The organism is Vibrio sp. SCSIO 43153, from assembly GCF_023716625.1.
Lineage (GTDB): Bacteria > Pseudomonadota > Gammaproteobacteria > Enterobacterales > Vibrionaceae > Vibrio > Vibrio rotiferianus.
The window spans coordinates 1209722-1440407 of the sequence record NZ_CP071856.1; the positions used below are offsets into that span (position 1 = coordinate 1209722).

210 protein-coding genes, 1 tRNA gene and 2 pseudogenes (2 of these 213 cut by a window edge) are annotated in these 230686 nt (G+C 44.8%); 105 read left to right on the forward strand and 108 right to left on the reverse strand.

The genetic code is table 11. The annotated features are described in order from the left end of the window. Positions 1–1983, reverse strand: partial view of a sensor histidine kinase gene (locus J4N37_RS21650; protein ID WP_252042273.1) — the 5' portion only. It extends 78 nt beyond the left edge of the window; 1983 of the gene's 2061 nt are visible here — the first part of the coding sequence; its start codon is at positions 1981–1983; the stop codon falls past the left edge of the window. Between the two features lie 178 nt (positions 1984–2161). Here J4N37_RS21650 and J4N37_RS21655 point away from each other — a divergent pair, with 178 nt between their 5' ends. After that, positions 2162–3511 carry a sigma-54-dependent transcriptional regulator gene (locus tag J4N37_RS21655; protein ID WP_252042274.1) on the forward strand — a complete coding sequence of 450 codons (1350 nt, stop codon included), beginning with the start codon at positions 2162–2164 and terminating at the stop codon, positions 3509–3511. Positions 3512–3542: 31 nt separating this feature from the next. On the opposite strand, the gene J4N37_RS21660 is transcribed toward J4N37_RS21655, so the two are convergent. From J4N37_RS21660 to brnQ, 3 genes are all read right to left on the reverse strand, one after another. Further along, a complete protein-coding gene (locus J4N37_RS21660; protein ID WP_171305561.1) occupies positions 3543–5015 on the reverse strand; it encodes a methyl-accepting chemotaxis protein in 1473 nt (490 codons plus the stop codon). A gap of 4 nt (positions 5016–5019) precedes the next feature. After that, positions 5020–5883, reverse strand: a complete 864-nt coding sequence (locus J4N37_RS21665) for a transporter substrate-binding domain-containing protein (protein WP_171305560.1) — start codon at positions 5881–5883, stop codon at positions 5020–5022. A gap of 399 nt (positions 5884–6282) precedes the next feature. Then, positions 6283–7584: a branched-chain amino acid transport system II carrier protein gene (brnQ, locus tag J4N37_RS21670; RefSeq protein ID WP_252042275.1), complete on the reverse strand. Its 1302-nt coding sequence runs from the start codon at positions 7582–7584 to the stop codon at positions 6283–6285. 836 nt (positions 7585–8420) lie between these two features. On the opposite strand from brnQ, the gene J4N37_RS21675 reads away from it, so the two are divergent. From J4N37_RS21675 to J4N37_RS21695, 5 genes are all read left to right on the forward strand, one after another. Further along, positions 8421–9431 (forward strand): TAXI family TRAP transporter solute-binding subunit, encoded by a 1011-nt coding sequence (locus J4N37_RS21675; protein ID WP_005374185.1) that lies wholly within the window; start codon positions 8421–8423, stop codon positions 9429–9431. A gap of 88 nt (positions 9432–9519) precedes the next feature. Further along, positions 9520–11643 carry a TRAP transporter permease gene (locus J4N37_RS21680; RefSeq protein ID WP_252042276.1) on the forward strand — a complete coding sequence of 708 codons (2124 nt, stop codon included), beginning with the start codon at positions 9520–9522 and terminating at the stop codon, positions 11641–11643. Positions 11644–11651: 8 nt separating this feature from the next. Next, complete coding sequence (gene lhgD, locus J4N37_RS21685) at positions 11652–12884, forward strand: L-2-hydroxyglutarate dehydrogenase (protein WP_104026002.1); 1233 nt, start codon at positions 11652–11654, stop codon at positions 12882–12884. A gap of 378 nt (positions 12885–13262) precedes the next feature. Next, complete coding sequence (locus tag J4N37_RS21690) at positions 13263–13958, forward strand: glycoside hydrolase family 19 protein (RefSeq protein ID WP_050933245.1); 696 nt, start codon at positions 13263–13265, stop codon at positions 13956–13958. 106 nt (positions 13959–14064) lie between these two features. Next, positions 14065–14430 carry a hypothetical protein gene (locus J4N37_RS21695; RefSeq protein WP_252042277.1) on the forward strand — a complete coding sequence of 122 codons (366 nt, stop codon included), beginning with the start codon at positions 14065–14067 and terminating at the stop codon, positions 14428–14430. Between the two features lie 31 nt (positions 14431–14461). Here the strand turns inward: J4N37_RS21695 and J4N37_RS21700 are convergent, their stop codons facing one another. Continuing rightward, positions 14462–14869 (reverse strand): cystatin, encoded by a 408-nt coding sequence (locus J4N37_RS21700; protein ID WP_252042279.1) that lies wholly within the window; start codon positions 14867–14869, stop codon positions 14462–14464. 153 nt (positions 14870–15022) lie between these two features. Here J4N37_RS21700 and J4N37_RS21705 point away from each other — a divergent pair, with 153 nt between their 5' ends. Beyond that, entirely contained in the window at positions 15023–16267 is a 1245-nt protein-coding gene (locus J4N37_RS21705; RefSeq protein ID WP_252042280.1) for an NADH:ubiquinone reductase (Na(+)-transporting) subunit B, read from the forward strand. 296 nt (positions 16268–16563) lie between these two features. After that, complete coding sequence (locus J4N37_RS21710; RefSeq protein WP_252042281.1) at positions 16564–17964, forward strand: tryptophanase; 1401 nt, start codon at positions 16564–16566, stop codon at positions 17962–17964. Between the two features lie 94 nt (positions 17965–18058). Here J4N37_RS21710 and J4N37_RS21715 read toward each other — a convergent pair whose 3' ends face one another. Together J4N37_RS21715 and J4N37_RS21720 are read right to left on the reverse strand one after the other, a co-directional pair. Next, a complete protein-coding gene (locus J4N37_RS21715) occupies positions 18059–18670 on the reverse strand; it encodes a DUF2913 family protein (protein ID WP_009703776.1) in 612 nt (203 codons plus the stop codon). A gap of 29 nt (positions 18671–18699) precedes the next feature. Beyond that, positions 18700–18783, reverse strand: a tRNA-Leu gene (locus J4N37_RS21720). 561 nt (positions 18784–19344) lie between these two features. Here J4N37_RS21720 and J4N37_RS21725 point away from each other — a divergent pair. Next, positions 19345–20553 carry a NupC/NupG family nucleoside CNT transporter gene (locus J4N37_RS21725; RefSeq protein ID WP_252042282.1) on the forward strand — a complete coding sequence of 403 codons (1209 nt, stop codon included), beginning with the start codon at positions 19345–19347 and terminating at the stop codon, positions 20551–20553. A gap of 49 nt (positions 20554–20602) precedes the next feature. Here J4N37_RS21725 and J4N37_RS21730 read toward each other — a convergent pair whose 3' ends face one another. The 8 genes from J4N37_RS21730 to J4N37_RS21765 form a co-directional block, all read right to left on the reverse strand. Beyond that, positions 20603–21274, reverse strand: coding sequence for a DUF2057 domain-containing protein (locus J4N37_RS21730; RefSeq protein WP_010453225.1), 672 nt, complete (start codon positions 21272–21274; stop codon positions 20603–20605). Between the two features lie 203 nt (positions 21275–21477). Next, positions 21478–22623 (reverse strand): AI-2E family transporter, encoded by a 1146-nt coding sequence (locus tag J4N37_RS21735; protein ID WP_010453223.1) that lies wholly within the window; start codon positions 22621–22623, stop codon positions 21478–21480. Beyond that, on the reverse strand, positions 22616–23302 hold the full coding sequence (locus J4N37_RS21740; protein ID WP_010453220.1) for a potassium channel family protein: 687 nt from the start codon (positions 23300–23302) through the stop codon (positions 22616–22618). The genes J4N37_RS21735 and J4N37_RS21740 overlap by 8 nt, the downstream gene beginning before the upstream one ends. Positions 23303–23330: 28 nt before the next feature. Next, a complete protein-coding gene (locus J4N37_RS21745; protein WP_252042285.1) occupies positions 23331–24209 on the reverse strand; it encodes an HlyD family secretion protein in 879 nt (292 codons plus the stop codon). Positions 24210–24221: 12 nt separating this feature from the next. Beyond that, positions 24222–24425, reverse strand: coding sequence for a DUF1656 domain-containing protein (locus J4N37_RS21750; protein WP_005453214.1), 204 nt, complete (start codon positions 24423–24425; stop codon positions 24222–24224). Continuing rightward, a complete protein-coding gene (locus J4N37_RS21755) occupies positions 24425–26095 on the reverse strand; it encodes a TolC family protein (protein ID WP_252042286.1) in 1671 nt (556 codons plus the stop codon). The genes J4N37_RS21750 and J4N37_RS21755 overlap by 1 nt, the downstream gene beginning before the upstream one ends. 10 nt (positions 26096–26105) lie before the next feature. Then, positions 26106–28286: an FUSC family protein gene (locus J4N37_RS21760; protein WP_045387120.1), complete on the reverse strand. Its 2181-nt coding sequence runs from the start codon at positions 28284–28286 to the stop codon at positions 26106–26108. Between the two features lie 391 nt (positions 28287–28677). Then, positions 28678–29547, reverse strand: a complete 870-nt coding sequence (locus J4N37_RS21765; protein ID WP_010453210.1) for a DMT family transporter — start codon at positions 29545–29547, stop codon at positions 28678–28680. A 202-nt stretch (positions 29548–29749) separates the two neighbouring features. On the opposite strand from J4N37_RS21765, the gene J4N37_RS21770 reads away from it, so the two are divergent. Together J4N37_RS21770 and J4N37_RS21775 are read left to right on the forward strand one after the other, a co-directional pair. Then, on the forward strand, positions 29750–30628 hold the full coding sequence (locus tag J4N37_RS21770; protein ID WP_252042288.1) for a 6-carboxytetrahydropterin synthase: 879 nt from the start codon (positions 29750–29752) through the stop codon (positions 30626–30628). A 61-nt stretch (positions 30629–30689) separates the two neighbouring features. Beyond that, positions 30690–31562, forward strand: a complete 873-nt coding sequence (locus tag J4N37_RS21775; protein ID WP_252042289.1) for an aspartoacylase — start codon at positions 30690–30692, stop codon at positions 31560–31562. A gap of 98 nt (positions 31563–31660) precedes the next feature. On the opposite strand, the gene J4N37_RS21780 is transcribed toward J4N37_RS21775, so the two are convergent. The 3 genes from J4N37_RS21780 to J4N37_RS21790 all read right to left on the reverse strand — a co-directional run bounded on the left by J4N37_RS21780 (position 31661) and on the right by J4N37_RS21790 (position 34820). Further along, positions 31661–32500 carry a class I SAM-dependent methyltransferase gene (locus J4N37_RS21780; RefSeq protein ID WP_252042291.1) on the reverse strand — a complete coding sequence of 280 codons (840 nt, stop codon included), beginning with the start codon at positions 32498–32500 and terminating at the stop codon, positions 31661–31663. Positions 32501–32683: 183 nt separating this feature from the next. Next, a complete protein-coding gene (gene yidZ / locus J4N37_RS21785) occupies positions 32684–33655 on the reverse strand; it encodes an HTH-type transcriptional regulator YidZ (protein ID WP_252042292.1) in 972 nt (323 codons plus the stop codon). Further along, positions 33630–34820: an MFS transporter gene (locus J4N37_RS21790; protein WP_252042294.1), complete on the reverse strand. Its 1191-nt coding sequence runs from the start codon at positions 34818–34820 to the stop codon at positions 33630–33632. Before J4N37_RS21790 ends, yidZ begins: the two co-directional genes overlap by 26 nt. A gap of 132 nt (positions 34821–34952) precedes the next feature. Here J4N37_RS21790 and J4N37_RS21795 point away from each other — a divergent pair, with 132 nt between their 5' ends. Further along, positions 34953–35423 carry a GNAT family N-acetyltransferase gene (locus tag J4N37_RS21795; RefSeq protein WP_029561157.1) on the forward strand — a complete coding sequence of 157 codons (471 nt, stop codon included), beginning with the start codon at positions 34953–34955 and terminating at the stop codon, positions 35421–35423. Between the two features lie 80 nt (positions 35424–35503). Beyond that, a complete protein-coding gene (locus J4N37_RS21800) occupies positions 35504–35962 on the forward strand; it encodes a GNAT family N-acetyltransferase (protein WP_045387095.1) in 459 nt (152 codons plus the stop codon). A gap of 35 nt (positions 35963–35997) precedes the next feature. On the opposite strand, the gene J4N37_RS21805 is transcribed toward J4N37_RS21800, so the two are convergent. Together J4N37_RS21805 and J4N37_RS21810 are read right to left on the reverse strand one after the other, a co-directional pair. Further along, the gene (locus J4N37_RS21805; protein WP_038885515.1) at positions 35998–36510 is read right to left on the reverse strand and encodes a DUF2799 domain-containing protein; all 513 of its coding nucleotides are present in this window, start codon (positions 36508–36510) and stop codon (positions 35998–36000) included. A 160-nt stretch (positions 36511–36670) separates the two neighbouring features. Beyond that, positions 36671–37828: a linear amide C-N hydrolase gene (locus tag J4N37_RS21810; protein WP_045387091.1), complete on the reverse strand. Its 1158-nt coding sequence runs from the start codon at positions 37826–37828 to the stop codon at positions 36671–36673. 146 nt (positions 37829–37974) lie between these two features. Between J4N37_RS21810 and J4N37_RS21815 the strand changes: the two genes are divergently transcribed. Then, positions 37975–38976, forward strand: coding sequence for a GGDEF domain-containing protein (locus J4N37_RS21815; RefSeq protein ID WP_252042295.1), 1002 nt, complete (start codon positions 37975–37977; stop codon positions 38974–38976). A 129-nt stretch (positions 38977–39105) separates the two neighbouring features. Here J4N37_RS21815 and J4N37_RS21820 read toward each other — a convergent pair whose 3' ends face one another. Then, complete coding sequence (locus tag J4N37_RS21820) at positions 39106–39780, reverse strand: fructose-6-phosphate aldolase (RefSeq protein ID WP_009697968.1); 675 nt, start codon at positions 39778–39780, stop codon at positions 39106–39108. Positions 39781–40034: 254 nt separating this feature from the next. Here J4N37_RS21820 and J4N37_RS21825 point away from each other — a divergent pair, with 254 nt between their 5' ends. Continuing rightward, entirely contained in the window at positions 40035–40976 is a 942-nt protein-coding gene (locus J4N37_RS21825) for a glycyl-radical enzyme activating protein (protein WP_078609981.1), read from the forward strand. Positions 40977–40978: 2 nt separating this feature from the next. Further along, positions 40979–43402, forward strand: coding sequence for a formate C-acetyltransferase/glycerol dehydratase family glycyl radical enzyme (locus J4N37_RS21830; RefSeq protein ID WP_252042296.1), 2424 nt, complete (start codon positions 40979–40981; stop codon positions 43400–43402). A 156-nt stretch (positions 43403–43558) separates the two neighbouring features. Here J4N37_RS21830 and J4N37_RS21835 read toward each other — a convergent pair whose 3' ends face one another. Next, positions 43559–44101: a nuclear transport factor 2 family protein gene (locus J4N37_RS21835; RefSeq protein ID WP_045387082.1), complete on the reverse strand. Its 543-nt coding sequence runs from the start codon at positions 44099–44101 to the stop codon at positions 43559–43561. A gap of 142 nt (positions 44102–44243) precedes the next feature. On the opposite strand from J4N37_RS21835, the gene J4N37_RS21840 reads away from it, so the two are divergent. Further along, complete coding sequence (locus J4N37_RS21840) at positions 44244–44624, forward strand: winged helix-turn-helix transcriptional regulator (protein ID WP_045387080.1); 381 nt, start codon at positions 44244–44246, stop codon at positions 44622–44624. Between the two features lie 171 nt (positions 44625–44795). Then, positions 44796–46346, forward strand: a complete 1551-nt coding sequence (locus J4N37_RS21845; protein WP_252042297.1) for a methyl-accepting chemotaxis protein — start codon at positions 44796–44798, stop codon at positions 46344–46346. Positions 46347–46571: 225 nt separating this feature from the next. Here J4N37_RS21845 and J4N37_RS21850 read toward each other — a convergent pair whose 3' ends face one another. Further along, complete coding sequence (locus tag J4N37_RS21850) at positions 46572–47477, reverse strand: helix-turn-helix transcriptional regulator (RefSeq protein ID WP_252042298.1); 906 nt, start codon at positions 47475–47477, stop codon at positions 46572–46574. A 302-nt stretch (positions 47478–47779) separates the two neighbouring features. Here J4N37_RS21850 and J4N37_RS21855 point away from each other — a divergent pair, with 302 nt between their 5' ends. The 8 genes from J4N37_RS21855 to J4N37_RS21890 all read left to right on the forward strand — a co-directional run bounded on the left by J4N37_RS21855 (position 47780) and on the right by J4N37_RS21890 (position 54052). After that, positions 47780–48643: an alpha/beta hydrolase gene (locus tag J4N37_RS21855; RefSeq protein WP_353505830.1), complete on the forward strand. Its 864-nt coding sequence runs from the start codon at positions 47780–47782 to the stop codon at positions 48641–48643. Between the two features lie 11 nt (positions 48644–48654). Next, the gene (locus tag J4N37_RS21860) at positions 48655–49203 is read left to right on the forward strand and encodes a nuclear transport factor 2 family protein (protein WP_045385408.1); all 549 of its coding nucleotides are present in this window, start codon (positions 48655–48657) and stop codon (positions 49201–49203) included. A 142-nt stretch (positions 49204–49345) separates the two neighbouring features. Further along, positions 49346–49675, forward strand: coding sequence for a hypothetical protein (locus J4N37_RS21865; RefSeq protein ID WP_045385409.1), 330 nt, complete (start codon positions 49346–49348; stop codon positions 49673–49675). Positions 49676–49686: 11 nt separating this feature from the next. Then, positions 49687–50181 carry a GNAT family N-acetyltransferase gene (locus J4N37_RS21870; protein WP_252042301.1) on the forward strand — a complete coding sequence of 165 codons (495 nt, stop codon included), beginning with the start codon at positions 49687–49689 and terminating at the stop codon, positions 50179–50181. 238 nt (positions 50182–50419) lie between these two features. Further along, entirely contained in the window at positions 50420–51220 is an 801-nt protein-coding gene (locus J4N37_RS21875; protein WP_045385412.1) for a PhzF family phenazine biosynthesis protein, read from the forward strand. A 4-nt stretch (positions 51221–51224) separates the two neighbouring features. Continuing rightward, positions 51225–51644, forward strand: a complete 420-nt coding sequence (locus tag J4N37_RS21880; RefSeq protein ID WP_010453167.1) for a VOC family protein — start codon at positions 51225–51227, stop codon at positions 51642–51644. Between the two features lie 200 nt (positions 51645–51844). Beyond that, positions 51845–53449 (forward strand): ABC-F family ATPase, encoded by a 1605-nt coding sequence (locus tag J4N37_RS21885; protein WP_353505831.1) that lies wholly within the window; start codon positions 51845–51847, stop codon positions 53447–53449. Between the two features lie 171 nt (positions 53450–53620). Then, positions 53621–54052, forward strand: coding sequence for a VF530 family protein (locus J4N37_RS21890; protein ID WP_038885589.1), 432 nt, complete (start codon positions 53621–53623; stop codon positions 54050–54052). A 106-nt stretch (positions 54053–54158) separates the two neighbouring features. On the opposite strand, the gene J4N37_RS21895 is transcribed toward J4N37_RS21890, so the two are convergent. Beyond that, positions 54159–55109, reverse strand: coding sequence for a LysR family transcriptional regulator (locus J4N37_RS21895; protein WP_252042304.1), 951 nt, complete (start codon positions 55107–55109; stop codon positions 54159–54161). 149 nt (positions 55110–55258) lie between these two features. Here J4N37_RS21895 and J4N37_RS21900 point away from each other — a divergent pair, with 149 nt between their 5' ends. Both J4N37_RS21900 and J4N37_RS21905 read left to right on the forward strand, forming a co-directional pair. Beyond that, the gene (locus tag J4N37_RS21900; protein ID WP_069217758.1) at positions 55259–55798 is read left to right on the forward strand and encodes an NADPH-dependent FMN reductase; all 540 of its coding nucleotides are present in this window, start codon (positions 55259–55261) and stop codon (positions 55796–55798) included. Between the two features lie 63 nt (positions 55799–55861). After that, positions 55862–56746, forward strand: a complete 885-nt coding sequence (locus J4N37_RS21905; RefSeq protein WP_252042305.1) for a glutathione S-transferase C-terminal domain-containing protein — start codon at positions 55862–55864, stop codon at positions 56744–56746. Positions 56747–56790: 44 nt separating this feature from the next. Here J4N37_RS21905 and J4N37_RS21910 read toward each other — a convergent pair whose 3' ends face one another. The 3 genes and pseudogenes from J4N37_RS21910 to J4N37_RS21920 all read right to left on the reverse strand — a co-directional run bounded on the left by J4N37_RS21910 (position 56791) and on the right by J4N37_RS21920 (position 60322). After that, positions 56791–58527: an ABC-F family ATP-binding cassette domain-containing protein gene (locus J4N37_RS21910; RefSeq protein WP_252042307.1), complete on the reverse strand. Its 1737-nt coding sequence runs from the start codon at positions 58525–58527 to the stop codon at positions 56791–56793. A gap of 340 nt (positions 58528–58867) precedes the next feature. After that, positions 58868–59291, reverse strand: a pseudogene (locus tag J4N37_RS21915) (DUF2000 domain-containing protein). Positions 59292–59506: 215 nt separating this feature from the next. Then, positions 59507–60322 carry an enoyl-CoA hydratase/isomerase family protein gene (locus J4N37_RS21920; protein ID WP_252042308.1) on the reverse strand — a complete coding sequence of 272 codons (816 nt, stop codon included), beginning with the start codon at positions 60320–60322 and terminating at the stop codon, positions 59507–59509. Positions 60323–60511: 189 nt separating this feature from the next. Between J4N37_RS21920 and J4N37_RS21925 the strand changes: the two genes are divergently transcribed. Then, positions 60512–61462 carry a LysR family transcriptional regulator gene (locus J4N37_RS21925; RefSeq protein ID WP_252042311.1) on the forward strand — a complete coding sequence of 317 codons (951 nt, stop codon included), beginning with the start codon at positions 60512–60514 and terminating at the stop codon, positions 61460–61462. A gap of 6 nt (positions 61463–61468) precedes the next feature. Here the strand turns inward: J4N37_RS21925 and J4N37_RS21930 are convergent, their stop codons facing one another. Together J4N37_RS21930 and J4N37_RS21935 are read right to left on the reverse strand one after the other, a co-directional pair. After that, the gene (locus J4N37_RS21930) at positions 61469–62182 is read right to left on the reverse strand and encodes a hypothetical protein (RefSeq protein ID WP_252042313.1); all 714 of its coding nucleotides are present in this window, start codon (positions 62180–62182) and stop codon (positions 61469–61471) included. A gap of 130 nt (positions 62183–62312) precedes the next feature. Next, positions 62313–62858 (reverse strand): TetR/AcrR family transcriptional regulator, encoded by a 546-nt coding sequence (locus tag J4N37_RS21935; protein ID WP_252042314.1) that lies wholly within the window; start codon positions 62856–62858, stop codon positions 62313–62315. Positions 62859–63003: 145 nt separating this feature from the next. On the opposite strand from J4N37_RS21935, the gene J4N37_RS21940 reads away from it, so the two are divergent. The 3 genes from J4N37_RS21940 (at position 63004) to J4N37_RS21950 (ending at position 65689) form a co-directional block, all read left to right on the forward strand. Then, positions 63004–63597: a hypothetical protein gene (locus J4N37_RS21940; RefSeq protein WP_252042316.1), complete on the forward strand. Its 594-nt coding sequence runs from the start codon at positions 63004–63006 to the stop codon at positions 63595–63597. 11 nt (positions 63598–63608) lie between these two features. Further along, the gene (locus J4N37_RS21945) at positions 63609–64478 is read left to right on the forward strand and encodes an SDR family oxidoreductase (RefSeq protein WP_252042317.1); all 870 of its coding nucleotides are present in this window, start codon (positions 63609–63611) and stop codon (positions 64476–64478) included. 128 nt (positions 64479–64606) lie between these two features. Next, complete coding sequence (locus J4N37_RS21950) at positions 64607–65689, forward strand: protein kinase family protein (RefSeq protein WP_252042318.1); 1083 nt, start codon at positions 64607–64609, stop codon at positions 65687–65689. A gap of 79 nt (positions 65690–65768) precedes the next feature. Here the strand turns inward: J4N37_RS21950 and J4N37_RS21955 are convergent, their stop codons facing one another. Then, positions 65769–66119, reverse strand: coding sequence for a rhodanese-like domain-containing protein (locus J4N37_RS21955; RefSeq protein WP_171305522.1), 351 nt, complete (start codon positions 66117–66119; stop codon positions 65769–65771). A gap of 108 nt (positions 66120–66227) precedes the next feature. Further along, positions 66228–66839 carry a LysE family translocator gene (locus J4N37_RS21960; protein WP_252042320.1) on the reverse strand — a complete coding sequence of 204 codons (612 nt, stop codon included), beginning with the start codon at positions 66837–66839 and terminating at the stop codon, positions 66228–66230. Between the two features lie 103 nt (positions 66840–66942). On the opposite strand from J4N37_RS21960, the gene J4N37_RS21965 reads away from it, so the two are divergent. Both J4N37_RS21965 and J4N37_RS21970 read left to right on the forward strand, forming a co-directional pair. Beyond that, positions 66943–67809, forward strand: a complete 867-nt coding sequence (locus J4N37_RS21965; RefSeq protein ID WP_252042321.1) for a LysR family transcriptional regulator — start codon at positions 66943–66945, stop codon at positions 67807–67809. Positions 67810–67890: 81 nt separating this feature from the next. Next, a complete protein-coding gene (locus J4N37_RS21970) occupies positions 67891–68253 on the forward strand; it encodes a VOC family protein (protein ID WP_252042322.1) in 363 nt (120 codons plus the stop codon). A 50-nt stretch (positions 68254–68303) separates the two neighbouring features. Here J4N37_RS21970 and J4N37_RS21975 read toward each other — a convergent pair whose 3' ends face one another. After that, on the reverse strand, positions 68304–69299 hold the full coding sequence (locus tag J4N37_RS21975) for an AraC family transcriptional regulator (RefSeq protein ID WP_252042323.1): 996 nt from the start codon (positions 69297–69299) through the stop codon (positions 68304–68306). 135 nt (positions 69300–69434) lie between these two features. Here J4N37_RS21975 and J4N37_RS21980 point away from each other — a divergent pair, with 135 nt between their 5' ends. Continuing rightward, entirely contained in the window at positions 69435–71036 is a 1602-nt protein-coding gene (locus tag J4N37_RS21980; protein ID WP_252042324.1) for an alpha/beta hydrolase-fold protein, read from the forward strand. A gap of 21 nt (positions 71037–71057) precedes the next feature. After that, positions 71058–73022, forward strand: coding sequence for a TonB-dependent receptor domain-containing protein (locus J4N37_RS21985; RefSeq protein ID WP_252042326.1), 1965 nt, complete (start codon positions 71058–71060; stop codon positions 73020–73022). A gap of 159 nt (positions 73023–73181) precedes the next feature. On the opposite strand, the gene J4N37_RS21990 is transcribed toward J4N37_RS21985, so the two are convergent. Beyond that, a complete protein-coding gene (locus tag J4N37_RS21990) occupies positions 73182–74138 on the reverse strand; it encodes a helix-turn-helix domain-containing protein (RefSeq protein ID WP_252042328.1) in 957 nt (318 codons plus the stop codon). Positions 74139–74327: 189 nt separating this feature from the next. Between J4N37_RS21990 and J4N37_RS21995 the strand changes: the two genes are divergently transcribed. The 4 genes from J4N37_RS21995 (at position 74328) to J4N37_RS22010 (ending at position 79266) form a co-directional block, all read left to right on the forward strand. Then, the gene (locus tag J4N37_RS21995; protein WP_252042329.1) at positions 74328–75728 is read left to right on the forward strand and encodes an ethanolamine ammonia-lyase subunit EutB; all 1401 of its coding nucleotides are present in this window, start codon (positions 74328–74330) and stop codon (positions 75726–75728) included. 4 nt (positions 75729–75732) lie between these two features. Further along, positions 75733–76611 carry an ethanolamine ammonia-lyase subunit EutC gene (eutC, locus tag J4N37_RS22000; protein ID WP_252043298.1) on the forward strand — a complete coding sequence of 293 codons (879 nt, stop codon included), beginning with the start codon at positions 75733–75735 and terminating at the stop codon, positions 76609–76611. Positions 76612–76622: 11 nt separating this feature from the next. Beyond that, positions 76623–78026 (forward strand): ethanolamine permease, encoded by a 1404-nt coding sequence (gene eat, locus J4N37_RS22005; RefSeq protein ID WP_252042330.1) that lies wholly within the window; start codon positions 76623–76625, stop codon positions 78024–78026. A 178-nt stretch (positions 78027–78204) separates the two neighbouring features. Continuing rightward, positions 78205–79266 (forward strand): NAD(P)H-dependent flavin oxidoreductase, encoded by a 1062-nt coding sequence (locus J4N37_RS22010; protein WP_252042331.1) that lies wholly within the window; start codon positions 78205–78207, stop codon positions 79264–79266. 32 nt (positions 79267–79298) lie between these two features. On the opposite strand, the gene J4N37_RS22015 is transcribed toward J4N37_RS22010, so the two are convergent. From J4N37_RS22015 to J4N37_RS22025, 3 genes are all read right to left on the reverse strand, one after another. Further along, the gene (locus J4N37_RS22015; protein ID WP_010453114.1) at positions 79299–80699 is read right to left on the reverse strand and encodes a PTS fructose transporter subunit IIBC; all 1401 of its coding nucleotides are present in this window, start codon (positions 80697–80699) and stop codon (positions 79299–79301) included. 11 nt (positions 80700–80710) lie between these two features. After that, positions 80711–81151 (reverse strand): PTS sugar transporter subunit IIA, encoded by a 441-nt coding sequence (locus J4N37_RS22020; protein WP_237284835.1) that lies wholly within the window; start codon positions 81149–81151, stop codon positions 80711–80713. A 354-nt stretch (positions 81152–81505) separates the two neighbouring features. Next, positions 81506–81985, reverse strand: coding sequence for a peptide-methionine (S)-S-oxide reductase (locus J4N37_RS22025; RefSeq protein ID WP_252043299.1), 480 nt, complete (start codon positions 81983–81985; stop codon positions 81506–81508). A 158-nt stretch (positions 81986–82143) separates the two neighbouring features. On the opposite strand from J4N37_RS22025, the gene J4N37_RS22030 reads away from it, so the two are divergent. Beyond that, positions 82144–82533, forward strand: a complete 390-nt coding sequence (locus J4N37_RS22030) for a VOC family protein (protein ID WP_252042332.1) — start codon at positions 82144–82146, stop codon at positions 82531–82533. A 91-nt stretch (positions 82534–82624) separates the two neighbouring features. Beyond that, positions 82625–83365, forward strand: coding sequence for a DeoR/GlpR family DNA-binding transcription regulator (locus J4N37_RS22035; protein WP_252042334.1), 741 nt, complete (start codon positions 82625–82627; stop codon positions 83363–83365). Here the strand turns inward: J4N37_RS22035 and J4N37_RS22040 are convergent, their stop codons facing one another. From J4N37_RS22040 to J4N37_RS22060, 5 genes are all read right to left on the reverse strand, one after another. Beyond that, positions 83366–84259, reverse strand: coding sequence for a DMT family transporter (locus tag J4N37_RS22040; RefSeq protein ID WP_045385477.1), 894 nt, complete (start codon positions 84257–84259; stop codon positions 83366–83368). A 134-nt stretch (positions 84260–84393) separates the two neighbouring features. Next, positions 84394–85203 (reverse strand): alpha/beta hydrolase, encoded by an 810-nt coding sequence (locus J4N37_RS22045; protein ID WP_010453104.1) that lies wholly within the window; start codon positions 85201–85203, stop codon positions 84394–84396. A gap of 165 nt (positions 85204–85368) precedes the next feature. Continuing rightward, entirely contained in the window at positions 85369–85725 is a 357-nt protein-coding gene (locus J4N37_RS22050) for a VOC family protein (RefSeq protein WP_252043301.1), read from the reverse strand. Positions 85726–85937: 212 nt separating this feature from the next. After that, complete coding sequence (locus J4N37_RS22055; RefSeq protein ID WP_010453099.1) at positions 85938–86591, reverse strand: nicotinamidase; 654 nt, start codon at positions 86589–86591, stop codon at positions 85938–85940. Positions 86592–86622: 31 nt separating this feature from the next. Next, positions 86623–87348 carry an NUDIX domain-containing protein gene (locus J4N37_RS22060; RefSeq protein ID WP_088879818.1) on the reverse strand — a complete coding sequence of 242 codons (726 nt, stop codon included), beginning with the start codon at positions 87346–87348 and terminating at the stop codon, positions 86623–86625. A gap of 390 nt (positions 87349–87738) precedes the next feature. Here J4N37_RS22060 and pncB point away from each other — a divergent pair, with 390 nt between their 5' ends. From pncB to J4N37_RS22080, 4 genes are all read left to right on the forward strand, one after another. Further along, positions 87739–89049: a nicotinate phosphoribosyltransferase gene (gene pncB, locus J4N37_RS22065; RefSeq protein ID WP_252042336.1), complete on the forward strand. Its 1311-nt coding sequence runs from the start codon at positions 87739–87741 to the stop codon at positions 89047–89049. A 125-nt stretch (positions 89050–89174) separates the two neighbouring features. Further along, positions 89175–89534, forward strand: a complete 360-nt coding sequence (locus J4N37_RS22070) for a hypothetical protein (RefSeq protein ID WP_010453094.1) — start codon at positions 89175–89177, stop codon at positions 89532–89534. Between the two features lie 18 nt (positions 89535–89552). Further along, the gene (locus tag J4N37_RS22075; RefSeq protein WP_005436374.1) at positions 89553–89900 is read left to right on the forward strand and encodes a GlpM family protein; all 348 of its coding nucleotides are present in this window, start codon (positions 89553–89555) and stop codon (positions 89898–89900) included. A 220-nt stretch (positions 89901–90120) separates the two neighbouring features. Continuing rightward, positions 90121–90639: a glycine zipper 2TM domain-containing protein gene (locus tag J4N37_RS22080; protein WP_252042339.1), complete on the forward strand. Its 519-nt coding sequence runs from the start codon at positions 90121–90123 to the stop codon at positions 90637–90639. 85 nt (positions 90640–90724) lie between these two features. Here J4N37_RS22080 and J4N37_RS22085 read toward each other — a convergent pair whose 3' ends face one another. Beyond that, positions 90725–91816 carry a transporter substrate-binding domain-containing protein gene (locus J4N37_RS22085; protein ID WP_252042341.1) on the reverse strand — a complete coding sequence of 364 codons (1092 nt, stop codon included), beginning with the start codon at positions 91814–91816 and terminating at the stop codon, positions 90725–90727. A 328-nt stretch (positions 91817–92144) separates the two neighbouring features. Here J4N37_RS22085 and J4N37_RS22090 point away from each other — a divergent pair, with 328 nt between their 5' ends. Further along, the gene (locus tag J4N37_RS22090) at positions 92145–93830 is read left to right on the forward strand and encodes a hypothetical protein (protein WP_252042343.1); all 1686 of its coding nucleotides are present in this window, start codon (positions 92145–92147) and stop codon (positions 93828–93830) included. Positions 93831–93960: 130 nt separating this feature from the next. Next, positions 93961–94755 carry a methyltransferase-like protein 9 gene (locus J4N37_RS22095; protein WP_252042344.1) on the forward strand — a complete coding sequence of 265 codons (795 nt, stop codon included), beginning with the start codon at positions 93961–93963 and terminating at the stop codon, positions 94753–94755. 49 nt (positions 94756–94804) lie between these two features. Here the strand turns inward: J4N37_RS22095 and J4N37_RS22100 are convergent, their stop codons facing one another. After that, complete coding sequence (locus J4N37_RS22100) at positions 94805–95713, reverse strand: DMT family transporter (protein WP_252042345.1); 909 nt, start codon at positions 95711–95713, stop codon at positions 94805–94807. A gap of 94 nt (positions 95714–95807) precedes the next feature. Between J4N37_RS22100 and J4N37_RS22105 the strand changes: the two genes are divergently transcribed. From J4N37_RS22105 to J4N37_RS22115, 3 genes are all read left to right on the forward strand, one after another. Further along, positions 95808–96692, forward strand: a complete 885-nt coding sequence (locus J4N37_RS22105; protein ID WP_038885575.1) for a LysR substrate-binding domain-containing protein — start codon at positions 95808–95810, stop codon at positions 96690–96692. A 177-nt stretch (positions 96693–96869) separates the two neighbouring features. Next, a complete protein-coding gene (locus J4N37_RS22110) occupies positions 96870–97487 on the forward strand; it encodes an outer membrane beta-barrel protein (protein WP_045385501.1) in 618 nt (205 codons plus the stop codon). An 89-nt stretch (positions 97488–97576) separates the two neighbouring features. Continuing rightward, positions 97577–99235, forward strand: a complete 1659-nt coding sequence (locus J4N37_RS22115; RefSeq protein WP_252042347.1) for an ABC transporter substrate-binding protein — start codon at positions 97577–97579, stop codon at positions 99233–99235. A gap of 53 nt (positions 99236–99288) precedes the next feature. Here the strand turns inward: J4N37_RS22115 and J4N37_RS22120 are convergent, their stop codons facing one another. Then, entirely contained in the window at positions 99289–99798 is a 510-nt protein-coding gene (locus tag J4N37_RS22120; protein ID WP_045385506.1) for a copper resistance protein NlpE, read from the reverse strand. 198 nt (positions 99799–99996) lie between these two features. Between J4N37_RS22120 and J4N37_RS22125 the strand changes: the two genes are divergently transcribed. Further along, the gene (locus J4N37_RS22125) at positions 99997–100233 is read left to right on the forward strand and encodes a hypothetical protein (RefSeq protein WP_045385509.1); all 237 of its coding nucleotides are present in this window, start codon (positions 99997–99999) and stop codon (positions 100231–100233) included. Positions 100234–100303: 70 nt separating this feature from the next. Here the strand turns inward: J4N37_RS22125 and J4N37_RS22130 are convergent, their stop codons facing one another. From J4N37_RS22130 to J4N37_RS22140, 3 genes are all read right to left on the reverse strand, one after another. Next, positions 100304–101545 carry a quaternary amine ABC transporter ATP-binding protein gene (locus J4N37_RS22130; RefSeq protein WP_252042348.1) on the reverse strand — a complete coding sequence of 414 codons (1242 nt, stop codon included), beginning with the start codon at positions 101543–101545 and terminating at the stop codon, positions 100304–100306. After that, a complete protein-coding gene (locus tag J4N37_RS22135; protein ID WP_071235175.1) occupies positions 101538–102437 on the reverse strand; it encodes an ABC transporter permease in 900 nt (299 codons plus the stop codon). Before J4N37_RS22135 ends, J4N37_RS22130 begins: the two co-directional genes overlap by 8 nt. A gap of 87 nt (positions 102438–102524) precedes the next feature. Then, entirely contained in the window at positions 102525–103517 is a 993-nt protein-coding gene (locus tag J4N37_RS22140; protein ID WP_045385513.1) for an ABC transporter substrate-binding protein, read from the reverse strand. A 341-nt stretch (positions 103518–103858) separates the two neighbouring features. On the opposite strand from J4N37_RS22140, the gene J4N37_RS22145 reads away from it, so the two are divergent. Genes J4N37_RS22145 through nqrM form a run of 3 tightly spaced genes read left to right on the forward strand, consistent with a single transcriptional unit; the run spans position 103859 to position 104846 of the window. After that, positions 103859–104149 carry a DUF134 domain-containing protein gene (locus J4N37_RS22145; RefSeq protein WP_029561149.1) on the forward strand — a complete coding sequence of 97 codons (291 nt, stop codon included), beginning with the start codon at positions 103859–103861 and terminating at the stop codon, positions 104147–104149. Beyond that, positions 104146–104643 carry a NifB/NifX family molybdenum-iron cluster-binding protein gene (locus J4N37_RS22150; protein WP_252042349.1) on the forward strand — a complete coding sequence of 166 codons (498 nt, stop codon included), beginning with the start codon at positions 104146–104148 and terminating at the stop codon, positions 104641–104643. Before J4N37_RS22145 ends, J4N37_RS22150 begins: the two co-directional genes overlap by 4 nt. Then, positions 104643–104846, forward strand: coding sequence for a (Na+)-NQR maturation NqrM (gene nqrM / locus J4N37_RS22155; protein ID WP_010453062.1), 204 nt, complete (start codon positions 104643–104645; stop codon positions 104844–104846). The genes J4N37_RS22150 and nqrM overlap by 1 nt, the downstream gene beginning before the upstream one ends. Before the next feature lie 3 nt (positions 104847–104849). Here nqrM and J4N37_RS22160 read toward each other — a convergent pair. Continuing rightward, positions 104850–105650: pseudogene (locus J4N37_RS22160) on the reverse strand (phosphotransferase). Between the two features lie 175 nt (positions 105651–105825). Between J4N37_RS22160 and J4N37_RS22165 the strand changes: the two are divergent. Together J4N37_RS22165 and J4N37_RS22170 are read left to right on the forward strand one after the other, a co-directional pair. After that, positions 105826–106440, forward strand: coding sequence for a sugar O-acetyltransferase (locus J4N37_RS22165; protein WP_045385518.1), 615 nt, complete (start codon positions 105826–105828; stop codon positions 106438–106440). Positions 106441–106534: 94 nt separating this feature from the next. Beyond that, the gene (locus tag J4N37_RS22170; protein WP_005429524.1) at positions 106535–106729 is read left to right on the forward strand and encodes a hypothetical protein; all 195 of its coding nucleotides are present in this window, start codon (positions 106535–106537) and stop codon (positions 106727–106729) included. A gap of 71 nt (positions 106730–106800) precedes the next feature. Here the strand turns inward: J4N37_RS22170 and fusA are convergent, their stop codons facing one another. The 5 genes from fusA to J4N37_RS22195 form a co-directional block, all read right to left on the reverse strand. Beyond that, entirely contained in the window at positions 106801–108825 is a 2025-nt protein-coding gene (gene fusA / locus J4N37_RS22175; protein WP_045385521.1) for an elongation factor G, read from the reverse strand. A 306-nt stretch (positions 108826–109131) separates the two neighbouring features. Further along, positions 109132–110118, reverse strand: coding sequence for an N-acetyl-D-Glu racemase DgcA (gene dgcA, locus J4N37_RS22180; RefSeq protein ID WP_252042350.1), 987 nt, complete (start codon positions 110116–110118; stop codon positions 109132–109134). A 26-nt stretch (positions 110119–110144) separates the two neighbouring features. Next, positions 110145–111149, reverse strand: a complete 1005-nt coding sequence (dgcN, locus tag J4N37_RS22185; protein WP_252042351.1) for an N-acetyltransferase DgcN — start codon at positions 111147–111149, stop codon at positions 110145–110147. 120 nt (positions 111150–111269) lie between these two features. Further along, positions 111270–112154 (reverse strand): LysR family transcriptional regulator, encoded by an 885-nt coding sequence (locus tag J4N37_RS22190; RefSeq protein WP_252042352.1) that lies wholly within the window; start codon positions 112152–112154, stop codon positions 111270–111272. A 37-nt stretch (positions 112155–112191) separates the two neighbouring features. After that, the gene (locus J4N37_RS22195; protein ID WP_252042354.1) at positions 112192–113415 is read right to left on the reverse strand and encodes an MFS transporter; all 1224 of its coding nucleotides are present in this window, start codon (positions 113413–113415) and stop codon (positions 112192–112194) included. A 93-nt stretch (positions 113416–113508) separates the two neighbouring features. On the opposite strand from J4N37_RS22195, the gene soxR reads away from it, so the two are divergent. Then, positions 113509–113949 carry a redox-sensitive transcriptional activator SoxR gene (soxR, locus tag J4N37_RS22200; RefSeq protein ID WP_252042356.1) on the forward strand — a complete coding sequence of 147 codons (441 nt, stop codon included), beginning with the start codon at positions 113509–113511 and terminating at the stop codon, positions 113947–113949. A 15-nt stretch (positions 113950–113964) separates the two neighbouring features. Here the strand turns inward: soxR and J4N37_RS22205 are convergent, their stop codons facing one another. Beyond that, a complete protein-coding gene (locus J4N37_RS22205) occupies positions 113965–114360 on the reverse strand; it encodes a DUF2391 family protein (RefSeq protein WP_252042358.1) in 396 nt (131 codons plus the stop codon). 2 nt (positions 114361–114362) lie between these two features. Beyond that, positions 114363–115214: a tetratricopeptide repeat protein gene (locus tag J4N37_RS22210; protein ID WP_252042359.1), complete on the reverse strand. Its 852-nt coding sequence runs from the start codon at positions 115212–115214 to the stop codon at positions 114363–114365. A gap of 179 nt (positions 115215–115393) precedes the next feature. Between J4N37_RS22210 and J4N37_RS22215 the strand changes: the two genes are divergently transcribed. Then, positions 115394–115879: an ASCH domain-containing protein gene (locus J4N37_RS22215; protein WP_252043302.1), complete on the forward strand. Its 486-nt coding sequence runs from the start codon at positions 115394–115396 to the stop codon at positions 115877–115879. Positions 115880–115891: 12 nt separating this feature from the next. Here J4N37_RS22215 and J4N37_RS22220 read toward each other — a convergent pair whose 3' ends face one another. The 3 genes from J4N37_RS22220 to J4N37_RS22230 are packed head-to-tail and all read right to left on the reverse strand — an operon-like array spanning position 115892 to position 118410. Then, positions 115892–117259 (reverse strand): winged helix-turn-helix domain-containing protein, encoded by a 1368-nt coding sequence (locus tag J4N37_RS22220; protein WP_252042360.1) that lies wholly within the window; start codon positions 117257–117259, stop codon positions 115892–115894. Between the two features lie 60 nt (positions 117260–117319). Next, on the reverse strand, positions 117320–117799 hold the full coding sequence (locus tag J4N37_RS22225) for a hypothetical protein (protein WP_252042361.1): 480 nt from the start codon (positions 117797–117799) through the stop codon (positions 117320–117322). Continuing rightward, on the reverse strand, positions 117781–118410 hold the full coding sequence (locus J4N37_RS22230) for a winged helix-turn-helix domain-containing protein (protein WP_252042363.1): 630 nt from the start codon (positions 118408–118410) through the stop codon (positions 117781–117783). Before J4N37_RS22230 ends, J4N37_RS22225 begins: the two co-directional genes overlap by 19 nt. 305 nt (positions 118411–118715) lie before the next feature. Here J4N37_RS22230 and J4N37_RS22235 point away from each other — a divergent pair, with 305 nt between their 5' ends. From J4N37_RS22235 to J4N37_RS22255, 5 genes are all read left to right on the forward strand, one after another. Beyond that, positions 118716–119780, forward strand: coding sequence for a porin (locus tag J4N37_RS22235; RefSeq protein ID WP_252042365.1), 1065 nt, complete (start codon positions 118716–118718; stop codon positions 119778–119780). Positions 119781–119800: 20 nt separating this feature from the next. Next, complete coding sequence (locus J4N37_RS22240) at positions 119801–121411, forward strand: MFS transporter (protein ID WP_199459609.1); 1611 nt, start codon at positions 119801–119803, stop codon at positions 121409–121411. A 98-nt stretch (positions 121412–121509) separates the two neighbouring features. Next, positions 121510–123255: an amidohydrolase gene (locus J4N37_RS22245; protein WP_252042366.1), complete on the forward strand. Its 1746-nt coding sequence runs from the start codon at positions 121510–121512 to the stop codon at positions 123253–123255. Between the two features lie 40 nt (positions 123256–123295). Further along, entirely contained in the window at positions 123296–124522 is a 1227-nt protein-coding gene (locus J4N37_RS22250; protein WP_252042367.1) for an MFS transporter, read from the forward strand. Positions 124523–124532: 10 nt separating this feature from the next. After that, positions 124533–125207, forward strand: a complete 675-nt coding sequence (locus J4N37_RS22255) for a hypothetical protein (protein WP_252042368.1) — start codon at positions 124533–124535, stop codon at positions 125205–125207. Positions 125208–125389: 182 nt separating this feature from the next. Here the strand turns inward: J4N37_RS22255 and J4N37_RS22260 are convergent, their stop codons facing one another. The 3 genes from J4N37_RS22260 to J4N37_RS22270 form a co-directional block, all read right to left on the reverse strand. Beyond that, positions 125390–125953 (reverse strand): GNAT family N-acetyltransferase, encoded by a 564-nt coding sequence (locus J4N37_RS22260; RefSeq protein WP_252042370.1) that lies wholly within the window; start codon positions 125951–125953, stop codon positions 125390–125392. Between the two features lie 21 nt (positions 125954–125974). Beyond that, on the reverse strand, positions 125975–126562 hold the full coding sequence (locus J4N37_RS22265; RefSeq protein WP_045385542.1) for a class I SAM-dependent methyltransferase: 588 nt from the start codon (positions 126560–126562) through the stop codon (positions 125975–125977). A 117-nt stretch (positions 126563–126679) separates the two neighbouring features. Then, positions 126680–128197: a phospholipase D family protein gene (locus J4N37_RS22270; RefSeq protein WP_045385545.1), complete on the reverse strand. Its 1518-nt coding sequence runs from the start codon at positions 128195–128197 to the stop codon at positions 126680–126682. Positions 128198–128782: 585 nt separating this feature from the next. Between J4N37_RS22270 and J4N37_RS22275 the strand changes: the two genes are divergently transcribed. The 4 genes from J4N37_RS22275 (at position 128783) to J4N37_RS22290 (ending at position 135046) form a co-directional block, all read left to right on the forward strand. Further along, positions 128783–129940: an efflux RND transporter periplasmic adaptor subunit gene (locus J4N37_RS22275; protein WP_045385548.1), complete on the forward strand. Its 1158-nt coding sequence runs from the start codon at positions 128783–128785 to the stop codon at positions 129938–129940. A gap of 13 nt (positions 129941–129953) precedes the next feature. Further along, positions 129954–133112: an efflux RND transporter permease subunit gene (locus J4N37_RS22280; RefSeq protein ID WP_252042371.1), complete on the forward strand. Its 3159-nt coding sequence runs from the start codon at positions 129954–129956 to the stop codon at positions 133110–133112. Between the two features lie 281 nt (positions 133113–133393). Next, complete coding sequence (locus tag J4N37_RS22285) at positions 133394–133660, forward strand: hypothetical protein (RefSeq protein WP_010453008.1); 267 nt, start codon at positions 133394–133396, stop codon at positions 133658–133660. 681 nt (positions 133661–134341) lie between these two features. Next, complete coding sequence (locus tag J4N37_RS22290) at positions 134342–135046, forward strand: hypothetical protein (protein ID WP_252042372.1); 705 nt, start codon at positions 134342–134344, stop codon at positions 135044–135046. Positions 135047–135150: 104 nt separating this feature from the next. On the opposite strand, the gene J4N37_RS22295 is transcribed toward J4N37_RS22290, so the two are convergent. From J4N37_RS22295 to J4N37_RS22305, 3 genes are read right to left on the reverse strand one after another with little or no spacing between them, the layout of a single operon-like run. After that, positions 135151–138252 (reverse strand): efflux RND transporter permease subunit, encoded by a 3102-nt coding sequence (locus tag J4N37_RS22295; protein WP_252042373.1) that lies wholly within the window; start codon positions 138250–138252, stop codon positions 135151–135153. Further along, positions 138249–139577: an efflux RND transporter periplasmic adaptor subunit gene (locus tag J4N37_RS22300; protein ID WP_038894386.1), complete on the reverse strand. Its 1329-nt coding sequence runs from the start codon at positions 139575–139577 to the stop codon at positions 138249–138251. Before J4N37_RS22300 ends, J4N37_RS22295 begins: the two co-directional genes overlap by 4 nt. Next, a complete protein-coding gene (locus tag J4N37_RS22305; RefSeq protein ID WP_252042374.1) occupies positions 139564–140220 on the reverse strand; it encodes a TetR/AcrR family transcriptional regulator in 657 nt (218 codons plus the stop codon). Before J4N37_RS22305 ends, J4N37_RS22300 begins: the two co-directional genes overlap by 14 nt. 309 nt (positions 140221–140529) lie before the next feature. On the opposite strand from J4N37_RS22305, the gene J4N37_RS22310 reads away from it, so the two are divergent. The 4 genes from J4N37_RS22310 (at position 140530) to J4N37_RS22325 (ending at position 145215) form a co-directional block, all read left to right on the forward strand. Continuing rightward, positions 140530–141012, forward strand: coding sequence for a DUF3015 family protein (locus tag J4N37_RS22310; RefSeq protein ID WP_038884464.1), 483 nt, complete (start codon positions 140530–140532; stop codon positions 141010–141012). Positions 141013–141086: 74 nt separating this feature from the next. Beyond that, complete coding sequence (locus J4N37_RS22315) at positions 141087–142961, forward strand: Lnb N-terminal periplasmic domain-containing protein (protein ID WP_252042375.1); 1875 nt, start codon at positions 141087–141089, stop codon at positions 142959–142961. Between the two features lie 335 nt (positions 142962–143296). Beyond that, positions 143297–144361, forward strand: a complete 1065-nt coding sequence (locus J4N37_RS22320) for a hypothetical protein (protein WP_252042377.1) — start codon at positions 143297–143299, stop codon at positions 144359–144361. After that, positions 144361–145215, forward strand: coding sequence for a DNAase (locus tag J4N37_RS22325; RefSeq protein ID WP_252042378.1), 855 nt, complete (start codon positions 144361–144363; stop codon positions 145213–145215). Before J4N37_RS22320 ends, J4N37_RS22325 begins: the two co-directional genes overlap by 1 nt. A gap of 158 nt (positions 145216–145373) precedes the next feature. Here the strand turns inward: J4N37_RS22325 and J4N37_RS22330 are convergent, their stop codons facing one another. Further along, positions 145374–146033, reverse strand: coding sequence for an HAD family hydrolase (locus tag J4N37_RS22330; RefSeq protein WP_252042379.1), 660 nt, complete (start codon positions 146031–146033; stop codon positions 145374–145376). Between the two features lie 303 nt (positions 146034–146336). Here J4N37_RS22330 and J4N37_RS22335 point away from each other — a divergent pair, with 303 nt between their 5' ends. Beyond that, positions 146337–147938, forward strand: a complete 1602-nt coding sequence (locus J4N37_RS22335; protein WP_252042380.1) for a long-chain fatty acid--CoA ligase — start codon at positions 146337–146339, stop codon at positions 147936–147938. A 105-nt stretch (positions 147939–148043) separates the two neighbouring features. On the opposite strand, the gene J4N37_RS22340 is transcribed toward J4N37_RS22335, so the two are convergent. Beyond that, positions 148044–149627: a BCCT family transporter gene (locus J4N37_RS22340; protein ID WP_252042381.1), complete on the reverse strand. Its 1584-nt coding sequence runs from the start codon at positions 149625–149627 to the stop codon at positions 148044–148046. Positions 149628–149919: 292 nt separating this feature from the next. Between J4N37_RS22340 and J4N37_RS22345 the strand changes: the two genes are divergently transcribed. Beyond that, the gene (locus tag J4N37_RS22345) at positions 149920–152328 is read left to right on the forward strand and encodes a beta-mannosidase (RefSeq protein ID WP_252042386.1); all 2409 of its coding nucleotides are present in this window, start codon (positions 149920–149922) and stop codon (positions 152326–152328) included. A 54-nt stretch (positions 152329–152382) separates the two neighbouring features. Here J4N37_RS22345 and J4N37_RS22350 read toward each other — a convergent pair whose 3' ends face one another. The 8 genes from J4N37_RS22350 to J4N37_RS22385 all read right to left on the reverse strand — a co-directional run bounded on the left by J4N37_RS22350 (position 152383) and on the right by J4N37_RS22385 (position 163166). Beyond that, the gene (locus J4N37_RS22350; protein ID WP_010452983.1) at positions 152383–153207 is read right to left on the reverse strand and encodes a helix-turn-helix transcriptional regulator; all 825 of its coding nucleotides are present in this window, start codon (positions 153205–153207) and stop codon (positions 152383–152385) included. A 67-nt stretch (positions 153208–153274) separates the two neighbouring features. Beyond that, positions 153275–154303, reverse strand: a complete 1029-nt coding sequence (locus J4N37_RS22355; RefSeq protein WP_252042388.1) for a GGDEF domain-containing protein — start codon at positions 154301–154303, stop codon at positions 153275–153277. A 399-nt stretch (positions 154304–154702) separates the two neighbouring features. Next, positions 154703–154957: a hypothetical protein gene (locus J4N37_RS22360; RefSeq protein WP_038886516.1), complete on the reverse strand. Its 255-nt coding sequence runs from the start codon at positions 154955–154957 to the stop codon at positions 154703–154705. 148 nt (positions 154958–155105) lie between these two features. Beyond that, the gene (gltS, locus tag J4N37_RS22365) at positions 155106–156332 is read right to left on the reverse strand and encodes a sodium/glutamate symporter (protein WP_252042390.1); all 1227 of its coding nucleotides are present in this window, start codon (positions 156330–156332) and stop codon (positions 155106–155108) included. Between the two features lie 207 nt (positions 156333–156539). Beyond that, positions 156540–158030 (reverse strand): efflux transporter outer membrane subunit, encoded by a 1491-nt coding sequence (locus tag J4N37_RS22370; protein ID WP_252042392.1) that lies wholly within the window; start codon positions 158028–158030, stop codon positions 156540–156542. A gap of 2 nt (positions 158031–158032) precedes the next feature. Beyond that, positions 158033–161089: an efflux RND transporter permease subunit gene (locus J4N37_RS22375; protein ID WP_252042393.1), complete on the reverse strand. Its 3057-nt coding sequence runs from the start codon at positions 161087–161089 to the stop codon at positions 158033–158035. 9 nt (positions 161090–161098) lie between these two features. Then, the gene (locus J4N37_RS22380) at positions 161099–162181 is read right to left on the reverse strand and encodes an efflux RND transporter periplasmic adaptor subunit (RefSeq protein ID WP_252042395.1); all 1083 of its coding nucleotides are present in this window, start codon (positions 162179–162181) and stop codon (positions 161099–161101) included. A gap of 103 nt (positions 162182–162284) precedes the next feature. Continuing rightward, on the reverse strand, positions 162285–163166 hold the full coding sequence (locus tag J4N37_RS22385) for a LysR family transcriptional regulator (RefSeq protein WP_252042396.1): 882 nt from the start codon (positions 163164–163166) through the stop codon (positions 162285–162287). Positions 163167–163279: 113 nt separating this feature from the next. On the opposite strand from J4N37_RS22385, the gene J4N37_RS22390 reads away from it, so the two are divergent. Further along, positions 163280–163639 carry a DUF6559 family protein gene (locus J4N37_RS22390; protein WP_171305460.1) on the forward strand — a complete coding sequence of 120 codons (360 nt, stop codon included), beginning with the start codon at positions 163280–163282 and terminating at the stop codon, positions 163637–163639. Here J4N37_RS22390 and J4N37_RS22395 read toward each other — a convergent pair. The 6 genes from J4N37_RS22395 to ppsA all read right to left on the reverse strand — a co-directional run bounded on the left by J4N37_RS22395 (position 163636) and on the right by ppsA (position 171024). Next, entirely contained in the window at positions 163636–163932 is a 297-nt protein-coding gene (locus J4N37_RS22395; RefSeq protein ID WP_252042398.1) for a Dabb family protein, read from the reverse strand. The two genes, J4N37_RS22390 and J4N37_RS22395, sit on opposite strands and share 4 nt — an antisense overlap. A 163-nt stretch (positions 163933–164095) precedes the next feature. Continuing rightward, positions 164096–165352, reverse strand: coding sequence for a tyrosine--tRNA ligase (tyrS, locus tag J4N37_RS22400; protein ID WP_252042400.1), 1257 nt, complete (start codon positions 165350–165352; stop codon positions 164096–164098). Between the two features lie 81 nt (positions 165353–165433). Next, a complete protein-coding gene (locus J4N37_RS22405; RefSeq protein WP_047515131.1) occupies positions 165434–166255 on the reverse strand; it encodes a LuxR family transcriptional regulator in 822 nt (273 codons plus the stop codon). Positions 166256–166372: 117 nt separating this feature from the next. Then, positions 166373–167152, reverse strand: a complete 780-nt coding sequence (locus J4N37_RS22410) for a lipid-binding SYLF domain-containing protein (RefSeq protein WP_252042401.1) — start codon at positions 167150–167152, stop codon at positions 166373–166375. 367 nt (positions 167153–167519) lie between these two features. Beyond that, complete coding sequence (locus J4N37_RS22415) at positions 167520–168533, reverse strand: IS110 family RNA-guided transposase (protein WP_252040496.1); 1014 nt, start codon at positions 168531–168533, stop codon at positions 167520–167522. Positions 168534–168654: 121 nt separating this feature from the next. Beyond that, entirely contained in the window at positions 168655–171024 is a 2370-nt protein-coding gene (ppsA, locus tag J4N37_RS22420; RefSeq protein ID WP_252042403.1) for a phosphoenolpyruvate synthase, read from the reverse strand. Positions 171025–171373: 349 nt separating this feature from the next. Here ppsA and ppsR point away from each other — a divergent pair, with 349 nt between their 5' ends. Beyond that, positions 171374–172210 carry a posphoenolpyruvate synthetase regulatory kinase/phosphorylase PpsR gene (gene ppsR / locus J4N37_RS22425; protein WP_010452955.1) on the forward strand — a complete coding sequence of 279 codons (837 nt, stop codon included), beginning with the start codon at positions 171374–171376 and terminating at the stop codon, positions 172208–172210. Between the two features lie 40 nt (positions 172211–172250). On the opposite strand, the gene J4N37_RS22430 is transcribed toward ppsR, so the two are convergent. Next, complete coding sequence (locus J4N37_RS22430) at positions 172251–173726, reverse strand: EAL domain-containing protein (protein WP_482699561.1); 1476 nt, start codon at positions 173724–173726, stop codon at positions 172251–172253. A gap of 288 nt (positions 173727–174014) precedes the next feature. Beyond that, positions 174015–175271: an adenylosuccinate synthase gene (locus J4N37_RS22435; RefSeq protein ID WP_088879870.1), complete on the reverse strand. Its 1257-nt coding sequence runs from the start codon at positions 175269–175271 to the stop codon at positions 174015–174017. A gap of 107 nt (positions 175272–175378) precedes the next feature. On the opposite strand from J4N37_RS22435, the gene J4N37_RS22440 reads away from it, so the two are divergent. Then, positions 175379–176245 (forward strand): LysR family transcriptional regulator, encoded by an 867-nt coding sequence (locus J4N37_RS22440; protein ID WP_252042405.1) that lies wholly within the window; start codon positions 175379–175381, stop codon positions 176243–176245. Between the two features lie 7 nt (positions 176246–176252). On the opposite strand, the gene J4N37_RS22445 is transcribed toward J4N37_RS22440, so the two are convergent. Beyond that, positions 176253–177398: a lipase family protein gene (locus tag J4N37_RS22445; protein WP_252042407.1), complete on the reverse strand. Its 1146-nt coding sequence runs from the start codon at positions 177396–177398 to the stop codon at positions 176253–176255. Beyond that, positions 177399–177833 carry a DUF6795 domain-containing protein gene (locus tag J4N37_RS22450; RefSeq protein WP_045463393.1) on the reverse strand — a complete coding sequence of 145 codons (435 nt, stop codon included), beginning with the start codon at positions 177831–177833 and terminating at the stop codon, positions 177399–177401. Positions 177834–178068: 235 nt separating this feature from the next. Between J4N37_RS22450 and J4N37_RS22455 the strand changes: the two genes are divergently transcribed. Together J4N37_RS22455 and J4N37_RS22460 are read left to right on the forward strand one after the other, a co-directional pair. Continuing rightward, a complete protein-coding gene (locus tag J4N37_RS22455) occupies positions 178069–178461 on the forward strand; it encodes a ribosome recycling factor family protein (RefSeq protein WP_252042409.1) in 393 nt (130 codons plus the stop codon). Positions 178462–178644: 183 nt separating this feature from the next. Beyond that, positions 178645–179127 carry a DUF2059 domain-containing protein gene (locus tag J4N37_RS22460; RefSeq protein WP_252042410.1) on the forward strand — a complete coding sequence of 161 codons (483 nt, stop codon included), beginning with the start codon at positions 178645–178647 and terminating at the stop codon, positions 179125–179127. 86 nt (positions 179128–179213) lie between these two features. On the opposite strand, the gene J4N37_RS22465 is transcribed toward J4N37_RS22460, so the two are convergent. Further along, entirely contained in the window at positions 179214–179735 is a 522-nt protein-coding gene (locus J4N37_RS22465) for a DUF2058 domain-containing protein (RefSeq protein ID WP_005532322.1), read from the reverse strand. Between the two features lie 195 nt (positions 179736–179930). On the opposite strand from J4N37_RS22465, the gene J4N37_RS22470 reads away from it, so the two are divergent. Next, entirely contained in the window at positions 179931–181373 is a 1443-nt protein-coding gene (locus J4N37_RS22470; RefSeq protein ID WP_252042411.1) for a glutathione synthase, read from the forward strand. Between the two features lie 58 nt (positions 181374–181431). Here J4N37_RS22470 and J4N37_RS22475 read toward each other — a convergent pair whose 3' ends face one another. The 5 genes from J4N37_RS22475 to J4N37_RS22495 form a co-directional block, all read right to left on the reverse strand. Beyond that, positions 181432–181617, reverse strand: a complete 186-nt coding sequence (locus tag J4N37_RS22475; protein WP_009706309.1) for a hypothetical protein — start codon at positions 181615–181617, stop codon at positions 181432–181434. A gap of 163 nt (positions 181618–181780) precedes the next feature. Then, positions 181781–182872 carry an alkene reductase gene (locus J4N37_RS22480; RefSeq protein WP_252042412.1) on the reverse strand — a complete coding sequence of 364 codons (1092 nt, stop codon included), beginning with the start codon at positions 182870–182872 and terminating at the stop codon, positions 181781–181783. Between the two features lie 10 nt (positions 182873–182882). Then, on the reverse strand, positions 182883–183512 hold the full coding sequence (locus J4N37_RS22485; protein ID WP_252042413.1) for a GrxB family glutaredoxin: 630 nt from the start codon (positions 183510–183512) through the stop codon (positions 182883–182885). 78 nt (positions 183513–183590) lie between these two features. Then, positions 183591–184778, reverse strand: a complete 1188-nt coding sequence (locus J4N37_RS22490; protein WP_252042414.1) for an MFS transporter — start codon at positions 184776–184778, stop codon at positions 183591–183593. A 100-nt stretch (positions 184779–184878) separates the two neighbouring features. Then, complete coding sequence (locus tag J4N37_RS22495) at positions 184879–185547, reverse strand: SDR family oxidoreductase (protein WP_252042415.1); 669 nt, start codon at positions 185545–185547, stop codon at positions 184879–184881. Between the two features lie 121 nt (positions 185548–185668). Here J4N37_RS22495 and J4N37_RS22500 point away from each other — a divergent pair, with 121 nt between their 5' ends. After that, the gene (locus tag J4N37_RS22500) at positions 185669–186589 is read left to right on the forward strand and encodes a LysR family transcriptional regulator (protein WP_045385629.1); all 921 of its coding nucleotides are present in this window, start codon (positions 185669–185671) and stop codon (positions 186587–186589) included. Positions 186590–186695: 106 nt separating this feature from the next. Here the strand turns inward: J4N37_RS22500 and J4N37_RS22505 are convergent, their stop codons facing one another. From J4N37_RS22505 to J4N37_RS22520, 4 genes are read right to left on the reverse strand one after another with little or no spacing between them, the layout of a single operon-like run. Next, positions 186696–187001, reverse strand: a complete 306-nt coding sequence (locus J4N37_RS22505; protein WP_171305445.1) for an NIPSNAP family protein — start codon at positions 186999–187001, stop codon at positions 186696–186698. A gap of 36 nt (positions 187002–187037) precedes the next feature. Continuing rightward, the gene (locus tag J4N37_RS22510) at positions 187038–187577 is read right to left on the reverse strand and encodes a nucleotidyltransferase family protein (protein WP_045385634.1); all 540 of its coding nucleotides are present in this window, start codon (positions 187575–187577) and stop codon (positions 187038–187040) included. Between the two features lie 8 nt (positions 187578–187585). Further along, on the reverse strand, positions 187586–187963 hold the full coding sequence (locus J4N37_RS22515; protein WP_171305444.1) for an MmcQ/YjbR family DNA-binding protein: 378 nt from the start codon (positions 187961–187963) through the stop codon (positions 187586–187588). Positions 187964–187982: 19 nt separating this feature from the next. Next, positions 187983–188894 carry a LysR family transcriptional regulator gene (locus J4N37_RS22520; protein ID WP_252042416.1) on the reverse strand — a complete coding sequence of 304 codons (912 nt, stop codon included), beginning with the start codon at positions 188892–188894 and terminating at the stop codon, positions 187983–187985. 222 nt (positions 188895–189116) lie between these two features. Here J4N37_RS22520 and J4N37_RS22525 point away from each other — a divergent pair, with 222 nt between their 5' ends. Beyond that, the gene (locus J4N37_RS22525; protein ID WP_252042417.1) at positions 189117–191993 is read left to right on the forward strand and encodes an MGH1-like glycoside hydrolase domain-containing protein; all 2877 of its coding nucleotides are present in this window, start codon (positions 189117–189119) and stop codon (positions 191991–191993) included. Positions 191994–192094: 101 nt separating this feature from the next. On the opposite strand, the gene J4N37_RS22530 is transcribed toward J4N37_RS22525, so the two are convergent. Beyond that, positions 192095–192988, reverse strand: a complete 894-nt coding sequence (locus tag J4N37_RS22530; protein WP_252042420.1) for a LysR family transcriptional regulator — start codon at positions 192986–192988, stop codon at positions 192095–192097. Between the two features lie 160 nt (positions 192989–193148). Here J4N37_RS22530 and J4N37_RS22535 point away from each other — a divergent pair, with 160 nt between their 5' ends. Further along, positions 193149–194018 (forward strand): Vmh family MBL fold metallo-hydrolase, encoded by an 870-nt coding sequence (locus J4N37_RS22535; protein WP_252043303.1) that lies wholly within the window; start codon positions 193149–193151, stop codon positions 194016–194018. 64 nt (positions 194019–194082) lie between these two features. Here the strand turns inward: J4N37_RS22535 and J4N37_RS22540 are convergent, their stop codons facing one another. Beyond that, positions 194083–195594, reverse strand: coding sequence for a DEAD/DEAH box helicase (locus J4N37_RS22540; protein ID WP_252042421.1), 1512 nt, complete (start codon positions 195592–195594; stop codon positions 194083–194085). 252 nt (positions 195595–195846) lie between these two features. On the opposite strand from J4N37_RS22540, the gene J4N37_RS22545 reads away from it, so the two are divergent. From J4N37_RS22545 to J4N37_RS22560, 4 genes are all read left to right on the forward strand, one after another. After that, on the forward strand, positions 195847–196275 hold the full coding sequence (locus J4N37_RS22545; protein ID WP_252042422.1) for a VOC family protein: 429 nt from the start codon (positions 195847–195849) through the stop codon (positions 196273–196275). Between the two features lie 477 nt (positions 196276–196752). Next, positions 196753–198108, forward strand: a complete 1356-nt coding sequence (locus J4N37_RS22550) for a TackOD1 domain-containing metal-binding protein (RefSeq protein ID WP_252042425.1) — start codon at positions 196753–196755, stop codon at positions 198106–198108. After that, positions 198095–199411 carry a glycosyltransferase family 2 protein gene (locus tag J4N37_RS22555; protein ID WP_252042426.1) on the forward strand — a complete coding sequence of 439 codons (1317 nt, stop codon included), beginning with the start codon at positions 198095–198097 and terminating at the stop codon, positions 199409–199411. The genes J4N37_RS22550 and J4N37_RS22555 overlap by 14 nt, the downstream gene beginning before the upstream one ends. A 1-nt stretch (position 199412) precedes the next feature. Continuing rightward, positions 199413–200450 (forward strand): HlyD family secretion protein, encoded by a 1038-nt coding sequence (locus J4N37_RS22560; protein ID WP_252042427.1) that lies wholly within the window; start codon positions 199413–199415, stop codon positions 200448–200450. 68 nt (positions 200451–200518) lie between these two features. On the opposite strand, the gene J4N37_RS22565 is transcribed toward J4N37_RS22560, so the two are convergent. Next, positions 200519–201226 (reverse strand): lipoate--protein ligase family protein, encoded by a 708-nt coding sequence (locus J4N37_RS22565; protein WP_252042429.1) that lies wholly within the window; start codon positions 201224–201226, stop codon positions 200519–200521. A gap of 239 nt (positions 201227–201465) precedes the next feature. On the opposite strand from J4N37_RS22565, the gene J4N37_RS22570 reads away from it, so the two are divergent. Beyond that, a complete protein-coding gene (locus J4N37_RS22570; RefSeq protein ID WP_252042430.1) occupies positions 201466–201930 on the forward strand; it encodes a hypothetical protein in 465 nt (154 codons plus the stop codon). 79 nt (positions 201931–202009) lie between these two features. Beyond that, positions 202010–202336 carry a DUF4156 domain-containing protein gene (locus J4N37_RS22575; RefSeq protein WP_010452905.1) on the forward strand — a complete coding sequence of 109 codons (327 nt, stop codon included), beginning with the start codon at positions 202010–202012 and terminating at the stop codon, positions 202334–202336. Between the two features lie 56 nt (positions 202337–202392). Here J4N37_RS22575 and J4N37_RS22580 read toward each other — a convergent pair whose 3' ends face one another. After that, positions 202393–203541: an aminotransferase-like domain-containing protein gene (locus J4N37_RS22580; RefSeq protein ID WP_252042431.1), complete on the reverse strand. Its 1149-nt coding sequence runs from the start codon at positions 203539–203541 to the stop codon at positions 202393–202395. Positions 203542–203671: 130 nt separating this feature from the next. On the opposite strand from J4N37_RS22580, the gene J4N37_RS22585 reads away from it, so the two are divergent. Both J4N37_RS22585 and J4N37_RS22590 read left to right on the forward strand, forming a co-directional pair. Then, the gene (locus J4N37_RS22585) at positions 203672–204541 is read left to right on the forward strand and encodes an AraC family transcriptional regulator (RefSeq protein ID WP_252042433.1); all 870 of its coding nucleotides are present in this window, start codon (positions 203672–203674) and stop codon (positions 204539–204541) included. A 105-nt stretch (positions 204542–204646) separates the two neighbouring features. Further along, positions 204647–205561, forward strand: coding sequence for a LysR family transcriptional regulator (locus J4N37_RS22590; RefSeq protein WP_005439159.1), 915 nt, complete (start codon positions 204647–204649; stop codon positions 205559–205561). A gap of 63 nt (positions 205562–205624) precedes the next feature. Here J4N37_RS22590 and J4N37_RS22595 read toward each other — a convergent pair whose 3' ends face one another. From J4N37_RS22595 to J4N37_RS22605, 3 genes are all read right to left on the reverse strand, one after another. Further along, positions 205625–206497 carry a B12-binding domain-containing radical SAM protein gene (locus J4N37_RS22595; protein ID WP_005439157.1) on the reverse strand — a complete coding sequence of 291 codons (873 nt, stop codon included), beginning with the start codon at positions 206495–206497 and terminating at the stop codon, positions 205625–205627. A gap of 291 nt (positions 206498–206788) precedes the next feature. Continuing rightward, a complete protein-coding gene (locus tag J4N37_RS22600) occupies positions 206789–207592 on the reverse strand; it encodes an SDR family NAD(P)-dependent oxidoreductase (protein ID WP_252042434.1) in 804 nt (267 codons plus the stop codon). Positions 207593–207764: 172 nt separating this feature from the next. After that, the gene (locus J4N37_RS22605) at positions 207765–208799 is read right to left on the reverse strand and encodes a DUF4382 domain-containing protein (protein ID WP_252042436.1); all 1035 of its coding nucleotides are present in this window, start codon (positions 208797–208799) and stop codon (positions 207765–207767) included. 249 nt (positions 208800–209048) lie between these two features. Here J4N37_RS22605 and J4N37_RS22610 point away from each other — a divergent pair, with 249 nt between their 5' ends. Beyond that, positions 209049–209288: an HP1242/YdcH family protein gene (locus J4N37_RS22610; RefSeq protein ID WP_010452898.1), complete on the forward strand. Its 240-nt coding sequence runs from the start codon at positions 209049–209051 to the stop codon at positions 209286–209288. Between the two features lie 61 nt (positions 209289–209349). Here the strand turns inward: J4N37_RS22610 and J4N37_RS22615 are convergent, their stop codons facing one another. Further along, positions 209350–210003: a cupin domain-containing protein gene (locus tag J4N37_RS22615; RefSeq protein ID WP_252042437.1), complete on the reverse strand. Its 654-nt coding sequence runs from the start codon at positions 210001–210003 to the stop codon at positions 209350–209352. Positions 210004–210205: 202 nt separating this feature from the next. On the opposite strand from J4N37_RS22615, the gene J4N37_RS22620 reads away from it, so the two are divergent. Genes J4N37_RS22620 through J4N37_RS22630 form a run of 3 tightly spaced genes read left to right on the forward strand, consistent with a single transcriptional unit; the run spans position 210206 to position 213074 of the window. Continuing rightward, positions 210206–211348: a hypothetical protein gene (locus J4N37_RS22620; RefSeq protein WP_252042438.1), complete on the forward strand. Its 1143-nt coding sequence runs from the start codon at positions 210206–210208 to the stop codon at positions 211346–211348. Beyond that, entirely contained in the window at positions 211338–212264 is a 927-nt protein-coding gene (locus J4N37_RS22625) for a metal ABC transporter solute-binding protein, Zn/Mn family (protein ID WP_252043304.1), read from the forward strand. The genes J4N37_RS22620 and J4N37_RS22625 overlap by 11 nt, the downstream gene beginning before the upstream one ends. 3 nt (positions 212265–212267) lie before the next feature. Continuing rightward, a complete protein-coding gene (locus J4N37_RS22630; RefSeq protein ID WP_252042440.1) occupies positions 212268–213074 on the forward strand; it encodes a metal ABC transporter permease in 807 nt (268 codons plus the stop codon). A 128-nt stretch (positions 213075–213202) separates the two neighbouring features. On the opposite strand, the gene J4N37_RS22635 is transcribed toward J4N37_RS22630, so the two are convergent. Further along, complete coding sequence (locus J4N37_RS22635; protein ID WP_252042442.1) at positions 213203–214549, reverse strand: DUF1501 domain-containing protein; 1347 nt, start codon at positions 214547–214549, stop codon at positions 213203–213205. Between the two features lie 5 nt (positions 214550–214554). Beyond that, a complete protein-coding gene (locus J4N37_RS22640) occupies positions 214555–216039 on the reverse strand; it encodes a DUF1800 family protein (RefSeq protein WP_252042443.1) in 1485 nt (494 codons plus the stop codon). Positions 216040–216479: 440 nt separating this feature from the next. Here J4N37_RS22640 and J4N37_RS22645 point away from each other — a divergent pair, with 440 nt between their 5' ends. The 3 genes from J4N37_RS22645 to J4N37_RS22655 all read left to right on the forward strand — a co-directional run bounded on the left by J4N37_RS22645 (position 216480) and on the right by J4N37_RS22655 (position 218777). Beyond that, positions 216480–217199 carry a beta-ketoacyl-ACP reductase gene (locus J4N37_RS22645; protein WP_180826995.1) on the forward strand — a complete coding sequence of 240 codons (720 nt, stop codon included), beginning with the start codon at positions 216480–216482 and terminating at the stop codon, positions 217197–217199. 365 nt (positions 217200–217564) lie between these two features. Continuing rightward, positions 217565–218134: a hypothetical protein gene (locus tag J4N37_RS22650; RefSeq protein WP_252042444.1), complete on the forward strand. Its 570-nt coding sequence runs from the start codon at positions 217565–217567 to the stop codon at positions 218132–218134. Then, positions 218127–218777, forward strand: coding sequence for a hypothetical protein (locus J4N37_RS22655; protein ID WP_252042445.1), 651 nt, complete (start codon positions 218127–218129; stop codon positions 218775–218777). The genes J4N37_RS22650 and J4N37_RS22655 overlap by 8 nt, the downstream gene beginning before the upstream one ends. Positions 218778–218891: 114 nt before the next feature. Here J4N37_RS22655 and J4N37_RS22660 read toward each other — a convergent pair whose 3' ends face one another. Next, positions 218892–219425: a dihydrofolate reductase family protein gene (locus tag J4N37_RS22660; protein ID WP_252042447.1), complete on the reverse strand. Its 534-nt coding sequence runs from the start codon at positions 219423–219425 to the stop codon at positions 218892–218894. A 99-nt stretch (positions 219426–219524) separates the two neighbouring features. Between J4N37_RS22660 and J4N37_RS22665 the strand changes: the two genes are divergently transcribed. After that, positions 219525–220091, forward strand: a complete 567-nt coding sequence (locus J4N37_RS22665; protein ID WP_252042449.1) for a TetR/AcrR family transcriptional regulator — start codon at positions 219525–219527, stop codon at positions 220089–220091. A gap of 216 nt (positions 220092–220307) precedes the next feature. Beyond that, positions 220308–221168: a glutathione-dependent disulfide-bond oxidoreductase gene (gene yghU / locus J4N37_RS22670; RefSeq protein ID WP_009706277.1), complete on the forward strand. Its 861-nt coding sequence runs from the start codon at positions 220308–220310 to the stop codon at positions 221166–221168. A gap of 55 nt (positions 221169–221223) precedes the next feature. Here the strand turns inward: yghU and J4N37_RS22675 are convergent, their stop codons facing one another. Next, on the reverse strand, positions 221224–222123 hold the full coding sequence (locus tag J4N37_RS22675; protein WP_122071139.1) for a LysR family transcriptional regulator: 900 nt from the start codon (positions 222121–222123) through the stop codon (positions 221224–221226). 132 nt (positions 222124–222255) lie between these two features. Between J4N37_RS22675 and J4N37_RS22680 the strand changes: the two genes are divergently transcribed. Beyond that, on the forward strand, positions 222256–223218 hold the full coding sequence (locus tag J4N37_RS22680; RefSeq protein ID WP_252042450.1) for an NAD(P)H-dependent oxidoreductase: 963 nt from the start codon (positions 222256–222258) through the stop codon (positions 223216–223218). A 170-nt stretch (positions 223219–223388) separates the two neighbouring features. Here J4N37_RS22680 and J4N37_RS22685 read toward each other — a convergent pair whose 3' ends face one another. Further along, positions 223389–224996: a BCCT family transporter gene (locus J4N37_RS22685; protein ID WP_005439125.1), complete on the reverse strand. Its 1608-nt coding sequence runs from the start codon at positions 224994–224996 to the stop codon at positions 223389–223391. 499 nt (positions 224997–225495) lie between these two features. Here J4N37_RS22685 and J4N37_RS22690 point away from each other — a divergent pair, with 499 nt between their 5' ends. The 4 genes from J4N37_RS22690 (at position 225496) to J4N37_RS22705 (ending at position 230304) form a co-directional block, all read left to right on the forward strand. Continuing rightward, positions 225496–226665 (forward strand): D-alanyl-D-alanine carboxypeptidase family protein, encoded by a 1170-nt coding sequence (locus J4N37_RS22690; RefSeq protein WP_252042451.1) that lies wholly within the window; start codon positions 225496–225498, stop codon positions 226663–226665. 278 nt (positions 226666–226943) lie between these two features. Continuing rightward, entirely contained in the window at positions 226944–228863 is a 1920-nt protein-coding gene (locus J4N37_RS22695) for a tetratricopeptide repeat-containing diguanylate cyclase (RefSeq protein ID WP_045393752.1), read from the forward strand. Positions 228864–228993: 130 nt separating this feature from the next. Beyond that, complete coding sequence (locus J4N37_RS22700; protein ID WP_010452876.1) at positions 228994–229401, forward strand: SPOR domain-containing protein; 408 nt, start codon at positions 228994–228996, stop codon at positions 229399–229401. A gap of 186 nt (positions 229402–229587) precedes the next feature. Then, a complete protein-coding gene (locus J4N37_RS22705) occupies positions 229588–230304 on the forward strand; it encodes a class I SAM-dependent DNA methyltransferase (protein WP_252042452.1) in 717 nt (238 codons plus the stop codon). A 58-nt stretch (positions 230305–230362) separates the two neighbouring features. Here the strand turns inward: J4N37_RS22705 and J4N37_RS22710 are convergent, their stop codons facing one another. Beyond that, positions 230363–230686: the 3' portion of a peroxiredoxin gene (locus J4N37_RS22710; RefSeq protein WP_252042453.1), read on the reverse strand. The gene runs 150 nt beyond the window's last position; the window shows 324 of its 474 coding nt (coding positions 151–474); its start codon lies beyond the right edge, outside the window; it ends in the stop codon at positions 230363–230365.

Sequence of the window (230686 nt, forward strand, 5' to 3'; positions counted from 1 at the left end):
ACGCATATTATTAGCCGTGATCGCTAAACCGAGTCCTAAACCTTTACCAATTTTCTTTGAGGTTTGGAATGGCTCGAACATGGATTCAAGCATCTCATCCGATACGCCGCAGCCATTATCACTGACAAGCAGTTCAACTTGATTTTCTGTTGGATTGACGATCAAACTCAGCTGCGGATTGTCGGTTTGGTCCATTGCATCCAATGCGTTTGACACAAGATTGCCGAGCACTTGAAGCAGTCGTTGTTCTTCACCCATGATGTTAGGTAAATCGTGAGGAACGCGCACACGTACGTCCACGTTCTCTAATTGAGATTGATAGACTCGTAGGGTTTCTTCTAAAGCGGTTGTGAGGGAAATCTCTTGTAGTCTTTCAGGCTTGTTGTAAGCAAATGTCTTTAGCTGACTGGTCATGCTTGCCATGCGATCAATCAGTTTCTGTACTAAGACATTGTTGGCTTTCATCATCTCGGTTTCGCCACGTTCCGCTAGCAGCTCGTTTGTAGTGAGCAGGGTTCGCAAGCCTGTTAGTGGCTGATTGAGCTCATGAGTGAGTGCGCTCGACATGCGACCTAGGGCTGCCATTTTGCTCGATTCAATTAATTGGCTTTGCGCTTCTTTTAGCGCTTGAGTTCGCTCTTCTACCCGCTGCGCCAGTTCTTGGTTTACCTGTTGCAGTGATTGCTCGGCTTTTTTCCGCTTGCTGATATCGATGATCGTCGCAAGGAAATACTGCTCGCCATGCCATGGAAAACTGGTCAGAGAAAATAGGACAGGAAAGACGCTTCCATCGCTGCGTCTGGCAATGGTTTCGACGGTACTGATCTCTGCGAGCTCTTTATGTTTAGGCAGGTCCTTCAGTAACTTAAGTGTGGTGGAATTGGGATTGCCTGCGTCGAATAACTCCCAAGCAAAAGCGTGTCGATTGACGCTTTCCGGTAAACAGAACAAACGCTTCGCCATTGGGTTGAGATCGAACAGTTGCCCTTGTTCATCAATCAATAGCAAACCTACGTGGGTCTTATTGATCATCTGTTTCAAGCGGCGTTGGGATTCTTCCAACAGGGCTTGAATTCGTTGTTGGTTGATGTGCTTTTGGCGACGTTGTAGACCAATGATGACGAGTAATACAACCAATAAGAGCAGCACCGCCACGCTCCAACCAATCACGTTTATGGTTTGTTGAATCGGCTTAGAAGGGGTGAGGTAGCTTACGTACCAATTCAAATCATCCAATTTAACGGTGTGCGCAAAGTAGCGTTGTTGGTTGAGCGTCCACACACTGATATTGGTGTTGTCGTATAAGCGCTGCGTTTCTAACTGAACGGTGTTGCTCGGTTCGTTAAACCAGTCTGCGTTATAGAGCGAGCTGCTTGATAGGAAAAAGCGTTGCTGGCGATTTTGCAACGTAATGATGTCTTGGCTAGTAATGGTCTGTTCGGTCAACAAGCTGAGGTTGATCTGCACCACCACAATGCCTGCGATATCCAGACCGTCGTAGATAGGGGCTGCAAGGTAATACAACGGACTCGAACCTTTGGTTTTGTTCACCAAGGAAACACCGCCGCCTTGATTGTGAATTTGTTCCACAATGGCTTTTCGGTCAGACAAGCTAAAGCGCTCTTCTATCAAACTCGACACCAATACTTCACCAAAGTTAGACAGAATTAACCACCCTTCTGTATTGGCAGCTTTATCGAGTTGAGTCAGTTGGGTTTGCAACGGTTCGTAATAAGTTCGGTTTCCTTTCACAAACGCGATGGTTTCTGGGTTATTGGTGACGAGGTAAGGTAAGTGGTAGAAGCGTTTGAGTGCACGGCGAACTTCACCAATATAGTCGAGTAGTTTTTGTTGAGCTTCGGTTTGAGTTTGTACACTCAACCACTGACGGGCAACCTCTCTGCTGGCGCTATAGCAAGACAACATAAGCACTGCCGCAATTGCGACCACAAGCCATGTTTTGCCATTCCTTTTGCGCTGCATACCGACTCCATTCAGCTAGTGCGTTCTCACCAACAGTCATTAAAGAGTGCGCCTAACTGGTTGGATGTTAAAGACTTGTAAGCAAGAAGTGAGATCTAGCTCCTTTTCTCCTCAGTGGTTTTTGCTACCGTTAATAAAGATCTATTTCTTTCCCACCCCATAAAGCAGGCAGTAACTCATGGCTTTTGACGACATCCCTAAAATTGCACTTATCGAAGACGATGACATTGTTCGTCAGGCTACCCGTCAGTGGCTGCAACTGGCGGGGTTCGACGTGAACGCGTTCAGTTTGGGGGAGGAGGGCAAAGCCGCCATTCTTAGCCAAGAATTTGATGCGATTGTAAGTGATGTTCGCCTGCCGGACACCGATGGTTTGTCGATACTAGAAAGCCTGATTGCCAATCACATTCCAACGCCGATTATCTTGATCACCGGACATGGTGACGTTGATATGGCGGTAGGCGCATTACAAAACGGTGCGTTCGATTTTATCGAGAAACCTTTTCAACCTGAGCGCTTATCCCAACGAGTGACCGAAGCGGTCGAGAGTTATCGCGCACAAACGTCTACTCAAGATCGCCAAGAGTACCTTTCTAGCGTTAGTGGTTTAGAAGAAGTGTTGATTGGGCGAAGCCGAGTGATGCAACAGCTTAGAGAACAAGTTGCCAAGTTAGCACGCATTGATACTAACGTGATTATTTACGGTGAAACAGGTTGTGGTAAAGAGCTGGTAGCGACCAGTTTGCACAATGAAAGCCAACGCAGAACCCATCATTTTGTGCCAATCAACTGTGGTGCAATTCCTGAGAATCTGTTTGAAAGTGAGCTGTTTGGGCATGAAGCAGGGGCATTTACCGGAGCGGGTAAAAAGCGCATTGGTAAATTGGAATTCGCGGATAAAGGCACCTTATTCTTTGATGAAATCGAGAGTATGCCGCTGTCCATGCAAGTGAAAGTGCTGCGTTCATTACAGGAACATACAGTAGAGCGCGTTGGAGGTAATCAACAGATCTCAGTTGATTTGAGAGTGATCGCCGCCGCGAAAGAAGATCTCAATGATCATGATGAGTTTCGTCAGGATTTGTACTATCGACTCAATGTCGCGCAGATCTATTTGCCACCGCTACGTGAGCGAGAAGAAGACGCGTTGATCTTGTTCGAACATTTTGCGCTGAAAAGTAATCCTGAGAGTCGTCCGCTGAGTGAAGCCGATAGAAAAGCCATTCTTGCTTACGCTTGGCCCGGGAACGTGCGCGAGCTAAGGAATGTCGCGATGCGTTTTGCACTGGATGAGACCGTTTCCGTAATGGAAATTCTCTCCAGCCGACCGTCTTCTACAACCGAAGAGACACAAGCAGGCGTTCCGTTGGCGATTCAGCTCCACAACTTTGAACGTAAGGTGCTGCATGACTCGCTAGTTCGACATCAAGGACGAATTACGGATGTGATGGTCGAGTTAGATTTACCGCGCCGAACCCTTAACCAAAAGATGCAGAAATTTGGTTTGAATCGCTCTGATTACACATAGAAAAAACGGCTTCTGAGGAAGCCGTTTTAGGTTAGTACTTAAAGCGAGCAATCTGCCCAGAGAGTTCTTGGGTTTGACCCAGAATATCTTCTGCGAGAGACTGCAGATTACCATTTACAGTTTGCATTTGGCCTGCGCTAGAGTCTAGTAGGTTCATATCATCTGCAACGGTTGAGCTAACGTTCGACTGTTCCTCACAGGCTGAAGCAACTGAGTCAACCATTTCATTGATAGATGACACAGAGCTGATGATACTGGTAAGTGCTTGTTGAATTTCATCAGAGCTTTCTTTAGTGCGCTCAATAAGCTGCTTTGATTTCTGTGTTGCATTAAAAGATGCTGAAGATTCAATTTGTAAACGCTCGATGATGCTCTCAATTTCGTTGGTTGAGTCATGAGTTTTTGATGCAAGAGCACGGACTTCGTCTGCTACTACAGCAAAACCGCGGCCACTTTCACCCGCGCGTGCCGCCTCAATTGCTGCGTTGAGCGCGAGTAAATTAGTTTGTTCGGCAATAGCTTTAATAACCTCAATAACTCGGCCTATGTCATCACTGCTCAATTTTAAAGAGTTTGCGCAATCGGCAGCACTCTCTAAACTTGAAACCAGTTCATCGATGTTGTGGGCGTTTACTTTAATCGTTTCGCCGCTGCGATGGCTTAGCTGCAATGCATCGTTTGATTGGTGCAATGTGTTCTCTGTATGAGCCGCGATTTCCTTCGTCGCAAGGTTGAACTGTTCTATTTTGCTCAAACTTTCATGGGTAAGGGAGGACTGCTGTGTTGTTTGTATGTTCATTTCATCTCGCAGTTGTGCAATAGCATGCCCATTTCTAGTTAACTGTTCTGTAGTTTTTGCAGTATCTACGATAATACTTTGAACAGTTGCGACGAACTTATTGAATGCGGAAGCAAGCTCTGTTACTTCATCATTGCCTTGCTCTACCACTCGCGATGTCAAATCCCCACCGCCAGCGGCAATATCATTCATGCTCTCTGACATTTGTTTAATTGGTGTCACCACTTTACGGTCTAGAACAAGGGAAATGAGTACTAAGTTGATCACGAAAACCAAAAACATAATTAAGGAAGAAATTGCCATAGCGTCAGAGAGTTTTTCACGAGCTGTTTCTTGATTAAATCCGATCGTCACGTTTCCTACAGGTAAGTTGTCCCAAGTAATTTTTACATTTGATGTACTTTCTATAGGAAGTGATTGTACTTCAGCCAGAGGCTTTCCGTTTTGGTCTGATACTAAAATAGAAGCAATAGAGTTTTTCTGTGCATAAGCATCGATGATGTTTTGTATTAGAGGCTTGTCATATACGTAAACGGGCTCTTGCAGAATGACTTCGAGTTCTGTAGTTACTTCGACAGCATTTTGGGCAGCTTCGGTTTCTACAGCGTTTTTACTGATTAAGTATTGAGCGGGTAAAGCCACAGCAGCAACGACAATCATGACTGCAGAGACCATCAGTATCATTTTTTGGGTGAGTTTATTCATGTGTCTAATCTCGTTTTGCTAATGGATCAAAGAAGTACTCTTGTGGCATCGACTTTGTCTCTTCTGTCAAATATGGGTTTTCAAGATCGATGATTGTGCGTTGTTCCAGTTTTGCTAAAGAAAGTGCCATTTTGACTTCGCGATCTGCAAAGAACATTTGCTCATAAGTACCATCGGCAAAGATCTCATCGATAATTGTGAAAATGTGTTCTTGAAGCTCTTCATTACCTTTTTGTACAAATAGCATATAAGGCATGCGGTAACGCAACATCAGATGGCTGTCTACTGCGAGTGGCAATTCAGGTTGAGATTCCACTTCTGCAAATGGCTCCATTACCCCACGGGCGAAGAAATGGCAACGGTTTCCAGCGAGCATCATTTCAAATATATTTGGGTATTTTAATGACTTCGCGGTTTTGATGTCGTTGGCATCAATAATGAACGTGTCAGGCCATGTTTTTCCTGAACAGACTGTGTATTTTTGAAGATCGGCTTTGTTACGTACCGTTGCTAACAGTTGGTGGTCTTTTTCGTGGATGAGCCCGATACGCATGCCTAACATTCCACGATATATTGGAAAGTAGATAGGTGTGAAGCGCTGCTCCATATCAGTACTTGTGGCGGTCCACATGATATCTAGCTTTCCGTTCTCTAGGTCTGCCATGATACGAGAACCTGCTGGTTCACCAGTCTTTGCGTAAATAAACTCGATGCTATCAAAGCGATTTGAGCGCTTTACAACTTCTTGAATTAGAGTCAAATGTAGCTTTTTATCGTCTGGTTTCCCTGCAACTTTTAACGACTCAGCGTGTATAGACGCTGATGTAATACCAGCCATTATTGCCGCAACTATAGTTGCTTTCTTCATTACTCCTCCCCCTTGGAGCATAAAATATTACGGCGATATTACTTTAAACGGCACTATGTTCTGTATTTTAATTTGATTGATATGTGAACATGATCACTAGACGTGTTGATAGCCCTATAAATTGAGCAAGTGGTGGCTACTCATTATGGAATTGTATATTTATGTAAATTCAAGTTTGGCTGTTGAAGTAGTTAGTTTCAACAGAGCATGGATTTAAACTTTCCTTTTTCAGAGTGTGCTTATTATCCTAAATTGTATCTGTGTGGCACTAAAAAACATCGTTATCGATTGTTGAACTCCTTCAATGTTATTTATATCGGTAACAGATGCACGTATTTTTCATGCATCCAAGCCACTTAAAGTGGCTTGGAACGAGCAGGGTAGGGATTAATTTTGTTTTTAGTCTGTCGCAAACGCAGTCTTAGAGTGAGTACTCTTAGCAGATACACTCAAGAAAACCATCGCAATCGTCGGAACAATCCAGCTTGCAAAGTAGTGGTACAGTGGCATGTTGCTGTCTAACCATTGGTTTGTGGCTTCTGGCATGTAACCTAGGATGTGCAACGCATCAACACAACCAAACGCTAGAGCAGTGAAAGCCGTCGCAACGACCATGATTTGCGACATCATGTTGCGCACAGGTGCCATGATCATCAACGCAATCGCTACTGGGTGAAGCGCCACAACCGCTGGTAATGTGATAGCCAATAGTTGCTCCAGACCTACGTTGGCGATCAAACCAGCCAATACCATGGTCGTGATAACGCAGCCTTTGTAGTTCACTTTGCTGAAAGTGTTGTCGTAGAACTCACTGCCTGCTGTGGTTACGCCGATAGCAGTAGTCAAACACGCCAATACCATCACGGCACCTAGTAATAGTGAACCAAATGCGCCGAAGTGGCTGAAGGTGAATGCCGTTAAAATGTCGCCACCATTGCTGAACTCAGAACCCAAGTATGAGCTTGTCGAGCCAATGTAAGCCAATGAGATGTAAACAAATGCCATGGCAACAGCGTACATCAAAGCTGCAATTAGCGTGTATTTTGCGGTGGTTTTCGGGCAATCCACACCCATGCTGCGAATCGCGCGGAAGATGATCCAACCAAAACCGATAGAACCTAGCGCATCCATGGTCATGTAGCCTTGGGTCAAGCCTTCAGCAAATGCGCCAGATACATATGGTCCCGTTGCAGTAGTAAGCTCGCCGGCTGGGTAAACCAGAGCGGTTACAGACATGATCACTAAAATAGCCATCAATGCAGGGGTTAAGATTTTGCCTAGGTTGTCGACCAATTTGCCCGGGTATAGCGCAAACAGGATAGTGATAACACAGAAAGCAATTGTGAAAGGCACCAAAGCGGCATCACCAAACATTGGTGCAAAGCTAAATTGGTAAGCGACGGTAATCGCACGTGGTATTACGAATGCAGGACCAATCACGATAAATACCATTACCCAAAAACTGGTCGCCAAAGGTTTAGGTAGGGCAGCGGTTAATTTGTCTGAACCGTTTACGATAGCCACCATCACCAGTGCCATTGCAGGCAGACCTACGCCCGTTAAGAGGAAGCCAGACATCCCGCTCAGAAAGTTTTCACCTGCTTGGTAACCCAAAAATGGAGGGAAGATCAGGTTACCCGCGCCTAAGTACATGGCGAAAGTCATGAAGCCCAAAGCGGCGATATTGCGTGCGCTTAACATTGTTATTCCTCTTATGTTTCGCTTGGAAGAAACTGAAAGGAATGGGAGGAGTATGTGGTGTTCCCGTCAGCTTCTTCTCAAGCTGACAGAAAGTTAAGGTATAGCCTGTCAGCTCTGAATCAGTTCCAGAGAGAGCAGGAGGATCGCAGCAGCAACGCCAGATGGGCGTTTTAAAGCGAATTGTAGTTGCGCAGTTGCTGACATGAGTGATCCTTAATGACGAAAAAATACCAAGGAATACGTTTGCCTTGGCGTGTAGTTACCCTAACGAACATGAGGCTATTGGCACAACCCCGAAGTAGAAAATAAGTTGATACGGTCAATGTTTGTTTCTGAACTGGTGGATCGAACTGGTTTTTAAGTTCAAAATTAGAATAAATGACTTTTCATTTCGTTAACATGGCTTGTTTTGCTGTATTTTTGTGCTATTTGTAGTCGTTTAGGCTATAAGCCTCCGCTGATAAAGTGAGCAGTTTAGAATGATGCGCTTTTTATTCTTATTGTTAAGACGCTCATTAGTTGCAGTTCAATCCAAAATTGCATCGGCAAAATATTGCTTATTAGCGAATCGTGCATTTATTTTGTCTTGATCACATTTTATTAACCTTTTGCGATCTAGGCGTGCAACCTTCTTCTCTTGAATAAGCAAGATCTTGCTCATTGCTTTGCTATCAAATCAGCAGAATTTTGCTCATTTTTGATGTATTTCTGTGCTTAGGTCAACAAATACAATGACTTAAAAGTTGGCATTTCAATTGCTCTAGGGAATTTATTGTTAATAAAGATTTAACATGATGTAAATCCCCAATCGTGAAACGACTACACGGAGAGTAATAATGAAAATGAATAAGCTGGTAAAAGCTTTGGCTGTCGCTGTGACTTCTTTTGGTATTGCTGCTAACGCTGCGGCAGAAGATCGTAGTTACATTCTTGCAACGGCATCGACAGGTGGTACTTACTACCCTGTGGGCGTAGCGTTGGCGACGTTAAGCAAAGTGAAATTGGCACCAAAGCACCACTTCTCCCTTTCTGCAATCAGCTCTGCGGGCTCTGGTGAAAACGTCAAACTGCTGAACGAAAACGAAGCACAGTTCGCGATTCTACAAGGTCTTTATGGTGCGTGGGCTTGGTCTGGTGAAGGTCCTTATGAGAAGAGCGGTCGCCAAGAGCAGCTGCGTTCAGTCTCTATGCTGTGGCAAAACGTTGAGCACTTTATTGTTCGCTCTGACTTAGCAAAAACTGGCACGGTGACAGATCTGAACAACCTAGACGGTAAAAAGTTCTCTATCGGTAAGAAGAACTCTGGTACTGAGAACTCGGGTCGCCAAATCATGAAAGGTCTGAAGGTAGACCCTGATAAATTCAATCTTGCTTACATGGGCTACGGCGGCAGTGCGAGCGCACTTCAAAACGGTACCATTGACGGCATGAACACGCCTGCGGGTGTGCCAGTTGGTGCAGTAACCCAAGCTTTTGCTGCGCTAGGCAAAGATATTTCGATTCTTTCGTTTACCGATGAGCAGATTAAAGAGGCGAATGGCAATTACAACCTATGGACGAAGTACGAGATCCCAGCGAACACGTACCCGGGTCTAGATAAGCCGATCACCACCATTGCACAGCCAAACTTCTTGGCAGTTCGTGAAGATATCTCGGAAGAAGACGTTTACCAGCTAACCAAAGCGATCTACGAGAACCTGCCTTTCCTACAAGGTATCCACAAAGCAACCAAAGCAATGGCGATTGAGAAAGCGATTGCTGGTTTGCCAGTGCCTCTTCACCCAGGTGCGGCGCGTTACTACAAAGAAATGGGCATCGAAATCCCATCAGACTTAATGGCGAAATAACGCCAACTTGGCCCCGAGTTTTGGCTCGGGGCATTTTATCCCTACCGATTTCTAAGATGGAAAAAGCCGCCAGAGCTTGGAGTATGAGATGAGCGACTCAATAGAAAAGGAATTGCAGAAGTTTGAGCTGCCCACGCGCACTGATTTTCCGTGGGTAACCACCACAATCACAGTGTTTGGCGTGGTGTTGTCTGCTTTGCACATTTGGTTTAATACCTTATCGACGTTACCAGAGTTATGGATTTCCGCGACCCACTTTGCTGGCTTTGCGGTGATTTGTGCGCTTTGGTATCCGGCTCATATCTCTCTCAAGCAGAGTAAGATTGCACTCGGTATCGATGTGTTAATTGCCATGGGCGCGGTCGCATGTTTACTCTATATTCCCTATGCCGAAGATGCGCTGTATGAACGTGGTGTTAAGTTCGTGACCAGCGATTGGGTCTTCGCCATCATGGCAATTCTGATTGTGATTGAGCTGATCCGACGCACCATGGGCTGGTTTATTCCAGTGCTGATTGTGGTGTGTTTAAGCTACGTTGTGCTTTGGGGTAAGTGGGCGACAGGTATTTTCCATTTCCCGGGTTTGAGCATGGAAACTTTGCTCTACCGTAGCTTTTATTCTTCTGAGGGCATGTTTGGCTCTATCTCGCGCATCAGTTGGACTTTCGTATTCATGTTCATTCTGTTTGGTGCGTTTCTCGTTCGCTCTGGTGTCGGTGATTACATCATCAATGTGGCACGTGCTGCGGCTGGCAAAATCATTGGTGGTCCGGGTTTTATTGCGGTGATTGGCTCCGGTTTGATGGGCTCAGTATCTGGCTCTAGTGTGGCAAATACGGTTTCCACCGGTGTTATCAGTATTCCTTTAATGCAAAAAGCAGGTTTTCCTTCGCGCTTTGCGGCGGGGGTTGAAGCTGCAGCGTCGACAGGTGGTCAGTTGATGCCACCAGTGATGGGGGCGGGTGCTTTCATCATGGCGTCTTACACGCAAATTCCTTACGTCGATATCATCGCAGTGTCTTTTATTCCTGCTCTTATCTATTTCTTGTCTGTGGCGTTCTTTGTGCGTATCGAAGCCAAACGCAGCGGCGTTCAAAAAATCACGACCAGCGATGAATCTCTATTAAAAGTGTTGATCAGCGGTTGGCACAACCTTATCCCGCTGGCGGTATTGGTTACTTTGTTGGTTCAAGGCTTTACGCCAACTTATGCTGCGGGCTTGTCGATCATTTCTGTGGTGGTGGCTTCTTGGTTCTCGAAAGATCACAAGATGGGACCAAAAGCGATCATCGAAGCACTTTCACAAGGTGCGAAAAACATGGCGACAACCGCCGTATTGCTGGTGGGTATTGGTTTGGTGATCAACGTGATCAGCACAACGGGCATCGGCAACACGTTCTCATTGATGATTGACGGTTGGGCAAATGGTGACTTGTTCATCATGATCGTTCTGATTGCGCTCGCTTCTCTTGTTTTGGGTATGGGTTTACCTGTGACAGCGGCGTATATTGTATTGGGTACACTGTCTGCCCCTGCGCTTTACAAATTGATTGCGGAAAATCAATTGCTTGAATTGATGGTGTCAGGTCAATTGCCTGAACAAGCAAAAGCCATCTTTATGTTGGCGGCGCCAGAAAAGCTGGAACTGCTTAATGCACCAATGGCGTTGGAAACGGCGAAAGAAATGGTGGCGCTAGTACCTGCGGACTTTATGGAAACCCTATTAGAGCAAAGTCTGGGTATGGAAGCGGTAGGTTTGGCATTGCTGGCTGCACACCTCATCATCTTCTGGTTATCGCAAGACAGTAACGTCACGCCACCAGTGTGTTTGACTGCATTTGCGGCGGCAACCATCGCCAAAACACCACCGATGCGTACCGGTCTGATGGCGTGGAAAATTGCCAAAGGTTTGTATCTTGTGCCGTTGTTGATTGCTTACACAGGCTTAGTCAGTTGGGATGTGACGTCAGTGATTACTGCAGGCTTCTTTGCCATCATCGGTACCTATGCATTGATTGGTGCGATTGAAGGCTACTTGGAAGGTCCTCTAAACATTCTGACGCGTCTCTTGTTGGTAGTGGTGGGTACATTGCTGGTTTGGCACGACATCCCAATGTTGGTTCGTGTGGCAAGCTGCGCGGTATTTGTCGCGGTGTTCATTTACAGTGGTCGCAAGTTCAAATTGCAACAATCTCAACTATCGGTTTTATAAGAGGTCGTATGAAATCAGTCTATGACTACATCATTGTTGGTGGCGGTATCGTTGGTGTGTCGACAGCATGGCAACTGCAGCAACGCCACCCAGACAAGTCCATTTTATTGGTTGAGAAAGAGTCCGGTTTTGCGAAGCACCAAACCGGACACAATAGCGGCGTGATTCATGCTGGAGTGTACTACGCACCGGGCAGCCTAAAAGCCGACTTTTGTAAGCGTGGGGTAGAGCGAACCATTTCGTTCTGTGCTCAGCACGATATTCCGGTGGAGAACTGTGGCAAGTTACTGGTTGCGACCAATGAGCAAGAAGTCGAACGCATGAATGCCCTCTATGAGCGCTGCCATGTCAACGGCATCGACGTAAAGCTACTCGATGAAGTTCAACTTAAACTGGCTGAGCCAAACATCACGGGATTGGGCGCGATTTATGTCAAAACCACCAGTATTGTCGATTATCGTTTGGTCACTGAGCAGATGGCGGAAGAGTTCAAAAAGCTCGGCGGTCAAATCAGTTTGAGAACCAAAGTTGTGGCTGCCGAAGAGAAGGACGAAGAAGTCCAACTGACCTGCACTTCAGACGGTCAAACCATGCAGCTCAATGCCAAATTCTTGGTCACTTGCAGCGGCTTGATGGCGGATCGCATGACTAAGATGATGTCTATTCCGACCGATTTCCAAATCATTCCTTATCGTGGTGAATACTACCGTTTAGATAGCAAACACGACCAAGTGGTGAATCATCTCATTTATCCAATTCCAGACCCCGATTTGCCATTCTTGGGCGTCCACCTGACCCGCATGATTGATGGCAGTGTGACCGTAGGTCCAAATGCCGTGCAAGGCTGGAAGCGAGAAGGGTACGACAAGGTTAACTTCAGCTTGCAAGATACCATGCAAATGCTCAGTTTCTCCGGCTTTTGGAAGGTGACACAAAAGCATCTAAAAACCGGATTGGATGAGTTTAAGAACTCGTGGTGGAAGCCGGGCTACCTCAAGTTGGTCAACAAATATTGCCCAAGCATCAAAGTCGACGATCTCAAACCATATCCTGCGGGTATTCGTGCGCAAGCAGTGTTATCCGACGGAACCTTGGTTCATGACTTCTTGTTTGCCGAGAGCGCAAGAAGCTTACACGTTTGCAACGCCCCCTCTCCTGCAGCGACATCTGCAATACCGATTGGGGAATACATTTGCGATAAAGTGAATGAGAAGATAGAAGCGAAAACCGAGACGGTTTAACAGTAAAAAGCCAAACTAGAAGTACACCAGAAAAATTATTACTCTTTTTGTTGGGTTATTAGTGTCGGGTGTGCCGGAAGTTTGGCTTTTACTTTGGTGGTTGGGTAACTTCCTTTTTATGATACTCGGGTTTATCAGGAGAGGGATGGATGAAATTAGGTTTAGCCAATCATAAAGTAGACGTCGTTAAACATGACCCTGCATGGCGACAGGAGTTTGTTGATATCGTGCGCTATTCTTCGAGTGTGGATTGTATCGCAAGATAACGTAATTTATATGTATAAAGCGATTTAAAGGTGACGTATGGCAGCGTTTAACTTACATTTTTAAGATGTTTTCTAGCTCTTTCTATTTAAATTTGTATTTATTGGAGGAGTTATGATTACGAAGCAACATCTTAGGAAAGTTTGGAAGAATGAAGCGAGAGTTTCAGATGAATATTTACTAGTTATAAGCGAAGAACTTTCATCAAAGCTAGTTGAGTGTAAGTTAGATAGCGAATTACGAATATCGCACTTCATTGCTCAATTGGTAAAAGAGGTAGGTCCTTATATCACGCTTGAAGAGAATTTCAATTATTCAGTTCAGGGGTTAAAAAATACATTCAAAACCTATCGTAAAAATCCAGAGCTAGCAGAAAAACATGGAAGAAACGCCGCAATCAATCAAAAAGCCAATCAACAAGCAATAGCAAACAATGCGTATGCTATGAGAATAGGGAATGGAAGTGAAAGCACTGGTGATGGCTGGAAGTACCGCGGTAGAGGAATGATACAGCTTACAGGTAAGGGGAATTATGCTGCAATAGAGGGAGTGCATGCCAACATCTGGGATGAAGATGTGAGTTTTGTTTCCTCCCCAAACCTTGTGGCTAAACCAAAATATGCAGTAAGGACTGCGATGATTTTTTGGTTAAATAACAAGTTATATTTGAAAGCTGATAAAGGAGCCTCTCGTACTGTCACGGATAGTATTACAGCGGTAGTTAATAAAAATACAGATTCATATGGACAACGACATGAGATTTTTGAAAGGCTGTATAAAAAAGGTACATTCAAAGATATTTTTAGGTAGTTTTTTTTTGACGATGTTGTTGGTACCTACTCCATCTTTAAGTTTTCAAATCTTGAGTTTTAATGATGCATATCTGTTATCAGGTCACGAGTTGGAGTCAGATTATATGGTCTACGTGCCAGGCTCTATGGAAGCAGAAATTACCAATGTGTTTAAATTTGATTGTGAAGGCCGCCGTGTTGAAGCGGTGAAAATTGGTAGCGAGATTAACAACGCAGCGACGTATGGCGAACATCTCCAATACTATTTCTTTCTCGTGAGAGATCATCAGTTTCACGTTCCTCTAAGAATTGTTGAATCTTTTCAAACGGTTGATAAAGAGTCCAAAGAGGTTCTATCGGAACATTTACCAATTACCAAGCATGATGCTTCTGATTTAGCATGCGATTTGATTCGACCTCAGATTATGAGTTATCAGTTTACACAAGCGTTTGAAGCCGTTGCTAAACCAGAAAAGAACAAAGGCGACTAAACTGTCGCCTTTGCTGTATTTGGAAGAGCCGTTAGGACTGTCCACCTTTAGGGCAAAGTTCGCCTTTCTTGGCGTGTCTTTCAATCATGTAATCGCCTCGGGCACTGTGCAAAACAATCGCATTCCACACTTGCCCGTCTTTGAGTTCAAACTCCATCGCATAGTGTATACCGCCGACAACTTGGGTTCTCACATCATTGATTTGTTTTAGCTTATCCGTCGCATTCATTTGATGCAGAATCATACTGAGAGAGCGCTCAGCATCTGGGGTGACTTTCGCCACTTGCCAACCTCCCGGGACGTCACCTTGCGCATCGCATATCGCTTGCATTTTCTTTTTCAAAGCTGGTGACATTTGTTTGTCGACTGCCAGTGCAATGTTAGCAAATGGAAGCGCGGTAATAGCCACAATGGTTGTCCACATCATCCTTAACTTCATAATTCACTCCGTTGTTTTGTTATTGATTGAGTATAAGCACGACTTTCACGGTTTACATAATCACAGGATATAGATACGGAACAGAAGAGTGAAAGGGTAAAAAACGATCGCTTTTGAGTAGCACTCGTAACACTGTTTAGAGGAGGAGACGTTATGAGTCTGAAGCATTATTTTGAAAAGGTCTCACCAAAGTTTGAACCAGGAGGCCAGTACCACAAGTTCTACCCACTCTTTGAAGCTGTTGAAACCCTTTTTTATACGCCGGGTAAAGTGAATCATGGCACTACACACGTTCGAGACAGTATCGATTTAAAGCGCATCATGATTATGGTGTGGCTAGCCGTATTTCCTGCGATGTTTTGGGGTATGTACAACATTGGTCAGCAATCCAGTGACGCTTTGCTCTATGGCCTTGACCAGGCGGCAGCGCAGCGAGCTATTGATGCCTCTTGGGGGCTAAGCTGGCTTTGGGGTTCGGTAGAAGCCGCGAGCCAAGCAGGTTGGGCAAGCAAAATGCTTGTTGGCGCGACCTATTTTCTGCCTGTCTACGCGACGGTGTTCATCGTCGGTGGTTTTTGGGAGGTTCTGTTTGCTATCGTCCGCAAACATGAAGTGAATGAAGGCTTCTTCGTGAGCTCCATTCTGTTCTCATTGATTCTGCCGCCAACCATTCCACTGTGGCAAGCCGCCTTAGGTATCACTTTTGGTATCGTGGTAGCGAAAGAAATCTTCGGTGGCACGGGGCGAAACTTCTTAAACCCGGCACTAGCAGGGCGAGCCTTCTTGTACTTCGCTTATCCCGCTAACATGTCTGGCGGTGCGGTTTGGGTTGCGGCAGATGGTTACTCCGGCGCGACACCGCTGAGCCAATGGTATGAAGGTGGTCAGAGTGCCTTGACTAACAACATGACGGGGCAGCCTATCTCATTGATGGACGCGTTTGTTGGCAATCTGCCCGGTTCGATGGGGGAAGTATCCACCTTACTGATCGCGCTAACAGGTCTGGTGCTGATCTTTATGAAGATCGCTTCGTGGCGAATCGTTGCGGGTGTCTTTGTTGGCTTAGCTGTGACGTCGCTACTGCTTAATGCGATTGGCTCGAATACCAATCCTATGTTCTCTATGCCGTTTTACTGGCACTTTGTGATTGGTGGTGTTGCGTTTGGTACCTTCTTTATGGCGACAGACCCAGTATCGGCTGCCTTCACAAATGGCGGTAAATGGGCTTACGGTATTTTGATTGGCGTGATGACGATATTTATCCGAGTGCTTAACCCGGCTTATCCGGAAGGCATCATGTTAGCGATTCTGTTTGCCAACTTATTCGCACCGCTGTTCGACTACATGGTCAAAGAGAACAACATCAAACGCAGAATGAAAAGGGCAAGACCTTCGTAAAATGAGGTAAGCTTCACTGAAATTTGATTGAAAACTGCACTATATTGAAAAGGTCAGAGACATGGGGTTTCTGGCTTTTCTTTTTATCAGGAGGACGAAGACGATGAGAATTAAGGATATTCTCGATAGCCGTTTGGTGCTGTCGTTCTGGTACAACCTAGACTACTGCTTGTCTCTTCTTAGCAAAATCTCTGCACGTTAATTTCCTCAATGCTTCCGCATTGAAAAGCAATTTATCAGTTTGTTTTTAATCTTACGCTTAAGTGCGTAGGGTCGTGCGTATAAGGAAATTAACAATGAAACGTATCCCAGAACCGTTCCGTATCAAAATGGTTGAGCCAATCAAAATGACGACCTTGGCTGACCGAGAAGTTGCCCTCAAGCAAGCGGGCTTTAACCCATTTCTTCTTCGTAGTGATGATGTTTATATCGATCTGCTGACCGACTCTGGCACTGGTGCTATGAGTGACAATCAGTGGGCAGGCATCATGATGGGTGATGAGTCCTATGCTGGCAGTCGCAACTACTACAACTTGTGTGATGCCGTAGAGCATTTCTTTGGTTACAAGCTGACAGTACCTGCGCACCAAGGCCGTGGGGCGGAGCAAATCTTATTCCCTGCTTTGATTGAGCGCATGCGTCAGGTGCGTGGTGGTGAAACGCCCGTGTTTATCTCGAATTACCACTTCGATACCACAGCGGGCCACATTGAACTCAATGGCGGTAAAGCGATTAACGTGGTAACGGAAGAAGCGTTCGATACCACAACGCCATATGACTGGAAGGGTAACTTTGACCTTAATAAGCTGGTAGCAACGATTGAAGAACATGGTTCTCAAAACATCTGTGCAATCATCACAACGGTCACGTGTAATAGTTCAGGCGGTCAGCCAGTGTCGATGGAAAACATGCGCAGCGTGTACGAGATCGCAACCAAGTACGACATTCCTGTGGTGATTGATTCGGCTCGTTACTGTGAGAACGCTTACTTTATCAAGCAGCGTGAAGCGGGTTATGAGAACAAGTCGATCCTCGAAATCATTCGTGAGATGTACCAATATGGTGACATGCTCACCATGTCTGCGAAGAAAGATCCGATGGTGAATATTGGTGGTATGTGTTGTATTCGCGATCATCAAGAGCTTTTCCAAGCGGTTCAAACACGATGTGTACCGATGGAAGGCTTTGTCACTTACGGTGGTATGGCAGGTCGTGATATGGAAGCCTTGGCTCGCGGGTTGTATGAAGGTGCGGATGAAGACTATCTTCACTACCGTATTAGCCAAGTACAATATTTGGGTGAACGTCTACGCGAAGGGGGTATTCCAATTCAATACCCAACAGGTGGTCATGCTGTCTTCGTTGATGCGGCGAAGATCTTACCGCATATCCCCGCGGATCAATTCCCTGCACAGGTACTGTGTAATGCCTTGTATTTAGAGGCAGGCATTCGTGCGGTAGAGATTGGCTCACTGTTGCTTGGTCGAGATCCGGAAACGGGTAAACAAAAAGCTTCAGAACTTGAGTTGATGCGTTTGACCATTCCACGTCGTGTCTACACCAACGATCACATGGATTACATCGCCGATGCGATCATCGAGTTGAAGAATCGTGCTGATGAACTAAAAGGATTGACGTTTGAATACGAACCACCAGTACTTCGCCACTTCACGGCTCGTTTCCGCGAACTGGATTGATAGCTCTGAGGGTCGATAATCCAGACATTGATAGCGTTAATTAAGCAAAAAGCCGCGAACTTCGCGGCTTTTTTCAATTCATCTGAGTGTCGAGTTACGCTAAATCTAGCGTGATTCGCACAAACTGCTCGTCTTGGTACAACACTTCGTAATTGAAGGTGTTGCTGGCATAAATACTACCAAGGAACAGAGAGCGTTGACTCATAGGTCCACGGAAAAGCATCGAAATAGGTGCGATTAAGGCGTTATTATCGTCGAAGTGTTGGTTTAAGTTATCAGACAGAACACATAGCAAACAACCATGTTGGTCGTGGGATAAATCGACATCTTCAGGACGAGAAAGCAGAACCGTCGTACCTAATTTCTTTTCGACTTCGTTGATCAGCAGTAGGTAGCTATCGAGGTGAGGTTGTGGGTTACTAGGTTTATCGGCACCTACACAACGTTCAAGTAAAGCTTCTAGATTGCCATTTTCCCCTTTTGCTTGTTGAGTCAGAGACTTTAATGGCTTTTTAATCAGTTTGTAGCGATTACTTTTGAGCTTAGGCTTAAGCCATTTTTGCAGTAGGTCGTTACGTTCTTTAAGAGGAAGAATTCGCGATGATGCGTGGATTTTGAAGTGCAGGTGTAATAAGGCGTGCACCGCAAGCTCGCTAAGTAATTGATTAGCGTCAGCGGACTGTTTTGCCTGTTTAGAACTTTGCATTACACTCTAAATTCTTTGAAAGAAAGGAATGGTGCCGAGAGAGGGACTCGAACCCTCACACCTAAGGCACTAGCACCTCATGCTAGCGTGTCTACCAATTTCACCATCTCGGCATCATGATGCTCTGAATACACAGAGGCTTCGAAATGAAGCGTGCCAAATTGTATATCCAAAATCCATAGATTGGCGAGAGCAAAATTGCTCATTTTTGGTCTTTGGTGTTCGATTGGACATTTATTGTTCATTTTTGGTGATTTCACTATTCGTCACCCTCCTAATACCCCTATTTTCCCTACAAGTATGACCACAAAATAGCATCTTTGCTTAAATTATGAGCGCTTGAACGTTTGCGTAAATAAATGTGATGAATATCTCTTTTTGTTGGCTATACTTGCGACCCGTTTAAGCGGGAATTAGGGTTCGTTGTTCAGGACCCTTACCCATACAAGCCGTCACATGGAGCAGGAAGAGTCGAGAGCTCTCCAGCAGTGAATGACCCCACGGACCGGACCAGCTACGTTCAATTGCTTGTATAAGGTAAAAATAAGATGTCGAACTATCCGTTCTTCCTTCAATTTGGATCTACGAGTGCGTTGTCACTCGATGCGTTGTCCCTTTCTTCTGCCAATGCTTTTGGCATTCCTTTCTTTTTCAACGTTCAGTAGGTCCGATTCATGAGTGTTCTATTTAGTCTATTTGGTATTGTTGCACTATTAGGTTGTGCGTTCCTGCTGTCAGAGAGCCGTTCTTCAATCAATTGGAAAACCGTGTCTCGAGCATTGCTGCTTCAAATGGGTTTCGCAGCCTTGGTGCTCTACTTCCCTTGGGGACAAGCGGCGTTAGCCAGTTTGAGCAATGGTGTCGCTGGGTTATTGAGTTTTGCCGATGAAGGCATCAAGTTCCTCTTCGGTGACCTCGCTTCTACTGGTTTCATCTTCGCGGTTCGCGTTCTTCCTATCATCATCTTCTTCAGCGCTCTTATCTCTGCCCTTTACTACTTGGGTATCATGCAAAAAGTGATTCAATTTATCGGTGGTGCCATCCAAAAGTTCTTGGGGACCAGCAAAGCAGAATCTCTTGTTGCAACCGGTAACATCTTCCTCTCTCAAGGCGAATCGCCACTTCTTATCCGTCCTTTCTTGCAAAACATGACTCGTTCAGAACTGTTCGCGGTAATGGCTGGTGGTATGGCGTCAGTCGCAGGTAGTGTACTAGGTGGTTACGCAGGTCTAGGTGTAGAGCTGAAATACCTAATCGCAGCGAGCTTCATGGCTGCTCCAGGTAGCCTGTTGATGGCAAAAATCATTGTGCCAGAGCGTCAAACGCCAAGCGATTACAACAACATCGAATTGGATAAGTCTGAAGAGAGCAACGTGATCGACGCGCTAGCAAGCGGCGCGATGGGCGGTATGAAAGTCGCGGTTGCGGTAGGTACTATGCTGATCGCATTTGTGAGTGTGATTGCGATGGTGAACACTGGGTTAGAAAACTTAGGTGAGGTGTTCGGCTTTGCGGGTATTACGCTACAAGCCATTTTTGGTTACCTATTTGCGCCTCTAGCTTGGCTAATTGGTGTGCCTAGTCACGAAGTTCTAGCGGCTGGTTCCTACATTGGTCAGAAGGTTGTAATGAACGAGTTTGTTGCGTTTATTGACTTTGTACAGCACAAAGCAACGCTGAGTGAGCACACTCAAGTGATCATCACTTTTGCACTGTGTGGCTTTGCGAACATCGGCTCTATTGCGATCCAGCTTGGTTCTATCGGTGTGATGGCTCCAGAGCGTCGTAAAGACGTAGCGAACATGGGGCTGAAAGCGGTAGCAGCTGGTACGTTAGCGAACTTAATGAGTGCATGTTTGGCGGGTATCTTTATTTCGCTATAATTGATTGTCACTATGTAAAAGCCCGCTATGATGCGGGCTTTTTTATTAGCTATTGTTTGTTTACGTATTCTTTAAAGCGAGCTTTAGTTTCTGCGTCCGCTTTTTGGTACCAGAAATGCAGCATTTCTTCAGCGGTTGAATCTGCTTTCATTGTCGCAGGCTTTGTTTGCTTCATGTCTGCTGGGATTTTTGCAGGAAGTGTTACAGGTTGAACTACCGCTGCGGTTGCAACGCCAATCGCAGCAACCCCGCCAGCTCGGTTGTAATCTTCAACTTCACGAACGTAATCGCGGCCGATCTGCATACCTGGTTTGATAAGCTTGTCTTGCTCTACGGTAATTGCATTGCCAGAAGCATCAACCAGTTTCCAATCGAGGTCTTTGATGTTTGCTTCAGCTTGGCGAAGATCTCGGTATTCAGGAACCTGTAGGCTTAGCTCCGCATCGGCTGCGTCGAAACGAGTTACGATCACATCGCTATCAACGCTGACGCGATCATTGCCTTTACTAAAGAAAGGCGAGAATCGAAATACTACCTGATTTACACCATCAGGAAGCGTAAAGCTCTTCTCTGAAGCAAAGAAGCCACCAGAAAGCTTAACCTTTTCACCGTTAGCGGCCAAAACTGAAACGTCGTCAGGAACATGGATTGTCACATCAGCGAATGCCATTCCGCTCATTGCAAGAGCAAGCGCGCAAGTTAAAGGCTTGATCAATTTCATTGTTTTTATCCTAAGCTCTGTCATTTGTGGTCATCGAGAGTGCATCGTTAAATGCTTGATTGCAACCGTCGAATGTAAGAAGTATGAAAATTTAACAAGAACGTCATTTTAATCGGATATCAAACAATGAAACTGTGAGCTTAGTTGCGCAAACCGCTGCAAAGGCAGCGGTTTGTTTCAAGTGGTGAGGTGACTGATGAAGGTTAGATACCTGCGCCGTGGCCTGATTCGGCTTGTGTCTCTTCCTTCTCTTCTAGTAAGTCTTCTTTTTGCTGCTGTGCCTTCTCGATGCTCAACCACCAAACGAATAGCTCGTACCAAATCGCTAAGATAACCGCACCCAAGAACAGGCCTACAATGCCATAGAACAACATACCACCGATTGCACCCAGCAGAATCACTGGCATTGGTACATCAACACCACGGCCCATCAGCATTGGTTTGAACAAGTTCTCAGACAGTGCTGCAACCACTACCCATACGGTAAACATCGTTGCTGTGCTTGTGTCGTTAGTCATGTACATGTAACCCACGATAGGTAGAACCGCGAGCAGAGCAGGAAGCTGAGCAATACAAAGAATCATCAGAATCAGAGTGAGTAGGCCTGCTGCCGGAACGCCAAAGATAAAGAAGCCCGCACCAATCAATAGAGCCTGAATCGCAGCAACACCAACCACGCCCAGTAGAACACTTTTAATGGTTGCGGCAATAAGCGTTGTCCAACTCTTCGCGTTATCACCTGCCGTACGTACAGCGACGGTTCGCAAGCCAGAGGCAATTGACTCTGAATAAGTCATAAAGCCGGCAGCAATCGCCAGTGAAATGATAGAAAGAAGCAGGCTACCTAGAGCTCCACCGACCATGCCAAGTAGAGACGTTAGACCCGACTTGATTTGCGGCATGAAGGTTTGAATCGCTTTTTCTAAGTTGGTCGCAAACAGCGTCCATACTTCGTAAAGCTTATCACCGATAAGTGGCCATTCGGCGACAGAAGGTTTTGGACCAGGGATTTTGATGTCGCCGTTTTGCAGAACTTCTAGCGCGTGGGTTGCACCATCAACAATTGAGCCCGAAACCATGACTAGAGGTGCCACTAGAAGTGCGATACCCAGCAATGCAATCGTCGTTGCAGCCAGACCACGTTTACCACCGTACACTCTTTCCAGCTTCTTACAGATTGGCATCAATGCTACCGCGATGATGGCACCCCAAATCACAGGAAGAATGAAAGGTTTGATGATGTCGTACGTAAACATCAGCAAGATTAAAATCAAGCCGATTCGTATAGCAGATTCCACCATGTTACTGATGAAAATCTTACTCTCATTTTTTTCCGATTGTTTATCCATTTTTGTTTACCTGATGTTCAATGTTGGAACTGACGAGACTTGAAACAACAATCGCCATATAAAACACGCCTACAATAGCCTCTAAATACACAACGACTTGTGCCAATGGCGTTAGAGGGCTGATGTCGCCATAACCTAACGTGGTTAAGGTGACGAAACTGAAATACGCTGCATTTGAGAAGTTTTGACCCCAAGAGATGGCTTCCATCCCTGTGAATGAGTTTGGGGAGAACTCAAGAAGAATGAGGTAAGCAATTGCCCACATCAGACCCAGCAGCAAAAATAGAGCAACAGAGCCAATCACTTTGTTAGTGTTCACGTGCCCAGTGAACAGAATCTGTCTTGCGATGGATTTGAATGTCCCGAAGAAGAAGGCGAAGGTGAGGGCTAGCATCACGACATCCATCTCTTTAATACCTAGCGCGGTCTTGATGACGATCACCAAGACCCAGGTACCAAGCAAGGTGTAGAGAAAGCGCGACCAGTTTTTGTCAAAGCGCAAGCTCGCCATACAGACGATGAAGGTGATGATGGTGAAACCTTGCAACAGATGCTCCATTGCACCTTCTCCAACGACCTGCACAAACGCACCACCGATTAATAGTCCGATAAGCGCTAAGGTCAGATAGAAGAAGTTGTTTTCTTCATTGATGTTTTTGAGTTTTTTTCCAATAGCCATGGGTCAGTCTCTTTCACTCCTATTTTTGCTATTGTGATGAGTCTTTCATCACCATGATGGAAGCAGAAAGCCCAAATCGCAGGTCGACGCCTTCTGGTAATTCATGCAATGACACGCGAACGGGAATACGTTGCGCTAAGCGAACCCACTGGAATACAGGGTTTACATTAGGAAGAAGGTTGTAGCCCACTGTGCCATCTTTAGGGGCGATACCCCAACCGATGGAGTCCACCGTAGCGTCGATAGGCGCATCTGGGTGAGACATCAAAGTCACCCGAGCATCGTTACCAGGAGCAATTTGAGCTAATTGGTTTTCACGGAAGAAACCAAATACCCAGAAGCTGTTTTTATCGATAAGTGCTACTAATGGTTGGTTTGCTACCGCTTGAGTACCGTTGCGGATATCAAGGTTAGAAACAAACCCATCGACCGATGCGTAAACTTTTGTGTAGCTAAGATTTAGTCGTGCTGACTTAAGTTGCTCTTCTGCAGATTTGATTTGCAGTAGGGACTCTTCGTAGGTGATTTCACGACGAATGAGATCTTTGTGAGAAACGGCGCCGCGGTCTTTAGCTCGAATGTCTTTTAAACGATCGTATTCGATCTTTTTACCGCGAGAGCTAACGATGGCTTTTTCTAACGCTACTTCCGCTTGTGATAGGGCAACTTCATAAGTGGTTGGGTCGATCTCAAACAACAGATCGCCTTGTTTTACTTCTTGGTTATCTATGACGGTGACATTAACGATTGGCCCTGATACACGAGGTGCGACCTTGATAACGTTCGCACGTACCTGACCATCGCGGGTCCATGGGTTATTAAAATACTCTTCGAATTTCTGATAGCCGAACCATGCCGCGCCACCAAGAATGACAAGATTGAGTGCAATAACGAGTAGTTTTTTCATCTTGTTGGGCACCTAAAACTGTATATAAAAACTGTCGATGGCCACCACGTAGAAAACCATGATGGCAATGAATGTCAGAGACGGAAACGCAATGAAACGAGACAAACGTGTCTTGTTCAAAATGATCACCGTTATCCATGTAGCGGTGACCGCTAGAATCAGCACCAAGAGCAGCGGTGAGAAGTAAACGTCACCCCAAGAGAGTTCGTGTGGCATTACTGCACCTCCTCATCTTGTTCGGTACTTATTTGCTCGGTACTGTCCGTTTGCGCTTTGTCTGATGGTTGCTCAAGAAGCAGTGGCGGCAGAACGCGTTCTTCTTCGTCCAACAAACCATCCCAATCGCTTCGGTCTTGCATCTGCTTGGCAGTGGTTTCAGATAAGAATGGCTTGCCAGTTTGGGTTTCCCATCCACCGCCAAGTGCTTTGTAGAGCGCCACAACCTGGTTGGCGACGTTACCTTTGATGGTGGCGTAGCTGTCTTCTGCGCGGGTCATCTTTTCTACTGAGTTCAGCAGACGCTCAAAAGAAATCTGACCGTTTTCGTACTGCGTCATCGAGATATTAAATGCGCGAATCGATGAGTTGACTGATTGCAGACGCAGTGATTTTTGCTCCAAGTACAAGTCGTAGGCCTCCAGTGCGTTGGTCACTTCATTAACCGCTTGCAGCACCTTCTTGTTGTAGTTGGTGAGCGTTTCTTGGAAGCGTGCATCTTCAAAGCGGATGTTGTTCTTCACTCGTCCATATTGGAAGATGTTCCAACTGAATGTTGGGCCCACTACCATGGTCAGTGAGTCGCTGAAACTGAAGCTGCTACCATCTGGCACTGTGCTGTCGATACCGATTGAGCCGAACAGTGAAAAACTTGGATAAAGTGCGGTTTCTGCGACACCAACCTTGGCGCTTTGTGCACGAGCCTGCATCTCTGATACTTGAAGATCAGGTCGGCGCATGACTAAGTTTGCATCCACTTTGTTATCCAGTAGCGGTGGGCTAGGTACGATAGAACGCTCGTCACTGCCAGACAAAGCTGGCTTTCTACCGGATGACTTAAACTGGTTTTCATAATCCGCCATACGCTGGGCGAAACCATTAGATTGCAGCAGGCTCTCCACCTCTTCCGGTAGCACACCTAAAAGCAATGCCAATGCTGTACGCGACTGCTTCATTGCGATTTCAAGAGAAGGCTGTGCCGCTTTGGTGTTGAAGAGCTGGTTTTTTGCTTGCTGAACGTCGAGTTCGGTTACGTTGCCTGAATCGAACTGTACTTGGGTGATGTTCACAACGCGCTCTTGGATCTCGATGTTGCGGCGTGAGAGCAAAATACGCTCTTGGAACGTGCGGTAGTTGATGTAGTTGCGTGCCACCTCAGAGGTGATGGTCACCATGATGTCGTGGTATGACGCAATCGATGCGTAGAAACCAGCCTCAGCCGATTCAATGCCACGAGCGTATTTGCCCCAGATGTCCATTTCCCAACCAGCATCAAACGACAGCGCAGCGTTATTCAAGCCTTGGTCGTTCACATAAGCTCGGGCTAAGTTACCGGAGACGGTTTGCACTTGTGGGTATTGCAATCCAGTTGAGATGCCCAATAGCGAACGTGCTTGGACGATACGCAAACCCGCCGCCTCAAGGTCGAGGTTTTGTTGGCTCGCCATCTCAACCAGTTGGTTCAGTGTTGGATCGTTGAACTGCTGCCACCACTGCTGCAGTTTTTGCTCGGATTGTTGTGTGTCTTGCGCCGCTTTTTCTACCGACCAATCACTTGGCAAGGCGGTTTGCTCTGGATGGACGTAGTCCGGACCCAAAGTTGTACACGCACTCAATCCGAGTACAGAGAGTATGGCGAGGCTTGGTTTAGTTAGTTTTAGAAGCATCATATCCTCACCTTTAAAACCGCTTCTGACGTAAGTTCACCCAATCGATATCCTCGTAGGTTTGCTTGCATTGGTTGATCGCTTCGAACACGTTTCGTTTTAAATTCAGCAAGATATAAAAACCGGCAATCTCTGAATAAGCGTAGTCAGATAAATCCAACTCACTAAAGAAATCTTCCAGTTTATTTTCAAAGGATTGGTAATCCTGGCTGTATTTTTCGAACACAGAATCGAGTTCGTCGGTCGCCTGATGGCTTGCTAGTGCGCCAGCCATCAGAGGTAATATGGAATCGGTGTGCTTGCTGCGTAACTGTTTAATAAGTGGGTTACTTAATAGCTTTTGTTCAGCAGCAATCAAGATGTTGACGTGATTGCTCAAGGTGTCACAAGACTTGCTGAATGCACCAATCGCTTCTGGCGGTGTCTTGTCGAACAGCTTGTGGTTGATCTTCGCCCCCCACACTTTGAGCTTTTTAGAGGAAACGTTCAGCGTCACCAAGTGCAGTGAGCGTTTCATCTTATTAAATGTGGATTCAGACTGTTCATGATAGCGGGTAAATAGGCCGCCAACGTGCCTGAAATAGCGCTCTTTCAGTGTTAAAAACAAGTGTTCTGGACGAGAACTGAAAGGGAAGTAGTGCGCAAAAATAATCATGAACACCACCATGTAGAACAAGGTCATGATTGTCATCAGAATGCCAAAGTGATAGGTCATGTTGTTGTCGAGACCGAGGACAAATAAGCCAATCATATAGAAGATGGTCACCGGCCCTTTAAACAGGTAAAAGCCGATAAAGGTGTAGATGAAGATGAACAAGCCCAATTCGCCTCCGAGTTCCAAGCCCGGCAAGATGAAGACGTACGAAGGGACCGCAAACAAGAAGCCAAACGTAAACAAGATCAGCAACATAAATGGGTGAACCGGAACAAACGACAGCAGTGACATGAAAATGGTGGAGAAGGTAACAAACGAGTAGCCACCCGGTGGATTGAAGTAAATCCAAATCAACCCTGCCACCCAGTAGGTGGTGAAGGTTTTCACTGCGGTTTTGAAGTTTTCGGCATCCCACCAAAGGAACTTGCTCTTCTGCTTCGGCAGATCTTGTTTGAACGAGACATTATTGGTGACCGAATCAATACAGCTGATGCTCTCTGCAAGGCGAGATAAGCTCTGATGCATTAGCTTGAGTAAGTGGCCCAGTGTCAGGGCAGAGCCTTTGACTAAATGGGGAGCGTCTGACAAAGCTTGTTGGTTGTAATCAACCTTAAATTCCTGAGCGCGGTAAGCTGGCCCCTCGTTGTTCCACATTTCTTGGCAGGTTTTGAACAGCGTTTGAATTTCTTCGATGGCTTGATCGAAGTTGTTGATGCAGCTTCGGTCTTGCTGATGGCTAAAGTGGCTGTGTGCTGCCACGCTGAGTTCTTGGGTGATTTGTTTGTTGAAGTGAACGGCGAGTTGCCACTCTTTCATGTAGGCTGATACGTCACTGCATTCCACACTAACTGTTGCAAAGCGTTGCTCTAGCGCGTTTTGTGCGGCGAATACTTTGTCTAGCAGGTTTTCAATGGTGGGCTTAGGTTCTTCGTCTTCCTCACCTTCTTGCGTGCCTGAAGCAGGGACTAATCCTTGTTGGTGAGCTTGTTTTTCCTCGAAGTTTTGCAAAATAGCTTTAAATAGGGCTTGTTGAGCTTGGTTCAGTTGCTCAACGAGTTGACGCAGGTTTTGTTCTGTCTTCGTCGGCCATAAGAAAGTACCCACCAAGGTGTAAAGCACCACGCCAAAGATAGTCATGTAGGCGCGATCGACGCCATACATGAACGCGCCTTCTGCATCGCCACCATTAGACATCATCAAGACCATTACGCCAGTTAAGGCAAGTAAGGTAGGGTCTTTTTGGTACGCGTTGCGGAAATAGAAAATAAAGGAAACAATCACCGAAACGCTGAGCATGTATAGCAAGCGATCTTGGGCGAACATGCCGACAAGCAATAAGCCGATCACCGCGCCTACTAAAGTGCCGAGTACGCGCAGTGTGCCTTTGGCTAGAGATTCACGCCGACTGCCGGTAGAAGCGATCAACATGACCGTCGTAGCCGCTGTAGAAGCTTGTGGCCAACCCATCGAAAACGGGATCAGATAAGCCAGAGTCAGGCTAAGCGCTACTTTTGTGGCGAATTTGATTTTCTCGTTCATAGTGTCAACGTTAGCTCAGGCTTATGCTTGTAAGTGGATGAATTTATTCAATCAATAATCAGAATTTCATTCTGAAAAAGATTAGGAGGCGGAATATAGCGATTGAAACGAGATGGTTTGTAAATCCTTTGTCAAAATCAAACTGGGTCAAAATGCTCAAATCACCTTAGATCCCCCATTGCTTATGGTGTGAGGCAAAAATAAGCAAGAAAACGTTTAACTAGAAAGTCTCACTATTGAGACGGGCTTGTCGGAATTACTAAACCAAATCTTTAATCGATATTCACCGCCATTGCGTCAGGCGTTGCTCGTTTCCACAGTACGGTGAAAACAAATGCCTAACAAAAAGCATAGATGATGGTAGATAAGTTGAGAGGAAAGTTATTATTTTTTATTGGCTTGCGGGGTTGGTTTTGGATTTTTGAGAGCGAGATAAAAATACCAATGCAATGCCGCCAAGAATAACAGCGCTGGTAATCAACGAATGTAGGGTAAGGGTTTCACCCAATAACACATTGCCCAAAATCACAGCAATGGCTGGTACAGAAAGTTGGCTTATTGCTGCTTGCAGCAATGTGAGTTTTTGCATCACCTGATACCAAAGCACATAGCCACAACCTGAAGCGATGGCACCAGATGCGACGGCTAACAACACGCCTTGTTCAGTAAAGTGAACAGATTCCAGTAAGAAAGGCGAGAGTATAAGCCCAAGAATTGAAGCGGCAATAAACCCCGAAGTAATGCCACTGCTTGGTGTTGGTGCTTGCTTACCCAAAGCCGTAAAGCCTGCCCAACAAATACCAGAAAGCGCCATTAATATCGCTGACCAAACATCTGGACGCGTTGCTGATGGCAGCATTAACCAAGCAAATCCAACCAGAGAAACGATGATGCCGACCAGTTCGAGGGCTTTAAAGCGCTCCCCTTGCCACCAATAAAGTGCAAGTAGAGTCAGCTGTACAGCACCAAAAAGTAGCAGTGCTCCAGTTCCAGCTGCTAGTTTTACATAAGCAAAAGAGAATAGCGCTGCATAGCCAAATAAGGCTATGCCAGCGAGCAGGCTGAATCGAGTTGTTGGGATTTGGCCGCGCCAGTTTCCACGTAAAAGCATGATGGCGATGAGAGTAACTGCGCCAGAGAGTAAACGGATAAGAGTGAAGCTGCCCGCGTCAATTGAACCTGCTGCCAATGCCAAACGGCACAACAGCGAATTGGCGGCAAACGCCAACATGGCAATCGTGGTCAGTAAAAATGTTGGCATTCCTTATCCTCAAATCTCATTAAGAGTCGCAGTGTAGCGTTAAATCGAAAGGGCCAATTAGTTGATAAAGTGATTAGTTATAGCTGAAACCATAGCGCAACACAGAGCAGAAAGAACATCACTTTGCGAAATTGAGTGAGCGCGGTAAGTGTTATAACATAACATTTGATTTTAAGGCTCAACATAGAATGAGGAATTCAGATTGAATCTATTTGTTAACGATCTCACGGTTATTGATGCATCGTACCTGTGTGAAACACGAGGCATGGTCGGCGAGAGTTGGATTCTGGACGTAGTAATGCACGGTGATCTCAATGAGATGAGCATGGTGCTGGATTTCTCTAAAGTGAAAAAACAAATCAAACAACTGGTCGATCAATATGTTGATCACCGTTTGCTCATACCTGTGAAGAGCTCAGCGGTGGAAGTAGCGAGTATCAAAACAGGGTATTCCCAAGTCGATCTTATGCGTGGTGAAAAGAGCATCCACTTACATTGTCCTGATGAAGCGTTTTGTTTTGTTGATGCTGAAGATATTTCGATGGAGAGCGTGACTCAGCACATCCACAAAGTATTACAGGGCAATCTACCAAGTAACGTGGCATCGATTGATTTGACCTTGCGTCACGAAAAACTTGATGGCGCTTACTATCACTATACCCACGGTTTAAAAAAACACGACGGCAACTGTCAACGCATTGCGCATGGTCATCGCTCGCCGATTCAAATTCTGGTCGATGGTCAGCATGATACCGCTCGTGAACATGCTTTTGCACAGCGTTGGCAAGACATTTACCTTGCTTCAATCGAAGATCTTGTCGAGATTGGTCATCTGGAATTGAGCGAGCATGCCACACTCATCAACAGCGATACGCACTTTGGCTTCCGATACACTACTTCACAAGGTGACTTCCAACTCGCTATCGCGCACAGCGAAACCGAGGTATTGAACACCGATACAACGGTAGAACTGCTGGCTGTATTTATCGCTAACGAAATTGCCTCTTCATTGGATGAAGGACAGTCGTTACAAGTCATCGCTTATGAAGGGGTAGGGAAAGGAGCAATGGCGTTTCGTTAAGAGGGCGCAGCTCAATCTCAATCAAAACTCACTTTTACTCAATATTTGGAATATCACGTTTATGGACAAACTTAATCGTGTTCTGCTCGTAGCAGGTACGCATGGTAATGAGCTTTCTGGCATTTATCTTCAAAAGCTCATCAAAGATCGTCTTTATGTTGCTGATCGTTCGACGTTCAGTACTCAGTGTGTGCTTGGCAACCCTGAAGCGGTAAAGCAAAACGTTCGTTATGTTGAAACGGATCTCAACCGTGAATTTGCCTTGGCGAATCAATCATCGCCTGCGACTCAGCAAGAAACTGAAATCGCGCAGCAATTCACGCAACTACATGCTCGCCAAGAGAATCAATTGATTATCGATCTGCACAACACCACTAGTAACATGGGCGCTACCTTGATTTTGGTTTCTAACGACGTGTTCTCTCGCAAGATGGGGGCTTATGTGAAGCAACGTATGCCAGAAGCTAATATTCTGTTTGAAGACAGAAAAGCGTGGGATGATCAACCTTATTTGTGCACCACAGGGCAGCATGGTGTGATGATCGAAGTTGGAGCTCAAGCGCATGGCTCACTGAAGTACGACACTCTAGAGTTAATGAAAAAGATGCTGACTATGGTATTAGATTACCTTGAGCAGCATAATCTTGGTCAAGTTGGTGAGTTGAATGACTACGACGCGTATTTTTACACCGAAGAAGTCATGATCCCTGTCGACCACGATGGTATGCGTGTCGCGACAGTACATCCTATGATCTGTGGACGAGATTTCGAGGTAGTCAAACCGGGCGAACCACTACTCGCGACCTTCTTTGGTTACGATATTTTCTGGGAAGGCAAACAGGATATCTATCCGCATTTCATCAACGAGAGTGCGTACAGCAAAGCCAATATCGCTATGGCACTTGCTGAGAAAAAGGTTGTGAGCGCGGAATAAGTATCAAAGAGAAAGCGAATAGTGAGACACGAAAAAAGGGGCGAGAATATCGCCCCTTTTACTATTGGTAGCAGTGTCGCTCTAGCTTGGATTGGTCATTATTTATGACGAATCACCACCGCCATTTCGTCACCATCTGCGAACGGCTTTCCGCGCAAGTCGCTGTAGGTTGCTTGAACTTCTAAACCATGCGGCGCAAGCTCTGCTGTAAGCATGTCTAAAGTGAAATGTTGCAGCCAGTTATAGACTGTCCATTCTCGTTGCGCTTCAGTTATCACGTACTTGTCTAGCGTGACAAGGTCAGTTTCGTATTTGAATGAAGACTGAATACACCAGTAATCTTCTGCACTCCAAAAACCGTTCATGGCATTTTGATTGAGTGTCAGCGCTTCAGCTTGCTTGCTAAAACGTGTTTGCGTGTACACGTCTAATGCAATCGCACCATTCTCAGCCAACAGTGTTTTGAACTTAGCAAACAACGTCGCACGTTGAGTTGGATTGAGCGCGCAAAGGTCACACATAACAAGCGTGATCAAATCAAACTGTCGTGTGTCACTGAACTCTAGGTAATTGTCTAAGTGATACTCAATAGCGAGGTTAGAAGACGCTGCTTGTTGAGTCGCATATTCCAGTGAGTTTTGCGAGAAATCCAATCCGAGCACTGTGCCTACACCACGCGTTTTTAAACGTTGGGTGTAAAGGCCAGGGCCGCAACCAAAATCGATGGTTTTTGAATCTTGGTTGAGACCAAATTCAGTCACCAGCCAGTCAACAGATTCATCAATGAAGTTGAATGAGCGCGACGCGGCTTCGATTTCTTGGTTTAGATGGAAGCTGAGCATCTGTTTCGCAATGTGGTTATCTGTCCACAGTACGTCTGCGGTGTATGCTGACCAAACGACTGGTTTAGCGGTTGCTTCATTCAGTTTTTTAAACATAGTTGTAATTCCGACAATAAGTTAGCTTGTCGTCCTTACTTGAATTTAGGGGTTTTAGTTATCCTAAAACAACGTAAGGACGTTGATTAAAATGAGTGTGTTGAAAACGAATCATTGGAAATACCTCCTTGAAAATAGGGTTAAAAACGCGCGAAATTTATCAGTAATGTGTGGAAGAAGCAATCACGTATTGCTGCCACTCTTCTCCCCATAAAGCGACTTGATGGTGTTTCTCAACCATACAAGTTTGGGGTTGTACGCATTACGTTTGTGCCAAATCATGGTGAACGGGATTAGCAGCTTCTCTTGCTGTGGCTGTTCTAAAGGAATGGGTAAGCACACCAAATCTGGATGCAGCTTCTTGGTGTAACTTTCACAGTATTGCGGCGCTGTGGTCAGCATATTGTGGTGTGGTTGCGCGGCTATAAACAGAGACTGTTCGAAGCTCGACATGGTTAAACCAATGGAGCGCTGTAAGCCAAGTTCACTCAACACTTCGTCCAGTGCCCACGTCTCACTCTTTTCCCAAACAATGTTGATGTGTTGGTAACTCAAAAAGGTCTCAAGGTTCCATTCCTGCTCCAAAGCGGGGTGATCTTTGTGTAGGTACACCATAGGTAAATCTGAGAACAGCACTTCGAAATCAAGAAAGTAAGGAAGCAGGTTGAGTGACTCTTTTGAGCGGGGATGACTCTCTCTGCCGGTGAAGCCGATGTCTGCCTCGCCACGCACAATCGCATCGAGTGAATCGTAATCCCAGTTACTGGTTTTGACTTTCGCATCTGGGTAGCGCTGGTGGATTGCAACAAGAAGATCATCAAGAATCGTCAGCACTAACGGGGATTCAATGGTCAGATCAAAGCGCACGCCTTTGGGGGCTATATCGCTGCGCTTCTCGGCAATTTGGCTGCCAATTTGTAGCCATTCTGCCAGATCTTGCTCCATGCTTTGCGCTAAAGGAGTCGGTGCTAATCCTTTCGGTGTTTTCACAAACAGAGGATCATCAAACCAGTCACGAAGCTTATTAAGCGATTTACTTACCGTTGACGGCGTGACGTTTAACTTCTTCGACGCTTTGGAAACACTCTGCTCTTGCAGCAGCAATTGCAGAGTGAACAGCAGGTTGAGATCAAGACGGGCTAGTGATTTCTTCATAGTGGCTTTCATGAGCAGGCTTAGGAATAAATAGTATTAGAGCCAAGCTGATTGCGCCACCTATAGCTAACACAAACACCAACATATTCAGCGCATTAACGCCGATGAACCCCATAAACCAGATGTAGAGGGCAGAGCAACACACTTGAGCGATGCCCAGTAGGGAGCTTGCTACACCAGCACGGAGAGAGAAAGGGCTGAGCGCTTGACTCATAGCCACGCCAAAGCCAATCGAGAAGCCAGCGCAAATCAGCCCAAATCCGAATAAGTAAAATGGGATTCCCCATTGGTTTAGATGAGCAAAACCAATCACCATCGCGGCACTGACAAACAAGGTTTGCGAAGTCAGCATCAGAGTGCGTTGCTTAAAGTAGGACAAAGCCAATGGCGCAGAGAAAGAAGTGATCATACTGACGAGCGCAGTGCCTGCCATGACAGAAGAATAGCCACCACGATCAAAACCAAGTTCGCCCATCACCAGCATTGGAGAGACGTTGACGTAGGTAAGAATTGTGGTCACGCCGATGGCCGTATTGATGAGTCGGCTGATGAAAAAGCGCTCCGCGAACGTTTCTTGGTTAGAAGCTGAAGCGGTGCTTTGTTGTGGTATGACGCTAGGTTTTGACTCTTTGAGTACCAAAATAGAAAGCAAACAAACCATCATCCCCATGCCTGCCATTGTGGTGAACAGACTTTGCCAAGGGAATTTAAGCATAATGAGATGGCCGACAACGGGGGCTATCACTGGAATGATGCAAGTAATGCCGTTAAGCATGGAGAGAACTTTGGCGCGGCGTTTATCGTCCAATGTGTCTCGTAGAATAGCAAACGCAACTACATAGCAAGAGCCAGCCCCAATGCCTTGCGCAAAGCGTGCGATTAAAAATGTAGTGGATTGCTCAGCCGTACCGCCTAGCAATGATGCAGTAATAAAGATGGCTGCGCCCACTACAGCAACGGGTTTGCGACCAATGGAATCGGCGATCTTTCCTGCAAACAGCATGGTGGTTGCCATACCTGCAAGATAGATAGAGAAGGCAATGTGTAACTGTGATTCACTGGCGTTTAGATCGGCTGCAATTTGTGGCAAACCTACAAGGTAAAGATCAATCGCAGTAGGATAGAGTAAAACAAGAGAGAAACTACAAAGCAGAAAACGAAACATGACAACCTCACTAACAATTGGTAAGGATAATAGTGTGCTAAACGTTTGCCTGCGAGTGGGAATTACGACCGCAGGTATTTCCATTTACGACATACCCTGTATAAATCGAACGGAAGTTCAACAAGGATGACCATGATTACCATTGAAAAGTACACGCCATGCCGTCATGAGCAAACCATTGAGCTACAAGTCTTGGAAGAGCAAGCTCAGTTTACGATTGAGGATATTGGTAAGAAATTGGAAAGTCTTAAACCGACAGAGCTGCCCCATTTGATCCTAGAAAATGATCGTGTGGTCGGGTTCTTTTTGTTCGATGCTGCGTACAGTGAAGATTATGACTTTTGCCCTCAAGGAAGTATAGGTGTTCGCTCACTGCTGGTGGATCATCGCCATCAAGGTAAAGGCATCGCCAAGCAAGCAATTCGCTTGTTTGGGGACTTTGTTAAATTGCACTATCCAACGTTTGAGTTTCTCTACCTAACGGTTAACTGCCGAAATGTGCCAGCTTATCAGTGTTACCTCAAAGCTGGTTTTGAAGATACTCATGAGCTCTATCATGGTGGTCCAGTTGGACCCCAACACATCATGCGTCAGGCGCTGTAAAAAGGGCTTAGTAAAGATTGTATCCACTCAGCTTTTGCAATAAATTCGATGCAATTAAATGAATAAATCAAGGAAGATATGTGAAGATTGAAGTCGATAATTTAGAAAGACCAGAAGTCATCGCGCTGTTAGAAGAACACTTACAAGATATGTATGCCACGTCACCGCCAGAGAGCGTACATGCGTTAGACCTGGATAAACTAAAACTACCAGCCGTAACGTTCTGGACTGGATGGAAAGATGAGCAGCTGTTGGGGTGTGCTGCAATTAAAGAGTTGGATAACCAACACGCGGAGCTTAAATCCATGCGCACCACACCAGCAGCAAGAAACCAAGGTGTGGCGTCTCAATTATTGATTCATGTGATTGAGCAAGCGAAGCAAAAAGGTTTGCAGCGCTTAAGTTTAGAAACTGGCTCGATGGAATTTTTTAAACCTGCGCGCCTGTTGTATGAAAAGCATGGCTTTGTGTATTGCGATCCGTTTGGTGACTACGAACTCGATCCGAACAGCCAATTTATGACCCTAGAACTGAGCTAGGGTCACGTATTTCTAGCGAGTTAAGGTTAAGTTCCTTAGAAGTTCAAATTGAAATTGATGGTTGGCATTAGCAACTGTGAACGTTCATCTGCCAGCCTTTTTCTCTTCTCTTTTAGGCGCTTGGCATTATCTTTATCTGGATTATTATCCAGTTGGTTGTCGATCACCGAAATTTGAGTATCGAGCTCTTGGATACGTTGCTGGCGCTGATATTCCTGATGACCTAACTGGTAGTTTTCAATGAATTGTTTATTACTGCACACGCCATAATATGTTTTACCTTCTACTCCTACCGTATAACCATTATCCGGAGAGCAGTAGAGAATCGTGCCTTTATCGAAGCCTTCTTGCCATTCCTTTCTGTCCGGCGTAACGCCAGCTTCACTGCAGTCTTCTGTATAGCTGTTGATGATGCTTGGGTTGTCACCCTCTCGACCGTCTTGGTAGCCTACCTTGTACCAATTAGCCGTCTTACACTCATCGGGAGACATACTGGTACAACCGGAGAGCAAAGTGAGTAAAGCAAGCGGAATAAGTGCTCTTTTCATCAGTAAATGTCCTTAAAAGAAATCAAATTGACCATTAGAATATAAATTGAACGGTGTTCATTTTTATGGGTGGAATCATAGTGCTCATAAATACATGTAATTGCAAATTGAAAACAATTAAGGCCATAGCCCCCCAGTTCAGGAGGCTATGGGGGGCTAACTAGTAGTTGTCAAAGGGAGAGGGGCAGGTTTCCATGTGCTCGCTTAAGTCACCAAATACGTTTGCGCCAACATATTCCGTATTAGTGGATTGAGCGTTGATGACTAAAGTTCTTTGCGGCTCGCGCAAGTCGCGCTTTAATTCTACCCAGTTATGGGCCATGGTTGATGAATTAACGGTATGGTAGCAAAGGTTGTTGTGATCGATGATGCTACACCAAAGCGTAGTCGCAGAGGGTGGTGACTTAGGCTTTTGCTCAAAGTGACAACCAAGTGGTGTTGCGCACGTTGCCATCAATGCTCTTGTTTGGCTAAGCACCTCGGTTTGCTCTGCTGCTGGTTGGGAAAACTTATAGTAATAACTTGCTCGAGCGAACCTTTGATGAGTTGCTGTGCCACCTGGAACGTCGAAGAGAGTGAGTCCAACGAAGTTCTTAGGATGGTTCCATTTTTCTAACCATGGTTTTAATAACAGCTGCTGAATCTCAAAACGCGGTGTAACGGTCGCGACATTATAGCTTTCACTTTCGTTTACACTGAAACGTCCACCTCTCAGTTCAATAATTGCAGAATTACCACTTGTATCAGAGAGTGTTAAATGCAATTTAGTCGGTGTTTCGTTCTTTCCATCTGGAACATATTCACTGACGATGTATAGATTGTCAGGGTTATTTCTGAAATAGTCCGCCGCTTCGCGAACACTTTCAAAATTGTCTAATGTGAATTGTACCCAGCGAAGTGAGCTGATGATGGCGACGCCATCTGGAATGATTTGTGTTGGTGTATGTTCTTTCTCGTCTTGCTCTAGCATCTCGAGTATTAGTTTCGAGACTGAATCTTTACTCTTTATGATCTCTGTCGCATTTTCAAAGTACGCTAGCAAGTCTTCCAACCCATTCACGGCGAGACCTTTTTCATTTACCCCATCAATAGACGCCAGGCCAATATTATCGCTGCCTAGATAGGTACAAACACTCGAGTACTGGGCTGTCCAATGGTGTGCCTTTTGTGCTTCTGGGTGACGATCATTGATTCCAAGCCGGATTGAATCTCCGGCAGGTAGTCGGTATAAATAAGTTGTTAATGGATTGTGCCAATCAAAGTTTCGACCAGTCATAGGAAGCGATGGGTTTAAACTATTGAAAATACGTGTACACATGAAATTTGAGTTCCCTCTCTATCTATATTGATGAGTTACTTTATATGTTAATAGTTTGATATCATTATGTACGTTATCAATAAAAGTATCTGAAGTGGATTCTGTGATACGCGTTTTATATTTTGAAGTTGCATGGAAAAGGATTTATGAGTGTCGAGAACTTGGAATATACGGAGAGGATACGCAATAGAGTTTTAAGTGCGGTTACCCTTATTTTTACGTTTGTGATGCTTGCTTTGGTCACATTTAATGTTTTTTACAACTCGCAATATTTATTGGCATTTATAGAAGGGCTATTTGCTTTTTTGTCTCTCTATATTTTTTTTAAATGTCGAAAGGGGCACTGCCACCCCTATCTGGTGTTTTTCTATTTATTGAGTATTGCGCTGCTTATCCTCACTGCTAATTTGCTCCTTCCTTTGACGGATGTTGTTTTTTTGTGGGCTTTTTTCTTCCCGACGATTTCCTATTTATTGCTAGGGGGAGCGTTGGGCTTTAAATTGACCACAATTGTCTTTGTTTCAGTTGGAGCGGTGTTATTAGCTAGGCTCTTTGATAATCAGATATTTGACTACGGGCCTGTTACGATAAACTTCGCTACTTGCTACATTACGATCTGGTGTGTCACTCACTTTTTTGAATTAAGCCGCGCTAAAGCCAATACTTCTCTCTCTAAGCTGGCGTTGACTGATGCCCTTACGGGTACAAGTAACCGTCTTGCTTTTACGAGTTCTTTTGCCAGTTTCGTTGGTGACTATCTACTGATGTTTGATATTGATGATTTCAAGCATATTAATGATGAGTATGGTCATGATATTGGCGACAAGGCTCTATCTGAAATCGGGGGCTGTTTGAAGGCAGAGGTCGGTAATGAGAGAGTGTTCCGTGTTGGTGGTGAGGAGTTTTGTGTCTGGATTTCCGCAAAACATATGTCTGAAGCCATCACTAAAGCGAATAGGCTGAGAGAAGCGATTTCAAATATCCAATTGAAAGCGGATAGTCGTGATGTCTACCTGACACTGAGTGGTGGACTTGTGAAGAACGAGTATCATACTGAATCTGATTTGCTTAAGTATGCAGACCAACTCATGTATCAAGCTAAGATGAATGGTAAAGATCAAATTACTCACTGTGCTGAAGCTGCGTAGACACGCTTAAAGTATTTGTTATGACCAAAACCTTTATAAAGTTGAAAAAGGGAATCTTAAACTCACCGGCGCACAGGGTGAGTTCAGATTCCCTTATTGTTGACTAAAATATTGAGTTCTTACTTTTAATTAGCTTTCAAATGAAAGTTTATCGCCAAACGTCTCTTTCCAGTCTTTATCGAACTGCTCAACCGCCGGTTTTACTGCTGGGTGAGCGAACATTTGTGCCGCCACATCGGTTGGCAATGTAATGGCTTCGATGCCCAGTTTCATCACCTCCATCGCTTGTTGAGTGTTCTTGAAGCTGGCTGCCAAAATCTTCGCTGGTAGTTGGTTTTGATCGAGCAACAATTGAAGATCCGCGACCACTTCAACACCGTTGCCGTTCATCGCATCAATGCGGTTTACGTAAGGTGCTAGGTAGTCTGCACCGCACAGTGCCGCAAGGAAACCCTGTTGAGCTGAATAGATAGCGGTAGCAAGAACCTGAATTCCCTCTTTTTTCATTAGCTTAATTGCCGCTAAGCCGGTTTCTGTTGCTGGCACTTTTACCACCATATCGTAAGGCAATTCATTCAGTTGGCGCGCTTCTGCCAGCATACCTTCGACGGTTGAACTCACGACTTGAGCGTGAAAGCGAGGTGTACCGCCAAGTGCTTCTTGCATGCCTGCTAGGGTTTCATTCAGTCCCTGTTTTGACTTCGCCAAAATGCTTGGGTTTGTCGTCACGCCTTTTAGCGGTAGGCATTGGTTAAAGCGTTTTACTTCTGCCACATCAGCAGTATCTAAATAAAGTTCGATCATGGTTTCTACCTTAAACAAAATCTTCGTTTTGATGATGGGATCACTATAGATCTGACAATCGAACGAGATCTTGATTTTGATCAATTGAAATTTCATTTGAAACTATAATAATTTCATTAAATGAAAGTTAGGTAAAACTTGTAAACGCTCAAATGAAGCTTTCAGTTCGAACAAAGAAAAGCTGTTTATAAGACTTAACCAGCAAGAAACGGATTAAGTACACAGCGGTAGCACAGACCAAGAGGCAAGCAGAGATGTATTTCAATATTCAACGATTCTCTACCCATGATGGCGATGGCATTCGTTCCATTCTTTTTCTTAAAGGATGCAGCTTGTCTTGCCCTTGGTGTCAAAACCCAGAAAGTCGCAGCGAAAAGCATTCACTGTTGTTTGATCAGCGAAGCTGCATGGAAGATTGCCAGCTGTGCGTTTCTGCTTATCAAGCTACAACTCAATCTACTGCGGGTAGTGAAACGGTGAGCGATGGTATTCAACGCATCGACAACCAGATCATCATCAATCGCAAAGCCATCAAAGAAGACCAACTGATCGCGCTGCGAAACGTCTGTCCTACGCAAGCACTGACCGTCTGCGGTGAAGAAGCGAAATCAGACATGTTGTTCGACACCTTGATGAAAGACAAACCTTTCTACGACCAAAGCCAAGGTGGTGTGACCTTCTCCGGTGGTGAGCCACTCATGCAAGCCGATTTGGTGGCAGAACTCGCGCAGCGTCTGCATGACAACCAAGTCTCTACGGCTATTGAATCGTGCATGCATGTGCCGTGGAAGAACGTCGAAAAAGCCGCGCCGCACATTGATTGCTGGTTGGCGGATTTAAAACACACCGATGAAGAGAAGTTTCTTAGCTGGGCGAAAGGTTCACTAAAACGCATCAAAGACAATTTCCGAAAACTGGCACCTATCGCGAAACGCATTGTGATTCGCGTTCCCGTGGTGCCGGGGTTCAATGACACCATCGAAGAGTTGAAAGACATCATCGATTTTGCGGCTTCACTAGAAAGCTGCCAAGAACTTCACTTGCTGCCGTACCACACGCTCGGCATCAATAAATACCGTTTGCTCGATATGCCTTACGAGTGTTCTGACAAGCCATTAAACAAACCAGAACTACTAGAAAGCGCGATGCAATACGCAAGCGAAAACACCCAACTTAACGTGATTGTAAGAGGTTAACTATGGACCTGAATTACCTTCCTGAGCGTATCAAAGCGCACAAATCGGCACTGGTAAATATCGTAACGCCACCTGTCTGTACCGAGCGCGCAGAGGCATACACTCATGCTTATCAAGCAAACGAAGACAAACCTGTGATTGTTCAACGTGCGCTAGCACTGCAAGAGCACTTACGCACTCGTACTATTTGGATTAAACACGATGAGCTAATCGTCGGTAACCAAGCGAGCAAAGTACGCGCTGCGCCTATTTTCCCAGAATACACAGTGCGTTGGATTGAAGCGGAAATTGATGAGCTAGCCGACCGTCCTGGTGCAGGTTTTGCGGTCACTGAAGAAGATAAGCAAAGCATCCACAGCATCACACCATATTGGCGCGGTAAAACCGTTCAAGACCGTTGTTATGGTTTGTTTACTGATGAGCAGCAAGAGATCTTAGCCAGCACCATCATTAAAGCTGAAGGCAACATGACTTCTGGTGATGCGCACCTTGCGGTGGATAACGAGAAAATTCTTAAACTAGGCATGAACGGTTTGTTAGAGGATGTTCGTCAGCACCGTGCTAACAATGATGTTTCGACCTTTGAAGGCTTGAAGAAAGAGCAGTTCTATAAATCAGTCGAAATCGTGCTGCTTGCGATTCAAGATCACATGGTGAGCTACGCTGAATTGGCGGCAAAAATGGCGCTTGAAGAGACGCGCCCGCTGCGCAAAGCTGAGTTAGAAAGCATTGCGGCAAACTGTCGTCATGTAGCAAGTCACGCACCAGAAAACTTCTGGCAAGCACTGCAATTGAGCTACTTTGTTCAATTGATGCTACAAATCGAATCGAACGGTCACTCGGTTTCTTTCGGTCGTATGGACCAGTTCCTCAACGAGTTTTATGTTCGTGATATCGAAAACGGCACAATTGAGAAAGATTTTGCATTAGAGCTTTTACAAAGCTGTTGGTTGAAGCTGCTTGAAGTAAACAAGATCCGCTCTGGTGCGCACTCGAAAGCATCGGCAGGTTCTCCGCTGTATCAAAACGTGTGTATCGGTGGTCAGAAGTTGAATGAAAAGAGTGAGCCTGAAGACGCAGTAAATCCCCTTTCTTGGGCGATTCTGGAATCTTGTGGTCAGTTGCGTTCGACGCAACCTAACCTGAGTGTGCGTTACCACGAAGGTTTGAACCAAGAGTTCTTAATGGGTTGTATCGAAGTGATTAAATGCGGCTTCGGTATGCCTGCGTTCAACAACGATGAGATTGTCATCCCTGAATTCATCAAGCTTGGCGTAGAGAAAGAAGACGCTTACAACTACGCCTCTATCGGCTGTATCGAGACTGCGGTTCCCGGCAAATGGGGTTACCGTTGTACGGGCATGAGCTTCATTAACTTCGCTCGTATCCTGCTCGCTTCATTGAACGAAGGTGTGGATGCAACAACGGGTAAAGCCTTCTTGCCGCACGATAAGTCATTAGCAAAAGGTAACTTTGAGAACTTTGAGCAAGTGACGGCTTCTTGGGCAGAGCAAATCCGCTACTACACCCGTAAATCGATTGAGATTGATACGGTAGTCGACAGTGTGCTTGAACAGCAGGCACAAGACATCTTCTGTTCAACGCTGGTGGATGACTGTTTGGCTCGCGGTAAAACCGTGAAAGAAGGTGGCGCGAAATACGATTGGGTATCTGGCTTGCAAGTCGGTATCGCGAACTTGGGTAACAGCCTAGCAGCCATCAAGCACCTTGTTTTCGATGACGCGCAGATTACTCAGCCTGAGCTAGCAAAAGCATTGGCTGAAGATTTCGACGGAATGGAGAACGAGCAGCTTCGCCAACGTCTTATCAACTTTGCACCAAAATACGGTAACGATGATGACGCAGTAGACCAACTACTGTCAGATGCGTACCAAGTGTACATTGATGAGCTAGAGCAGTTTGTTAATACGCGTCATGGTCGAGGTCCAATTGGCGGCGGTTACTACGCTGGTACATCAAGTATTTCGGCAAACGTCCCATTCGGAGCCTCAACCATGGCAACGCCGGACGGTCGTAAAGCGAAAACGCCATTGGCAGAAGGTGCAAGCCCATCGTCTGGCTCAGACCGTTTAGGTCCAACGGCAGTGTACAACTCGGTCGGTAAGATCCAAGCGAATAAGATTCTTGGTGGCGTGCTGCTTAACCAGAAGTTAAGCCCAGCAGCGGTTGAGTCTGAAGGGGATAAGCTCAAGCTTTCTATGTTGATCCGTACCTTCTTCAACCACCACAAAGGTTGGCACGTGCAGTACAACATCGTCTCTCGTGAGACCTTGTTAGCCGCGAAGAAGAACCCGGAGCAATATCGTGATCTTGTTGTGCGAGTTGCAGGCTACTCAGCCTTCTTCACCGCGCTATCACCAGATGCACAAGACGACATCATCGCACGTACTGAGCACGAACTGTAAGTACACTCACTAAGTAAAACAAAAGGCACCGATTGGTGCCTTTTTACTGATTAACAAACTAATAGATCTAATTTTGCATTGATTAGATGAGTTAAAAGAGAAACTTATTCTGATAGGCCAGGACAATGCTTCGTATCATTTTAAGCGGTTAAAGTGTCAGAAGACACCATTTGCGTTCTCGATATCGCCCCCACTTAGTAAAGAATAAACTCGCATCGAAAAGTCTAAGGCTTGAATTGAATCCCAGTGCTCTACAATTCTGCCGTCTTCGACTCGCCATGTATCGATGATATTCAGCCCTTTTTGATCATTTCCTCTATCGTCTCTATCTAACGTTGCATGGGAATGAAAAATTACATAGTCACCATCAACATAGATGTGTTTAACGTCGTAGGTATAATCTGGATACTCCTCTACAAACTCCCTAAGAAAGTTGACTAGACCTGTCACTTTGTCAGGTAAATTTCTATTGTGCTGCATATAAGTACTTTCGTCGTAGTTTTTCAATATGTAGTCAAAGTCGTGGTTGTTCATCAGGTTTTGCACAAAATCAGTGACTAGTTCTGCGTTTTTCCGTTCTTGCTCCGTCCAGTTCGCCTTCTCTAATGAGGGTAAATCAATGGCTAATATCTCTTTTGACTGTGCGTATACAGTTGAACTTAACAACAGGAAAATAAATGGTATTACGACTCTAAACATAAATAACTCCAATGGCTGATTTAGGTATACATTGATAACCATAGTAATTAATAGTAACCTGCATAACAAGAAGGCACTAGATCCTCGGTTAGGCACATTTTGGTAACTGGCAATGAATGGATAGAAGAATGAGGAATAAAAAATGACAAACGCACAGAGCACAACTAGAAGGGTTTTCCATAACAATACTGATTGCCCTGTACGCAACGTAGTTGCACAGATAGGCGACAAGTGGTCTTTACTTATTCTTTTTGCACTTGTTGATGGCCCTGAGCGGTTTAATGCACTGAAAGCAAGAATAGAGGGGATCTCTCAGCGTATGCTTACTCAGACTTTGCGTGATTTGGAGAGGGAAGGGTATGTGGATAGAACCGTATACCCTGAAGTACCAGTGAGAGTTGAGTATGCACTTACCCTTTTAGGTAGTGAACTTGTTAAGCCTGTCTACGCTCTAGTTTGTTGGGCTGATGATCATCGAGAAGAGATCGAACTCGCTCGCAGAAATTACGATGAAAATCACTAGACTGTTTTGGTGGCTAATTATTCAATTCATATGAGTTATGTTTTATATTTGTGGTGTGTCACATTTTGAACGTTATTAATCGAGTTCTCACTCACCATTTAATCACTATACTCTACCATTAATTATGCAATCTAATGAATATTTGGAAATGCATTTTTATGGGGAATGAATATGAGAGAAATGGAATATGACTATCCTTCTAACTATAACTTAATTTCTATTACCGACCCGTCTAGTTACATCAAGTATGCGAGCGCTAACTTCAATGAAGTCGCGGGCTTTGATGATGGCGAGTTAATTGGTCAACCTCATAATGTTGTTCGGCATCCCGATATGCCAAAACAGGCTTTTAAAGATTTATGGTTGCACCTGAAAAGTGGCAAACACTGGATGGGGATGGTTAAAAACAAGAGAAAGAATGGCGGGTATTATTGGGTGGATGCGTTTGCCTCCCCAGTAAAGAGCAACGGAAAAACAGTAGAATATCAATCTGTTAGATTTAAACCAGAACGGGCATATGTAAAAAGAGCAGAAAAGGCGTACTCAAAGCTAAATGCAGGTTCTAAACCAATTCAAATGTATTTTCCAAGAACGCGCCTTTGGATGAGAGCCGCGTTTTTTATTTTAGTATCTAGTGCTTTAGGTATGACGCTCGAAACGTTAGGTCAGCCCTCTTGGGTGGCTTTCATGGCGGTTTCTTTGTTGTCAATCTTAGCGATTTATGTTTTGACACGATCATTAGAAAAGCTAGCAAAACAATCAAGAAAGGATTTTGATAATCCTCTAATGGAGTACATTTATTGCAATAAAATTAATGATATAGCAGAGATTGAGCTAGCAATGAAAATGAGAAAGCAATACGCAAATGCTTTGCTCGGAAGAATTAGTATTTCAGTCAAAGATTCATGTGACTCGACTCAGCAAAACGCGGATAAAGCTGCAGTCAACAGCGAAAGCGTTACTGAAAATCTCAGCGCACAGAAAGTCCAAATTGATTCCGTATCGGTCGCTGTGAATGAAATGCAAGCATCTTCATCTGAAATATCGGTGAATGCTCAAGCGACGGCAGATACGACATTAAAAGCCCAGCACACAATGACAGAAAGCCGCACTGTGATTGATGGAGTTAACCTTTCAGTTCTTGATCTCGTGGATGAGCTAGGACAAATATCTGAGGTGGTCACGCGTTTAAACAACCAAACAGAACAAGTAGGTTCAGTTGTGGAAGTAATCAGTGATATTGCTGAACAAACCAACCTATTAGCATTGAATGCCGCTATAGAAGCAGCCAGAGCGGGTGAGCAAGGTCGAGGTTTTGCTGTTGTTGCTGATGAAGTAAGAACATTGGCTAAACGGACTCAAGAGTCGACGACGTCAATAAAGACAGTAATAGAGAATATTCAGCAAGGTAGTCAATCAGCAGTACTCGCGCTCAAGAAAGGGAACGAGAAATCAACGGGTACAGTATCTTTGCTAAATTCGTCTTTAGATTGTATTCAACAGCTTGAAGACCTTGTGCAGGATGTGGTTGAACGCAATCAACAAATAGCAGTTGCAATTGAAGAGCAAGTATATGTAACTGATGAAATTAATGAAAATATTCAAACCATAAACCTTAAGTACAATGAGTCTTATGAGTTAATGACAGAAACAAACAAAATGAATGAAACAGTAAGAAAAAGTACAGAGGACTTGGCAGAAATGATTCAAAAGTTCGCTTAACTATAGTAGCAAAGGCTAAAAGTAGTGAGGGGATCAATTATCTGGAGTTTGTTGGTTTTATAAACATGCGCAATGATAAAAATGTTGGATTGATTCAGACAAAAAGGCACCGATCGGTGCCTTTTGCGTTTTGGCGTGCGTCTATTTACCCATATGTTCGTGGCGCATTCTACCGCAAGATCGACTGCACCATTTGTAATGGAAGAAAATTAGCGAGTCTTAAGATTAGCTTTCTTGTTGTTTGACGAATTGTCCCGGTGTCATGCCGAAATGGTTTTTGAACGCTCTAGTAAAATGGGATTGGTCATTAAAGCCAAGCTCGTGCGCCGTTAAAGCGATATTGACTGAGCTAGAAGAGAGTGCCACTCGTGCTTGCTCCAAACGCTTGTTCATCAGGTACTGATAAGGCGTAACGCCGATGAGCTTTTTGAATTCCCTCAGGAAGTAAAATTTACTACACCCAAGCAAGTCTGCGAGGTCATCAACCGCGATGTTGTTGCCGATGTTTTCTTCGATGTATTGGTCAATCTTATCGACTTGGTATTGGTCGAACTTAGAGGCTGCAATCTGGTTGTTCTTAAGGTCAAAGTAGTTGGAGTAGTTTTGAATGTAGTGAGTTGCCAGCAGTGAAACCAAGTTATTGAGGTAGATTTTGCCATTTCGCCCTTTGGCTTTCGCTTCCAACATAAACAGCTCAATGATGCCTTTGATGGTCTCATCCAACACGTTGTAGTTGTTCAAAAATTGCAGCTCAATTCCCTCTAAATTTAGCGGGCAGTGTGAGAAAAACTCTTGTTCTTCAATCGCCAAAATCACGAAGTAACAAGGCTCTGCCACATCATGGGTAAACGGGGTTTTAGGTGGATTAATCCAAATGTTGCCCGGGCTGGTTTTCAGATCGGCGAACGTGCCATCCTTTTCGACGCTCCAGTTCAAATCTTTTTCTAGTGCCAATGCAAAGTAGAAGTAAGGGGTGTAGACATTCTTCGGGTAGAAATAAGGGGACGTGCCTTTTTCTACCAATACGCCCGACCAATCTAATCCATGGTTTGAAAACTCAATATCCAGCACGTCGCCACAGCTTGATAGCGCATTAGATTCAGAGTCATAAAACTTAAGCTCGGACTTCATTTTCTTTCCTTTGTTCTCTTCCACTTGCTAGCTGAAATTAGCCGAGTTTTGCACATTTCGTCAACTCATTGAGGGGGCAATAAAGTACAAAAATTTGGGCAGGAATGTTCAATCTTCTCTCGCGGTGCAGCGCTAATCTATACCCAAGTTAGCCGGACAGCTCAGGCAAAATATAAGACAGAGAGGATGCCATGTTTAAGAAATCGCTTTTACTACTATTAGGTAGTTTGCCGTTCACCACCTTTGCTCACTCAGTTTCTGGAAATGACAACAACACGAACCTAGCTTTAGAGGACACCACCATGAAACACATCGAACTCAATACTCAAGTTGGTCAACTAGCTGCAAACCTTTACCTACCAAAAGGTGCGAAAAATGCCCCAGTTGTTATCGTGACGGGTGCGTGGACAACGGTGAAAGAGCAGATGCCAGCGGTGTATGCTCAAGCATTGGCAGAGCGAGGTTATGCTGCATTGACGTTTGATTTCCGTGGTTGGGGTGAAAGCAAAGACCAAGTGATGTACTTAGAAGATCCTGCACATAAAACTGCAGATATTCGCGCAGTGATTGAAGCGATGAGCCAACTCGATGGCGTTGATGCATCACGCATCGGTGGTTTGGGTATCTGTGCATCGGCGGGCTACATGCTAGATGCGGTTGCCGGTAATGACAAAGTAAAAGCCGCGGCAGTGGTTGCTCCTTGGCTGCACGATAAAGCGATGGCGACTGAAATTTATGGTGGCGAAGAAAGCGCTAAAAACTTACTCGCAGCAGCGGAAGAGGCAGCACATTCAGCGACTCCCGTTTACATCGAAGCGGCAAGCACAACCAATGAGAACGCACTGATGTTCCAAGCGCCTTACTACACAGAGACTGACCGCGGTTTGATTCCTGAATATGACAACCAATACAACGTTGCATCATGGAGTGGTTGGTTGAACTACGATGCTCAAGCAAGTGCAGCAACACAAGATAAACCAGTGCTAATGGTGGCATCTGAAGCCATGGCTCTGCCTGCTGGTGCGCATCGTTACATCGAGAATGCCGGTAGCAACGTTAACGCAGTATGGTTATACGACATCAATCAATTCGATTTCTACGACCAACCAGAAGCGGTAAAACTGGCTGTCGATGAAGTTGTAGAGCACTTCGAAGCGAACCTATAAGGAATCGTATGATGAAACTTAAACAACTGTGGTTGATGTTTATCGGAGTGATTGCCATGAATGTGAATGCTCAAACCATGTCTTTGGACGAAGCGAAAATTCGTAGCAACATTAACAGCTTCTCAGCTTTGGCAGACCAAGGTGCATTTGAATACTTAGGTCGATTGTTCGCTCCAGTATTGACGGTGGATTACACCACGCTGTTTGGTGGTGAAGCTCAGCAAGTCAAACGCCAAGACTTAATGCAGCAGTGGGCGGGGTTCCTACCTGGGTTTGATGCGACATTCCATGACTTGAGCAATTTGAACGTCTCTATTGATGGTGATACGGCGAGCGCGACGGTGGATTTCACTGCAAGTCATTGGCTCGGTGCAGAGGGTTTCTGGGCAGTGTCGGGTGAATACGAGTTTGGGTTGCAACGAGCAGGCGATAACTGGCAAATCACCTCAGTGAAACTGAATCGAAAAGCAGAGCAAGGCAGCCGAGATATCCTGGCAGAAGCGCCCAAGCATGCGGCGCAAAACCTAAAAGCGCGCGAAGCACTGAAAGTGACATACTAATAAACGCGTCAGAGCGTCACAAAGGCACCAATTGGTGCCTTTTCTGTTTGAGCTTTATCGTGTTTGGCAACATAACCATTTGATTAATTGAGTGGTTTCAATAGGGTAGGAGGCAGTTTCAAAAAGAAGGGTAGAAGAACGGATGTTTTTACTCATCGCAATATTTGCAGGGGTAGCGGCGTTAATTTGGTTTTATCGAGAAGGGCAAGTCATTGGCTTAAACCGGATCCTCGGCATACTTTATTTTATTACTTACGCTGTGGTGTATTTGTACGTTCCACCATTTCTCGAAATGGGGCATCAATACATTGGCAAAACTTACGAGTTGCTCCCCATTGCCTGCCTTTATGGCATTTTGCACCCAGATCCTGAGGAAGCAACGACTGAACAGAAGGCGATAAGCTTTTTTTCATGGTGTGGCTTGATCTTTATCAGCTGTTTCTTGTTGTATTTCAAAATGAATGTCTGGTGAGGAGAGCGAGCATGCAAATAGTCAAAGCCAATCTCAGTCATTTAGAGGCGTTTAAGCAGTATGTTGAAAAGTGTGCTCAGGTGGGAATGGAAATGTACGTCGCCGCCCAAAGCGACAGTGAAGCGCTGCTGGAAAAACGAATTGGATACGCGAAAGGCGAAGGTTTGCCGGAAGGTTGGACGCCGTCTTTGACATACTTCTGTATCGAGCAAGGTGTAATACTTGGTTCGATTCGGGTTCGTGATGGTAATAACGACTACCTTGAAAATGTGATTGGGCACATTGGTTACGAAACTGCGCCAGATGCTCAAGGCAAAGGCATCGCTACATTCATGTTGAACTGGGTGAAAGCCGAGGTTCTTGAAGGCAGCGCTATCGTGACTTGTGATGTGAACAATATCGCATCAAGACGCGTGATCGAAAAGGCGGGTGGCGAGTTTCTCAATACATTTTATTCAGAACAAGACCAATACGAAGTGCGCCGCTATCGAGTCATAGCTGGGTGATACCTCGTTGTCCCTACTTAACAACGTAAGGATTACGGAGTGATTGAAAGAAAGCGCGGTATCTATAGCTAAGTAACCTCGAGGTTCTTGGAGCTGCGACAACAAGAATTAAATGAATCTGGTTAAAAGTGCTTTCGGCCTGCTCTACAAGAACAATCAGGGCATGCATTGTCGCTTTACCATGAAACCGATAAGCTGTTTAGCATCTTGCCAAAATAGCAGTATTAGGAAGCGCATCATGGATCTCGATATCTACCAAGTGGACTCTTTCACCACTGAACCTTTTAAAGGAAACCCTGCTGGAGTCTGCCTCTCACAAGAACCGTTACCAGAGGCATTGATGTTCTCTATCGCTGAAGAAATGGCGGTATCAGAAACCGCTTTTCTCTGTTTGAAAGACATGAGACTGCGTTGGTTCACACCTAAAGTCGAAGTGGCGCTATGTGGTCATGGAACATTAGCCACAGCGCAAATCTTAAAAGAACAAGGATTAGCGAAGGTTGGCGATACCATTGCCTTTCAAACTCTCTCTGGTGAGCTTCATGCAAAAGTAAACGAGTCGACAATTGAGCTCGACTTTCCTTCGACTCAGCTTGAAATGGATGTTGAGCAAGATGCTACATTGCTAGCGGCGCTTGGATTGAAAGCAGAGCAGGTGGTTTCTTACGCTCAGTTTGACAGCAAAGGCTTTATTGAAGTCGACAGTGAACAAACCGTGCTGGATCTCGAGCCTAACTTTGATGCATTAAAGAACATTCAAGGGCGCGGCGTGGTGGTAACTGCTCAATCGAATTCTCCGGATCTCGACTTTATCTCGCGCTACTTCGCCCCCTGGGTGGGCGTGAATGAAGATCCTGTCACAGGCTCTGCCCACTGCGCACTGACTCAGTTTTGGTCGCAAAAACTCGGTCAAAATCAGTTCCGCGCTTATCAAGCCTCAGCCCGCGGTGGACATTTACAAACCGAGCTGTTAGAAAACGGACGCATTAAACTGATTGGCTCCGCAAAGACGGTAATCAGCGGAAAACTAAAGGTATAACGCGATGAAACAATCCATTATCCATATTGCTTTGGTTGTAAGAGATTACGATGAAGCGATAGACTTTTATGTGAATAAGCTGAAATTTGAGCTGGTGGAAGATACGTACCAACCAGAGCAAGATAAGCGTTGGGTTGTGGTTTCTCCACCGGGTTCTAATGGTGTGACATTATTGCTAGCCAAAGCGTCTAAGCCAGAGCAGCATGACTTTATCGGTAACCAAACTGGTGGACGTGTATTCCTATTTTTGAATACTGATGACTTCTGGCGTGATTACAACCGAATGGTAGAGCAGGGTATTAAGTTTGTTCGCCCGCCAGCGGAGCAAGACTACGGCACAGTTGCGGTATTTGAAGATCTCTATGGCAACCTGTGGGACTTACTAGAGATGAGTCCAAGCCACCCAATGGCTTCGCGTTCATAGATTCATACTAATTGATATTAACAGCGTCTTTCGGGGCGCTTTTTTTGATAAAAATCCTTAGCAACATTAGCGTGATCTATATCACCTATTGAGCGAATCAGATAGAATGGCGGCCACTTTCAATATGCCCTTGTCTCACCGTATCTCGAAAGTGAATTAACAAACTGTTATTAAAAGAAATTTCCTTCGAGGACGCCGCTATCATTAGTACAAACAATATCACCATGCAATTTGGTGCCGAGCCACTGTTCGAAAATATCTCTGCTAAATTTGGCAACGGTAACCGTTATGGTCTGATTGGCGCAAACGGCTGTGGTAAATCGACATTTATGAAAATCCTGAGCGGAGAACTAGCGCCAAGCTCGGGCAACGTTTCTATTACTCCGGGGCTGAAACTGGGCGTATTGAGCCAAGATCAGTTTGCGTTCGAGCAATACAGCGTGATTGACGCTGTGATCATGGGCGACCGCAAGCTTTGGGAAGTGAAGCAGGAACGTGACCGTATCTATTCATTACCTGAAATGAGCGAAGAAGACGGCATGAAAGTCGCTGAGCTTGAAAGTGAGTTCGCAGAGATGGACGGCTACACAGCAGAAAGCCGTGCTGGCGATATTTTGCTTCAAGCGGGTATTGAAGAAGAGCTGCATTTTGGTTTGATGCAACAAGTTGCTCCGGGCTGGAAACTGCGTGTGCTTTTGGCGCAAGCTCTGTTTGCAAACCCAGATATTTTGCTGCTTGATGAACCAACCAACAACTTGGACATTCACACCATCAACTGGTTGGCAGAAGAGTTGAACCAACGTAAGTGTACGATGATCATCATCTCGCACGACCGTCACTTCTTAAACTCTGTGTGTACTCACATGGCAGACATCGATTACGGCGAACTGCGCATTTACCCTGGTAACTATGAATATTTCCTTGAAGCATCTGGTCTTCGTCGTGAGCAGTTATTGGCTTCTAACGCGAAGAAAACTGCTGAGATCAACGAACTTCAAGAATTCGTAAACCGTTTTGGTGCGAATGCATCGAAAGCGAAACAAGCCAGCTCTCGCGCTAAGAAGATGGAAAAAATCCAACTCGACGAAGTGAAAGCAAGTAGCCGTGTTAGCCCATCGATTGATTTCGGTGAGGGCAAAAAACTGCATCGTTTAGCGTTGGAACTGCAAGACCTTGGTCACTCGTTTGGTGATGAGCTGTTGTTTGAAAAAGGCAACTTGTTACTTGAAGCAGGTACTCGCCTTGCGATCATCGGTGAAAACGGTGTGGGTAAAACGACTTTGCTACGTTGCCTAGTGAACGAACTAGAGCAAACTCAGGGCGTAGTAAAATGGTCTGAAAACGCTTCGATTGGTTACTGCCCACAGGACAGCAGTGCGGATTTTGATAATGATCTGACCATCTTTGAGTGGATCTCACAATGGCGTACCGTGAAGCACAATGACCTTATGGTGCGAGGCATTCTAGGTCGCTTGCTTTTTACTGCTGACGATGCCAACAAAAAGGCGAAAAACTGCTCGGGTGGTGAGAAGAACCGCCTGCTGTTTGGTAAGCTAATGATGCAAGACATCAACGTGCTGATCATGGATGAGCCAACCAACCACATGGATATGGAAGCGATTGAAGCGTTAAATAGCGCATTAAAAGACTACACTGGTACTTTGATCTTCGTTAGTCATGACCGTGAGTTCGTATCGTCTTTGGCGACGTCGATCATTGATGTGAAAGACAAACAGCTAGTGAGTTTCCAAGGTACGTTTGAAGAGTACATGGCACATCAGCAAAAAGTGTTGAGCGCCGCGTAACCAACGTAGCTAAGCCATATAAGTGTGAACAAGCCAATAAGATATATCTGTTAAACAGAGACTTTGATGGCTTGTTCACTATGATGAATTAATCTAAACCTAATAGAGGTAAGGTGGTGAGTACCATGCTCGCTACCCATAATTAAGGAGCCGTTCATGAGCCATGAATTTATGACCGACGAAGAACGTATTGAACTGCAGAAGAACAACCCTCTGCACGGTCTTAAATTAGAAGACATGTTGCAGCAGCTTGTTGACCATTACGGTTGGGAAATCCTCGACACGGCAATGCGTATGAACTGTTTCAACACTAAGCCAAGCATTGCGAGCAGTGTTAAATACCTGAAGAAAACAGAATGGGCTCGTGAGCGTGTAGAAAACTTCTACCTATACCGCTACAAGCGTATGCCAAAGGCGTCTGAATACGAGTACAACCTGCCACCACGTGCACGTACTTTCCGTCATGGATTGGAACCGCGTGAGCCAATGGAACTGACGGTTGAATCGATTCTGGCTTCACAAGCGAAGGCTGCGTCTGCACACAAAGAGCGTTCGTCTAAACAGCGTGCTGATCGTGCTCGTTTTAACAACCGCCGTCGATAAACTTTCAATTCTCTTGTTCTTGTCTAGGTACAAGAGTGATTTTGACGAAAAGCCAAACTATCCGGTTTGGCTTTTTTATTGTCTTTTCTTTGGCTAAACCTTGTTATCAAGACCCTAGCTTAATAATCGAAGAGTACATCTGTTGCGGGTCTGACTGACGGCTGAATCGCGCTTGGAAGCTCTCTACGACATAATCAATAAAGGCACGTAACTTTTGTGATTGCTCTTTGTGGTAAGGGTAGACGATATACAGCGCGTGCTTTTCCATCTGCCATTCAGGAGTAATTTCAACCAATTCACCTGAAGTTAATTGAGGCTCAACAAAGAAGTCTGGCAACAAGGCAACCCCACGTCCGGCACATGCCGCTTGGGTGAGCGCCAAACCACTGTTGACAGTGTAAACACTCGCAGGCAGATCAACTTCCAATACCTCACTGCCATTTTGAAATGTCCAACGGCGAGACGTTGAAGAGAGACTATAGCTAAGTAGGCGATGGTTTATAACGTCACGTGGAGATTTAAACGGCTGCGACTCTTCAAGGTATTGAGGGGAAGCGCAAAGTACACGGCGGATATCCAATAGTTTGCGCGAGCGTAGGCTAGAGTTACCCAATTCGCCTCCGCCACGAATGGCAATATCGACCCCTTGCTCAATCAAATCGATATGTTCATCACTCATCACTACTTCGATGGATAGCTCTGGATGCAGCTTCATAAATTCACAGATGATGGGGTTTAGCTCTATCAAGCCTAATGACATCGGCATGCTGATTTTTAGTGTGCCCTTTAATGTGTGGGAAGACTCAATCACTGAGCGGTCTGCATTGTTGAGTGCATCGAGAACCTGACACACTTGCTGATAATAGAGCTGACCATTATCGGTAATGTGCAAGTTGCGCGTCGTGCGGTTAATCAAAGGGCTTTTTAAATAGCTCTCTAATTCATTGATGTTCTTACTGATGGCGGCTTTTGAGAGATTTAAATCTTCTGCTGCCGCGACGAAGCTACCTAGCTCCACCACTCGACGAAATACGGTTAATGCTCTGATCTTATCCACGCATTAGTTTCCTCATGTTTTTATTGTTCACTTTTGGTGAACTATATAGCCACTATTATAGTGTTTATTCACTGTTGGGAGTTAATTAATATCACCTCATTCACTGAGTGCCCGACATAAGTAGGGGCAAACGTAATTAGGATTCCACTATGAAAAAGATCGTCGCATTTACTGGTAGCAATAACAGCCAATCAATCCACAGCCTATTGGTTCAAGCGTTGGCAAACCAAGCTACACAAACAGAAGTAAACACCATTGACCTAAACGACTTTGAATTGCCAATGTACGGTTTGGACGTTGAAGGTCAGGGCATCCCAGAAAACGCACACAAACTGCGTGCAACGTTAAACGAATACGATGCGATCATCATTGCATCACCAGAGCACAACGGCTCAATGCCAGCATTCCTGAAAAATGCGATCGATTGGCTATCACGTGTTGCACCTCAAGGCACGTCTTTCTTTGGTGACACTAAGAAACCAGTTCTACTGGTGAGCACATCTCCGGGTGCAAACGGCGGCGCAACTAACATCAAAACCATGGCTGAATTGATGCCTTGGTGGGGTGGCGATGTAAAAGGCACATATAGCTTAGGCGGCTTCTACGACAAGTTCCAAGATGGCAAATTTAATGCTGCGACCTCAGCGGAATTGAGTGAGCTAATGACCTCTTTCGAGAAGTCTCTGTAAGTTATCTATACTCGCATAAGTAGTGATTCATCAGGGTAGCTAATTAAGAAAGGTAGGTAAGGTATGGCGGTATTAGAACAAGGCGTTTGGTATCCAAACAAAGACGCAAGTGAGCTGACAGCAGAAGATCAATTCGCGTTACCAAGTCAGATCGAAGTGGGTCGCTATCACTTGTATATGTCGTTGGCTTGTCCATTTGCCCATCGCCCTTACCTAGTGATCAAGTACCTTGGTTTGGATGCGGTCATTTCCATCTCTTCCGTTGCAGCAAAGCGTTACAACAATGGTTGGGAGTTTGATGATGCACATCCTGATCCTCTATACAATGCGGATAATCTAGCTGCGTTGTATGTGAAAGCGAAAAGCGATTACACCGGACGCGTGACAGTTCCTTTGCTGTGGGATAAGCAAAACCATGTAATTGTGGGTAATGATTCAGCCGCAATGGCAATGGACCTCGCTACGCGTTGGCTACCTTTGGCAAAACATCCGGTGGAGTTGGTACCAGCCGCATTGCGTGAAGAGATTGAAAGCCTAAATCGATGGCTTCACAGCAATGTGAATGGCAAGGTGTATCAAGTCGGCTTTGCAACCTCGCAAGCGCACTATGACCAAGCGAGTGAAACCTTGTTTGATGCGCTAGAGCAACTGGATCAGCGTTTGGGGCAGTCGCGCTACTTGCATGGCGAGGACGTTACCCTGTCTGACTTGTTCTTGCTGCCAACATTGGTGCGTTTCGAGGCGGTGTACGAGGTGCACTTCAAAGCTAACAAAAAGCCCCTAAAGGCGCACCCAAACTTATATCGTTACATGCTGGATTTGGTTGCTGATGAGCGCATTCGCAGCACAATCGATATTGATTACATGAAGCTGCATTACTTCTTCTCGCACAAGCACATCAATCCAAATGGGATTGTGCCTGCAGGACCTGAGATTGAGTGGATCTAATTCGAAGCCAATAAGAAAGCCGGAGATTACCCCCGGCTTTGTTTTTATAGCTGCGCCGTAATTTCCTCTATCTCTTGCTGCCATTGCTTTTGCATCGCTGGTTTTTGATGTTTGGGTTTTCGCCCCAAATCAGCTTCCAGCAAGCTTTCCAGCTCCAACAGTCTTTCCAGCATTTGCTCTTCGGATTGCTCATCAGACGCGGTGTTTGTTTCCATCGACATTACTTCATTGCAATGATGCGAGATGGCTGATTTCGGTGCTGTATCAGTTACGCGTTGATACACCTCTTCCGCGCTTAAATACTCCGTCAGTAAGCCATTTTCAATAAACCAGAATCGATTACAGCTTTGCTCTATCAGGCTTCGGTCGTGACTCACCAATAAGGCGGCACCTTCGAAGTTTTGCAGAGTTTCAATCAGCTCTTCTTTGCCTTCCATATCCAAATGGTTGGTCGGTTCATCTAAAAACAACATGTGATAACGAGCGAGGGTTAAGCCCACAAACAGCAGCCTTGCTCGCTCCCCACCACTTAGACTGACGACTTTCTGCTCGTGTCTTGCGTACTCGAATCCTGCACCAATTAGCGAACGTTTTGCCTGTTCACTGCTGATGCTGGCAAACGACTGCAACGCATCCGTGATGGATTGATGATCGTCGAGTTGCCTTAGAGATTGATCGTAGTAACCCAAGCGACAGCGATCGTGGAAAGTCACACTCTCATGTTGGTTGCCTTGGTCGGTTTGGATGGCTTCATACTGACGATAAAGCAGATTCAACAAAGTCGATTTGCCGCAACCATTACTGCCTAGAACGGCAATTCGGTCGCCACTTTTGACGCGCATTTCTGCCATATCAAACAAGTGATAATCACTGTTTGGTGGCGTTACCGAGAAAGGCAAAACCTCTAACAGTCGATTTGCTGGCATTGACTCACCTTGAAGTTGTAGCGCCCACGGTGTGCCTTCTGTCAGTTCGGTTTGTTCTTCCTCTAAACGTTCTTTGCGCGCAAACATCGTCTTGGCTTTTCGAGCAAGATCTTCGTTGTCGTAGACTTTGCCCCAAGTGGCTAAACGCTTGGCGCTTTTTTCGATTCGGTCGATCTCTTTCTGCTCGCTGGCATGGCGAAGTTGATCGGTTTCATCTTTCTCTTTCAATGCTTGTCTTGCTTGAGAACAAGGCAGAGAGAAATGATGCAGAGATCGATCTCGCATGACCCAAGTGGTGTTGGTGACGCGATCGAGTAAGGTTTGATCGTGAGATACCAAAACGAATGAGCCTTTCCAGTTTGATAGGAATTGCTCTAACCAAAGGAGCGATGGCAAGTCCAAGTGGTTGCTTGGTTCATCCAGAAGCAGTAAGTCAGGTTGATGGATAATCGCACGAGCAAGCAGGAGTCGCATTTGCTGACCACCACTGCAATTCTCAACCGGCATGTGTCGTTCTGTGTTTGAAAATCCGAGTTCATCCAATAAGAGTTCGGCGCGCCAAATCTCATCATCGGATAAGGATTCCGCTAACGCATCTAAGACAGAATGTGTGCTTAAAGACTCAGGTAAATGCTGCTCAACATAACGCATCAAACATGAACTGGCTTTGGCAACCGTGCCTTGGCTTGGTTCAAATTGACCGCTAAGCAGTTTGAGTAGGGAGCTTTTACCACAGCCGTTATGACCGATAAGACCAATTTTGTCGCCACGATGAATCGTAAACGTTAGATCTTTGAAGATTGGTGTTGCTGTGTGAGAAAGGGTTAATGATTGTGCAGTTAAAAAAGTACTCATAGTGTTCTCAAGAATTTTGGGCGTAAAACGCCATTGTCATAGCTGACAATAATTCTTCGAGCTTGAGGGAAAGTACTCGGGTGACGTGTTTTCGTCGAAAGGTAATTATTCGCTCAAGTCGAGATTATCGCAGCGCGAAATCTGAAACTCTTGAGCGGTCCTTCATGCCATAAAAACGTGGGTTGATTGAACACCACAAAGACATAAATTCCTCCTTAATTTCGTTGTAAGTGTTGCCACTTTTGGTTGATAGATGCGCTAGATTCTAACCCTAAAAGTGGCAATGTACAGATAGCTTGATGAAAAAATGATGAGAGGATCACCAAGGTATCACGCGCTTTTAGCGATATAAGCTGAACTTCTTGGTCAATTCTCGAAGAGTTTCAGTCTCGCCGAACAAGCAAATACCCAAGTATTCTAATTCAGCTTCCGGCGTGTTTTTGGTGGTTTGCTGTTGTACTTCAGAGCCGCCCTCTACCATGGTGTGAGTAAAATCGGAGAAGGGGATGCCTTTCTCGAGTGCTTCTTGGCGAAGCTTTCTGATTTTGTTGGAGTTGTCCGTTCTCAAGACGATAAACGGATAGTGCGAGATATTTGGATGAACATTGCCGTCGAGGTCGTAATAGTCGGTATAGACTGCGTCGCCATCAGAAAGTTGATTCGCAAGGCTTACACTCAAGTGTCCTAATACGTTAACGGCGCGTCCCACTTTTACTGATTACGGCAACAAATCGTTTTTGGTTTTCGTCGGGAAGTTGATTCATGGAGGACCTCGTTTATCTAATAATCTGGCTATTGTTTAACTGTCTCCATTGTATTTCCTCGCACGCGCAATTTTGTTTCTAACATTGCTGTTGATAAGCCAAGTTTGCAATAAACGAATGATTTAATCGTTTTTCATGCAATAAGATTTCCCGAGTTTTCTAATAGACAAGGCACCAACGGACTGTCGGTGCCTAAGTAGATGATGAACCAAGTTCTATTGTTTGTTTAGCTCAGCCGCTGTATCAACAAAGATGCCTTGGATGTCTTTCGCTTCACGCTCTGTTTGACCACCATGTTTTAGGAACGCGTCGATGATTGCTGCGGTTTTTTGCTCTTTTGCGCGCTCTAAGAAGTAACGCAATTCTAGCTCTGCACCTGCGTCTTCATCTTTGATAGAGGTTGCGATGATCTCTTTGTACATTACGATGTCACGCACTTCTAGTTGGCTAATCACGCCTAATGTTGCCGCTAAGAACCCATCTAACTCTGCTTTAGGAACAAACTGAGTAATGATGTTTAACTGCTCTGCTTGTTGTGCCGTAAAGTCGTTACCAAGTAGCAGTGCTTGAAGCGCTTTGTCTTTGCCCATGCGACGAGCGAACTGTACCGCACCTTGACCACCCGTTGGGATGTTGACGTGAATCTCTGGCTGAGCAAATGCTGCGTTTTCAGTGCCGTATGCCAAGTCACACGCCATCACAAACTCATTACCGCCGCCACGAGCCACGCCATCAACCACAGCAACCGATACTTGTTTCATCGATTTGATGTTGGCAATCATGTGGTTGAATTCAATTGATGCTGCCTGACCACCTTGTGTGCCGTTGATTACGTTCAAATCTAAATGCGCCAAGAAGAAAGACTCATGAAGTGATTTGAATACCACTACTTTCGTATCGCGGTCATCTTTAAGCGATAGGACAAATTCGTTGATTTCATTAATCAAATCGATAGTCAGTACATTCACTGGTGGGTTGTTGATTTCAACAGTAGCGATGCCATTTTGTTGTGTGATTGATAGAGTTTTCATAGCTGTTTCCTTAGCGTTAGTAAGATCAGTAGACCTCGGTAACGCGAATTTATTGGTTTGGTATTGGGGAGGTTTGTGTCTCTCCCGTTGTGTGCAGCTACTATAGATTTGTTATAAGATGAGAAAAATAAGCTAAATGGCATATAATTGGTGCCATAATAGCAACAATAGTTTTTTAGGTAAGACGTTATGGATTTCTCTAGTCGTTTATTGCTGCTACTTGAAGTGGTCGAGCTTGGTTCGTTTACTAAGGTATCAGAACAGAAGAATGTGGATCGTTCGGTGATCTCAAAGCAGATCAGCCGTTTGGAAGAGGAGTTGGGTGTTCGATTGCTCAACCGAACCACGCGCTCCTTATCATTGACGGCTGCTGGGAATGAAATGGTCAACCAAGCCAAATCCCTTCGTACACTTCTCAGTGATACTCACCGTTTGGCGCAGAATTATCACGAAGAGCCTCGCGGTGTCTTGCGCATTACCAGCTCGACCATGTTCGGGCGTCAATACGTTCAAGATGCGATTTCGGTGTTTCAACAACAATACCCAGATGTGGAGTTTGAACTGCGCTTAGAAGATCGCATGGTTGATATGGTACAAGAGGGCTTTGATATTGGCTTCCGAATTGGGCGACCTAAAAACTCGAGCTTGATTACCCGTAAGATTGCGCGAAGTCGTCTGTTGATTGTTGCCGCCCCTGCGTTTTTAGAAAAGCATGGTGAGGTGAACAGTCTTGAGAAGTTGGAATCTTTACCCGCCACTATTTACGCCGCTCCAGGGTTGTTATTCGATAAATTCGGCTATCAAGATGAGCAAGGTAAACAACAGCACTTTCAGCTTAATGTCGCTTATAAAGTGAATGATGTGGAAATGTTGGCAAGAAGTGCAGCAGGAGGAAATACGCTTGCTGTAGTGACCGCACAGATGGTTCAAGACGAAATCAAACAAGGCAAGCTAGTGCCAATCATGACGCACTTGAACATTGATGATTTCGGTACCTTTTATGCCGTGTATCCGCACCGAGATGCACCGATTAAAACCAAGTTATTTATCGACACACTCAAATCTATTGTGGGAGAAGAGACGCCCATTTGGGAAAAGAACATTCCAAACTTCGACAAGATGTACGGGCGAGGGAAGTAGAGAACATCAGTAGTACTTATTCTCGGTAAACTCAATCCACTCATCAAACACTTGTTCCAGCGGTTTATCGGTCACTTTAGAGATGTCACCATTGGTTTGAATAAGGGTGATTAACCCATCCGAACCATAACTTTGCTGGATAAACTCACCAATGCTATAACCGATACGGTACACGGCTCCTTGGCTATCCCAACCGTTACCTTCTTTAAGAATTTTTGCGTATTGTCTAAATTCCTCTTTTGTTGATGGTTTACGCCAGCCATATTCTTTTTCGGCTTCATAACAAGCGATCGCTTCCCAGAGCCATCTTGGATTGTTGATAATATTAGGGTTTATTGCAGTCGTTACTAGATGTACATATTCATGGTATGCGGTGTCCATTGTACTTTGGGAACCTGTATCGCGGAGTAATATTTCATTCTCGCTTATATAGCCCGTAGACCAAGGGTAACTCTGACCTAAAAGGTGTTTTTGATAGGCTAAATATTGGTTTCGGTCTTTCCAGATCCTTACCGTAATCGCTGGCATTTCTTTTACTTTAAAATCAGTAATTAGCTGAGGAGTTTTACTCGTAAGTCGATGATTAATATGTTCGACAATGGAATCATCTACGCCAGAATAAAGCACATACTTAAACTGGCCTTTATCAATGAAAGACTCTTTTGTTGCAGCGTTAGAGAAAAATGAAAGCAGAGCCAAAAGAACGACAATACATCTCATAATCACCCTTCCTTAAGAATTTATAAAACCCTATTGGTAGATGAAGTGAGGCATATTTACCAGCAAGAAACCTGAATATGCGACGCTCTTCTAGTTAACACACAAACAGTATGGATTAGCATGTGGAAGATTAGCCAAGTATCCGTTCGACCTGCTCAATAACATAAGCCTCTTCTAGCGCTTTACCCAACATCAACTGATGGTTCAGCAGCCCTAGTATTAGGGTATAAAGCGATTCTTTGTGCTTCGCTGAAACGTAGTTTTCTAGCATCGTTATGTACTTTTGATTCGCAAGCAACATGCATGGATCGGTGGCAATGTTTTCTTGTCCAATCACATCAATGTAATCAGAGACAAGCTTCATTTCTTGGAAGAAACGCGGAGCCATTTGTAGGAAGATCAATACGAAGTTTTCGACTTGTTGCTCTGTACTCGCTTTACTTGAGTTTGGTCTGTCTGCTAGCACTTCTGCGTCAAAGTTGACGATGGCCTCTGTTGTGGCTTTGAATAGTTCATCCTTACTTTTGTAATAGTGATAAACCGCACTTTTGCTCATTCCTAACTGTTCGCACAGCTGTCTCATACCAATATTTTTGTAACCGAACTCAAGGAACACTTCGGTTGCTTTTAAGGCAATTTCTCTACGTCTGCTTTCATGATCGACGATCTTCGGCATGGTTTTCTTCTCAGTTTTTGTTACCGCAATGCCTCGCAGTATAACACAAGATCTTTTATTTAGACCAACTGGACAAAAAAATCTTTACCTGTCACTCAAAGCGTACTAATTTAAAAAGACCGACTGGTCTAAATAAGGTTTTAGTATGAAAATTGATTGGAGTGTTCCTCAAGCAAGAGCGGGTTTCTGGGGTGGAATTGACAAGCTGATTGGTCCGGGCGCAACGAAAGCAGAAAAGAATTTACAGCTGTATGTCCCTTTTGCTGCTGGTTTTGTCGTGGTGATTTATGCGTACTTTGCACAACTGGGTTGGACTACTACTCAATATGTTATCGCGGGTTTGCTCACAGTGGATATCATCGGCGGCATTATTACCAATGCGACGTCTACGGCAAAGCGCTGGTTTCATCGTGAAGGGCAAGGCTTTAAGCAGCACATGAGCTTTATTCTGACTCATTTCGTGCAGCTTTCTCTCTACAGCTGGGCGTTCTTGAACTTCGATATCATGTGGATTGTTGTGATCGGTGGTTACATGGTCTTGGCATGTAGTCTAGTCATGAAAACACCGTTGTATTTACAACGCCCTGTGGCGCTAACCCTGTATTCTCTGAGTGTGATTATTTCGATTTACTGGGCACAAGCACCACAAAGTTTGGAATGGTTTTTACCACTGTTCTACCTAAAGTTATTGGTGAGCCACGTATTGCGTGAAGAACCATACCGACCAGAACAAGAATAGGACATCATATTATGAAAACGCACCCTCGAATTTTAATTGCGGGCTCAACGGGGTACTTAGGCTCGAATATTGTTGGGCTACTCCTCTCTGAGCGCATTGATTTTAAAGCCATTGCGAGAAACAAAACCAAGTTACTCGCAATGGGTGTGGAAGAGTCACAAGTGATAGAGGCGCAGGTGACTCACCCCGATGAGCTAAAAGGAGTTTGCGAGGGTGTGGACGTTGTTATCTCATGCTTGGGCATTACTCGTCAGCAAGATGGATTAGGTTATTTGGATGTCGACTACCAAGCAAACTTGAACTTACTCGAAGAAGCAGAGCGAGCAGGTGTTGGTAAATTCATCTACATCTCTGCGTTTAATGCTCGGAAATATCCTCAAGTTCGTCTTTTAGAGGCGAAAGAGCGCTTTGCGAGTCGACTTTTGCAATCAACAAAATTAACCCCTTGTGTGATTCGTCCGAATGGTTTTTTCTCTGATATTACCGAGGTGTACAACATGGCGAAATCGGGTCGAGTGTTTACTTTTGGCGATGGTGAAAACTTGCTTAATCCCATTCACGGAAAAGATTTGGCGAGATTTTGTGTTGAGGCTATCGATAGCACTGAAACGGAGATTAACGTAGGCGGACCGAATGTGTTTTCAGTGAACCAAATTGCTCAGCTTGCATTCAAATCTCAGAATAAGCCGGAGAAAAATACGCATTTGCCGGATTTGTTGCGCAGAGCCGCACTCGTAATAGTAAGCCACCTACCAGAGAAATGGGGCGGTCCCGCTGAGTTCTTCCTGACCATGTTGGGTGGAGATAACATCGCGCCGATTTATGGTCATCATCGACTGGAAGACTACTTTCGCAAGCTCTCTGAAGATGACAACATCTGAGTCAGTTCATCGATTTAAACGGGACTCCACCCAAGTACTCAACCATGACTTTGGTCAGAAAGGGGGAGGTCATGTGCTTCATTGTCGATAAAGTAAACAATATCTGAATCGTTAGCAGGGAGCACTTCATGAACCAACGCCAATTACAGCAGCAAGTATTTGACTTAAGTGATCAAAACTTAATTGTCGGCAATGTGGATCAATGTCCATTGCCACCAGAAATCTTGGCGTTTACGACAGCGAACTCAGAGTATGTTGTCGAAACGTTTGAAAGTGGTTTGACGGCGCAGGTATTTCATATTCGTGTCGGCGGACGAGACTATACGCTCAAGAAAAAACGCCCACAGGCGAAAGTGCAAAACCCTGATGGTCAGTACTCCTTTCTGAATGAAGTTCAACGCCGTCTTGATTTTCAAACTCAAAAAGACAATCCGAATTTAACTGAGGATTTTAAACACATTGTTGAGACTGTTTATGCTGATTATCGTTTAGGAATCATTGTTTCAGATTGGATTGAAGGTTCGCCAATTCAAGCCCTAACTGAGGACTTATTAGGGCAGCTATTCTCGACTCTATTTGTCTGTGAGCGAAGTGGGTTGTTTGAATGGGATTTGTGTTCAGGGAACTTGCTGGTGGATAAACAAGGTCAGCTAAAGTTGTTCGATTTTGGTTATATGTATCGGTTTGACCCGTTAAGAGAGTTCAACAGCAATGGTATGCATGACCCTATGTTTGATGCTTGTGAGCGATTTGAAACGCGCTTCTTCTCTGGTTGGTTATTGGAGCAAAATTATTCCCGAAAAGAGGCAATGCAGCTATTCAAAAACGTGAAACAACAAGGCTTTAAGATGCTTGAATACAAGCGGGACTGGTTAGTTCAAAACGATGCCGTGCCAGAAATCGTAGAGCGAGTGCAAACGTCGATGGAAAAGATACAAACAGCGCTAAAATCTGACGTTCAGTTGGAACATCTTTTTACGCTTGAGATGTTTCGTTCGCATGTGCTCGATATTGAAGATGATTTGGATGGTAAGAGTTGCACGCCAACCACAATTAAACGTGTGCAGTTTGTTTTAGATATGCTGCAGCAACATTATGATTTGTTGGTTGAAGGAGGTGCGTTGTTTTATCAAAATGCCGCTAAGAGTAAAGCCGAACTGATTCAAACCTACCAAGAGAAACACGAACTGGTGCTGCAGTACCAACTTTAGTTTTCGGCGTCGAGAAAACAAAAAAAGCACACGAGCGGTGTGCTTTCCACGCCATTGCCTAGGCAGGTGCTAAGTGGCATTACTTCGCTTGTTGCATCTCAGCCAAGCCACCCGCGTTATGAAGGTTGGTAAATCCTTGCGATTGTAGGTACTGATACGCTTGCCCTGAGCGATTACCACTGCGGCAATAAAGCACGATTTGTGTATCTTTATCGACATTAGCAAAGTGTTTATCCAACTCAGAAAGCGGAAAGTTAATCGCATTGTCTAAGTGACCATCGGCAAACTCTTGCGGTGTGCGCACATCGACAATCATTGCGCCTTGCTCAATCCATTGCCAACCTTGCTCTGCACGTTCAGAAGCAAATACCGATGGTGCGCTGAAAGCTAAGCTCAAACAAGTGAAAATGATCGGGAGTAGTTTTTTCATTGAGTTCCTTTCCTCAAGGTCAATTGCCCTTAATCGTTCTGATGAAGATTATACGTGTGATTATCAAACTTCGATGTGGCATTGGTCGAAATGTCGTAATTCAGCGTGTTATGACTTTAACCCTAACATGGCACCAAACACCAATAATCCAGCGCCACAAGCTTGGTTCAACCTGTGTTTAACGCGCAGTAATAAGCTCTGTAATCGCGGTGAGGTAAATAAGATGGCAACCATAGAAAACCAAATCCCGTGTAGCGCAATCATGTAGACACCGTAACCCAAAGCTAGGTGCTGCGATTCTGTATTCGGGTCGATGACTTGGCTAAAGATACTCAAGAAGAACAACATGGTTTTTGGGTTAAGTACATTGCACAAAAAGCCTTGGAAAAAGAACTGCCAAATGGAGATGCTTCCTTGTGTTTCCCCCTCTATTTTCTGCTGAGAATCAGCCCCAAAAATCCCTTTCAATCCGAGATAGATCAGATAAGCCGCGCCTAGGTAGCGAATCAAACTGAACAACCATTCGTTCTGTGAGATTAAGTAACTGATACCAAGCAATGAATAGGTAATGTGCACCGAAATCGCAAGACTAATGCCCACGGCACTCCAAATTCCCGCGTGTCTGCCATTGTTGAGGCTGTTTCTAAGAACCAATACAAAATCAGCTCCAGGACTGATAACGATGAGTATGCCTAATAAGGCAAGGCTGAAAAGCTCCATGGTGTTTCCTATTTCTTCGTTGTTATGAATGGGGCAATTGTAGGTCGAGAGTTCGGAGACTATAATCGAAACAAATTCTGCTAAGTGTGAGAAAAAGTCACAGATGAGGCATCTTAAATCCTTTCATGTTTTCCATGTCGCAGCATCGTCTGCGAGTTTTAGCGAGGCAGCAAATAAGCTCAGTATTACGCATGGCGCAGTGAGTAAGCAGATCAAAGTGTTGGAAACCTATCTGGCTCAACCTCTGTTCTACAAACAAGGGCGCAATATGTTGCTCACTAAAGAGGGGGAGATGCTGAAAAGCTATACCGAACAAGCATTCCAAGCGTTGGAAACTGGCGTGAACAAGCTGGTGCAGGAAAAGCATCAATACCTTGAAGTCTCTTGTGAACCAACGTTAACCATGCGTTGGTTGATGCCGAGGCTTTCCGCGTTTAATGATGGTTGTGACGCAGACGTTCGGCTTTCGACTGCGGGAGGACCTGTAACGCTTGGCTCGACGGGGCTTGCTATGGCGATTCGTCGAGATGACTTTGAGCCTTTGTATCACTACCCAAAAACCAAGTTAGTGGAAGAGTGGGTAGGTCCAGTGTTTTCACCTGACTATTGGCAGCAAGTGAAAAGTGATTTGAACTCCGTGAAGCTATTACACAGCCAAACCAGACCTGAAGCTTGGCACGAATGGATGCAGCGCTTTGGTGAAGCGTCGATGAACAGAAAAGCAGAACAGTCTTTTGCACACTTCTATTTCTGCATTCAAGCTGCAGTCGACGGTTTAGGCGCGGCGATGGGCTCTTATCCTCTAGTGATGGACGACCTCGAACGCGGCAACCTTGTTGCGCCATTTGGTTTTGTGCCGTCAGGGCATGACTATGTCTTATTGACTCAAGACAAAGCACGTTCTGAACTGGAGCAAAAATTTGTCCATTGGCTGCAAAACCAAATGGCGGAGTGTGTGCCTTGCACCTAAGAAACAAAGAGAGACCCTAGTCAGGGCGCGCTGAGTTACTTAAAGTGGTTGAATACGTGCTACACAATGGAAACTTAGGAAATGGAAAACCTCAATATTGTTGAAATTAAATCTTTTGTCCCGGCGAAAGATTATGAGTTATCAAAGCGTTTTTATCAGGCGTTGGGTTTTGAGATGCCTTCGGATTTTGGTGGTGTGGCGTACTTCTTCAAGGGCAGTTGCTCATTCTTGCTGCAAGATTTTTATGAGCCAAAACACGGCAATAATTTCATGATGCATTTGCTGGTGGAAGATGTTGCCAGTTGGCATGAACATGTTTCGAGTGTCGCTCTGGACTCATTCGGAGCCAAGATGACGGAACTGGTTGATCAACCTTGGAAGATGCGAGAGTTCTGTTTGCACGATCCTAGTGGCGTGCTGTGGCGCATTGGTCAGAATATCTAGCGTAGAATTAAAGCCCATTTGGAGTCATCTAAACGTGACACCATATTGCATCAGTTTCTTTTTCCTCCGCGCTGAACATTTACTTCGGCAGGAGGGTAACCGAATGTTTTTTTGAATGCATTGGTAAAGTTGGAAGGGTGTTTATAGCCCGCATTGTAAGCTGCTTCCGTAATCGTTGCCGCACCGATTTCTAGATTCAAACGGGCAACCTCCAATTTTCTCCTCCTAATATAGCTTTGAACACTGCAGCCGAGCGTGGTCTTGAATTTGCGCTGTAGGTTAGATTCGCTCATGGCTGCAAATTCAATGAGCTCTTTAGCTGATAGTTCCCTATCGAGATTTGCTTCAATATAGCTCACTAGGTGGTCTAGTGCGTGATCACTTTGAGAGTTTCCTTTCGCACCTTTTTCCGAGAGCCCCCCTTCATTCGGCAAAGAGCAGAGGACTTGCTCAAATACATTGAGCAATAATCTTTGGGTCAAAGTTTCAATGTGAAGTTTTTCTAATAAACCTTCTGGCGTGCCCCTATTCGTTATGTCGTAAGCGAGTTGAAGGATCGCTTCATTAATTTCTATCGGGCAATTCGCCATATGTTGCCCCGTGAACGCTTCTATAACCGAGTTTTTCTCTGACCTTTCTGCTACCCATGTAACTGGAGTGACGATATTGAGTTTAGTTACGGTGTTGTTTTTATGAAGTATTCGCCTAAAAGTGACCGGTTTAGTGAGGTTAACAAGGACACCTTGCGGTGAATGAGTTGCATCAAGGGTAAATCTCAAGTTGTCGTAGCCAAAATTCAGTTTCCCTTCAAGCAAAAGGACCAATATTAAAGACTTTCTAGCAGTTGAGATGACTTGATAGTCCGCGAGTTCTGTCGTCGTCCCTCCATTGATAGAAAAGCCATCTTTAACTTTGTAACGGGTACACTCTCCTTCGATCAAATGCTCTGAAGAGGTTGCAGTATCAGACACCAATACGTGGGTACGATCGTAATTCTTCCAACGAATCAAAGCGTTCTTGGGAAAAGAAGAAAGTCGTTTAGCCATGTTTTCTACCAATTTTTCATAAAAATACGTTGGTGATGAATAACAGAATGACTGTTTTGCATAACCAAATTTGCTGTTACAAAGTTCAAAAAAACTTATCATTAATGAGAATCAATATCATTAAAAATATGACGCATGATGAACTTTATTGTATTGGCCGCACTGCTATCTACATCAAATGCATTGGAAAGTAATGAGACTCTGAGCATAAATTCAGAGCAGCGATTAACCGTAGATAGTCAGGATACTTTTCCCTTACGCGTTGAAAAAACGAGTTATTTTCGTGGGTACATTAAAAGTGAAAAAGCGCTCGATAGTGTCGTTGTTAAGGACGAAAACGGAGAGGTAGTCAAAACTCTAATTAGTGTTCCAACTGCAGAGTTAGACCTGTTTTGGTATGTAGAGAAACCGGGAATCTACCATATCGAGATCGTTGCTGCTAAGAAGTGTGCGGTGGGAGTATCAATATTGCTGAACGCCTTGGATCTAAAAGACAATCAGTATGTTTCTCCGGATATCCCTATTATCAGTCCAATAATCGCGCATACCTCACAGCAGTTAGAGCAGGGGAACTTTGCAGCTGAACAAGAGTTCTGGCAACAAGTTTTTCAGCAAGGCGGTGCTCCTTTGATTGAGCACAGCGATGACGATTCTACTCTGATTACATTTTTGTACAGAGGCCATGTTGATAACGTTAGAGTGCTGGGGACACCCTATGGTGGGCACGCTCATTTGAGTCAACTCGGCGATACAGATATCTGGTTTCGCTCTTATCAAGTTCCTAATAGCACTCGCTTATCTTATCGAATTGCCCCTAATGTTCCCCAATTGTTGGATGGTGAAAGCAGAGAACAGCGACGTGCCGTTCTAGCGACAATAAAACCAGATCCATTGAACTTTAAGCCAATGCTTGGAAAAGGCGATAATTTATCCAGCTCCGCGTCGACAGTAACTCTTAAGACTTGGAGTAATGATGTGTTTACCCAACAGAGTGGGAATCCAAAGGGGACGATTGCCGATCATACATATGTAAGTCCGAAAAATGCTCGCACGAGAAAGATCAGCATATATCAACCAAACGAAATCTATTCAATCAGTCGTGATTCTCCAGTCTTAATTTTGTTTGATGGCGATGCTTATTTAGAACGAGTACCAACGCCTCTCATTCTCGATAATTTGATTGCTAATGAGAAGGTTCCCGCGATGAGAGCGATCTTTGTTAATACCCCGATGCCGAGTATGCGTGCGGCAGAGCTCACACCTAACAAAGCCTACGCTGACTTTCTCGCTGATGAGCTTATGCCATGGCTTTGTGATACCCAGAATATCTGTCCTGATGCCAAAAATACGGTGCTTTCAGGATCAAGCTTCGGAGGTTTAGCCTCTATGTACATTGCACTCCAGCACCCTGACCGTTTTGGCAAAGTATTGAGCCAATCTGGTTCTTTCTGGTGGGCTCCTCAAGCGACTGAAATACAAAGTAGCCATAGCAACTGGATGGCGGATGTTGTCGGGGCAGAAGCCAAAAAAGATCTTGAGATATACCTAACAGTTGGGCAATTCGAAGTCGAACCTGAGTCAAACAGTATTCTCGCTACTAACCAACAGCTTTATCAGGCACTTAAGAGTAAGGGATACAAAGTTGCTATTGAGAAAGGAGCAAGTGGACACGATTACTTTAGCTGGCGCGCGATGCTAGCTGGTGGGCTGATAGCCCTGTTTAACACAGAAAAATAGAAACCTATAAAAGGACTAATAATGAGACGTTATAATTTAAGCCTCGCAGTGGCGTTAGCGCTATCCACAGCGCCATCACTTACACACGCCAATGATAATGACATGGAAGTGATGGTAGTTACCGCAGCTCAACATGAGACATCGATTAAGGATGCTCCCGCTTCTATTTCTGTCATTACCTCAGAGGAACTGAACCGAATTCCAGCGACAGATATTACGACTGCGTTAGAAAATGTCGCTGGTGTGCATATATTAAGAAATACGGGTAGCGAGCCTAAAGTTGTTATTCGTGGTTTGCATAACCAAAACTCTTCAAATGGCAATTACACACTGTTCTTAATCAATGGTCGTCGTACGAGTTCAAGTGAGACAGTGATTCGCGGTGCTTCTTTTGATTTATCAAGCATACCTTTAAGTGCGATTGAACAAGTTGAAGTTGTTCGAGGCCCTATGTCATCTCTGTATGGTAGCGAAGCTATTGGTGGTGTGGTCAACGTAATTCTAAAGAAACCGGAAGAAGAGACTACGGTCTCTGGTAGCCTTTCTTATAGCCTTCCACAGGATAACAATGCCTCCTCTTTGGTTAACGACGCCGATGGTGAACTCGCGATTGGTAATGTGTTTGCTAGAGGAGCCCTCGTTCCCAATTCGTTGTTTTACACGCTCTCATTGGATATGAGTAAAAAGAATGCGTGGTTCCCTGATGATGCGGGCGATAATTTCTCGCCCCAAGCTGAGCAAGATAGAAAAACTGTTCGTGGTGGTTTAAGTTGGCTCCCGACCGATCACGATGAGGTTTACTTAGATGTCGCATATGCTTTGGATGATAGAGTTGAATATAGTTACTTTAGTCAAAGAAACGCGGTGTATAAGAGCCAGTATGATAGTGAAAAGCTAACCTCTACATTGGGCCATAATCGTAATTGGAGCTGGGGACAGTCAGATTTTTCTTATTTCTATGAAACATCAAAAGTAAATGAGGACAACTTCCATCCACTGGTTAAAAAAGCGGAAATGACACAAGATAACCACACTGTCGATGGTCGTTTCGTTCTAGAAAACGTAGAGAATCAACTTATCTCAGTGGGTGGTCAATTTTCTTACACGAGTGTAGAGAACAAACGTGACTATTCTAGTGACCGCTCCGTGACGCAAAACGCTGTTTATGTGCAAGACGAATACTCAGTGAATGATGATTTAATTGCGACAATTAGTGGTCGTTTAACGCACAACAACCAGTTTGGTAATAACTTTAGTCCGAGAGCGTATTTGGTTTACAACGGTATCGAGAACTTTACTTTTAAAGGTGGATATGGGGAAGGATTTAAAGCTCCAACTATTTTCCAGTCTTCAGAAGATTTTTCGCTAGTAAGCTGTGGTGGGCGATGTACTTTAGTCGGTAACCCTGATCTTAAACCTCAAACGTCGAAAACTTATGAATTCTCGACTCTTTACTATGCGACTCGTGGCTACGTACAAGCAACGATATTCTTCAATGATGTTAAGAATCTAATTGATCGCGACTTAGAGCCTTTCTTCAACGGGACTTCAAATATCATCAAGTATGAAAACATCGATAGAGTCGAAACTAAAGGGGTAGAGTTAGAAGGCGAGTTAGATATCTTTGATAGCTTATCTTTAGTCTCGAATGCTACCTATACCGACTCAAAAAACAAAGAAAATGGCATGGATATTTCGTATACACCAGAGTGGTTGGCGAATGTGAATCTAAACTTGCAAGGTACTGAAAATCTGCTGCTATTTGCGACAGTGAACTACACGGGCAAGCAAAAGGATGGCCAAGACAACACGCTAGATGATTACTCAATCTTATCTCTTGGTGGGGCGTACACGATTAATGATAACTTCACCATCAAGACTGGTGTGACAAACTTGACGGATGAACGTCTAGATAAAACAGACTTAGATTATGAAGATACAGAAATGGGACGTACTTACTATCTAACCGTTGACTTTGAATTCTGATCACAGGTTTTATGCTTGTGTCTTGAGAGCTTTCTAAAACTTCTCAAATAGACATACCAATGGAATCGAGCGCGTAAGTATGACATTCAACCTCTTACGCGCTTTATTTTGCTGGAGTGTCTTAGCGGCAAACTCTATGCTCCTTCAGTGCCCCCATCTTCAAACGATGTATTTCCCCCTAAATATTTGGCGAGTTTCGCTGGGGGACTCTCCAAATAAGTTTTTGTATAAACGGCTAAATTGACTCAAGTGGAAGAAACCGAAGGCAAACGCTATTTCAGAGATGGTTTTGTCCAATTCAGAGTTCTGTAGCATCCTGCGTACTTGGTTAAGCCGAATGTTTAATAAAAACTGTTTTGGTGATAAGTCGCAGCAAGCTTCAAATACATATTGTAATGTCCTTCGACTGACATGCACGGATTGGGATAGCTCACCTATGGTTATGGGATAAGAGGGATCCATGGCTTCTACTTGCTCCAAGACTCGCGTCATGATCTTCTGACGATGAGACGGATTTATAGCTATTTCCATACTGGAGGTATTGCAATCTACCAGAGCAAGTAATAGGTCAGTTAGAATTACCTCGTGTGTCTTGCAGGACCATTTGGTTGGTTTGTTGCTGAGTAGTATTCGTAAGTAAGCTTTGAGATGTTCTATCTCGCGCGTAGGTAAAGATTTAAAGCCTTGGGAAATACATTTAGTACTAGGTCGTTGAGTGTTTAGGTAGGCGTTATTTTCGCTGTTATGAAAAACCAAACCATAAATAGAGAAAGCTTCAGGAGTGAGTAGTTCAAAGTCCTGACCGCCTGTTTGGATAAGTACCTGCTCTGCATCTGCTCTTTGGTGATTTAAATGTGCTAGTTGATCGTCTGCACTCAGTCCTATCCAAACTCCGCCTTCATCAACCCGGCAATGCTGTTTCAAGATTCGATTACTATCTTCACGGAAAACATGGATATTTTTAAATCGCCGCTCCCTGATCTGCCCTCTAAAACAGCCACCACTAAGTTGATCATATTCTTGTTGCCAGTTTACTAAGCTTGCTGCCTGCTGGTTTGCATCTTTTGTGAGATGTACGCACAAATCTGGTGCGTCATCGTGAGGAGTTTTTTTCATTCTAACCAAACCTAGTCTTGTAATATTGAATCAATTTAGAGCATTGGCACTATAACTATCTGTTTAAAGATAACTTTTTATGTTTGCCGATTTTTGATAATCCGTCGGAACGTATTTCGCAACGCTTAGTTTATGAATGCTCATTTACGCTTGAGCAAAAACTGAACCAAGTGAATTCGAGGTATAGGGATGACAGGGATGTTTCGTCGACAGGTGGGAAGTAGAGTTTACCACTTCAACTCGCTCGCGGAGCTTATGGCAAAAGCGACCCCTGAGCGTTCGGGTGATGTATTAGCAGGCGTTTGTGCTGATTCGGCAGCTGAACGAGTTGTCGCCCAAATGACGTTGGCTGAGTTGCCATTAAAGACGTTTCTCAATGATGTCGTCATCCCATATGAAAAGGATGAAGTTACTAGGCTTATCATCGATCAGCATGACCAAACGGCTTTTACTTTGATAGAGCACCTCACTGTGGGGGACTTCAGGGATTGGCTAGTGAGTGATCAGGCTGTTCCTGAGACTTTGCAGGCCATACAAAGAGGGCTAACGCCGGAGATGGTCGCAGCAGTCAGCAAAATCATGCGCAATCAAGATCTCATTCTAGTAGCAAAAAAGTGTCATGTGATTACGGCTTTTCGAAATACCATAGGCTTACCGAATCGTTTATCTACTCGCTTACAGCCCAACCATCCGACCGACTCGTTGAATGGTATCGCAGCTACTATCTTTGATGGCCTTATGTACGGCAATGGTGATGCTGTTATTGGTATTAACCCTGCAACGGATAATGTCCCCCAAGCTGTCAAATTGATGAACTTGATGGATGAAGTCATTCAACACTATCAGATTCCCACTCAGTCCTGCGTTTTGACTCACGTTACTAATACGATTGAAGCGATAGAAATGGGCGCACCAGTTGATTTGGTTTTTCAATCTATAGGTGGGACTCAGGGTACTAATGACACATTCGGCATCGACTTAGCATTATTGAAAGAAGCGCAAGAGGCGGCGCTTTCCCTCAATCGAGGCACTGTAGGAAATAACGTAATGTATTTTGAAACAGGCCAAGGCACTGCTTTGTCGGCAAATGCGTACCACGGTGTTGACCAACAGACTTGTGAAGCTCGCGCTTATGCCGTAGCGAGACACTTTGACCCTCTGCTGGTTAACACTGTGGTGGGCTTTATAGGGCCAGAATATTTGTTCGATGGAAAGCAGATCATAAGGGCGGGCCTCGAAGATCATTTTTGCGGAAAATTGTTAGGTTTACCAATGGGTTGTGATATTTGCTACACCAACCACGCTTATGCTGACCAGAACGATATGGATAACCTATTGACACTATTAGGCGTCGCAGAATGCTCTTTCATCATGGGTATTCCCGGTTCTGATGACATCATGCTCAACTACCAAACAACTTCATTTCATGATGCTCTCTACGCACGCAAAGTGCTCGGTTTAAAGCCTGCTCCTGAGTTCGAACGTTGGTTGACCGAAATGCAGATCTTTAACGATGTTACTAACGTTCGTTTGAATGATCGAATGTCTGATTCGTTTATGGGTGCACTTGCCCACATTAATCATTGGTGAGTTTATGGGGCAAGTGATTTCAATCAAGAAAGTGAAAAAACAAAGTGTAGTGATTCAAAACCCTTGGCATCGACTACGTGAATTTACTTCTGCAAGAATTGCCTTGGGAAGGAGTGGAACCAGTGTACCAACAAGTGAGTTGCTTAAATTTCAACTTGACCATGCCAAAGCAATGGACGCCGTGCATTGTGACCTTGATACAGACTGCTTATTGGCAAGTTTATGCAGTAGTTGCTCAACCCTTCAGCATACGCCAGAGCCTCCGATGGTTTTGGAAAGTGAAGTCTCTGACAGGCTGATGTATTTGCAACGGCCCGACTTAGGACGTCGATTGAGCTCTAAATCGTGGCGAGAGTTAAAGAGTGTTGAGAAGGAACTGATTCAGGATACGGATCTGGTCATTGCGATCGCCGATGGACTATCGTCTGTTGCGATTCAGACACATGCTATCCCGGTCGTAAATCAACTGCTTTCTATGTTGAGCGAGGATGATGAGCATAGATGGAATCTCGCCCCGATAGTCATTATCAAACAAGGAAGGGTTGCGGCTGGTGATGATGTTGCCGAGTGCTTAAATGCAAAAATGGTACTACTCCTGATCGGAGAAAGACCGGGATTAACGTCACCAGACAGTATGGGTATGTATCTCACGTGGGGAGCAAGGAGAGGTTCAAGGGACTCCCAGCGTAACTGTATTTCAAATGTTAGGCCAGAAGGACAACCTTACGAAGAGGCATGTCATCGGGCTATGTACTTACTTAAGGAAGCCAGGAAACTACAGCTATCAGGGGTTGGGCTAAAAGATCGCTCTTCGATGGACGAAGGTTCACCTGAATCTGTTGAAGATAACGCTAGTGAGAATTTTTTAATATCATCAAAGTAGAAGGATTTACTATGTCAAAGCATCAGGAATACCTCTCTAAGAGGCAGTTAAAAAGAGGGAGCGCAGGTTGGATACTGCTTGCTGGTTTGGGCGTGTCTTATGTGATATCTGGAGATTTTGCAGGTTGGAACTTTGGTATCGCTCAAGCCGGTTGGGGCGGGTTCTTAATTGCAGCAATTGCCATGGCTGTGATGTATTTTGCGTTGGTGCTGTCATTGGCAGAAATGTCAGCGGCGATTCCAACAGCGGGTGGAGGATACAGTTTTGCTCGTCAAGCAATGGGACCTACGGGGGGCTTTATGACAGGGCTTTCTGTTCTTATTGAGTATGCCCTTGCTCCTGCCGCGATCGTCATTTTTATCGGTTCTGCGGTAAATGAACTCATCGGTATTGATGGCCCTATTGTTTACGCTCTTTTTTATGCTGTCTTTATTGGTATCCATTTGGCTGGTGTCGGAGAAGCACTGAAAGTTATGATGATCATCAGTGGCTTAGCGGTGGTTGCAATACTTGCAACTGCGGCTGTATTAGTTGGCCATTTCGATGTGAATAACTTGTTTGATATTGCCCCGGCAACTGCACAGGCCTCTGAGCTACTTCCATTTGGCTGGTATGGTGTTTGGGCAGCACTGCCATTTGCAATGTGGTTATTTTTAGCCGTTGAAGGTGTGCCTTTGGCTGCGGAAGAAGCGAAAGATCCTGCGAAAGATGTTCCGAAAGGGATCATAGGCGCAATGTTGTTTTTGTTGCTGACGGCTACTTTGGTTGTTGTCTTACTTGCTGGTGCTGTTGGCTCTGAGGTAATTGGTAATAGCGCTGTGCCATTGGTTGATGCTTTGAAACTGACAGGAAATCCAACTGTAGCAACATTGGTAAACATACTAGGCTTAGCTGGCCTTGTAGCTTCATTTTTCTCGATCATTTATGGTTACAGCCGCTTGGTTTTTGCCCTTTCTCGTGCCGGATATTTACCACAAAGTTTATCTTTAACGAGCGACAACAAAGTACCGACGCGAGCGCTGATTGTCCCAGGCTTTTTCGGGTTTGTGGTTTCACTAACTGGTGAAGGCGATTTGATTTTAGCAATGGCGGTTGTCGGAGCAACAGTGTCTTACGCGTTAATGTCACTAAGCCACATCATGTTGAGGATCAAACAACCAGAGTTACAAAGACCGTATAAAACGCCAGGAGGTATTCTGACTTCTAGTATCGCCCTCGTCCTATCATTAGTGGCGATGACCGGAGTCTATGCCTTTGAACCATCCGCTTTCTTTATGACCATGGGATTGTTTTTGATTGGCGCAGTTTATTACGGGTTATACAGTCGCAATAAGTTAGTCGCAAACAGCGCGGAAGAAGAATTTGCGATGTTATCGTTGGCGGAGCAAGAGTTAGAGGCAGAGGCCATTCGTTAGACAAACAGAAGCAATGGTATTGTGAGGGAGCCCTAGTTGCTCCCTTTGTTATTTCTATCAAAAGTGCATAGCGCACAACTATGGGGTTTCCGTTTGTCTAATATTTGCTCAATATGAAACTCTAATACTCTCTTTAGACAAATATGACTGCCAGTGTCTGCACATGCAAGGAGAGCAAATGAAGGCATTTACAATTAAAGATCTTATCGATGTCGAGTTACCCATAATTCAAGCGCCAATGGCCGGGGTGCAGGACAGTGAATTGACCATTGCAGTTTGCGAGGCGGGCGGTTTAGGGTCATTACCATGTGGTATGTTGAGTATTGATGTAATGATTGAGCAAATTAGAGCAATCAGGAAAGCGACAAGTCGACCATACAACTTGAATTTCTTTTGTCACGAAATGCCAGCGTTTGATCCTCATCAGCAAGACATGTGGAAACAACAGCTTCAGCCATATTACAAGGAGTTAGGTCTCGATATTGAAGGGGTGAGTGTAGGGACATCTAGGAAACCATTCAACCATGAAATGGCAGATGCGATAGAGCCATTTTCCCCTGAGTTTATTAGTTTTCACTTTGGCCTACCTTCGTTAGATTTAATGCAACGTATTTGGCAATGGGGTGGCAAAATTGTATCTTCGGCTACAACAGTTGAAGAAGCAGTTTGGCTTGAGAAGAACAAAGTGGATGGCATTATCGTTCAAGGAAGAGAAGCAGGTGGACATAGAGGAATGTTCTTAACTGATGACTTGGCGAGTCAACAAAGCCTAAGTGTTTTGTTGCCTAAGATCGTTGAACAAGTAAGCGTTCCTGTTATTGCCGCTGGTGGAATAGCATGTCATGGCGATTTTCTTAAAGTGAGGGCTATGGGGGCATGTGCGGCCCAAGTAGGGACAACATACTTATTGTGTCCGGAGAGCAAAGCAACTCACTTGCATAAAAATGCGATAAAGCAGAAAGCAAAGGATAATACGAAAATAACTAATGTTTTTTCAGGAAGGCCTGCGAGAGGTATCTTTAATCGAGCAATGAAAGTGCTAGGAGAGATGAACTCTACGGCCCCTACCTTTCCTTATGCTTCGATAGAGATGACTCCATTACGCTCTAAAGCCGAGCTGTTGGGTAAGGATGATTTTACGCCGTTATGGTGTGGTGAAAATACATCAGGCTGCTCGGAGCAATCTGCATTCGATGTGACATTATCACTTGCTGGCTTGAGAAATAATAAGAGCCCTTAAGGAAAGGGCTCTTAGGGGGAGGAGCTTAAGGTTTAAGCTTTCACAAGAGTCGCTGCGTTACGCATCGCTTCTTTCGTTGAACACTCAACAACGTTTGCTTTTGCAAAGCGGTGAGCGTCTTTTACTTGGATATCGTGAGCTAGAATAACCAGCTTCGCGTTTGCTACATCTAGGTCAGTGATTCGGTTCTGGATACCGTTTTGACCTTGAGTTTCTACTTTGATTTTTAGACCCGCTGCCGCACCAGCTTTCTCTAGTGCTTTCGCTGCCATGAATGTGTGTGCTACGCCAGATGGGCAACATGTTACTGCTACGATGTCGTACTCGCCTTCGCCTGCTGCTGGAGCCGCTTGAGCTTGTGCAGGTGCTGCTTCTGCGATTTCGTCTTCTGCTTCTTCTTCAGCAACTGGTTTCCAGAAGCCAACGATAACTGCTGTTGTTAGTGAGCCTAGTGCGATACCCACAACGTACATTGGGATGTTGCTTGATACAGGAGCTGTGATTAGACCGCCCCATGGTGCGTGTAGTAGTACGTCTGTTAGGAAGCCGAACACACAGCCAACGATACCACCAGCAACGATTGAAGGAAGAACGCGTACAGGGTCGTTTGCTGCGAATGGGATAGCACCTTCAGAGATACCGATAGAACCCATGATTGCTGCTGCTTTACCTGCTTCTTGTTCTTGCTTAGTGAACTTCTTCTTGAATAGGAATGTTGCTAGTGCCATACCTAGAGGAGGCGTACAGATTGCGATACCAACACCACCCATTAGCCATGGTTGAGTATCAACTTGAGTTTGAGCGAATAGCGTTGCTACTTTGTTGATTGGACCGCCCATATCGAATGCAGTCATACCACCAAGAATCGTACCTAGAACCACTTTAGAAGCGCCAGCCATAGAAGCTAGGAATTCGTTCATAGACGCCATGAAGATCTTGATTGGCTCACCGATACCCCATAGAACGATACCTGCAGAGATAAGCGTACCTAGTAGAGGGTAGATGAAGTAAGCGCCCAACGCAGTCATGTTAGCAGAAAGAGGGATCTTCTTAAGTTGGAATACCACACCACCTGCGATGAAACCCGCTACGATACAACCAAGGAAGCCGCCGCCCATGTCAGCCATGATGCCAGAAGAGATCATCGCTGGTGCTAGAGCTGGTTTGTCTGCAATTGAGTAACCGATGAAGCCACCAAGAATAATTGGGAACAGCACCAGACCTTTAATACCGATATTAGAAATATCAGCCAATAAACCGTCCGCAGGAACCGCACCTTTACCTGATGCCATTACCGCTAGCGCCAGTAGTACACCACCCGCAACGATAAATGGAAGCATGTGAGAAGTACCGAATAAAAGGTGACCTTTCATGGTACTTAGGATTTTTTTGAAATCGCTATTATTACTAGCTTGAGCTGTGATTGTACTCATAATTTCACGCCTTATGAATTAATTAAAATATTTAGTATTTGTTTTTCGTCTTTTGCGTTATGAATATCTTCAATAAACTCTTCGCTAAATTTGCCGAATAATTCTTGAAGAACATAAATATGGTGGTCGGCACCGTTATCTGGTGAGGCAATCATGAAGAATACGGTCGGTTTGACTCCCTCTTCGTCGCCATACTCGATGCCTTCGCGCTTTACGCCAACAGCGATTGCAGGCTCTGTAACCGCTTTGCTTTTTGCGTGTGGGTAAGCGATGCCGTCCATTGAAGTCACGCTTAATGCTTCACGTGCTTCGATGTCGGTTAAAAAAGCCTCTTTGCTGCTGATTCGATTATTTTCGAATAGCATTTGCGCTAGCTCTTCAAAGACTTCTTTTTTATTATTTGCTTGAAGGTTGCCTTTAATTAAATTGACGTTTGTTAGTTCTGTAATCATTTTTTGACTCATTGGTACTGAAGTAATGAGGAAAATTTAATTAATGTTACGGTTTTCTGAAATAGTAAAAAAAATCCAATAACTATATTTTTGTATCACTGAGAGCTAAGTGTGATAGAAGTCATTAATATCAATGAGCTAGAAGGGAATTAGTATTGTGACTTATATTCCATTTATTTTGAAATTAATAATGAAGCTTGAAAATAAACGAGAAGGGAATCAAATATGGTTCAATTTTGCTATAAAAAAGAGGCTTTGTGCTACTCCCCTTGATACACATTGGCTAATTTAAGCTCCGAAGTTGAAGTCAAGGGGAGGTTAGGAGGGGTTGTTACGCTGGATTTGAAGAGCCTATTAAGACTGATTCTTGTACTTATGCAGCAAATCTAACGGGATATGGCAGTAGTCATTGGGAAAGCGCGTGAGTCTATCTTGGTGCTCATCATCACTTGGTACATAGTTTGTGAGTGGCAGCACTTCTACGGCGATCTTATCGGCATCTGGTCTTGCTGCGATAAACGCTTTAGCAATCGCTAGGTGTTGTTCGTTTTGGCTATAGACACCAGTACGGTACTTCTCACCTACGTCTTCACCTTGCTTGTTAACACTGTGCGGGTCGATGATTTCAAACAGATACCCCATTAAAGTTTCAACCGAAACTTGCTCAGGGCCGAACTGGGTTTTCACGCATTCTGCGTAGCCATCGTATTCGGATTGAGTGTTATCCGTTAAGCCATTTGCTCGTCCTGCTTCGGTGCTGATTACGCCCGGAAGGTGGCGCATAAATTCTTGAACGCCCCAAAGGCAGCCGCCTGCGAAATAAATTTCTTCCATCATTCTGTCCTGAAAAACTTTGCGTCATTATGGGCATCACTTTCACTCAAACACAACTCCAACCATAAAACAGGAATAACTCGGTGGTGATTTGCTCTCTTTTTTGTGCTGCGTTTCCTCGTTAGATTGAACGCAGTTAAGAGCTAGGGGGAATCCTAATGAAAATTGAACATATCGCGATTTGGACTGAACGTTTGGAAGAGCTAAAAGCCTTCTATGAGAAATACTTTAACGCGGTGTCTAACGATAAATATCACAATCCAACTAAGCAATTTTCATCTTACTTTCTTTCGTTTGAAAGTGGTGCACGATTGGAGTTAATGTCGATGGAAGGTGTTACCGCCCGTGAAAAATCTCATGTGATGCAGGTAACGGGGTTGGCACACTTTGCCTTCGCCTTAGGATCAGAGCAGGCGGTGGACCAACTAACCAAAACCTTAGTAGATGATGGCTACCAATGGATCGACGGTCCGAGACAAACAGGTGACGGTTACTACGAAAGCTGCGTGTTAGATCCGGATGGCAACCGTCTTGAGCTTACGGTGTAACGTAGCTTAGCTTATTTCTATTGTTCACAGGCTGCTTTCATATGAAAGTGTTCGGGCGTATACTGCAAGCTCATCAAAAAGGAGCGAGCCTGTGAACTCAAGACAAAATGAAATCCTGCAATTGGTTAATGACCGCAAACGCGTTCAAGTGACGGAGCTTTCTGACATCATTGGCGTGTCGGGCGTGACCATCAGGCAGGATTTGAACTTCCTTGAGCAACAAGGTTATTTAAAGCGTGTACACGGCGCTGCTACGGCGCTACAAAGTGACGATATTGATACGCGACTCGAAGTGCGCTTCGACATCAAACAAGCATTAGCCAACAAAGCGGCAGACTTGGTATCACCAAACGAAACCGTATTAATCGAAGGCGGTAGTGCTAATGCGCTCTTGGCTCGCACGTTAGCTGAACGCGGTGATGTCACCATCATTACCCCATCGGCGTACATCGCCCACCTCATCCGTAACACCTCAGCTAACATCATCTTGCTCGGTGGTGTGTATCAGCATCAAGGCGAGAGCTTAGTTGGACCGTTAACCAAGCTATGTATCGAGAACATTCATTTCAGCACGGCTTTCTTGGGTATTGACGGCTTTCATCAAGACACAGGCTTTACTAGCCGAGACATGATGCGTGCAGAAATCGCTGAAACCATCATTGCGAAAAAGCGTCTTAACATCGTGCTGACGGACTCAAGTAAGTTTGGGCAAATCTACCCATCTTCGATTGGTAAAACGAGCGAAATCTCGGTGCTGTTAACTGACGAAGCCGCTCCGAAAAGCGACCTCGAACAGTTGAGAAAGCAAGGTGTGGAAGTGGTGTTGGGTTAACTAAGCCATTTTTTCTTTTCGCTTTGCAAGAATCGCGGCGGGAGAGAAGCCGGTCACCAACATTGTTCCACTTAGTACCAGAATGGTCCCTATGATGGTATTGAAGCCGATTGGTTCATCTAGAATCAGATAGCCCCATAAGATTCCGAAGACTGGAATGAGAAAGGTAACCGAAAGCGCCGATGCTGGGCCTACTTCTGATACCAAACGGAAGTAAAGCAAATACGCCAAACCAGTACAAACCACGCCGAGAGCAACCACAGAGCTCCACTCTATACTAGTTGGCTCTGCACGCATTGGTAAAAACGGCAGTAGCGGAAGTACCCAAATTACCGCTGCCCACATACTACCGTGTGCATTATTGAAAGCCGGTATCTGAGGTGCATTCTTAGTGTAGTTGGTCGCGATTCCATAGCTACACGCGGCCAACAAGCTAGCAATGATCGGGAGAATGGCCTCCTCACCAATCTTCACCGCACTCCAACCGACTAATACAGCGACGCCAGTGATACCAATCGCCATGCCAAGAATCGCTTTCTTGGTCAGCGGGCTGCGATACCAGATAAAGCCAATCAATGCGCCCCAAATAGGAGCCGTTGAGTTAAGTATCGATAAAGTCGACGCATTGAGTGTTTGTGCCGCGTAGGCGAAAAATAGAAACGGTGCTGCAGTGTTAAACAATCCAATAATAAAGAAATGTTTGGTATGCGCGGTGAAGGAGAGTCTCTTTTTGAGATAAATGGAGATGAGCAACAAGGCTATCGCTGCAAACCCCACTCGAAATTCAATTAAGTAAGCTGGCCCGAACGTATTGGCGGCGACTCGCATAAATAGAAACGAGCCACCCCAAATAGCAGCGAGACAAAGTAAGCGAAGAAAACTGCCTGCGGTCATGTTACATCCTTGGTCGAGGTCTAGCGCCTCATTGATTAATTGTTGCGCTAACAGTGGATTAAACCAAGGATGAGATCAACCAGAAATGTAACGCCAGTTCCGGATTTGGCTACCGCTTACTTATTATGATGATCTTAAATTTCTTCTTTTGGAAACAAGATTGGCAGGCTGTCTCTATAGGTGTGATACCACATTACGCCATGGTGTAATCCGTTGTAGTGAATCAAAGGGGGTAAAGTGAACCCTTGATACTCTTTCGATTTAATATGGCTGTAGAAGATATCTACCCAATAAAAATTCCCTGTCATCCCAGATGTCGCGCTAAAAACCGCGGTGACGTCAAGCCAAGGAGAAATAAGGTAGCGATCTTCCTCTATCGTGTAGATGGTGTCTTCAATTCGCCAAAAAGAACCATCAGAGATGATAAAGTTTGAGAAAAACTCGGCACCAACATCTTCCGTTAGCATCACATAAGCGGATTTCGCACCGCCAAACGAATGACCAGCCAGTGTACGCTGAGTCGGATCGATATCATACTCTGCTTCAACAATTGGAATTAGTTCCTGCGTAAGAAAGAGATAGTAGTCATCTACGCCCGGAGGCAAGTAATCGATGTCTCTGCGACCAGGAGGGCCTTCGTGAACGGCAACGAGAATGACTTCAGCACCGTAGTCATCAATAAGTTCTGCGAAGCTCAATCCCGTTCCTCCGCCATCCGAGACAAAAATGACGGGCAAAGAACTGAGTCTGTCGTCGTAGTTCTCAGGCAAATAAACATCATACGGGTAGGTGACGCCCGTGATGTTGGAAAAGATGCTTCCCTGTATTTGATTGAAGTTGTTATCCGATGTTGAGGAGTCCACACCGGAACCATCACCACCTCCGCATGCCGATAACGCTAATCCTAAGGAAAAGGCGATGAGCCAACGCTTCAAAACTTCCATTTTTTACCTTTGCTTTTGATTTAAAAAATAAAAGTAACTGTATAAGATTTGAGCAATCAAAAAGCCCCGCATCATCAATAAATGAAAAGGCGGGGCGCACGGGTTTGTAACTCTTCGAGTCAATTATCGAATGAGGTGGTTCGTTGTTGTTTTACTTGTCATTAATTATTGGCTTTCAGACCAGACCGCGAACTCGTTGCCACTTGGTTCAGTGAAATGGAAACGACAACCTCCGGGGAATTCAAAGATCGGGCGGATGACTTGCCCTCCGAACTGCACAACTTTTGCTAACGTGGCACGAATATCTGAGCTATAAAACACTAGCAACGCAGCCCCATTTGTTGTTTGGCTGACTTGCTCCGCTACATAAAAACCACCGTCTAAACCTTGGCCTGTAAATGCGCTGTACTCAGGGCCGTAATCAACGAAGCTCCACCCAAAAGCCTGCTCGAAAAACTGTTTAGTTGCGCTGATGTTGGTTGTCCCAAACTCAACGTAGTTTAACTTTTCATGTTGGTGCATCATGGCGTCCTTTCTGCTCAGATCATTACTATTAGTGTAATAATTCCTGAGGTGATGTTCTCCAATCTAGCACTCGTTTTTGCTGTTTCTGAATGCAAATATCACAAACGAAAAACGGTCCAGATAAGCTGGACCGTTTTGTTTTATTGATTATACCCAAGTAACCTCTAGACGCTTGGTTCAGCGAGAATATCTTGGTTTGTAGACGCAAATTACGCGAAGTTTTCTACGATGATGTCATCTGCGTTGTTAACAAACACTGCGCCTTTCTCTTCCATCTCGGCAATCACTGCATCGATAGTATCTGGCAAGACTGCGCGGCTAGAGGCTAAGTTCACAATCACTTTGAAACCTAAATCGAGTGCTTGAGTGACGGACTTTTTCACACAAAAATCAAGTGCTAAGCCACCAACAACCACCGTGTCGATGTGGTTGAATTTTAGGAACTCATTTGCACCTGTGGTTTTGGTGTCAGCCACGTCGTGGAAAAAGATGCCGTAAGGATGTGCGTCTGGGTCCATGCCTTTGTTCACTTGGAAATCGTACTCCAGAACAGGTGGTAGACCATCCAGCAGTTCAACGCCCGTAGTACCAAGTACGCAGTGGCGGTTCCACTTAATATCCACGTTTGGTAGGCCTACTGGTTCAAGCATGTTTGCAGGCGTTTCCGCATCCCAAGCTGCTTTTGGTGGGTGCAAGTCGCGGCTGACTAGTTTCAAACGACCTTTAGTGTGATTCTTTAGAAGCTCTGGAACGATGTCTAATGCGCCAGTAACTGGCAATTCGTCAGGGCAAAGTTCGGTAAACCCTTTCTCTGGATCAACGTCGATCACAGCGGTGGTTTGGTAATTAACTCGAACTGTCATGGCAGACTCCTTGTCTGTCTTTATGCTTACGTTAGCCACGCAAGCAGTTTTGGAAAAAGGTCACTTCGTCGCTTGCTAGGGTGTACACCATAGCTGGCTTACCGCCTTTGCCTTTATTGGTGGAAGCGACTTTGTTGGTTGGCTTGAGCACACCCGAATCAATCAAACGTCGTTTGATCGTCATGCGGCTGATGTCGATGCCAAATTCTTGATAGGCCGCGATGATGTCTGCAACCAGAAACTCTTTATCAAGTGCGAACAGCAGGACAGAGGTGTATTCGATAGAGGCGCGCAGTTTCTGCCATGCTTTTTCAATCATTTTTTGGTGATCAAAAGCGAGAGTTTCATCACCATCAAGGATTGCTTGTAGTGGGAACCACTTTAGATGACATTCTGGTACGCCAGCGTTATCGATTTGCTCTTTGTTGTTGCGGTCAACCAAGGCATAGTGAGTGATGTTCAGGCTCCAATCTTCAGGATCGCGCTTTGGGTCCCCATCGACAAAGGCTTCACTAAAGTGACGAGGGTAGGTGTGGATTTTTTCACGGCAAATACGGCGTCGTGCTGCTTCGAAGTTCTCGTCTGCTGGGCGTCCACCTTCGTGGGTCATGTCTTTATCAAATACAAATCCGCCGGGTAGAGCCCATACGCCATGGTAAGGGCGCTCTGGATTTGAACGTTTGATCAGCAACACTTCCAACCCTTTATCGGCGCAGCCAGATAGTCTGAATGGAATGATGTCGACGGTTACGATCATGATTTGGTCCTGAGAATAATTTGTAAGTAATCTAGCGCATAACAAGTAGTCAATCAATGGGTAAGTAACCGATTGTTAGAAACATGGCGGCCACCACAGAATAATTGGCCTTAGGTATGGATGCGCTTATTTATTTGGGTTATCCACAATAACTGTCGGAATTTTGCGCGTAAAAACCTTATAAAAATGAGTGGTTAGTAACAAAAGTTGACAAACTATAAGCGGGTGTTTATTGTTTACGCAATTTAGTTAGTAACAACAAGTTATATACCCAAGTTTACCTTGTGGACAACTTCCCGCCAACTTCGTTGGAAAAACAATAAGATGCGGTTTACACCGTACTGAGGGAATTTGGGTATAAACGAAAAAGGGCATGTAGAAGGGCTCCGAATGACCACCAATTTATTTTCGTCTCGCATCATCCAAAGTGCGTTAGATTTTGACGTATACAAAGTGAATATGATGAGTGCTGCTGCTGCGCTCTATCCTGATGCGATGGTGTCCTACAAATTCATCGTGCGTAGTGAAGAAGACTTGTCTGAATTACTGCCAGAGGTGAAAGCGGAAGTTCTTAAACTGCAAGACATCACCTTCTCTGCTGAAGAAATTGAATACATGAAGGGCGTTGCGCCTTATCTAAAACCAGAATTTGTTGATGCTCTGCACGCGTTTCGTTTTAACCCTCAACGCGATGTTTCTTTCAATATTAAAACCATGGCGGATGGTACAAGCCAATTACGCATCACCATCAATGGTCTTTGGACAGAAACCATTCTCTACGAAACCATCATCATGAGCATTGTGTCTGAAGTGCGCAGCCGTGCTCGTTGGGCAGATATTCCAGTTGAGCAGTTCCAATCTGTTTTAGAAGAGAAAGTTCGTCATCTCAAAGCAGAACTGAAACGTCGCAATATCACCAACTTTAAGTTTGCCGATATGTCGACCCGTCGTCGTTTCTCGTTCCAAGCACAACGTTCAATGTTGCAGTACCTGAGCAAAGAGTTGCCTGACTGCTTAACAGGAACCAGCAACTACCACTTGGCGAAAGAGCTTGGCTTGACACCGATTGGGACGGTGGCACACGAATGGTTTATGGGGCATCAAGCTCTGGTGAATGTGCGTGATTCGCAAAAGGTGGCTTTGCAGCGTTGGCAAGAGATGTTTAATGGTGCGTTAGGTATTGCGTTAACCGATACCATTGGTATTGATGCTTTCTTAAAAGATTTCGATGAAGAACTCAGTAATGCGTACGTGGGTGTTCGTCATGATAGTGGTTGCCCTTACACATGGGGCGAGAAGATGATCGAGCATTACCAATCACTTGGCATCGACCCAATGACGAAAACCTTAGTGTTTACCGATGGCTTAAACTTCGAGCAAGCACTGGATATTTGTGAGCGCTTCCAAGGTCGTATTCAAGTGAGTTTTGGTATTGGGACGTCGCTAGCAAACGATATGGGTGATTACATCAACGCACAAGGTACTGCTTACAAGCCACTGTCTATCGTTATTAAGATGGTGTCATGCAATGGTTCACCTGTAGCGAAAATCAGTGATGAGCCAGAGAAAGCGATGTGCGAAGACATCTTCTTTTTGATGAATTTGAAGCGTCGTTTTGAGCAGCCGCTTGATCTCGATGAGTGTCGCGTACTGATAGACCGTCTAGAAAACGAAGGTGATAACTACCTGATCGACGCTTAGCAAGAAGCACGGGCTTCACCAATAGCAAACAATCATCGCCCTCTATGGTTTCGATAAATTATTATCGGCATACCTAGAGGGCGATTTGGTTATAGTACAACCAGTGACTTTCCTAGGGATAAATGATGAATCTGGTTGTGCATCTGCAAAAAAAAGCGATCAACAAACACGGCTATGAGTGGGCTACGCGCCAAGCATGGAAGTGCGGAATAAAAGCAAACCTTGTTAAACGAGTGATTGGCATTTTCAAAGGTCAGATCGTGTGTGTTGTTGAAGGTTGCCGTGCTGAGCTGACGACACCAATTAACAACCCTCTGCATGACGATGAAAAACAAGGCCGTTACGTGTTTGTTGGTGGTATTTTCTGGGAGCCAAACAACATCATTGCTCCAGGTTTTCCTGACTTTATGTTTATGCACTTGCGTAGCCTTAGCCATCGTCATAAGTACCTAACGGATGATGAGCTGTTTCTAAGTTTGGCCTAACCGCTTTGGCGAAAACTGATGACAAGTCTTTTTCTTAAATCTTTACTCGGTGCAGTTGCGGTGTTGATCATTGCTATGCTATCGAAGTCGAAAAGTTTTTATATCGCAGGTTTGGTGCCTTTGTTTCCGACTTTTGCTTTGATTGCTCACTTTATTGTAGGGAGTGAGCGAGACATGGAAGCACTACGTCAAACTGCACTGTTTGGTATCTATTCTCTTATCCCATACGCGGCGTATTTGATTTCGGTTTTCTATTTTAGTTATCGCTTGAGCTTGGTTGGCACATTAACAGCGGCGACGCTTGTTTGGGTAATGTTCGCTTCGATGTTGCTTGCTTTCTGGACGCGATGGATGGTTCCTGCGTAATTATTACTCATCCTAGCAATGTAGTTAGTCGAATACTCATAGCTCATCTTGATGTGATCTAGCTCTGATTTACCTTAGCTTGCTCATTTGCTGACGTAACTATAATAAAACAACGTTTTTTAACCTGCTAATGACAGAAGGCTCAATTTCGCCTGATGTGAATTTCAGTCCGCGATTTACTATACCGCCAAGCAAAGATAACTGTACTGGGAAGTAATCCATGAATATGAAATCTATCGCAATCGCTACAGCTGTTGTTGCTGTATTAGCAGGCTGTAAAGATAAGACGCCACCAGCCCCAACAGAAGCGAACATCACGCTTGTTGAAGCGGTAACTGAAACAGTGGAGAACCCACACCAAGTTTGTAAGGACGTGGTTGTTACTCACCAAGTAGAACCAAAGGATAACAACAAGATCCTTGGGACTGTAGGTGGTGCAGCAGCAGGTGCTGCGCTAGGTAACCAAATTGGTGGTGGTTCAGGTAAAGTGATTGCTACTGCAGCTGGCACGATTGCGGGTGCTATGGCTGGCCGAGAGATTCAAGACAATGTTCAGAAGGGGGACGTTGTGACATCGACCGAGAAGCAATGCCACACTGAATACACGACTTCTGAGAAAGTAGTCGGTTACGATGTCACTTATGAAGTGGCAGGCGCCTCAGCTACTGTGCGCATGAAGAGCAAGCCTGCAGGTAAGACATTCCCAATCCAAGATGGAAAAGTGGTTCTTCCTCAATAATTGCCAACGAATTTGAATACAAAACAAAGCCCTTTTGTTCACTGAACTTAAGGGCTTTTTTAATTTTAGGATTTGGTGTTAAGGGCTACTTATCCGCGAAATAGTCAACCAGCGTTTTACGCCATTTTCGTGATTCACGAATTTGTAGTAGAGCACGATTGATCTCTTCTTCGTAAGGATTGTTTTCCGTAATGATAAAGCCGTAGTTCTGCTTTTCTAGTTGGTATGGCAACACCTCCAAATCTTCAAATTTTCCTGATAATTTGCCACTACCAATCATATATTTGAGTACCACGTCGTCAGCAACGATAGCTTCGACTTCGCCGTTATCTAACGCGGTTAAAAGTGTCGTCATATCTGGATAGTCTTTGTGACGAATACCAAAGCTGGTAAGCAGTAAAGAAGATGTGGTTGCGGTTTTGGTACCGACTTCAACATTGGCAAGATCATTGATGCCCTTAATTTGTGAGGAACCTTGGCTAAGGGTGAGTTTACTGGCTAGTACTGCAGTAATACTGGCGATGAAAAGCATGCTGAAAACGCCAATAAATACTGTAGCGATTCGTCCAGTTAAGCTCTTAAATTCGAAGTAGTTGAAAGGCCCCCGAGTGATGAAGAGTAGGCCAAGAATAAAACTTTCAATCCAGCGACCAGTTTTGCTTTTCATTGAATAGAGTTTTTCATTTTTTCCTTCTTCTATCGCATAGAAAAACGCCCCGACTAACCCAGCTACCAGCACTATAGCAGCAACGATAAACCACAATGCGGGGTTCAAAAAGATAGATTGCAAGGTATGCAGATAACCCTGATTTTTTACAGCTATCGCGAGGTGGGTTTCAAAGAAAGAATGAGAAAAGTCGGCAAACAGCTCACGTTCAGGGGTGATTGAGATGCAAGAAACACCAATATCGATTGTTTCTGTTTCTATCGCATTGAGTAGGTCACCCAAAGGATGATTTTCAAAACTAAATTCGACATCCATTTCTTTGGCGATCTGCTCCCACAACTCAATACTGAGGCCGTTTAGGTTATTATCGACAGAGCCTATAACGAAGGGAGGGCAGGAGTAAGTGCCCACTTTAAGTGTAGAAGCGTTTGAGGGAGTGCTGAGTAAGAAAAGGAGAAAAAATATTGAAATTACAAAAGATTGAAGATTCGATTTAAAACTACTTAGCATGCGCAGATCCTCAAAAAGAGGCAGCGGTGAACTGAATCGATAGCGAAGACTCGCTAGAAATTGCAGAGTGTTGAGAACTTTCGAGAGGTGATGACGAATTCAATACTGCCCTAATTTTATTATTTACTGTTTTAACTATAGCAGTTGATGTCCAGTGTACTTCTTAACCTTGCTACTTATGAGCTTCGTTCTGTGCCGCTTGCTTACAAAAGTAAAGAAAATGATGGTTTCTTAAGCATCTGTAAGCGCACGTAAGAACCAACATAAAATGGGATTTTTTTGTTTATCATTCCTAGTGATTTTGAACGGTGTTTTATTGAGGTAAGGAATGAAGAAACAAATATTAACCATGAGTATTCTAATCGCGTTAACAGGCTGTGGCTCGGAAGGAAAGAGCAACGACTCGACGGTAACGAATAACTCGAACGTGTTCACTTCTCAATGTGGAGATCAGCTTTCGCCACAAGAGCCCGGTTTATCATTCGTCGTAAAGGGGGATGTCGCGGAACTGAAAGGGGTTATTTGTCAGGGATCACCAAAGGCATTTGAACAAATGATGGCAAAGCATCGCAATATCAAGCTGCTCAAGTTTGTGAGCATTGATGGCTCTGTTGATGATGAGTCAAACCTTGAACTGGCGTATCAAGTGCGCGCTAAACAGCTAGATTCTTACATTGCCGCGAATGGGTCAATTGCCTCGGGAGGTACGGATTTATTCTTGGCGGGAGCCAACCGAACTATTGAAAGGGGCGCAACGATAGGTGTTCATTCATGGGCAACCGAAGACCAAGTTGCAACGGATTTTCCTGTTGGCCACAAATACCATCAACCATACATTGATTACTACAAGAAGATGGGCTTACCTGATCCAGAAGGTTTCTACTACTTCACGATTAACGCTGCGTCAGCACAAGACATACACAATATGACAGCGCAAGAAATCACGAAGTATGGCTTAGGTAAGCTTGTATCAGCTGGGGGAGAAACGGCTTTGACGAGCGAGGTTGATAGCAAGCTTCTTGAGCAAGTTAATGCCTCTGTCAATGCTCTAAAATTCCGATCCGTTTGGGGTGGTTACGGAGACTACTTGTCAGAGACTCCAGCCTACTTATTGCACTTGGATGAAAACAATGACACGCCTGTCACCGCCTATTTGGTCAATCCTCCCAAAGTGCCGGAAGATGCACAAAAGTTAGGAGTCAATGAAAGTGGGGCTCTGGACATCTACAAATACGAAACGAACATGCACATCTTCCATGATGCGATAAATAGAGGTAACGGGGCGTACGAAAGGCAATATACGTTTAATGGAGCGAAGTACTATCTACAAGTGTATAAGCCCTCAGAGACCTTTATAAAAGGCGAGCATCAACGTAATACTATTGCATTAGCCGTGCATGAGATGTTCCATGATTATCAGGATGAACACTTTAAATATCCTGCCAACCACTTCAATGAGCTTACTGGCTATCCAGTGAATGTAGAGCAGATTACATATAAGCTTGCGGTACTCAATTTGTTCAAGTCTTTGCCTAAAGTTATGACGCAAGATGAAGCCAAATCCATGCTAAAACAATATATTGCCCTAACTCAAGAGCAGATCAATATTGATAACAGCAGCAAGCAATATGCGAAGAATATGGGGTTAGGGCAAGAGCTGTTTGAAGGTAGCGCTTGGTATGTGGAAGTGATGGCTTTGAGAAATGCGTTGCCAAACTTTTCCGACTTAAAATTTGTAGAGCCCTATGCATTTACCACAAATTACCAGAATCGAGAGAGTGTGGAATCTCAATTTGGGTGGGGCTATTTTTACCCAAGTGGTGGAGCAGCAATTTATGCGTTAAAAGCGGCAGGCTACGACATTCTTCAATTAGAAAAAGGCGTGACTCCCTTTGAGGCAGCGAAGCAGGTGGTTGGGATGTTCGATGTAACAGACACCTTGAATCAGATTAAGCAGAGCGATGAGTTTAAAACCATGGAACAGAGTGCGGCTACTATCAATGCGATTAGGTAGTAGCGAGAGGTCGTTAGCGAGGGACGATGTTCGTCTCTCGTTGCATTCTTTTGCCTCCAAAAACTGTGCACTCTAATCGGACAGAGTTAGTTTGGCTAGATAAAATTGCCCGCCTTTGGAAGGAGAATGTATGGAAGATTTCTATCTCAATCAACGAGGGCTAGCGAGTTACTATGAGGCTCAGTGGCTTGATCATCTTTTAGAAAAAGGATTGATTGGAGAGCTGACTAGTCAATCAAAGAAAGTGCCTTTTTCATTTATTCAGTCTTCGCACTGTATTGAAGTTGCTAGCTTTATTGAACATGCTGCGATAAAAGCGGGAATAATGCCGAAAAGCCTGCTTGAGGTTGGCGCTGCATTAGGCCGAAACTTTTATGAGACCACCTCTAGACTGAACTCTATCCAAAAAGCGACGTTGGTTGAGCCTTCCAATTTGTTGCTGTCAGGGTTAAAGCAAATATTATTTACCCCTCCACTGGCGGCCTTCAATTACATCTATAGCTTAGATGAGATGAAGTCGTTCGAGTTCGAGAATCAACATTTGGTAGGAGATTGTCAGCGTTTAGATGTTGAGTTTGTGGATCAGCCATTTAGTAGCGGGACGATCAATACTAAACATGATTTAGTGGTTTGTTTAAACGTACTCGATCAGTGCGACTCTCCACTAGAAATGGTGAATGCGCTAAAAAGTGCAACGAATGTTGGCGGTATACTGGTTGCTTCTTGTACCTACCAGTGGAACAAAAAACACATCCAGAACATGGACGAAGCTGTAGATGATATCAATGATTACTTTGACCAGAACTGGCAGCGAGTTTCAGAAGCTAATCACGAGTATCGGGTTCGCTTCAATGATCGCTTTTCTCGTCTGTTTCTATCCCATGCGGTAGCGTACATTAGAAAAGCTCAGAGCTTGAATTTTTGACTTTAAAATACAAAAGCCGAGCGATGAGTGCTCGGCTTTTTTAGATGACTTACGCTGCTGGCGCTTGATGGTGCTGTTGCTCTTCTGCAAGTTTTGCGGCTTGCGCTTGTTTTTGCTTTCTGCGCTCGCGTTTGGATAGCCAAATCAGAGGCACCACAATCATTATCGTGCCAATTGCCATAAAGATATCCGGTACTTCACCAAACCAAATCAAACCAACGATTACTGCACCAATCAAGCCGCTGTATTCTGCGCTGGCAATCTTATTGCTGTCGATAGAACGATAAGCTAATACACAGGTAGCTGCGTAAATCATGATGAACAAGCTTGAACCTGCTGCTACAGGGAATGAGCTCCAATCCCATGCTTCACCTTCAATAAATACTAACAACAGTGATACCGGCATACCTGCTAGGTTGGTCATCAAAAGCGTGTGTGGTACGGATTGATTCTTTGGCAGCTTGCGGATCAACAGGTTGTTGATCGCGAGCGTTAGCGCCACGACTAATGCAGACAACGCGGCCCAATCAATTTGGTCTGGGCGTATAATCACAAGCACACCAGCAAAGCCCATTACCGCTGCTGCGATTGATTGAGTGGAGAGTTTTTCTCCGAAGAAGATCGCCGCCAGTGGCAGCATGATCAAAGGCGCGGCATAGAAGATTGCGTTCGCGGTTGCGAGTGGCATCGACGAGATGGCAAACACCATGAAAATTGCGCCTGTTAGCCAGACATGCGCACGAACTGCATGCCACTTAAAACCTTCCATTAATGGCGCTTGCTTTGTGAACAGGTATACGGGTAACAACATCATCACAGCTGAAAGTTGTCGGTAAAACACAAACTGAAAAACCGGCACCTCATTACCGACACTTTTGATCAAAGCGTCTGAGAGCACCGCAACTAGGTTACCAACAATTAATAGCAGCATCGCTGCACCGACAGATGTGACTTTCACGTTATTCCTCTCCTCATTCTTTGCCAAAGAGTAGGTGATGTCATAGGATGAAGTGAAATGATATTTATTAGTTTAAGTATGAGTTTTTTAGATAATGAAGTTACCACCTCTTAGAGCGGTCCACTGTTTTGAATCCGTTGCGCGTAATTTGAGCTTTTCCCTTGCCGCGGAAGAGCTCAATGTAACCCAAAGTGCAGTGAGCCATCAGATTCGAGTATTAGAAGACTATCTTGGTGAAGCCTTGTTTATTCGCCAGGGGCGTAAGTTGTCACTCTCAGATACTGGCTTTCGTTACCTCGAAGATATCAGCCCTGCTATTAGTGCCATTGCTATGGCCAGTCAGAAGGTACGTGAAGGAGAAAAGGGCAGTTTACGCTTGGCGATTTACAGTTCGCTAGCCGTGAAATGGTTGATACCTAGATTGGCAGATTTTAAGCGTCAACACCCCGAAATTGATCTAACACTTAACATGGTTGCTGGAGATCCAGAGCAAACTGACAGTGTGGGTGATTGCTTTATCACGGTACAAAAGCCAAAGCGCAACTACATGGCGGTTCGCCTGTATGATGAGACGTTGTATCCGGTGTGCAGCCTCAACATCTGGAAGGAAATTCAGGACCAACCTATGCCCGATGCACTTTGGCACTATCCAATTCTTTCCACTGATTCTATTTATCGTGAGCGGGGTAAAGATTGGGCGGAATGGTGTAAAGCCGGCGGGTTTGAGTTGCCGAAAGACATCGATATGCAACACTTTAGCCATATGCTTCTGGCGATCGAAGCGGCGCGCTACGACCAAGGCATCACATTCGCCAATGACTTTATGTTGAATGAACGCGACAAGGCTCAGGATCTGGTTTATATCCCCTCCCACGGATTGGAAACCGGGGACAGTTTTTACTTTGTGCATAAGAAGAATCGAGCACGCCAACCAGAAATCATAAAGTTGACCAACTGGCTTAAACAACAATGTTTATAATTGTAAGTTATGCATCAGGAGTGAATAAATTAGAGAAAAATAGCGCTAATGATTTTCGTGTTTTACTTTGTTTTTCTTTATTAATATGCGAACGGATTTGAACAGTGTTTTATATGGATGGTTTCAAATACCTAAGGAAGGGGCATAAGTAAACTAAACGAAATACAGGTAAATAAAATGATTAACAGGTCTCTCATTGCTCTAACTCTTCTCGCAGCTTTTTCTAGTGCAAACGCAAACGCAAACGCATACATTGGAGCATCTGTTGGTAAGGCTGGGTTTGATGACGCTAGCACAACTGGTCACACTAGCGGTTACAGTGCAAGTGCACAGCTAGAATTAGAAGATGATGAAAGTCTATCTGGAAAATTATACGGCGGTTACCAATTTAACGAGTACCTTTCATTGGAAGGTTCTATTGGTGGCTTTGACGCGCTAGATGGCTCCATTGTGACCGTTGGAGATATGAAATATGCTGCAATTCAGCCTAGGCTAAGCCTTCCTTTAGGTGACCGAATGAACCTATTTGCAAAAGCTGGGATCTCATACTTCAATGCAGAGTTTAATGTAAGTAACGCGTTGTTTGGTGGTACAGGGTATACGACTTTTTCTGATAGCACTGTTACTGGAATTTATGGCTTAGGTGCAGAGTTTGCCATCGCCAGCAACTTTATGCTGCTTATGGAGTGGGAGTATATGAAACCCGAGCTTGAAATTGCCAAGGTTGGTAATGATAAAGCTACCATAGAAGCTGAGATAAGTACTTTTTCAGTTGGCATGCGCTATAAATTTTGAGTGAGTAACTCAGCCTAGCAAGCCAAATAGCCTTCTGGGATTTTTTATGTGAGACTTTCCGGAAGGCTCATAACTTTAGTGGAACTGTCGTGAATGATGTCAATCTTAGATATCTAGATTTGTTATCGAAAGTCTATGCAAAAGATACTGACTACTTAGTAAGCTTGAGCGAGCTAGAAGAGGTGTTGTGCACGTCTAGGCGAAACACATCTATTATAATGAAAAAACTATCTAGTTTTGAATGGATAGACTGGAAACCGTCGGTAGGAAGAGGGAAGTTAAGCCTCTTTAAAATAAAAATATCTCTGCAACAAGCTATAGTAGAGTTTTTAATTCTAGAGCTCACACAAGGAAGGACTAAACCAATCTCAAAACTACTAGATTGGTTTGGGCAAACCGCCGTAAGGGCGTTGAATATTGCTTCTGAGGCCGTTAGCTTGGTCAATGAGTCCAATAACTCAGTCTTGATATCTTCTTATCCTTGGGTTTCTAAAATTGACCCAGTAAAAACATTTCGGCACACCGAGCTACATATTTCAAAAAGTGTTTACGATGTTCTACTCCGTCAGGATTCTCATGGTGAAATCTGTGCTGGGTTGGCCCACTCATGGGAAGTGGAAGGAAAGACGGTAAAGTTGTGGCTTCGACCGGATATATATCGTCATGATGGTGAGCTATTAGAGCTCGAGGATGTAGTGTGGAGCTTATCGCGATTGAAGGAGTTGTCTGGTCCGGTTCAAGCGATCTGGCGGTGTGTAGACCATGTCAAAGCTGAGAAGCCAAATATCGTAACTATCACACTGAAGTATGCAAACCCGTTCTTCACCTACATGTTGACGACGCCCCACGCCTCTATTTTGAGTCGAAAAATTAAATGTTTTGAGACAGGTTTTTCTTACTATTTAGGCACTGGCCCTTTCAAAATCTCAGATTGGAGTAAGGAGAGGCTAATACTGAAAGTACATAAGGAATACTTTTCTACAAGGGCATTGCTGGATCAAATAATTCTCTCTCATGGAGATCTTCAAACCCAGAACATGCTGAGCTTTAATGAAAAAGTTCAAACGGAGAATGCGGAAAAGATTAGTGCCTTATCTTACTTAACCTATAGAAAGCGAGCTAATTCTGGCATCTCGACTAGGGATTGGCATGAACTGGCAAACTACATAAGTTTCAAAAAAAGACAGTTTGACCCAGAAAACTCGGTTGATAGCGTTCGTTTAGTAAAGGGGCAAGAGGTGAGTAAATCGATAGTTGTCCCTCAGTTAATGGGGACAATCGTATTAGCTGAGCCGATGTGGACTATTCCCAGTTTAGCTCGTTACTCTAAATGGTTGCATGATGTCATTGTTGCGACAGGGTTACAGCTTGAAATAGTTAGGGTAAACGACGTGAGCTCTCCAGAGAGCGCCTCTGAGTTCGCTGATATTTTTTTCATCGAAGATGTCATTGAGGCACCTTTTAGTTATGGCGTGTTTGAGTGGCTATCTACTTCAACGGGGCTTCGTTTTGCATATACGAATAAGATGCATAATGAGCATTGTGAAGAAATTAAGGCTGCTATCGAGTGTCATGAACCGCATAAAAAGCTTCTTGACCTTGAGCAGAAGTTAAGAACTAACTATACATACTTACCACTTTTTGTGGGTAGCGAAAACGTCTTTAAAACAACTCGAGTTAAAGGTGTTCAAGTAAAAAGTACAGGTTATAGTGACTTGCATCTTTTGTGGGTGGATAGCCATTCATAACCAAGAAAGCGTAGTGAACCACTGATTAAATTCATTAGGCTTTATTTTAAGAACTAAGGCATCTTGCTTAGGTTGTAGAATGATGCAAGATCGCCTGTCGCTTTTTCGCCGTTCATATCCAGCTTCATTAACATGTTTTCACCAACGAAGTATTGGTTTGGTGCGGCTTCGTCAACCAGTGTGATAGTGTTACCTGACTCGTTCCAAGTGAACTGGCCTTCAGATTTAAATTCGCCATCCTCTTTGCCTTTATATACTTGAACCAATGTATAGCTGCCATCTGGTTTTAAGGTTAGAGTTGTATCAATACTCGCACAGTCGGCACATGGCAATTTACCTGTGTACGTACCATTCCAATCTAGTGCATTTTGCGCGTTGTGTGTTGAGTCGACAAATGTTTCTGTTGTGATCACTTGCTCTTCTTCAATTGGTGTCGCATCAACCGTGCTTTCAACTTCAGTGGCTTGAGGAACGTCAACCGCAGTTGTCTCCGCTGGTTTCTCATCCTGACAGCCTGCTAGAATAATGACCGCACCTGTGAGTGCTAATAATGTCTTTTTCATTTTATTCCTCTCTAAATCAATAAGTTGACATACCAAAGTAATCTCGTTGCATGTATGCTAAGGTCACTTAGGTATACCGTGATAATAATAGACTTGTTTCCTAGACCTGCGTCAGAACAAAGCAAACCATTGAACAGCCTCTGTTAGAAAAACTCTTTAACGTCAGTGATTTGCAAAGAAGAAGGAAAAGGAAAGAAAATGGAAGAATTAGTTATAGGTGCGCTTAGGGTATTGGGAGCACTTATTCGTTGGTTTTTGATCGAAATTTTTTTAGACAGGGTTGCTTACAGTATCGGTTACGCAGGATTGTATATTCTGACGTTAGGTAAAAGACCGCATCGTCCCGTCTCGACAGAAATGCAGGGGCGGATTGCTCTGCTTGGTATCGTGTTGAGTCTGTTGATCTTTGCACTGCTTATATGGCTGTATCGATAGCAATAACACCAATATTGAAGAGACAACAAACCAAACAAAAAGGCTCATTAGATGATGAGCCTTTTGCGTATTAGGATGCCTTATCCATTGCTGGTGGCGTTTTGACCTCCTTTGACGGAGATTCCTCTTCGGTATTATCCGTGAAGATTTCAGCGACGGCGCTGCGTTCTAACTCGCCTTGCAGGTTACCTTCATCATCCACAACAGGCAGTGAGTAGTCACAAGACATGGTGTCTGGTAGCACTTCTTCAATGACAGAGTCAGGCGAAACAACCGGCACTTCTTCATAGATCTCTTCTGCCAGCTCTTGCGCAGCATCCATCTTCGCGGCATCTAGTAAGCTTTCTTTGGTGACGACACCTTGGTAGCCTTCGTCCGTTACGTGGTATGCATAGTCTTGCTTCACGCGTTTCATTTCGATAAGAGCTTCTTCAATGGTCGTAGCGGTAATACGATACGCTGGTGGTTGCATCACGGTTTCTACCGTCAGAGCCCGTGCTCGGTTTACGTCCTTAACGAAGGCTTCTACATAGTCATCGGCAGGGTGGAGCAGAATCTCGTCTGGAGAACCTTGCTGAACTAGTTCGCCATCTTTCAAGATAGCGATACGGTCACCCAAACGAAGTGCTTCGTCCAAGTCGTGGGTAATAAAGATGATGGTTTTGTGTAGCTTCTCTTGCAGTTCGATAAGCTGATCTTGCATCTCACTACGGATCAATGGATCGAGTGCGGAGAAAGCTTCATCCATTAGTAGGATTTCGGCATCAGTAGCTAAAGCGCGAGCCAAGCCGACACGCTGTTGCTGGCCGCCAGAAAGCTGTGCAGGGTATTGATTCTCGTAGCCTTTAAGTCCAACCGTTTCCAACCACTCATTAGCTTTCGCAAGACGCGCTTCTTTTTTGATACCTTGGATCTCCAAGCCGTACGCGACGTTGTCAACCACAGTGCGGTGAGGCAATAGACCAAAACGTTGGAATACCATCGACATCTTATGACGACGAAACTCCTCCAGTTCGGTCGCTGAAAGCTGCATTACGTCCACGCCCTCAACCAATATTTGCCCCATGGTCGGGTCAATCAGACGGTTGAAGTGGCGAATCATGGTTGACTTACCAGAGCCTGACAGCCCCATAATGACAAAGATTTCGCCTTTGTTAATTTGCAGATTGATGTCTTTCAAACCAACAGTATGGCCTGTATCAGCAAGAATTTGGTCTTTGCTCTGCCCTTGCTTTACTCGCTCAATGACGGTTTTTGGCTTTGGTCCGAAGATCTTATACAGCCCGCTGATTTCAATAAGTGGCTTAGTCATGTTTCAGATCTCCTAAGTGCGCTTGCGTTCGTTTCGCGTAAGCTTGCGATGCACGGTCAAACAGAATAGCCAATGCAACGATCGCTAAGCCGTTAAGCAGACCAAGCGTGAAGTACTGGTTGGTGATTGACTTTAATACAGGCTGACCTAAGCCTTTCACGCCAATCATAGAAGCAATAACAACCATAGAAAGCGCCATCATGATGGTTTGGTTAATTCCAGCCATGATGGTTGGCATTGCCAAAGGTAATTGCACGCCAACTAAGCGCTGTTTTTTACTGGCACCAAAGGCGGTAGCAGCTTCAAGTACTTCTTTGTCTACCAGTCGAATGCCTAAGTTGGTCAAACGAATCACAGGTGGGATTGCGTAGATAACAACCGCAATTAAGCCAGGGATCTTACCGATACCAAGAAGCATAACGACAGGTATTAAATAGACAAACGCGGGCATGGTTTGCATCACGTCAAGCAGTGGTGTCACGACCGATTGCACGCGATTCGAGCGGGCCATGGCAATACCAATCGGAATGCCGAGTGCAATGGCGAGCATGGTACACACAGTGATGATGCTGAGTGTCCGCATCGTGTCTTCCCACATACCGAAATAGCCGATCAGTATCAAAGAGCCAAAGCAGGCAACAGCCAGCTTCCAGGAACGACTCGCTGCATATACTAAGGCGACGCAGACGCCAAGGATGATCATCCATGGTGTTGAAATGAGTAGTTTTTCAAACCAAACGAGAAATGAGAGAAGAGGGTCGAAGAATGATTCAATGAGGTCGCCGTATTCACGAGAGAAATCGCGGTAGGCGCCATCTAAGGTTTTGCGGATGGCTCTAAGATCTGAGCGATCCATTTCTGGGAATTCGCTAAGCCAATTCGAGTCAGACATGTTTACTTCCTTTTCTTGCCGAGACTCAAGTGAGCCTCGGCATACAACAATGCGGTATTCCTCTACCGTTTACGAAACGTCTAAGTCTTACAGTGCACTTTGCACTTTTTTAGCTACGTCTTGAGGAACCCATGCAGTCCAGATCTGTGGGTAGTTTTCTAGGAAATGGAACATGGTTTCTTCACCGTCAGCTTGGTTGTCTTCCATCCATGCCAATAGCTGGTTCATGTCCGCGTTGGTGAAACCACGTTTAGTGAAGTAGTCGTAAGCGGCTGGAGAGCGTGAAGCAAACTCTTCAGTCGTAATCGTATGAACTGGTGAAGGTGGGTACATAGTTGGTTTTGGCGCATCACACTCTGCTTGAGTGGTACAGTTTACAAACTCATCCAAGTTTACACCGCTACCGAAATCCACTTTTACCATGTCGTACTTACCTAGAACCGCAGTTGGTGCCCAGTAGTAACCGAACCACGCTTCTTCACGCTCGTAAGCTTTTGCAATCGAGCCTGATAGACCGGCACTTGAGCCTGGATCGATGATGTCAAAACCTGAGTCAGCAAGATCCATTGCTTTGAACAGGTTGCCAGCACTGATTTGACAGTTCCAACCGGCAGGGCAGCTGTAAAATGCCGATTTTGCTTTGTCCTCTGGGTGAGAGAAAAGCTTCGCGTGTTTTTTCACACCTTCGATGGTTTTCATTTCAGGGTATTGCTTAACAAGGTAGGCTGGGATCCAGAAACCCTCTTCGCCACCATCGACTAACGCTTTGCCTGCAAAACGAAGGCGTTTTTCTTCAACACCTTTGTCTAGCGCATCTTTAAGGCTATTACTCCAAAGTTCTGGTGCCACATCTGGCTGCCCTTTTTCGATCATTGAGGTGCCAGTTGGCATGGTGTCGCCAGGGATGAGTTCGGCATCACAGCCGTAGCCGTGCTCAAGAATAAAACGGTCCACATTGGCAATCAGTGTTGCAGAATTCCAGTTCATATCTGCAATGGTAACCGTTCCACACTCACTTGCGTTTACGTTGGTCGCTGCTAGCGCACCAATCGCTAGTAGTAAGGGAGTTTTGTACGTCATATTGAGTTTCCTTTCTCTAAATAGCTCACTTAGGGTAACGAATTAATCATTAGTGTTCAAACTAATGTATTAGATGAATTATAGCTTTATTTGTTAACGGGTGTGAAAATAATGGTGAATATTTGATTAAAATACCCTCATAAATGAGAGGTTTTTTATCGACGTATGTCAATGAATCGTATGGTGGTTTGTATGTGCTGTTGCATTATTATTAGATGTCTAACGAATATTTCGCTGTAAACGTTATTTTTGCAAACTAAGATATTGTCATATGCCAAAAACTATAATTGGCATATGCCATAAATGGGCGTAAGGTGAAGGCGTTTTGTAGAGAGGATGTGATGGCGAGACCAAAAATAGAAAGACGCATATGTGGACGTGCAGCACACCATTGTTTTAAGCCCAATGGCGTGCCGTTTTATGACTTAGAAAAAGTCGACATATTGCCAGAAGAACTGGAAGCATTGCGTTTGGCCGATCTAGAAGGTTTAAGCCAACAGCAAGCTGCCGACCAAATGGGAGTCTCTCGCCAGACCTTTGGTAATACGGTTAAGAGCGCGCGTTTTAAAGTTGCGAAAAGCCTAGTTGAGGGTCATGCACTTGTTTTTCCTGACCAGGAGTCAAACTCATGATTTATGCCATTCCAAATGACGGCGAACGCGTCGCCAATCACTTTGTTAAAGCCCCATATATTGCTATTTACTCCGATACGGAAGGGTTGTTGAAGAACCTCGCTAATATTGCTGCTATGCCGCAAGCTGGCTGCAAAGCCAAGTCACAACTCATTCAATCTCTACAAGAGTATAAAGTCGATGCGGTGTTGGTTCGTAATATAGGCGAGCGTGCGCTTGGCAAGCTTCTAAGTAGCGGTAAGCAGGTGTTTAAGCTCTCAACACGCAGTTCACTGGATGATGTGATGGGTGTTCCTCGTTCAGCGTTAACTGTAGCGACACAAGGGCGTCCTTCTATCAACCATGCCAAAAAAGGTGGTTGCGGCGGTTGTGGTAGTAAAAAAGCGCTTTCGGTATTGCTAAATCCCAAATCTCAATCAAAAAACGCGCTTATGACGCTTCGGCCGACTAAGCTTAAAGCATTAGTTTCTTCTTACGTAAAAGAGGTGAAGTAATGGTTTGGCTGTTCACTTTTGTTGGGTTCTTAGCCATCATTTTGTTGATGTCGCTTGGTGTGATCTTTCATAACAAGCGCATTCAAGGCAGTTGCGGTGGCTTGAACAACGTAGGCGTCGATAAAGTGTGTAATTGCGAGACCACTTGTGCAGAGAACGAACGCCGCCTTTATCAGATCCAAGAGCCAAGCCCAAAAAGATAACGCTTAGCTCAAACTATCCTCTAACGCCACTGGCTCACACCAGTTTGGTAATGTTTGTCGAAACCATTCTATGTATTTGCTGGCTTGCGGATTGTTTCTGGAAACCAGCAGATTTGTTACCTCAATTACGATCCAGGCTTTTGCTAACAAGATAGCAGTAGTGAGCTCTGACTCTACGCCTTTACCGCCAAGCCCTATATATCGTTTTGCTACTTGTTCATAGTCTTTGAGAGTACCCATTCCCGCAACTAACGGCGAAAGATCAATCGCCGGATGCCCGATAGAAAAACGTTCCCAATCGAAAAGTACCAAGTCACCATTGTCCCTTAGCCCTCAGTTGCCAGCATTACTGTCTCCGGAGAGTAGCGTTTGGGACTTGAAAAGGTATTGTGCTTTGGTTTGAAAATGGTGCAAGCAAGCCTCGGTGCGCGCATCTAGTTGGAGAGTTTCAAGTGCAGAGGTGGTTGCTTGTTCTGTCCAGTTATGGGTTTTAAATATTACGTTATCGCTTGGTGGTGATGTCTGATGAATTTGCACAAGGCGGCTTAGGATTCTTGGATCTTGCAGGAGGAAGTCTTGCTCGATTTGGTGAGGAATATACTCAATCCACAATGTATCTTGCTCAGTATCAAACTCTACAAACTCGGGAACGAGAATACCTAGCTGGTTGAACGTTGCAGAATGTTGTTGATAAAAGGCCACTTCAACTTGTGTCGGGTTGCGCTTCTCAATGACTTTGCGACCTTCCATTTCGACCAGATAAACTTGGGCACTGCCCATTTGGCTGAGCTCTTTTCGTGACATCAATCTGCTTTCCTTGCTGAGTGAAACTCCAAGATAAACATGGGGAAGCCAATTGCCAACTTCAAAATGCGCTGTTGCTCGCAAATACATCTTGAACTGATGCGAATAGTTAGCACTTAACTGGCTGAATTTAGGATTATTTATTGACGTACTCTATGTTCTTAAGAGGTTGTCGATGAGCAGTAAACTGGTTGATTTTTCGGTGCATATTCCCATTACTCCTGAGCTGTTTGAGTTTCAAACTGAAGTAAAGGAGAAGCTGTATGACTTTAATCATGCACGACCTTCCGAGCATTTGAAGAAGGCTGAGATCATCGAGTCACTGCTTGGCAGTGCGAACGGTGTGAATATTGTGCCGCCTTTCTATTGTGACATGGGTAACAACATCCACTTTACTCAAGGTGGCTTTCTGAATGCAGGTGTCACTATTCTCGATCTTGCGCCTGTTCACATTGGTGAGTACGTGCAAATTGGTCCGAATGTCGTGATCAGTACGGCGGGGCACCCATTTGAGCTTGCCGAACGTGTTCGCCCCATAGCAACGGGCAACCCAATTACCATCGGTGATAGTGTGTGGATTGGTGCTGGTGCCATCATTTTGGATGGCGTGACAATTGGTGACCGTGCGATCATTGGGGCAGGCAGCGTGGTGACCAAAGACATTCCTGCTGATTGCGTTGCGGTGGGGAATCCATGCCGCGTAGTGAAATCCATCGAGCAAAGCGAAATGCCATCCGAAGAAGAGATTATCGAAATGTGGCGTCCTTTGATGGAAATGAAGTTGGATTGATATTGTCAAGAAGATCAAATTTTCAACGGTTAGCTTTTGCGCATTTTTTGTTCGCTTCTACACTTAAGGTTCGTCTTAATAAAGGAGAACTAAAATGGCATTTATGAAGCAGGATATCCCAAACCGTGTAACGGTGTACCATGACAATGTCGATCAGGAACAAGAACTAAAGAATGCGATGTTGCCAGAGAAGCCACGCTACTTTAACGGTTCTCCTACCTATAAAGCCGACAGTGTAGAACAGTTTCAAACGAAGCTCGATCAGATTGGTATGTCGTTAGACAAATAAAGACCAAGAGAATACAACAACGCCCCCAAGCTTTGAGGGCGTTTGTTTTTTTAGGGGATAAATGAGAGAGGTTAGTTTTGCTGCGTCGCTTCATTGCACACTTGTTTTTGCACCGCTGGTGGTGCTGGTTCGTAGTGGCTGAGCGTCATATTAAAGCTGCCTTCACCGCCAGTAATTGATCGTAGACGACGAGCATAATCTTGTAACTCGTTCACTGGAGATTTCGCTCTTAGCATAGTGAAGTTAGCATCGATTGGCTCAGTCCCTTCAATCAGTCCACGATTGCCAGATAGGTCGCCGGAGACATCACCCACATTCGCAGTTGGAATGTGAAGCTCCATTTGAACAATCGGTTCGAGCACAATAGGATCTGCATTGTTGATCGCATCTAAGAAGGCTTTCTTACCGGCGATGACAAACGCGATTTCTTTTGAGTCGACCGAATGATACTTCCCGTCGTAAACCGTGACTTCCACGTCTTTGATTGGATTGCCAGAAATTGCCCCTTCTTCTAGTGCTTGAACAATACCTTTTTCTACGGCTGGTATCAGTGCAGTCGGAATGGAGCCGCCCACGACTTTATTTATGAACTTAAAGCCTGAGCCACGCTCAAGTGGACGCACCTTTAGTTGTACTTCGCCAAACTGTCCCGCGCCACCGCTTTGTTTTTTATGGCGGTAGTGACCTTCTGCTGGCTTGGTAATGGTCTCAAAATACTCAACGCTTGGTTGGCTGGTTTCCACTTCCAGTTTGTAGACCGAAGACATTTTCTCAAGCGCGACTTTTAGATGGAATTCACCCTGACCACTGATGATGGTTTCGTTAGTGCGTGCGCGATGTTCGATTCGAAGAGAAGGATCTTCACTGGCGATTTTGTTCAGTACGTCACCGAGTTTTTGTTCGTCCCCACGTTTGACTGGTTTGAGGCATAACGAGTACATCGAGTCCGGGAAGTTGAGGGTTTTGAGTTGTACGCCATCTTCTTCATGAGAGTCATGGACAATAGAGTCAAACTCTAGCTCATCGACTTTAGCCAGTACGCAGAAATCGCCAGCAAGTGCTCTGGGGATTTCGGTTCTATCTTTGCCTTGCAATTGGTAGAGATGACCGACTTTAAATGCTTTGTTGCTCTCACCAATGTAGAGCTGGCTGCCTGCGTTGATTTCGCCTTGGTAAACGCGTAAATAGGCGAGCTTGCCCATGTAGGGGTCGACGCTTATTTTGTACACATGCGCCACACTGTGCTCTAGAGTTTCACAGTTTACTTTGACCTTCTTACCGTTTTTCTCAAGCAGTGGCGGGTTACCTTCGTTTGGCATCGGCATGATTTCCGCTAGGGTTCTGAGCAGCAGTTCCACCCCGGCGCCTGTCTCGGAAGACACAAAGCAGATTGGGATCACGTGCCCGGTTCTTAATGCTTCTTCAAATGGATCATGCAGTTGCTCTGGTGTCAGTTCGGAACCCTGTTCGAGATACAGTTCCATCAACTCTTCATCGACTTCGATGACTTGGTCAATCAAGGTTTCATGAGCTTCATCGACTTGAGAAAGTAAGGTTTCGAGCTCGATTTCTGGCTCAAAGTAGCAATCTACAACCGATTGACCATCGGCAGCAGGTAAGTTGATCGGTAAGCAGTTATCCCCGAAATGCTCGATGATGTTTTCCATCACAGCCTCGAGTTGGTTACCGTGATTGTCGAGCTTGTTAATGATGATCATCTGGCACTTTTGCTGCTCTTTAGCAAAGGCGAATAAACGGTCAGAAGTTTGGTTGATGGGCATTTGTGGGTCGATGATCAGTGCTGAGGTTTCAACGGCAGGGAACACGCTGAGCGTGCGTCCGAGCAGTTCACTCTGTCCGGGAGTGTCGATGATATTGAGGCGGTGTTTGTTCCAGCTGAGGGTGACTGGAGTGGCTTCGATGCTGTGTTGATATTGGATGGATTGTTGGTCGAAATCGGTGACGGTATCGCCTTTTTCCACACAACCTAAATGGTTGGTGGCTTGGCAGGTGTAGAGCAGTTTTTCTATCAGAGTGGTTTTGCCGGTACCCGTTTGACCGACAAAAGCGACGTTGCGGATCTTATTGATAGGCATAGAGCCTCCTTGCAAATGACTTGCGAAACCGAACATGTCTTTGTAGACATCAACGATTCCAAAGCAAACCTGATATCAGGCCATGAACTGCATTGGAGTAGGGCGGGTTTACCGCCTTTTCGTCTTCCATGTCATTTTTCGGATGACTCTATACATACAACCACCACCTTGCTGAAATAAGATAAGGGGTTACTACAACACTAGCATGCCGTAATAGCAGTATAATTTATGTGACTTATTTCATGCTGGAAGTGATTGTTTTTTAACCTGGATCATGAAATGGGGAATGCGATGATCGCCTACTCATTAGAGAATAATTTTACCCTGTTCATAAACCAGAGCTGAGTCGACGTCTTGACCAAGTAAGACTGGGCCATCTAAGTCGACCACTTTCGATTGTACCGCTATGGGTAGCGCTGCACGCATTGCTAATGAAGTGCCTAGCATGCAGCCAGACATCAAGGTAAAGCCAAGGCGTTTCGCCTCTTCTGCAAGCAGCAGGGCTTCAGTCAAGCCTCCGGTTTTGTCGAGCTTGATGTTCACCATTTCGTATTTACCCACTAACTCATGCAATTGCTGACGTGTATGACAACTTTCGTCAGAACAAAGTGGAATAGGATGCAAAATGTCTTTCAGCTTATCATCGTCACTCGAGGGCAAAGGTTGCTCAATCATTGCAATATTCAGTGGCGCTAGCGCAGCAAAAGTGGCACCTAAGTCGAGATCTTGCCACGCTTCGTTTGCATCCAGCACTATCATCGCCTCGCCAGCTGCTTCGCGAACAGCGCTCACACGCTCAATCACTTGTTCGCCATCAAGCTTCACTTTAAGCAATCTAGCGCCCTGTTCGATGTAACTGCGGGTCTGGCTTGCCATTGCTTTTGGGGTGTTAATCGACACGGTCATCGCCGTGACAATCGACGTCGGTAACTCAAACAATTCTTGAGCATGTTGCTTGCCCGCTAGTTTAGCTTGTAAGTTCCACATCGCGCAGTCGAGTGCATTACGCGCAGCGCCACTAGGGAGAAGGGTTTGCAGCTTTTCTCTTAGGGAGGCAATGTTAATGCCCCCTTGGGTAAACAGAGCTTGTAGCTCATTAGCCGTTTGAGAAATGGCTTTGAGAACCGATTCCACTGACTCGCCGTAACGTGGGTATGGCGTACATTCACCTTGGGCACTGATGCCACTCTGCTCTATGGTTACTCGCACCACATGACATTCGGCTCGACTGCCACGGGAGATACGGAAAGGTGTCGCCATCGCAATGGTGACGGGCTCTACATGAATTTTCATCGCGTCTACAATCCTTAAATCGCAACTTATATCGCAATAATGTGTTGAGCAATTTGCTCTACGCCAAAACGCACAGGATCGGTGACAGGTACTTGGTATTTCTCAGTCCAGTCTTGGCAAAGCTGTGCGGCATCATCTTCACTGATTGCAGAAGTATTCAAGCAGATTCCGACAAGACGTGTGTCAGAGTTTGTTAAACGTGCCGCTTGTAAATTCGCTTCGATGGTTTGTTCAATCGTTGGCAACTTAGCATGAGGAAGGTTGCGAATGTGCGGGCGACCGATCTCGTGACACAATACCAAAGCGTCTGCTTGTGCACCGTGAAGCAAGCCTAAACTCACCCCCGCAAAAGAGGGGTTAAACAGCGAACCTTGCCCTTCAATGATGTCCCATTCGTGGTCAGTAAAGTCAGGGCTGATAGTTTCAACCGCGCCAGAGATAAAGTCCGCGATGACCGCATCAATGGAAATACCGCTGCCAGCGACTAAGATGCCAGTTTGACCTGTGGCTTTGAATTCGGCTCTACAGCCAGATTGTTGCAGTGCTTTCTCGATCGCGAGGGCTGAGAACATCTTGCCAACCGAGCAGTCAGTACCCACAGTAAGCAGGCGTTTACCCGAGCGTGCATTTCCATTGCCCACTTTAAGTGGCTCATCATAATGGCGTACATCGTGTAACTTGGTTAAGCCACGTTGCTGCAAGTCATTCAAAGGTGCAAGTTCCGAAAGACGTTGGTGCATACCCGAGGCAATTTCAAACCCCATTTCCGCCGCTTCCAGTAACGTCGCCTGCCATGATTCAGGAATAACACCACCTGGGTTTGCGGTACCGATGATGAGCGTTTTCGCGCCTAGCTGCTGAGCCTGTTGCAGCGTCATGTCAGTTAAACCCAATGAAACGGTTTCTGACGTGAGGCGAAGCTGCCCTAAGCAAATCTCCGGGCGCCATTGATGGATTCCGCGCGCAGTTTTTGCCGCGAGTGGGTCGGTGACGTCGCCAAGAAAAAGTAGGTAAGGTTGAGCGATTTGCATGATGGTTCCCTTATTCATTCAATACGTTTTCAGACAATGTAGTCAGTTTGAAGAGGGAAGCCGAATGCCTATTTATTGTACGCCTATAACTTGAAGTTATAGGTGAGCATGAGTGCTAACTTACTGATTCACATGCTGCTTTAGAGAATCAATAAACAGCTTGGTCGAAATGGATTGCGGCGTGTGCTCCGCAAACATGATAGAGATAGAAAATGATAGCGCTGGAGAAAGTGAGCGCACGCTTACTGATGTATCATTTTGATATTGTTTTGCTGTCCATGGATCGACAATCGCAAAGCCGGAGTGGTGCTTGACGAGTTCAGCGGCTGCGGCGTAACTGCGTACTGTGATCCCATGGTGATAATGCTCATTACGTGCAGAGAGTGTTTGATGAAGCAATAAACCGAGCGGGTCACGACTGTCCAAGCCGATGATTGGCAATTCGTGCTGAATCAAGTCATCAAACGAAATCGTGTCGTCATTCGAATTGAGCGCCTCTTTTGGCGCAATCAGGACAAGTTGCTGCTTGAGTAAAACTTCACTCAAAATCGCGGGTGGGGCTTCTTCACCAAAAGCAATAGCCACATCGAGTTCGTGCTTAAGTAAGCCAGAACACAGCTCATCACGGTTTGCAGTTAACAGTTCAAATGAGATGCCTTGCTGCTTAGACAGTTTCGCAACCGTTGGAACAAGTAACTGGGAAGCCAATACTGGCGGAGCTCCGACTCTCAAGTGCTGAGTGCCTTGTTTCACCTTATTGGTGAGAGAGCGAAATTGCCCAAGCTGTTGATAGACTTTCTCTGCTTCTGGAAGCAGAGCTTTGGCTTCTTGGGTCGGTACTAAGCGGCCTTTGATGCGCTCAAATAGTGCGAAGCTAAGTTGCTGTTCCGTATGGGCAAGTACCCGAGTGACATTGGGTTGCGAGACATGCAGTAGACGTGCGGCACCAGAAACAGTTCCGGTTTGCATGATTGCGTAAAAGACTTCCAACTGTCTTAAATTCACTGCGGTTTCCTTCGCTGTTTGAGATTGAGGAGAGCCTCTAATTTACTTCATTGCAGTCTCTAACTCTATACCCATATATATTGTCTTGTTGGTTTAGTTTTCCTTGCAAATGCCACATAAAGAAGACTGCTAACAATACGGTGGCAGCCGCGAGCGTGAAACCGTACTGGGTTAAGCCATAGTGACTTAGCATCGCAATGAGGACATAGCTAAGAGATTGTACTGTCGTTGCAAACATACTGATGCCACCATCCACTCGTCCTCTTTGGTGTACAGATACGGAATGGTGCATCCAATTGATTCTTGCTATTCGATTGAGTGCATTAAAGGTGCCAAATAGTGCCGTAAACATCAGGATGGTGACTGGACTTGCGGATAAGCTCATACCAATCAAGGCAAATGCTAAAACACTCATCGATACGACAATGATGTTGGTATGAGAAAACTGACGCAGTATCTTGGTGACGATAAGCCCGGTAAGTAGGGAGCCTAATCCAAAGCTGATGTTAAACCCGGCGTACCAATCGCCGGAGATACCTTGTTGTGAGAACCAAATCGGTACCAGTTTTCCAAGATAAGTTAAGATCGGATACGACAAGCAAGATAGCAGAATAAAGGCGTAAAACGTTGGTTCTCTGGCAAAGATCTGTTTGCTCTCTTTCAATTGAGTCATGAATGCAATTGAGTGGGATTCTCTGATTTGCTGTACGTAAGGCGTTACCATGTAGAAAAGTGCTGCGATGGAAGAGGCTGAGGCAGCAAATAAGGCGAACTCCAACATTCCCCACATCTCTAGCAATATGATACCCAACGCCCCAGCGCCTAAAGTGGTTGATTGCATGATGATTTCTTGCTGACCTGAAATCTTAGCGTATTCATGAGTTTGGTAGTTTTCTTGGGTGAATGCGTTGTTGGTTGTCCATGCGAAATTACTGGATACCCAATAAACCATTTGCGCAAAAGCTAAAAGCCAATGTGAGCCAAGTTCAAGCCAGTAAGCGATAAAAATGACAAATGCCATGCCCGCTTGTAGCCATTGATTGAGTACCAGGAGCTGCTTTCTTGAATGGCGGTCGATAAAAGTGGAAAAGAAAGGGGTCGCCAAGAAGGAAATAGCGGTACAAGAGAGAGCGACCAATGCGACGAAGGTCCCCATGTCTGGTTCAGCCAACATAACCCATGGCAGCGTCATCATAAATAATCCGGAAGAAATGCCATCAAAGAAGCGTCCAGCCAAGTAGGGGATTGTTTTATTTTTCATCGTTTTTATCTGCTTAATTTGTTAACGTGGTGTAACTTTAAAACCTCAAGTAAACTTGAGGTAAAGCACTTTATTGGATAAAAGAGGCTAGAAATGGAAATCAGCGTAGGTGAGGTAGCAAAGCGTTCTGGAGTGAAGGTATCGGCATTGCACTTTTATGAACAGAAGGGATTGATTTCAAGTTGGCGGAATCAAGGTAATCAACGTCGTTATCATCGCAGTGTGCTTCGCCGTGTTGCGGTGATCAAAGCTGCGCAGCAAGTCGGTTTATCATTAGAAGAGATCAAATTGGCACTAGAAGAACTGCCCAAGCATCAAGCGCCAAACAAGCTGCAATGGGAAACCATGGCCAGTCATTGGCATGAGCAGTTAGAACAAAAGATTCAAAAGCTCAAAGCGCTACAAAACGATTTAGGAGGTTGTATTGGTTGCGGGTGTCTCTCACTAGAAACTTGTGCATTAAGAAACCCTGAAGATGTGCTTGGTAAAGATCATGCTGGTTCGAATCTGACTCTCGACGAACAAGAGTCATAACAACGGCTGAGTTGGTTATTCCTTATCGAAACTATCCACCACAATCGCGCCCATTGAAGCGGGCATAGTAATCACAATCACCCGTTTGAGGGCGATTAGTGGGTCGGTGAATAAAGGAAGTTTGTTGATGCAGAAAAGTACTAAAGCAACCACTACTGCGGCAATGAAGTAAGCGATCACAACACGAAAGATGAACACGGCAACCCGCGTTTTTATGTTACTTTGAAATACGCTTTGGTAAGCGAAAAAACCTAAGAAGAGCACCGACAGGCTGAATAGCATCAGCAAATTCACCATTGGTAAGCTTTCACCTAAGCGCCAAGCTTCTTCCGAGAAAGAAATTGGGACTGCGAGAGCAAAAGCGCCAACCAAAACTTGGCTGGCATCTTCGAGGTTAAAGTGGCTGCTCATGCTTAAGACTCAGGCGTGCTGCTTGCTAAGAGCTGCTCAAAGCGCTCATTGCCGTGAAGAAGTTCAAGGTCTTGTTCTTCCGCTAACAAATCGCGAATAGAAGGGCTGGTATCAATCGCACGCTCTAAGTCTTCAATCGCTTGCTCTTCAATCCCTAAACGAGAGTAGGCACAAGCGCGTTGGTAAAGGGCTGGGCCGTTCGTATCGTCCACTTCCAGAACTCTGTTACATAAGCTCAGTGCCCAGTGGTACTCTTTGATCTCCATAGCGGCGTCGGCTTTGTAAGTCAGCGCTTCTAAATCACCAGGGCGAACAAGCAAAATTTCATCGTAGATATCGATGCGTTGTTCCGGAGTTTGTGAGCTTTGTGCACGAAGCCATAAGTTATGGATTTCGTTGATCTTCTCAATCTCTTTGTTGTTCTCGCTGATGATGCGGGTTTTACGTTTCAAGTCACGCTCCAACGCCACGAACTTTTTCTCATATTCCTGAGCTATCTTTTCTAATCGCTTGTCTGCCATCTCTTTGGTGTTGTGCTTAAACTCGCGCAGGGATTGCCAACCAACAAAAGCAATGAGTGAGGCGACACCAGCAATGATGTAGAAGAAGTAAGTGACGGTGACATTGGCATAGTTCAGTGACTTATCGGCCACCGTTAACTCACGGTCAGTGATTTCAACAATCATTCTACGCTCTAGGTCTTGTTGCTCCTGACGAAGTGATTTCAACTCATCAAGGATATAACGCTCCATTAGTGGTCTGTCTAAAAGGTCGGATTCTGAATACTTTTCTTCTGATGCTAGAGTAGGAAAGGAGAGCAGAGCAGCGAAGAAGATGCCGATGATTAAGCGCATAGAACGTCCTTTTGCGTCGAGAGTGGATGAATCTCTGAAACCATAGCAAATAGAGGCAAGGTTTAGCAAAAAACTCATGAAAAATGATTGTTTTATAAAGTGTTCTGATGTGCTTTTGCGTTGCTCTTTTTGTGGTGAATAGATACTCTTTTCTCCACTGGAAACCAATGGCAAGCAATATGGACGCAAAATCACAAGCCTACCTCGAACAATACCTTCAATTACTGTCTCAGCAAGAAAAAGACGCAATCCCGTCAGTGAGTGCGGATTACTACTGTGCAGATGAGTACAACGCCAACAATTGTGCTGAGTTGGTACGAATTGGTCAGAAAACCGCATCTTGCAGCATGGAACTTTGGTATAGCCAACAAGGAGAAGTAACGCCGCAAGTAGGTCACTTACAAGTTGTGACAAACTGGGATGGAGAGCCTGTGTGCATCATTCGAATCACGGATGTTAGTACTTGTCGATATGCAGACGTGAGTGAGGATTTTGCTCACGCAGAAGGGGAAGGTGACCGCACCATGGCTTGGTGGCGAGACGCACACACTCGGTTTTTCAAAGTCGAGTGTGATGAGTTAGGCATTGAGTGGCACGAGCAGCGATTATTGCTGCTAGAGCGGTTTGAAGTGGTGTATCCTCGCCTTGGAGAAACCTCGCGATAGTGCCAAGAAATGTTAAGGTAGCCCTAGCTGTTTAAGGTCAGATATAAACAGCAGGGTGTTGATTACTCGTAATGTTGACTCGTCTGGTTTCATCGCGTAAGCGCGTTTGTATGATGTTGCTGCTAAGTAGGTTTTGCCCTCAACTTCAGCGATTTTGCCAGCAATGATGTTACTGAACCAAGACTCTCGTATATTGACAGCTTTTGCTAACAAAGTTTTAGTGTTGCTCAAGTCATCTCTATCGAAGGAGCAGACCGCAAGAGCTTCGTAATATATAGGAGCATGGAGTTCATCTCTTATACTCAACAAACTATCATACATTTCATTTAGCTCGTTATCTGGAACTGCGAACGGCTGAATTGAGTTCAGAATTTTAGCGGAAATCAGTCTTTCAGCTGAAGCGATCTCTAAGTTTGGGTTCTGCTTTAGAACTTCATCGTATAATTTTATCGCGGAATATAGTGAGCGCGTCGTTATTATGCTCGATGCATAATGGGCTTGATGCATTAAATTGAACGTTTTTGAGTCTCGTGGGTACTGGCGATCTAGCTTGTCTATGATGGCGTGATCGAAAGATGTTTCCATCACGGCTTCAAGGTCCGTCAATATGTTTTGAGCCACGAGGACTATGACGCTGTCATCGAGAGAGTATTCACGAGAAAATAATTTTTTATCCGAGATGTTGTCGTATATATAAAACTCTAAGACAGGGCTATGACTTTCTTCTGTAATGCTGCCGGACATAACAAGAGCCGCTCTTTCAGAAAGGTCATTATCTTGCTCATAGAGCAAAGAGGAGCGGTATCTTCCTTGTTGATTGACGCGGTAGTTGATTAAGTCACTTAAACCAAAGGCAAGATGTTGGTATTTGTCTGGAGATGAAAAGGTAACAAAAGCGACATTATATGGGTTAATAGTTGCCTTGCTGTTTGTTTTCTTAGGGAACCAATTAAATGCCATTAGCACAGCAAATAGCAAGAGTGTGACAAAAGAAACGAATGCCAACTTAAAGGTTGTAGATTTGCTAATCATGTTAGACGAAGGCTGTCCAGAATGTGGAGTTGTGCCTTCAACCCGACTGACATTAGCCTCCAATACATACCCCGCTTTGGGTCTTGTTACTATGAGTTTTTTGTATTCAGTGCCCAGTTCTGATAACGCTTTTCTTAAGTCACTCACTGCTTGTGTTAGTGAGTGATCACTGACAAAATCGCGACTCCAAACAGAGGTTAGGATCTCTTCTCGAGAAAGAGTTTGATTTGGATGTTGAACCATGAACAGCAACAACTGATTTGCTTTAGGCGTGAGCAGAATACTTTTCTCCTCATGGCAAATCGTTTGTTCGATACTGTTGAAATGGATGCCATTTATAATGTACACGCGCTGTTCCTTACTACCAATCGCGTATTGCCTGAACGTTACTCCTGTTTCGTGAGTGAACTAAATCCCTTTCTCAAACAATGTGCCAAATACGTACTCTGTTCCCAGATCAAATGCGAAGAAAAACTGGTTATCATTTTTTTTCACTAGCGTCGCAGCGAGAAAGTGACCGATAACTGGAATGTCTAATTTTTCTTGTGAGCGAATTTGCTCCAACCAAGTCGTGGTTCTGTCTCGGACCGTAAATAGGTACTCACTTCCGGTGTGCTCTTCGTATTTTAGGTCGAGTCTAAACGCGAACTTGGCGTTATCTTGCGCTTGTGCAACTAGTGATAGTGTCATTGACTCATTTTGAATGAGCGCATTAACGTCATAATTGATAGGGCCAGTATTCGTTTCCAGCTTAGAATGCCCTGTCCAAACGCCCACGATACTTCGCAGTGGTGAATTCAGTTTATTATGCAGCTCATATCCAGCCCAGAAAAAAAGACATGCGGAGACAAATAATGTGATGCTAGTGATTACATAACGTTTTTGCATAACATAACTCCATCATTTAATACACAAATTCGGTACCCACGCTCTGTTCTCTTAAGAAATGTTTCTTGGTTTGGTCGCGTGGAGGCGAAGCGCGCTTGCTCTATATTATCTGGCTCAAAAAGATAATGAGTGTCTCCATTGGATAAGGTAATTCCTGCCACCGACGGAGAGCCAAATTGATAGCCAACAACGAGAAAAAACAAGCTGAATATTAACCAAAAAACAAAGTAAGGCAGATATTGTAAGCGGGAGGAACTATTTGTCTGACCGACCTCAATTTGATAGCGAACGAACTTAGGGCTTGCCCCCAATATATAGCCTGTTTTCGGTATGGTGCGGACCAAAGTTCGGTCAGTATCGACTAAATCATCTCTCAAGGTTCTTACTGCTTGGTTGATTGTAGAGTCCGTAGCATAGGAGTTACTCCATAATGCATGTTGAATAGCATCTCTAGTTGCGGGTAAAGGGTGCTGTTTTACCAAAATGTGCAGAAGTTCGTTTTCACGTGCTTTCAATACAACTCGTCGATCTTTAGTGATGAGTACCCCTTCAGTGGGTGAATAGCGAAACTGATCAAACTGATAATGGTCACTGTGCAGAGCTGAGTTCATCTGTTGCCCAACCTATCTATCTTACCTATCAAGTCATTTTAAGATCTAACTGATTTAGTGATATTGCTAAACTTCACAATAACCTTTGTCTTGAGGTTTTTTTGATAAAAATAAGGATTTGTACCTGCCTCACCTAGATATATTCACCAGTTTGACTTCATTTGAAAGAATAAAAATATCAAATTGAGGTTTTCTTGAGGTCTATGATCTGCCAAGCCCGCATTCTATCTCCACCGGCTTGAGGCCAACTACATTGTTGAGCTGGTGTATTTGCTCAACGCAATTGCTGTTTTCGGAGATAGAGAATGAAAACGAATCACTACTTAATTACTGCAGGCGCTTTCTTACTTGCTTCGCCCTGTATGGCTATTGAGATTGCTAAACATGACTCTGCGACGTTGGAGTTTGGCGGCTGGATTGCTGCTGAGTACAGCCATAACTTTGATGACAGTCCCTATGATTTGGGTTTCAACTCCAACGCATCTCGTTTGTTCTTTGCAGGAGAGAATCAAATTAATGATGACATTACTGCATTTGGCAAGTTGGAGTATGCCGTTGCCTTTAGTGACATGACCGATACCGAGTTCAATACCCGTTTGGGTTACATCGGGATGCGCACCCAATATGGCTCTATTGAAGCGGGTAAGGTCTGGTCACCTTTTTATGATATCGCAATGTATTCAGACACCGTTTTCAGTAACAAGGACACAGCGACAGGGGCATTTTTTGCCCCAGCGTCTGAGGTAGGCGGCTTTGGGCGTGCGGATAATTCCGTTAAGTACTACAACAAGTTTGGCTTTGGGGATGGAAAGATTTTGGTTGGCTTAATAGTTGGAGACCAAAGTGACCAATCCATTACAGATACTGTAACGGTTAACACCACCTATGGAGGTTCGCTTCGTTACGCACAGGGCGGTTTTCAGTTTGGAGTTGCCCATCAAGTAGCAAATACAGGCGGACTAACAAATGGTGATGATTCTATCAGTGCAACGATTGTCGGAGCGTTTTATAACAGCGAAAAATGGATGCTTGGTGGAAACTATACATTTGGCAAAAATAACCAAAAAGAATTTGGTGCTGATCCAGTAGCCTCAAACCTTGTTGACTCTGACGGTATCGAGTTTTTTGGCCACTACCGTTTCTCCGATAGCTGGAAAGCATTTGTTGGCTACAACCGTTTGACCACAGAAACGGACACCTACACAACAGAATTTTCTAACATTGGTGTAGTAAAGAACTTTGATCAGAAGCTCGCTCTCTACTCTGAATATCGTATTGACCATGATTCAACCAAAAACAGCCTATTTCACGGTGATGCTTGGTCGATTGGCATTATCTATTTCTTCTCTGAATACCCTCAATATTTCTAGATTGCTAGAAGGAAAAAACTATGGATGTAGCAATTAAAAACCAAAACAAATCTGGGATGGCCATGTGGTTCCCTTTACTTGTTGTTTGTTTCGCTCAAGTCGGAACCTCCGGTGACAACTCTGTTTTATCGATGTCAACCAATGAGTTCATCTCACAATTGAATGCGACTATGAACCAAGTCCAGCTGGCCAATATCGTATACAGCTTATTGGCCGGTGCTCTGATGGTGTTTGGCGGTATGTTAGGTATCGCAAAAGGTTTTAAACAAGTATTTATGGCGGGTGCTGCATTGTGTGCTGCTGGTGAAGCGCTTGCTGTGGTCGCACCGAACATGGAAGTACTAATTTGGGGGGCTCGCTCCTTAACAGGGTTCGGTGCTGCGCTGATGATTCCATCGGTATTAGGGATCATCGTTTCTCTCTATGAGGGCAAAGAACGCGCCGTAGCATTCGGCGGTGTCGGCGCCGCCACAGGTGTCGCTGCGGTAGTGATGCCAATTGGTGCGGGTGTCATTATGGATGCATCAGGTTATCAAGCTGCTTTCTCTACCATGTCTGGTTGGTTTGTGTTGGTATTTCTAGCGGCTTGGAAACTCATTCCAAATATTAAACCTGCTCAAATGCGTGTTGACTATGTGGGTACGGTGATGGCGTCACTTGGTCTGCTAGCTTTCATCATTGGTTGCTCGAAAGTCTCGGAGTGGGGGTTAATTGAGCCAATGTCTGCACCCTTTACTGTTATGGGTATGTCCCCAGCTTTACCTCTAGCGATTCTTGGTATTGCAATCATGGTCGTGACCATGATGGTAGAAAAGCAGATCGAGCAGAAGCATGGTGCGGCACTTATTCCCCAGTCATTTATTAAAACGCGACAAGTGCGTAATGGTCTTTATGTTACTGGCCTAATCTTTGCGGTGTTTGGTGCGGCATTCTTTGTAACCCTTTCATGGATCATGGTAGTTGCAGGGCTTGGCGGGGCAGCAACAGGAGTTGCGATGGCTACTATGGCGGCTCCGATGATTATCTTCTCTCTGGGTATTCCTAAAAAATACAGTCATTGGTCACCTCGAATGGTGGTGTTAGCGTCATCTGCAGCAGTCTGTCTGGGCGCGATTTCAATGGCTTATTCTCTACAGGCTGACGGCTTTAACCCAGTGTTTATGTATACGGGCTTGCTACTTCTAGGCTGTGGTCAAGGTGGTTACGCATCTCAATCGGCAATGATTGTAGCTTCTGCACTAAACCCTCGAGACGCGGCACAATCCGGTGGTATTCAGTGTTCCACTCGCAACGTGTGGCAGGCTGCAGGCGTTGCAATCATTGGTGCAGTTTTGCTGTTCAGTTCGACCGCAATATATAAATCAGAAATTGCTCAAAGTGACGTAGCACCGATAGTTAAAACTTACGTAGCAGAAACGCCAGTTCATGGCTTTATGTCGAACCAAGTTTTGCTAGAAAAACTCACCCAAGCAGGCGCTGACATGCCTCAAGCGGAAGCCGCATTGACTATCTACAAAGATGTTCGTATCGAGTCAGCACAATATTCATTTTGGGCTCTGACATTGTTTGTACTGCTTCACCTACCAGGCTTCATGGGCATTCCAACGCAAGGTTGGACTCAAAAACAGTAATTATTTGAATTAAATCTACTGCCTTGTTTTTCCAAGTATTTCACCGTCAATAAGAAGAACAAGGCAAACCCTACAAATTAATAAGAAGAGACTATTTTATGAACTATCAAGCTCTATGCATGCGTCTAATAGATGTTAAGAAACCTGTGACAGTATTTACAGCTCAAAAAGTGATTACGATGAATCCAGAGCAACCAGAAGCAGAATCGGTTGCGGTCCAAAATGGCGTAATTGTCGGAGTTGGTGAGACAGAGACTATTCGCTCCTTGCTGAACGTTCACCGAATTGAAGCTCAGTTCAACAATACATTTGAAGAAAGCTACATCTATGCCGGCTTCGCAGAACATCACATGCATCCACATATTTTAGGGGCATACCTTAAAGATTCTCATTATGTCGGTTATGTTGACCGCAAAGCGGCCGATGGTTCTGTAATGAAAGGGATTCAATCGGTTGAACAACTTACAGAACACCTAAAAGTACTAATTGAAAAAGACCGTGTGCGTTTGGAGTCAGACTCTGAGCAGTGGCTAAATTGTTGGGGGTTTGATCCGCTGCTATTGGCGGGTGCAGATGTAACACGAAATGTACTTGATGAAGTGAGTAAAGAGTTCCCTATCTGTTTGGGGCACGCCTCTGGTCACGTTATCAATATTAACTCGGTAGCAATCGAGTTATGTGGCTACGAGAACATGGAAGAGGATCCAAACTTGTTCCGTTACGAAAGTGGTCAAGTGAATGGCACGGTGGCAGAGCCAGAATTAATGCAGTTTGCTTTCTCCAAAGGTGCCGCAAGAATGGATTTTTCAGAAGAGGGCATTATTGAAGCTGGTGAACTGGCGACAAAAGTTGCTCGTATCAATGGCTGTACCAGTGTGACTGACAAAGGAACAAACTTTCCATTGACTCCTGGCAATGTCGCAGCCGAGGGGTGGTTGAAAGCGCAAGCGCAAGGTCGTTTACATACGCGAGTCAATATGGAACCTTGGTTTAGTTCAATTGATCGTTGGGTATACGGTGATAAGCATGGTTGGGATGCGGTCCATGCGATTCGTGATGAGAAGAACCCATATCTCTCTGTTGGTAACTTTAAGATGCTTACGGATGGTTCAATCCAAGGCTTCACTGCTCACTTACTTCCGGATCAAAACTATGTAACTGAGGGCAAACCAAATGGTCATCTGTTGATGTCCAAAGAGAAATTGATCGAACAAATCTCTATTGGTGAAGCTCATGGTATGTCTTGCTCAATTCATACTAATGGTAATGGCGCTACCGAGGTCGCAATTCAAGCAATTGAAGAAATTCGTAAAACTAAACCAAATCTTGGTTTCCGCCACTCACTGGAACACTGTCAATTGGCGACTGAGAACCAGTTCTACCGAATGAAACAAGTAGGTATTACGCCTAACTTGTTCACGAACCACTTGTACTACTGGGGAGATGTGCACGCGAGGTACACAGTGGGTGAACATGGCGTAAGACGAATGGATGCGTGTCGCTCAGCAACAAACCACGGACTCATGCATGGTGTCCACTCTGATGACATGGTGACGGAAGTGAGTCCATTGTTCTCTGCTTGGTGTGCCGTGAACCGTCGTTCTCTGAGTGGTGTTGTTTATGGAGAAGACCAATGTTTAACCGTTGCGGAAGCTATGCGAGTTATCACTTACAACCATGCATGGCTTGCGCATCAAGAAGATGTTCGCGGGTCAATTGAAGTGGGTAAATGGGCTGATTTTACTGTCTTGGCCGAAGAAGCGACGGAAGAGAAACGTGAGACCCTTAAAGATATTCGTATTGTCGGAACCGTTATTGGTGGTGATGACATTTTCTTGAACTAATGTGGGGGCGGGAAGGTGAAATGCCTTCCCGTTTTACGTTATGGATACATTACGAGCATCGTGGCGACAGATAGAACCTTGGTATATTTTTATGGTGATACTTGGCGCGTTTAACGTCGGGTTCTGCATTATGTTGGTTCCACAGTTTGTCGTACTCTCATTCGACTCAGGTTTAGCCAAGATAGGTTTGATCATGGCGGCTTGGACCGCAGGGCCGCTTGTGGGGCCGTGGTTTTCAAAATACATTGATAAGTGGGGGACACCAAAAGTCTGGCTTTCTGGCTTATTTCTCGTCAATGCATGTTTGGCGTTTGCGGTTCAGTACTCACAAAGCGTATTGAGTTTGTTCTTCAACATGTTTATTCAGGGACTTATCTATGCGATAGGGTACTCAATTCTCAATTTACTCATAGTTCGTCGCTATGAAGAAAAAGAGTGGCACGGAAGAACAGGCATGTTGATCGCTGCATTTATCATAGGGGAGGTGATAGGCTTTGGGGTTGCAGGGCGAATTGAAATGCCCGCAGCTGGATTTGTCGGTGCTAGCATTGTTATGGTGCTGAGTAGTTTACTAGCGCTAGTTCTGGTTCCTGATTTCAACAAATCTTTTATTCGTACCCGTAGTCCGGAGCAACGATCCCAACAAGTGAAAAAGCTTCTACATTCTCCTTTTGGAATTATGGCCTTAGGGTGGGGGCTGCTTTGCTTTGCCGCACAGATTCTGTTTTTACCTTTTCCTGTATTGATGCGAGAAGTCTTCCAAATAATGCCAGAACATTCGAGCTCAGTGGTCAGTATCAGTGGAATTATTGCGCTCAGTTTCTACCCGATTGTAGGTAAGTTAACGGAACGTTTCGGGGCTGATAACGTGCTTATCACCTCTAGCGCAGTAAAAGCAATGGTATTTGTTGTGTTGGCATACTGTGCTTTTTACTACCAGCCAGAACTGATGTTGATTGTGCTGTGTATGGTTTTCGTTAATCGCTGTACGTGGCCTTTTATGATGGCCAGTTCTCAAATTCAAGCAGCACAACTTTCCGGTGAGTGCTCAAAATCTATGGCGTTAACCATTTTCATGGCGATCGCTGGTATCGGCAACTTTCTCTCTGGCGTAATTAACTCCATGGTAACGGCGTCGCTAGGTATGAGTTATATCCCTCTTGTCGCAGCTATAACGGCTTCGGTAGGTGTTGTTTTACTGTTTGGCAACAAGTACCGCGAGCTAAGGCATGACCAACACATAGATCAACCTAAACATTACCCTTAAAGGAAATATTATGAACAATACGGATAAAGCAGTCCTTATAGGAGTGCTGGCTTTCCTTAGCCCTTTTTTTGTGTTTGATTCAGTTTATCAAGCGTTTATTACCATTACCGACCAACATGGCTTTGCTATGTCTGGGGTTAAATTCGCAATATTGGCCACATTTGGTGAAGTGTTGGGACAGCGAATTCGAACAGGTTCATGGTCTATTAAAGGTTTTGGTGTTATCCCAAAAATGATTGTGTGGTATGTACTTGGGGTGCTGATTAAAGCTGCATTTGTTGTATTTGCGGTGGGAGACCCGGTGGTATTGAACAAGTTCTTGCCTGATGCGGGACCTTTGTTAACTGCTTTCTCAATTAGCTTGGGGCTCAACTTAATATTTGCACCAATATTTATGACGTTACACAAAATCACTGATTTACACATTGCCGATCATCATGGTTCGATGGGTGCGTTAATTAAACCAATCAATATGGCTCAGAAATTTAGTCAAATAGATTGGAATACTCAGTATGGTTTCGTATTTAAAAAAACCATTCCGTTGTTTTGGATTCCGGCTCACACGATTACGTTTTTACTACCTCCTGCGTTCCAAGTGGTGTTTGCGGCAAGTTTAGGCGTCGCTCTTGGCGTTATTTTGGCTCTGGCCGGTGGGAGACCTAAGACTGGGGCATTAACGGTTTGATATTAGCGTTCAAAGCAACAGGCTTTTAATGTCCTTACAAGCAATCTTGAGGTTACAAACCGCTGTTAAATCCATACGCACGGGGCATTGAGAATGCTTTGATGTGATTCACCTAGCATCGAATTAATACAAACAAATAAGGCTTGGTTAAACACTAAGCCTGTTCTTTTATGCACAATGACTTAAGCTAACTGTTCTTGACTATACAGTTGCTGGATAAGAGTTTGCCACTCTTCTCTTAATACACCGTATTTGATCGAGTCGTAGTATTCGCCTTGGTAATAGCGTACCTTACGAATGCGAGCTTCTTGCTGCATGCCAAGCTTTTCAGCACAGCGCATCATTCTTGGATTACCCGACCAGGTTGTTAACCCGACTCGTTCGATTTCTTGAGTATCAAATATGTGGCTTATCCAAGGCACTAGCGCGCAAAAGCCCAGACCTTTGTTCCAGTAGTTGGAATCGTAGATGACGATGCCTGCTTCTAACCAACGTGTGCTTTCACATTCCCAATACCAACTGACAGAGCCGACAGGTTTGCCCTCGAACTCAATCAACAACATGTCTTCGCCTTTCATTAGTCGTTGTAAGGTGTTGTTGCGAAAGCCCTCTAGTGTTGGTGTCTGATATGGAAAGTAAGGGCCATTGAACTCAGCCCATCGTTCATCTTCAGTGAGCAACTGATAAAGTGCCTTTGCTTCTTCGGGAATCGCTCTTCTTAATGTAACACCTTGAAAATGGTACATAACACTCCTTGTTATAATGCACTAACGTTTAATTGCAGTGATACTGAACATATGCCAATGCTTTGTACTACCAACGGCTGTGCTGCCATCTTCATCCCTCTCATAAAAGTGGACGATCTCGTAATCCTCAAATAATGCTTCCACTTCTTCCTTCGTAAACGCACTGATATTTGGATGTGTGTCTGCGTCAACCCAAGAATCGTGAGTCCCCAGTAAATCTCCGCAAAATATACCACCCGGCTGTAATGTTTCGTTGATTCTCTGCCATACGCTTTCGAAGCGTTCGCTAGGGCAAAAGAACAAGCTGGCACTGGCAATGAACAAGCTGCATTGCGGGTAATGAAAATCACTAAAGCAAGACTGCGATATGAAAAAGTTAGGATTGCCTTCGAAACGCGTCAAGCAAGTTTCCACCGCATCTTGATGAGTGTCGAACGCGTAGACGGTAAAGCCTTGTTTGAGAAGATAGTTGGAATCTCGACCGATACCGCATCCTGCATCAATGGCGATTTTGTGTTTGAGCGTAAGCAGATTGGCGGCTCGTTCTACGTTTGGTCGGTGAGGTTGGCTCGCAACCTTCTGATAGTATTCGTTCCATGTTACTGACATTGCGATTCCTTTCTAGTTATAAAAAACGCTACTCAACCATGAATAGCGCTATGATTTTTCGAAGGTTAACCAATTTCTTCGAGTAAAGAACTTTTAATTTACCATAGTGTGAGTGACTTAAAGTTGGTCTTCGATTGGAAGAATTCCCGAAAACCAAGCGCCCATTTTTCGCCACACACTCGCTTCTGGTTCTGAATTGAATTCTTCGCCAGTCTCTTTATCTAGCCATGCGATATCACCATCTTTAATGGCTATTTGATAAGCACTTTCTTTGAGTTGCTCAGGCAATAGTGCTAGAGATTTCTGTACGTACTCTGGTTGCTCTATAACCACTGCCATTTCGGTGTTGAGCTCTGCAGAGCGAGGATCCCAGTTCATCGAACCGACAAATAAGGTTTTACCATCGATCATCATGGCTTTGGCGTGTAGACTTGCTCGGCTGCTACCCGTTAAGCTCCACTTACTTTTGATGTTCGCACTTGCTTTGACCTCCCACAGTTTAATGCCTGCTTTGACGAGATCTTCACGATATTTAGCATACCAACCATGAACGGCGAAGACATCGTTAGATGCTAAGCTGTTTGTCACAATAGTGATATCAATGCCGCGCTTCGCTGCTTTGACAAGTGCTTTGGTTCCCGATTCTGTTGGTACAAAGTAAGGGGAAATCAGTACAAACGAATCTTCAACGCTTTCTAATAGCTCACTTAAGTTGGCAACAAGTTGGCTTTCTTGAGTTTCGATTTTATCGGGTAAGTCAAACCAGACATTACCTTGACCCCAATACAATTTCAGTTGACCTTGTTGTAGTTTTTCGTACAGATCCAACTTTTTGAAGTTATACCGACCGGTTGAGAACTTCGCTTCTAACCCCAACTTTTTAACTTGGTCTTGAATTTCGTCATCATCAACTTTGTTGGAGTTTGGGACAATCCATTCCATCGGAACGGCGTAAAGGCTATTCCAGTAAAGATCAAATTGGTCTGCTGTTTGTGTTACTACTTCACCAAATAGCATCACATCAAAATCCCCAAACTCTACATTGGATTCAAAAGAGAAGTACTCATTACCAATGTTTCTGCCGCCCACTATGGCAGAGACGCTATCTGAAATTAGAGATTTGTTATGCATGCGTCGATTTAGTCGACCGAAATCGCTTGCAAAAGCAAAGACCCGGGCATCGCGATAATGATGGGGATTGAATAGACGAATCTCTATATTTGGATGAGCGTTCAGCTCCGCCATACCTGCATCATTACGTTTTTGCATGTCATCTAATAATAAACGAACTCGGACACCACGCTGAGCGGCTTCATATAAACGCCAAGTGATAAGTTGGCTAGTCTCGTCACTGCGATAAATATAGTACTGCAGATCTATGCTTTTCTCTGCAGATTCAATCAGTGCGATTCGAGCCAAAAGCGCATCATTCCCTTGATTGAGAGGATAGAAAGCAGTGTCTGAATCAGGAGCTTTATCGTAGCCTTCAAAAAATTCAGCCAGTGCGGAGTCTGCTTGGTAGCCAAACTGAAAGCTGGTGGACTTCTCACTAGGATCTCTTGGCTGGATCGACGAACATGCTGAGATCAGGACAAGCATAGAGCCAAGAAAGGCTTTAGAGAGATAACGTAGCAATACACACTTCCTTGTTAATACACGACGCAACCCTTTGATTATATATCAAGCTTCGAAGACTGGTAACGTGCATGCTTGTCGCAAAGTCGCAGATTTTTCAATAGACCACTGAGTCCGGTTTGGATGATAGCCATTTTGGAAACGATATTATTCGGGCGGACAATATCATGTTTTTGGGTGATGTTTTCGGTGTAATTGGTCAATATCACTAATATCTGGTGGTTATTGCCAACACTGAACTGTGAAAAATAACACTTTCAAAGTAAGTTGTTGATATTTAATGGTTAATGCTTTGGCGTGCTCATTGCATATAAAGAGTGAGCGAGAGAGGCTGTAACTTGCGAAGATGGTTAACTTTTTGTTAATTTTATTAACTTGCCATGGATAGTTTACTTGTGATGGATATTTGCAAAAACAACGCAAGCACGGCTCTCTTATAAAGTTGTCTATTTCAGATGCAAAACCTCACTGTTTGTCCGCGGGGAGCAGGTAGCAAGGTTATTGAGCAATTGGCTTTTTAACTCGGCTTTAAGGCAAGGCCTAATGGGGACAAATGGAAGAATACAAAAATAAAAAGGATTTTCGATGTTAGCAAAACCAGTATTACGTTGGCTTTTACCTTTCGCTGTCATTGGTGGCTCTTATGCGGGTTATGCCGCAATCGCTGCAACGGCGCCGGAAAAAGAGTCAATCAAAGACACCATCAGTGAACCGACAGTACAAATATCTTCACTCTTTCCTACCGATCATAAAGTTGTTATTACTAGCCATGGCGAAATGGTTCCGTTTGAAAAGACACACCTAGCTGCTCAAGTTAGCGGTGAGGTGGTGAGTTGGCATCCAAACTTCGTAACGGGTGGTATTGTTAAGCGTGGTGAGGTTCTTTTCACGATAGAGAGTGATAACTATGAGGCGGCTGTTCTACAAGCTGAAGCGGGACTAGCGAGTGCGCGTGCTTCGCTGATTGAAGAGCAGGCAAAAGCGGAAGTGGCGAAGCGTCAGGCGAAGAAACTAAGCGACAAGCAAGTGACCGATCTTTACCTACGTAAGCCGCAAGTACTTAGTGCGCAAGCGCAAGTTAAGTCTGCTCAAGCTGCGTTGAAACGAGCGAAACGCGATCTAGAAAACTGCAAGGTAGTGGCGCCTTATGATGCGCTAGTGGTTGAGCGTGAAATTGGGGTCGGGCAGTTTGTCTCTTCAGGTTCTCGCGTTGCAACGTTGAACAATATCGAAGTGGCAGAGATTCACGTGCCTATCGCAGGCTTTGACAGTGCGTTCTTACCTGAATCATTGAAAGAGCTACATGCTACGGTGACCCAACAAGGGATTCTCTCTACCACTCGTGAAGGTAAAGTCGTTCGAGATCTTGGCATGATCGATAGTGCGACGCGCATGATTAACATGGTGATCCAAGTTAGAGACCCATATGGCCTAGACAACAATCAGCCACCGATTAAGTTTGGTTCGTATGTTGAAGTGAGCTTTACTGGTAAAGAGCTCAAACACATTTACCGCCTTCCTCAAGAGTTAGTGAAAAATCGCACAGTTTGGGTTGTGAACGGTGAAAATGAACTGCAACCAAGAACCGTTAATGTGCTTCGTGCAGAAGGTGAGTTTCTCCTCGTCGGTGAGGGCCTAGAGCAATCGGACAAGCTGGTTCTAACTTTGCCTGAGTACCCACAACAGGGCATGGCAGTTCAAGTCGCAAAAAAGAATGACGACTCCGAAACCGTCGTACAGTAGTTAGGAGTCAAACATGGAAGATAATCAACAAAAAGGCATCATCGCCTATTTTGCGAATAACTCAGTTGCCGCAAACCTAATGATGGTGTTCATCATTGTGATGGGTATCGTGAGCTTCATGTTCATTCAACGCCAGATGTTTCCAAACGTTGAAGTCAACTACATCAATATTCGGGCGGCTTATCCTGGTGCCTCTCCGCAAGAGATTGAAGAGAGCATCTTGGTTAAAGTCGAAGAATCTATCAAAGACGTTACTGGCATCAAAAAGACCGTGGCACGAGCTTCTCGAGGCAGCGCTTATGTATCGATAGAAGTGGATGTGAATGCCGACATCAAACGCGTATTGGACGATGTAAAGCAACGGGTAGACACCTTATCCAATTTGCCGGCAGGCATGGAACCCATCAACGTTTATCAGGTGGAATGGCGACAAGAGGTGATAGAAATGGGCTTGGTGGGCGATAGACCACTGGAAGAACTCAAACCTATCGCTAAACAAGTCGAAGACGAATTACTCCAACTGAAAAATGTCATGCTGGTGGATCTCAATGCACCAGAAGAAGAGATTGCTATAGAAGTCGATCCGCTGATTCTTCGTAAATATGACTTAACGCTAAGTGATGTGAGCAACGCGATTCGTCGTTACTCAGCGAACTTTTCTGCTGGTGAAGTAAAAACCAACGCAGGCATGATCGCAGTTCGTATTGAAAACCAATACTACCGCGGTGATGAGTTTCGCAATATTCCAGTTAAGCTGGGAGCGAATGGGGCAAAAGTTCTGCTACAAGACATCGCAACGATTAAAGACGGCTTCACCGAAGAAGATCGTTACTTCGAATACTCGGGTCAAAACGCGATCTACATGGCGGTTCAAGCCACGCGTGATCAAAACATCATCCCGGTGGCTGAATCCGTTCGTAACTACATCGAAGCAAAGAACAAAACCTTACCTGATGACATTCAACTGAAAGTTCTCGTCGATATGACTTACTACCTAAATGGTCGTCTCGACATGATGCTGAAGAACCTTCTTCAAGGTGCCGCATTGGTTGCTATCATGCTCTCGGTATTCCTTCGTTTCCGCTTAGCAATGTGGGTAATGTTGGGGCTACCAGTGTGTTTCTTAGGCGCAGTGATGATGATGCCAATGCTGGGTATCACCGTGAACATTGTGTCTTTGTTCGCCTTTATCATGGTGCTCGGTATCGTGGTGGATGACGCCATCGTAACCGGGGAAAGTGCCTACAGTGAGATCGAAGAGAAGGGTGGTGGTGTTGAGAACGTTGTGACGGGTGTTAAGCGTGTCGCGACTCCGGCGACCTTTGGTGTATTAACTACGATAGCGGTGTTTGCCCCATTTCTACTCTCAAGTGGGATCGATAGTGCCTTCTTCTACGGCATTGCGGGTGTCGTGATCCTGTGCCTTATCTTTAGCTTGATAGAATCTAAGCTGATCCTTCCAGCTCACTTAGCACACACCAACTTTACACCAATCAAAGCAGGCGGTTGGCGTGATAATTTCAACAAGCGTTTCTTCGGCTTTGTTAATGGTCCTTACCGCAGCTTCGTTAAGGCTTGTACCCATTGGCGTTGGACCGTTTTTGCCTTCTTCTGTGGTCTGTTACTGATTAGTGCTGCTTTAGTTAGCTCGAACTACGTGCGTGTGATTCCAAACCCGAAAGTTCCAACGGATTATCCGGCGATTACGATTGAGATGAATGACACTGTATCGAGCGAGCAAACCATCAATGCGTTAAAAACCATTGAAGGCGTGATGCAGAAAATCGAAAACCAGATCATTGATGAGCATGGTCAGGGGATGATTCGTGATGTGCTTTCTTACAACCGCAGCCGTACTGAAGGTCGTATTCTTGTACCGCTTGTGGATGAAGAACTGCGCCCATTCAATACCTTTGAACTTGCACGTCGCTGGCGTGAGGCAATGCCAGTTATTCCGGGCATGAAGAGCTTTAAGATCCGTGAACAAAGTGCAGGTGGCGGTGACCGTGATGAATTTGGTTACTTGCTGTTTGGTTCGGACATTAACGAGCTAAACGAAGCAGGTCGCTACCTGATTGGCCGCCTCCAGCAAGAGGAAGGCCTGTACGATATCTCTTCCTCTATCGATTCTGGTAGTAAAGAGGTACTGCTATCACTAGCTCCTGTTGCTTATGATTTGGGCTTGGATCTCACCATGATCGCAGAGCAAGTAGGTGGCAGTTTCTACGGTGGTGAAGCGCAGCGCATTATTCGTGATGGCGAAGAAATTAAGGTTATGGTGCGTTACCCGCAACTGACGCGTGAAGCCTTCTCATCACTGCGTTACGCTGTGATTACCACACCAGCAGGCAAAAAGGTCATGCTTGGTGATGTGGTGAAAATCAACGAGCAACCGGGCGTGACTACCATTCGACGTGAAGGCGGTTATCAAACCGTTTATGTCTATGGCTCTATAGATGAAGAGTTGGTTGAACCTCAAGAAGTCGTGAAAGTTATCGACGACAACATCTTACCGGACATGAAGCAAGCCTTCCCAAGTGTGAAAACGGAATTGGGTGGTGACATCGAAGAGCAAGCTGCGCAGCGTAACGAGCAAATCATGTTCTTCATTGCAGGCATGATCATCGTATACATCTTGCTAGCTGTGCCACTTAAGAGTTACACCCAACCGCTTATCGTCATGTCGGTGATTCCATTTAGCTTAACGGGGGCGATTTGGGGACACTTCTGGCTGGATATGGACATCAGCATGATGTCGACATTTGGTTTAATTGCGGCAGCGGGGGTGGTTATCAACGATTCCTTGGTGATGACGGATTACGTTAACCAAGTGCGAGAAAAAGGCATGAGTATTAAGCAGGCGGTCGTTGAAGCTGGTTGCGCACGTTTTCGAGCGATAACGTTGACGTCGATTACCACCTTCGCAGGTGTTCTACCTATCATGTTTGAAACCAGTTTGCAGGCTCGTTTTGTTATCCCTATGGCGGTCGCACTTGGTTTTGCCGTTCTGTTTGCAACTGTCCTTACCTTGATTCTTGTACCTTGTTTGTACCTGATGCTAGAGGACATTAAAAACATCTTCCGCATTGTTAAACGATTCTTTGGTCGTTTGATAGGTAAGTTCAAATCACGGTCATCAAATACTGTCGGTAACGAAAGTACGCAAAGCTAGTTTCACCTAAAACGAAAATCTAAAGCAGCCTTCGGGCTGCTTTTTTTATGCCTTAAGCGAACTGGAATAGACTCTCTATACTATAAGCTGAGTGGATGATTAAATATTCATAAATTTACTTGGTTAATTTAACACTGTGTGTGTGAAATTCACCATTCAGCAGATGGTAGGAAAATTAACTAAAATTTAAGTTGTTGATATTTAAGGTTTAAAAAGTTGGCATCCTATGTGCAATGTATAAAGTGCAACCCAATGAACTGCTAATCCTTAAGGAGCTTATTATGCAAAGCGTATTTCTATCTACTCTAGGTCTTATTGCTGTAATGTCATCACCAATCGCTGCTGCTAACACTCTAGACAAAGAAGAGTGGAGTGCGGATCTACGTCAAGAATTTACAACAATGAAGCATGAGGCAGTAGCGGACATCGAACAAATGAACATGGACGCAATTGATGAACGCGATGACCGTATTGTTAAACACATCAAAGAACAACAAGCTCAACTGGTAAAGATCAAATGCCAGAAGACAGGGGCAACCAAGTCATAACCTCTGACCACAAAGATTCCGTGTTAGTCACAAGGATGAGTGATTAACCAGAGTGCATCCGATACAAGTGTGGCGCTAGTGAGCAGTCTGTGTCAACCTTGTTGCTCTGTTTGCCAACCTATCAATTGGGTTGGCTTTTTTATGCCTGTTGATTAAGAAGGGGGCGCTAAAACTGGGAATTGAGTAGGAGAAACACGGCAGATAGAAAAAAGCCCGCGAAGAATACCTTCACGGGCGAAAAAAGGGCACCAAATTGGTGTCTATTCATTTTGGAGGTGGTCGAACGTCCATATCATACTGACAATAGGCTTGGTGAGAGGCTTACCACCAGTGCGACCAACGTAGGTAAAGTTAACATTGTTTAAATCATTGTTAAAATGTTAATTGTTAAAACAATGATTCCATTATCGTTAGTTATCGGGGTGGTTTTGTGTGTTTTGTGTAATGTTGAAGCGTATTGTTGCTGCCTCATATAAATAAATGTTCGGCGTTTCTTTTTTCTTATAACTTTAAAATAAATCTTAATCTGAAATCATTTTCAATATAAGTTCATATCTATATGCAATAAGATGTATTTGTTGCGCAATTGTTGTTTGTTTGTGGTGTTGTCCTTGTTTTGTTCACCAAGCATATTATTCGTTATATGATATTGAAATTGTCCGCTGATGTTTAGAAGTTACAATGCAAAAACTATATGACGTTGGATTTTGTAAGATTGCCCTAGTTAGGCTTTTCTCCACAGTTGTTGTTTTTTCGGTCTTCTCTCTGGTGTCATTTTCTTCATGGGCTGAAGTCCCTAAGGCTTTAGAGAGAGCTATAAATGAATGGAACAAAAGTGAGCCACATCAAACGATAGCGCCGCACTGTACGTTAGCAGTGAAGCAGACGGGCTCGAGCCTCAATGTCGTGACAAGAGAAAAATGTCGCATTGATCAGTTGGCCGTATACATTCTTGCAAATGAATGTGAGTTAAAGCGAGAAGTAAAGAGTGTTTCTATCTTGAATGGGACAAATGAACCTCTGTTGTTTCCAATAAATGAAGACTCTTGTTCTTTGCTGACTCAAGATTCGGATAAGCCAAAAGTTAACGAATCTAATATTTCGACACAAAGGAAAATCAAAACTTCAATAGCTAATGAATCTGCAATGGTAACAGTGAATATCGTGCAGTTTTATGCAGGGAAAACAAAACCGAATATTGAAGAGTTTAATTGCGCGGGAATTCCACTAGATGTTCATCATATCCAAGGTGTGTACTATGTTTTTAGCGAGGTGTTCCTTAGTCTCAATGAAGCAAAAAATATAGTACAGTTGTCAAAAAAGCGTTGCCCTCGAATGAAACCATGGGTAAAGCCGATACCAATCAAAAAGAAAGTAAAGTCTTAACATCAGCCAGCCTTTGTCTCAATTGTCCTATTTTGGAAATGTGTCAACCTTATTTAGGACGGTACAGCATCATGAAAAAAGGCGCTGTTTTAGCGCCTTTCTCATTAGATTTCTTCGTGTTTATGGACTAGGCCGAAGTCAGCTAAAATGGCATACGCGGCAGGGATCATAAACAACACCAGCAGAGTGGATGCAAAAATACCAAACACGATGGAGATAACCAGCGGTTGGATAACCTGTGCTTGCAGGCTGGTTTCAGTCAGTAACGGAAGCAAACCTGCTGCAGTGGTCATTGATGTCAGGAATACTGCTCTAAAGCGCTCTCGACTGGCTTTGACTACCGAGTCGTGCACATTATCCCCTTCATCGACATGATGGCGTATGTACTGAACTAACAGAATCGAGTCATTCACCACAATCCCCGCTAGTGAGACGAAGCCCATCATACTTGGCATACTTAATGAGTGACCAAGTAGGATGTGTCCCCATACCACGCCAATAAAGGCGAGGGGAATCGCAAGCATGACGACGAATGGTTCCAAATAACTGCGGAATTGGTAACTCAGAATCGCAAACACGCCAAACAAACCAAGCAAGAAGCCTTTACCCATTGATGCCCCGGTTTCAGCGGTATCTTTGGCTTCGCCTTCAAAATCAAAGCGAAGACCAGGATACTTTTGCATCAACTTTGGCGCTTCATCCTGTTGGAACTGAAGAATAATGGCGGTTGAGTTGGCTTTCGTATTGTCGATATCGCCGAATACGCTCACAGTGCGCAAGCCATCGACGCGCTGGATTCTTACGTAATTACGTTGGAAATCCAAAGTCGCAATGGTCGCGAGTGGAATTTGACTGCCATCGGACAAGATAATTGGGAAGTTTGCCAATTGCTGTAAGTCACCAGCTTGCGCTTTATCAAGGCGAACTTCGATGGAAATGTTTTCAACCCCAACTTGGATTTCGTCTGCGGTTTGGCCAAAGAAAGCCGCGCGCAATTGATTGGCGATGAGTTGCCCGTTAATCCCATAAGCTTCTGCCCCCGGACGCAGTTTAACCAAGACTTCTTCTTTACCCATACGCATGTCATCCAACACGCCATGAACACCGTCAAACTCATTCAAGTATTGCTGAATGTCGATAGAGGCCGCTTTGAGCGCATCCAGATCATCATGTTTCGCTCGAATTTCAATCGCTCGTCCACCCGGCCCCATGGTCGGTTGTTTAAATACCAGTGAGATAGGATCGGCAAGTTCACCAATGTCTTCGCGCCATGCGTCGATAAATTCATCGATGAGTGTGTTACGACTCTCGGCGCCCAGCAAATCCAGACGTACCGTGGCAATGTGAGGGCCAGATTCATTCGCGTCGGCGTTAGCATTGAATTGACTGGTGATGTGCAGAACCAATGGATTGCCGTCTTCCACTTTTTCTGTCCATTCTTTATCTAGCTTTTGAGCGGAAGCGACGATCTTATCGACGACAGCTTCCGTTTGAGACAGAGAAGAACCCGGAGGAAGAATAATGCGCGCTTCTGCAATATCACCATCCAACTCAGGGAAGGGTTGGAACTTGAGCAAACCGCCAACTAACGTGGCAGCGGAGATAAGAAGCAAGGCAACCACGCCACCCATAAAGGCATAGCGATACTCGACCACTTTATCGACTGCGTTGACCAAGGTGGTGTTGCGGAAGTTTTCAAAAGAAGCGAGCAGCTTTTGTTTGAACTTCGGTGTCTTTCGCTCTTGCTTTTGTTTATGCAGGGAATGAGAAAGGTGGTTAGGTAAGATCAAGAAGGCTTCCACCAAACTCAAACTCAATACGAGGATCAGAACTTGAGGAACCGCTTTAAGTACAGCACCCATTTCACCTTGCAAGAATAACAAGCTACCGAAAATACACACCGTGGTTAGGAAGGAAGAAATCACCCCCGGCAGTACCTTTTTCACCCCTTTAATTACGGCATCATCTATCTCTTCTCCTCGGTCGAGGTGAGCGGCAATCGATTCAGCAATAACGATGGCGTCATCCATCATGATACCGATGGCCATGAGTAACCCGACCAAAGACATGATGTTGATGGACAGGCCAAGTTGCGCCATCAAAAATAAGCCACCTAAGAAGGCTACGGGTAAACCAGCCGCGACCCAAAAAGAGTAGCGAAAACTAAAGAACAACCACATGGTGGCGAAGACCAAAATGATACCTTGCCAGCCGTTTTTGACCATCATGGTCAGGCGATCCCAAAGCACGGATGAAAGGTCATTAGTCATTTGTAGCATCACACCATCTGGTGCAATGGCTTGTTGTTCTTCGACAAATTGAGCAACACGTTCTTTAATGCGCAGTGCATCGTCTTCTTTGTTTTTGCTGACTTTTAGTAGGGCAGAAGGGTGACCATCAAAGAGGACTTTCTGTTCGTCCAATTCAAATCGGTCGGTAATCGTCGCAATGTCTCTTAGACGGATGATTGACCCATTTGGACCAGAGCCCACGACGATAGTCTTAAGCTCTTCTGGCGTCACGCGTCGTTCGTCAAAGCGGATCAGAAAGTTCTTATCTGGCGTTTCGACATTACCACTTGGCAACTTGACGTTCTGACGACCAATCTGCTCAGCAATATCACCAACACTCAAGCCAAGTTGTCGAATAGCTTGAGTATCTAACTCTACTCGGTATTGGTGGTCAGAGAAGCCTGCAACTTCAACTAAAGACACATCGTAATCGAGCTTTAATGTGCGCTTAAGTTGTTCTGCGTAAGCTTTTAACTCTGGCCATGTGGTATCTGCGGTGATGGCGACATCCACAACTGGCTCATTCCAATCCAACTCTTGTACCACAGGAGATTCAATCTCTTGCGGGAAGTCATTAATTGAGTTGATCTGAGTTTGAACGTCGACCAGCATGCGCCCGATGTCGGCTTCTTCATTCAGTTTTAAGATAAGACGCGCAGAGCCTTCAATCGCTTCACATTGCGTTTCTTCAATGTTAGTAAGGCCATCAACAGCATCTTCCATTCGGACACAGATACTCTCTTCGACTTCTTGCGGGGAAGCGCCAGGGTAAACCACACCGGCTAGGATGTAGGGCGGATCAAACTCAGGAAAGGTTTCCCGCTTAATCGTGGAAAGCGAAGAAATCCCCAATATCAGCAGCGTTAGCATCAACAAGTTGGCTGCTGTTGGGTGCTTGGCGAAGAATCGGATCATGAATCAGACTCCTCAACAGTGGCTTCTGACTGTTCAGGTGATTCTTTCAATAGCATGCCATTAATCGCAGGCAGCAAATCGTTGATGATCAGTTTCTGACCTTGCTCCAATTCGCCATCGATCACCACTTGGTTATTTCGGCGATATAACACTTCAACCGTCACCACTTGTAGACGATTGTCATCGCCCATCAGGTAAATCTTATCGCCATGGAGTGCACGCTCTGGGATGACCCAACTCGGATTTTCTTGCCCCTCAATCAAGGCTCGCACAAACATGCCGTTCACCAATGGAGGCGCAGAGGTTGGGTTTAATGCACGGTAGTCTTGTTCAATTTCCAGAATCACACCGGCCGTCGCTTGACTTGGATCAACCGTTTCACTGATGCGTGCAACTTTCGCTGGCCAGCTTGCAGAGAGGTTACCGCTGCTGAGTTCAATGTTGGCATGAATCGCATTCATATCAGGTTGTGGAATACCAGATTCATCACGGACAAACTCACCGATACTCGCTGCCAAAGTTTGCATGTCATGTATGGACAGTTGAGCTTCCACTTCCATGACATCAATACCATGTCCGGTCACCATGGTCTGTTGTAGATTCACCACTTGGTTTTGCTCAATTTCGACTTCTGCAATACGCAAGTCGTAAGGAAGGGTGATAATGGTTTTATCAAGCGAACGTTTCGCTTCATCCACTTTTGATGCATTGACCTTAACTAGGGCTTCTGCGACGCGCTTTTCATCCGGCATCAAACCTATTTGGTTTTCGATATCCAAAACTAACTTACGTTGAGAGAGCGCGCTTTGCTCTTGCTGATCTACATCTGATTGAGACGTTAGACCTTTCTTGCGCAGGTTTTGTTTACGGTCTAACTCTTTGTTGGCGATAACCAGACGGTTGGCTTCTATCTTGAGGGTGCTTTTGAGATTCGCTTCTTCTTGGTTCAGCTTAGCCAGAGAGGTTTGGGCAGATTTGAGATCGGCTTGAGCTTGAACCAGTTTCAATTCGTAATCGAGTGGATCGATGCGCAAGATTTCCGTTCCTGCTTGCAGCACTTGTCCTTTTTCCAGTTGCGGATGACGGTAAACCACCTTACCGGTCACTTCGGCTATCGCTTTCCATTCAACTTTCGGTGCGATTTTACCAAAGCCAATAGCAACAGGTGCAATCGCTTTCAGCTCAAGAGGGATCGTCTCGACTAACCTTGCACGATCACCCGCAGGCTTGACGGGCAAATCTGGCTTGAGGCTAATGGCCAAAAATAGAATGACGACCCCAACAGCAAGGGCAGGAAAGAACAGCAGCTTTTTATTCATTTTCATATTGGTCGCCCGAGTCTAAAAATCCATGTTTCATCAGTTGTATGTTGTGTTCGAATAATCGGTTCAAGAAGGCTTCTGAGAGCTCGATACCATGAAGGGCGAGCAAAGAGGGTGGAGCCATAAAAGGAAACACCATTAAGCTGATGTAAGAAACGCGACAAAGTTGAGGGTCGGCGTCTTTTCGTAAAACGCCACTGTCGATCAACTTATCAAAGATCACGCCTTGCATCGGCTTGCTGATATCAGCGATAACTTTTTCGAGCAGCTTGCGTTGGGTTTCTGAAGGAGGCATATGCATGACTTGTGCAATCAAACGCGGGAACTGTGGCGCTTTGATCATTTCGCGGTAGTAGGTGCGCATTAAGTCGAGGAAGTTTTTTTCGTTACTGTCTGACATCAATGCCTGCATCTGCTTTTGCATCGGCGACAGGGTTTCGCGCAACATGGTCTCGAACAAGCCCTCTTTGTTGCCAAAGTAGTAGCGAATCATCGCTACGTTCACGCCTGCTTTCTGCGCGACTAAGCGAGTAGATACCTTGTCATAAGCCATAATAGTGAAGAGTTCGCGCGCATGGAAAATCAGCTTCTCCCGTGCGTCGATTTTGTCTGTGGGTCTTCCTGCCTTTCGATGAGCTTCCGTCACAATCGTCTCTCAAGATATTAAACATTTGATTAATTATAAGACGCTGATTTCTTATACGACATGCGAAAAATTAATCAGTATTTAATCAAGTGATTAATTTTTACTAAGAAAGTAAACGATACATTACGACTGATACTTTCTATATGAGATTACTTGCAATTGGGATTGTATTTGGGGCTTGTTGTCGCATATGTCACTGAATATGTTATTCGTTGTACAAATAAATTGACTGTATCTTATTGGTTCAATAGAGTTCATTACTCAAAATTTTTTATAAATTTCTATAATAATCATACGGTAGTGGATAATATGAAGAAAATTTTTCTTGCAGTGGTATTAATCGCATTCGCAACACCCTCTCTTGCTTCAAACCTCTGGAAAGACTGTGGTATAGGTCACTGGATAGCTGGCCCAACTCTGAAAGGATTCCCAGCACTAACAACCAACATTGTTTGGGATTTAGGAACGACGGCGACGACCTCACATGTTTCTACACCTGAAATTTGTGCTGGCCCATTTTGGGCTGCAGCAAAATTTATTAATGATACTTACCCGCTAATCGAGCAGGATACAGTTCAGGGAAGTGGTGAACATATGATGGCGATGCTAGATATCTTTGAGTGTGATAACTCAGTACGCCCAGAAATCGTTAATGGAATTCGTCAGGATTTCGGCAAAATGATTCAAGATGCAAACTATGTAGGATCTACTCAAACTGAGAAAGCGCAAAACTACTACAACGTTGTAGTGAAAGAAGTTAGCCAGTTTGCAAATCAATGTAACGTTGCATAGCGTTTACTTTCTTTTTTAAAGGAGCGCCACGAAAGCGCTCCTTTTCTTTTTATAATTTCAGTTTACTAGACCCCATGCTCAAACCTTTGTCATCTATTGCCTACTTATCTTTTGTTGCTTTTCTCCCTGTCAACGCTAGCGCTTCACCTATCGATAGCCAAAAAGCTGCAATTGTCGAACAGCTAGGAAACCACCCACAATGGTTAAAGCTCCTGCACTTTCAAAGGGGCGAAAGTTTGATTGAGTCGGATGCGTTTTTCTTTGCGCTTGAAGGTCGCGTGAACCCAAAGGCCGAGTTGCTTGCAACATTAGAAGAATTTGAAAACGACGCCAATCGAACAAATCAGGAGCTTGCTCAATGCCGTTTCCCTGCACGATATCTATGGTTGAAAAAGCAATTAGGATCTCAATTCTCTGCGCCAAAAGTGCGCTGCGAAAAGCTCGAAGGTTGGCAGGAAGAGAATCAACTAGATTCGATTAGCTTGATTTTTGTGACGGGGTATATGGGAAACCCTGCGTCTTTCTTTGGTCATTTATTGATGAAGTTGAACAAAGAAGGACAATATTACAGCTCAAAAACACCTCTACTCGATAGTAGCGTTAACTTTGGTGCAAATACGGGGCATAGAGACAATCCAATCAAATATGTGACCTATGGACTTTTGGGAGGCTACAGTGCGAGTTTTAGCCAAGAGGATTATTATCGGTATGAGTTTGGGTATGCTGAAGGAGAGCAGCGTGAGCTTTGGGAATATGAACTAAACCTAACGGAAGATGAGCTCAAATTACTGGAATCTCACCTTTGGGAGTTGCAAGGCAAAGAGTTTCGCTATTACTTCTTAGATGGGAACTGCGCGACTTACATGGCTAGTTTCATAAGTATTGTTCTGGATGAACCTTTACTTAAAAATGTTCAACCTTGGGATATGCCTCTAGATATCTTCAAGGCGCTGCCAAATAAGCAACATAACAACTTGCCTTTAGTGAAGTCGATCGACAAAAGAGAGTCGAAGTACTCTCGCATTAAAGATAAATATTTAGCACTCACAGGGCGTGAGCAAGAAGCTGCTAAAAGTTTGACGATTGATAAAGTGCTCTTTGCTAACAATTCTTACGCCCAGCTCTCATCTTATGAGAAAAGCCGAGTGCTAAACGTGATGTTTGATTATTATGAACTGACGATAGTTGATGGTAGTGAAGATGAAGCGAATCTTGCCAAAAGTCGAAAAATTAAGCTGATGCAAGAAAGGCTTAAACTGCCAGCTTTAGATCTGGAGTGGGAAATGTCCAAATCTGCACCGCCACATCTCGCACAAAATCCGATGAAAATAGGTTTATCTACAGGCTACAACTCAGAATTGGGTGGATTTGGTCAACTCAATTTTAGGGCCGCATATTATGATTATCTTTATCTCGAGACTTCGCGTTTTAATGATTCAAATGCTACATTTTTTGACGGAAATGTAAGGTTTTCGAATCAAGACATTTGGTTAGATAAATTTGATGTATTCAATGTTTCAACATTGAATATCCGACAAGTTGACTTGTTTGAAGATAGTCAATTTGCATGGAGTACCCGTTTCACGATTGAACAGAAAGACTTAAGCTGCAATGACTGCGAGCGTGCTCGTTGGTTTGGATCGTTAGGAAAGGCTACGAAACTCAAGGGCGTCATTTCTTTTTACGCCATGCCAGGAGTAAATGTCGACCTATCAAACTATAAAGACTCAGAGCTAAACATAACGTTTGGTGCGTTGTATACCGCTAGTGAATATTGGAAAACACATTTGAAATTGATGCCTGCTTCTAGCTTGGGGGCTGATTCAGAACAGAAATTATTGATAGATTGGGAAAGCAGGTTTGGGAATGAAATGGACTGGGATGTGAGACTAAATGTTAAGCATAATAAGAGCAGTGAAGTTAGCATGAGTTATGCTCGCTACTTTTGATAGAAATGAGTATTTAAAAATACAACCTCAGTTTAGTTATAATGAAACTGATTTGTCTATCATTAGTCTACTTTATTATAGTAAACCAAAGAAATAACACTATCACCATTTAGAAAACTCTAATTCGACTCTATATCAATTACCATTCTGTATTATCGTATTCATGAGATAACAAAATTACTTGGGAATTTATAGAAAGAAAAGATGGATTCGATTACATAACAGTAAATAATAAATCAGCTAACGAACTGGAAAAGTTTCTTTGTAAAAGAATTAGTTTCCCTGTTTCGTTATTTAATACAAAAAAGATAAATATCTCGAGACAGGCACTTGTTATGCTCTCCTCTCTAAACGAGTATGATCAAAAGCAAGTAGTAAAAGAAATATATTTTGTCTCAGCCAATCCAAACGCTAAATCTGTTGTTAGACACAAGCGAAATCCGTTGCTAAGGATTTTTCGTACGACCTATCCATTCAAAAACTACCACTATCTAATAACGTGCGTCCTAAAGGATGGAAAGGTTGTTATTCATGATATTGCGTTCGATGAAACGTTGCATGGGGCAAACGTTAGTGTGCATTCAAAGCAAAGAACTCAAATGTACCACGTTCAGAAGAAATTCGGTGCAAATGGGAAATATGACGGAACTCAAAACGTAAATGAGGCTGAAGCACTTATGGCTGAGTGGGATAGCGCGGGTTCGAGGTTTACTCAAAACATAAATACTCTACATGCCACTGTAAATGGAATGCTCAACCAATATGATAAAGCTGCCAGATTAATGGGGATTCATACTCAAGTCGCCTATAACGAAGATAACCCTAGAGAGTATACACTCTTTCACAACCCTACTGATGGCTCTAAACTAGATCTTATAGAGTGTACATTCGATAAGACTTGGAAAACTTCCCATAATGCACAACATCTTGCAGCAGTGATGAAACAGTGTGCTAAAAATGGTCAACCAGTAAAGTGGACTGTACATAGTCAAGGTGCGATTATATTCAACTCAGCGTTGGTTCATGTGAGGAAAAACAATCCTAGTTTGAAGCTAAGCAATCAAGAGCTTGTTGTTCATGCTGGAGGAACAAATACCAAGACGTTGGGACGAAACGCGGAGCGTATAGGCTTAAGAATCAACAGCGCTAAAACACGTACAAATCCATTTGATATCGTCCCAAATATTGCTGCAAGAGAGAATAAATTGACATGTAGTAGTTTGGTAAGGTGTTGTAAGTTTCTAGGGTTAGTTATGAATGGGGAGATTACAGAAAGTCCTCATACGTTGCCTTACTTTGGTGTTGAATCTTACCGAAAGCAGTTAATAATGTCTGGAAACAAAAATACCTTAAAAAGGTTAAAATGTGTCAATGAATATATGAAAATTCGGAGCGTTTAATGAGTTTTTATCAGTTGCTCAAGGATGGATTTCGGGGTAAACCTGATTTTTCTAAATCTCTACCAATACACTTTAGCATTGACTATATGGTAGTTTCATTTGAATGCCCGAGTAATGTTAAAGAATATGAGATATTTTATAACTCTTTTATTTTATCTAATTTTCCTAAGGTTTTATCTATAGAAGAGCACGAGAAATTAGTTCAAATTGCTTATTTTTACTTTTCATTTGGTAACATTTTTCCTAAATTTATAATAAGCAATCTAACAAATGAAGGCGTTTTTATTAGACTAAAGATTAAAAACTTTGATAATAACGTAGAAAATATAGAAATTTTATCTGAAGAATTGGAAAAGAACTACATAAACTATTATCATGATCCCAGTCCAAGTGAAACTTCATTGAGGGGCAAGCATACATCGATTATGAGTGAAGCTATAGATTATGCCAATAGTCGATGGGGAAATAATCCAAAAGATATAGATTTTAAGAAAAAAAGAGACGATTATTTATTAGTAAGACTACTAAGAGGATTTCCTCCGATTAAATGTGAACTTGTAAATATAGGTCAGCATACTTACTCTAAATACTCAGAAGGTGATCTTGAAAGAAAGCTGAGATATATGAGGTCTTATAATACTCCAATTAGGGATGGTTATTTTTTAAGTATAGAATTCATATATATTTCTGAAGGTAGTCTTTCAAAAAGAAAATTGTTAGATTGGATCAATCAATCAGATAATGGTTTTGAAAAAGACTTTCTAGAGAAGCTTGAAATCTCTGATTTTATGGAATCTTGTTCTGAAGATAAGTTGAAAATTGTATTTGAAAATATTGAGATAATTAAAAATTAATTTATATTCACTACTGATAACTTTAAACATATACTGCTTGGGTTAATTATATTTAGCCTCAATGCTAATTTTGTATTTAGTTGTTGTGAAATTTCACAAATCAAGTGTTAAATAAATACTATGGTATTATTTAGCACGAGCAACAGTCTTTTGACATATTAACCCCAGCTCAACACTCGCCAATTCGGTCTATCAGCGTGCTCTTTCAGGCGAAGGCATGGATTAACCAGGTAAGCGTAATCCGCATACTCGCACAGTGGTAAGTCGTTGACCGAATCCGTGTAGAAATGTATTTCTGAGTAGTTGTCAGGCTGAGTTTCTAACCACTGTTTTAAGCGCGTTACTTTGCCTTCTCGGTAACTAGGGATTCCGTCGATTTCTGCGCTATAACGGTTATCAGCCACCACTAAGTCAATCCCGAGAGCGTTAGGAATACCGATGCGTTGACCAACCGCTTCTACCAAAAAAGTGACGCTGGCCGAGATGATGACCATATCTATCTCATCACCAGACAGTTGTTCAATCAGTGTCTTGGCTTGAGGGAACTGTTTAGTCAGAATATGGTTTTCAACGCACTCTTCTACCAAGGCGTTTACCTGTTCAATAGGTATGTTTTCTAGCGGCTTCATGGAGAACGTGAGGTAATCTTCCATGTCCATATTGCCTTCTGCGTACAAGCCCATTAGACGCTTATCTTCCTCAATAAAGTTAGTCGCAGTGGCGATGCCTTTCTCCACCAAAAATTCATTCCAAATCATTGTACAATCAGCGTTGATTAAGGTTTCATCCATATCAAATACATACAAAGGCTTGGACATAGTTCAGTTCTCACTGGTTGGGTTGAGTTCGATGTTACTTGTCGCTCAGTATAGAGCGAGGCTTATGAGTGTGTGAGGTATGCTAACGACAAACTGTGACGGTTTCGTTGCATTTTCTCGGACTATCACAAAACTTAGTTTCAATGATTAGGGGTGAAGCATTTCTGAGTTGGGGTTAGAGAGCTACAATAGAACTTTCGAATCTAATCTCATTCTTGTGTACTGAATACAGTAACGCTTTTGAGCGATAATAGAGTCACTCGCAAAGCGAACGTTAAGAAAAATACAAAAAGAAACCCCGATATGAACCAGTATGTAAATGATCCATCCAATTATCAGTTACTCATTAAAAACTTGCTGTTTTCCCCAGTAGCTTTCAACCCCGAGCAAGAAATCGTCTATGCGAACCACCGTCGTCACAGCTACAAAACGTTTCATGACCGTGTGAGACAGTTTGCTAACGCGCTGACCAAAATGGGTGTGAAGAAAGGTGATACGGTAGCGGTCATGGATTATGACTCTCACCGTTATCTTGAATGCTACTTTGCTATCCCAATGATTGGTGCCAAGCTGCACATGATCAACGTACGTTTGTCTCCGGAGCAGATCCTTTACACTATCGACCATGCGGAAGATGACATTCTCCTTATTAACGAAGAGTTTCTGCCAATTCTGGATCAGATCAAAGGCCGCATTGATACGGTCACGCGTTACGTGGTTTTGCGCGATAACGATGAATGTGAATACGAGCGCCTTCTGGAGCAAGAAAGCACCGAATACAACTTCCCTGATTTCGATGAAAATACCATCGCGACCACCTTCTACACCACGGGTACGACGGGCTTCCCTAAAGGTGTGTTCTTTACTCACCGCCAACTGGTTCTGCACACCATGGGGATATTGAGCACCATCGGCACTAATGCGTCGCAAGGTCGACTGCATCAAGGTGATATCTACATGCCGATTACGCCAATGTTCCACGTCCACGCCTGGGGACTTCCGTACATGGCAACCATGCTTGGTGTTAAACAGGTTTACCCGGGCAAATATGTTCCAGATGTTCTGCTTAACTTGATTGAGCAGGAGAAGGTGACGTTCTCGCACTGTGTGCCAACCATCCTGCATCTGCTATTGAGCTCGCCAAAATCTAAATCGATTGATTTCTCTGGTTGGAAAGTTGTGATTGGTGGTGCTGCACTGCCAAAAGCATTGTGTAAAGCGGCACTCGAACGCGATATCGACGTGTTTGCGGGTTATGGTATGAGCGAAACAGGACCAATTTTGTCTATTGTTCAACTTACTCCAGAACAGCTTGAACTTGACCTCGATCAGCAAGCGGAATACCGCTCTAAGACTGGAAAGAAAGTCGCGCTGGTGGAAGCTCATATTGTCGATGATGAAATGAACAGGCTTCCTCACGATGGTGAAACCGCAGGGGAAATTGTTGTTCGTGCACCTTGGCTCACGCCAAGCTACTACAAAGACAACAAGAACTCTAAAGCATTGTGGCGTGGTGGCTATCTGCACACTGGTGATGTCGCGCATATCGATAATGAAGGCTTTATCAAGATCACTGACCGCGTAAAAGACATGATTAAGATTTCTGGTGAGTGGGTAAGCTCTCTAGAACTAGAAGACATTCTGCATCAACACCAAGCGGTTTCCGAAGTTGCAGTGATAGGTATGCCTCATGATAAGTGGGGCGAGGTGCCACTAGCGTTGGTGACGTTGAAAGAAGATGCTGAAGTGACAGAGAAAGCGTTGTTAGGCTTTGCGAAAGACTTTATCACGAAAGGCATCCTTGCCAGAGAAGCGCTACTACTCAAAGTGAAGCTGGTGGACGAGATTGCCAAGACCAGTGTAGGTAAAGTGGATAAGAAAGAGCTGCGTAAACTTCATCTGTAAAGTAGTGACGCTGTTTGAGTCCAACCCATAATATTCGGCCCCGACACAGGTTATGTGTCGGGGCCGTTTTCTTATCTAATTAAGAGAAAGACTTGGGTTACGTCGTTAAACCAAGCCTTGCTCTCTAGCCATGTGGTTGGCGATGCTTGGCGCTTTCCAAATGCTTGGTAGCAGAATGAAAGACACTGGTACGGCAGTAATCACGATGAAAGATTGCAATGCGGAGATACCGCCTGAGCCCATCGAGATAAGCGCAATAGCCACGACACCCATCATTAAGCCCCAGAATGAGCGAATCACGGCATTGGGTTCAGTAGAGCCTGTCATTACCACACTGATGGTGTACGTCATCGAGTCACCGGTTGTCACGATGAAGGTCGTAGTCAAGATCAAGAACAATACCGAAATCACCATTGGGAAAGGCAGCTCAGAAGTAATCGCAAGCAGAACCGCAGGCAGGTTAAAGCCTTCAAATGCCGATGAGATCAAGCCTGGATTTTCTAGCTCGAATGCCAAACCACTACCGCCAACAATGCTGAACCAGAAGCAGGTGATCAAAGGCGCTCCGATGCTGATAGACAGGATCAACTGACGGATGGTACGGCCACGTGAGATACGCGCGATGAAGATTGCCATCATCGGGCCGTAACCAATGAACCAGCCCCAGAAGAACACGGTCCACCAACTTAGCCATTCCGTGTCACCACGATACAGTGCCATCGGGAAGAAGTTGTCCACCATGCGGCCAATGCCTTGCACGTAACCATCGACAATAAAGCTGGTTGGGCCGAAGAACAGGATGTAACCGATCAGAGCTACAGACAAAATGATGTTGTAACGGCTCACAAGCTGGATGCCTTTGCTCACACCGCTTAGCGCTGACAAGGTGTACATTAGAATTGCAGCCACAATCACCATGCTTTGAGTGATGAAGGTATCTGGCAAGCCGAATAGCGAGTTCAACGCGTAACTGATCTGCAGGCCTAAGAAACCAATTGGACCAATAGTACCAGCGGCTACGGCGATAATGCTGCAGGCGTCAGCCACGTCACCAATCCAACCGTTAATGGCCTTGTCGCCAAATACAGGGTATAGCAGAGTACGTGGTTTAAGTGGTAAGCCCTTATCGTAGTGAAGGTGCATCAAAACCACAGAAGAAAGACAACCTAAGATTGCCCAAGCAAGGAAGCCCCAGTGCATGAAAGACTGAGAAAGTGCATTGATTGCAGATGCTTTTGGTGATGCCTCACCGTAAAGAGGCGGCGCAGAAACAAAGTGCGCGATAGGCTCAGCTGCGGCCCAGAAAACACCGCCACCCGCGAGTAGGGTACAAAGTACAATCGATAACCATTTAAAAGTATCGATATCTGGTCTCGCTAAACCACCCAAGCGCACGTAACCCGTACGACCTAGCGCAATAGCCAAACCAATAAGGAAATTCAGAAGGAGTAATACTTGCCAGAAGGCACCGAAGTATTGAGTCGCAAACCCGAAGCCTGCGTTAACCATTGCGGTCAGAGAGTCTGTATTCGTCAGAGCAAGTAATACAAACACGGTGAGGAAGCTACCACTTAGCCAGAATACTGGGTTAGTGAGTTCAAGGCGCTTTAGAAGGGAAGGAGGATGGATCGCAGAATAGTCTGCCTCCTGAATAGGAGCATGAGAGGCGGCGTTCGTCATATTTGACATAATTACTTCGCTTTTTAGGGCTCGGAAGCCGTGCATTTCCCTCACACCAATAGCTCGAAAAGTGTGAGGATGATCAAAAAGCCGCTGATACTAGCACGTTGAGAACCTCAATATAACCGCAGAGCGCGATTAATTGTCGATCTCTAAAGTAAATAACTGATTTATGGAATGAGATTATTTTCGTGAAGTGCGCCGCATTTCATACGTAAATGACATTCCCCTTATTCTTGTAAGGACACCTCAGGATTACATTGAGCCAACCTGTTCTAATAAAAATTAAAGGTCTTACCCTATGGCTCAAATCGAACTCAACGGGACGTGGCAGCTTACCTCGCCACATCGTCCAGATATCGATATTCCTATGACTTTGCCCGGTGACAATGTATCCGCATTATTGCAAGCAGAGCTCATCCCGAATCCCTATTTTGCTGATAATGAAGCGAAAGTTCGTTGGATTGAAACTTGCGATTGGCACATTTCACGCGAGTTTGATGTCGATGGTTCTGTGCTCTCTGCCAAACAAGTGTGGATGACGCTCACCCGTGTAGACACCTTAGCGAACTTTTATATCAATGGTGAGCAAGCACTAACTAGCAGCAACATGTTTGCCCAGCAACGTATTGATATCAAACCTTACTTAAAACAAGGCACTAACACGATTCGAGTTGAGTTTGCCCGTGTGGATATAGAAGGGCTAGAACGTGCGAAGAAATTACCATTCCCTATTCCTTCGGCGATGGGGAACAACCAGATCCCGCACATGAACTTGATTCGCAAAACACAATGTCACTCGGGATGGGACTGGGGCATTTGTTTGATGGTGTCTGGCATTTATGACCTGATTCAAATTGATGTAATAAACGATGTGTGGCTCAAAGGATTCTCTACAGAGCAACAATGGCAAGCTGATGGTAGCGTGCTAGTTGATGTATTAACCGAAGTAGAAACCGATACTCAACCTCATGAAATCACGATTGAATTTGATGGTCAGCGCCAATCGATTCAAACCGAAGGAAGTGGTCACTATCACTGCCAGTTCCATATTACCGAGCCAAAACGCTGGTGGCCTGCGGGTTATGGCGAAGCACATCTATATCCGATAACAGTCATTTGTGGTGAGCAATCACTGTCACGCACGATTGGTTTGCGAGAGCTGAGTCTAAACAACCAAGCTGATGAACATGGCTCGGCGATGGAGTTTGTCGTCAATGGCGTGCCAATCAATGCGAAGGGTGCAAACTGGATTCCTGTGGATGCCATGCCGGGGCGTGAGTGTGAAAGCCGCTATCGTGCACTTTTGCAAAGCGCGGTCGATGCCAATATGAACATGATTCGTGTCTGGGGTGGCGGCCAATATGAAAGCGAAACTTTCTACAACCTGTGTGATGAATTAGGTCTGTTGGTTTGGCAAGACATGATGTTCGCTTGCTCACTGTATCCATCTGATGATGATTTCTTGAAAGATGTGGAACAAGAGTTGCGATTCCAAATCTCACGTTTGAAAGAGCACCCGTCGATTGCACTGTGGTGTGGTGATAACGAAGTGATTGGTGCGATTGGTTGGTACGACGAATCCAAGCACAACAAAGTCAAATACACGGTGAATTATGATCGCCTGAATCGAATGATAGAGCAGGTGATTGGCCAGCAAGATGATTCACGCCGTTTTTGGCCAAGCTCTCCTTGTAACGGTGAGTTGGATTTTGGCGATGCATGGCATGATGACAGCAAAGGCGACATGCATTTCTGGGACGTTTGGCACTCAGGCAAATCGTTTAATGCTTATCTAAACATCAACCCGCGTTTTTGTTCCGAGTTTGGTTTCCAATCTTGGCCTTCGTTTGCCGAAGCAAAACAGTTCGTTCCAGAGCAAGACTGGAACGTCACCTCACCAACCTTTGAGCAGCACCAAAAGAACCCCCGCGGTAACAGTATTATCACGGAGATGTTTACTCGTTATTTCCGTTTCCCTTCCGGCTTTGAGCAAATGTTGTACCTTAGCCAAGTGCAACAGGCGATGGCAATCAAGACCGCTTGTGACCACTGGCGTGCGATCTCTCCAATATGTCGTGGCATGTTGTATTGGCAACTCAACGACAACTGGCCAGTGAGTTCTTGGTCTAGTTTGGAGTACAGTGGTCGTTGGAAGCAATTGCATTACCACGCGAAACGTTTCTTTGCGCCTCAGTATTTGGTGTTCTCAGAACATACGGGCAAGCTGAGCCTTCATCTGCTCAACGATGCCAAAGAACCCGTTGATGTGAGTGCGCAATTGCATTGGGTGAACTGGCAAGGTGAAGTGAAGCAAACTTGGTCTCTAGAGCACACGGTTTCTAGCGACAGCAATACCGTCGTTTGGCAGTTGGATGAGGCATTTGATTCGTCTGAATTGAAATCAGGTTTCTTCTACGTAGAAGGGCAAGTAGGGCAAGAGACAATCGCCAATACTTGGTTTAGTACTCACGAGCTAAAAACATTGCCAATGGAAAGCGCCAAGATTGACGTAACGATTGAAGCTAACAAAGTCACGCTCGTTGCCGATAAGCCAGCGTTCTTTGTTCATCTTGAATGTGATACAGCTGGACGCTTTGAGGACTCAAGCATCACGCTATTGGCGAATCAACCTGTCACCGTGGAGTTCTTTGGTGAAGATTTAGCAATGATGGCGGAATCGCTACGCGTCTACCATCTAATGCAATAGCGTTGATTCAGAACCAAATAAGGGGCGCAGTGTCGCGCCCCTTATCATACATTTTTAAATATATTCACGGTTTCGAATTCTAGGCTGCATGAACTCATTACCGACTTGATGGAATCGATATAGAACCAAATCGAGTAGCCCATCAAAACAGTATTCCACCATTGGGTTTTTGAATATTATTGTCGCTGGCGCTTTGAAAAAAGTGACTTTTCTATGGTGATAGAAGTCTCTAATGAATATATCTATTAGCAGTTGTTTGATTACTGGTTCATGTACCGGGAGGTGAATGATAGCATTCCCGGTAAGTTGGATAATGTCTTGAACGAGAAACTTTAAAATCGAGCGGCCTAGTTGCCATAAGCTAAGAATTCGAAACTCCCCGCCTAACTCTTGGTAAATAAGATGCCCAACTAACATTCCTTCACAGTAATAAAGACGAGCTTTACTTGTCTCTGCATTAAACTGTTTGATGGTGTCTTGTAACCCACCCGGAGTAATGAGCTGTTTATGCACAGTATTGATTTGCTCATACTCTGATGGGCTAACTTGGCTAAGAAAACAGCTCTTTACATCGGTAACTTGGTACTGATACACAATGTCTTTAAAGCTCAGATAGATGTTTTTACTTTGAGATGCCTTAACTTGTTTATATTCATTTGAAGTGTATTGATATTTTTCACCAAGGTAATGAGCAAAGGCTAACCGCTTTAGAAGGCTAGGAGTGACTTTACCACTTTCCCACTGGCTAAGCGTCGACTGATTTAAGCTTTCAAAAAGGCTATAACTTCTTGCTAGTTCATCTGCTAATTGTCCTTGTGTTATTTCCCTCTCTCGTCGAATCGCAGTCACAGCATGCGAAAATTCTAATTTACTGATCATACACCTATGTCCTGAACTCATTATATTTGTACTTGTTATAGGGGCTGCTCCTTGATGAGCCTAAGCCTTATGTTCTTGATTTCTTGGTGAGATACATCATTTCATCGGCACGATGAATTAAGCTTTGGTGGTTATCGCCATCGTGTGGATAACGCGCAATACCAATGCTCAGACCAATTTCAACTTCGTGGAAGTCAAGCAAAATGGGTGCACTACAAACCTGAAGAAGTAGAGCTTTGAAACGTTCTATCTCTTCAAAGTTATCTATGTTTGGTAGGCAGAGAATGAATTCGTCCCCTCCGTTTCTAATTGCAAACTGCGTGTCTGATAACAGGCCTAAGATACGATGAGCCGTGATTTTAAGAACTTCATCGCCATAGACGTGCCCATATGAGTCATTAATTTGTTTAAAGCCGTCTAGGTCGATATAGAGGAGTGCGAAAGTCTCATTGTGTAGCTTCGCTTGTTCAAACTGTTGATCGAGAAGTTGATTCCCTTTAAATCGAGATAAACAGTCGGTGAGTTCATCTATCTCTAGTAGCCTAAGGAGCCTCTGTTGAACTTCATTTTGTTGGCTTCGGTAGCTGTTGAATGCTTTTTCTATGGCTTTGAGCCCCTGAAACACGAAGAAGTTAAAAAGGTATAGCATGCTGTATTGAAAAACAAATGAATAGGTATCTATTTCTCTCGATGGATTTTTAACTATCGCGGATAGATCTATGTGAAAATAGATAAGTGATGCCAGACCATAAATGAATAAGGACCAAATGAAGCCTAGCTCCATCAGGACAAACAACAAATTTACGGTTAACAAAGAAGAGAAGACGAGTTGGCTGCCCCAAAAATAATAGACATAGAAGCTAAGCGAGAAGCCAAAAATTAGAGCTATGATGATTAGCTTTTGATTCGGGGAGGTGTTTAAGGCTTGTCCAAACCAAATATACAAGCTGCAGATAAATGCTGATAGCAGGTAAGGAATGTAAGTGATAGTCGGTTCATTCCTGTACACACTCACCACTAAGGTAACAGCAATCCCCAAGCTCGTTAAGCAAACATAGTAAAACGCAAATACCCTATCTAAGGAAGTTCTTTCCATACAAACATCTCTGAGGAGCAACGAAGGCGAAGTAGAGGTCGATTTTATCTAGTATCGATGTTTGTTTTTTTCCAATGAAACAAGGAAATACGCTGGTAATTCTATCTTTAAGGGTAGCCAAAGGTTTGTATTAACACTTCATTTTCCCAAGCACACTACACCGACCTTTATAGAATTACTCGATACAAACCGCCGTTTTTATAAACCATTTTATTGTTCGAAGTTGCATAACACTATTCGGTTTTCGGGAAAATGGCTCGATCTCAATATGCTTATAGAAAAAGTGAGCGGCTATACTGGTGCCAATGTAACCTTGAGCTCGGCCCGAGTGCCTTTAGGAAGGAGATGGCGGCTGTTTTAAAGCCACTATCTTTAGTTAGGTATATATGGGGGAGGTGCTTATCTTATCTTGTTGAAAATGCGAGAGCCGATTGCGTATCCAATGTAAAAGAGCGCTGCTAGCGTGATGAATGCTGAGACGTAAGCAAAGAAGTGATTCAAACCCAACCCAAAAGCTAGGGTGAAGGCAATGCCATTCACAGCTTCCAACGGAATTTTGTACCATGCTGAGTGCACGGTAGAACCGAATAGAATAAGAGTGCCGATTAAAAAGAGGGTGCCAACCATAAGGCCTGCCCATCTGCTGCTGTTCATGTGTTTTCTCAAGGGTGAACGAGTACGTAACAAAATATTTCAGAGATGCCATTATACAACTGAGTACGGGGAGAGGTGGTAGCGATATTTATGCAAATAAAGTAAGAGGCCACTGAAGTGACCTCTTTTTAACCGTTTGGTGTTTTAATTAGCCAATCCATTTAATGAAGTAGGGGATGATGAGCGCGTTCGCTAAATCGATAAAGAAAGCGCACACCAGTGGCACGATGATAAAGGCTTGGTGTGAATTACCGTACTTTTGCGCTACCGCAGACATATTGGCCATCGCAGTTGGCGTCGAGCCTAAAGATATTCCACCAAAACCAGAACACACTACCGCCGCATCGTAGTTTTTCCCCATCAATGGGAACACAACGAAGATTGCGATGCAGATTGCCACCAAAAATTGCGCGCCAAGAATAATAAAGATAGGCCCCGCCAAATCAACCAGATCCCAAAGTTGCATGCTCATTAATGACATTGCCAGGAATGCTCCAAGCGCCATATCGGCAATTAATGCAACAGCAGGTTTCCTTGCTGGCCAACGTGTGCCTGTAATACGAGGGTACGATGCTGGAATAACGTTAGAAATCAAAATACCGGCGAACAAACAGGTTACAAATAGCGGAAGCTCGAGACCTAAGCTACTGATCCCTTCATTCAAAATCGCACCCAATATGATACAAACATGAATCGCGAGCATCGCATCTAAGAAGTCGTAAGCATTGATGGATGGCTGAGGTTCATTTTTCGCGGTGCCAACGTCCATCTCTTCTACTGTGGTGGGTTTGAGGTTGTGCTTGTTTATGAGGTATTTCGCAATTGGGCCCCCCATCAAACTTGCTAAAATTAGACCAAATGTTGCGCTGGCAATACCGATTTCCATTGCGGTATTGAGATCGAAGATCTCAGCAATTCTTGGTGACCAAGCTATGGCTGTTCCATGGCCACCAATTAACGATACAGTACCACTTAACAAGCCGACTGCTTCTGGTTGTCCAAGCATGGTAGCAATACCAATCCCTGTTAGGTTCTGAACTAGCATATAGCCGATGGTCACTGAAAGCAGAATCAATAGAGGCTTACCGCCTTTGAACAAGTCTTGCAGGCTGGCGTTGATGCCGATAGTGGTAAAGAAGTAAACCAAAAGTAAGTCTCGAGTTGCTAGATCGAACTGTACATCTATCTGAGTGACGTAGTGGAGAATAGTGAATAGCACAGAGACCAAAATGCCTCCGGACACAGGTTCTGGAATGCTAAACTCTTTGAGAAATGAGCTTGCCTGAGTTAAGCGCCTGCCCAAAAATAAAACGACGATCCCAAGGGTCACCGCGAGAAAAGATTCGACTTGTAATACGCCGTCGACAAAATTCATAATCACTCCTGTTGAGGTGAATACACACGATATGAGAATCAATCCGTATGCTCATCTTTTAAACATACTGACATGTTTACATTTCATCCAGTTACATAGCGACGAATTTGAACTTAGTCGGATTGCTATGGATAAAAAAGGGGAGCGGTTGAATTCTTGGTCCCCTATGAATTCGTAACTCGCTCCCCAAAATCAAAAACTGTTCATTTAATTTTGTTGAATTGTCGTTTTTTCCAACTCCCAATCGCCACCCAATGATTTGTAGAGTGAGACAGTGACCTGAGCCGTTTGCAATTTGGCTGCGATTTGTCGGTCTTGCATCATGCGTTGCTGGCGCTGAGCATCCAGTACCGACAAGTGGTCAATCAACCCAGCACGGTAGAGGGATTTGGCTTTCCCCACAGCTTTATCTGTCGCAACCAGAGCATCATCAATACGACGTTGATTCTCTTGGCTTCTGCCATATGCAAATAGGGTGGAATCCACTTCAGCAAAAGCCGAATCTACAGCGTGTTGGTAAGTCAGTGTTGCTGCTTCAAAACGAGCTTGGTTGATGTCCTCTAAAGCATCGCCACGACCACCATCAAAGACATTCCAACTGATGCCTGCCGCGCCAACCCAACCGAAAGAATCACTGCTAAACAAATCATCAAAGCTAGAAGCAGACACGCCCGGAGCGCCGGTTAAGAAGAACTTCGGATATTGATTGGCAATACTTGCCGCAAGTTCTTCATTGATGGCTGCCATTTCTCGCTCTGCTAAGCGGATATCAGGGCGACGCTGGAGTAAGTCTGAAGGTAATCCGATTGGCACGACATTCTGCATTGCTGGTACACCTTGAGTTTCTGCAAGTCGCACTTCGACTTTCGATAAAGGCTCACCAAGCAGTACCGCGATACGATGTTTGTGTACTTGCTGCGCGATTTCCAATTGAGGAATGATTGATTCCATCGCTGCAAGCGTCGCTTTGGCTTGCGCTAAATCGAGATCCGAGCCATAACCGCTACGAACCACTTTCTCGACCAAGTCCATGGTTTTCCTTTGGTCTTCAAGGTTTGATTTGGCTAAGTCGAGACGCTCGCTTGCTCCTCGATACTGCAAGTAGTTATGAATCAAATCCGCAGTAAGCAAAGTCGTCAGCCCGCTTTGATAGATTTCTGCTTGCTCAACACGTATTTGCGCGGCATTGGATTGACGATCAATACGACCGAACAAATCCAATTCCCAAGCGATACTTGCTCCGGCAAATACACCATCATGCTGGTTGTCCAACAAGGTTGTATTGCTAATTTGTGGTGGCAGACCTGCAGCGGAATCACCAATTGGGTTCAGCGCCGGGCCAAGCAGTGAGTCGTTCTTACTCAGCTGATAATTGACGTATCCGGCACCAACATTGATGGTCGGCACCTTGAATGACTCAACAACGCTCTTATAGCTGTCTGCCATTTTGATGCGCTCTGCCGCGACCTTAAGCGGGATGTTTTGGCTTTGCATATCAAGCACCAAATCGTTCAACGTTGGGTCGTTAAACTCTGTCCACCAAAATGGTTCTGTCTCAGCATTGCGGCTGACACCATTTTGGTCAGCATACAAATAAGTTTCTGCCATGCTGGTGGTTGGCGTTTGATAGTCTGGCCCAACGGCACAACCGGATAAACTCATTGCCAATACCAGTGGCGCGATAACGAACTTTCTCATGATTACGCCTCCTTCAATTCAGCGTCAGTTTGCGTGGTTGGTGATGTTTCTTTGTATGCCAAGCGATACAGTGCCGGCATGATGAACAGTGACAGCACGGTCGCCGCGGCCAGACCGCCGATGATGGTGGCTGCCATTTGGTCGAACAGGAGATCCGATAGCAGCGGGATCATGCCGAGTGCGGTTGTTAGTGCACCCATCGAAATCGCCATGGTGCGGTTAACGGTGGCTTCTTTGATGGCATCCGATAATGGGCGGCCGTTCGCACGTTCCAACTCAATTTGGTCCATCAACACAATGCCGTTTTTAATGATCATGCCTGTCAAGGTGATGGCACCAATCAACGCCATAAAGCCGAATGGTTTATCAAAACCAAGCAGAGCAAAGGTGGCACCGGTAGCCGCCAAAGGTAGCGTGGCTAGAATGATGATTGGTTGCTTAAAGCCGTTAAACATTGCGACCAGAATGATCACCATGATCAGCATGGCTTTTGGTAGCTGTTTAAAGATGTCAGTAACCGCTTTGTGTTCATCGTAGTATTCGCCGCCCCATTCCAAGCTGTAGCCGACTGGCAGAGGAATCGCTTCGATTTGATCTTTCACCGCGTTGCGTACTCTTGCTGGTGTGGTTGAACGCTCAACACCTGCTTGTGCTGTGATGGTTTTGACGCGATTGCGGCGCCAGATCATGCTCTCTTCTGGTACTAGCTCAAAGCCATCGACCACTTGGCCGAGAGGCACACTGTGCATGCCAAGCAGCGAACGTACTGGCAGAGTTTCCAGTGAGGCCATATTTTGAGACGTGCCACGCAGCTGAATTGGAACCAACTCATCATTGAGGTTCATTTGGCCTAGTGGCATGCCATCAGAAGCGCGTTTCAGAGCAAAGGCGATGTCCGCACGGTTAATGCCAGCTTGGCGCATCTTGTCTTGATTGATGATGGGTTTCAGCACCTTGCTTTCTTGACGCCAGTCATCACGAACGTATTTGGCATCGGGATGCGTGGCAAAAATCGCTTTCGCTTGATCCGCCAGTTGGTGCAACACCGCTTCATCAGGGCCAGAGAAGCGAGCTTCTACCGCATACTTGTCTGAGGTCGCCAGTTTTAGTGCTCTAAAGCGAGGTTCGGCATCTGGGAAAGTGTTTTGCAACCACTTGTCACCACGTTCAACAAGTTGGCTGATGCTTTCGTAATCCTTGGTGTTTATCAAGATCTGCCCGTATGCAGGATCAAGCGGCTCTGGTTCTACGGTCACCGAGAAGCGCGGTGCACTTGCGCCCATGTAGCTAGAGATGCTTTCTACTTCTGGTTGCTTGAGTAGCCACTGCTCGACTTTGCGCATGTCAGCTGAGGTTTGTTCGATCTTGGCGCCATTCGGTAGCCAGTAATCAAGGAACACGATAGGGCGATCCGATTGCGGGATAAAGTTCACCGCCACGTAAGGCACAGCAACAGCAGTCACCAAAAGCAGAGGAATCAATGCTGTCAGCGCTTTCATTGGGTTATCAACCGTCCAAAACACCAATTGCTTGTAACGGCTTGGTTTTGCGTCTTCGTCGATATGTGTTGGTTTGATGAACATCCAACACATCAGCACGGTAAAGGTCATCGCGACCAACCAAGACAGAAGAAGCGAAGACGCTACGATGTAGAACACTGAACCCGCAAATTCGGCTGAGTCGGTTTTGGAGAACAGAACCGGACTTGCACCCATGATGGCAATGACGGTTGCGCCAAGCAGAGGGACGGCGGTTTCCTTGACCGAATCAATAGCAGCACGTGTGCGTTCGATGCCTTTGCCCAGTTTTACGATCATCATGTCAGTGATCACGATGGCGTTGTCGACCAACATACCTAAAGCAAGGATGAAGGTACCTAACGAGACTCGATGCAAATCTATGCCCGCGATATTCATGTAGATCAGCGTGAGCAGGATAGTCAGCAATAAGCTTGAACCAACAATTGTCGCGCTCTTAAAGCCCATGAAGACCAACAGCACCACAAACACAATGCCGACACTTTCCAGTAGGTTGCCGACGAAGTCATCAATCGCTTTTTGCACCTCTTCAGGTTGGTAAGCCACAGTAGAAATATCAACGCCAAGTGGCAGTGTTTGTTGGTAGTTTTGGATGATGTCGCGAATCGTGTCGCCGAGTGAGACCACATTAATGCCTTCAACAGGGCTGACCGCTAGCGTCACCGCAGGCTCACCATTAAATCGGCTTTCTGTTAGTGCTGGTGTTTGGTAGCCCATGGATACATCGGCGATGTCACCTAAGCGAATCAAGCCTGTACCTAGCTCACTTACGCCACCTTTGATGACCAAGTTACGGATATCATCTAATGATTGAAATTCACTGGTTTGAGTGATGCGAATGCGCTCGGTGCCAGCATCGAACTTGCCTACTTCAAAGGTCATGTTCTGTGTGCTGAGTTGGTTCCATACCTGCGCGACAGACAAGCCATATTGAGCCAGACGTTCGTCGGGCATATCAATGTAAACCACTCGCGGTTGCACGCCGTGTAGCTCAATCTTTTTGATGCCTTTTACGGCTTTGATTTGGCGTTGCAACTCTTCCGCATAACGGCGTAACTCTTCTGGTGCGGCGTCTTGGCTATGGATAGAGAAAAGCATGCCATACACTTCAGAGAACTCATCCTGAACAATGCTGATTTGCGCTGTAGACGGCAGTTGCAGTTTTACGTCGTCGACTTTGCGGCGCAGTAAATCCCATTGCTGCGGAAGCGCTTTGGAATTGAGGCTCTCTTTCAAGTCGACAAACACCATCGACATCCCCGGACGAGACAATGAGCGCAGGCGATTCAACTCGGCCATTTCTTGCAGCTTGGTCTCAATGGTATCGGTGACTTGTTGCTCTACTTCTTGTGCTGAGGCGCCCGGATACAAGGTGACAACGACGGCGGTTTTAACCGTAAAGCTTGGGTCTTCCAACTTGCCTAAATCGAAGTAAGAATACAGCCCTGCCACCACACTCAAGGCGATAAAGAACAACACGAAAGTGCGCTGTCTTATCGCGAATTCAGCTAAATTGATCATGATTCGAACCTATAGCGTTTTGATGGTTAAGTTCGGCGTGTTGTCGCCAGCTTGAAGATAATGAGTGCCGCTGATGACCACATAGTCACCTTGGTGGAAAGCGCCAGAGACACAAGCCTGATGAGAGTCGATGGATTGCAATGTCACTGGCTCGGTATGCACGATAGCGTCACGAACGACATTGACGTGTAGCGATTTCTTTTCACCTAAAATGGCAGAATAGGGGAAGCAATGACTGGATTGATCGGGCTGAAATGAGGTTGTGACCGTAACGGCTTTGCCATTGAACAGGTCGTTAGAAATTGAATCGATAGCTAGAGTGACAGGGTAAGTTTGTTTGATGAGATGCTTTTTAGGTGCGATTTCAGCGACGTTAGCACGGTATGTTTGCTCTGAACCATACCAAGACAGTGCCGCTGTTTGCCCAAGATTAAACTGACGAATCATGTTCTCAGGCACATCGATATCCACTTCCCACTGACCGTCTTGTTGAAGAGTAGCGACGCTAACGCCCGGCAGTGTCTGCTCGAATGCGTCGATTTGTACCTCGCCAATGCTGCCAGAAAATGGTGCACGCAGTGTGGTGTAAGCCAAGGCATCTTCCGCGCGTTGGATATTCTTCTCTACTACTTTTACGGCAGACAAACTACGCTCATAACCGCTGATGGCACGATCTAAATTGACGCTGGCAATCGCGTCGTCTGCCGTCGCTTGCTTCACGCGTTTTAGCTCAGCCTTTGCGAGTTTATGCGCGGACTTCGCTTCTAACATACGTGCTTGGAGTTCTTCCAAAGAAACTTGGTAATCGTGAGGATCAAGCGTTGCAATGATCTGTCCTTTCTCGACATGATCGCCTTTCTTCACCAAAACGCGGTCAACGGTGCCTGGAACGCGAAAAGAAAGGGATGCGGTCTCTTTTGCTTGAACAATGCCACTAAACGATTTGTTCAATGCCGCGTTTTCACCCGTGACTTCAACAACTTGAATTGGGCGAGGGGACTCTGGTTCGGTGAACGTGTTTTGGCTTTGATTACAGCCAAACAGTGCCAATGTTGCGGCACCTAATGCAGTAGTTTTGAATAGACGATTCATACGATGGCTCCATAATTTTGGTGCCATCATACAATTGTACAATGTTCAGATAATCACTCGGCAATGAGACTCACTGTCTCAAAAAACGATACAATGCATTCAGCTAAACGAGTTTTGGGACTTCTTTAATGAGGTGGTCAATAAGTAGGCGGCTCGCCTGACTCAATGTCTTAGGTTGCGGGTAGAGCAACCAACCCGATTCTTCAGTGACAGAATATTGTGACAATAGCTGCACCAAGCTGCCGGATTCCAACTCACGCTTCACCAGTAGCTTGGGCATAAAGGTGATACCACGATCTAAAATCGTCGCGTTCTTAATAAAGCCAATGTTGTTGGAAATAAGCTTCGGGTGCAGTTGTACACTTTGCTCTTGAAAGTGCCATACATTATCGACGTCACCATTTGGCCAGCGAAAACATACGCATTTATGCTCGGTTAGTTGTTCGAGAGTCTCCGGCGTACCATAGGTTTGAAGGTAGTTCGGGGAAGCGACTAAGCAGCGGTCGAGCGTCAGTAACTTGCGTGCGACGATATCGGAATCAAACAAAGCACCGCCATGAAAGGCGATGTCTAGCCCTTGCTGGAACATGTCATGAAAGCCGTTGTTAATGTTGCGGATATCTAACTCAACATGAGGGTATTGGTCGTGGAAATCGAACAAAATTGGACGAACCAGTTCGTCAGTTTCTGGTAGCAATCCAAGCTTGATACGACCACGAACTTCGTTGGTGTTATTGCTGACTTGTTCGTTCGCAGAGTCGAGCATCGTGAGCGCTTTTAGTAAGTTCTCATAATAGGCTTCGCCGTTGTTGGTCAGCGATAAACTGCGCGTGGTGCGATGAAACAGCTGGGCTCCAAGGGACTGCTCTAATTCACCGATTCGTCGACTCACATTCGCGCGCGGCAGATCTAATGCGTTTGCCGCGGCGGTAAAGCTTCCTAGCTCTACCACTTTAATGAAGAGTTTAAGATCGTCGATTTTCACAATGGCGCTCCATGCTTATTGAACACTGTATTAAACCGTGACACTCTAAAGCATCATAACGTTATGCACAAAATATAACGTCAATTTTGCTATAAGAAAAATAGGGTATTAATGTGCTTAGAGTCATTCAACGCCGCCGAATTAAGAAGGTCATCAAGCTGCTCTCCGGCCGATTGATTAAGGGCTATGGAAGCCGCGAGTACTTTTCCATCGGTCAAGTACAAAGCAGCACAAGCGAGTTGAGCAAGCGCCAACAGCAAATTGCTTTAGCGCTTTATGCCAATCCTGAAGAACTTAACTCAGGAGAAGCAGTTCAAATTCAGTCTCTGCGTGCTGATGTTGCCAACGATTTCTTCGATGGTGGTGATTACACCGCACAAGATGTTTTGAATCTACTGGGCTCTGGCGGCTGGAAAGGTGGACGTATGGATGATGATATGTCACACCGATTCGGAATGAATAGCCGATACTAAACCTCGTAATCAAACACGATGATGTCTTCAAGCAGTGGTCTAAACACCTCTTTCAACGCATCGTGCTCTGGGTGAGGCAGATAATTCTGACGACCTGCTTCATTGGCAAACGTCATCATCACGGCGTGTGTGTAGTCTTTGTTCTTTCCTTCTGGGCTGTTGTTTAAGCCCCATTCAACGTCGGTTACACCTTCCACTTTCGTTGGCATGGCTTCGAAGAGCTCTCGAAGTTGTTGGATTTTTTCGCTGGTGGCAGATGTTTTAAATTTGATGAGTAGAATGTGTCTGATCATGGTTTTGTGTTGTTATATTTTGTTGTGTTTGAAGAACAACACTATAACGGGCATCCATTCTAAAGTTAGCTTTTGGCTTCACAAAATAGGGAAACAAAAACGCGAGCACAGTGGCTCGTGCTTTAGTTAAGTTAGCTAGATTATCGGTAGTTAGTGTGAGCGATTAACCTTCGAGACGCTTCACCAAGCAGAAGTGCTTTTTACCGCGTTGAAGCAACCAGTACTGGTCGAACAGTGGGAAGTTCAAGCTTGGTTTTTCTGTATCGATTTTTTCGCCGTTCACACTGATGGCGTTGTTGCCAATTAGCTCACGAGCAACGCGTTTTGAGCTGGCTAGACCGGATTCAACCAGAAGCTCAACCAAGTCTTGCTCAGCACTTTGCATGCTCGGTAAGCCATCGAGTTCCAACTGTTTTAGCTCGCTCAAGCTCAATTGCTGCACATCACCGCTAAATAGCGCTTGAGTGATTCGTTCTGCACTTGCTAATCCTCTTTCGCCATGAACAAAGCTTGTCATTTGTTCCGCTAAGATACGCTGTGCTTGCGGTTTGCCTTTACTCTCTTTGTCTTGTGTTTCAATTGCTGCAATCTCATCGCAACTCAAGAAGGTGTAGTAGCGTAGGAAGTGGTAAACATCGGCATCTTCCGCGGATAACCAGAATTGGTAGAAGGCGTAAGGCGAGGTTTTACTTGGATCCAGCCACACTGCACCTCCTTCGGTTTTACCAAATTTAGTGCCATCGGATTTGGTGATCAAAGGTAAGGTTAAGCCAAATACTTGTTCACCATTTTGACGGCGAGTAAGGTCAATGCCGCTAACAATGTTGCCCCACTGGTCGTTACCACCGATTTGTAAGCGACAGCCGTACTGACGGTTTAATTCTGCAAAGTCGTAAGATTGCAGCAGTGCGTAACTGAACTCGGTGAATGAAATCCCTTGGTCTGGGCGTTGTAAGCGTTGCTTAACCGACTCTCGGCTGATCATGGTATTCACGGAGAAGTGTTTACCCACATCGCGGAAGAAGTCGATCACGTTAATTTGCTTCACCCAATCTGCGTTGTTTACCATGATCATTGGCTTGCTGACTTGGTTATTCATCAATTGTTGAATTTGGTTCGACAGATCTTTTACCCAGCCTGTTACGGTTTCTTCTGAGTTTAAGCTGCGCTCTGTAGCTTTAAAACTTGGATCGCCGATCATACCCGTTGCCCCACCAATCAGGGCGATGGCTTGGTGTCCTGCATCTTGAAAGCGTTTGAGCATAATAAGTGGAACAAGGTGACCGATGTGCAAGCTACCTGCGGTTGGATCGAAGCCGCAGTACAAGGTTTGTGGCTCAGAAAGCAGTTGTTGAACTTGGTCTAAATCACTCGCTTGGGCAATCAAGCCGCGAGTTTGTAAATCTTCAATCAGTGTCATCGTCTTATCTTTATCTGGTTCGGTTGTATTCAGATTAAAAGGCGATGCGGAATCGAGATATATCCCTAAAGGGACAGTTTGTTACCTTGATTGAGTGATCAGGTGGTTGAGAAACAACTGAAAGAACTCGCTTAAAGATGCCACATTCAGTTGTGCGTAGATGCGTTTACGGTGATTCTTGACTGTGCCTTCTACGACATCTAGCTGCGTTGCAATCTCTTTGCTGTCATAGCCTTGCGCGATTAATGCGGCAATTTCTTGTTCTCGATTAGTGAGGACAGTTTCGCCAAAAGATGCCAGAGCGGATTCAATTGCAGTACGCATTTGTCCCGAGTAGGTGGTAGGACTGAAAACTGGCTCGGCGAGTGTAAACTCGGTTTGTTTCCAGTGCTGTCGGCACAAAGACTGAATAATGGCAAAGTAAGATTTGAGCTTGGCTACTTGAGGCTTGGTGAAGCGCTTATCGTCCTGCATAAAACCGAAGTAGAACATCACCCAACGTGTCGGTTCGATTTCGACCAACATGCTGAGTTCATCTTTCCAGCCAGTTTGATGGTAGAACTGCTCGCAGTAGGCTTGATAATCGAGATCGTTGCGCGCGACATCTTTTCTCACCACGTCTTTGAGCGTAAAGATACCTTGTTCTTTGTTAGCGTTAAGTTTTTGATAAAACGGGTCATTTTGAAAAGAAGTCGTGAGATAACGCTGGAACAGTAGCTCGCGTTCATTTTCAATCGAATCATACAGATAGATAGGGTGTTTGCCTTCGCGGTAGCCGAGGATCACTGCGCAATCAAAACTCAGTAGTGAAGCTATCACGCGCATGAGTTTAGGCGTAAAGCTTGGTGAGTTAAGGGCAGATATTGTTTCTGCAAGCTGAGTGTTGAATGCGTCGCTGGGCATGGTGATTCGGGAGTTCGATAAAGGTTGGGGTAAGCATAACGCAATAGGCTGATATCCCAAAGTGATCAGAAAGGGGAGCGTTGTGCTCCCCCTCAATAAATCATTGTCACTAAGAGATTACTGTGAATCGGTTAGCTCTTTATTCACCCAGTATTTTGAGCCAGAAACGTTTGCATCAACTAATAACCCTGTGGTGTTTAGCTGATATACTGCTACGCCGCTGTTGAATTGCGCTGTCATTTCTTCGCCGTCCTCACCAGCGACTAAAGAAGCTTCGCTTGATGCTTCCCAACCTTCTTCGACAAAGGTGTTAAAGTCTTTTTCTTTTTCAAACAGTACGACCTGTTGGTAGAACTTACCACCAACGCCAAGAGCGACGCCCGCACCAAACATATTCATATAAGTACGTTGATCTGTGGACTTGTTGACCGCAACCCCAGAGCCCGAGTTGGTATGGAACATCAGCGATAGTTTGCGTGAATCAAAAACCGCGTAGCCGTATGCCTTGTCGTACAGTGCTTTGGCTTTAGGCTCTTCATTGAACAGTTTGAGAAGTGTGCTATCCGCCATAAGATCAATCGCTTGGCGTGCTTCTTCAGGTGTATCGCCTTCCATCAGTTCGGTGATCTTCTTGTCCGCTTCATCGATCCAACCTTTACTGGTTTCAATGCTTGCGTCGGTCCACTCGCCAGCGGTGTTAATCGCATCTTCTGACCAATCGGTGAAATCCTTCCAAGCTTGTTTGGAGAAGGCTTTGGTGCTGTCCCAAGTTTCTTTAGCGGTGTCAGAGACGGCATCTCCTAGGTCTGAAAGGCTGTTTGAAATGTCATCCCAGTCGGCATAAGCGGGAGAAGCAAGAAGCGTTAATGCGGTAATGAGAGCAAGAGGCTTTTTCATAGGTCCGTTCTTTTATGAAATCATATCCTTTTATTCTAGGTGAAAATTTAAACAGGGAGAATTGATCAGCTTATTGGGTTGGGATTGCTGTCACGAACTCACGTAGGTTTGACATAATTAAGACACAGTAAATGTATGGTCCGCCCCGTTATTGCAACTACAATTAAGTCATAACGGAGTTGGTTTGCGCTAATGTATTCGGAGTCCTTGTTGGGAGCACTAGCTTCCCAGCTCCACGATGATATCTGCGCCAGATTATCCTTAAAAAGCCCAAAGCGTTTAACGCTATTTTTTGTGTCAGGTTCTTAATCTGGTCGATTGACCGTTTTTGTCATCACGTTCATTGGCGTTGCAAACTTGGTTATAGCTATACAGCCTTAAAAGCTTGGCGGTGGTATAACACCGCCCAAGCTATTCTTGCTAGCTTGTTGGCAAGTGCTACGACCACAACATTAAATGGCTTCGTCGCCCGGAGCTTGATGAGCCACTCTCCAAACACTTTCCCTGTCGTTTCTAGCCTTGAGAGAACTGCTCTTGCTCCATGGATAAACAGAGTTCTGAGATGTTTATTGCCTCGTTTACTCATGCCAAGTAGCTTGGTCTTTCCTCCCGTAGAGAACTGTCTCGGCACAAGCCCTAACCATGCAGCCATTTCCCGACCATTGGTGAAGTTACTTGGGGAACTTACATCGGCAACACACAACGTCGATGTGAGGTCGCCAACGCCAGGGATAGTTTTCAGCAATTGTGCACTTTCGTTATTGTTAACAACGGCTTGAAGCTTACTGTCTTGAACTTTGACTCGTTCATTAAGGTATTTGTAATGCTCGTGGATAGACACTAATTCAACGAGTAAGCTTTCTGGTAAAGACGCTTTTTGCTCTGCTAGCCATTGGAAGAGAGCCTTCATCTTTGCATGCCCCTTTGGAAAACTTAGGCCGAACTCAAGCAAGATAGCCCCAATTCGAGACATGGCGGCCGTTCTCTCCTTGATATAACCATCTCTGACACGATGAATCGCTGCGATAACTTGGGCTTCTTCACTTTTTACCGCGATAAACCTCATTGTTGGTCGACCAGCGGCTTCTGCGATTGCTGATGCATCTATGAAATCATTTTTGTTGCCTTTGACATAAGGCTTAACGTACTGGGGAGGAATAAGTCGAACTTGATGACCGTATTCACCACTCTTGCGAGCAAGCCAATGAGCACCGCCACAAGCTTCGAAAGCAATGGTTGTTGGTTCGATTTTACAAAGGAAACGTTGGAGTTGGTTTCGACTAAACTTACGACGTAATACTTCTGCACCTGAACGGTTATGAGCGATAGCGTGGAAACAGTGCTTGCCTAGGTCGATACCTAAAATATGAATAGAAGACATATGGTTCACCTCATTCTGAGAGCCTACTCTAAGCTTAAGGGCTTGAGAGTGGGGCGGACCATATAATTAAGCCCTCAAACTCAGGAGCGTGAGGGCTCTATTATCGACAGAGTAGAGTGGCTTATTTGCTCACTTTACCCAGCTTCAACCAGGTATCGATAACCGTATCTGGGTTCAATGACACAGAGCTGATGCCTTGTTCCATTAACCATTCTGCAAGGTCATCGTGGTCTGATGGACCTTGACCACAGATACCAACGTATTTGCCTGCTTTAGTGGCCGCATCGATCGCCATTTGTAGCATGGCTTTCACCGCTGGGTTACGCTCATCGAATAGGTGTGCAACATCGCCAGAGTCACGGTCAAGACCAAGTGTAAGCTGAGTCATGTCGTTTGAACCGATAGAGAAGCCATCGAAGTACTTCAAAAATTCGTCAGCAAGTACCGCATTTGATGGCAGTTCACACATCATGATGACTTTTAGACCTTGGTCGCCACGGCGTAGGTCGAACTTAGCAAGTAAGTCGATAACCGATGCTGCTTCGCTCGGTGTACGAACGAACGGGATCATGATTTCAACGTTTTTCAGACCCATCTCGTTACGAACGCGCTTGATTGCCTGAGTTTCTAGCTCAAAGCAGTCTTCAAACACTGGAGAAATGTAGCGAGATGCACCACGGAAGCCCAGCATAGGGTTTTCTTCATGTGGTTCGTAACCTTTACCGCCGACCAAGTTGCTGTACTCGTTGGATTTGAAGTCAGACATACGTACGATGACGCGTTTTGGCCAGAATGCTGACGCGATGGTCGCAATGCCTTCTGTTAGCTTACTAACGTAGAAGTCGATTGGATCTTTGTAACCACGGATACGTTCAGTGATTTCAGCTTTTAGCTCATCGCTTTGCGCGTCGAAGTTCAGCAGCGCTTTCGGGTGAATACCAATCATCTTGTTGATGATGAATTCAAGACGCGCAAGACCGACACCTTCGTTTGGAATCTGAGCGAAGTCGAATGCACGGTCTGGGTTACCCACATTCATCATGACTTTGGTTGGTAGCAGTGGAAGTTCATCAACCGCAGAGCGTTTCACTTCGAAGTCCAACTCGCCTTGGTAAACGTAACCCGTTTCGCCTTCAGCACAAGATACTGTTACGGTCTCACCGTCAGTCAGTTTGCTGGTGGCGTCACCACAACCAACGATAGCCGGAATACCAAGTTCACGTGCGATGATGGCCGCGTGACAAGTACGACCGCCACGGTTTGTAACAATCGCAGAGGCTTTCTTCATCACTGGTTCCCAATCTGGATCAGTCATGTCTGTAACCAGTACATCACCGTCTTTGACTAATGACATTTGGTCTAGAGAGTCAACCAAACGTACTGGACCTTTACCGATACGTTGACCAATTGCACGACCTTCAACCAAAACGTCTGCTTTGTTGCTTAGCTCGTAACGTTCAATTACGTTTTGCTCGCTTTGAGAACATACTGTCTCTGGGCGTGCTTGAACGATGTAAAGTTTGCCGTCGATACCATCTTTTGCCCACTCAATATCCATAGGACGCTGGTAGTGCTTCTCGATGATCATCGCCTGTTTTGCCAGCTCTTTGATCTCTTCATCGTTCAGAGAGAAGGCATTGCGCTCTTCTACAGAGGTATCGATGATCTCAACTTGCTTACCGATCTCTTGGCTATTTGAGTAGATCATCTTGATCTGCTTAGAGCCAAACGTCTTCTTAACGATAGGGTATTGACCCGCTTCTAGCATTGGCTTGTGAACGTAGAATTCATCAGGGTTAACTGCACCCTGAACCACCATTTCACCCAAGCCCCAAGAAGAGGTGATGAATACGACCTGATCGAAGCCAGATTCTGTATCTAGGGTAAACATAACGCCAGAAGAGGCTTTGTCCGAGCGCACCATGCGTTGAATGCCTGCCGATAACGAGATGCCTCGGTGGTTAAAGCCTTGGTGTACGCGGTATGAAATTGCACGGTCATTGAACAGAGAAGCGTAAACGTGCTTAGTCGCTTCTAAGACTGCATCAATGCCTTTTACGTTTAGGAACGTCTCCTGCTGACCAGCAAATGACGCATCCGGTAGATCCTCTGCAGTTGCAGAAGAGCGAACGGCAACAGAAATCTCAGGATGATTGTCTGTCAGTTCTTTGTAGTTATCACGGATGTCTTGTTCCAGATCCGCAGGGAACGGGGCTTCTAATACCCATTGACGAATGGTGGCACCTGTCTTGCGCAGGGCTTCTACATCCTCAACGTCTAGTTCATCAAGTAGTTGGTGAATACGCTCATCCAAACCTTCGTGGTCAAGGAATTGGTTAAACGCATATGAGGTTGTCGCAAAACCGTTTGGTACCGATACTCCAACATTGGCTAGGTTAGAAACCATTTCGCCAAGTGAAGCATTTTTACCGCCGACTTTGTCGACATCATCCATGGATAGGCCATTGAACCAGAGGGTGTTCTTTTGCATGTCTTTCTCCAGAAACATTGCAGCTTTGTAGGGATTTATACCAACCTCGAGCAGCAGTTGAGCATCCTTGCAGGTCAATGTCATTGAAGACGCAGTATCGAGCTGACTAGCAGCCATTGTAGATAAGGGGCATTAACTACAACTTCCCAACTAGGGCTTAAACGAATTTTCCGACGCAAACATCTATCAACACTTTTCGTGGTTGATATGAAAGGCAAACGATTACGTCTTGGCTTAAAAAAACTCAGAAGAATTTCCAAAGCTGTGGGGCACGCAATTGCAAGCCAAACTCATTTATTAATATTATGTAAACCATCCTACTCAAATGAATTTGAAAAATTAAACTAAAATGCAAATAAATAACCAAAGTCGTGATGTATTCTATGTTTCTGACGGAACGGCGATAACATGTGAGACATTAGGCCATGTTGTTCTGGGTCAGTTTTCCTTTATTCCTAATGAAAAAACCTTTCCTTTTGTTGAAAGTGAAGACAAAGTGGCCGACGTCATCAAAGAAATCGAGATTTCCTACCAACGTGATGGCGTGAAACCGTTGGTTTTCTTTTCGATTGTTGTACCAGAAATCCGTGAGATGCTTATACAAGCTCCAGCCTACAGCTATGACGTGCTAGAAAGCATTGTGCAGAAGGTGCAAGATGACATTCAGATGGCGCCACAACCAAAGATGCAGCGCTCACGTAGCGTAAGCAAAGATTCGGACACCTATTTCGACCGTATCGCAGCGATTGAATACACGCTTGCTCATGATGACGGCATCACACTTAAAGGCTTGGATGAGGCCGATATTATCCTTCTTGGTGTTTCTCGCAGTGGCAAAACCCCAACCAGTCTGTACATGGCGATGCAATTTGGTTTACGTGTCGTGAACTACCCGTTTATCGCCGAAGACGTCAAGATGATGCGTTTATTGCCGGAGTTTGAAATCCATCGCCATAAACTGTTTGGTTTAACCATTAATCCAGAACGTTTGAATGAGATCCGTGAGAACCGATTGTCAGGCAGTGAATACGCCAGCACTGAGCAATGTAAGTTGGAGCTTGATACGGTAGAAGCACTGTTCAGAAGAGAAGCAATTCCTTACATCAATACTTCGTCTCTTTCGGTGGAAGAAATCACCACGCGGATTCTTGAAAGAGCAGGTATGAAACGTCGCTTGTTTGGTTAATCAGACCCATAGCAAAAGAGCGCGCAGAGCGCTCTTTTGTCTAACCGTTTACGCTCTTAGTTGAGTCCGCGACTTTGTCGCTTTGCTCAACAAATGTCATAAACTTATTGTGAGGGATAGGTTTCGAGAAATAGAAGCCTTGGATGTTGTAAAAGCCTAATTGGCGTAAAACCATTAGTTGTGATTCTTCCTCAACCCCTTCTACTACAACAGACATATTGAGTGTTGTTGCTAGTGTGCGCATAGATTCGAGTAAAGGTCGTATGGTTTGACTGTCATTCAAGTTATTGACAAAGACGCGATCGATTTTGATGATGTCAAAAGAATACTGAGTGATAAAATCTAGTCCTGAGTATCCAGTTCCAAAATCGTCAATCGCGATTCGTATCCCTAGTTGAGATAAGCTATTGAGGTGTTTTTTTAGTGTTGATAGTTCAGACTCAGAAAATATCGCCTCTTCCGTTATTTCGAATACCAATCTCTCACAAATAAAGTGTCTGAATCTCAGCCGAGCCTCAATTTCATTGATAAAGTCGGCTCGTAAAATAAGGGAGCGGCTAATATTCACGCTGATGTAGCGGTCTTGGAAATGGGATTTGTTTTTCTCTATCAACAAGGCCGCCCTCTCTAGCACTAAGTAGGTGATCTTGTCGATCAGGCCGACTTTTTCTGCTAAGGGTATGAAGATTCCAGGCGAAATAAACCCTTGAACTGGATCAATCCATCTTACCAGTGACTCACCACCGATAACTCTGTTGTCTCTTTGATCAACAATAGGCTGAAAGTGGACCGTTAGGTTTTTATTTTTTATCGCTTTAGCCAAAGAAAACTCTAAGCTGTTTTGTTCCACTTTTCTCGCGGAATACATCAGGTAAGCAAGCATGCAAAATGTCATTGCCAATAACCCAATCCAAAGCTTACTCAGGAGGTAGGTAAAGTAGAAATTTATCCCAACGCAAGAGAAGACTTTAAGCGGAAATACGGATGACTCAATTTCTTCAATTCTGATTGGTTCTTTGCCTTTCGCGCTTTTGACCGTTCGGCCAATAACATCGATTCGATAATCCATATCACCAAAGCTAAAAATATCTTCTACCATTTCAATAAGATATTCTTTGGGGTAAAGAACACTTACTCCCCTCCCATTGTAGCGAGAGAATAATAAAATCAAGGTTTTATCTGGGATTAAGGCACTACGCGTGTACGATAGAGTGACATGTGATTCACTCTCCGCGAGGCGGGCTAGTATCGTTTTGTATATGTGGAAGGATGGTGCGCGCTCACTGCTGGTGCAGCGCACTTTACCATTAGCGTCGAACGTAGCCGCTTCCTTAGCCATACCTAGACTGAAAATGCTACCTCGTAATTCGTAGATTAAGTGGTCGCAACTTTGCTCATAGAAATCATCTTCGAGTAAATAACTTAACTGATCGATACTCGATAACAATTCAGATTCTATCTGAGAAACGGCAGTTAAAGTGAGGCTCTTGTGATGTTGATTGGCGATTGGAATCATTGCCAACATGGTAACGGAGAAAGATATCACCGCGACAACAAGCATCTTAAAGTTGTCACCAAAGCCGCGATAAGTACGAGTAAGAAGATGATAATTCACAAGAATTTGGAAGCAAAATCGAAAAGTTACACAAAGCTATATGAAGCGTCTCAAATTTAGGAATTATTCTACGTAGAATGTGAGCTCGATCTTATAAAAAATTTAGCTAGAGATATTTGGTTATAAAAAAAGCGGCTTTACCCCGGAAAAGATAAAAGCCGCTTGCCAATAGACGTGTTAATCCACGTCTTAGCGCATAATCATTTGTTCACGACCAGGACCAACCGATACCATTTTCACTGGTACACCCATTAGTTCTTCAATACGTAGAACGTATTTTTGTGCCGCAACTGGTAGCTCTTCGAATTTACGGCAACCAGTAATGTCTTCGCTCCAGCTTTCCATCTTCTCGTAGATTGGTGCTAGTGCAGCCGTTTGAGGCCAAATTGGGTTTTCGCTGTGCTCGCCTTCGTAACCAACACAGATTTTTAGATCTTTAAGACCAGTCAGACAGTCTACTTTTGTTAGTGCAATTTCAGTCGCTGCCTGAAGCTCAACGCCGTTCTTCGTTGCAACAGCATCGAAGTAACCCATGTCACGTGGACGACCGGTTGTTGCACCGAACTCACCCGCTAGTTCACGGAATGCATCTTGCTCTTCCATTGCTGTGATCAGCGTACCTGTACCTACTGATGAGCTGAACGCTTTTGCTACTGCGATAACACGCTCTGGACGCAGAGCAGGAAGGCCACTACCGATACCAGCGTACATAGACACAACGTTTGAAGAGGTTGTCCATGGGTACTCACCGTAAACAAGGTCACGGCCCGCACCTAGCTGTGCTTCGAATAGTAGAGTTTGGTCTTTTGCTTGCAGCTCTTTTAGTGGAAGCGTTACGTTGCAGATAGCATCACGCCAAGGTGCTGACACTTCTAGTAACCAGTTCGCCATCTCTTCAGCGGTTTGTTCGAATTCGAACGTTGGGTAAAGTGCACGTAGTTGTGGAAGTTTCCAGTCCATCCAGAACTTGATGCGTTCTACTAGAACTTCTGGTTGTTTCAACCAACCAACTAGGATGCCTTTTTTCATCACACGGTCACCGTATGCAGGGGCAATACCCTGACGAGTTGAACCGTATGCGTTGTCGCCTAAGCGTTGTTCTTCTAGCGTATCTTCTAGTGCGTGTAGAGGTAGACACAGTGTTGCGCGATCAGAGATGCACATTTTCACTTTCACGCCCGCTTCTTCAACTTCCGCAATCTCCTGAGACAGCGACGCAGGGCTGATAACCATACCCGGACCTAAAACTGCCAAACAGTCAGGGTTGAAAACGCCACTTGGTAGCTGGTGCAGCTTGAACGTACCTAGGTCGTTAACTACGGTGTGACCCGCGTTGTTACCACCTTGGAAACGAATGCTTGCAGAAGCTTGCTCTGCCAAAAAGTCAACGATGCGGCCTTTGCCTTCATCACCCCAGTTTGCACCCACAACAACGATAGACGACATAATTCATTCTCCAAAAACAGACCGGAAAATCTTAGGATGCTCGCATGAATAAGAGAAATTAATTATACTCATTAACTTGATAAGAAAATCATATCGGGTAATTTTCTATGTTAGATTTGAACTGGTTACGTACGTTTGTCACTTTGGCAGAGGTAAAACATTTTGGAAAAACAGCGATTGAACTACACATGACGCAGCCAAATGTGAGCTTACACATCAAACAACTTGAGCAAGCGACGCGCGCGAAATTGATCGAACGTAACCCTGTGCAATTGACTCAAGCGGGTAAGCGATTATTGGACACTGCTCAGCATATGTTGAATGAGTTACAAATCTGCCAATCCGACCTCAATGCGATCAATGACTTAACACAAGGCACGCTCTCAATTGCGGCGAGTGATATTGTCTCGCGTTTGTTACTTATCAAGCCATTCCAACAATTTAAAAATGAATATCCTGGTATCGACTTAGCACTGTTCAACACCACTTCATCACAAGCGGTAGATTTAGTAAAAAGTGCCCGAGCTGACATTGGTTTTGTTATTGCACAGAAAGAAAGCCAACCACTGCACTTTACTCCGCTCACACAAATTCATTGGTGCGCTTTCGGCGATAATATTTTCAAATGGAAACAGAACACGGAAGAAAACCAAACCTTGATTCTACTTGGGCACGATACCCGAACGCGTGAACTGATTGATGCCTCTTTGCCTGAATTGAAATTACCTAAACACAGGGTGATGGAAGTCGGTAGCGTAGAGGCGCAAATAGATTGGGCCGAAGCCGGCTTTGGAACGGCGATTGTGCCTGATTTCTCCCTCGACCCAAGGTTGAAACTCTCGCGAGAGGTAACACCACTACCCAGCTTCCCCAACACTGATTTTGGCTACATCGTGCGCCAAAACCAAGTGCTGTCCAAAGCCGCAAAACAGTTATTGAAGTGGGTGGGGGAGAATGTATCGGTGGTGGGGTAGGCAATAGTTACTTCAGTGCTCTGAAGACAGAGCTATTTAACTTCTTCAACAATAAGTTAAATACATACTTTATGAACTTAAATGATAGGTCAGTAATTTTATGAACTACTTTCCCAGCAAATCGGAGCATATGCCCTAATAACCCTTCTGTTTGCTCCCGAAACCTATCAGAAATTCGGACGATTTTTTCTATGGATCTTGCTACCAGATCATAGAACGTAAAGCTGCCTACGAATGCCCCCTGTATCGCAATTAAACCAACGTATCCAGCTTCCCTTAATAGAGTCCTCAATGCTGCTGCTATTTTGTCAGCCCAATGACCGTTAAACATGACTTGATGGCTATTCTGAAACTTTAATCTAACAGATCTATGGAGATACATTTTCGAAGATCTTCCGATGTGTTGCCAAGAGTCTGAAGTAAGTGTTTTTTTATACCCGATAGAAGATGCTAACTTATGAGCATCTCCCAAAATACCTACAGATGAGTCGAGTCTGAACTCTGGTTTATCAATAGGTGCATGTACAAATGGCCACAAAGGCACCATCGGTACGGGGTCGGCGCCATTTGTGCAACGGAAAATTGCAAAGTTTGAGTTGGTTGATTTTTGAGCGTAAGGTTGCAAGCCTACACGAGGTGCTCCAAAGGTATAAAGCACCACATTGATTTTAAAATTAACTCTAATCCAGTCTGCACACAATGAGGCAATAGCGCCCCCCAAACTGTGACCAACACAATGTATTGTTTTTATGCTGTTAGCATTACGTTGTATATAGGTAGAGAGGTGGCCTTTCAAACTATGAAATGTGTTAACAAATCCTGCATGAGCACTAGACCCGTTGCTACTTCCTTTTATTCCAATATTCAGATCGGTTAGTTTATCTGCAGTGTAGTCAAAGTTGGTACCTCGGAATGCAAGTACAAATTGCCCATTTTGATCTCCAGTCCCCTTTGCACAAAGTACGAAATTAGAGATTCTTTTTGAAACTAACCCTAGAGTTGAGCCTGTTTGTGCTTGAATGGTCGTTTTGCCTACATCAAAAGAAAACTTTTTAGCTAATCTGCGGTGTGGTTTGAATGTTTTAGTATCAAACTCGATGTCGTAAGCTTGCTCTGCAAATGTAAGCGCTTCTTTAGGGGAGAGTGTTTTCACTTAGTATAACTCCTCAAACTTGAGCTCACTTTGAGAGCAAATACTATAAACCTCATTTGTGACAGGCTCATTTTTTGACTCTGGATATGAGAATACTTTAAGCGGCTCGACTAGATTACAATTTAGGTTTTGCAACGACTTAATGATCGGTTCTGAAACTTGATACGTGTGAAGTTTGGATTGCCATATGGTTACTTCATTACCATCAAATATCGTACTAACATCCAATTTTACTCTTATATCTTGCAGAGAATGCTGTTTGTGATCAGGTGGTAGAAGAACTGGGCTAAACGAGAAATCTCCGTTTTCATCCGTAACGACAGTATCTGTTTTGACTCCGTTATGAACTATAGTCCTCTCTACTTTCAATCCTCCGATAGGTGTTCCGTTTTGGTTTATAGAGCCTTGAATAATAGGACTTAAAGTAAACTCCATGGGTTTCGCTATTCCTTGAAATGTGAAAAAAACTAGCAACAGTAGGTGGTTACGCATACGCCACGCTTTATTAGAAAATAATCACCATATTTGTTTTTCCTAGCGTATTTTTCAACAACGCTTGAGAGATTCTCGGCTCGAATCACTTGCTAATGTAATTAACATTTCTAACGTTGGACTAATTTAATATTGAAAGTACTATTAACGTTGTTTTCGAAGCGTTGAACTCCATAAAATGAACAGTCGCAATCTATCCATCCCTCTACCATCTTTGATTCACCGAATCGGTGGGGGTCATGCCAAACGAGCTAAAGTTATCGCCGCAGAGAAAAAGTGCGAACTGAAGCGCATTCGACGTTCACGTAATTGGCAAATTACTGGTGAGGCTTTGGATTTGAAAGCGTTTCTCGATCACATTAGGGTCGAAGAAGCTGAGCCGATGCGATTTATGATCAGCAAAATAGAAGTTGGTCTCACCAAACACAGCGATAAGCTCGAACCTTTGGAAGCCAAGCTCGTTAGATTGGTATCAGAAAACCCAAATATTACTTTGGCAGAGTTGATGTCAGAAACAAACTGTACCATCGCGCAAGCTCGAACAGCTCGCTTTGAGGCAGAGATGCTTTGAAAGAGCATATTGAACACGTTTACGGTGCTGGTAGTCATTTATCTTGGCTTATTTAGTGAGGAAATCCGTTATTGTGATCAGCAGTAGTGCAATGTTGCTCACGAACTTATAAAGTCATACCTGTTTAAGCAATTACGTGAATATTTTAGAAATATCAATAGCTTTAGAGGATGAGATAGAGTGATGAGGAAGTTGGTATTAGCTCTGTTGCTTGTGTTGCCGTTACCTGTAATGGCTTCAGAAGAAACCAAACTAGAAAAACTCAGTGAACTGCTAGAGATTATGGACATGGATGCGATTGTTGAAACAATTCATGCCCAGGTGAATGAGGTCACTATTCAAGCCTCCAAAGAGCTCAACGTCTCAGAGTCGAAGCAAGCCATCATTGAGCAGTACTACCAAGATGTTAACCAGATGCTTAGAGAGGAAGTGAGTTGGGCTAAACTTAAGCCTATGACAATGGATGTCTACATGAGACAGTTCACTGAAGCTGAGATTTCAGCGATGCTTGCTTTCTATCAAACGGACGAAGGTCAGAGTATTTTGAAGAAGATGCCTCAAGTGACCCAAGAGTCGATGATTTTAAGCCAAACTATGATGCAGAATTTAGCACCAAGGCTTCAAGCAAGAATTAAGCAACTTCATGCTGATATTGAAGAGCAGTAAAGACACTGTTTTTAGATTTTCATTCATCTTGGGAACAAAAAAGGCCGCTTAGACAGCGGCCTTTTTTATTATAAATTGAGGTACTCTTACCACATCAAATCGTCTGGTACGACGAAATCTGCGTACGGGTCATCTTCTGCAGGAATGTCTGATTCAGGCTCTTTCTGTTCAATGATCACAGACTCGTCACGCTGAGCAATCTTGTTCGCAACAGGACGAGGAATAACCACATAGCTCTCACCGACAATCGCAATCGCCAAGATGCCTTTGATCAATTGATCACGAATGATTGAATCAACGTAAAGCGACTTCACAAGTGTACCGTGTGTGAAGTTGTATTTGATGTCGCCATCTTTCAAATCAACCTTGTTCATTTCAATCAGTTGGTTGATTTGCGCTTTAATTTCTTTGTTCAAGCGCTCTGCGTTTTGTTGCTCGCTCAATTGCTTGTCACGTTCTAACTGCTGACGTTTGTTCTCTTCAACCGCCGCTTTTACTTCGCGAGCTTGAACGCGTGATTTTTTAGAGCCTTTTTTCGCTTTCTTCAGTTTTTTCTCGTTAACCAAGCCTGCTTTTAGCATCTGCTCTTGAAGGGTAAGTTTTGCCATGTTCTATCCAGTAAGTGCGCAATTTTGTGCATTTTAACCAGTCATTCGTCGCAAAGAAAGAGGGATAAACGCAAGGCGGGATATGACTCGGCGCTTTGTTGAGCAAAAAAACGAAAAATAATTCGAGAAAGTGTGCGTCTTATTGCAACATCCAGCGTCTTAAGTACATTAGGCGAAAAATTTTGAAGCAAAACCATGAGTACCTCAGACAAACAAACCATCCCACAACAAGTGATTGAAGAAGCTTGTGAGTGGGCAATCATGCACGGCGTGGCGTTTCGCCAAGCAGATAACACCGCAAGACACTGTCCTTTTAGCTTTGCGCCAATGACGATAGAGCGTGATGTGTTCGCACATTTGAAGAAAGTGACGCCACTGATTGCCAAGCTGATCAGTCATGTGTCTGAGGATTATGAATTCCTGCAAACCTCTTTAGCCGAGCTAGGCAAAGCCGATACTTTCTTTGAGCGTTTATTGGAACTGCATAAAGAGGTCCACCATGAAGCTGCGCGCCAACCACTGTTGTTAATGCGAACCGACTTTATGGATGATCGTCAACACGGCGCGAAAGTCATCGAGTTTAATGGCATTGCGGCTGGGATGGCGCCTTTTGGTCAGCGTGCAACAGAGCTGCATCAATTTTTGAACTCTCAGTGGGGCAGCGTCTACCAACAATGGTTAGAAGATAAAACTGCAACGCCAGCCGATAACCAAGGCATGCAGCAACTTGCGCTTGGCATTGCAACTGCCGCGAGAAAAGTCAAAGCGCATTTTAATGAAGAAGGCGCACCGACGTTTCTGATGGTGGTGCAGAAAAACGAAGACAACGTGTACGACCAACACTTACTCGAAGTGGAATTGCAGAAGCTTGGCGTTCGCACATTAAGACGTACCTTTGAGCAGTTGAGTTCACAGCTATCGAGCGGTGACAATCAACGCCTCTTGCTAGAAAACGTTGGCGGTCTTGACGTTGTGTACTTACGTGCTGGTTATCAATATATGGACTACTTCTCGCCAGAGTTGAATGAACCAATCTGTTGCCATACCTTGAGCCAAACTCGTTTGTTCATGGAAAAGCACTATGTGGCGATGAATGCGACCATCAGCCAACAGTTGGCTACCAGTAAATCAATGCAAATGTTGTTAACCATGATGCCGGCAAGTGTGTATCAGCGCTGGGGACTCAACCTTGAAGAAGCCGAGTTGGTCAAAAGCGTTTTGGCAGAGATGAAGCCAATTAACACGGACACGATTAAATGGTTTGCTGCTTCTGGTAACAAAAACGAATGGGTATTGAAAAACCAAGGTGAGGGCGGTGGTCACTGTATCTTTGGTGACGATATTGCGAAACAGCTGAGTCGACTTCCGCAAGAGCAATACAGCGCTTGGGCTTTGATGCAGCGTTTGTATCCGCATGAAAGAGAAACTCCGACGATTGCGGTGCGTGATGCAAAGCAGAGCGTGGTGACGGATCTTGTGAGTGAAATTGGCTTATTCACGGCGCACTATCAAGGTGAACCTGTAACGCAATTGGATGGCTACGCGGGCTATTTGATTCGTAGTAAACCAGCCAGTGAAAACGAAGGTGGTATCCACAGCGGCAAAGGCATCTTAGACTCTTTAGTGCTGGTGGATTAAAGAGAAACACTCTCCATGAGTAAAGCATGGAGAGTGTTTTTATTTGTGGACTAGTTGGTTACATGTGGCCCATACCGTGGAACATCCCTCCGAAAAGCGCCCCCAAGATACTGAAAATAATACCTAGGATGATCATCGCAGGAATTGAAGCGATAGCGAACTTGACCATAAAGATCACCATCGACATAAATGGCATCTTAATATCAACAACCGTCACTTCTTGTTTTGTAGTTTCATCAGACACGAGCGTTCTCCTAAATTTGCATTCTGAATATGCAGCCAGTTTATTACACCTGTACACAAGAAAACGTTGAACTACTTTGTGCTTTTCCCTTTATGGGATAGCAACTGATTAATCTGAGAAATACGGCACGCTATGAATCGCTATCAGAAGCGGGTAAAGCCTCTCAACCAAGCGCCGGATAGTCTGTATAGCCGTGCTCATTGCCACCAAAGAGCGTGGAGCCATCCAGTTCTGCCAGAGGTTGTTGGTGCTGTAAGCGCGCCACTAAGTCTGGGTTAGAAACAAACGGGCGTCCAAATGCCACCAAATCCGCATAACCTTTCTCAAGTACCTCGTCAGCTCGCTCTTGGGTGTAACTGCCAGCAACGATAATAGTGTTGGTGAAGTATTCGCGCAGTTCGATGCGGAAGTTTTCTGGAATCACTGGTGCGTCATCCCAATCCGCCTCAGACAGGTGCAAGTACGCAATATCACGAGCTTGAAGTTGTTTCGATGCATCAAGGATGGTTGGCACAATGTCTGGGCAGTTCATGTCCTTGAAAGTGATGAATGGTGCGAGTCGTACTCCCACTTTGTTGGCACCGATGGCTTCGCTCACCGCATCGACCACTTCTAATAAAAAGCGAAGTCGGTTTTCGCGAGTACCGCCGTAGCTGTCGGTTCTGTGGTTTGAATAGGTACGCAGGAACTGGTCAATTAGGTAACCATTCCCGCCGTGGATTTCGACGCCATCAAAGCCTGCTTCCATCGCACGTTTCGCTGCGTGCGCAAAATCCCTTACCACACGGTCAATATCGGCTTGAGTCATCGCTCGTGGCTCTACACAATCGACCATGTTGCCGTTGCCTTGCTCGTCGGCAATCCACACTTGGGTTTCTACCGGTTTTAGTGCGGATGGGGCAATAGGCTGTTCCCCTTTTTGGAATGTCGGGTGTGATACACGGCCAACATGCCATAACTGACAAAATATCGCTGCGCCTTGCTCTTTTGCTGCTTGAGTGACGGTTTTCCAGCCAGCCACTTGTTCATCAGTGTAGACGCCTGGTGTGAACGAGTAACCTTGTGAATCGTCTGAAATCTGGGTCGCTTCAGAGATGATTAACCCTGCGGTAGCGCGCTGCTTGTAGTAAGTCGCCATCATTTGGTTTGGAATGTTTCCCGGTTGGCTAGTGCGCGCTCGGGTCATTGGTGCCATGACTACGCGGTTTTGTAGAGTCAGTTGTTTCAGCTGTGCTGGTTCAAATAGCTTGCTCATGATCGATTCCTTACTTAAGTAGTCGCACTTGGGTTTTGTTGCTTACCGATTCCATCCAATCTTTCACGGTGTTGTCCCATTGGATTTCTGCGGCGCTGAAGAACCCGCGCAAAATAGAAAATAGGATTGCTTTGTCTACCAAAGTCACATGCTGATAAGAGTCGAGATTCAACACGCTTTTCGCGCGTTCGATGAGCGCTTCGACCTCTTTGGCAATGTTTGGCGTGTCTTGCAGAAGAGTGTCAAAATTGAGTGCATCCGTTTCCTTTTTCGCGCGCCAAGCGAGCTGTGCAGACTGAGTGGTAAACTCTGGCAAATCCATGTTTGACCAACGCGGGTAACCCACTTTCTGCAGTGGAAGAAACGCGATTTTTTGCCAATCTAGCGCTTGTTGAGATGGTTGGCTTGTTTCACTTGATGTAGCCAGTTCAAGGAAGTAAGCGATGATATCTAGGCTTTCTGCCATCGCTTCACCGTTGTCTTTGATAAGAAGTGGTACTTGCTTGGTTCCAATCAGGTCTGTTGTGGTTTTGTCATCGTCATAAGCAATATTGATGACGTCGAGTTGGATATTCAACATGCCAGCAACGTAGCGGACGCGAGCACTGAATGGGCAATGTTCGTAAATGTAGAGTTTCATAGTGTTTTCCTAGTGATTTAATTGGGTAGCCCCGCCTTTTCGGGAGGCGTTAAGTCAGGGCTACCAGTAGGGATGAAATTAGTTGTTGAAGCTTGGTGTTAGCTCAGTTTGTTTGCTTTCTTTGCGGTTCGCCTTGGCGATAAATAGCAAACCAATCAGTGGAACAATGATGGCTGCGTAAGGGATCATGCCAGCGCCCATTTGGCTATCGAGCACCATGCCGCCTAAGAAACCGCCAAAGGCATTGGCTAAGTTGAACGCTGAGATGTTTGCCGTCGCTGCTAACTCTTGACCTTCACCACCGTGGTTCATTACTCGAAGCTGCATTGCTGGCACGTTAGCGAATGACGCAATACCAAATACAAAGGCGGTGGCAATGAACAGCACTTTGCTGTCTACAGTGATTCCGACCAGTACGAGTGACACAATCATCGCGATAGCCCAGAACATAGATGCTTTTTGTAGGTTTTTATCCGATGAACGACCACCCATGGTGTTGCCGACAATCAGACCGACACCAACGATAACCAAAATCCAAGTCACGGCACTTTCACCAAAGCCAGTGATGTGCATGGCGATAGGGGCGATGTAGCCATACAAAGTCATAAACCCCGACCAAGCAAATACGGTGATCGCAAGGCTGATAAGTAGCATTGGGTTTTTGAACGCAGCCAATTGCGCTTTGACATCTTTTGCTTCGCCATGACCAGTTGATTTGATCACTGAAGTGATGAAGAACAGAGCCACTAAACCAAAAGCGGCAACGGTTAAGAAAGTGGTGTGCCAGCCGAATTGCAAGCCAATCCAAGTACCGCCAGGCACACCTAAAACGTTAGCTAGTGTTAGGCCTGCGAACATCTGTCCGACCGCACGACCTGCCATTTTTTCTGAAACCAAATTGGTCGCCACCACAGCACCGATGCCGTAGAAAGGACCTTGAACCAAACCTGTGATCACTCGGCTGACCATCAACACAAAGTAGTTCGGTGCGAAAGCGGACAATACGTTGCCGAGAATAAACAACACCATTAGCCCAGCCAGTACGGCTTTCTTGTTAAAGCGTGCTAAGTAAATCGTAAGTAGCGGGCCGCCAAACACAATGGCAAGCGCGTAGGCACTGATTAGGTAACCCGCTTGCCCTTCCGTGATGGACAAAGAGTTGGCGACTTGAGGAAGGATTCCTGCAATAACAAATTCCGCGGTACCGATAGCAAAAGCTGCAAGCGTTAAGATCCATACCTGCAGCGGCATTTTTTCTTTATTCATGGGGGAGTCTCTTTTTTTATTTCGTTTGAACCCATTGGCGCCATGCTTTTTTATTGCTCTGGCACCTTGTTTTTATTTGCGGTTAGCTAAGCGGGTGTTGTTAGCCAAGCAGTGCGCCACCATCAACATCAATCACGGCGCCGGTCATGTAGCTGTTTTCAATCAGAAGTAAGTAAGCTTTTGCAACGTCACTGGCTTCGCCAACTTTGCCTACGGGCAAGCTATTTTGTGTGCGTTGGTACATGGCATTTCTGTCGTCCTCGTTCATGCCTTGATACGCCTCAGTTTTAGTCAAACCAGGGCTGACCGCATTCACTCGGATAGGAGCCAGTTCTTTCGCCAGTACTTTTGTTGTTGCTTCAATTGCAGCATTAATCGCGGTTTTTACGTAGGTGTTAGGAACAACTTTGCGCGATAACATGCCGGAAGTTAGTGTGATTGAGCCGCCTTTCTTGATGTAGCGTGCGCCATGTTTCGCCGCGTTGATTGCGCCCCAAAACTTGGTATCAAAAGCGTATTTTGCTTGGGAAACTTCTACATCCACCACTTTGCCTGCCGGAGCATAAGAGCCTGCTGTGACGATCAGGTGGTCAAAAGCACCAATGGTTTCGAAGTAGTGGTAAACCGACTGTTCATCGCTGATGTCTAACCCTGTTTTGCGGCTTGCTACGTGGACAACGGCATTGTCGCTTGCAAGTTGTTGGCTAAGTTCAGCACCAATACCTGATGTGCCACCTAGTACGACGTAGACAGTTTTTTCTGTTTTCATGATTTGTTTCTCCAATCTCGTTTCGTTGAAGCCAGTATATTGATTGGAAGAAATTTGATAATTGGGTAATATTTGAATTGATTATTCAGTTCAGTCGAATAATGAGGTTTTAGGAGGGAATGTGGACAAGTTTTCGGATATGACGCTGTTTGTCAGCATAGTGAAGAACCAAGGGCTGGCGGCAGCTGGCAGAGAGCTCGGCTTATCGCCGGCAACAGTAACGGCAAGATTGCAGTCGCTGGAAGACCGTTATGGGGTGAAATTACTTAATCGCAGTACAAGGCATATTTCACTGACGGACTCTGGCGCTATGTACCATCAGGCATGCTTGGAAATCATCGACAGCGTAAAAGAGACGGAGAACTTGCTCCAAACTGGCACCAAAGAAGTGCGCGGCACACTTAAAATCTCGGCTCCTCGTGATATTGGCAAGCAATACATTTCGCCAATACTGTCGGAATTTAGTCAGCTCTATCCCGATGTGATCCCTTATCTGTATTTGAACGATAACTTATCCAATTTGGCTGAATCCGGTTTGGACATCGTCATCCGATATGGGGAGCTAGCCGACAGCAACCTTATCTCTCGCAAATTGGCGTCCAGTCGCCGAGTGCTTTGCGCTTCTCCTCAGTATTTGGCAAAGAAAGGCACGCCGATCACGCCACAAGATTTAGCACAGCACGATTGTTTAGCCATGGTTCGCAGCAATGAAGAGTTGAAAACATGGCACTTTCAAGATGAAGAGCAGCACAATGTAGTTACTGTCGTACCGAAGCGTTTTTCTGATGATGGCGAAGTGATTCGTCAATGGGCGTTAGATGGGGCAGGTATTGCGTTGAAATCGATTCTTGATGTACAAGAGGACATCAAACAGCAGCGTTTAGTGACGGTGTTAAATGGCTATATGAAGAACTTCAACGCATCAACTTCTTCCGCAGGTGCAGATTTGAATGTGATTTACCTGAGTCGCCAATATCAACCCAAGCGACTTCGTTTGTTTTTGGACTTCTTGATTGAGCGTTTTCACACTCAATTTCAATAAGGCGAACGTTTCGATGTGTCGCATGAAAAGGTTGCATCGTACAGAGGTTGGGGATTAGTAACACCGCGCTTTTAAGGATATTGGCATCAAGCGCGGTGTGTCTGAGTTAGCTAAAAACAGGTTTGAAGAAGCTGCGTTCGTAACTCAATACACAGTCGGTCTCTTCCGCGAATTTAAAGGCTTGGATGCACTCTTCATCGTTGAGTGAGTTTTCTCGGTATTTCTCATACGCCGCGAGGCTTGGGAATGTAAATAATGCCAGTGCAATATTGTTGGCGCCTTCAGATGGAAGATAGTAGCCGTTGTGTTGTCCGCCAAATTTTTCTACTAACGGAATCCACATTTTTGCGTATTCTTCAAACTCCTTGGTCTTTTTGGCATCAATGACATAACGAACGTAGCAAGTGATCATAAAGATAAAGTCCTTCTTATTTAGTTTATGTTGAGGTTACTTGAGTACAAGTTTTAGGTTTGGCCAAATTGTTAGCCAATTTTTCTTAGTTAATCGTTGTCGAAATAAAACCAATGGTCGTTCTGGATTCCAAGTAAGGTAACCAGAAAACAAAGACTCAAATCCGAACGCTGAGATGCACTCTATCTGGTTCTTTTCGTTCAGTCTTGCAGCAACAGCCGTCTCTTTTTCTGGCCAGTAACTCATCGCATCCAAGGTACTTTGGTAAGGTATATCACCATTCCTTAGGTGCATGTTTGCTTGATTGCGAACTTGCCAGTTGAGCTCTGGCATCATTGCAGCTAACTGGGCTTCATAAATAAACGCTGCCTTGTCATCTGTTTCATTTGGGTCGAAGTAGACAATATCAAGGTCATTAAGTGGGGTTGGCTGCGGTTTGTGATGAAGATGGTCCCAAACTAGATTTCGAACAAAGCCGGCAGCAATGTAGCAATCTGGTAAAGCCAGTGAACGAACGCACTTCATAACCCTCATACGCTCAGGGTCGGCGAGCAATAAGTTAACAAGACCTTCCATGTTAATCCTTAGGATTTGGCTAGTGGCAGTTCAATGCCCAATTCTTCGCGTTTCCGCTTACTCAAGCCAAGTGCAACTAATCGATAAGATTCTGATAAATAGTACTTTAGCTCTTCGTCTAGGCGTCCAGAGGTTTCCGTTTGCTGAATCCACTTCATACCTCGGTTTGCGAAATAAGGGGCAGGAATATAGCCTTCATTATCACTTAAAAAATCGAAGTTTAAAGGGGAAGTCTTAAACGTAAATGCAGGCTGCTTGTCTTTACTCCAGCCACCAATAGCAAACACCTTTCCACCTACTTTCCAAACGTGCGCGTCGCCCCATTGAACTACATGGGAAGTGGCAGCGAATGAGCTACAGAACTGATTAAATTCATCGTATGTCATCGTTACACCTCGTCCATTTTCAACTTAAACTCTGTGCCAGTTTCGTTATTCTTTCGATCAAAGCTAAGTGAGATTCCGAGGTCTCTTGTCGGTGACGATAAATCCCTACCGTTCCCGGTTTCGCTTTTTGTTCCATAGTTAGTTTCTGCAAACCGAACGACTCCAAATAATCACTCAGATGGCTGGTATAGGACATTACAGCAACGCTGTCTTTAAGGGTATCAATGCTTGCAAGTAATGAGTCAATTTCGTAAGTCGGTCTATCATCCAGTTGCTGGCGTTCTCTTTCATTTTGCTTTGGAATGGGGTTATCAATGACGTGACTGAACTTTTTTGCGTCATAAGTTACTGAGAGCGCTGGGTATTCGTGCAGCATTCGCTCTGTGACTATTTGACCGAGAAGAGGGTGGCTCGGTGAAACAAAGAAGTCATCAGCGGTTTGAAACAAAGGGATAAACGTGACATCACATTTTTCTGATAGGCCAACGATCTCATGGCCAATAAAGAATTCGATTTGCTCGTTGATTAACGAATCCATCAAAGCGAGGTGATTACCAAACTCTACGTGAGTAGATGCGGAGGGAGATTGAGCAAGGTGCTCGTCGAGTGCGCGTTTGGCAAACAAAGGCCACCACGCATCGCCCGTTCCCATTTTAATTTTGCCTACTTGGTATTGTTTTCGTTCACCAATGCTCTGCATCATCTGGTTGTACTCGTGCTGCATTGCATTGCTATGACGATAGAGGATGCGCCCATACTCGGTTAGCTCCATACCATTTGCGTGTCGTTCAAATAACATGACACCAAGGTTGTCTTCTAGCTTTTTCAAGTTGTGGGTGACCGTAGGTTGGCTTAACCCTGCTAACCTTGCAGCTGCACTGATGCTTTTGCAGCGAGCTACAAGTAAAAACTGCTGAAGTGATTTATCCATACGTGTTACCCATAGTTTAAGTGGGAGTATTTTGCACAATAATATTTATAAATCACAAATTTAAAACCTCATTTATTCGAAGATAAATGCCTTTCGTAGATCTCAGTCACGTTCGGTTTAGTGGATATAGATGTTATCTATATCTGTTTGCGGTTCGCCTATTTTTCGTTGAACCAATGGTTTCTTAGACTATCGCCCAAAATAACAACCTAAGGGATAACTATGAAACCAAGTATTATTGCGCTTGCTGTCGCGTCATGTATCGGTTTATCTGGCTGCGGTTCCGATTCAGATAGTCCGGAAGTAGTGGATAAACCAATTATTTCTGCCGACCTGTACTTACGTGGCTTAAACGGCGATTGGGGAACCGCCGAACACGCTAAGCTTAACTATCTAGGCAACAATGAATATGAGACGGTTCTGCGCGTCGCTCGTGGTAGTAACCAATTCAAGATTGCCGATCCGGGTTGGCAAATTGAGTACACACACTTTTCAGATCCTGCGGTATTTGACCAGCCTCAAGACTATCTGCCTAAGCCAGAGACGAATGAAACGTGCATGAACAATGACTGTAACTCGGAAATTACGTTCGCTGATAAAGGGTACTACAAGTTCTCAGTGAACTTTGCCAGTGAAAGTAGCGCAACGATGACGGTCACCAAAGCGACGCAGGCCGAAGCCGAGAAGTACTATTCTGATGCTATTATTGATCCAGCCATGGTGCACGAAGGTCACCAAGTAAAAGAAGTCAAACTCTTCGCTAATTACGACGGTAGTAATGAAACGGTGACTTTCTCAGTCAACGATCCAAAAGCGGCACAACGTGAGTTTGGTATATCAACGACAACTGAGTTACGAGATGCTCTCGATCAAGGTATGGTGATTACCGAGCAGGATGGCCCACGAGTTGTGTCTGGTGACACTGCGTTTGACGCGTTGTTTGCGCTAACTCTTAAAGAGCTCGATCAACTCGCTGTCTCTGAAATCAAAGATGGCAACTATAACTACAACAAACCAATTAAAGCAGAAGTGTTCGAAACAGGCGCTAAATGGCACTATGTTTGGACGCGTGATCTTGCCTATGCGGCTGATTTGTCTTTGGCATTGATGAACCCTACTCGTGTTGAAAATGGTTTGGAATTCAAATTATCTGCGTTCCGTGATTCAACCGATAAACAATATGACGGTGAGCAAATCGTCCAAGATACAGGCACTGGTGGCAGTTGGCCAATCAGTACTGACCGAACAACTTGGGCGCTAGGGGCAGAACGTTTACTGTCGGCACTGGATGGCGAAGCTTACAACCAATTCGCAGAGCGCGCTTACAACGCAGTTAGCAACACGCTGGAAGCCGACCGTTTAGCGGCGTTTGATCAAGACTCAGGTCTTTACACGGGTGAACAGTCGTTCTTGGACTGGCGCGAGCAGACATACTCTACGTGGACGCCAGATGATGTTAATGCGATTGGTAGTAGCAAGGCGCTATCAACAAACGTGGTTCACTATCGAGCAATGCGCTTAGCAGCGAAGTTGGCAGAGCAGTTTGACTCTAAAAATGCCGTCAAATATACCGATTGGGCGAATCAGTTGAAGCAATCAATCAATACGCACTTTTGGAATGAGAACCGCGGTATGTACGTCAGCTACCTGTTTGACAACGGGCAGGATATTGCGGTCGATAAATATGACATGCTAGGTGAAGCGCTTGCAATTATAAGTGGCATTGCCAGTGATGCTCAGGCGAAACAAATTATGGAAAACTATCCTCATAGTGAGTTTGGTGTGCCAGTTTACTTCCCTCAACAGCCAGGTGTTCCTGTTTATCACAACCGCGCGATTTGGCCATTTGTCACCGCATATAGCTTACGCGCTGCACATCATACTCAAAACGTGGCAGCGGCTAACAATGCGATTCAATCCCTAGTTCGCGGTACTGCAACAAACCTATCAAATATGGAAAACTTGGAGTGGTTGTCTGGTAAATCGTTCATTATTCACAGTGATCATGGTGCAGATGCTTCTCTTGATGGCCCAGTAATTAACTCCCAGCGCCAGCTATGGTCGGTAGGTGGTTACCTCAATATGGTAGTCGAAACTATCTTTGGTATTCACACTGAAACAGGACAATTGGAAGTTAAACCGTTCATTACAGGATGGGTTCGCAATCAACTTTTTGCTCAATCAGATCAGATTACATTGGAGAACTTTAGCTTCAAGGGTAAAAATTACTCTGTGACGATTCACCTGCCAGAAGCACAAGGCGAGTCAAACGGTTACTATCCAGTGGAAGAGGTAACGGTTGATGATAATGGTCACTACCAAGTCACCTTGGGTAGTCTTGTCGCTGACGATAGCAGTATAAAAGTGGTGGATGGCGTTAAACCTTACACAACAGAAAGCGCAAAAGTATTTTCTCCAAAAGAGCCTAAGCTCGATGTCGCTCGCGCTAACAATAATGTGACGATTGGTGTAACTAGTGACTACAACATTAACTTGTACCGAAATGGTCAACTGATCCAAAGCAATGTTAACGGAAAAGAATACAGCGATACCTTAAGCGGCTTTGCGTGTTATTTGGCTGAGAGTATTAATGAACAAGGCTTCCGTTCTAACCCAAGTGAGCCTGTTTGTGTTGGGGAAGATATTCGCGTCAAACTCGAGGGTAAGTACCAACCGTTAAAAGACGATGTATCGGTAGTCACTGTGAGCAAAGATAGTGGTGATGTAAATGGTCTGAGTGCTTTCTCCGTCCCTACTAGCGGGCGATACCAGTTGGCGGCGTGGTATAACAATAACCTAGGCCAACTAAATACCGGTATTACTAACGCAGTGAAAGAGCTCGAAGTTCTCGACGAATCTGGTCAGTCAGTTGGTAAAGGTTATATTCAAATGGGCCATATTGGTGAGAACAAAGGTATGCGTTACTCAACACCGATTGAAGTCTCTCTAGAACAAGGCAAATCATACCGACTGGTTCTCAAAGACCATTTCAATATGAGTTACTTGAAATCTAATGAAACCTACATTTACTCAGGTGGCGTAGATGGCGAGATGAATGAAGCGCAGATTGCTAATATCCGCATCACGCCGCTTCAATAACGTGAATTGAAGTTCTAAGAAAAAGCCGCTGAGATGATCAGCGGCTTTCTATTTAAGTAACCACTGGATGTTCGTTTTAACGTGAATGTTCAGAAAAGTGCTTACCAGCGCTTGGATTCCGACATGCTGGTGGAGAGGTGGTCGATAAAGGCTCTTAATAACGGTGTGACTTGTTTACGTGTGCCATAGATGGCATGAACGCCTAACGTTTTTGGGTGCCATTCTGGTAACAGCTGAATCAACTTACCCTCAGTGAGCAAATCCTTCACGGTTGGGAAAGGCTGTAAGCTGATTCCGTTACCATTTAAAGCGGCAGCAAGCAGTACTTCTGGGGTATTCGCGCTGATATTGCCTTTGATGGAGACTGATTCATCACCGTTTGGTCCAGAGAATATCCACTCGGAACGACCAAAATAGCTAAAGGAAAGACAATTGTGGTGTCCTAGGTCTTGGGCGTTTAACGGTGCGCCTTTTTGTTCGAAATATTTGGGGGAAGCACATATCACCGAGCGGCATTCACCTAATTGCTTTGCTACGACATTAGCAGGCAACTCATTGGTGATGCGTATGGCAAGATCAATGCGTGATTCCACGAGGTTTACGGTTTCATCTGTCGACACAATATCAATCGCCACATCAGGCCACTGTTCAACAAAGCTTGTGATTGCATCAATGAGGAAGCTACTCACAATGGAATAGCTTGCGGTAATACGCAATTGACCTTTTAGATTCACTCGATTTTGGTTTCGGATTCCGCTTAAGGATTCTTCAAGTGCAAGTAGCTCTCGTGCAATCTCAAGTGTCTCTTTCCCTGCACTGGTTAAGCTGAGACTTCGAGTTGTGCGGTGGAGTAAACGAGTATCCATCCACTTTTCGAGCTCACCTAAATAGCGTGTCACTTTAGTCCGGGACATGTCGAGATGCTCTGCTGCTGCACTCAAACTGCCACGCTCTACGATCGTGACAAAGACGTTCATTGCCTCAAGTCTGTCCATTTTGCTGCTTCACCTTAAGAAAATTACCGTCACAGTATATGTCCGGATTTTGCAACAGTGAAAGTTAATTTGCTGTCTATTTCATCTAAAACCAATCAAATAAGATGGCCTCAACACTAAACGAGCCGCATGAGTTGGTTCTCTAATACGGAATAAGATGATGAATAAGCGTTCAATTACTCTACTGATCACAGCACTAGCGGCATCGAACTATGTGTCGGCTGCTGACTTAGCGATTACCCACTACAACCCCGGTGAAAATGCGATCTTTCCTGCAAGCTCTGTGCTTGTTTCTGGTGAAAAAGAGCTGACGTTGTTTGACGCACAATTTAGTGTCAAAGACGGAAAAAAGTTGGTGGAACAGATTAAAAAGAGTGGCAAAGAGCTGTCGATGATTTACATCAGCAGCGGTGACCCAGATTATTATTTTGGTTTAGAGCCTATTGTTGCGGAATTCCCTGATGTGAAAGTGGTTGCGAGTGAAGCGGTTGTTAAACATATCGAGCGAACAAAAGACGCGAAACTGGCGTACTGGGGACCTATTTTGGAAGAGGGGGCACCATCGAAAATTGTTGTGCCTACTGTACTCAATGACACGACTTTGACGCTTGAAGGTAAGCGCATTGAAGTAAAAGAAATCAATACTCATGATGCTTACCTTTGGGTGCCTTCGGCGGAAACGGTATTTGGTGGTGTATCGGTTTACAGTGGCGTTCATGTTTGGATGGCGGACACTCAGTCGAAACAAGAGCGTGCTCAATGGTCCCAATCGCTGGAGCGCATGAAAGCACTGAAACCAAAAACCGTGATTCCTGGACACTACCTAGGTGATATGCCGAAAGGTGTGGAAGGTATTCAGTTCACCATGAACTACATCGAAGATATTGAGCAGACGTTAGAAAAATTAAGTAAGCCATCATCAAGCGAGATTTCGGCAGTGATGAAGGCTAAGTACCCTCAGTTTGCTGCGACAGAAGGCGATCTTGAACTGGGCGCGAAAGTGCTAAGTGGTGAAATGGAGTGGCATTAATCTAAGCCTGCTACTCACCATACTGCCAAAAAAACAGCCCCTCATTGTGAGGGGCTGTTTTTTATTACTTAGCTACTTGCGGACGTGGCTTGCGACGTTGTCCTGATGGCTTGTTGCCTGACGGTTTACCGTTTGAAGGCTTTGCGCCTGATTTGTTCGTATTAGGCTGTTTGGTATTCGGCTTGTTACCGCTTGGCTTGTCGTTTGTGCGAGCTTGACCATCACGGTTGCCTTTTGGCTTACCAGCGCCACCTTTGCCAGATTTGTTTTCGCCTTTACCGTTTTTGTTGTCACTGTTGAAACGACGCTTTGGTTTGTTGTTACCGCCGCTGTTTTTCTTCTCAGCAGTTTGGCCGTTTTCACCTTCTGCTTTTGGCTTCTTAGGCTTTTTCGGTTTCTTTGGCTTGATAGGGCGGGTATCAAGCTTCGATTCCGGCAATACGTTAGTTGGTGCGTAGCCTTCTAGCTCTTTACGAGGAAGCAGCTGTTGAATCAAACGTTCAATCGCAAACAGCTCTGATGCTTCAAGTGCGCACACTAGAGAAATCGCTTTACCCACTTCACCAGCACGACCAGTACGACCGATACGGTGAACGTAGTCTTCAGCTACTTTTGGCAGCTCAAAGTTAACCACTTGAGGAAGCTGAGGAATGTCGATACCGCGCGCAGCGATGTCTGTTGCGACTAATACGCGAACTTCGCCAGATTTAAAGTCAGCTAGAGCTTTAGTACGTGCGCCTTGGCTCTTATTGCCGTGAATTGCAGCTGCTGTAATCTTTTGGTCGATTAGGAACTTGGCTAAGCGGTTTGCGCCATGCTTGGTTTTGGTAAATACCAATACTTGTTTCCAATCGCCATCTTTGATCAGCTTGACCAGCATTGGTGCTTTCTTCTTCACGTCTGCTGGGTAGATGCATTGTTCTACGGTGCGTGCTGTCGAGTTTGCTGGGTTAACTGAAATCTCAACAGGGTTGTTGACCAGACCTTTCGCAAGCTCACGGATTTCGTTTGAGAATGTCGCAGAGAACAATAGGTTTTGACGTTGCTTCGGTAGCAATTCAAGAATCTTGCGAATGTCGCGAATGAAACCCATGTCAAGCATGCGGTCTGCTTCGTCCAGTACTAGCATTTCTAGTTGGTCGAACTTCACTGCATTTTGGTTGTATAGGTCCATTAGGCGGCCTGGTGTTGCAACCAATACGTCTGCACCTTTACGCAGGCGAAGCATTTGTGGGTTGATCTTCACACCACCAAATACCACTGCACTCGTTAGAGGTAGGTGACGGCTGTACATGAATACGTTTTCTTGTACCTGGGCAGCAAGCTCACGAGTTGGTGTCAGCACCAATGCGCGGATGTGGTTGCCGCGTACGCGTGGACCGTTTGACAGACGTTCAAGAATTGGCAGCGTAAAGCCCGCCGTTTTACCTGTACCAGTCTGTGCTGCTGCCATTACGTCTTTCCCTTCCAAAACAGCAGGAATTGCTTGAGCCTGAATCGGCGAAGGGGTGTCGTAGCCTTTTTCCTGAATAGCCTTAAGGATTGGAGCAGATAGACCTAACGAGGTAAAACCCATATGTATGATTCTCAATTGTCGAGTTTGATAACAAGGCGTCGATTTTATGCGCGACGCGAAAAGTGCGACATTCTGAGGCTTTTAGGCGTTAGCTTCAACTATTTCTGTCATGGATAATTTTTTGAAGCAGATCTCATTTCTCACGATAGCGTTAAAATGCAGTCTTTACCTCAAGTTTGCTTGAGGTTTTAGAGTGTTGAACAAGCAAAAGGAAAACTAAAACGATAACCCAAATTAACAAGGAACAACGTTATGAAAAGCTATGTTGAACACGCCAATATCTCTGTCGTAAATGCGCGCAAAACCATTGAATTTTTAACGACTGCTATTCCAGAGTGGACAATCCGTGGCAGCGGTAAGCTTGATGACTGGTTTGGACGTCCCATCGAATGGTTTCATGTCGGAGATGAGCATTCTTACATCGCGATCTCCGATGGTGGAGATGGCGATGCTGGGCATTGGACTACACATTTTACTGGCATGAAGCACCTCGGCATCGTCGTTCCTGATGTTGATGCGCTCGTCGCTCGATTAAAAGAAGTGGGTTATGAGCTTGACCACTGGGGGGCCGATCACCCATTTCGTAAAAACGTCTATTACTTGGAAGATCATGGGATGCAGTTTGAGTTTGTCGAGTATTTATCTGATATATATAACGAGCGAAACGATTACGCTTTGTGATTGAAAAATAAAAGTTAATAGATTGGTTGCTACTTGTGTGAGGTAAAGTTATTAATATTGATAATTCCGTCTTAACTATGAGACGGGGTTGTATGATTAAATGCTGATCATCAAGGATGTGCTTTTAAAAATATAGTGGTTATTAAAGGAATTATATACCAAGTTAATAATAAATTCAGCTTATTAATAAAGGTTCCTCAATGCTTTTTCGTAGTCATATTAACTTAAAATATACATTAAAATTCCTATCAATGTGGTTTGGTTTCATTCCTCTCGTCATTAATTGAACCATAAGGCTATCAGTGCGAAATATCTGCTCTGTGGCCCTTTATTTGACACTTTAAAAATTAACTTCTGTTGTGCCTGATTATGTTATTTCAGGTTCCCAGCATTTCACACGTTTCCGTCGATTAAATAATAGTAACTTTCTATATTTTAAATGACTGGAGCGTTAAAATATTTGTGTGAGTAATTAGTATGTTAATTGGGAATGAAACGTTCTATTGGATTGGCGATAAACCAACAGAATATGAACTTGAAAATGTTATATATATTAATGATGTAGAATCGCTTCCGTTTGGAATGGGAGGCATGTTTTGTATAAATGTGTTGGAACCAAAGCAAGTTGATGGAATTCTTAACGCTTTTTACCAAAATGCAGGACGATGGAGTTGGTCTGTCTATACAACGATTGAAACGCCTTATTCTCGAAGTGTTAGTGATGGCATTTTTGATATGGCGACTTCTTTAAAAGCATGGCAAAGCTCGCGAAGTCGCCTTGAATCGGTATCTCAGGTGACGTCGTTAGATCCGCTGATTGGCTGGCTTGGCATAAATAGAAACCGCAGATTAACGGCGATGAAAAGCCTTGAATCATCTTCAATTTATACGTATCCACTGATAGAAGCGTTTTACCCTGACATTTACTCAACCTATCGCTACGTGTTGTCCGAGAAAGCACGAGATATTTTAGAAAGTGAACAACTGATGGATCGTATTCGTGTCTGTACGCATTGCAATAGCGGCCACTTGAATTACGTTGAAGTTTGCCCTCAATGCAGCAGTATCGACATTGAGTCTCAGAGTTCGCTCCATTGCTTTACTTGTGGTCACGTTGGTGAGCAGCAGTCATTTCAACGCCGCGGTAAGTTGGAATGCCCAAAGTGTTTAACTCAACTAAGACACATTGGTGTGGACTATGACCGCCCTCTAGAGAATCACGTTTGTAATCAGTGCTCTAATCTTTTTGTTGAAGCAGCAACGATGAGCCAATGCTTGAGTTGTGATGAGAAGATGAAGGTTGATGATCTTATTGTGCGCAAGCTGTACCAATACCGTTTAGGTGAAGCAGGAGAATACATATTCCAGCACGGAAAGTCCTCTCAAGCTCCTGAGCTCTCAATCAAAGGTAAGGTTGAGAACAGTTTCTTCCAGAACTTACTCGCGTGGCTAAATAAAGTCGCTATGCGCCACAAAGAGCATCACCTACTTTTGGGGTTACACCTTCCCTCGTTAGATGAGTACGGAAAGCAGCACGGTGACGCCAAGCTTTTCTCCTTGATTGATCAACTGACTAAGCGTCTTAGTGAGATATTCAGAGATACGGATATCTGCTGCCAATTTAAGCAAGATGTGCTGCTGGTGCTCATGCCGAATACCGAAACGTCTAGCTTATCGGTATTGCAGAACAAACTCTCGGCACTGGGCAGCCAAATTGAAGATGAAGAGTTTGAACTCAATGTCTTCTCATGGGCACTTCCTCAAGCAAGTATTGAAGATGGCGTAGCGGTATGGTTAGAAACACTGGTTGGTGATATTTATGCTGCAAGATAGTCTTGTTCTGCTTGATTATCTTCGCGGGATGCTGCTTCATAATGAAGAGCTGTGGCTACTGCTATTCCCCGTCATGATTATTATCGAACTGCCCTTGTATCTGTTGGTATTAACGGGCATTTTTCGATGGTCTTATAATCTGGAAGACGTTGAGTTGACGCAGTTTCCATCGATCAGTTTTGTCATTACTTGTTATGGCGAAGGGGATGCGATTGGAATCACCATCGACACTTTAGTTGAGCAAGTGTATCCGGGTCACATTGAAATTCTCGCCGTTGTAGATGGCGCGGTACAGAACCAAGATACTTACAAAGCCGCGTTGAACGGTGAACTACGTCACGCTGGAGTTCGTAACCGTAAAGTGCGTGTTATTCCGAAGTGGCAACGTGGCGGGCGAGTGTCGACTCTTAACGCCGGTTTATCCGTTGCTCAAGGCGAGATCGTGATTAACGTCGATGGTGATACCTCCTTTGATAACGACATGGTGTTCACCATGATGAAACAATTTACATCGAAAGATGTGATTGCAAGTGGAGGAGCGCTACGGGTTAGAAATCATGACGCCAATATTCTGACAAAAATGCAGTCCTTGGAATACATGTTGTCCATGCAAGCAGGCAAAACTGGAATGGCAAAATGGGGCGTATTAAATAATATTTCAGGTGCGTTTGGGGCTTTTAGAAAAAATTTACTCAAACAAGTGGGTGGCTGGGATACGCATACAGCAGAAGATTTGGATTTAACTATGCGTTTAAAACAATATAAGCGACGCTATCCAAACAATAAATTAGTTTTTGCCACACATGCGATTGGGCATACCGATGTTCCAGATACCTTAAAAGGGCTAGTTATGCAGCGTTTAAGGTGGGATGGTGATTTGCTTTTTCTATTTTTGCGTAAGCACAATGAAGGATTATCACCATCTCTTTTAGGGTGGGGCAATTTTCTATTTACTCTCGCTTATGGTGTGGTTCAAAACGTCTTATTACCTTTGTTAGTTGTTATTTTTACTGTGTATATGCTTATAGCGTATCCGCTTAAATTTGTTTTAGCGTTAATGCTGTTGCTGTACTTAACGTATTTATTTCTCTCTCTAATCATATTTATTGTTTATATCGGGCTAGTGTCTGAGAGAAGAAAAGAAGACTTAAAATTTACGAAATGGCTATTTCTATACCCCGTTTATCAGTTTTTCATGCGCCTAATAACGGCGTTTTCGATGGTAAATGAGGTAGTAAGACGCAGTCACGAAGAATCTAGCATGGCACCTTGGTGGGTATTGAAACGAGGCAAAAAGTTTTAGTATGAAAGTTAACTTTCACTTAGATAAAAAGAACAAGCCACAATCTGAGAGTGGCATGAAAGTCGTCTACGGTCAGGCGAAGCGTGGTGGTTATCGACTTCGTTGGTATCTGATTTTGGCAATTGTTATCAGCCCGCTGTTATTTATGGCTTATTACTTGTTTAAGACGCAGATTTTAGTGACTGCGCCCGGTATCGTGACCTCTTATCCATTAACGATAACGGCGACTCAAGCCGCAATTGTTGGACCGATTTCGGCGAATGTCGGTGACGAGGTAGGCAAGGGGCAGTCTTTAATTCTATTGGCAGATAGTGCGTTAAACAAAGAAGTCGAGTTTTTACAAAAAGAGTTGGTTTCGTTGTCCAATAACAAGGTTCAAAGTACTGATGAGCTGTACCAGCAAGCGATAGCCAGTACCAAAACAAGCCTCGCTAAGGTGCAACAAATTCAGCAAAAGTACGACCAATTTAGAAAGAAAGGTCAGGTGTCAGAAGTGGATTACGCTGCGGTAGTTAACGTGAGCAATGCTATTGATAGCCAATTGAGCGACCAAGAAATAGCTTACATCAATGCCAAACGTGATAGAGAGCAATTGGCATTGGCGGGTCCGGTTGCACAACAGTATCGAGCGTTAATGCAAGAGCTTGTCGTAAAGCGTGCCCAACAAGAGAGCTTGACGTTTAGAGCACCGTTTAGTGGTCGAGTTTTGGATATTCATGTTCATGAAGGTCAGCGCGTTACAGAGAATGCACCATTATTGACGGTAGCTCAGAACGTAACGCCAGATATTACCGCGTTTCTAAACCCTAAGTATCTGGATTACAGCCAAAAAGGAACCAAAGCGAAGGTCATCTTCCCTGACGGAAAAAAGTTATCTGCGACAGTGTCAAGACCGGTTGAAGTGGTTAACAAGCTCCCCCAAGAGCTGCAAAGCCCGTTTGAAGGTCAACCAGCGTACCTGAAAGTCACATTATCTTTTGATGAACCCGTAGAGCAAACGAGATGGATTGAGGGTGTTGAAGTGGAAGTTCGTTTTTAATTTAATGAGTTGGATAAGTGAGAAAAGGGACCAAATGCTCCCTTTTTTGATGAATATCGCGAATAGACTCAACGCTTCGCGTGATCCAAAAACGCTTGAGTCAGCGTTTGAAACAACGTATCAACACTTGGTTTTTGTTCTATATGGTCGAATAGGGGAGTATGAACGTCGCCACGAATATCATCGTTATGCCCGCAAAGGCGATTACATAGCTTTACTGGTTCAACGATTTTTTCTACGTCAGCATCTATGAGAATACAGGCTTGAGAGAGCACTACTTGTCCTCCGCCTTTTTTCAGTAAGACACGTTGTGCTGTCCCAACCACTTTTTTCCCATCAATATTTAAGTTGTATTCGCCATCACAATAGGAGTTTGGCGTAGCGTGCACATCAACTTTGACACCTAACTGTTTAAAAAACACGGCGAGTACGGAACATAAGTCGAGATACGCTTTTTTAATGTCGTAAGGTTGACCTTCAGGCCAGTGGTAGATGTGAGAGAGGTTTATGATCCCCGGAACCTGTGGAACTGGTGCACCGCCGGTTTTACGTGAAAACAGCCTCCAACCTGAGTCTGCTAGATCTTGTGCTAGTTGCTCTGAAATTGTCCACTTCTTACCTGCTGGAAGCACTAGCGTAGGGCTTTTGACTTGCCACAACAGTAATACTTGAGAAAGTTGACCAGATTGAACAAGCTTGATTAACTCGTCTTCTTTGCTGAATACGTCAGCTACTTCTTTAGATTGGTAACGGATCAGTTTGTTTTTCGAAGTCAAATTCAGTCCCTCTTGCCGCTTACTCCTCTGTTTTACTCTAATTTGGTCAAAAAGCAAATCGCCTAGTTATTTATGTTTTCTATTAAATTATTAACTAAAACATAAACTTAATAAAAATCCATTTAATTAAGCTAAATTTTAATGATTTTGTTTTGAGTGCAAGTGTTGCGTATGCAATGGTTGTTGTGTAATCTTTTTTTGTACCGTGAGTCCCAACAACATGAAAAGAGAAAATCGCTATGAAAAAGACACTCAGCTTTGCTCATCGAATCACCTCTATTAGTGCATACCTGCTCATCATGAGCTTTTTCACCAGTACAGTCGCGGTTGAGTTGTTTGGTGATCATCACGCAATTTTGGCGGTTAAAACTTATATCTCGTACGCGATTTGGGCAGTTGTCCCTCTTATGGCAGCAGCTGGCATAACCGGATCAAAGATGGCTCCGAATGTGAAAAAAGGACCTCTAGCGGCAGAGAAAAAGCGTATGCCTTTCGTTGCGATGAACGGCATCTTGATTTTGGTTCCGGCGGCGATTTATTTGCAGCATTTAGCCGCAAGTAATCAGTTTGATACGACCTTCTATGTTGTTCAGTTGGTTGAGTTGCTTGCTGGTTTCACGAACCTAACATTGATGACGCTGAACATTCGCGATGCGCGTGCATTAAAGAAGCCTAAGAAAGCTCCTAAACGAGCGGTTATGTAAAGCATAAAAATAATTTGTTGGTCATTGTCTAAACGATAAATAGAATCCGCAGACTATTTAATTCTAAGGCGATGAAATTATGAAAAAGTTAATGACTGGTGCAGCATTAGCAACGTTATTAACTGGTTGCGTGACGTTCCCAACCCAAGAGTCTGAGCAAGTTAAAGTGATTTGGGACGATGCAAGTGCAATTGCGAACTGTCGACACCTAGGCACCGTAATCGGCTCTGAGGGGCATTTCTATGATTACTGGTTGCATGCAGATAAAGATATGGTGTGGGGAACACTAAACCAAATGCGCATCAAAGCGGCAGAGCTAGGAGCCAATACTCTTTACTTGTATCAACCACTTGGCTTCTCAAGCTCAGTGACCATGTTCGCTAACGCGTATCAGTGTCAGAACTAAAAGAAAAGCAGACGTTAACGTCTGCTTTCACCGCTATAATTTCGAATGGGATTCAACTAGATTTGCTTCAGTACGTCTGCTAAGCGTGTCACCGCCACTTTCAATTCTTCTGGTGTTGCATTGGTGAAGTTAAGACGCAGTGCCGCTTTCACTTCAGACCCTTCTGGGTAGAAGACAGGGCTCGGTACAACGGCCACACCGTTAGCAAGCAGTGATTTTGCCAGCTCAAAGGTATCGCACTCTCGGATCTCTACCCAAACAAACATACCGCCATCAACAGGCTTAAGTACGCAACTTGCTGGGAGCTGTTTTTCTAGCTCTGCGTACATCACATCGTAGCGAGACTTGTACAGTTCACAAATGGTGCTGATGTGGGTTTCGAAGTTGTCATGTTGAAGCAAGCCGTGCAGTAGGGCTTGCATCGGTACGCTTGAGTGCAGATCCGCACCTTGTTTGATTTTAATCAGCGGTTCTAGGTAGCTAGTTTTACCCGTAACCACACCGATACGAAGACCTGGTGATGCAATCTTAGAGAATGAACGCAGTACGATAGAATTCTGTGGACAGAAATCAGAAACCAAAGGCAAAGCTTCACCAGAGAAACGCAGCTCGCGGTACGGTGCATCTTCAATGAAAGCTACATTGTATTGAATACAAAGTTCTGCAACCTTTTGACGCGTTTCTAGTGCCCAGCATACGCCCGTTGGGTTATGGAAATCTGGCACCGCATAGAACATCTTCGGTTTTTGCTCAGCGAAGCACTGCTCTAGCTCTTCAAGGTTTGGACCGAATTCTGTTTGAGAAACAGTCACGATGTTTGCTTGAACCAAGCCAAACACCTGCATCGCACCAAGGTAGCTTGGGGCTTCCATTACGACTTTGTCACCCGGATTCACATAAGCGCGAGCGATCAAATCCAAACCTTGCTGAGAGCCCGTAGTGATCATCGCTGTGTGTGTTTCAGGAAGCTTGAAGTAACCGTTTAGGAAGCTAAGTAGCGGTCCATAGCCTGCGGTTGAGCCGTATTGGAACACCTCTGGCATGTTGGCCAAGTTTTCAAGCGTCGGCTTCATTAAGTCGATTGGGAAGGTCTTCTCATCTGGCAAACCGCCAGCAAGCGAGATGACGTTTTTATCGCTAGCGGCAGCGAGGATCTCTCGAATGTACGATGACTTTACTTGTTGTAGTGACTGTGCGATTTCCATGTGTTGTGTTTCTCGTATTTTTTAATTTTGGTTTTATTCAGAAGATAGTACATGGGATTTGCTAACTTAAGTGTGTCCATTTATGCTGTTAAACATGTCCATTTATGCTATTTCAATCAAACGCTAAATTATGAGTCAGCAACAGGTTTCCAGAATCAATGACGTACTGTTCTACATTCACCAAGACATTAGCAGAGAATTATCCGCTAAAGAGCTAGCCGATGTAGCAGCGTATTCTGAGCAGCATTTCCACCGTATTTTTAAAGATGTGGTGGGGGAGTCGATTCATCAATACATTCGTCGCACGCGAATGGAATACGCAGCAAATCAGTTGATGTTCGATACCAAATCGTCGGTATTAGAGATTGCCAATAAGTGTGGATTCAGTTCTGTGTCGTCATTCAGCCGTGCCTTTAAATCTACGTTTGATATGTCGCCCGGTGCTTGGCGCAAGCATGATTTGCACGTCGCAGAAAAACCGTATCTCAAAGATCCAGAAGTGGCCGCGGGTTACCATCGAGTGGCGAAGCGTATTTTGCCTGAGCCAAAGATTGCAGAAGTGCCACAACGCTTTGCTGCTTATGTTCGCCATGAAGGCTACAATCGTTCTATTCGCAATGCTTGGCTGGTACTGAAGGCGTGGGCAAATTCAGAGAATCGAGACTTTTCTACTCAATATGGTTTGCATCATTCCAACCCAGCTTGGGTTGAGTTGGACAAATGTCGTTACGTGGCGTGCATGGCCATTGATAAACCGCTTAAGTATCGCGGAGTGGTGAACCAGATGACCATCCCGGGGGGCTTACATGCGGTGTTCAGGTTGACTGGTGTGTATGGTGAGTTGCTTCCTCAAATCAGTATGGTGTTGGAGAAATGGTTGCCAAACTCGGGCTTCAAACAACGCTCGACTCCTGCGTATGTGCATTATCATCAAAACCACTTTTTAAATCATGAAGAAGCGTTTGAATTAGATTTCTACTTGCCTATCAGTTTCTTCTAGCAATTTCTTTTAAAAAGCTTTGCTTCACGTTCAATGCTTTACTATTGTGTCAGATGAAAATGCCCGACATTGACGTCGGACTTTATAGAATAAGTTGAAAATGAAATGAATATAGAACATCTCAAACTTTTCGTTCGTTTGGCATCAACGCACAACATCAGCATGGCAGGACAAGAGCTTGGATTATCGCCAGCCGTTGCCAGTGCTCACATCAATAAGTTGGAAGAAGGGCTTGGCGTTCGCCTTGTGCACCGAACCACACGTAAGGTCTCATTAACGGAAGAAGGTCAGGCATTTTTGCCACACGCAGAAGAAGTGCTTGCAACGGTAGAAGCGGCACGAGGTGCGGTCGGAGTAGGTCATAGTGCACCAACTGGCACGCTTCGAGTAACGGCTCCAGCATCGTTTGGGCGTTTGCATCTTGTGCCTGCTCTCAAAGGTTTTATGGCGGCTTATCCGGAGCTAACGGTAGATTTTCGTTTCTCTGATTCCATCATTGATATGGTTGAAGGCGGGTTCGATGTCGCGATTCGTCTTGCAGAGTTGAAAGACTCAACGCTGGTGGCACGCAAACTAGCACCAGATCGTCGCATCATTGTTGCTTCACCAGAGTATTTAGAAAAGCACGGTACGCCGAAAACACCGCAAGAACTTGCTGAGCATGAATGCGTGACGCTAATGGGATTGGACAATTGGGTGTTTGAAACCCCAGATGGTCATTATGCGATGCGCGCTTCGGGAAGCTTTAGAACCGATAACGGCGATGCGATGCGTGATGCTTGTATTGATGGGCTTGGTGTGTCGATTAACTCAATTTGGAGTGTCTACAAACAGCTTCAAGCCGGTGAGTTGGTCGAAATCTTGGAAGACTATCCATTGGTGATGAACGCTAGCATTTGGGCCGTTTATCCGAGCTCACGTTTGATAGCACCTAAAGTCCGTGCCTTTATTGATTACTTTGCCGAGTATTACGGGCAGCCACCTTACTGGGAAACCGAACTGGCTACCCATCAGAAATAAACAAAAACACTTTCCAATCGGAAAGCGTTTTTTATTGTGTTCATTTAACGAGAAAGAGAACGACTACCAAGAGAAAGTCTGGATGACGTTGTCTTTTGCCATTGGGTTAGATGCAATCGCGTGATTGATGTTTCTCAGAAAATCCTCGCGTGAATCCAACAGCCAACCTTTTTGTGGAACGATGTTGTTACCATGGTCGCCCCAGTAGAAGGTATCAATGTTCAAGTTTTCGAGTAAATATTTCTCTTCTTCAAGCACTTGAAGTTGAGTTGGCATAATGAACTCACCATTCTTCACTTCTTGTTCCATTACCGTGCCTGGCTGAATCGCAAGTGCCATAGGAGCAATTTGCTCAGGATTGATTTGGTTCAAGATGTCTGTTGTCGCAATAATGTGTTCTTTTGAACGTTCACGACCACCAAGACCAAAGATGAAAGACAGCAACACTTCAATGCCAGCTTCTTTCGCCATTGCCATGCCTTCTATCGCTTGCTCTGGTGACATGCGTTTTTTAATGCGCTCAAGAACAACGCGGTCGCCAGATTCAAGGCCAGAATAGGCCATATCTAAACCCGCATCTTTCAGTTCTTTCAATTCAGCAATGGTTTTACGGCGGAAATCGTTCAGTCCACTGTAAAGAGAAATCTTTTTGCATTCAGGAAAGGTTGAACGCAGTTTGTCGAAGATCTTAAGCAAGTAATCCGTACGTGCCGCCATAACGTTACCATCAATCAAAAAGATCGACTCTACGTGTGGGTAGATCAAGCGTGCTTCTTCAATGTCTTTAATCACGTCTTCAATAGGGCGTACCTTAAAGCGTTTGTCATCAAACATGCTGCAAAACGTGCAGGTGTTGATGCTACAACCCAATGTAGTTTGGATTAAGATGCTGCGGTATTCCGGCCATGGTCGGTAAACTTTGCCCTCATAGTTCATAGTTGGATCTCCAGTTAAAAGCGGGACGATTCGATGTCATCACTCGCGAAAGATAATGGGAACGAACGCGTTTGAGTCTGGCGTTTTTCCCGATGGCTGAAGATTAACAAGAGAAGGGTTTGTTGATAATTGGCCTTTATATCGAATAAGTTTTTAGATTTTATTGAAAATGAGCAATAGTGGTAGCTTCAGAAGCGCAGAGACGGAAACGTGAGAAACAGAAACGCTAGTACGTAAAAACAACAACACCCAGCCGAAGCTAGGTGTTTAAGAGGAATCAACCGTGTTGAATTAAGCGAGTTTAGCAATCACTGCTTCAATCGCGTCTACCACTTGTTGTGATTTGGTGTCATTCAACGCATCACGATGAGGAGCGGCAAAAGCTTCAATGTCATTGTCGAAGTACGAGCCATGCGCTTGCGCAAATTCATCCGATAGTGCAGCACGAATTAGAATGTCTGCGCCCAAACTGATGTCATTACCCGCGATACCGTAAGCGTCTTTCACCATTTTGCTGCCAAGGAATGATTTTGGATTGACGGAAACCACCATCGGGCCGACGTTTTTCAACTGCAATCCCATAACGCGTGACCACATGGTCAGAGCCAGTTTACTTTGAGCATAAGCTTCACCATCTGACAGTGGTTTATCGCCCATCAAGGCTTCGATGCTCACTGGCGCTTGTGCCGCAGAAGATAGGTTTACGACACGACCTGTGTTACCAAGTAGTGGTAGCAACTCTTTTGTCAGCATGTACGGCGAAATGGTGTTAACGGCAAAGCGCACATCAAGACCTTCTTGAGTTCTTGAATTAGGTGTCGCGAACACGCCTGCGTTATTAATGATCACATCCAGCTTGCCAAAGCGCTCTGCCACTTCCGTAACCATTTGCTCCACCGCTGTGACTGAAGACAGATCAGCAACGATGCTTTCCACTTTGCCAGCGTTCATCTCAATCAAGCTTTGCTCTACGTTTTGAACCTTTGCTTCGTTGCGGCCATGTACGATCACGTGGTGACCATCTGCCACTAACATTTTTGCTGTTTCTAAACCAATGCCGTCTGTAGAGCCAGTAATCAGGATGATTTTTTGCATAATTGAGATTCCTTTTGAATTCGATATGCAACAATCATAGTGGCATCTTTGGCGTTCGACTATTGGGAGAGTGAGGGAAACACTTTATAGAAATGATTGATAATCCGAGAGGGGTATAAAAAACAGGGCCGAAGCCCCGTTATTCATTTAACGTTTAAATGACTCTCAAAACTTAAAGGTTTGCGTTTGTGTCGCTGCCAGCAGAAACACTCAGTCCACTAGTAGATGTATAGATACTGAATGTTTCACCATCCACAATGCCTTCTTCTGAGTCATCGTTAGCGGTACAGGTGTAACCAATCGAGTAAGTGCCAGGTTCTACATAACCAAACTCATATTGATAAGTGGCACCTTCATCTTCTGTGGTCACATTCGCAGAAGCGATAGGGGCTTGAGACTCACTTGGGGCAAAAGACCCCATGTCTGCTTGCGCGATATCACCTTCATAGAGGTATACGGCATGCGCATAACCGTTGCCCGATGTCGTGTCAGTTTCGCAGCCTTGGTAGGTTGTGAGATCAACGTTGCCACCAAGATTACCAGTCGTAACCGTGTTGATTAGGCTGATTGACGTTCTTTGAATCGTGTAACCTTCGTCTTTACCCGTTGCATCTTTTAAGCCTCGACGTAAATCGAATTCCACCACGTAATCGTTGTTGTCTGGATTGACGGCAAATTGGTTATTGAAAAAGAGTACGCCAGAATTAGGCTCATCGCCGACACCTTGTGGGCACTTACCGTTACCCTTTACCGTTAATGGCATTTGGTTTCCTGTGCTTTCTTCAACGACGTAAGATGGGTATTCAGGATGGTCACCGTCGTTTGCAAAAACACACAGTTGGTAGTTACCAGTAGGAATCACTTCGTTATCAATGAGCTCCTGAGCGTCACTGCCTTGGAAGTCTAATAAGTTCACACTCAGTGGCAGCGGATCTGCATCATCCGGAAGAAGGTCACCTTCTTCATCAACGTAGTTGCCATCTTCATCAGTTTTGTAGACGTTGAAGATTTGAGGCTCCCCTTCACCAACAGGAAGAAACGCCACTTTGCTGTAGGTTACTACCACTTCAGAAACATCATCTATGGGCGCATCTGATACTGAAAGACTAACGGGCGTAGTTGCGCTAACTGAACTGCTATCTGAGTTACATCCTGTCAGTGCAAATATCACGGCAGCGCCAATCAGGCTAATTTTAAAAGTGTTCATTTGTATTTCCTTTTTAATACAAACCTCAATAAATGTAGCTGAAATTTAGCGATAAAAAATGTGTCTATTGCCAGATTATTGCAAGGCTATGTCAAGATTAGAAATGAGAACTTGTTTATTCAATGAGTTAAGTAAAAATGTGCTCAAGTCGACGATTTGATGGTGGATGAGATGCTATGGTTATGAATAAGCGTTGCTCAATAAATGAGCAGCTTCTTTAACAAAATACGCTCAGCCAAAGAGGTCTTTATGTTAGGCGAAAATCACTCACTAACTCATGAATTTCCGGAACATTTGGATACAATCACTCAACTTACGGCGAATGACGCTGACTTCGCTGAAAATGCTAAAAATTACAATACGCTTGATAAGGAAATCCGAGAACTCGAATTGCAAGGAAACCCTATTGACGATCATCAAATGAACACACTCAAACACAACCGTTCAGAGCTGAAAGATTGGCTTTACTCAAAAATTATGAGCGTGTAGTGATAATCTAGTACTGCATTAATGGCGGCTCGAACATTCGGGCCGTTTGTGTTTCTGAGTTTTAACCAACGGGTAGATGCCCTGTTTTTACCCAGATAACCGTTTCTTGAATAACAAAAGGAAAGTGCTCACTCATATGTGGGCTGCGCAGCCACGTGTGTTTTGGATAATTCCCAAACTCATCATTGAACTCCCCGGATAGTACGAGGATCTCCTCGCCACCAAAATGATGGTGTGGTTGAAACTTTTCACCTTTTGGCCACTTTACCAATGCAACGTGCTCGTGCTCAAAGTTGTGCAGTGGCATGACTTGCAGCCCACCAATCCCCGGCAACCACTCAGCTTGACTGGTATTAATATGCACCGTTTCGAGATCGTTAGGACCAAACTGGTTCAGTTTTACTAAGAGCACGCAGCCTTTCTTGCTAAAAGGTGCGTGTTTGCTTCCTGGAGGGTTGCGTAGGTAAGTACCTGCCGGATAGTCCCCATACTCGTCAGAAAATACGCCCTCAAGTACCAGTATCTCCTCTCCATGTGGGTGAGGGTGCGTAGCAAACTTCGAGTTTGGTTCGTACTTCACCAAGCTGGTTGTATGCCCTGACTCTTTCGCCTCTCGCTCTAATGGTTTGCGCCATACACCTGCCGCAGGGCTGGCTACCCAATCTTGATCAGAGGCTCTGATAACCAGTCTTTTTGAAAAGTCCATATTTAACATATTGAAATACCGGGTGATTATGAAGAGTGAGTCCAAGTGGGATTCATAATGATATTGAATGAATTGTAGATAACGCTTTCACAAGAGGAAATGTATTTTTCTGTTACATTTTCTTACATTCTCCTTGTTGAATACGAATTGTTATATTATAACATTGCGCAAATCTAAACGTTATAACATAACAATAAGCAAGGAAAATGCAGTGAATAAAAAATTGGTCTCTCTAGCGGTTGGTAGTTTGTTTGTCTCCCCAGTGTTTGCAGATACACTTTCGAATCCTCAGATTGGAGTGGTACTAGACGGTTACTATCAAGATGGACAGCGTCATAACTCAGAGCGCGAAGAGGGTTTTGGTCTTGGTCATACTGAATTAAATATGTCAGCAAACATTGATGACAAGTTTCATGGTGCACTGACGGCAGTACTAGAAAGCCATGGTGATGAGACAGAGTTTGTTTTGGAAGAGGCATTCATCGAAACACTCGCACTTCCTTACGGTTTGAATGTGCGTGCTGGTCGATTCCTGTCTGACTTTGGTTACCTGAATAATCAACACATGCACACCGACAGCTTTGTTGAGCGCCCAATCGCTTACCGTACGTTCCTAGGTTCGCATTATTACGACGATGGTGTTCGCGCAAACATCGTGTTGCCAACGGATCTATACGTAAAGTTTGGTGCTGAGGCGCTAAGCGGTAGCAAGATGTCTTCAGTTGAAGATGGCTCTGAAGTTGGCGTTTACACGACGACGCTGAAGCTAGGCAGTGATTTCTCTGAATCATCGAGTTGGCAGTTTGGCTTGAGCTACTTGTACAACAAAAATGGTAAAGTGAAAGAGTTCGAAGATCACGACCACGGTCATGAAGAAGAGCATAGTCACGACCATAGCCATGCAGCAGCAGTAACGGGTGAGAACCTTTACGGCGCTGACTTTGTATGGAAATGGGCACCAGATGGTAACTACAAGTACAGCAACTTCACGCTATCTGCAGAATACATGTTGCTTGACGGTGTGGTAGACAGCAAGTTCAAAGATGACGCGGAATCTCCAGACAAGCTTACCGCATACTACGTATCAGGTGTTTACCGCTTTAACCCAAGCTGGTCAGCAGGCCTGCGTTACGGTGAAGCAGAAAGCTACGACGGCCACGCACACGGTGACCACATGCATTTCACGGCACTAAACGATAAAGAGATGGATGCGATGATCGCATGGGATTCTTCTCACTTCGGTACTATCCGTGCGCAATACTCTCGCATTGATAACCAAGACAGCGAAACAGACAACGTATTCACACTGCAATACGTGATGACGTTTGGAGCGCACGGTGCACATGCGTTCTAAGCTGACGTTAAGAAAATGCAGTTTAGCAGTGATGGCGGCGGGGGCTGCCATCATTGCTTCGCCTGCTTCGGCTCTCAACATCTTCGTTTGTGAGCCAGAATGGAAAGCCTTTCTTGAAAGCCATGCGCCAGACGCCAGCATTTATTCAGCGACAACGGCTAAGCAAGACCCACATTACGTACAAGCTCGCCCTTCATTGATTGCCAAGATGCGCCAAGCGGACATGGCTATGTGCTCGGGGGCTGAATTAGAAGTGGGGTGGTTACCGATGCTGCAAGTTCGTAGCAGCAATGCAGCGGTGCAAAATGGTGCGCCGAGCATGATCTATGCGACGGACTTCGTGCGCATGTTAGATACTCATGATCACGTTGACCGCAGCATGGGGGACATTCATGCGCACGGAAACCCACATGTGCAGTTTGCGGCGAATGACATGGTTGCGATTTCGCGTGCTGTAACAGAACGTTTGAAGAGCATCGATCCAGACAACGCACAAAGCTATCAAGTGAATGGTATGAAGTTCCGCGCTCACTGGCGTAAAAAGCTTAATGAGTGGAATAAGAAAGCTGCGCCATTAAAGGGTAAACAAGTGGTGGGTTATCACGAAACCTACCGTTATCTATACGATTGGCTTGGCATGGAACAAATCGCTGACCTAGAGCCAAAGCCGGGCATTTCACCGACCACTTCTCACCTTCAATCTTTAACTAAGTTGGACTCGGATTCTTTTGAAGCGATTGTCTACTCGTCGCATCAAGACCAGCGTCCAGCAAACTGGCTACAGAAACAAACCAATAAGCCGCTGATTCAGTTGCCTTTGACGGTTTCTGATGGTGAAAGTTTGGATGAAATGTACGACCAAGTTATCGATGATTTGTTGGATGTGTTAGTGCAACCTGTTCCGGTGAAGATCTAAGCCATGGCAGATTATGCATGGCTATTACCAGCGGTGCTGTGTGGCTTGATTGCTCTGGTTGGTAACGTGGTGCTCGGGCAGCAAGTGTTAAAACGCCAAATTATCTTTATTGATTTGGCGGTGGCACAAGTTGCCGCCTTGGGGGCAGCGCTGAGTCACTATAGGTTGAACCAATACGCTCTCTTTTCTGGTTCTTTCTTTGGTGAAATGGTTGGTCCTTGGGTGATGTCGTTACTGCTTTGCGGTCTGATTGCCTTAATGGAAAAGCGCTACCAACAGCATTTGGAACCTATGATAGGTAGCTTGTTTGTGGTGTCTGCATCGCTGGCGATACTGCTGGTGAGCAAAGACCCGCATGGCGGAGACTTTATTCAAGGGATCCTTAATGGGCAACTGTTATGGGCAACTTGGGCTGACGTTTGGCCTTTGGCATTGATTACCGCTGCGATGTTGCTATTGGTATGGTTAAAACCTGCGTTTATGCAGGGCAGTGGTTTCTATCTGATCTTTGCTATCTTGATGCCTATTACGGTCAAGTTAACTGGCATCTATTTGGAATTTGCCTTGTTGGTGATTCCAGCTTTATGTGCGGCGGCATTAAAGGGAACTCGATTTTTTGTCGCCAGTATCAGCATCGGTATGGTTGGGATCATATCTGGCATTGCAGCATCGGCTCGTTACGATTTACCAAGTGGGGCGAGTATCGTGATCACCCTGTTTATTGCGGGTATGTTGTTCAATCTCTTGCTTCAGCCTTGGTTGCAAAAAGCGCAATCTGAGCGTGAAGAGCGAGAAGAAATCGCACAATGATAAAAAGGCTCCGCGTTAACGGAGCCTTTTGTTTAGCACTGCTTTTTCTTATTAGTAACTGCATGATGCGTTACTTGATTGCCTGATAACTCAGCTCTAAAACCCGAATTACTCTACTTCTTGCTATCTTAGCAAGGTTTGAAGATAGGGAGCGTCTGAGGTTGGATTGAATCTGTCAAAGTGTTATCCAGCGCAGGGAATAATTGATTAATTCCCGTTTCAGACAGCCCTAACCACGCCATTAAGCTCGCATGAAGCTGATCTGAAGAGATGGTTGGAATCACACGGCCACGTGAAAGCAAGTAAGGGCTCGTCTCAGATAAGTCTGGGTATTCACCCACTATCGCTTTTCCGGCCACACCGCCGCCCATGACTAATGCATGGCTTGCCCATCCATGGTCAGTCCCATCTGTGCCGTTCGGAATCAGAGTTCGACCAAATTCAGAATGCGTAAACGTCGTCACTTGCTCGAACAAGCCGTTGTTCTCTAGTGCTAATTGGAAAGCGGCCATGGCTTCTGCCAGTTCTTGTAGCAAGCCTGTTTGACGGCTGATTTGAGCTGAGTGAGTATCGAACCCGCCCAACTTACAACTAAAGTACTGCGCAGGATGCTGGAACTGGTCCTTATGCAGCAGCAGTTTAAAGACGGCTTTCAATTGCTTACCGATGCGCGTTTCTGGGAATACGTCTGGGATATCAGCATTTAGAATCGCACTGAACTGCTCGTACATTCTGGTTGAGTCCACGGCAACGCCTGCATAATGAGATTGGAAGACGTTGCCGTAACTACCAGTGCTCTGCAGTTGATCGAACAGATCGCGTGAGCGTTGATCGTTGAAAATATCACTTGGTGGTTGAGACCCAACCGAGTTGGATTGGGCTTCAATACAGTTGGTCCACACTTGTGTGCCGCCAATATCAAACATCGGTGACAACTCGTTCAGACTACGCAGCATAGAGCCAAGTTCTGTGGATGTTTTCGCGCCAAAGCCTTCTTTCGACAGTGACTTGGTGGCGTGAGACTGCACCATAGTGGATTGATGCGAGTGACTGAACAGGTGCGCCGGACGAGTGCTTTCATCGTAAATCACATTGTTGACGCGCTGAGTCAACGGACCGAGGTTTACCACAGGCACAAGGTTAGCACTGTCCCAAGAAGGTTTAAGGGCTGCCATCGCTGGGTTGAGTGCCAGTTTGGCCTCGTCGTTCACTGCGTCTAAGTAGATACAGGTTGTCTCATCCAAAGCCAAGTTGCCACGCAGCGCGCGGTATTGGCTGTTGGCGTTAGCGGCGGTTGGGATAAGCATGTTGTAGCCATCGTTACCGCCCGCAAGGTCGATACCAACCACAGCGCGATAGCCATTCTTGCATTGGTTAAACGAATCAGCAAAGGCTGGGAATGCAGCAAGGTTAAGCGCAGAAATCCCCACACCAGCGGAACCTGCTTGTAAAAATCGACGTCGAGTTAAGTTCATGGTGATTACCCCTGTGTAATGAATTCTGGTGAAAGCAGTGCGTTCATAACGAGATTCTTGATCTCTTTGCGCCACTTAGATTGGCGGCTTGGGCACTGAGCGAGGTAATCGAGATAACATTGACGTGCTTGCTCACTCATTTGGTAAGCAAACAAATGCTCGTTGAGGTAATCCACAACGCCTTCGTCATCAAAAGCAAGGTAACGGGCGAATAGCGCTTCATCCATGTACCAATCTTTGGCTTCTTCTTCAAATCGAGCGATTAACTCGCGGAATTGAATGCCGTATTGATAGATGTCGTGCCATTGATAAACGTTGAACTCAGGCGCAACCAGACCATTAAAATCAGGGTGGTTTGGCGCATCATCCGGTTGGTAGTAATAGAACACAGAAGGGGCAGACAGAGGCAGCGTTCTGTTATACCAGTTGAACTGCTTTGGCCACATCATCACACCGTCACGTCGCTTCACTTGTAGCGCGCGCATCGCATGCGTAAATACAGACAGTGGGTCACGCAGTTTGCCTACAGTGTTGCCAGAACGCAGCGCGTCTTTGTCGGTTAAAATCGCGATCACTAGCGTTTGCATATCGCCATCGGAGCGCTTGAATGCGCGGCGCACACGGCGAACGTAGCCCGCTCTAGGGTTACTGGTCACAAGCTTATTGATGAAGAATTTGGTCACAAAGGTGTAAAGCGTGTTTTGGTTCATCAAGAGTTCAATCACTGCTTCCAGTTCATCTACCGCGCTTACGCCGGCAGGGAACTTCTTACCAAGAATGTGTTTTTCACCCATGTCGTGTTCGCCACGCGGTTCCATCGGCTGGCTGTATTTGTCGTTACCGCGAATGTCGATGAATTTCCAACCGGTGAACACACGAGCCAGTTCTTCAATGTCTTCTTGGGTGTACGATGCAACTTCGTTATCTTCGGCATCCAAACGTACTTCACCGTTATTACGCAGTTTGACTGGGCCAAGCGTGAACAGTTGTAACAGCTCTCGTGCGTAGTTTTCATCTGGGGCTGTGAGCTCATTAGAAACGTTGTTCACGAAGGTCAGATATTCACCCATGATTGGGGATGTCGACACAAAACGAATCACATCTCGGAAGTTAGCAAAAGCGTTATCGAGCAATCCATCAAAGTATTGGCACATGTAGCGACGCTTAGAGGCGGCACTGAACGCCGGATCTTTCACGCTCACCACAAACAGTTGGGAGAGGGTATATGCGATGCGTTGGCGCAGAATGTCTTGTCCTTCTACCGTCATGCGCGTCCAACTGCTGGCGTAGTATAAACCTTGCCCTAAGTCGGGTACGTTAAGCTCATCTTGCTCAAAGTGCGTCAGCCAAGAAGAAGAGGGAATAAGTGTTTGTTGAGCGACCCAGTTTTCAATGCTTCCTGATTGAACAAGGTCATTAATGTCACGTCGGGAACCCCCGAACGTGCATTGTTGCAGCGTTCTTGCTGCGTCTATGTAAGCCTGATTCATTTTATCTCCCGTAGGTATTCTTATCTTTGTCAGGTAAGGCGTCTCTTTTCACGTCCATGTTTAAAAACACGCTGTATCTTTAAAATCGTAATCCAGATTTTTGATATCAAGAATGTAATACCCACAGGTTTAATGTGACTTTGCTGCCTAATCTAAAAATTATTCGTCTGAGCTTTAAATGAAAGGCGAGTTATTCAACAAAAAGCGCATTTGTTGCACTGGTTGATCGGCAGAACGGTGACGGAAACGAACTATTTGGCAAACCATCATCAAGTTGTCTTGATTAGTTCACATCCGACTCCCAGACTGTTTCTATAGTTTTTATAAGATATGAAAGACCCTGCGTATGAGAAGCGCAGCTGTAACGCGACTAGGCATAAAAACAAAAAACGCTAGGGATACAAGCGAATTTGTAATCTCAATATTTAAGGAAGACCAAGATGAAACCGGAAAAAGTAGCAGTAGTCACTGGTGCGGCTCGTGGTATTGGCCAAGCGATTTGTGAGCAATTACTGGAGGATGGATTCCACGTTGTCGGGCTAGATATATCACCCGTGGAATGGAGCCAGTCGGCGCAGCTAAGCAGTTATCAAGTCAACTTGTGTGATGCCGCAGCCGTCAGCGAAGTGGTAGAAAGTATCGTAGCGCAGCACGGAAGAATCGATGCGCTGGTAAACAACGCGGGCATCACTCGCGATGCACTGTTGCCAGACATGTTAGAGCAAGATTGGGACAGCGTTATCGACGTGAACCTAAAAGCGGTGTTCTTACTCACCCAGCGCGTTGCTCCTGTCATGCTAGAACAAGGTGCAGGCAGCATTGTCAGCATTTCTTCTATCGTGGGGACGGATGGCAACATAGGCCAGAGCAACTACGGCGCAAGTAAAGGCGGTGTAATATCGATGAGTAAAGGCTGGGCGAAAGAGCTATCAAGAAAAGGCGCACAAATCCGCGTCAATTGCGTCGCGCCAGGCTTTATCGCCACCGACATGACCAAGAACCTACCAGAGAAAGTGATTCAAATGATGGAAGGCAAAACCCCATTAGGCCGAATGGGCTCAGTGCAAGACATCGCCAATGGCGTCTCCTTCCTCACCTCCGACAAGAGTGCCTACATAACAGGTCAAGTACTCAAGATTGACGGTGGGTTAGTGCTTTAGCCCACTAACTTAACCTCAAATAACAAACGCCCTTCATCTGAGTGAAGGGCGTTTTTGTTTGGCACACTTTTGCCCCAACCTTAGTTACATTCTATTGAGCGTACTTTATCGTGCTGCGTTGTTTGATTAAATTATCCTAATCTCAGAAAGGTGTTTTAAAACGATGGAGTATCAAGGAAAGTTTGAGCAATCTATATTGAATCTACTCATAGAAAGAGAGTGTGAAGTAGTTCTTACCTTTTGTTTTTCAGAGCATTTATTTTTTGCATGACATTTATTTTACTTGATTGCATATGTATGATGATTTTGCAAGTATAAATCATGAGCCCTACCTATAAATCTTCACCTAGGATCAAACTAAAAATATGGATATCAATATTAAGCTGGTAAGCAAACCAGACAGACTATCATCAGCCACACTAACGGCTCTCTTGTCTCACTTTCACAAGGCCGTGGAGCAAAGTGTTTTCGAAACTATGTGTGATATGAATAAAAGAACAAGTCGCACTAAAATTCAAAAGTTCATTAACAACAATATTCACTTAGATGTTGATAGGGTCGAACGTGGCTCATTTATCCTATTTTTAGTGGGTTCGCTATCGGCAACTGTTACTTTATGTATTTATGAAATTATCAAAAGTAAAGTTAAAAGTAAGGTCACTGAAGATGAGATAAAAGCCTATGTTGAGGAGTACCAAAAGCCAATTTTAGAAAACTTGGAGCGTGATATTAAGAAAAAAAACAGGCTTGGATCCCTATATGTTGATGAAGTACAGTCAATAATGACTACCAATGACAAAAATATCATGAACCTTGACTTAGAAATTAAGCTATCAATGCCTGATAAAGAGCACACGCCAGTTAGCACAGAAGAGCAGATAAAGTATGTCGCTCATAAACTAACAATCAAAAATATGGATAGAGAAAATGGCTGAGTCTAAGTTTTTTTCCACTTATATTTTTCCTTTGCTACTCGCCCTTGCCGTGATTCCCCTAAGTGTATTGGTAACGCCGTATATACAGGACTTGGTTGCCCCCGAGAAAGAGGTACTTGTTCAGTTAAGTGATCCCCAAGAGATTTTGACGTCCCAAGAAGTAGGTAATCGTAAACATGAATTATTCGGTCAGAAAGTGGAAAACTCATATCTTATGACTATAAACCTGACAAATATTGGCAAGAAGACTATTGACGACTACCTATTTTCAATCGATGTCGACACGGATAAGAGACCTTCACTTTTCCGCGTTTTTTATACCACAGAGCCACGGCACACCTTTGGGAAAGTAGAATTTAGTAACGTCGGTGCTGCCTCAAAAAAGGTTGTGATTGATAATTTTATAGAAGGTAACCAATTAAACATTTCTGTAATTTCATCAGAGCTACTAAACATTAAGGCTACACCGAATACATCTGGAGTGAAATCTAATGTTGAGTTCAAAGAGGCTGAGTCGTCGTATACCAACTCTGATTTAGGTTACGTAGCAATCTTCTCCGCCCTGTTTGCATTTATGTTCAGGGTGTTATACGACTTAATTCCATGGTTAGCTTGTAAATTAAAAAGGAAGCCAGACGCATGATGAAATGATGCTAAACCAACCCTATGTACTAGACAAAATTTTGTGATACCTAAAAAAACGCCCCTCATATCTCCATGAAGGGCGTTTTTCTTTTGTTCAAATTATCTAGGTAGATTACCTTTCACGCACGTAAGTGGTTTGAACTAAGGTATCCAAAACAACGTCACTCTTGGTGACTTTGAAGTTCAATGGTTGTTCCAAATCCCCAAATAGAGGTGCGCCGCCGCCAAGTAGGATAGGGAAGCGCGTGATCACCATTTCATCGATAAGATCTTCTTTCAGGAAGTTCTGAATCGTTACACCGCCGTCGATGTAAAGGTCGTTAAAGCCTTTTGCGTTTAGATCCGCAAGCACATCTTTTAGCTCTCCTTTTACTAGAAAGACTTTGTCTTCGTAGCCTTGTGGCACTTCCGTCATGGTGTTGCTGAGTACGAACACAGGTTGGCTGTATGGCCAATCGCAATCAAAGCTCAGTACGACATCTAGTGTGTTGCGTCCCATCACCAAGCCATCAATACGCTCCATCAGTGAGAAGAAGCCAGTATCAATGTTATCTGGATTTGGTACTGAATGTAGCCAGTCGAGTTTGCCCTGCTTATCTGCGATGTAACCGTCCAGACTGGTTGCAATAAATACGATATTTGCCATGAGTACCTCATCAAAATGGTGATGCTTGAGCCAAGCTAAAGTATGGTTTAAAATTAATTCTACAATGTAGAATAATTCTGAGTTTATCGGGAAGATCAAATGTCTGTCAACGAAAAGAAGCGCGGGAGACCAGCCGCCAAGCAGTCGCAGTTAAGCGCAGAAAACATCCTAGATACAGCTAAGTCATTGATGATAAAGGATGGCAAGGTACCAAGTATTCGCTCGTTAGCGACGCAATTAAATGTGGATCCTATGGCGATCTATTACTACTTCAAAAACAAGAATGCGTTGCTTGAAGCGTTGACCACATCGCTGGTGGAGGAAATTTATCAACCGAAAGTGAATGAAGATTGGCAAGGCGAACTCAAAAACTTGTGTGTTAGCTACATTGAACTGTTGCGTGAATACAACGGGTTACTACAAACCATGCTGAGCATGACATCTCATGGCCCGGCTCAAGTGTTTACCGAGCGCTATCAAATCATTGTTCAGCCTTTGGCATTGTCTCCGCAAGTGGAGAAAGACAGTTTGGATCTATTGGCAGATTACCTACACGGGTTCGCGTTCTCGATCAGTTGTTGCCACGATACGAGCTTGATTAAGACAGAGATGATGGATGGGCCGTTGAATCTGATCTGTACTTCGTTATTGGCATCTCGAACCTAGTTCACATTAACGTGTATTTTTTACTTATAGCGTGAAAGAAATTCCCATAACCAAAGGTTCTAACTAAAAGAGATTGCAGGACTTTTATTTGGCGAATTCGACCTAATATCTTGAGTATGCCCAATCGCAGTTGGCGAAGTGGTGATTTTAATAATGCTTGCTGGCGCGCAAGAGCCGTCAGTTTGAAGATGCATTCAAACACAATAAGGGATAACAATGACTAACGAATACATTCCACCAAAAGTTTGGACAAACGATAATGAAAACGGCGGTCAGTGGGCGAGCATCAACCGTCCGGATTCTGGCGCACGTCATGAGCAAGAGCTTCCAATTGGTGAGCACCCATTCCAACTTTACTCAATGGGTACACCAAATGGTCAGAAAGTGACGATCATGTTTGAAGAGCTTTTGGCGGCAGGCGTAACAGCAGCAGAATACGACGCGTACCTGATTAAGATTGGCGATGGCGACCAGTTTGGTTCTGGCTTTGTGTCCGTTAACCCGAACTCGAAGATTCCTGCGTTGGTAGACCGTTCAGGTGCTGAGCCAGTGAACGTGTTTGAATCTGGTAACATCTTGTTTTACCTAGCAGAGAAGTTTGGTCACTTCCTACCAACAGAAGGCGCGAAACGTGCTGAGGTAATGAACTGGTTGTTCTGGCTTCAAGGTTCTGCGCCATATCTAGGCGGTGGTTTTGGTCACTTCTACGCGTACGCGCCAGAGAAGTTTGAATACCCAATCAACCGCTTCACGATGGAAACAAAACGTCAGCTAGACGTACTCGACAAGCGTCTTGCAAACAATGAATTCCTAGGTGGGGATGAGTACAGCATTGCTGATATCGCAACTTGGCCTTGGTACGGCAACCTTGTATTGGGTCGTGCTTACGATGCGGCTGAATTCTTAGACGTAGCAAGCTACAAAAACGTTGTGCGTTGGGCGAAAGCGATTGATGAGCGTGAAGCGGTAAAACGTGGTCGCATTGTTAACCGCGCATGGGGTGAAGAGTGGGAGCAAGTGGCAGAGCGTCACAGCGCAGCAGACATTGATGCGGCTCTGGCGAAGAAGCCTGAATAATTGCCCTTTCTGAATCAGTAAAAAAGGAATGCTTCGGCATTCCTTTTTTGTTGTATTAGAGCTCAGCTTTCTCAAGTAAGAAGTCGATGAGTACGCGTACGCGCTTCGCCTTTTGAGTATTCTTGTGAAAGTAGACATACAAACCCGAGTAGGGCTGCCAGTATTCTTCAAGCACAGGCACGATTTCACCTTTCTTAAAGCCTTCTTCGACCATTGGCGTCACGATACGCCCAATCCCCAAACCGTTGTGCGCGGCGTCTATCATCACATCTGTATCATTCACAATGAGGGCAGTTGGCATGTTGACGGTAATGGTCTCGCCTTGATTGTTTAGATTCAGCGGAGCGACTTGGTTCGACGAAATAAATCGATACTGAATCAGCTTGTGTTGCTTCAAATCATCGGGTGTTTCAGGTAAACCATGTTGCTCAACATAGCCCGGTGAGGCGAATAACGCTTCTTTCACTGGGAGTGTAAGCTGACGTGCAATCATGCCTTCTTCTACTCGGTCACCAAAGCGGATGCCCATATCAAAGCCGTCTCGAATGATGTCGATGGCTTTGTCTGAAACAGAAATCTCCAATTGAATGCTTGGATAACGTTGGCAGAACTCAATATAGATGGGTTTGAGTAGCGATTGATACACGAATCGAGGCACGGTAATACGAACTTTACCTGAAGGGACTCGGCTCAAGTCGCTAACGCTTTCAACAGCAAGGTTTAATTCTGACATCGACGCTAACGTGCGTTCATAGAGCAACTGCCCCGCTTCTGTTAACTCAATGCGGCGAGTGGTACGCGTAAACAAAGGCAAGCCGAGTTGCTCTTCTAACATCTTTAACGCCTGACTCACCGAGGGTGGTGCGATCTCTAACTTACGTGCTGCGGCGGTGATGCTGCCTTCTTGCGCAATGGTATGGAACATCATTAGTTGGTTGTAGGTCGTGCCGTTCATGCCTTTTCCCGAGTGATGTGTTTATCTTTAGTTTCTACCTAATAATGATTTAAGTAAAGAGCGTCTAAAACTAAAGGTCACTTCGGCGTATTCTCTACTCATCGGTTAACGCTTCGAAACAGAGGAATCACGATGAGCAAAGTACTGGTAATTTCAGGTCACCCAAACCTAGATGAGTCATACACAAACACCGTTATCATAGACGAGCTAAAAGCGGGACTGAATGATGTTGAAGTTCGCCGCCTAGATACTCTGTACCCGAACTATCAAATTGATGTTGAAGCAGAGCAAGCGGCGCTCGTGAGTGCGGATGTGGTTGTGCTTCAATTTCCATTCTACTGGTACTCGTCACCAGCCTTGCTGAAAAAGTGGGTGGATGATGTATTCAATTTCAACTTCGCTTACGGCCCGGAAGGCGACAAGTTAAAAGGCAAAGATTTCATTCTTTCCTTTACGGTAGGTGGCCCTGAAGAGTCTTACGATCCACTTGGCTACAACCACTTTACTATTGAGCAGTTTGTTTACCCATTCCAACAAACCGCTTACTTGGCAGGAATGAACTACCGTAAGCCTATTTACACGCACCGCATGGTTTACATTCCAAATGTGTACAACAAATTGGAAGAGGTGCAAGCACGAGCAAAAGATCATGCGAGCCGTTTGTTGGCGCAGATTGAGGAGATCACGGCTTCACCAGAAAGTCGTATGCAGAAGTTTGTTGCAGAGTGGTTTGCCAAGTTCGATGTGCTGGAAGAAGACACAGAGTTCTTCACCGACAAGCTAGCACAAGACGTGAAGTGGTCGATGCCAGAGGGTGAATTCTTAGGGCATGACGGTTTCCGTGATTGGTACGCGATTGCTCGTGCGACCTTCAAACCAAACTGCGATCACGACGTTCAGCAGATCGAAGTGAAACCAAATGGTGATCGTTTCCAAGTGGAACTGCGTATTCGATTAACAGCAGACAGTTATGAAGATTCGATGATGAAAGGTGAAGTCGTTAACCTAACCGTTAACGAGACGTGGCAAGTTTCGATTGAGGAAGCAGGCTCCATCACCATTCATGAATACAACGTTGTTCCAGTGGTGAGTTAGCTACCCTTGACCAATAACTCATTGCTTTATTTGCCCCAGGCCTTTGTGCTTGGGGCTTTTTTATGTGTAAGAACTTAACTTACTGACTCAACAATACAGGCAATGACGCGGATAAAAAAACGAGCGCCAAATGGACGCTCGTTTCTCATCTTGATGCTCTACCGCTTTTACTAAGCGACAGATTGTTTTTGTGCGGTGTTTTGATAAGCAGGCAATTCTGATCTCAAACCTTTGATCAAACTGACACACATTAACAATAGAACAAAGGTGAATGGCAAGCCTGTCGCCACCACGCCGGATTGAAGTGCTTGCAGTGCTTCTTTACCACCAATCCAAAGCATAACCGCGGCGATAGAGCCTTCAATACATGCCCAGAAAATACGTTGTGGTACAGGTGCATCAATTTTACCGCCAGCCGTGATGCTATCGATAACCAATGAACCTGAGTCTGATGAAGTGATAAAGAACACCAAAATCAGAACGATAGACAGAACAGAAATCACAGAGCTAAACGGCATTGCATCGTAAACGTGGAACAGCGTTAGCGAAATATCTGTCAGGCCGTTCGCACCCAATTCACCTACTTTATTGACGACTTGATCAAGCGCGATACCGCCAAATACCGCCATCCAAATCAGTGTCACTGTGGTTGGAATAACGATAACGGCAAATAGGAATTCACGAACAGTACGACCTTTTGAAACTCGTGCGATAAACATACCAACGAATGGTGACCAAGATACCCACCATGCCCAGTAGAACACAGTCCAGCCGTGCATCCATTCCGTATCATCACGACCATGTGGGTTACTTAGCGCGAAGATGTCTTTTGCGTAAGCGACGGTCGTATCCCAGATAGAAGTTGTCGCTACATCAAAGCTAATGAACAACACGAAAGCAAGTAGGGCAAATGCCACTGCCATATTGATGTTACTTAATAGCTTAACGCCGCCGTCGATGCCTCGAACGACAGAAAGAACCGCAATAAAGGTCACAAACGCAATAACGATCATTTGCATGCCAATGCCGCCATCCAAACCAAATACGTGGTTGATGCCGCTGGTGGCTTGTTGTGCACCCAAGCCAAGCGAAGTTGCTAGACCAAACAGGGTTGAAAGTACCGCAAGAATGTCGATGACGTGACCTAACCAGCCCCAAGCTCTATCACCAAATAGTGGGTAGAACGCAGAGCGCAAAGAAAGTGGTAAGCCTTTATTGAAGGCAAAGAAAGCCAGTGAAAGTGCAACGATGGCGTAAATCGCCCAACCGTGAATGCCCCAGTGGAACATGGTTGCACCCATAGCGAGTGATTTTGCTTCCTCGGTGTAAGGTTCTACGTTCAGTGGTGTGCCGTACCAATCAGTGAAGTAAGCCGTTGGTTCCGAAACACTCCAAAATAGCAGACCGATACCCATACCCGCTGCGAACAGCATAGATAACCAAGAGGCTGTTGAGTGTTCTGCTTGCGCGTCTTTACCACCAATGCGGATTTTACCCAGCGGTGAAAGTAAGACAGCGATAGCAAATACGATGAAGAAGTTAGTAGACCACATGAAGAACACATCGAAGTCAGAAATGATGCTGTTCTTAACGCCGTTTAAGGCATCACGGGCTGTTGAAGGATCAACAATTAAAAGAGAAGCAAGACAGAGAAGAACAAGACCAGCACTAATCCCAAACACTGGATTGTGGATATCAAATCCCCATTTTTGAACGTTATCTTGACCAACCTGATAGTCGGTAGTGTCGATACTATATTTTTTTAGTGCATTATCCATAAATACAACATGTACGCTTTTTTAAATGTGCCTTTCCTGAACAAGAAAAACACTAAAACCGCCCTCCGATTGTTTTGAGTTCTAATTAAAAAATGCGACACGATCATAATGTTTTGTGTAAAATATTGCAAATCGATAGAGTTTTAAGGCTTTTAAACTGGTTAAAAGTAAGATTTTTAGTGAAAAATGCAATGAGGTGTAATGTTTTGATGTGTAAATATTCGCTTGGTTTTGGAGAAGATTGTTTGACCAAAAGTAGCAGCGTGACGTGCGAGTAAAAGTTGGTAAGGCTCCAAAGAACGTGAGCGCTGAACTAGGGCTAATCAAAATTCATGATTTCAAGGGATTGGTTAACGAATAAGCACAAATTCCAACGAACTTCGCATTCTTTTCGACAAATATCGAGTAAACGTAACCAATCGTAACAGAGGTGCTGTAACTGAACAGCGTTTCCATATACTCGACTTAGTTTGTAAGTTGTAAGCCACAGAATGCTGCTATGAGAAAAAACACTTTATTCAATGCTACGTTAGCGACCACCTTGACTGCTATTTCTGCGTTTAGTTTTGCTGCTCCTACCGTTGTTCCAAATGCCCCAGAGCTGAGCTCTCGTGGCTACGTATTAATGGATTACCACACTGGCACCGTGCTAGTGGAACGTGATGCCGACAAACGCCTAAACCCGGCAAGTTTGACTAAGCTGATGACCGCTTATGTTGCGGGTCAAGAGGTGAAGTCTGGCAACATTAGCCTAGACGATGAAGTGGTGATCAGCCGCAACGCGTGGGCGAAAAACTTCCCTGATTCTTCCAAGATGTTTATCGAAGTCGGCACGTCGGTTTCACTTTCCGATCTTTACCGTGGATTGATTGTTCAATCGGGTAACGATGCCAGTGTTGCTATCGCAGAACACGTTGCAGGCAGTGAAGCGGGGTTTGTTGGTTTGATGAACAGCTGGGCGAACCAACTTGGTCTATCAAACTCTGCATTTACCAACCCACATGGTTTGGATAGCGATGGTCTGTATTCAACGCCGCGTGACATTGCAACGCTAGGCCGTGCGATTATCCGTGATCTTCCTGATATCTACCCGTTGTACAGCGAGACTTCGTTTACCTACAACGGCATCACTCAATACAACCGTAACGGCTTGCTACGTGACCGAAGCATGAGCGTTGACGGCATGAAGACGGGTTACACCAGCGGCGCGGGTTACAGTCTCGCGACCTCGGCAACCAACGGTGACATGCGTTTAGTTGCGGTTGTGATGGGTGCGAAAAGCCCTAGCGTGCGTGAATCAGAGAGCAAACAGCTTCTGAGCTACGGTTTCCGTTTCTTCGATACCGTTGTACCAACGCAAGCAGGTAAAGAAGTGGCAACGGCACGCGTTTGGATGGGTAACCAAGACGAGCTAAAAGTCGGTGTTGATCGTGATATTTACCTAACGTTGCCAAAAGGTGATGTGAACAAGCTGGAAGCCGAAGTGGAATACAATGGCGACCTAATAGCTCCAATTCAGCAAGACCAAGTTGTCGGCAAAGTGTTGTACAAAGTCGATGGTGATGTAGTCAAAGAAGCGGAATTGGTTGCGCTGGAACCTGTTGAAGAAGGCGGCATCTTTAAGCGCCTAATGGATTGGTTCAAACGTTTGGTTGCGAGCTGGTTCTAATGAAATGAATTAAGATTTAGAAGCCGCGCCGTAAGCTTAAAGCGCGGTTTTTTTATGTTCTTGTCAAGCTCATTCCTTCCTTTCTCACTTCGCTGTAGAATATATACATATGGCAATAAAACGTGCCATTAGAGTAATTAGCTAATCTTCATAACTATATGTATCTTGGTTCTTATGCATGCTTGGGAATGCTTTTAATTGATGTTACTCTTCGCTTATGAATCAGATGCTTCTAGAAAGAAAAGTCTTAATATAACTGAGATGGAATGTAATACCTCGTGAGAAAAAGCTATGTTGTCACGTTGCTAGCTGCTCTGCTTTGGGCAGTGGTTGCTTTTGCTTTACACGATTACTGGCGTGACGATACTTCAGCACAGCAGTTACCCACTTTAGATCCTGAAGAGCTGCTAGCTAAGTCACCTGTTGGGCAAGTATTACTTGATGTGAGTGAGTTAACGTATGTGGACTCGAAACGTGCACAAGAAGTATTATCAGCCGTCGGAATGCCATTTACCACGGAGCTTGAAAAGTCTTTTGCACTCTATCTGCAATACCGCTTAGCCCGAGCAAATGATGAGCCTATCTTAGCTCAGAGTTATCGCCAGCAGTTACAAGACATCACCAAATCATCCGAGCAACCTTGGTTAGAGGCTATATTGCTGGCCGATAGTGCAATGGACCATACCTTACATGGACGAAATGAGCTTGGTATTACTGAAATTCAACTAGCGATAAAAATTGCTGAGCGCGATCGCCTTCACTCCCTATTGCCAAAGCTCTACAATATTGCTGGCGCATTGAGTAACGCAACCAATCAATTAGTGGATGCGCAACGTTACTTTTTAGATGGGCTCAATATTGCAAATCAGATTAATCAAGAAGCATACAAGGGAACGATTTATAACAACCTTGGGCTTCTCTATCTGCATATTGATAGTTGGGATAGAGCACTAGAATTTATTCAAAAAGCACAGCAAGTCTATTTGGCTCGTCATGCTCGTGGTGATAAAACCAAAGGGCTTCAAGTGATGTACCTGAATGAGGCGCATATTTACAATCGCCAAGGTAAAGTTGACTTAGCGCGACAAGCGTATGAAAAGTCAAAGAAATACTATAAACCGACATCAACCAACTTGCGCTATCACCTCATTCAGTTAAAAGGCAAAGCAGATCTATTACTGCTCGAAGAAAACTATACCGATGCGCTTAAAGCCACGCAGCAATGTGTTACCTTGCCTTCTGCTGCTGATTACCCTGTTGAGTATGGACAGTGTTATCTGATCATGTCCAAGAGCCAGCTTGCGTTAGGGCTACCTGATCAAGCTATGAAAAGTGCAGCGGCGAGTTTGGCCGCATTTGAGTCGATTAAACACGAGCGTTGGATTATTAGAGTCGCGGAGCAAAAGGCGAAAATTTTTGAAAAGCTTGGCGAATATGAGGAAGCACTAAACACGTACAAGCACTTTTCCATCAATAGAAAAAAACAACTGCTGGGTAAGGTATATGATTTGGAGCAAGCCTTTGCGACGGAGCATATTCAACGTGAAAGAGACCTATTAGAAGTAGAGAAACGCTTGGCGGAATCTGAATTAGACCAAGAGAAACTTCGTTTTCAGATCGCCATTTTTTGGATTGCGATCTCGGCAGTGGTATTGGCATTTGCCGTTTCTAGAGTTTTAGTGACGCAACGTAAAAACCAAGAGCTTCAACAGCTTTCTCTGCTTGATCCTCTTACTCAACTGCATAACCGACGTTATTACTACGATCAAATTGATCACCCTCACCAGTTAGATGCACAAACACCGTATCGTGTTGTGCTTTTTGATATCGACAACTTTAAAAAAGTGAATGATGTTCATGGGCATGAGGCTGGTGACCGCATTCTAGAGGGATTCTCAGAGCGATTGAGGTTGCATTTACGCTCTCAAGAATTACTGATTCGTTGGGGTGGGGAAGAGTTTTTGATGTTATTAAAAGGTACCGATGACCTGCCGAAGCGCCTTGAAGCCATACGCCAACATATTGATGATGTATTGTTTGAAGCAGGGGAGGAAAACCTGCATATCACGACTTCTATTGGTGTCAGCCATGGCGGTTTGATAGAGACATTTACCTATAACGATGAGTATTTCCGCCGAGCAGATAAAAGCCTTTATGAGGCGAAGCGAAATGGGAAGAATCAGGTGGTGCTTCCCTAGCGAATCCATTGCTAATCAAGCGGCAGATTGAAATGTTCAGTCTGCCGTTTTTGTTTTTAGTTTCATATTCTTGCATTTATGGTCGCCTAATCCGTAAGAGAACCATTCAGAACAACAAACGGAGTTACGCGTGCGCAAGATTCTATCTTTGACATTGGCGATTTCACTTACTGGCTGTGTAATGCCTCAGCATCAACCAACAGAGGCAGGGCAGTGCGTAGGTGTGATGTCATCGCAAGATGCTTATGGCTACCTCAACCCAAACCATTACACCATGCAAGTATTGGCGCTGAAAAAAGAGAAGGATGTAAAAGAGTACATTCGCTACATTGATCCGAAGCACCCTGTGTGGGTGAACTGGAAGAATAGTCGAGGCACTCGCTGGTACACGGTAACGGTGGGAGACTTCAAGAGTAAGCAGGACGCCTACAATGCGTTGTCTTCTTTGCCTAGTCGCGTTAAGCAGTCTTCGCCGTTTGTTTTGACGTTTGGAGAAATGAAAAGCAAACAAGAAACCAATGTGGTTCGAATGCGCTAGTGTTGTTCTTATCGTTCGAATAAGCGCTTTATTTGTACACATCGAGCCTTTGCAACACGTTGGAAAGGCTCAATCTCACAGCCAGTCACTCATCTTCTCCAATACACGCGAAAGATCACGCTTCTAACGCGCTTTGTTATCGGGTATTTTCTAGTCTTCGCATCCCACTTTTCTGTTGGAGTCACCATGAAGCAAGAAATGTACACCACCTACGCAAAGCAATACGATTTGGCGGCGCAAGATAACCTGTACAACGCACACTTTGAGCGTCCAAATACGCTTGAGCTTGTCGGTGACGTTACGGGTAAAAAGGTTCTGGATTTGGGCTGCGGTTCGGGTATTTACGCACAGCTTCTTTTCGATCTCGGTGCGAGTTCAGTAACTTGTATCGACGCTTCACAAGAGATGATTGATATCGTCAAAAATAAGCTCGGTGATTCGGTAAAGGCTTACGCCCAAAACCTTGCTATAGGATTACCCGAAGAGCAAGATTCACAGTATGACCTAGTGATTTGTCCTCTGATGGTTCATTACATTGAAGATTTACGCCCATTGTTTGACGACATTCAACGTGTTTTAAAAGCGGGCGGTCAGTTTGTATTTTCAACTCACCACCCTTTTGCGGATTTCGAATGTTCGGCTTCAGGCAATTACTACGATAAAGAGTTGGTAGAAGATATGTGGAATACGGTAGGAGAACCGGTTCCTGTGGCATTCTACCGCCGCTCGTTGCAAGATATTACCGATGCAATTACTGGCAGTGGTATGGCGATGCTGGCTGTCTCAGAGGGCAAAGTGAATGAGAAGATTCGTGAAATCTCGCAGGAGCACTACCAACGCTTGGCGATGTTCCCTAATTTCATCTTTATTAAATGTGTGGCGCTGAGCTATTTAAATCGGTGAGTTCAGATAGAAAAAACGGAAGCGATGAGGCTTCCGTTTTGTGATCTTAGCGATGAGCTTAAAGTGCAGCGAGAATGGTTTCCGCTTTGCTCGCTTCAAACGCTTTTGGTTCTTCAACGTTTAGCGTAGTAACCACACCATTGTCGATGATCATCGCGTAACGCTGTGAACGAACGCCACCGAAACCACCCGTATCCATCTCTAGACCCAATGCCTTGGTAAAGCTTGCGTCACCGTCACCAAGCATCAGAAGCTCAGATGCGTTTTGTGCTTCGCCCCAAGCTTGCATTACGAATGCATCGTTTACTGATACACAAGCGATCAGATCTACGCCTTTCGCTTTGAGCTGATCAGCCAATACAACATAACCAGGCAAGTGCGC

Bases quoted from the DNA above. Each gene is read 5' to 3' on its own strand.
- J4N37_RS22395 (WP_252042398.1), bottom strand. From the start codon at position 163,932: ATGATCAGACACATTCTACTCATCAAATTTAAAACATCTGCCACCAGC.
- J4N37_RS21790 (WP_252042294.1), bottom strand. From the start codon at position 34,820: ATGTTTCGTTTTCTGCTTTGTAGTTTCTCTCTTGTTTTACTCTATCCT.
- J4N37_RS21835 (WP_045387082.1), bottom strand. From the start codon at position 44,101: ATGTTTAGAGTCGTAATACCATTTATTTTCCTGTTGTTAAGTTCAACT.
- eat (WP_252042330.1), top strand. From the start codon at position 76,623: ATGTCAAAGCATCAGGAATACCTCTCTAAGAGGCAGTTAAAAAGAGGG.
- fusA (WP_045385521.1), bottom strand. From the start codon at position 108,825: ATGCCTATCAATAAGATCCGCAACGTCGCTTTTGTCGGTCAAACGGGT.
- J4N37_RS21765 (WP_010453210.1), bottom strand. From the start codon at position 29,547: ATGCCAACATTTTTACTGACCACGATTGCCATGTTGGCGTTTGCCGCC.
- J4N37_RS21880 (WP_010453167.1), top strand. From the start codon at position 51,225: ATGAAACAATCCATTATCCATATTGCTTTGGTTGTAAGAGATTACGAT.
- J4N37_RS21820 (WP_009697968.1), bottom strand. From the start codon at position 39,780: ATGATCGAACTTTATTTAGATACTGCTGATGTGGCAGAAGTAAAACGC.
- J4N37_RS21760 (WP_045387120.1), bottom strand. From the start codon at position 28,286: ATGAACGAGAAAATCAAATTCGCCACAAAAGTAGCGCTTAGCCTGACT.
- eutC (WP_252043298.1), top strand. From the start codon at position 75,733: ATGGGGCAAGTGATTTCAATCAAGAAAGTGAAAAAACAAAGTGTAGTG.
- J4N37_RS21975 (WP_252042323.1), bottom strand. From the start codon at position 69,299: ATGGCTAAACGACTTTCTTCTTTTCCCAAGAACGCTTTGATTCGTTGG.
- J4N37_RS22505 (WP_171305445.1), bottom strand. From the start codon at position 187,001: ATGATCACTTGCTACGTTCGTTATGTCATTGATGCCAAAAAGACCAAG.
- brnQ (WP_252042275.1), bottom strand. From the start codon at position 7,584: ATGTTAAGCGCACGCAATATCGCCGCTTTGGGCTTCATGACTTTCGCC.
- J4N37_RS22015 (WP_010453114.1), bottom strand. From the start codon at position 80,699: ATGAGTACAATCACAGCTCAAGCTAGTAATAATAGCGATTTCAAAAAA.
- J4N37_RS22225 (WP_252042361.1), bottom strand. From the start codon at position 117,799: ATGCAAAAACGTTATGTAATCACTAGCATCACATTATTTGTCTCCGCA.
- J4N37_RS21730 (WP_010453225.1), bottom strand. From the start codon at position 21,274: ATGAAATTGATCAAGCCTTTAACTTGCGCGCTTGCTCTTGCAATGAGC.
- pncB (WP_252042336.1), top strand. From the start codon at position 87,739: ATGACCACCAATTTATTTTCGTCTCGCATCATCCAAAGTGCGTTAGAT.
- J4N37_RS22640 (WP_252042443.1), bottom strand. From the start codon at position 216,039: ATGAATCAGGCTTACATAGACGCAGCAAGAACGCTGCAACAATGCACG.
- J4N37_RS21755 (WP_252042286.1), bottom strand. From the start codon at position 26,095: ATGATGCTTCTAAAACTAACTAAACCAAGCCTCGCCATACTCTCTGTA.
- J4N37_RS21715 (WP_009703776.1), bottom strand. From the start codon at position 18,670: ATGCAAAGTTCTAAACAGGCAAAACAGTCCGCTGACGCTAATCAATTA.
- J4N37_RS22310 (WP_038884464.1), top strand. From the start codon at position 140,530: ATGAAGAAAATTTTTCTTGCAGTGGTATTAATCGCATTCGCAACACCC.
- J4N37_RS22560 (WP_252042427.1), top strand. From the start codon at position 199,413: ATGAAAGTTAACTTTCACTTAGATAAAAAGAACAAGCCACAATCTGAG.
- J4N37_RS22675 (WP_122071139.1), bottom strand. From the start codon at position 222,123: ATGAACGGCACGACCTACAACCAACTAATGATGTTCCATACCATTGCG.
- J4N37_RS21960 (WP_252042320.1), bottom strand. From the start codon at position 66,839: ATGGAGCTTTTCAGCCTTGCCTTATTAGGCATACTCATCGTTATCAGT.
- J4N37_RS22485 (WP_252042413.1), bottom strand. From the start codon at position 183,512: ATGAAACTCTACATTTACGAACATTGCCCATTCAGTGCTCGCGTCCGC.
- J4N37_RS22085 (WP_252042341.1), bottom strand. From the start codon at position 91,816: ATGCTAAGTAGTTTTAAATCGAATCTTCAATCTTTTGTAATTTCAATA.
- J4N37_RS22320 (WP_252042377.1), top strand. From the start codon at position 143,297: ATGCTCTCCTCTCTAAACGAGTATGATCAAAAGCAAGTAGTAAAAGAA.
- soxR (WP_252042356.1), top strand. From the start codon at position 113,509: ATGGAAATCAGCGTAGGTGAGGTAGCAAAGCGTTCTGGAGTGAAGGTA.
- J4N37_RS22600 (WP_252042434.1), bottom strand. From the start codon at position 207,592: ATGCAAAAAATCATCCTGATTACTGGCTCTACAGACGGCATTGGTTTA.
- J4N37_RS22325 (WP_252042378.1), top strand. From the start codon at position 144,361: ATGAGTTTTTATCAGTTGCTCAAGGATGGATTTCGGGGTAAACCTGAT.
- J4N37_RS22360 (WP_038886516.1), bottom strand. From the start codon at position 154,957: ATGAACAGCAGCAGATGGGCAGGCCTTATGGTTGGCACCCTCTTTTTA.
- J4N37_RS22435 (WP_088879870.1), bottom strand. From the start codon at position 175,271: ATGTCGTCTATCGTTGTTGTGGGTGCAAACTGGGGTGATGAAGGCAAA.
- J4N37_RS21860 (WP_045385408.1), top strand. From the start codon at position 48,655: ATGAAACTTAAACAACTGTGGTTGATGTTTATCGGAGTGATTGCCATG.
- dgcA (WP_252042350.1), bottom strand. From the start codon at position 110,118: ATGAAAATTCATGTAGAGCCCGTCACCATTGCGATGGCGACACCTTTC.
- J4N37_RS22575 (WP_010452905.1), top strand. From the start codon at position 202,010: ATGAAAAAGTTAATGACTGGTGCAGCATTAGCAACGTTATTAACTGGT.
- J4N37_RS22230 (WP_252042363.1), bottom strand. From the start codon at position 118,410: ATGAACTCAGCTCTGCACAGTGACCATTATCAGTTTGATCAGTTTCGC.
- J4N37_RS22080 (WP_252042339.1), top strand. From the start codon at position 90,121: ATGAATATGAAATCTATCGCAATCGCTACAGCTGTTGTTGCTGTATTA.
- J4N37_RS22295 (WP_252042373.1), bottom strand. From the start codon at position 138,252: ATGATCCGATTCTTCGCCAAGCACCCAACAGCAGCCAACTTGTTGATG.
- J4N37_RS21940 (WP_252042316.1), top strand. From the start codon at position 63,004: ATGAAAATTGATTGGAGTGTTCCTCAAGCAAGAGCGGGTTTCTGGGGT.
- J4N37_RS22075 (WP_005436374.1), top strand. From the start codon at position 89,553: ATGACAAGTCTTTTTCTTAAATCTTTACTCGGTGCAGTTGCGGTGTTG.
- J4N37_RS22595 (WP_005439157.1), bottom strand. From the start codon at position 206,497: ATGAACTATGAGGGCAAAGTTTACCGACCATGGCCGGAATACCGCAGC.
- J4N37_RS22315 (WP_252042375.1), top strand. From the start codon at position 141,087: ATGCTCAAACCTTTGTCATCTATTGCCTACTTATCTTTTGTTGCTTTT.
- J4N37_RS22020 (WP_237284835.1), bottom strand. From the start codon at position 81,151: ATGATTACAGAACTAACAAACGTCAATTTAATTAAAGGCAACCTTCAA.
- J4N37_RS22285 (WP_010453008.1), top strand. From the start codon at position 133,394: ATGCAAAGCGTATTTCTATCTACTCTAGGTCTTATTGCTGTAATGTCA.
- J4N37_RS21965 (WP_252042321.1), top strand. From the start codon at position 66,943: ATGAGGCATCTTAAATCCTTTCATGTTTTCCATGTCGCAGCATCGTCT.
- J4N37_RS21845 (WP_252042297.1), top strand. From the start codon at position 44,796: ATGAGAGAAATGGAATATGACTATCCTTCTAACTATAACTTAATTTCT.
- J4N37_RS22490 (WP_252042414.1), bottom strand. From the start codon at position 184,778: ATGAATAAAGAAAAAATGCCGCTGCAGGTATGGATCTTAACGCTTGCA.
- J4N37_RS21815 (WP_252042295.1), top strand. From the start codon at position 37,975: ATGAGTGTCGAGAACTTGGAATATACGGAGAGGATACGCAATAGAGTT.
- J4N37_RS21840 (WP_045387080.1), top strand. From the start codon at position 44,244: ATGACAAACGCACAGAGCACAACTAGAAGGGTTTTCCATAACAATACT.
- J4N37_RS22610 (WP_010452898.1), top strand. From the start codon at position 209,049: ATGTTAGGCGAAAATCACTCACTAACTCATGAATTTCCGGAACATTTG.
- J4N37_RS21810 (WP_045387091.1), bottom strand. From the start codon at position 37,828: ATGTGTACACGTATTTTCAATAGTTTAAACCCATCGCTTCCTATGACT.
- J4N37_RS22165 (WP_045385518.1), top strand. From the start codon at position 105,826: ATGAGCAGTAAACTGGTTGATTTTTCGGTGCATATTCCCATTACTCCT.
- J4N37_RS22170 (WP_005429524.1), top strand. From the start codon at position 106,535: ATGGCATTTATGAAGCAGGATATCCCAAACCGTGTAACGGTGTACCAT.
- J4N37_RS22470 (WP_252042411.1), top strand. From the start codon at position 179,931: ATGAGTACCTCAGACAAACAAACCATCCCACAACAAGTGATTGAAGAA.
- J4N37_RS21900 (WP_069217758.1), top strand. From the start codon at position 55,259: ATGAAAAAGATCGTCGCATTTACTGGTAGCAATAACAGCCAATCAATC.
- J4N37_RS22520 (WP_252042416.1), bottom strand. From the start codon at position 188,894: ATGGATAAATCACTTCAGCAGTTTTTACTTGTAGCTCGCTGCAAAAGC.
- J4N37_RS22135 (WP_071235175.1), bottom strand. From the start codon at position 102,437: ATGTCTGACTCGAATTGGCTTAGCGAATTCCCAGAAATGGATCGCTCA.
- J4N37_RS22260 (WP_252042370.1), bottom strand. From the start codon at position 125,953: ATGTACCATTTTCAAGGTGTTACATTAAGAAGAGCGATTCCCGAAGAA.
- J4N37_RS22605 (WP_252042436.1), bottom strand. From the start codon at position 208,799: ATGAACACTTTTAAAATTAGCCTGATTGGCGCTGCCGTGATATTTGCA.
- J4N37_RS22090 (WP_252042343.1), top strand. From the start codon at position 92,145: ATGAAGAAACAAATATTAACCATGAGTATTCTAATCGCGTTAACAGGC.
- J4N37_RS21795 (WP_029561157.1), top strand. From the start codon at position 34,953: ATGATTACCATTGAAAAGTACACGCCATGCCGTCATGAGCAAACCATT.
- J4N37_RS22050 (WP_252043301.1), bottom strand. From the start codon at position 85,725: ATGCACCAACATGAAAAGTTAAACTACGTTGAGTTTGGGACAACCAAC.
- J4N37_RS22105 (WP_038885575.1), top strand. From the start codon at position 95,808: ATGAAGTTACCACCTCTTAGAGCGGTCCACTGTTTTGAATCCGTTGCG.
- J4N37_RS21695 (WP_252042277.1), top strand. From the start codon at position 14,065: ATGGTCTACGTGCCAGGCTCTATGGAAGCAGAAATTACCAATGTGTTT.
- J4N37_RS22215 (WP_252043302.1), top strand. From the start codon at position 115,394: ATGGACGCAAAATCACAAGCCTACCTCGAACAATACCTTCAATTACTG.
- J4N37_RS22110 (WP_045385501.1), top strand. From the start codon at position 96,870: ATGATTAACAGGTCTCTCATTGCTCTAACTCTTCTCGCAGCTTTTTCT.
- J4N37_RS22550 (WP_252042425.1), top strand. From the start codon at position 196,753: ATGTTAATTGGGAATGAAACGTTCTATTGGATTGGCGATAAACCAACA.
- J4N37_RS21735 (WP_010453223.1), bottom strand. From the start codon at position 22,623: ATGGATAAACAATCGGAAAAAAATGAGAGTAAGATTTTCATCAGTAAC.
- J4N37_RS22645 (WP_180826995.1), top strand. From the start codon at position 216,480: ATGAAACCGGAAAAAGTAGCAGTAGTCACTGGTGCGGCTCGTGGTATT.
- J4N37_RS22405 (WP_047515131.1), bottom strand. From the start codon at position 166,255: ATGCCCAGCGACGCATTCAACACTCAGCTTGCAGAAACAATATCTGCC.
- J4N37_RS22525 (WP_252042417.1), top strand. From the start codon at position 189,117: ATGAAACCAAGTATTATTGCGCTTGCTGTCGCGTCATGTATCGGTTTA.
- J4N37_RS22275 (WP_045385548.1), top strand. From the start codon at position 128,783: ATGTTAGCAAAACCAGTATTACGTTGGCTTTTACCTTTCGCTGTCATT.
- J4N37_RS22580 (WP_252042431.1), bottom strand. From the start codon at position 203,541: ATGGAAATCGCACAGTCACTACAACAAGTAAAGTCATCGTACATTCGA.
- tyrS (WP_252042400.1), bottom strand. From the start codon at position 165,352: ATGACACTGATTGAAGATTTACAAACTCGCGGCTTGATTGCCCAAGCG.
- J4N37_RS21830 (WP_252042296.1), top strand. From the start codon at position 40,979: ATGGACCTGAATTACCTTCCTGAGCGTATCAAAGCGCACAAATCGGCA.
- J4N37_RS21925 (WP_252042311.1), top strand. From the start codon at position 60,512: ATGGATTTCTCTAGTCGTTTATTGCTGCTACTTGAAGTGGTCGAGCTT.
- J4N37_RS22690 (WP_252042451.1), top strand. From the start codon at position 225,496: ATGAGAAAAAACACTTTATTCAATGCTACGTTAGCGACCACCTTGACT.
- J4N37_RS21680 (WP_252042276.1), top strand. From the start codon at position 9,520: ATGAGCGACTCAATAGAAAAGGAATTGCAGAAGTTTGAGCTGCCCACG.
- J4N37_RS22515 (WP_171305444.1), bottom strand. From the start codon at position 187,963: ATGACATACGATGAATTTAATCAGTTCTGTAGCTCATTCGCTGCCACT.
- J4N37_RS22555 (WP_252042426.1), top strand. From the start codon at position 198,095: ATGCTGCAAGATAGTCTTGTTCTGCTTGATTATCTTCGCGGGATGCTG.
- J4N37_RS22650 (WP_252042444.1), top strand. From the start codon at position 217,565: ATGGATATCAATATTAAGCTGGTAAGCAAACCAGACAGACTATCATCA.
- J4N37_RS21700 (WP_252042279.1), bottom strand. From the start codon at position 14,869: ATGAAGTTAAGGATGATGTGGACAACCATTGTGGCTATTACCGCGCTT.
- J4N37_RS21945 (WP_252042317.1), top strand. From the start codon at position 63,609: ATGAAAACGCACCCTCGAATTTTAATTGCGGGCTCAACGGGGTACTTA.
- J4N37_RS22625 (WP_252043304.1), top strand. From the start codon at position 211,338: ATGCGTTCTAAGCTGACGTTAAGAAAATGCAGTTTAGCAGTGATGGCG.
- J4N37_RS22480 (WP_252042412.1), bottom strand. From the start codon at position 182,872: ATGAGCAAGCTATTTGAACCAGCACAGCTGAAACAACTGACTCTACAA.
- J4N37_RS22680 (WP_252042450.1), top strand. From the start codon at position 222,256: ATGAGCAAAGTACTGGTAATTTCAGGTCACCCAAACCTAGATGAGTCA.
- J4N37_RS21980 (WP_252042324.1), top strand. From the start codon at position 69,435: ATGATGAACTTTATTGTATTGGCCGCACTGCTATCTACATCAAATGCA.
- J4N37_RS22630 (WP_252042440.1), top strand. From the start codon at position 212,268: ATGGCAGATTATGCATGGCTATTACCAGCGGTGCTGTGTGGCTTGATT.
- J4N37_RS22265 (WP_045385542.1), bottom strand. From the start codon at position 126,562: ATGTCAGTAACATGGAACGAATACTATCAGAAGGTTGCGAGCCAACCT.
- J4N37_RS21865 (WP_045385409.1), top strand. From the start codon at position 49,346: ATGTTTTTACTCATCGCAATATTTGCAGGGGTAGCGGCGTTAATTTGG.
- J4N37_RS22330 (WP_252042379.1), bottom strand. From the start codon at position 146,033: ATGTCCAAGCCTTTGTATGTATTTGATATGGATGAAACCTTAATCAAC.
- J4N37_RS21655 (WP_252042274.1), top strand. From the start codon at position 2,162: ATGGCTTTTGACGACATCCCTAAAATTGCACTTATCGAAGACGATGAC.
- J4N37_RS21870 (WP_252042301.1), top strand. From the start codon at position 49,687: ATGCAAATAGTCAAAGCCAATCTCAGTCATTTAGAGGCGTTTAAGCAG.
- yghU (WP_009706277.1), top strand. From the start codon at position 220,308: ATGACTAACGAATACATTCCACCAAAAGTTTGGACAAACGATAATGAA.
- J4N37_RS22250 (WP_252042367.1), top strand. From the start codon at position 123,296: ATGGATACATTACGAGCATCGTGGCGACAGATAGAACCTTGGTATATT.
- J4N37_RS22350 (WP_010452983.1), bottom strand. From the start codon at position 153,207: ATGATCAGTAAATTAGAATTTTCGCATGCTGTGACTGCGATTCGACGA.
- J4N37_RS21875 (WP_045385412.1), top strand. From the start codon at position 50,420: ATGGATCTCGATATCTACCAAGTGGACTCTTTCACCACTGAACCTTTT.
- J4N37_RS21850 (WP_252042298.1), bottom strand. From the start codon at position 47,477: ATGAAGTCCGAGCTTAAGTTTTATGACTCTGAATCTAATGCGCTATCA.
- J4N37_RS21705 (WP_252042280.1), top strand. From the start codon at position 15,023: ATGAGTCTGAAGCATTATTTTGAAAAGGTCTCACCAAAGTTTGAACCA.
- J4N37_RS22290 (WP_252042372.1), top strand. From the start codon at position 134,342: ATGCAAAAACTATATGACGTTGGATTTTGTAAGATTGCCCTAGTTAGG.
- J4N37_RS22410 (WP_252042401.1), bottom strand. From the start codon at position 167,152: ATGAAAAAGCCTCTTGCTCTCATTACCGCATTAACGCTTCTTGCTTCT.
- J4N37_RS21740 (WP_010453220.1), bottom strand. From the start codon at position 23,302: ATGGCTATTGGAAAAAAACTCAAAAACATCAATGAAGAAAACAACTTC.
- J4N37_RS21725 (WP_252042282.1), top strand. From the start codon at position 19,345: ATGAGTGTTCTATTTAGTCTATTTGGTATTGTTGCACTATTAGGTTGT.
- J4N37_RS22660 (WP_252042447.1), bottom strand. From the start codon at position 219,425: ATGGCAAATATCGTATTTATTGCAACCAGTCTGGACGGTTACATCGCA.
- J4N37_RS21660 (WP_171305561.1), bottom strand. From the start codon at position 5,015: ATGAATAAACTCACCCAAAAAATGATACTGATGGTCTCTGCAGTCATG.
- J4N37_RS22205 (WP_252042358.1), bottom strand. From the start codon at position 114,360: ATGAGCAGCCACTTTAACCTCGAAGATGCCAGCCAAGTTTTGGTTGGC.
- J4N37_RS21955 (WP_171305522.1), bottom strand. From the start codon at position 66,119: ATGAAAAAACTACTCCCGATCATTTTCACTTGTTTGAGCTTAGCTTTC.
- J4N37_RS22280 (WP_252042371.1), top strand. From the start codon at position 129,954: ATGGAAGATAATCAACAAAAAGGCATCATCGCCTATTTTGCGAATAAC.
- J4N37_RS22615 (WP_252042437.1), bottom strand. From the start codon at position 210,003: ATGTTAAATATGGACTTTTCAAAAAGACTGGTTATCAGAGCCTCTGAT.
- J4N37_RS22440 (WP_252042405.1), top strand. From the start codon at position 175,379: ATGTTAGATTTGAACTGGTTACGTACGTTTGTCACTTTGGCAGAGGTA.
- J4N37_RS22535 (WP_252043303.1), top strand. From the start codon at position 193,149: ATGAATAAGCGTTCAATTACTCTACTGATCACAGCACTAGCGGCATCG.
- J4N37_RS22125 (WP_045385509.1), top strand. From the start codon at position 99,997: ATGGAAGAATTAGTTATAGGTGCGCTTAGGGTATTGGGAGCACTTATT.
- J4N37_RS22570 (WP_252042430.1), top strand. From the start codon at position 201,466: ATGAAAAAGACACTCAGCTTTGCTCATCGAATCACCTCTATTAGTGCA.
- J4N37_RS22245 (WP_252042366.1), top strand. From the start codon at position 121,510: ATGAACTATCAAGCTCTATGCATGCGTCTAATAGATGTTAAGAAACCT.
- J4N37_RS22095 (WP_252042344.1), top strand. From the start codon at position 93,961: ATGGAAGATTTCTATCTCAATCAACGAGGGCTAGCGAGTTACTATGAG.
- J4N37_RS21775 (WP_252042289.1), top strand. From the start codon at position 30,690: ATGGACAAACTTAATCGTGTTCTGCTCGTAGCAGGTACGCATGGTAAT.
- ppsR (WP_010452955.1), top strand. From the start codon at position 171,374: ATGCAAATAAATAACCAAAGTCGTGATGTATTCTATGTTTCTGACGGA.
- J4N37_RS21990 (WP_252042328.1), bottom strand. From the start codon at position 74,138: ATGAAAAAAACTCCTCACGATGACGCACCAGATTTGTGCGTACATCTC.
- J4N37_RS22195 (WP_252042354.1), bottom strand. From the start codon at position 113,415: ATGAAAAATAAAACAATCCCCTACTTGGCTGGACGCTTCTTTGATGGC.
- J4N37_RS22380 (WP_252042395.1), bottom strand. From the start codon at position 162,181: ATGAATCGTCTATTCAAAACTACTGCATTAGGTGCCGCAACATTGGCA.
- J4N37_RS21805 (WP_038885515.1), bottom strand. From the start codon at position 36,510: ATGAAAAGAGCACTTATTCCGCTTGCTTTACTCACTTTGCTCTCCGGT.
- J4N37_RS22145 (WP_029561149.1), top strand. From the start codon at position 103,859: ATGGCGAGACCAAAAATAGAAAGACGCATATGTGGACGTGCAGCACAC.
- J4N37_RS22340 (WP_252042381.1), bottom strand. From the start codon at position 149,627: ATGTCAAATATGACGAACGCCGCCTCTCATGCTCCTATTCAGGAGGCA.
- J4N37_RS22060 (WP_088879818.1), bottom strand. From the start codon at position 87,348: ATGATCGTAACCGTCGACATCATTCCATTCAGACTATCTGGCTGCGCC.
- J4N37_RS22635 (WP_252042442.1), bottom strand. From the start codon at position 214,549: ATGAACTTAACTCGACGTCGATTTTTACAAGCAGGTTCCGCTGGTGTG.
- J4N37_RS22140 (WP_045385513.1), bottom strand. From the start codon at position 103,517: ATGACGTACAAAACTCCCTTACTACTAGCGATTGGTGCGCTAGCAGCG.
- J4N37_RS22235 (WP_252042365.1), top strand. From the start codon at position 118,716: ATGAAAACGAATCACTACTTAATTACTGCAGGCGCTTTCTTACTTGCT.
- J4N37_RS21935 (WP_252042314.1), bottom strand. From the start codon at position 62,858: ATGCCGAAGATCGTCGATCATGAAAGCAGACGTAGAGAAATTGCCTTA.
- J4N37_RS21710 (WP_252042281.1), top strand. From the start codon at position 16,564: ATGAAACGTATCCCAGAACCGTTCCGTATCAAAATGGTTGAGCCAATC.
- J4N37_RS22070 (WP_010453094.1), top strand. From the start codon at position 89,175: ATGAATCTGGTTGTGCATCTGCAAAAAAAAGCGATCAACAAACACGGC.
- J4N37_RS22375 (WP_252042393.1), bottom strand. From the start codon at position 161,089: ATGATCAATTTAGCTGAATTCGCGATAAGACAGCGCACTTTCGTGTTG.
- J4N37_RS21985 (WP_252042326.1), top strand. From the start codon at position 71,058: ATGAGACGTTATAATTTAAGCCTCGCAGTGGCGTTAGCGCTATCCACA.
- J4N37_RS21970 (WP_252042322.1), top strand. From the start codon at position 67,891: ATGGAAAACCTCAATATTGTTGAAATTAAATCTTTTGTCCCGGCGAAA.
- J4N37_RS21890 (WP_038885589.1), top strand. From the start codon at position 53,621: ATGACCGACGAAGAACGTATTGAACTGCAGAAGAACAACCCTCTGCAC.
- yidZ (WP_252042292.1), bottom strand. From the start codon at position 33,655: ATGAAGAAATCACTAGCCCGTCTTGATCTCAACCTGCTGTTCACTCTG.
- J4N37_RS22450 (WP_045463393.1), bottom strand. From the start codon at position 177,833: ATGGAGTTTACTTTAAGTCCTATTATTCAAGGCTCTATAAACCAAAAC.
- J4N37_RS21910 (WP_252042307.1), bottom strand. From the start codon at position 58,527: ATGAGTACTTTTTTAACTGCACAATCATTAACCCTTTCTCACACAGCA.
- J4N37_RS22590 (WP_005439159.1), top strand. From the start codon at position 204,647: ATGAATATAGAACATCTCAAACTTTTCGTTCGTTTGGCATCAACGCAC.
- J4N37_RS22010 (WP_252042331.1), top strand. From the start codon at position 78,205: ATGAAGGCATTTACAATTAAAGATCTTATCGATGTCGAGTTACCCATA.
- J4N37_RS21825 (WP_078609981.1), top strand. From the start codon at position 40,035: ATGTATTTCAATATTCAACGATTCTCTACCCATGATGGCGATGGCATT.
- J4N37_RS22540 (WP_252042421.1), bottom strand. From the start codon at position 195,594: ATGGGTTTTACCTCGTTAGGTCTATCTGCTCCAATCCTTAAGGCTATT.
- J4N37_RS21675 (WP_005374185.1), top strand. From the start codon at position 8,421: ATGAAAATGAATAAGCTGGTAAAAGCTTTGGCTGTCGCTGTGACTTCT.
- lhgD (WP_104026002.1), top strand. From the start codon at position 11,652: ATGAAATCAGTCTATGACTACATCATTGTTGGTGGCGGTATCGTTGGT.
- J4N37_RS22130 (WP_252042348.1), bottom strand. From the start codon at position 101,545: ATGACTAAGCCACTTATTGAAATCAGCGGGCTGTATAAGATCTTCGGA.
- J4N37_RS22025 (WP_252043299.1), bottom strand. From the start codon at position 81,985: ATGGAAGAAATTTATTTCGCAGGCGGCTGCCTTTGGGGCGTTCAAGAA.
- J4N37_RS22415 (WP_252040496.1), bottom strand. From the start codon at position 168,533: ATGTCTTCTATTCATATTTTAGGTATCGACCTAGGCAAGCACTGTTTC.
- J4N37_RS22150 (WP_252042349.1), top strand. From the start codon at position 104,146: ATGATTTATGCCATTCCAAATGACGGCGAACGCGTCGCCAATCACTTT.
- J4N37_RS22120 (WP_045385506.1), bottom strand. From the start codon at position 99,798: ATGAAAAAGACATTATTAGCACTCACAGGTGCGGTCATTATTCTAGCA.
- gltS (WP_252042390.1), bottom strand. From the start codon at position 156,332: ATGAATTTTGTCGACGGCGTATTACAAGTCGAATCTTTTCTCGCGGTG.
- J4N37_RS21665 (WP_171305560.1), bottom strand. From the start codon at position 5,883: ATGAAGAAAGCAACTATAGTTGCGGCAATAATGGCTGGTATTACATCA.
- J4N37_RS21745 (WP_252042285.1), bottom strand. From the start codon at position 24,209: ATGAAAAAACTACTCGTTATTGCACTCAATCTTGTCATTCTTGGTGGC.
- J4N37_RS22045 (WP_010453104.1), bottom strand. From the start codon at position 85,203: ATGGAAGTTTTGAAGCGTTGGCTCATCGCCTTTTCCTTAGGATTAGCG.
- J4N37_RS22495 (WP_252042415.1), bottom strand. From the start codon at position 185,547: ATGAAAACAGAAAAAACTGTCTACGTCGTACTAGGTGGCACATCAGGT.
- J4N37_RS22355 (WP_252042388.1), bottom strand. From the start codon at position 154,303: ATGGAAAGAACTTCCTTAGATAGGGTATTTGCGTTTTACTATGTTTGC.
- J4N37_RS22345 (WP_252042386.1), top strand. From the start codon at position 149,920: ATGGCTCAAATCGAACTCAACGGGACGTGGCAGCTTACCTCGCCACAT.
- J4N37_RS22665 (WP_252042449.1), top strand. From the start codon at position 219,525: ATGTCTGTCAACGAAAAGAAGCGCGGGAGACCAGCCGCCAAGCAGTCG.
- J4N37_RS22240 (WP_199459609.1), top strand. From the start codon at position 119,801: ATGGATGTAGCAATTAAAAACCAAAACAAATCTGGGATGGCCATGTGG.
- J4N37_RS21920 (WP_252042308.1), bottom strand. From the start codon at position 60,322: ATGAAAACTCTATCAATCACACAACAAAATGGCATCGCTACTGTTGAA.
- J4N37_RS21750 (WP_005453214.1), bottom strand. From the start codon at position 24,425: ATGCCACACGAACTCTCTTGGGGTGACGTTTACTTCTCACCGCTGCTC.
- J4N37_RS22705 (WP_252042452.1), top strand. From the start codon at position 229,588: ATGAAGCAAGAAATGTACACCACCTACGCAAAGCAATACGATTTGGCG.
- J4N37_RS22460 (WP_252042410.1), top strand. From the start codon at position 178,645: ATGAGGAAGTTGGTATTAGCTCTGTTGCTTGTGTTGCCGTTACCTGTA.
- J4N37_RS22545 (WP_252042422.1), top strand. From the start codon at position 195,847: ATGAAAAGCTATGTTGAACACGCCAATATCTCTGTCGTAAATGCGCGC.
- J4N37_RS22530 (WP_252042420.1), bottom strand. From the start codon at position 192,988: ATGGACAGACTTGAGGCAATGAACGTCTTTGTCACGATCGTAGAGCGT.
- J4N37_RS21855 (WP_353505830.1), top strand. From the start codon at position 47,780: ATGAAACACATCGAACTCAATACTCAAGTTGGTCAACTAGCTGCAAAC.
- J4N37_RS22210 (WP_252042359.1), bottom strand. From the start codon at position 115,214: ATGCGCTTAATCATCGGCATCTTCTTCGCTGCTCTGCTCTCCTTTCCT.
- J4N37_RS21780 (WP_252042291.1), bottom strand. From the start codon at position 32,500: ATGTTTAAAAAACTGAATGAAGCAACCGCTAAACCAGTCGTTTGGTCA.
- J4N37_RS22465 (WP_005532322.1), bottom strand. From the start codon at position 179,735: ATGGCAAAACTTACCCTTCAAGAGCAGATGCTAAAAGCAGGCTTGGTT.
- ppsA (WP_252042403.1), bottom strand. From the start codon at position 171,024: ATGCAAAAGAACACCCTCTGGTTCAATGGCCTATCCATGGATGATGTC.
- dgcN (WP_252042351.1), bottom strand. From the start codon at position 111,149: ATGCAAATCGCTCAACCTTACCTACTTTTTCTTGGCGACGTCACCGAC.
- J4N37_RS22585 (WP_252042433.1), top strand. From the start codon at position 203,672: ATGAGTCAGCAACAGGTTTCCAGAATCAATGACGTACTGTTCTACATT.
- J4N37_RS22455 (WP_252042409.1), top strand. From the start codon at position 178,069: ATGAACAGTCGCAATCTATCCATCCCTCTACCATCTTTGATTCACCGA.
- J4N37_RS22510 (WP_045385634.1), bottom strand. From the start codon at position 187,577: ATGGAAGGTCTTGTTAACTTATTGCTCGCCGACCCTGAGCGTATGAGG.
- J4N37_RS22335 (WP_252042380.1), top strand. From the start codon at position 146,337: ATGAACCAGTATGTAAATGATCCATCCAATTATCAGTTACTCATTAAA.
- J4N37_RS22300 (WP_038894386.1), bottom strand. From the start codon at position 139,577: ATGAAAATGAATAAAAAGCTGCTGTTCTTTCCTGCCCTTGCTGTTGGG.
- J4N37_RS22040 (WP_045385477.1), bottom strand. From the start codon at position 84,259: ATGACCGCAGGCAGTTTTCTTCGCTTACTTTGTCTCGCTGCTATTTGG.
- J4N37_RS22370 (WP_252042392.1), bottom strand. From the start codon at position 158,030: ATGAGAAAGTTCGTTATCGCGCCACTGGTATTGGCAATGAGTTTATCC.
- J4N37_RS22685 (WP_005439125.1), bottom strand. From the start codon at position 224,996: ATGGATAATGCACTAAAAAAATATAGTATCGACACTACCGACTATCAG.
- J4N37_RS22430 (WP_482699561.1), bottom strand. From the start codon at position 173,726: ATGATTCCAATCGCCAATCAACATCACAAGAGCCTCACTTTAACTGCC.
- J4N37_RS21690 (WP_050933245.1), top strand. From the start codon at position 13,263: ATGATTACGAAGCAACATCTTAGGAAAGTTTGGAAGAATGAAGCGAGA.
- J4N37_RS21995 (WP_252042329.1), top strand. From the start codon at position 74,328: ATGACAGGGATGTTTCGTCGACAGGTGGGAAGTAGAGTTTACCACTTC.
- J4N37_RS21950 (WP_252042318.1), top strand. From the start codon at position 64,607: ATGAACCAACGCCAATTACAGCAGCAAGTATTTGACTTAAGTGATCAA.
- J4N37_RS22030 (WP_252042332.1), top strand. From the start codon at position 82,144: ATGAAAATTGAACATATCGCGATTTGGACTGAACGTTTGGAAGAGCTA.
- J4N37_RS22655 (WP_252042445.1), top strand. From the start codon at position 218,127: ATGGCTGAGTCTAAGTTTTTTTCCACTTATATTTTTCCTTTGCTACTC.
- J4N37_RS21930 (WP_252042313.1), bottom strand. From the start codon at position 62,182: ATGAGATGTATTGTCGTTCTTTTGGCTCTGCTTTCATTTTTCTCTAAC.
- J4N37_RS21905 (WP_252042305.1), top strand. From the start codon at position 55,862: ATGGCGGTATTAGAACAAGGCGTTTGGTATCCAAACAAAGACGCAAGT.
- J4N37_RS22055 (WP_010453099.1), bottom strand. From the start codon at position 86,591: ATGACAGTTCGAGTTAATTACCAAACCACCGCTGTGATCGACGTTGAT.
- nqrM (WP_010453062.1), top strand. From the start codon at position 104,643: ATGGTTTGGCTGTTCACTTTTGTTGGGTTCTTAGCCATCATTTTGTTG.
- J4N37_RS22255 (WP_252042368.1), top strand. From the start codon at position 124,533: ATGAACAATACGGATAAAGCAGTCCTTATAGGAGTGCTGGCTTTCCTT.